At 58.9% G+C, this 222288-nt stretch carries 224 protein-coding genes and 1 tRNA gene; 80 read left to right on the top strand and 145 right to left on the bottom strand.

Annotation, left to right across the window (positions count from 1 at the left end; all coding sequences use genetic code 11):
- Positions 1-181 precede the first annotated feature (181 nt).
- The 3 genes from HY696_13145 (at position 182) to HY696_13135 (ending at position 3090) form a co-directional block, all read left to right on the top strand.
- Complete coding sequence (locus tag HY696_13145; GenBank protein MBI4239347.1) at positions 182-706, top strand: sigma-70 family RNA polymerase sigma factor; 525 nt, start codon at positions 182-184, stop codon at positions 704-706.
- A 491-nt stretch (positions 707-1197) separates the two neighbouring features.
- On the top strand, positions 1198-2802 hold the full coding sequence (locus HY696_13140) for a VWA domain-containing protein (protein ID MBI4239346.1): 1605 nt from the start codon (positions 1198-1200) through the stop codon (positions 2800-2802).
- Positions 2803-2856: 54 nt separating this feature from the next.
- Positions 2857-3090 carry a hypothetical protein gene (locus tag HY696_13135; protein MBI4239345.1) on the top strand — a complete coding sequence of 78 codons (234 nt, stop codon included), beginning with the start codon at positions 2857-2859 and terminating at the stop codon, positions 3088-3090.
- A 222-nt stretch (positions 3091-3312) separates the two neighbouring features.
- Here the strand turns inward: HY696_13135 and HY696_13130 are convergent, their stop codons facing one another.
- The 7 genes from HY696_13130 to HY696_13100 form a co-directional block, all read right to left on the bottom strand.
- Positions 3313-3705: a VOC family protein gene (locus HY696_13130; GenBank protein MBI4239344.1), complete on the bottom strand. Its 393-nt coding sequence runs from the start codon at positions 3703-3705 to the stop codon at positions 3313-3315.
- Positions 3706-3731: 26 nt separating this feature from the next.
- Complete coding sequence (locus HY696_13125; GenBank protein ID MBI4239343.1) at positions 3732-4085, bottom strand: four helix bundle protein; 354 nt, start codon at positions 4083-4085, stop codon at positions 3732-3734.
- A gap of 143 nt (positions 4086-4228) precedes the next feature.
- Positions 4229-4302 (bottom strand) — tRNA-Arg (locus tag HY696_13120).
- A 55-nt stretch (positions 4303-4357) separates the two neighbouring features.
- Entirely contained in the window at positions 4358-4654 is a 297-nt protein-coding gene (gene atpE / locus HY696_13115; GenBank protein ID MBI4239342.1) for an ATP synthase F0 subunit C, read from the bottom strand.
- A gap of 59 nt (positions 4655-4713) precedes the next feature.
- A complete protein-coding gene (gene atpB / locus HY696_13110; protein MBI4239341.1) occupies positions 4714-5451 on the bottom strand; it encodes a F0F1 ATP synthase subunit A in 738 nt (245 codons plus the stop codon).
- A gap of 10 nt (positions 5452-5461) precedes the next feature.
- Complete coding sequence (locus tag HY696_13105; protein MBI4239340.1) at positions 5462-5785, bottom strand: ATP synthase subunit I; 324 nt, start codon at positions 5783-5785, stop codon at positions 5462-5464.
- Between the two features lie 9 nt (positions 5786-5794).
- Entirely contained in the window at positions 5795-6034 is a 240-nt protein-coding gene (locus HY696_13100; protein ID MBI4239339.1) for an AtpZ/AtpI family protein, read from the bottom strand.
- A gap of 123 nt (positions 6035-6157) precedes the next feature.
- Here HY696_13100 and HY696_13095 point away from each other — a divergent pair, with 123 nt between their 5' ends.
- Entirely contained in the window at positions 6158-7312 is a 1155-nt protein-coding gene (locus HY696_13095) for a DUF898 domain-containing protein (protein ID MBI4239338.1), read from the top strand.
- Between the two features lie 12 nt (positions 7313-7324).
- The gene (locus HY696_13090; GenBank protein ID MBI4239337.1) at positions 7325-8425 is read left to right on the top strand and encodes a M48 family metallopeptidase; all 1101 of its coding nucleotides are present in this window, start codon (positions 7325-7327) and stop codon (positions 8423-8425) included.
- Here HY696_13090 and HY696_13085 read toward each other — a convergent pair whose 3' ends face one another.
- Positions 8426-9361, bottom strand: coding sequence for a cobalamin-binding protein (locus tag HY696_13085; protein ID MBI4239336.1), 936 nt, complete (start codon positions 9359-9361; stop codon positions 8426-8428).
- 121 nt (positions 9362-9482) lie between these two features.
- Here HY696_13085 and HY696_13080 point away from each other — a divergent pair, with 121 nt between their 5' ends.
- The 4 genes from HY696_13080 to HY696_13065 all read left to right on the top strand — a co-directional run bounded on the left by HY696_13080 (position 9483) and on the right by HY696_13065 (position 12715).
- Positions 9483-10490, top strand: coding sequence for a helix-turn-helix transcriptional regulator (locus tag HY696_13080; GenBank protein MBI4239335.1), 1008 nt, complete (start codon positions 9483-9485; stop codon positions 10488-10490).
- Between the two features lie 365 nt (positions 10491-10855).
- Complete coding sequence (locus HY696_13075) at positions 10856-11152, top strand: hypothetical protein (protein ID MBI4239334.1); 297 nt, start codon at positions 10856-10858, stop codon at positions 11150-11152.
- 41 nt (positions 11153-11193) lie between these two features.
- Positions 11194-11421, top strand: a complete 228-nt coding sequence (locus tag HY696_13070; GenBank protein ID MBI4239333.1) for a hypothetical protein — start codon at positions 11194-11196, stop codon at positions 11419-11421.
- 61 nt (positions 11422-11482) lie between these two features.
- Positions 11483-12715, top strand: a complete 1233-nt coding sequence (locus tag HY696_13065) for an adenosine deaminase family protein (protein ID MBI4239332.1) — start codon at positions 11483-11485, stop codon at positions 12713-12715.
- Positions 12716-12785: 70 nt separating this feature from the next.
- On the opposite strand, the gene glpK is transcribed toward HY696_13065, so the two are convergent.
- Positions 12786-14264, bottom strand: a complete 1479-nt coding sequence (gene glpK / locus HY696_13060; protein MBI4239331.1) for a glycerol kinase GlpK — start codon at positions 14262-14264, stop codon at positions 12786-12788.
- A 145-nt stretch (positions 14265-14409) separates the two neighbouring features.
- Between glpK and HY696_13055 the strand changes: the two genes are divergently transcribed.
- On the top strand, positions 14410-15555 hold the full coding sequence (locus HY696_13055; GenBank protein ID MBI4239330.1) for a hypothetical protein: 1146 nt from the start codon (positions 14410-14412) through the stop codon (positions 15553-15555).
- Here the strand turns inward: HY696_13055 and HY696_13050 are convergent, their stop codons facing one another.
- Positions 15556-16281, bottom strand: a complete 726-nt coding sequence (locus HY696_13050; protein ID MBI4239329.1) for an alpha/beta fold hydrolase — start codon at positions 16279-16281, stop codon at positions 15556-15558.
- A 66-nt stretch (positions 16282-16347) separates the two neighbouring features.
- On the opposite strand from HY696_13050, the gene HY696_13045 reads away from it, so the two are divergent.
- From HY696_13045 to HY696_13035, 3 genes are all read left to right on the top strand, one after another.
- Complete coding sequence (locus HY696_13045; protein ID MBI4239328.1) at positions 16348-17322, top strand: polyprenyl synthetase family protein; 975 nt, start codon at positions 16348-16350, stop codon at positions 17320-17322.
- Positions 17323-17542: 220 nt separating this feature from the next.
- On the top strand, positions 17543-17761 hold the full coding sequence (locus HY696_13040) for a hypothetical protein (protein ID MBI4239327.1): 219 nt from the start codon (positions 17543-17545) through the stop codon (positions 17759-17761).
- Between the two features lie 34 nt (positions 17762-17795).
- Positions 17796-18125: a helix-hairpin-helix domain-containing protein gene (locus HY696_13035; protein MBI4239326.1), complete on the top strand. Its 330-nt coding sequence runs from the start codon at positions 17796-17798 to the stop codon at positions 18123-18125.
- A gap of 278 nt (positions 18126-18403) precedes the next feature.
- On the opposite strand, the gene HY696_13030 is transcribed toward HY696_13035, so the two are convergent.
- Positions 18404-18775, bottom strand: coding sequence for a flagellar protein FlaG (locus tag HY696_13030; protein MBI4239325.1), 372 nt, complete (start codon positions 18773-18775; stop codon positions 18404-18406).
- A gap of 77 nt (positions 18776-18852) precedes the next feature.
- Positions 18853-20328 (bottom strand): hypothetical protein, encoded by a 1476-nt coding sequence (locus HY696_13025; protein MBI4239324.1) that lies wholly within the window; start codon positions 20326-20328, stop codon positions 18853-18855.
- A 250-nt stretch (positions 20329-20578) separates the two neighbouring features.
- Here HY696_13025 and fliD point away from each other — a divergent pair, with 250 nt between their 5' ends.
- The 4 genes from fliD to HY696_13005 are packed head-to-tail and all read left to right on the top strand — an operon-like array spanning position 20579 to position 23358.
- Positions 20579-21970 carry a flagellar filament capping protein FliD gene (gene fliD, locus HY696_13020; protein ID MBI4239323.1) on the top strand — a complete coding sequence of 464 codons (1392 nt, stop codon included), beginning with the start codon at positions 20579-20581 and terminating at the stop codon, positions 21968-21970.
- Between the two features lie 25 nt (positions 21971-21995).
- Positions 21996-22394 (top strand): flagellar export chaperone FliS, encoded by a 399-nt coding sequence (gene fliS / locus HY696_13015; GenBank protein ID MBI4239322.1) that lies wholly within the window; start codon positions 21996-21998, stop codon positions 22392-22394.
- Positions 22394-22780 (top strand): hypothetical protein, encoded by a 387-nt coding sequence (locus HY696_13010; GenBank protein ID MBI4239321.1) that lies wholly within the window; start codon positions 22394-22396, stop codon positions 22778-22780. Before fliS ends, HY696_13010 begins: the two co-directional genes overlap by 1 nt.
- Positions 22777-23358 carry a PilZ domain-containing protein gene (locus HY696_13005; protein MBI4239320.1) on the top strand — a complete coding sequence of 194 codons (582 nt, stop codon included), beginning with the start codon at positions 22777-22779 and terminating at the stop codon, positions 23356-23358. Before HY696_13010 ends, HY696_13005 begins: the two co-directional genes overlap by 4 nt.
- Here the strand turns inward: HY696_13005 and HY696_13000 are convergent.
- Entirely contained in the window at positions 23338-24648 is a 1311-nt protein-coding gene (locus tag HY696_13000) for a glycosyltransferase family 4 protein (GenBank protein MBI4239319.1), read from the bottom strand. The genes HY696_13005 and HY696_13000 overlap by 21 nt on opposite strands.
- A 45-nt stretch (positions 24649-24693) precedes the next feature.
- Between HY696_13000 and HY696_12995 the strand changes: the two genes are divergently transcribed.
- Positions 24694-26610 carry a DUF115 domain-containing protein gene (locus tag HY696_12995; GenBank protein MBI4239318.1) on the top strand — a complete coding sequence of 639 codons (1917 nt, stop codon included), beginning with the start codon at positions 24694-24696 and terminating at the stop codon, positions 26608-26610.
- A 44-nt stretch (positions 26611-26654) separates the two neighbouring features.
- On the opposite strand, the gene HY696_12990 is transcribed toward HY696_12995, so the two are convergent.
- The 33 genes from HY696_12990 to HY696_12830 all read right to left on the bottom strand — a co-directional run bounded on the left by HY696_12990 (position 26655) and on the right by HY696_12830 (position 62667).
- Entirely contained in the window at positions 26655-29894 is a 3240-nt protein-coding gene (locus HY696_12990) for a DEAD/DEAH box helicase family protein (GenBank protein MBI4239317.1), read from the bottom strand.
- A 341-nt stretch (positions 29895-30235) separates the two neighbouring features.
- Positions 30236-31546, bottom strand: a complete 1311-nt coding sequence (locus tag HY696_12985) for a glycosyltransferase family 4 protein (protein MBI4239316.1) — start codon at positions 31544-31546, stop codon at positions 30236-30238.
- Positions 31543-33396 carry a DUF115 domain-containing protein gene (locus HY696_12980; GenBank protein MBI4239315.1) on the bottom strand — a complete coding sequence of 618 codons (1854 nt, stop codon included), beginning with the start codon at positions 33394-33396 and terminating at the stop codon, positions 31543-31545. The genes HY696_12985 and HY696_12980 overlap by 4 nt, the downstream gene beginning before the upstream one ends.
- A complete protein-coding gene (locus HY696_12975) occupies positions 33393-33776 on the bottom strand; it encodes a hypothetical protein (GenBank protein MBI4239314.1) in 384 nt (127 codons plus the stop codon). The genes HY696_12980 and HY696_12975 overlap by 4 nt, the downstream gene beginning before the upstream one ends.
- The gene (locus HY696_12970; protein MBI4239313.1) at positions 33763-35670 is read right to left on the bottom strand and encodes a DUF115 domain-containing protein; all 1908 of its coding nucleotides are present in this window, start codon (positions 35668-35670) and stop codon (positions 33763-33765) included. Before HY696_12970 ends, HY696_12975 begins: the two co-directional genes overlap by 14 nt.
- Positions 35667-36587, bottom strand: a complete 921-nt coding sequence (locus tag HY696_12965) for a tetratricopeptide repeat protein (GenBank protein ID MBI4239312.1) — start codon at positions 36585-36587, stop codon at positions 35667-35669. The genes HY696_12970 and HY696_12965 overlap by 4 nt, the downstream gene beginning before the upstream one ends.
- 69 nt (positions 36588-36656) lie before the next feature.
- A complete protein-coding gene (locus HY696_12960; protein ID MBI4239311.1) occupies positions 36657-39098 on the bottom strand; it encodes a glycosyltransferase in 2442 nt (813 codons plus the stop codon).
- Complete coding sequence (locus HY696_12955) at positions 39095-39895, bottom strand: FliA/WhiG family RNA polymerase sigma factor (GenBank protein MBI4239310.1); 801 nt, start codon at positions 39893-39895, stop codon at positions 39095-39097. The genes HY696_12960 and HY696_12955 overlap by 4 nt, the downstream gene beginning before the upstream one ends.
- Before the next feature lie 15 nt (positions 39896-39910).
- Positions 39911-40813: a MinD/ParA family protein gene (locus tag HY696_12950; GenBank protein MBI4239309.1), complete on the bottom strand. Its 903-nt coding sequence runs from the start codon at positions 40811-40813 to the stop codon at positions 39911-39913.
- 23 nt (positions 40814-40836) lie between these two features.
- The gene (gene flhF, locus HY696_12945) at positions 40837-42165 is read right to left on the bottom strand and encodes a flagellar biosynthesis protein FlhF (protein ID MBI4239308.1); all 1329 of its coding nucleotides are present in this window, start codon (positions 42163-42165) and stop codon (positions 40837-40839) included.
- A gap of 18 nt (positions 42166-42183) precedes the next feature.
- Positions 42184-44256, bottom strand: a complete 2073-nt coding sequence (gene flhA / locus HY696_12940) for a flagellar biosynthesis protein FlhA (protein ID MBI4239307.1) — start codon at positions 44254-44256, stop codon at positions 42184-42186.
- Positions 44257-45339, bottom strand: coding sequence for an EscU/YscU/HrcU family type III secretion system export apparatus switch protein (locus HY696_12935; GenBank protein MBI4239306.1), 1083 nt, complete (start codon positions 45337-45339; stop codon positions 44257-44259). It lies immediately after the preceding gene.
- A gap of 3 nt (positions 45340-45342) precedes the next feature.
- A complete protein-coding gene (locus tag HY696_12930) occupies positions 45343-46104 on the bottom strand; it encodes a flagellar biosynthetic protein FliR (protein ID MBI4239305.1) in 762 nt (253 codons plus the stop codon).
- 33 nt (positions 46105-46137) lie between these two features.
- The gene (locus HY696_12925; GenBank protein ID MBI4239304.1) at positions 46138-46404 is read right to left on the bottom strand and encodes a flagellar biosynthetic protein FliQ; all 267 of its coding nucleotides are present in this window, start codon (positions 46402-46404) and stop codon (positions 46138-46140) included.
- A complete protein-coding gene (gene fliP, locus HY696_12920; GenBank protein ID MBI4239303.1) occupies positions 46401-47087 on the bottom strand; it encodes a flagellar type III secretion system pore protein FliP in 687 nt (228 codons plus the stop codon). Before fliP ends, HY696_12925 begins: the two co-directional genes overlap by 4 nt.
- A gap of 181 nt (positions 47088-47268) precedes the next feature.
- On the bottom strand, positions 47269-48150 hold the full coding sequence (locus HY696_12915) for a flagellar biosynthetic protein FliO (protein MBI4239302.1): 882 nt from the start codon (positions 48148-48150) through the stop codon (positions 47269-47271).
- Positions 48151-48154: 4 nt separating this feature from the next.
- Positions 48155-48466 (bottom strand): FliM/FliN family flagellar motor switch protein, encoded by a 312-nt coding sequence (locus HY696_12910; GenBank protein MBI4239301.1) that lies wholly within the window; start codon positions 48464-48466, stop codon positions 48155-48157.
- A 12-nt stretch (positions 48467-48478) separates the two neighbouring features.
- Positions 48479-49435: a FliM/FliN family flagellar motor switch protein gene (locus HY696_12905; protein ID MBI4239300.1), complete on the bottom strand. Its 957-nt coding sequence runs from the start codon at positions 49433-49435 to the stop codon at positions 48479-48481.
- Between the two features lie 7 nt (positions 49436-49442).
- Positions 49443-50144 (bottom strand): flagellar basal body-associated FliL family protein, encoded by a 702-nt coding sequence (locus HY696_12900; GenBank protein ID MBI4239299.1) that lies wholly within the window; start codon positions 50142-50144, stop codon positions 49443-49445.
- A gap of 31 nt (positions 50145-50175) precedes the next feature.
- Positions 50176-51438, bottom strand: coding sequence for a flagellar hook protein FlgE (locus HY696_12895; protein MBI4239298.1), 1263 nt, complete (start codon positions 51436-51438; stop codon positions 50176-50178).
- Positions 51439-51495: 57 nt separating this feature from the next.
- Complete coding sequence (locus HY696_12890; protein ID MBI4239297.1) at positions 51496-52182, bottom strand: hypothetical protein; 687 nt, start codon at positions 52180-52182, stop codon at positions 51496-51498.
- Between the two features lie 21 nt (positions 52183-52203).
- Positions 52204-53679: a flagellar hook-length control protein FliK gene (locus tag HY696_12885; protein ID MBI4239296.1), complete on the bottom strand. Its 1476-nt coding sequence runs from the start codon at positions 53677-53679 to the stop codon at positions 52204-52206.
- Positions 53676-54398, bottom strand: a complete 723-nt coding sequence (locus HY696_12880) for a hypothetical protein (GenBank protein ID MBI4239295.1) — start codon at positions 54396-54398, stop codon at positions 53676-53678. Before HY696_12880 ends, HY696_12885 begins: the two co-directional genes overlap by 4 nt.
- Positions 54386-54850 carry a flagellar export protein FliJ gene (gene fliJ / locus HY696_12875; protein ID MBI4239294.1) on the bottom strand — a complete coding sequence of 155 codons (465 nt, stop codon included), beginning with the start codon at positions 54848-54850 and terminating at the stop codon, positions 54386-54388. The genes HY696_12880 and fliJ overlap by 13 nt, the downstream gene beginning before the upstream one ends.
- Complete coding sequence (locus HY696_12870) at positions 54847-56184, bottom strand: FliI/YscN family ATPase (protein MBI4239293.1); 1338 nt, start codon at positions 56182-56184, stop codon at positions 54847-54849. Before HY696_12870 ends, fliJ begins: the two co-directional genes overlap by 4 nt.
- A 21-nt stretch (positions 56185-56205) precedes the next feature.
- Positions 56206-56877 carry a hypothetical protein gene (locus tag HY696_12865; protein MBI4239292.1) on the bottom strand — a complete coding sequence of 224 codons (672 nt, stop codon included), beginning with the start codon at positions 56875-56877 and terminating at the stop codon, positions 56206-56208.
- Between the two features lie 15 nt (positions 56878-56892).
- Complete coding sequence (locus HY696_12860) at positions 56893-58014, bottom strand: hypothetical protein (GenBank protein ID MBI4239291.1); 1122 nt, start codon at positions 58012-58014, stop codon at positions 56893-56895.
- Between the two features lie 26 nt (positions 58015-58040).
- Positions 58041-59561, bottom strand: a complete 1521-nt coding sequence (gene fliF, locus HY696_12855) for a flagellar M-ring protein FliF (GenBank protein MBI4239290.1) — start codon at positions 59559-59561, stop codon at positions 58041-58043.
- Positions 59562-59667: 106 nt separating this feature from the next.
- The gene (fliE, locus tag HY696_12850; GenBank protein MBI4239289.1) at positions 59668-59970 is read right to left on the bottom strand and encodes a flagellar hook-basal body complex protein FliE; all 303 of its coding nucleotides are present in this window, start codon (positions 59968-59970) and stop codon (positions 59668-59670) included.
- Entirely contained in the window at positions 59970-60407 is a 438-nt protein-coding gene (gene flgC / locus HY696_12845) for a flagellar basal body rod protein FlgC (GenBank protein ID MBI4239288.1), read from the bottom strand. The genes fliE and flgC overlap by 1 nt, the downstream gene beginning before the upstream one ends.
- A 105-nt stretch (positions 60408-60512) precedes the next feature.
- A complete protein-coding gene (flgB, locus tag HY696_12840; GenBank protein ID MBI4239287.1) occupies positions 60513-60878 on the bottom strand; it encodes a flagellar basal body rod protein FlgB in 366 nt (121 codons plus the stop codon).
- A gap of 142 nt (positions 60879-61020) precedes the next feature.
- Positions 61021-61278: a hypothetical protein gene (locus HY696_12835; protein MBI4239286.1), complete on the bottom strand. Its 258-nt coding sequence runs from the start codon at positions 61276-61278 to the stop codon at positions 61021-61023.
- A 369-nt stretch (positions 61279-61647) separates the two neighbouring features.
- Positions 61648-62667 carry a class I SAM-dependent methyltransferase gene (locus tag HY696_12830; protein MBI4239285.1) on the bottom strand — a complete coding sequence of 340 codons (1020 nt, stop codon included), beginning with the start codon at positions 62665-62667 and terminating at the stop codon, positions 61648-61650.
- A 155-nt stretch (positions 62668-62822) separates the two neighbouring features.
- Here HY696_12830 and pseB point away from each other — a divergent pair, with 155 nt between their 5' ends.
- From pseB to HY696_12805, 5 genes are read left to right on the top strand one after another with little or no spacing between them, the layout of a single operon-like run.
- The gene (gene pseB, locus HY696_12825; GenBank protein ID MBI4239284.1) at positions 62823-63839 is read left to right on the top strand and encodes a UDP-N-acetylglucosamine 4,6-dehydratase (inverting); all 1017 of its coding nucleotides are present in this window, start codon (positions 62823-62825) and stop codon (positions 63837-63839) included.
- A 14-nt stretch (positions 63840-63853) separates the two neighbouring features.
- Entirely contained in the window at positions 63854-65014 is a 1161-nt protein-coding gene (pseC, locus tag HY696_12820; protein ID MBI4239283.1) for a UDP-4-amino-4,6-dideoxy-N-acetyl-beta-L-altrosamine transaminase, read from the top strand.
- Positions 65015-66001 carry a Gfo/Idh/MocA family oxidoreductase gene (locus HY696_12815; GenBank protein ID MBI4239282.1) on the top strand — a complete coding sequence of 329 codons (987 nt, stop codon included), beginning with the start codon at positions 65015-65017 and terminating at the stop codon, positions 65999-66001.
- Positions 66002-66013: 12 nt separating this feature from the next.
- Positions 66014-67303, top strand: coding sequence for a DegT/DnrJ/EryC1/StrS family aminotransferase (locus HY696_12810; GenBank protein MBI4239281.1), 1290 nt, complete (start codon positions 66014-66016; stop codon positions 67301-67303).
- The gene (locus HY696_12805) at positions 67300-68433 is read left to right on the top strand and encodes a hypothetical protein (protein ID MBI4239280.1); all 1134 of its coding nucleotides are present in this window, start codon (positions 67300-67302) and stop codon (positions 68431-68433) included. The genes HY696_12810 and HY696_12805 overlap by 4 nt, the downstream gene beginning before the upstream one ends.
- Here the strand turns inward: HY696_12805 and HY696_12800 are convergent.
- Positions 68340-69350: an OmpA family protein gene (locus HY696_12800; GenBank protein MBI4239279.1), complete on the bottom strand. Its 1011-nt coding sequence runs from the start codon at positions 69348-69350 to the stop codon at positions 68340-68342. The two genes, HY696_12805 and HY696_12800, sit on opposite strands and share 94 nt — an antisense overlap.
- 184 nt (positions 69351-69534) lie before the next feature.
- Positions 69535-70308, bottom strand: coding sequence for a flagellar motor protein (locus tag HY696_12795; protein ID MBI4239278.1), 774 nt, complete (start codon positions 70306-70308; stop codon positions 69535-69537).
- Positions 70309-70471: 163 nt separating this feature from the next.
- On the opposite strand from HY696_12795, the gene HY696_12790 reads away from it, so the two are divergent.
- Positions 70472-72004, top strand: a complete 1533-nt coding sequence (locus tag HY696_12790; GenBank protein ID MBI4239277.1) for a hypothetical protein — start codon at positions 70472-70474, stop codon at positions 72002-72004.
- Here the strand turns inward: HY696_12790 and HY696_12785 are convergent.
- The 16 genes from HY696_12785 to HY696_12710 all read right to left on the bottom strand — a co-directional run bounded on the left by HY696_12785 (position 71985) and on the right by HY696_12710 (position 87977).
- Complete coding sequence (locus HY696_12785; GenBank protein MBI4239276.1) at positions 71985-72527, bottom strand: GNAT family N-acetyltransferase; 543 nt, start codon at positions 72525-72527, stop codon at positions 71985-71987. The genes HY696_12790 and HY696_12785 overlap by 20 nt on opposite strands.
- A gap of 1 nt (position 72528) precedes the next feature.
- A complete protein-coding gene (gene flgL, locus HY696_12780; protein ID MBI4239275.1) occupies positions 72529-73428 on the bottom strand; it encodes a flagellar hook-associated protein FlgL in 900 nt (299 codons plus the stop codon).
- Positions 73429-73442: 14 nt separating this feature from the next.
- Complete coding sequence (flgK, locus tag HY696_12775; GenBank protein MBI4239274.1) at positions 73443-74852, bottom strand: flagellar hook-associated protein FlgK; 1410 nt, start codon at positions 74850-74852, stop codon at positions 73443-73445.
- Positions 74853-74867: 15 nt separating this feature from the next.
- Positions 74868-75380 carry a flagellar export chaperone FlgN gene (gene flgN / locus HY696_12770; protein MBI4239273.1) on the bottom strand — a complete coding sequence of 171 codons (513 nt, stop codon included), beginning with the start codon at positions 75378-75380 and terminating at the stop codon, positions 74868-74870.
- On the bottom strand, positions 75377-75685 hold the full coding sequence (gene flgM / locus HY696_12765) for a flagellar biosynthesis anti-sigma factor FlgM (protein ID MBI4239272.1): 309 nt from the start codon (positions 75683-75685) through the stop codon (positions 75377-75379). Before flgM ends, flgN begins: the two co-directional genes overlap by 4 nt.
- 57 nt (positions 75686-75742) lie before the next feature.
- The gene (locus HY696_12760) at positions 75743-76429 is read right to left on the bottom strand and encodes a peptidoglycan DD-metalloendopeptidase family protein (GenBank protein MBI4239271.1); all 687 of its coding nucleotides are present in this window, start codon (positions 76427-76429) and stop codon (positions 75743-75745) included.
- 200 nt (positions 76430-76629) lie between these two features.
- Positions 76630-77784: a flagellar basal body P-ring protein FlgI gene (locus HY696_12755; protein ID MBI4239270.1), complete on the bottom strand. Its 1155-nt coding sequence runs from the start codon at positions 77782-77784 to the stop codon at positions 76630-76632.
- A gap of 11 nt (positions 77785-77795) precedes the next feature.
- Positions 77796-78476, bottom strand: coding sequence for a flagellar basal body L-ring protein FlgH (locus tag HY696_12750; GenBank protein MBI4239269.1), 681 nt, complete (start codon positions 78474-78476; stop codon positions 77796-77798).
- 64 nt (positions 78477-78540) lie between these two features.
- Positions 78541-79533 (bottom strand): flagellar basal body P-ring formation protein FlgA, encoded by a 993-nt coding sequence (gene flgA / locus HY696_12745; protein ID MBI4239268.1) that lies wholly within the window; start codon positions 79531-79533, stop codon positions 78541-78543.
- Positions 79534-79541: 8 nt separating this feature from the next.
- Entirely contained in the window at positions 79542-80336 is a 795-nt protein-coding gene (gene flgG / locus HY696_12740) for a flagellar basal-body rod protein FlgG (protein MBI4239267.1), read from the bottom strand.
- Positions 80337-80365: 29 nt separating this feature from the next.
- The gene (gene flgF / locus HY696_12735; GenBank protein ID MBI4239266.1) at positions 80366-81100 is read right to left on the bottom strand and encodes a flagellar basal-body rod protein FlgF; all 735 of its coding nucleotides are present in this window, start codon (positions 81098-81100) and stop codon (positions 80366-80368) included.
- Positions 81101-81271: 171 nt separating this feature from the next.
- Positions 81272-82690, bottom strand: a complete 1419-nt coding sequence (locus HY696_12730; protein MBI4239265.1) for a sigma-54-dependent Fis family transcriptional regulator — start codon at positions 82688-82690, stop codon at positions 81272-81274.
- A 144-nt stretch (positions 82691-82834) separates the two neighbouring features.
- Positions 82835-83587, bottom strand: a complete 753-nt coding sequence (locus HY696_12725) for a hypothetical protein (GenBank protein MBI4239264.1) — start codon at positions 83585-83587, stop codon at positions 82835-82837.
- A 30-nt stretch (positions 83588-83617) separates the two neighbouring features.
- Positions 83618-85912 carry a hypothetical protein gene (locus tag HY696_12720; protein MBI4239263.1) on the bottom strand — a complete coding sequence of 765 codons (2295 nt, stop codon included), beginning with the start codon at positions 85910-85912 and terminating at the stop codon, positions 83618-83620.
- Positions 85913-85935: 23 nt separating this feature from the next.
- Entirely contained in the window at positions 85936-86592 is a 657-nt protein-coding gene (locus HY696_12715; GenBank protein ID MBI4239262.1) for a lytic transglycosylase domain-containing protein, read from the bottom strand.
- Between the two features lie 164 nt (positions 86593-86756).
- A complete protein-coding gene (locus tag HY696_12710) occupies positions 86757-87977 on the bottom strand; it encodes a hypothetical protein (GenBank protein ID MBI4239261.1) in 1221 nt (406 codons plus the stop codon).
- A gap of 112 nt (positions 87978-88089) precedes the next feature.
- Here HY696_12710 and HY696_12705 point away from each other — a divergent pair, with 112 nt between their 5' ends.
- Positions 88090-88515, top strand: coding sequence for a hypothetical protein (locus tag HY696_12705; protein MBI4239260.1), 426 nt, complete (start codon positions 88090-88092; stop codon positions 88513-88515).
- On the opposite strand, the gene HY696_12700 is transcribed toward HY696_12705, so the two are convergent.
- The 12 genes from HY696_12700 to HY696_12645 form a co-directional block, all read right to left on the bottom strand.
- Positions 88481-88729 (bottom strand): F0F1 ATP synthase subunit epsilon, encoded by a 249-nt coding sequence (locus tag HY696_12700; GenBank protein ID MBI4239259.1) that lies wholly within the window; start codon positions 88727-88729, stop codon positions 88481-88483. The genes HY696_12705 and HY696_12700 overlap by 35 nt on opposite strands.
- Positions 88729-90171 carry a F0F1 ATP synthase subunit beta gene (atpD, locus tag HY696_12695; protein ID MBI4239258.1) on the bottom strand — a complete coding sequence of 481 codons (1443 nt, stop codon included), beginning with the start codon at positions 90169-90171 and terminating at the stop codon, positions 88729-88731. Before atpD ends, HY696_12700 begins: the two co-directional genes overlap by 1 nt.
- A gap of 21 nt (positions 90172-90192) precedes the next feature.
- On the bottom strand, positions 90193-91059 hold the full coding sequence (gene atpG / locus HY696_12690; GenBank protein ID MBI4239257.1) for an ATP synthase F1 subunit gamma: 867 nt from the start codon (positions 91057-91059) through the stop codon (positions 90193-90195).
- Positions 91060-91062: 3 nt separating this feature from the next.
- The gene (locus tag HY696_12685) at positions 91063-92571 is read right to left on the bottom strand and encodes a F0F1 ATP synthase subunit alpha (protein ID MBI4239256.1); all 1509 of its coding nucleotides are present in this window, start codon (positions 92569-92571) and stop codon (positions 91063-91065) included.
- Positions 92572-92581: 10 nt separating this feature from the next.
- Complete coding sequence (gene atpH, locus HY696_12680; GenBank protein ID MBI4239255.1) at positions 92582-93139, bottom strand: ATP synthase F1 subunit delta; 558 nt, start codon at positions 93137-93139, stop codon at positions 92582-92584.
- Between the two features lie 15 nt (positions 93140-93154).
- Positions 93155-93637, bottom strand: coding sequence for an ATP synthase F0 subunit B (locus HY696_12675; GenBank protein ID MBI4239254.1), 483 nt, complete (start codon positions 93635-93637; stop codon positions 93155-93157).
- Positions 93638-93649: 12 nt separating this feature from the next.
- Entirely contained in the window at positions 93650-94165 is a 516-nt protein-coding gene (locus tag HY696_12670; protein MBI4239253.1) for a hypothetical protein, read from the bottom strand.
- A gap of 75 nt (positions 94166-94240) precedes the next feature.
- Entirely contained in the window at positions 94241-94678 is a 438-nt protein-coding gene (locus HY696_12665; protein ID MBI4239252.1) for a polymer-forming cytoskeletal protein, read from the bottom strand.
- Positions 94679-94735: 57 nt separating this feature from the next.
- Positions 94736-95650: a ParB/RepB/Spo0J family partition protein gene (locus tag HY696_12660; protein MBI4239251.1), complete on the bottom strand. Its 915-nt coding sequence runs from the start codon at positions 95648-95650 to the stop codon at positions 94736-94738.
- The gene (locus tag HY696_12655; protein MBI4239250.1) at positions 95553-96446 is read right to left on the bottom strand and encodes a ParA family protein; all 894 of its coding nucleotides are present in this window, start codon (positions 96444-96446) and stop codon (positions 95553-95555) included. The genes HY696_12660 and HY696_12655 overlap by 98 nt, the downstream gene beginning before the upstream one ends.
- Positions 96447-96924: 478 nt before the next feature.
- The gene (gene rsmG / locus HY696_12650; GenBank protein ID MBI4239249.1) at positions 96925-97572 is read right to left on the bottom strand and encodes a 16S rRNA (guanine(527)-N(7))-methyltransferase RsmG; all 648 of its coding nucleotides are present in this window, start codon (positions 97570-97572) and stop codon (positions 96925-96927) included.
- Complete coding sequence (locus tag HY696_12645; GenBank protein ID MBI4239248.1) at positions 97556-99040, bottom strand: redoxin domain-containing protein; 1485 nt, start codon at positions 99038-99040, stop codon at positions 97556-97558. Before HY696_12645 ends, rsmG begins: the two co-directional genes overlap by 17 nt.
- Positions 99041-99264: 224 nt before the next feature.
- On the opposite strand from HY696_12645, the gene HY696_12640 reads away from it, so the two are divergent.
- Positions 99265-99606, top strand: coding sequence for a hypothetical protein (locus HY696_12640; protein ID MBI4239247.1), 342 nt, complete (start codon positions 99265-99267; stop codon positions 99604-99606).
- An 8-nt stretch (positions 99607-99614) separates the two neighbouring features.
- The gene (locus tag HY696_12635; protein ID MBI4239246.1) at positions 99615-99989 is read left to right on the top strand and encodes a PilZ domain-containing protein; all 375 of its coding nucleotides are present in this window, start codon (positions 99615-99617) and stop codon (positions 99987-99989) included.
- A gap of 13 nt (positions 99990-100002) precedes the next feature.
- Here HY696_12635 and HY696_12630 read toward each other — a convergent pair whose 3' ends face one another.
- The 5 genes from HY696_12630 to HY696_12610 form a co-directional block, all read right to left on the bottom strand.
- Entirely contained in the window at positions 100003-100914 is a 912-nt protein-coding gene (locus tag HY696_12630; GenBank protein MBI4239245.1) for a TIGR01777 family protein, read from the bottom strand.
- Between the two features lie 4 nt (positions 100915-100918).
- A complete protein-coding gene (locus HY696_12625) occupies positions 100919-101701 on the bottom strand; it encodes an SAM-dependent chlorinase/fluorinase (protein MBI4239244.1) in 783 nt (260 codons plus the stop codon).
- A 2-nt stretch (positions 101702-101703) separates the two neighbouring features.
- Positions 101704-101952 (bottom strand): hypothetical protein, encoded by a 249-nt coding sequence (locus HY696_12620; protein ID MBI4239243.1) that lies wholly within the window; start codon positions 101950-101952, stop codon positions 101704-101706.
- Between the two features lie 67 nt (positions 101953-102019).
- A complete protein-coding gene (locus HY696_12615) occupies positions 102020-103897 on the bottom strand; it encodes a hypothetical protein (GenBank protein ID MBI4239242.1) in 1878 nt (625 codons plus the stop codon).
- 128 nt (positions 103898-104025) lie between these two features.
- Entirely contained in the window at positions 104026-105048 is a 1023-nt protein-coding gene (locus HY696_12610; GenBank protein ID MBI4239241.1) for an NAD(P)-dependent glycerol-3-phosphate dehydrogenase, read from the bottom strand.
- Positions 105049-105176: 128 nt separating this feature from the next.
- On the opposite strand from HY696_12610, the gene HY696_12605 reads away from it, so the two are divergent.
- The 9 genes from HY696_12605 to HY696_12565 all read left to right on the top strand — a co-directional run bounded on the left by HY696_12605 (position 105177) and on the right by HY696_12565 (position 113293).
- Positions 105177-105533, top strand: coding sequence for a PilZ domain-containing protein (locus HY696_12605; GenBank protein MBI4239240.1), 357 nt, complete (start codon positions 105177-105179; stop codon positions 105531-105533).
- A 56-nt stretch (positions 105534-105589) separates the two neighbouring features.
- Positions 105590-105964: an NADH-quinone oxidoreductase subunit A gene (gene ndhC / locus HY696_12600; GenBank protein ID MBI4239239.1), complete on the top strand. Its 375-nt coding sequence runs from the start codon at positions 105590-105592 to the stop codon at positions 105962-105964.
- A gap of 56 nt (positions 105965-106020) precedes the next feature.
- Positions 106021-106551 (top strand): NADH-quinone oxidoreductase subunit NuoB, encoded by a 531-nt coding sequence (gene nuoB / locus HY696_12595; protein MBI4239238.1) that lies wholly within the window; start codon positions 106021-106023, stop codon positions 106549-106551.
- Positions 106552-106562: 11 nt separating this feature from the next.
- Positions 106563-107048, top strand: a complete 486-nt coding sequence (locus tag HY696_12590; GenBank protein ID MBI4239237.1) for an NADH-quinone oxidoreductase subunit C — start codon at positions 106563-106565, stop codon at positions 107046-107048.
- 2 nt (positions 107049-107050) lie between these two features.
- Positions 107051-108238 carry an NADH-quinone oxidoreductase subunit D gene (locus tag HY696_12585; protein ID MBI4239236.1) on the top strand — a complete coding sequence of 396 codons (1188 nt, stop codon included), beginning with the start codon at positions 107051-107053 and terminating at the stop codon, positions 108236-108238.
- 110 nt (positions 108239-108348) lie between these two features.
- Complete coding sequence (nuoE, locus tag HY696_12580; GenBank protein ID MBI4239235.1) at positions 108349-108825, top strand: NADH-quinone oxidoreductase subunit NuoE; 477 nt, start codon at positions 108349-108351, stop codon at positions 108823-108825.
- A 79-nt stretch (positions 108826-108904) separates the two neighbouring features.
- Positions 108905-110185 carry an NADH-quinone oxidoreductase subunit NuoF gene (gene nuoF / locus HY696_12575; protein MBI4239234.1) on the top strand — a complete coding sequence of 427 codons (1281 nt, stop codon included), beginning with the start codon at positions 108905-108907 and terminating at the stop codon, positions 110183-110185.
- A 151-nt stretch (positions 110186-110336) separates the two neighbouring features.
- Complete coding sequence (locus HY696_12570) at positions 110337-112016, top strand: (2Fe-2S)-binding protein (GenBank protein ID MBI4239233.1); 1680 nt, start codon at positions 110337-110339, stop codon at positions 112014-112016.
- Between the two features lie 872 nt (positions 112017-112888).
- Positions 112889-113293 carry an NADH-quinone oxidoreductase subunit H gene (locus HY696_12565; GenBank protein ID MBI4239232.1) on the top strand — a complete coding sequence of 135 codons (405 nt, stop codon included), beginning with the start codon at positions 112889-112891 and terminating at the stop codon, positions 113291-113293.
- 14 nt (positions 113294-113307) lie between these two features.
- On the opposite strand, the gene mnmG is transcribed toward HY696_12565, so the two are convergent.
- Positions 113308-115176, bottom strand: a complete 1869-nt coding sequence (gene mnmG / locus HY696_12560) for a tRNA uridine-5-carboxymethylaminomethyl(34) synthesis enzyme MnmG (protein MBI4239231.1) — start codon at positions 115174-115176, stop codon at positions 113308-113310.
- Positions 115177-115211: 35 nt separating this feature from the next.
- Complete coding sequence (mnmE, locus tag HY696_12555) at positions 115212-116633, bottom strand: tRNA uridine-5-carboxymethylaminomethyl(34) synthesis GTPase MnmE (GenBank protein ID MBI4239230.1); 1422 nt, start codon at positions 116631-116633, stop codon at positions 115212-115214.
- Between the two features lie 161 nt (positions 116634-116794).
- On the opposite strand from mnmE, the gene HY696_12550 reads away from it, so the two are divergent.
- Complete coding sequence (locus HY696_12550; protein MBI4239229.1) at positions 116795-117853, top strand: hypothetical protein; 1059 nt, start codon at positions 116795-116797, stop codon at positions 117851-117853.
- Between the two features lie 203 nt (positions 117854-118056).
- Positions 118057-118509, top strand: a complete 453-nt coding sequence (locus HY696_12545) for a YARHG domain-containing protein (GenBank protein ID MBI4239228.1) — start codon at positions 118057-118059, stop codon at positions 118507-118509.
- Between the two features lie 201 nt (positions 118510-118710).
- On the opposite strand, the gene yidC is transcribed toward HY696_12545, so the two are convergent.
- Genes yidC through rpmH form a run of 4 tightly spaced genes read right to left on the bottom strand, consistent with a single transcriptional unit; the run spans position 118711 to position 121102 of the window.
- Positions 118711-120366 carry a membrane protein insertase YidC gene (yidC, locus tag HY696_12540; protein MBI4239227.1) on the bottom strand — a complete coding sequence of 552 codons (1656 nt, stop codon included), beginning with the start codon at positions 120364-120366 and terminating at the stop codon, positions 118711-118713.
- Entirely contained in the window at positions 120356-120622 is a 267-nt protein-coding gene (gene yidD / locus HY696_12535) for a membrane protein insertion efficiency factor YidD (GenBank protein MBI4239226.1), read from the bottom strand. The genes yidC and yidD overlap by 11 nt, the downstream gene beginning before the upstream one ends.
- Positions 120619-120948 carry a ribonuclease P protein component gene (gene rnpA, locus HY696_12530; protein MBI4239225.1) on the bottom strand — a complete coding sequence of 110 codons (330 nt, stop codon included), beginning with the start codon at positions 120946-120948 and terminating at the stop codon, positions 120619-120621. The genes yidD and rnpA overlap by 4 nt, the downstream gene beginning before the upstream one ends.
- Before the next feature lie 7 nt (positions 120949-120955).
- Positions 120956-121102 carry a 50S ribosomal protein L34 gene (rpmH, locus tag HY696_12525; GenBank protein MBI4239224.1) on the bottom strand — a complete coding sequence of 49 codons (147 nt, stop codon included), beginning with the start codon at positions 121100-121102 and terminating at the stop codon, positions 120956-120958.
- Positions 121103-121549: 447 nt separating this feature from the next.
- Here rpmH and dnaA point away from each other — a divergent pair, with 447 nt between their 5' ends.
- The 5 genes from dnaA (at position 121550) to HY696_12500 (ending at position 128146) form a co-directional block, all read left to right on the top strand.
- The gene (dnaA, locus tag HY696_12520; protein MBI4239223.1) at positions 121550-122926 is read left to right on the top strand and encodes a chromosomal replication initiator protein DnaA; all 1377 of its coding nucleotides are present in this window, start codon (positions 121550-121552) and stop codon (positions 122924-122926) included.
- Positions 122927-123199: 273 nt separating this feature from the next.
- Complete coding sequence (gene dnaN / locus HY696_12515; protein MBI4239222.1) at positions 123200-124324, top strand: DNA polymerase III subunit beta; 1125 nt, start codon at positions 123200-123202, stop codon at positions 124322-124324.
- Positions 124321-125391, top strand: coding sequence for a DNA replication/repair protein RecF (locus HY696_12510; GenBank protein ID MBI4239221.1), 1071 nt, complete (start codon positions 124321-124323; stop codon positions 125389-125391). The genes dnaN and HY696_12510 overlap by 4 nt, the downstream gene beginning before the upstream one ends.
- Positions 125392-125528: 137 nt before the next feature.
- Entirely contained in the window at positions 125529-128018 is a 2490-nt protein-coding gene (gene gyrB, locus HY696_12505) for a DNA topoisomerase (ATP-hydrolyzing) subunit B (GenBank protein MBI4239220.1), read from the top strand.
- A gap of 14 nt (positions 128019-128032) precedes the next feature.
- The gene (locus HY696_12500) at positions 128033-128146 is read left to right on the top strand and encodes a 30S ribosomal protein THX (protein ID MBI4239219.1); all 114 of its coding nucleotides are present in this window, start codon (positions 128033-128035) and stop codon (positions 128144-128146) included.
- On the opposite strand, the gene HY696_12495 is transcribed toward HY696_12500, so the two are convergent.
- Positions 128139-128627 carry a hypothetical protein gene (locus tag HY696_12495; protein ID MBI4239218.1) on the bottom strand — a complete coding sequence of 163 codons (489 nt, stop codon included), beginning with the start codon at positions 128625-128627 and terminating at the stop codon, positions 128139-128141. The genes HY696_12500 and HY696_12495 overlap by 8 nt on opposite strands.
- A gap of 83 nt (positions 128628-128710) precedes the next feature.
- On the opposite strand from HY696_12495, the gene HY696_12490 reads away from it, so the two are divergent.
- On the top strand, positions 128711-129637 hold the full coding sequence (locus HY696_12490) for an RluA family pseudouridine synthase (GenBank protein ID MBI4239217.1): 927 nt from the start codon (positions 128711-128713) through the stop codon (positions 129635-129637).
- Between the two features lie 6 nt (positions 129638-129643).
- Here the strand turns inward: HY696_12490 and HY696_12485 are convergent, their stop codons facing one another.
- Together HY696_12485 and HY696_12480 are read right to left on the bottom strand one after the other, a co-directional pair.
- On the bottom strand, positions 129644-130579 hold the full coding sequence (locus tag HY696_12485; protein ID MBI4239216.1) for a hypothetical protein: 936 nt from the start codon (positions 130577-130579) through the stop codon (positions 129644-129646).
- 123 nt (positions 130580-130702) lie between these two features.
- The gene (locus HY696_12480) at positions 130703-131140 is read right to left on the bottom strand and encodes a hypothetical protein (GenBank protein ID MBI4239215.1); all 438 of its coding nucleotides are present in this window, start codon (positions 131138-131140) and stop codon (positions 130703-130705) included.
- Between the two features lie 166 nt (positions 131141-131306).
- On the opposite strand from HY696_12480, the gene HY696_12475 reads away from it, so the two are divergent.
- Positions 131307-131684 carry a DUF393 domain-containing protein gene (locus HY696_12475; GenBank protein ID MBI4239214.1) on the top strand — a complete coding sequence of 126 codons (378 nt, stop codon included), beginning with the start codon at positions 131307-131309 and terminating at the stop codon, positions 131682-131684.
- 12 nt (positions 131685-131696) lie between these two features.
- Here HY696_12475 and HY696_12470 read toward each other — a convergent pair whose 3' ends face one another.
- From HY696_12470 to HY696_12460, 3 genes are all read right to left on the bottom strand, one after another.
- On the bottom strand, positions 131697-132896 hold the full coding sequence (locus tag HY696_12470; protein ID MBI4239213.1) for a hypothetical protein: 1200 nt from the start codon (positions 132894-132896) through the stop codon (positions 131697-131699).
- A gap of 81 nt (positions 132897-132977) precedes the next feature.
- Positions 132978-134525 (bottom strand): hypothetical protein, encoded by a 1548-nt coding sequence (locus HY696_12465; GenBank protein ID MBI4239212.1) that lies wholly within the window; start codon positions 134523-134525, stop codon positions 132978-132980.
- Positions 134522-135379 (bottom strand): TIGR02147 family protein, encoded by an 858-nt coding sequence (locus HY696_12460; protein ID MBI4239211.1) that lies wholly within the window; start codon positions 135377-135379, stop codon positions 134522-134524. Before HY696_12460 ends, HY696_12465 begins: the two co-directional genes overlap by 4 nt.
- Before the next feature lie 170 nt (positions 135380-135549).
- Here HY696_12460 and HY696_12455 point away from each other — a divergent pair, with 170 nt between their 5' ends.
- The 3 genes from HY696_12455 (at position 135550) to HY696_12445 (ending at position 138577) form a co-directional block, all read left to right on the top strand.
- The gene (locus tag HY696_12455; protein MBI4239210.1) at positions 135550-136446 is read left to right on the top strand and encodes a hypothetical protein; all 897 of its coding nucleotides are present in this window, start codon (positions 135550-135552) and stop codon (positions 136444-136446) included.
- A 51-nt stretch (positions 136447-136497) separates the two neighbouring features.
- A complete protein-coding gene (locus HY696_12450; protein MBI4239209.1) occupies positions 136498-137595 on the top strand; it encodes an FAD-dependent oxidoreductase in 1098 nt (365 codons plus the stop codon).
- 118 nt (positions 137596-137713) lie between these two features.
- Positions 137714-138577 (top strand): hypothetical protein, encoded by an 864-nt coding sequence (locus tag HY696_12445; GenBank protein ID MBI4239208.1) that lies wholly within the window; start codon positions 137714-137716, stop codon positions 138575-138577.
- A 157-nt stretch (positions 138578-138734) separates the two neighbouring features.
- Here the strand turns inward: HY696_12445 and HY696_12440 are convergent, their stop codons facing one another.
- From HY696_12440 to HY696_12430, 3 genes are read right to left on the bottom strand one after another with little or no spacing between them, the layout of a single operon-like run.
- Positions 138735-139499 (bottom strand): TSUP family transporter, encoded by a 765-nt coding sequence (locus tag HY696_12440; protein MBI4239207.1) that lies wholly within the window; start codon positions 139497-139499, stop codon positions 138735-138737.
- Positions 139500-139507: 8 nt separating this feature from the next.
- Positions 139508-140092 carry a pyridoxamine 5'-phosphate oxidase gene (pdxH, locus tag HY696_12435; GenBank protein MBI4239206.1) on the bottom strand — a complete coding sequence of 195 codons (585 nt, stop codon included), beginning with the start codon at positions 140090-140092 and terminating at the stop codon, positions 139508-139510.
- A 31-nt stretch (positions 140093-140123) separates the two neighbouring features.
- Entirely contained in the window at positions 140124-141338 is a 1215-nt protein-coding gene (locus HY696_12430; protein ID MBI4239205.1) for an alcohol dehydrogenase catalytic domain-containing protein, read from the bottom strand.
- A gap of 122 nt (positions 141339-141460) precedes the next feature.
- On the opposite strand from HY696_12430, the gene HY696_12425 reads away from it, so the two are divergent.
- The 3 genes from HY696_12425 (at position 141461) to HY696_12415 (ending at position 144790) form a co-directional block, all read left to right on the top strand.
- Positions 141461-142723, top strand: a complete 1263-nt coding sequence (locus tag HY696_12425; protein MBI4239204.1) for a pyridoxal phosphate-dependent aminotransferase family protein — start codon at positions 141461-141463, stop codon at positions 142721-142723.
- Between the two features lie 53 nt (positions 142724-142776).
- Entirely contained in the window at positions 142777-143883 is a 1107-nt protein-coding gene (locus tag HY696_12420; protein MBI4239203.1) for a hypothetical protein, read from the top strand.
- A gap of 106 nt (positions 143884-143989) precedes the next feature.
- Positions 143990-144790 carry a hypothetical protein gene (locus HY696_12415; protein MBI4239202.1) on the top strand — a complete coding sequence of 267 codons (801 nt, stop codon included), beginning with the start codon at positions 143990-143992 and terminating at the stop codon, positions 144788-144790.
- On the opposite strand, the gene HY696_12410 is transcribed toward HY696_12415, so the two are convergent.
- From HY696_12410 to HY696_12400, 3 genes are all read right to left on the bottom strand, one after another.
- The gene (locus HY696_12410; GenBank protein MBI4239201.1) at positions 144776-145402 is read right to left on the bottom strand and encodes a DnaJ domain-containing protein; all 627 of its coding nucleotides are present in this window, start codon (positions 145400-145402) and stop codon (positions 144776-144778) included. The genes HY696_12415 and HY696_12410 overlap by 15 nt on opposite strands.
- A gap of 118 nt (positions 145403-145520) precedes the next feature.
- Positions 145521-145994 carry a DMT family transporter gene (locus HY696_12405; GenBank protein MBI4239200.1) on the bottom strand — a complete coding sequence of 158 codons (474 nt, stop codon included), beginning with the start codon at positions 145992-145994 and terminating at the stop codon, positions 145521-145523.
- The gene (locus HY696_12400; protein MBI4239199.1) at positions 145991-146437 is read right to left on the bottom strand and encodes a DMT family transporter; all 447 of its coding nucleotides are present in this window, start codon (positions 146435-146437) and stop codon (positions 145991-145993) included. Before HY696_12400 ends, HY696_12405 begins: the two co-directional genes overlap by 4 nt.
- Before the next feature lie 173 nt (positions 146438-146610).
- On the opposite strand from HY696_12400, the gene HY696_12395 reads away from it, so the two are divergent.
- A complete protein-coding gene (locus HY696_12395) occupies positions 146611-147966 on the top strand; it encodes a hypothetical protein (GenBank protein MBI4239198.1) in 1356 nt (451 codons plus the stop codon).
- A 38-nt stretch (positions 147967-148004) separates the two neighbouring features.
- Here the strand turns inward: HY696_12395 and HY696_12390 are convergent, their stop codons facing one another.
- A complete protein-coding gene (locus HY696_12390; protein MBI4239197.1) occupies positions 148005-148676 on the bottom strand; it encodes a class I SAM-dependent methyltransferase in 672 nt (223 codons plus the stop codon).
- Positions 148673-149626, bottom strand: coding sequence for a DMT family transporter (locus HY696_12385; GenBank protein ID MBI4239196.1), 954 nt, complete (start codon positions 149624-149626; stop codon positions 148673-148675). The genes HY696_12390 and HY696_12385 overlap by 4 nt, the downstream gene beginning before the upstream one ends.
- Before the next feature lie 89 nt (positions 149627-149715).
- On the opposite strand from HY696_12385, the gene HY696_12380 reads away from it, so the two are divergent.
- Both HY696_12380 and HY696_12375 read left to right on the top strand, forming a co-directional pair.
- Positions 149716-150288 (top strand): helix-turn-helix transcriptional regulator, encoded by a 573-nt coding sequence (locus HY696_12380; GenBank protein ID MBI4239195.1) that lies wholly within the window; start codon positions 149716-149718, stop codon positions 150286-150288.
- A gap of 22 nt (positions 150289-150310) precedes the next feature.
- Positions 150311-150922, top strand: coding sequence for an NAD(P)H-dependent oxidoreductase (locus tag HY696_12375; GenBank protein ID MBI4239194.1), 612 nt, complete (start codon positions 150311-150313; stop codon positions 150920-150922).
- Positions 150923-150932: 10 nt separating this feature from the next.
- On the opposite strand, the gene HY696_12370 is transcribed toward HY696_12375, so the two are convergent.
- Positions 150933-151592, bottom strand: a complete 660-nt coding sequence (locus tag HY696_12370) for a M48 family metallopeptidase (GenBank protein ID MBI4239193.1) — start codon at positions 151590-151592, stop codon at positions 150933-150935.
- A 26-nt stretch (positions 151593-151618) separates the two neighbouring features.
- Between HY696_12370 and HY696_12365 the strand changes: the two genes are divergently transcribed.
- Positions 151619-152311, top strand: coding sequence for a hypothetical protein (locus HY696_12365; GenBank protein ID MBI4239192.1), 693 nt, complete (start codon positions 151619-151621; stop codon positions 152309-152311).
- A gap of 64 nt (positions 152312-152375) precedes the next feature.
- Complete coding sequence (locus HY696_12360) at positions 152376-152786, top strand: septal ring lytic transglycosylase RlpA family protein (protein MBI4239191.1); 411 nt, start codon at positions 152376-152378, stop codon at positions 152784-152786.
- On the opposite strand, the gene HY696_12355 is transcribed toward HY696_12360, so the two are convergent.
- From HY696_12355 to rmuC, 3 genes are all read right to left on the bottom strand, one after another.
- Positions 152787-153290, bottom strand: coding sequence for a peptidylprolyl isomerase (locus HY696_12355; GenBank protein MBI4239190.1), 504 nt, complete (start codon positions 153288-153290; stop codon positions 152787-152789).
- A gap of 136 nt (positions 153291-153426) precedes the next feature.
- Positions 153427-154671 (bottom strand): hypothetical protein, encoded by a 1245-nt coding sequence (locus HY696_12350; protein MBI4239189.1) that lies wholly within the window; start codon positions 154669-154671, stop codon positions 153427-153429.
- A 72-nt stretch (positions 154672-154743) separates the two neighbouring features.
- Positions 154744-156045 (bottom strand): DNA recombination protein RmuC, encoded by a 1302-nt coding sequence (rmuC, locus tag HY696_12345; GenBank protein MBI4239188.1) that lies wholly within the window; start codon positions 156043-156045, stop codon positions 154744-154746.
- 249 nt (positions 156046-156294) lie between these two features.
- On the opposite strand from rmuC, the gene HY696_12340 reads away from it, so the two are divergent.
- On the top strand, positions 156295-158001 hold the full coding sequence (locus tag HY696_12340; GenBank protein MBI4239187.1) for an apolipoprotein A1/A4/E family protein: 1707 nt from the start codon (positions 156295-156297) through the stop codon (positions 157999-158001).
- Positions 158002-158147: 146 nt separating this feature from the next.
- Complete coding sequence (locus tag HY696_12335) at positions 158148-158885, top strand: hypothetical protein (GenBank protein ID MBI4239186.1); 738 nt, start codon at positions 158148-158150, stop codon at positions 158883-158885.
- 119 nt (positions 158886-159004) lie between these two features.
- On the opposite strand, the gene HY696_12330 is transcribed toward HY696_12335, so the two are convergent.
- The 6 genes from HY696_12330 to HY696_12305 form a co-directional block, all read right to left on the bottom strand.
- Positions 159005-160210 carry a M48 family metallopeptidase gene (locus HY696_12330; protein ID MBI4239185.1) on the bottom strand — a complete coding sequence of 402 codons (1206 nt, stop codon included), beginning with the start codon at positions 160208-160210 and terminating at the stop codon, positions 159005-159007.
- Positions 160211-160217: 7 nt separating this feature from the next.
- Positions 160218-160778, bottom strand: a complete 561-nt coding sequence (locus HY696_12325) for a LemA family protein (GenBank protein ID MBI4239184.1) — start codon at positions 160776-160778, stop codon at positions 160218-160220.
- The gene (locus tag HY696_12320; protein MBI4239183.1) at positions 160775-161212 is read right to left on the bottom strand and encodes a zf-TFIIB domain-containing protein; all 438 of its coding nucleotides are present in this window, start codon (positions 161210-161212) and stop codon (positions 160775-160777) included. The genes HY696_12325 and HY696_12320 overlap by 4 nt, the downstream gene beginning before the upstream one ends.
- 9 nt (positions 161213-161221) lie before the next feature.
- Positions 161222-162082, bottom strand: a complete 861-nt coding sequence (locus HY696_12315) for a hypothetical protein (GenBank protein ID MBI4239182.1) — start codon at positions 162080-162082, stop codon at positions 161222-161224.
- 156 nt (positions 162083-162238) lie between these two features.
- The gene (locus tag HY696_12310) at positions 162239-164269 is read right to left on the bottom strand and encodes a hypothetical protein (GenBank protein ID MBI4239181.1); all 2031 of its coding nucleotides are present in this window, start codon (positions 164267-164269) and stop codon (positions 162239-162241) included.
- A 57-nt stretch (positions 164270-164326) separates the two neighbouring features.
- Entirely contained in the window at positions 164327-165145 is an 819-nt protein-coding gene (locus tag HY696_12305) for an alpha/beta hydrolase (GenBank protein ID MBI4239180.1), read from the bottom strand.
- Between the two features lie 84 nt (positions 165146-165229).
- Between HY696_12305 and HY696_12300 the strand changes: the two genes are divergently transcribed.
- From HY696_12300 to HY696_12285, 4 genes are all read left to right on the top strand, one after another.
- A complete protein-coding gene (locus tag HY696_12300; protein MBI4239179.1) occupies positions 165230-166186 on the top strand; it encodes a hypothetical protein in 957 nt (318 codons plus the stop codon).
- Between the two features lie 72 nt (positions 166187-166258).
- The gene (locus HY696_12295) at positions 166259-166546 is read left to right on the top strand and encodes a DUF507 family protein (protein MBI4239178.1); all 288 of its coding nucleotides are present in this window, start codon (positions 166259-166261) and stop codon (positions 166544-166546) included.
- 21 nt (positions 166547-166567) lie between these two features.
- Entirely contained in the window at positions 166568-166843 is a 276-nt protein-coding gene (locus tag HY696_12290; protein ID MBI4239177.1) for a DUF507 family protein, read from the top strand.
- 135 nt (positions 166844-166978) lie between these two features.
- Positions 166979-168517, top strand: a complete 1539-nt coding sequence (locus HY696_12285) for a hypothetical protein (protein ID MBI4239176.1) — start codon at positions 166979-166981, stop codon at positions 168515-168517.
- 8 nt (positions 168518-168525) lie between these two features.
- Here HY696_12285 and HY696_12280 read toward each other — a convergent pair whose 3' ends face one another.
- The 11 genes from HY696_12280 to arsS form a co-directional block, all read right to left on the bottom strand.
- On the bottom strand, positions 168526-170040 hold the full coding sequence (locus tag HY696_12280) for a DUF3536 domain-containing protein (protein MBI4239175.1): 1515 nt from the start codon (positions 170038-170040) through the stop codon (positions 168526-168528).
- 83 nt (positions 170041-170123) lie between these two features.
- Positions 170124-170516, bottom strand: coding sequence for a carboxymuconolactone decarboxylase family protein (locus HY696_12275; protein ID MBI4239174.1), 393 nt, complete (start codon positions 170514-170516; stop codon positions 170124-170126).
- Positions 170517-170531: 15 nt separating this feature from the next.
- Complete coding sequence (locus HY696_12270; GenBank protein ID MBI4239173.1) at positions 170532-170873, bottom strand: mercury transporter MerT; 342 nt, start codon at positions 170871-170873, stop codon at positions 170532-170534.
- On the bottom strand, positions 170870-171367 hold the full coding sequence (locus tag HY696_12265) for a heavy metal-responsive transcriptional regulator (GenBank protein ID MBI4239172.1): 498 nt from the start codon (positions 171365-171367) through the stop codon (positions 170870-170872). Before HY696_12265 ends, HY696_12270 begins: the two co-directional genes overlap by 4 nt.
- A 37-nt stretch (positions 171368-171404) precedes the next feature.
- Positions 171405-172064 (bottom strand): TVP38/TMEM64 family protein, encoded by a 660-nt coding sequence (locus HY696_12260; GenBank protein ID MBI4239171.1) that lies wholly within the window; start codon positions 172062-172064, stop codon positions 171405-171407.
- Between the two features lie 2 nt (positions 172065-172066).
- Positions 172067-173485: a mercuric reductase gene (locus HY696_12255; protein ID MBI4239170.1), complete on the bottom strand. Its 1419-nt coding sequence runs from the start codon at positions 173483-173485 to the stop codon at positions 172067-172069.
- 10 nt (positions 173486-173495) lie between these two features.
- On the bottom strand, positions 173496-174098 hold the full coding sequence (locus HY696_12250; protein MBI4239169.1) for a class I SAM-dependent methyltransferase: 603 nt from the start codon (positions 174096-174098) through the stop codon (positions 173496-173498).
- Positions 174073-174669 (bottom strand): TIGR04282 family arsenosugar biosynthesis glycosyltransferase, encoded by a 597-nt coding sequence (locus HY696_12245; protein ID MBI4239168.1) that lies wholly within the window; start codon positions 174667-174669, stop codon positions 174073-174075. The genes HY696_12250 and HY696_12245 overlap by 26 nt, the downstream gene beginning before the upstream one ends.
- Positions 174626-175279, bottom strand: coding sequence for a glycosyltransferase (locus HY696_12240; protein ID MBI4239167.1), 654 nt, complete (start codon positions 175277-175279; stop codon positions 174626-174628). The genes HY696_12245 and HY696_12240 overlap by 44 nt, the downstream gene beginning before the upstream one ends.
- A gap of 3 nt (positions 175280-175282) precedes the next feature.
- A complete protein-coding gene (locus tag HY696_12235) occupies positions 175283-176335 on the bottom strand; it encodes a methyltransferase domain-containing protein (GenBank protein ID MBI4239166.1) in 1053 nt (350 codons plus the stop codon).
- Positions 176332-177300: an arsenosugar biosynthesis radical SAM protein ArsS gene (gene arsS, locus HY696_12230; protein ID MBI4239165.1), complete on the bottom strand. Its 969-nt coding sequence runs from the start codon at positions 177298-177300 to the stop codon at positions 176332-176334. Before arsS ends, HY696_12235 begins: the two co-directional genes overlap by 4 nt.
- Here arsS and HY696_12225 point away from each other — a divergent pair.
- On the top strand, positions 177292-177453 hold the full coding sequence (locus HY696_12225; protein MBI4239164.1) for a hypothetical protein: 162 nt from the start codon (positions 177292-177294) through the stop codon (positions 177451-177453). The two genes, arsS and HY696_12225, sit on opposite strands and share 9 nt — an antisense overlap.
- Positions 177454-177518: 65 nt before the next feature.
- Here the strand turns inward: HY696_12225 and glgB are convergent, their stop codons facing one another.
- The 4 genes from glgB to glgA are packed head-to-tail and all read right to left on the bottom strand — an operon-like array spanning position 177519 to position 184456.
- Positions 177519-179471, bottom strand: coding sequence for a 1,4-alpha-glucan branching protein GlgB (glgB, locus tag HY696_12220; GenBank protein MBI4239163.1), 1953 nt, complete (start codon positions 179469-179471; stop codon positions 177519-177521).
- Positions 179468-181267, bottom strand: a complete 1800-nt coding sequence (locus HY696_12215) for a 4-alpha-glucanotransferase (protein ID MBI4239162.1) — start codon at positions 181265-181267, stop codon at positions 179468-179470. The genes glgB and HY696_12215 overlap by 4 nt, the downstream gene beginning before the upstream one ends.
- 10 nt (positions 181268-181277) lie before the next feature.
- Entirely contained in the window at positions 181278-182984 is a 1707-nt protein-coding gene (gene glgP / locus HY696_12210; protein ID MBI4239161.1) for an alpha-glucan family phosphorylase, read from the bottom strand.
- Positions 182984-184456 (bottom strand): glycogen synthase GlgA, encoded by a 1473-nt coding sequence (gene glgA / locus HY696_12205; GenBank protein ID MBI4239160.1) that lies wholly within the window; start codon positions 184454-184456, stop codon positions 182984-182986. The genes glgP and glgA overlap by 1 nt, the downstream gene beginning before the upstream one ends.
- Before the next feature lie 99 nt (positions 184457-184555).
- Here glgA and HY696_12200 point away from each other — a divergent pair, with 99 nt between their 5' ends.
- Both HY696_12200 and HY696_12195 read left to right on the top strand, forming a co-directional pair.
- Complete coding sequence (locus tag HY696_12200; protein MBI4239159.1) at positions 184556-185110, top strand: CBS domain-containing protein; 555 nt, start codon at positions 184556-184558, stop codon at positions 185108-185110.
- A gap of 16 nt (positions 185111-185126) precedes the next feature.
- The gene (locus tag HY696_12195) at positions 185127-186155 is read left to right on the top strand and encodes an NTP transferase domain-containing protein (protein ID MBI4239158.1); all 1029 of its coding nucleotides are present in this window, start codon (positions 185127-185129) and stop codon (positions 186153-186155) included.
- Between the two features lie 104 nt (positions 186156-186259).
- Here HY696_12195 and HY696_12190 read toward each other — a convergent pair whose 3' ends face one another.
- Both HY696_12190 and HY696_12185 read right to left on the bottom strand, forming a co-directional pair.
- A complete protein-coding gene (locus tag HY696_12190; GenBank protein MBI4239157.1) occupies positions 186260-187594 on the bottom strand; it encodes a VWA domain-containing protein in 1335 nt (444 codons plus the stop codon).
- A gap of 81 nt (positions 187595-187675) precedes the next feature.
- A complete protein-coding gene (locus HY696_12185) occupies positions 187676-189205 on the bottom strand; it encodes a hypothetical protein (protein MBI4239156.1) in 1530 nt (509 codons plus the stop codon).
- A gap of 372 nt (positions 189206-189577) precedes the next feature.
- On the opposite strand from HY696_12185, the gene HY696_12180 reads away from it, so the two are divergent.
- From HY696_12180 to groL, 3 genes are all read left to right on the top strand, one after another.
- Positions 189578-190846 (top strand): hypothetical protein, encoded by a 1269-nt coding sequence (locus tag HY696_12180; GenBank protein ID MBI4239155.1) that lies wholly within the window; start codon positions 189578-189580, stop codon positions 190844-190846.
- 153 nt (positions 190847-190999) lie between these two features.
- A complete protein-coding gene (gene groES / locus HY696_12175; GenBank protein MBI4239154.1) occupies positions 191000-191302 on the top strand; it encodes a co-chaperone GroES in 303 nt (100 codons plus the stop codon).
- Positions 191303-191329: 27 nt separating this feature from the next.
- A complete protein-coding gene (gene groL / locus HY696_12170) occupies positions 191330-192973 on the top strand; it encodes a chaperonin GroEL (GenBank protein ID MBI4239153.1) in 1644 nt (547 codons plus the stop codon).
- 100 nt (positions 192974-193073) lie between these two features.
- Here groL and HY696_12165 read toward each other — a convergent pair whose 3' ends face one another.
- Positions 193074-193370 (bottom strand): transposase, encoded by a 297-nt coding sequence (locus HY696_12165; GenBank protein MBI4239152.1) that lies wholly within the window; start codon positions 193368-193370, stop codon positions 193074-193076.
- A 252-nt stretch (positions 193371-193622) separates the two neighbouring features.
- Here HY696_12165 and HY696_12160 point away from each other — a divergent pair, with 252 nt between their 5' ends.
- Together HY696_12160 and HY696_12155 are read left to right on the top strand one after the other, a co-directional pair.
- A complete protein-coding gene (locus HY696_12160) occupies positions 193623-194846 on the top strand; it encodes a class I SAM-dependent methyltransferase (GenBank protein ID MBI4239151.1) in 1224 nt (407 codons plus the stop codon).
- Between the two features lie 51 nt (positions 194847-194897).
- The gene (locus tag HY696_12155; GenBank protein MBI4239150.1) at positions 194898-196547 is read left to right on the top strand and encodes a hypothetical protein; all 1650 of its coding nucleotides are present in this window, start codon (positions 194898-194900) and stop codon (positions 196545-196547) included.
- A 14-nt stretch (positions 196548-196561) separates the two neighbouring features.
- On the opposite strand, the gene HY696_12150 is transcribed toward HY696_12155, so the two are convergent.
- Positions 196562-198133: a DegQ family serine endoprotease gene (locus HY696_12150; GenBank protein ID MBI4239149.1), complete on the bottom strand. Its 1572-nt coding sequence runs from the start codon at positions 198131-198133 to the stop codon at positions 196562-196564.
- A 120-nt stretch (positions 198134-198253) separates the two neighbouring features.
- On the opposite strand from HY696_12150, the gene HY696_12145 reads away from it, so the two are divergent.
- From HY696_12145 to HY696_12135, 3 genes are all read left to right on the top strand, one after another.
- A complete protein-coding gene (locus HY696_12145) occupies positions 198254-199411 on the top strand; it encodes an MFS transporter (protein MBI4239148.1) in 1158 nt (385 codons plus the stop codon).
- 70 nt (positions 199412-199481) lie between these two features.
- Positions 199482-199967 carry a YajQ family cyclic di-GMP-binding protein gene (locus HY696_12140; protein ID MBI4239147.1) on the top strand — a complete coding sequence of 162 codons (486 nt, stop codon included), beginning with the start codon at positions 199482-199484 and terminating at the stop codon, positions 199965-199967.
- A gap of 76 nt (positions 199968-200043) precedes the next feature.
- Positions 200044-200805, top strand: a complete 762-nt coding sequence (locus HY696_12135) for a hypothetical protein (GenBank protein ID MBI4239146.1) — start codon at positions 200044-200046, stop codon at positions 200803-200805.
- A gap of 25 nt (positions 200806-200830) precedes the next feature.
- On the opposite strand, the gene HY696_12130 is transcribed toward HY696_12135, so the two are convergent.
- Positions 200831-201040, bottom strand: a complete 210-nt coding sequence (locus HY696_12130; GenBank protein MBI4239145.1) for a hypothetical protein — start codon at positions 201038-201040, stop codon at positions 200831-200833.
- On the opposite strand from HY696_12130, the gene HY696_12125 reads away from it, so the two are divergent.
- Positions 201041-201403 (top strand): Bro-N domain-containing protein, encoded by a 363-nt coding sequence (locus HY696_12125; GenBank protein MBI4239144.1) that lies wholly within the window; start codon positions 201041-201043, stop codon positions 201401-201403.
- A 45-nt stretch (positions 201404-201448) separates the two neighbouring features.
- Positions 201449-202569 (top strand): IS3 family transposase gene (locus HY696_12120; protein ID MBI4239143.1). Its coding sequence is split into 2 segments (ribosomal slippage): positions 201449-201701 and positions 201701-202569, totalling 1122 coding nucleotides; the frame shifts between segments, so codons are not numbered across the junction.
- A gap of 408 nt (positions 202570-202977) precedes the next feature.
- On the opposite strand, the gene HY696_12115 is transcribed toward HY696_12120, so the two are convergent.
- Genes HY696_12115 through HY696_12100 form a run of 4 tightly spaced genes read right to left on the bottom strand, consistent with a single transcriptional unit; the run spans position 202978 to position 206171 of the window.
- Positions 202978-204009 (bottom strand): zinc-binding dehydrogenase, encoded by a 1032-nt coding sequence (locus HY696_12115; protein ID MBI4239142.1) that lies wholly within the window; start codon positions 204007-204009, stop codon positions 202978-202980.
- Positions 204010-204018: 9 nt separating this feature from the next.
- Positions 204019-204543 (bottom strand): hypothetical protein, encoded by a 525-nt coding sequence (locus HY696_12110; GenBank protein MBI4239141.1) that lies wholly within the window; start codon positions 204541-204543, stop codon positions 204019-204021.
- Positions 204544-204545: 2 nt separating this feature from the next.
- Complete coding sequence (locus tag HY696_12105) at positions 204546-205427, bottom strand: hypothetical protein (GenBank protein ID MBI4239140.1); 882 nt, start codon at positions 205425-205427, stop codon at positions 204546-204548.
- Between the two features lie 12 nt (positions 205428-205439).
- A complete protein-coding gene (locus tag HY696_12100) occupies positions 205440-206171 on the bottom strand; it encodes a hypothetical protein (protein ID MBI4239139.1) in 732 nt (243 codons plus the stop codon).
- Between the two features lie 65 nt (positions 206172-206236).
- Between HY696_12100 and hemL the strand changes: the two genes are divergently transcribed.
- On the top strand, positions 206237-207517 hold the full coding sequence (gene hemL, locus HY696_12095) for a glutamate-1-semialdehyde 2,1-aminomutase (GenBank protein MBI4239138.1): 1281 nt from the start codon (positions 206237-206239) through the stop codon (positions 207515-207517).
- A 132-nt stretch (positions 207518-207649) separates the two neighbouring features.
- Here the strand turns inward: hemL and HY696_12090 are convergent, their stop codons facing one another.
- The gene (locus HY696_12090; protein ID MBI4239137.1) at positions 207650-208648 is read right to left on the bottom strand and encodes a transporter; all 999 of its coding nucleotides are present in this window, start codon (positions 208646-208648) and stop codon (positions 207650-207652) included.
- 218 nt (positions 208649-208866) lie between these two features.
- Here HY696_12090 and HY696_12085 point away from each other — a divergent pair, with 218 nt between their 5' ends.
- Complete coding sequence (locus tag HY696_12085) at positions 208867-210297, top strand: right-handed parallel beta-helix repeat-containing protein (GenBank protein ID MBI4239136.1); 1431 nt, start codon at positions 208867-208869, stop codon at positions 210295-210297.
- Positions 210298-210467: 170 nt separating this feature from the next.
- On the opposite strand, the gene HY696_12080 is transcribed toward HY696_12085, so the two are convergent.
- The gene (locus HY696_12080) at positions 210468-211313 is read right to left on the bottom strand and encodes a transporter (protein MBI4239135.1); all 846 of its coding nucleotides are present in this window, start codon (positions 211311-211313) and stop codon (positions 210468-210470) included.
- Entirely contained in the window at positions 211303-211992 is a 690-nt protein-coding gene (locus tag HY696_12075) for a metal-dependent transcriptional regulator (GenBank protein MBI4239134.1), read from the bottom strand. Before HY696_12075 ends, HY696_12080 begins: the two co-directional genes overlap by 11 nt.
- Positions 211993-212094: 102 nt before the next feature.
- Between HY696_12075 and HY696_12070 the strand changes: the two genes are divergently transcribed.
- Complete coding sequence (locus tag HY696_12070) at positions 212095-213450, top strand: Nramp family divalent metal transporter (protein MBI4239133.1); 1356 nt, start codon at positions 212095-212097, stop codon at positions 213448-213450.
- Positions 213451-213467: 17 nt separating this feature from the next.
- Positions 213468-213905, top strand: coding sequence for a universal stress protein (locus tag HY696_12065; GenBank protein MBI4239132.1), 438 nt, complete (start codon positions 213468-213470; stop codon positions 213903-213905).
- On the opposite strand, the gene HY696_12060 is transcribed toward HY696_12065, so the two are convergent.
- From HY696_12060 to HY696_12040, 5 genes are all read right to left on the bottom strand, one after another.
- Complete coding sequence (locus HY696_12060; protein MBI4239131.1) at positions 213902-214771, bottom strand: L,D-transpeptidase family protein; 870 nt, start codon at positions 214769-214771, stop codon at positions 213902-213904. The genes HY696_12065 and HY696_12060 overlap by 4 nt on opposite strands.
- Positions 214772-214954: 183 nt before the next feature.
- The gene (locus HY696_12055; GenBank protein MBI4239130.1) at positions 214955-216442 is read right to left on the bottom strand and encodes an ABC transporter permease subunit; all 1488 of its coding nucleotides are present in this window, start codon (positions 216440-216442) and stop codon (positions 214955-214957) included.
- Positions 216439-217188: an ATP-binding cassette domain-containing protein gene (locus HY696_12050; GenBank protein MBI4239129.1), complete on the bottom strand. Its 750-nt coding sequence runs from the start codon at positions 217186-217188 to the stop codon at positions 216439-216441. The genes HY696_12055 and HY696_12050 overlap by 4 nt, the downstream gene beginning before the upstream one ends.
- A gap of 7 nt (positions 217189-217195) precedes the next feature.
- Positions 217196-219190 carry a hypothetical protein gene (locus HY696_12045; protein ID MBI4239128.1) on the bottom strand — a complete coding sequence of 665 codons (1995 nt, stop codon included), beginning with the start codon at positions 219188-219190 and terminating at the stop codon, positions 217196-217198.
- A 408-nt stretch (positions 219191-219598) separates the two neighbouring features.
- Positions 219599-220507 carry a hypothetical protein gene (locus HY696_12040; protein MBI4239127.1) on the bottom strand — a complete coding sequence of 303 codons (909 nt, stop codon included), beginning with the start codon at positions 220505-220507 and terminating at the stop codon, positions 219599-219601.
- Positions 220508-220830: 323 nt separating this feature from the next.
- On the opposite strand from HY696_12040, the gene HY696_12035 reads away from it, so the two are divergent.
- Positions 220831-221028, top strand: coding sequence for a hypothetical protein (locus HY696_12035; protein MBI4239126.1), 198 nt, complete (start codon positions 220831-220833; stop codon positions 221026-221028).
- Positions 221029-221360: 332 nt separating this feature from the next.
- Here HY696_12035 and HY696_12030 read toward each other — a convergent pair whose 3' ends face one another.
- Together HY696_12030 and HY696_12025 are read right to left on the bottom strand one after the other, a co-directional pair.
- Positions 221361-221564, bottom strand: a complete 204-nt coding sequence (locus tag HY696_12030; GenBank protein MBI4239125.1) for a hypothetical protein — start codon at positions 221562-221564, stop codon at positions 221361-221363.
- Positions 221561-222288: hypothetical protein (locus tag HY696_12025; GenBank protein MBI4239124.1), on the bottom strand; the 728-nt coding region annotated here is incomplete at its 5' end. The genes HY696_12025 and HY696_12030, both read right to left, overlap by 4 nt.

Raw genomic sequence — 222288 nt, 5'->3', positions numbered from 1 at the left:
CTCTCACTATCTTGTAATCCTCCCCCTCACCCTAGCCCTCTCCCCAAAGGGAGAGGGGGAAAAAAAGCGCGGCAAGCCGCGAGGAATTTCACCTAGGAAGATTAAATCGCTCCGTAATAAATGCCCGACTGGGCCGTTATACCGGTAGCAGGTCGATACGGGCTGTGGCAGGGAAGGGACGATGCACGAGGCGGACGCGGAACATGGGACCTGGGTGGCAGCGGCGCTAGCGCGCTATGAGCGACGGCTCGTGGCGTATGCGCGGCGGCTGACCGGGGACCTGGAGCGGGCGCGCGAGATCGTGCAGGAAGTTTTCCTCCGCCTTTGGACGCAGCCGGAAGCGCGGGTGCGCGATCGGTTGGCCGAGTGGCTCTACACCGTCTGCCGCAACCTCGCGATCGACCTACGACGAAAGGAAGGTCGCATGGGTATCATGTCTCCCGAATCGCTCGACACCGGCCCCGCGTCCGACGCATCGCCGGCGACGGCCGTGGAACAGCGACAGGCGGTCAGTCGGCTGCTGCAATGCGTGGCGGCGCTCCCCGAACAACAACAAGAAGTGCTGCGGCTCAAATTTCAACACGACCTGAGTTACAAAGAAATCGCGCATATTACCGGGATGACCGTCTCGCATGTCGGCGTCGTGTTGCACCATGCAGTGACCGCATTACGCACCCAATGCACGGAGCCGGGAGGTGTCCAATGAAACTCGATATCCAGGATCCACGTTTGACCGCGTATGCGCTGGGCGAGCTCGACGCCACCGAACAACAGGCCGTCGAAGCGGCGTTGCGCACCGATCCCGAAGCGCAACAAGCCGTCGCAACGATTCGCGCACTGGGCAATACGCTGCGCACGGAATTTGCGGCAGAGACTTCAGCGGAACTCCAACCGGGGCAACGCGCCACGGTGGCCCAATTCCGTCCGCGCGTGCCACTCGCCTTGCGACTGCGTCGCGCGCTGAACCCCACTACCGGTCGCGTGGTGGGCGGGCTGGCGCTTGCGGCCAGCCTGTTCATCGGCGTGCTGGTGAGTCGACCTGATCTGTTGGATCGCGGATTGGTCGAACCGAAACCGCAACTTCCCAGTCCCGTGACGACGACGCCCGGCAAAGAACATGCCGTGCATGAAGAATCGCCGGCTGGCAGCGATGTGGACAACAAACGGACTGCCGCCGCTCAACCAGAGACCGAAATAATGCCAACGGAGCCGCTCGCGCCTCCGCCGATGCCCAGCGCAGTCGGTCGCCAAATGATGCTGAGTAAAGGCGCCGGCAACGCCGCGGCGGACTTGGGTCGCATGGATGGTGAAGTGGACGATATGTTGTCGCCCGTACAGAGCGCCCGACCACCGTTCAACACGGAAACGTACGACCATATCAGCGACAACCCATTCATGAGTGTCGCGAACAACCCATTGTCCACATTTTCGATCGACGTCGATACGGCCGCCTATGCGAATATGCGCCGCTGGCTGCGCGATGGGGCCTTGCCGCCCAAAGATGCCGTCCGGATTGAAGAACTGGTGAACTATTTTCCATATGCCTACGCCGGTCCAACGGACGCCGCGCCATTCGCCACGCATGTCGAAGTGGCCAGCGCCCCGTGGCAACCGTCGCATCGGCTGGTGCGCGTCGCACTGAAAGGCAAAGTCCTGCCGCGCCGCGCGCGTCCTCACAGCAACTTCGTCTTCCTGATCGACGTCTCCGGCTCGATGGAAGATTCGAATAAACTCCCGCTGCTGAAACAGTCGCTCCGGCTACTTACACAACAGTTGACGGCGGATGATCACGTCGCGATGGTCGTCTACGCCGGGGCGTCCGGGACCGTCCTCCCGTCCACGCCCGGCAATCAAAAGGGAAAGATCCTCGCCGCATTGGATCACCTCGAGGCGGGCGGTTCAACAAACGGCGGCGAAGGCATTCAGCTCGCATACCGGACTGCGCTCAACCACTTCATTCAAGATGGGAATAATCGCGTGATCCTCGCCACTGACGGCGACTTCAACGTCGGCGTCACCAACAACGGCGATTTGGTGCGACTGATTGAAGCGAAGGCGAAGAGCGGCGTGTTCTTGAGCGTGCTCGGATTCGGCGAAGGGAATCTGAACGACGCCGGGATGGAAAAACTCGCCGACAAAGGGAACGGCAATTACGCATATATCGATTCGCTGAACGAAGCGCGGAAGGTGTTAGTGAAGGAAATGCACGCGACGCTGAACACGATTGCGAAAGACGTGAAGATTCAAGTCGAGTTCAATCCGACGAAGGTCGCGGCGTATCGCTTAATCGGCTACGAAAACCGCGCGCTGCGTAACGAAGATTTCAACGACGACACCAAAGACGCCGGTGAAATCGGCGAAGGGCACACCGTGACGGCCTTCTACGATGTCGTGCCGGTCGGTGTACCGCTGGCGCTGCCCGGCGTCGATCCTCTCAAATACCAAACGCCGCCGGTCGATCCGACAGCGGCCACCACCAACAGCGGGGAACTGCTGACCGTGAAGCTCCGCTACAAAGAACCGGCCGGCAGCAGCAGTCAACTGATCGACGTGGCGGTTACCGATGGCGGACAGCTGTTCGAACAAGCCACCGAAGATTTCCGCTTCGCCGCCAGTGTCGCCGGTTTCGGGATGCTACTGCGCGAGTCGCCGCATCTCGGGACACTCACGTTCGACGCCGTCGCCCAACTCGCCGCCCGCGCCAAAGGCAACGATCCGGATGGTTATCGCCAAGAGTTTCTGCAACTGGTGACGGCAGCGAAGCGACTGACGATGAATACGGATGCCCCGAAGGGACAGTAATGCCGCCGGATGGAGCAACTTTTTCCCCCGTTCTGCCGATATATATAATGACGCATGGCACGGATCGATCCCGCAATCATCTTGGGACCACTCGCCCGACCCCAACGTGATTGGATAGCCGCTCCGTTGACCCATCCGCGCCTGGCACCACCGCTGCGAGCGCCCGCCGGCACAACGACGCTGCACCTCCATGCTCCGCTGGATTGTCGCGCATTGGAACTGAAAACCGAGCTCACGACGCCCGCCATTATGGAAGCCGCTGCCCGCCGTTATCTCTTAGGGGAGTAGGGGAGTAATGTTACTGAAGCTTCAATTTGCTCAATTTTGAAAACCTCTATTTTCCATGCTCCATTTTCTATTTTCTCGATTTTTCGCCCCCGATACAGCACAGGACTTCAGAAAATAGAAGAATGGAAAATAGAGGGCGATTTTCCTCGCGGAAAATCATTGCGCGCCCAACTGGACGTTTTTATAACTGCGTGCGCCGAGTTGGCGTGTACCTTGTCAGCGCTATAGGGCATGATGAAAAACGGCTTCAATACGATTACCTTCAGGATCAAGCAAAAATGCAGCATAGTATCCAGAATGATATTGTCGAATCCCTGGAGCACCGTCACTTGTTCCACCTGAGGACAAACCAGCGGCATGAAACATATCGACCTTCGCTTCTGAAGCAGCACGCATGCACCAGTGACGCCGTGGATCAGATCGCGCCAATGCTGATTCATATACACTTAAATAGGTATGAACGTCATCATGAGGACGGTTTCTTTCTCCAAAACCCAACGCATCCTCACGATCGTATGCTATACAAGCATCAAGGGCCGACATTACTGCCATATAGAAAGGCTTCACGACTTTTAACTGACGTACAGTAATTGAGACATGGTCAAGTAACTGCATAGATTCCCACTCTAGAAATCATGATTTCAGATCTTCAAGCTCTGAACAAGTTTTGTAAGCATTTGGCAAACAGCCTGAAGGTCATCTCGTAATTCTGTTTTCTGAATCTCAGCAATCAATCCCAATTCAAAACCAAGTTCGATTAGCGGTACACATTCGAACGCTGAGCCACGAGATATGAAATAAAAATTAGCTTTGTCTTTGGTGTGCCAACGGCCAGAACCTTCGGCAAGATTGAGAGTGATACTTGTAGCGGCTTGGTTGAGTTGATCGCACCAACTGTACTGGCCTTTGATTTCTTTGGTGATCGTAAGAACCTTTTTAGAAAAAACCAAAGCCCGCTTATAAACATCAAGATTTTCAAAGGCGAATTGACTCATAGCGACTTCTTGTCCCGAAGAACGAATTACGAAAAACGTGAACGAAATTTGGCGCATTCGAACTCACGAAGAACCACATAACTTCCGTAGTTCGTTGACGTTTTTCGTTCTTCGGGGAAAATTTGTCTGCGCCAAATTTTCTGCGCGCCCGGAGAGATTCGAACTCCCAACCCTCAGATCCGTAGTCTGATGCTCTATCCAATTGAGCTACGGGCGCGATTGGGCACGGGGTGCGTGCCCATGATGTTGCCTATTTCAAAACAGCTTCGCCTTTATACCTTCCCGAGCAGCAAGAGCGCGACGAGGAGGCTGTACAGGACCAACGATTCGATCAGCGCGAGGCCGATGATCATCGGGGTCTGGACTTTTCCGGCGGCTTCGGGATTGCGTGCAATCCCTTCCAACGCCGATGCGGCGGCCTTGCCTTGGCCGAGCGATCCGCCGAACGTGGCGAGTCCCATCCCGATCATCAGGCCCAGGATCGCAAAGCCACGCCCTTTACTGGTCGCGCCGGCCACGCCGCCGGTCTCTTCGGCCATGGCCACCACGGCCATGCACATGGTCGCCATGAAGGTTGCGAGTGCGGTCAGTTTCCGCTTCATATGATTCCCCCTTTTCTGTTGGGTAGTTAGTGGTGAGATTCTTCCGCATGCGCTTCCGCGAGCGCGATATACACCATACTCAAGAGTGTAAACACAAAGGCCTGGACCAAACAGACGAAGAGTCCCAACCCCAAAAACGCGACCGGGATGATGACTTTCGTGAGCTCAGTAAACACACCGAGTACGGCGTGGTCGACGGTCATATTGCCAAAGAGCCGGATCGAGAGCGAAAGCGGCCGCACGACGTGGCTGACCAATTCGATCACGAAAAAGAGCGGCGCGATCCAGATCAACGGCCCGGCAAAGTGTTTCAAATATGGTCCGACGCCATGCGCCCGGATGCCCATATAATGATAGTAAAAGAAGACCGAAAACCCGATGGCCAGGTTAATGTTCAAATTACTCGTGGCCGGGAGGAATCCGGGGATCAAGCCGCACAGATTGGAGATCAGGATATAGAAAAAAACCGATCCCAAAAACGGGAGATGCCGCTTGGCCTGCGCGCCCATGACTTCTTCAGCCAAGCCCGCCAACCAATCGACGCCGGCATCGAATAGCGCGGTGAGCGTGACACGCCGGTCGGGAACTAAATACGTCTCGGGATTCCGTACGCGGCGCCCAATGCGCAATGCGAGCAGGCACAACAGCAGGCCGACTACCCCAGCCATTAGGAGGGCCGCCGTCATGTCGGTGATGGGGACACCACGCACCCGCTCCGCGATCCAGGGGATCCAGCCAAAATCGTGCCCGCTACTCAAGACCATGCCGCTATCCTTAATATTGTCTGAGCCCGTGAACCAACAGCCCGATCAACGTGACCCCGAATCCGAGCGCGACGCCCCAAAGATCCAGCGGTGAACGGAAGACGAGCAGAAAAACCGCGAGGAGACCGACGACCTTCATGAAGGATTGGGTCACTACCCCCGCCATCGAAACCGTCCGCCCTTGCTGGCGGCCCACCATGCCGGCCACAATCCGCTGCCAGAGCCACAAATTCGCGAGGCCCATAACACCGCCTCCCAGCACTGACAAGGAGAATTTGGCCGAGCCGAGCCCCACACTGCCGGCCACAACGAGGCCAACTAGAATTGCTGCCATCCGCAACATTCACTTTCCTCCATCGGACCGACGAGGCCCTTGATTCGTGGCCTGCAGGATCATCCACAGTCGATAAAACGCACTGCTCGATCCGAGCAATAATCCCGACACGATTCCCCACGGCGACAGCGCAAATCGTTGATCCAGCCACCACCCGAGGACCACGCCACCGATCACCAATCCACCGAATTCAAAACCGGCGGCCATCCAGAGCAGTCCCTTGCGTTGCTCGCTCGGTAAATCGGCCATGGCTCCCCTTAGTCACGGCCACGCAACAACGCAAGAGATATAGGGAAAAAACCTGTTTGTTATCCGACTCAATACTGTTATCATAAACGCTTCCATCGCTCTTTATCTTCCGGGGGGACAGGTATGAGCACACCGACGTATTATTCCGCGGCGCAATTCTCCGCATCACCACCACCACGCACGTTCGGCCAATTCGGGCCACCCTCTGACACGGGCCGCCTGCAACCGCGCTTTCACGGCAGCGCCTGGACGCTGTTCGGGATTGAAATAGTGAATTGGCTGCTCACGATGATCACGCTCGGCATCTACAGTTGTTGGGCGAAGGTCAGAGTCCGTCACTTTATCTATAACCAGACCGAATTCGCCGGCGATCGCCTCACCTATCATGGGACCGGACGCGAACTTTTTATCGGTCTGCTCAAACTGCTGGCCTTCGGTGTGATGGCCGCCGTGGTACTGGGCGGCATCGGTTGGATCCTGCCGACGGAGATAAAGGGGCTCGTCATCGTATTCACGTATCTCACCGGACTGGGCCTGATCCCGTTCGCACTCTGGGGCGGGCGCCGTTATCAAATGAGTCGCACGTCGTGGCGCGGGATCCGCTTCTCGTTTCGCGGGTCGCTGCAAGAGTGCTATGAACTGTATCTGCTGGGCGGTCTGCTGACCGTCTTGACACTCGGCTGTTACTATCCGTGGTTCCGTGCGAATCTGCGTCACTATTGGCTCACGCATACCTATTTCGGCAATACGCCGTTCACGTACAACGGGAGTGGGAGCGAGCTGTTCACCATATATCTCCGCTACTGGCTCGGCATGTTGGCGTGCTTAGTCTTCGCGATCTTCACGATCATGAGCATCGGCGGCTTGGCGATGATGAGCGGCGGATCGATGCCGAGGGCCGGAATGGCGTTTTGGATCATTGTGGCGATGCTCGGCGTATATGTCGGCATTCCAATGATCGGTGTGCTGATGGCGGCCGCGGAGCATCGATTCCATTGGAGCCATACACAATTCACCGGCATTCGATTCGAGTCCTCCGTGAGCGGAGGCGGTCTGTTGCTGCGCAAAATCCTGCAAGGCCTTGCGCTCGCGCTTACTGCAGGGCTCGCGTTTGCGTGGGTCCAAATCGACACGCTCCGATTTTACTATGAGCGGCTCGCGTTGCTGGGCGAACCGGATTTCGCCAAGATCGATCAAGAGGCGCGCGAGACACCCACCGCCACGGCAGAGGGACTCGCAGACGCCTTCGATGTCGATGTCGGTTTCGGCGTGGCGTAATTCGGAGTCCTCATGGCCATACAAACCCAATGGACGGGTCGTTACCTCGATGGACGGAGCGCGCGGCAACATGCCACGGAGGTCACGATCACGACGGAAGGGTTGTGGGTGCAGGTCAGCACCACGGCAACCTTGTGGCCGTACGGCGAACTGCGCCAAACTCAAGGATGGTATCCGGGCGAACCGGTGCGATTGGAGCGGGGAACCGACCCAGCCGAGGCACTCATTGTGGAAAATCCGGAGTTTCTCCATGTTCTGCACGCGGCGGCGCCGGGACTCGCTGCGCATTTACATCATCCGGCATCACGCCGCCGACGACCGCTGAAGATTGCGATTGCCGCAGTCGTCAGCACACTGGCAATGCTCAGTTTTTACCGTTGGGGCATTCCGCTCGCCGCGCATTACGGCGCCGATTTCATCCCTCCAGCGTGGGAGGTCAAATTGGGGAGTCTGCTCTCGGATGCGATGTTGAAACAGGAAATGGTGTGTACCGACGCGACGCTGCAACGCGGGATCGATAAGTTGATGGACGCGATGGCGTATGGAATGGCGCCCCATGCGTATACGTTCCACGTCACAGTGATCGACAATCCGACGATGAACGCGTTTGCCGTGCCCGGCGGACAACTGGTCGTCTATACGGGATTGCTGCAACGCACCGAACGGCCCGAAGATCTGGCCGGCGTACTGGCGCACGAGGTACAACACGTGTTGCAGCGGCACGGTACCAAGGCCTTGTTGCGCGAATTCTCTTCTCAGGCCCTGTTTGCCGTTGTGTTCGGCGATGCCGGAGGGATGGCGCAAACCGTCGCCGAAGGCGTCCGCACGTTAGGGAGTTTGCAATATAGTCGGGAGGCGGAGACCGAAGCGGATCAACGCGGACTGGCATTGCTGCAGGCCGCCAAGATCAATCCGGACGGCATGGTCCGTTTCTTTACGAAGCTGGAACAGCAAGAGACCAAGCAATCCAGTATTCCGACCTATCTCTCCACGCATCCGAAAACGACCGAACGGGCGGACGTCTTACGCCGCACCATGACGAAAGGTCCATGGCGTAATGTGCAGCGGATGATGCCGGAAGCGTGGACGATGCTGCGGGCGCGGTGCAAGTGACTACGGTGCGTACCGCGCCACACTCCCTAGCGGAATTGATGGTCCGAGTGTCTCCGGATGGCAAAGGCCGGCGAGGATGGCAAGGCTTTCGACAATCCGCGGGCCGGGCCGATTCAGATACGTATTGCCGTCGATAAACCAAACTTGTTGATTACGGACCACGCGCGTCGTGGCCCAACCGGGGAGCGATTCCCAATCTGCTCGATTGGCGAGCGTCTGCGCGATCGTATAGCCGCACGGCATGATGAGTAAGAGATCGGGATCGAAGTCGACGATTTCGTTCCACGACACGACGCGCGTATGCTCTCCCACTCGCGTCAACCCGTTAATCGCACCGGCCATGTCCACAAGTTCGGGAATCCAGTTTCCCGCTGCCATCAGCGGATTGGTCCATTCGAGACAAACGACGCGCGGACGCTTTGAGAGCGCACGCGCCGTGGCTGCAATACGCGCCATAGAACGCCGCAAGTCGCCGATCAGCGCCTCGCCGCGTGGCGCCACGCCCAAACCGGTGGCAACGGTGCGGATGTCGCTGAAAATATCATCCAGTCGATCGGGATGCAGCGTCAGGATCGAGGCGTCGGTCCCTAGACATTGCCGGGTCGCACGCATCACATCCGTGCGCGTGACCGCGCAGACCTCGCACTGATCTTGGGTAATGATATGCGTCGGACGGGCTCGCACCAACGCGTCGGTGTCAATTTCGTAGACCGAAAGTCCCCGCGCCACGATTTGCTGCACGTCTTGATGGATATCCAGACTCCGCCGCGTGATGTCGACTTTGGGACGCGTCAACACCGGCCGGCCCGCCACGGCCGTTGGCGGCCAATCGCATTCGTGGGAGATTCCAACGAGACGCTCCGCCAACCCCAGCGCCGCCACCATTTCCGTCGCGGAGGCCAACAACGAGACGATGCGCAGGCCATCGGGCATCATGCGCACTCACTACTCCTCCCCCAAAAATACACCAACAAAAAATTGCTTGACAATTACGCTTCAACATGGGCGTATCACAAGTCGCGGTTGGTCGTTCTTCGAGCGAAAACATAGAGGAGTCGTGGACTCAGACACGCATCACCCGAACCCGATCCGTCAAGTTGCCACGAGGTCCGTCGAGACCTACGTTGAGTGGTCCAGTACCGAGTGTTATCCCGGCTGTCGCCCAAGCCAACTAGGTCTCAAATTGTTCGCCGACGAACGCTTTCACTACACCGGTGAAACCGCATGCCTCGGCCCGTTGCATTTTCGCCGTTTTCATTCCGAAGGATTGGCCGCCGAATACCACGCCGTCCCGAACACATATTGGCGGATGATCCTCCCACTCACCGGCCCGCAAGCGTGGGCTACCCCCTCCTCGCCACAGGCGGTCGATACCTCGCGGGAATATTTACTCGTTGCGCCCGGTGCGCACTTTTCATTCAACTGCGCTCCGGCAGCTCGCAGCACGTTATTGATCGACATCGACCCCGCGTATGTCCATGGAGTCCTCGACGACGCCATCGGACACCCGATCGACACGCTGCCGGCCCCGCATGGCGGCCCGCATTCCGCCATCCCGCTGCGCCCGATGCAGAACTTGCTGGCCCAGTGGCGCAATTCATTAAAACGTCCCGGCGAAACCGGATTCTCACAATTATTGGCGGACGCGATTTCCCGCACGCTCGTGCTCACGGCATTGCGCGATTGGTATCCGGATATTCGGCGCGCCCTCCGGGCCGCTCCGGCACCCGACCCGCACCATCCGGCGGTGCAACGCGCCATCGACTTTCTCCACGATCACTATACTGAATCGATCTCGCTCGACGGCCTGGCCAAAGCGGCGGGCATCAACAAATTCGGCCTCTGCCGGCTGTTCCGTCGCATCCTCGGCGAAACGCCGATTCGCTATCTGTACCGCATTCGTCTCCATAAGGCGTTGGAACTGCTCCGTGGCGGTCGACAGCGCGAGCGCTCCGTGACGGAAGTGGCCCTTTCGGTCGGCTTTGAAGACTTGAGCCATTTTGCGCGACTCTTCCGCGCCCAATTCGGCATTACGCCCAACGCCGTGCTGCAAGGAGCATTTTGACCCTTCCCACATCGCACGGTCAATTTTGGAACAGTGCAAATAGTCAATGTCGGACTAGCGTTTGGAGTTCCATTTTGATCTGCTCGTCTGCGAACATGGCAAAACGTTTTCTTCGTTCATTTTGTACGCAACTTTTTTCTCTTCCTGCCGAACAAGGGAATAGACACGGGACCAGCCAGCGCAGCGTTGGTGCTGGTTTGCGGTCTGGTCATGAAACCGCCGAATTGGTTTGGCGGCCGCGTGGTCGGCCCACACCCCGCTGTCAAGGAGTAAGCGCGCCGGAACGCCAGTGGAGGCGTGGCGCGCGGTAGTGAAACCCGCAATGCGACCGAGCAGGGAGCATTGTGCACCAGAAGGAGGATGTTATGAGTCTGATTAACCAAGTTGCCGCGCAATTGGCGCGCGCACAAGCCAGCCTGCCGCCAGATGGACCGGTTGCGGATCGGTTCGCCGAGAGCCAGACTCGGGCGATAATCGGGCGAGAAAAAGCGGAAAAACCCGCCACGACGGAGACGGAGTCAGGTTCGTTCATCGAATATGTAATGCAAAAGTATCGGGCTGTTCTGGATGGACTTCCCAAGACGACGAGCCGCGCCGCGTCGGCCGATGCGCCGAAGTCTGCCCCGGTATATCGCGAGTATCGGGGGTTTCAGCGGAAATAGCAGTAACAACGCTTGGGAGTGACAACCATAGGAGGTCGTACATGAGTCTCGTGAATCGGATTGCCGGATTCGTCGCGCAGATCACAGCCGCCGAACCCCCGAAGGAAGCACAAAAGGCGAAGCCAGTAACCACGGCGCCGCAAAAACCAGCCAGCCCACCGGATCAGGATCAATACGTGGACGGCGGCCGATACGGCCACCCGGTACGGAAGACCCCCGCGCAGCCGAAACATCCGGAGCCGGCAGGAGGCCCTGGGAAACGGTGGTAGCCATACGGCGTTTAGGGAAAGAACCCTTGCGTCGTGAGTGCGGCTTCGGCATATAGCCGCGATGACGAAAAAATATTGGGAGTCGGCGGATTTCATTCGAGCCATTCCGAAGTCCGATCTGCATGTCCATCTCGATGGATCGCTACGCCTCGCCACGTTGATCGAATTGGCCCGCGAACAAAAAGTGGAACTCCCATCCTGGACCGAAGCGGGACTACGCGAAACGGTCTACAAAGCACGCTACGCCAATCTCGGCGAATATCTCCACGGCTTCAAATACACCTGCGCAGTGCTCCGCAATCCCGAGTCGCTCGAACGCGTGGCCTACGAACTGGCGCTCGACAATTTCGCGGAAGGGGTCCGGTATATCGAGCCGCGCTTTGCACCACAATTGAACGCGGCGGACGACTTGACCATTGAAGCGGTGCTTGCGGCCGTCAATGCGGGGTTAGAACGGGCACAGCGGGAAATCAATCGACGCCCGGAGATCGTGGCCGGGCAGGAACCGCCGTTCGACTACGGCATTATCGGTTGCGCGATGCGAAAATTCGATGAACGCTTTTCGCCGTACTATAAAGATTTCATTTCGTGCCACCGTTACTCGCCATTTCCCTACCTCTATCCATTGGCCTCGCTCGAATTAGTGCGGGCGTTAGTCGATATCCGCGACCGCAAAGGACTCCCGATCGTCGGCTTCGATTTGGCGGGAGAGGAAAAAGGCTGGCCGGCCGATGCGCATCGGGAGGCATACGACTTCGCACATCGGCATTTTTTGAAGAAAACGGTTCATGCCGGAGAGGCCTACGGCCCGCCGTCGATCTTTCAAGCCATCACGCGCTGTCATGCCGATCGGATCGGACATGGGACCTATCTGTTCCACAGCGAACTCGTGGAGCACCTCCCGGATGACGAACGCGAGGCCTACACCGAGGCCTTGGTCCAATATATCGCGGACCGCCGGACCACGGTGGAGGTCTGCCTCACGAGCAATCAGCAGACGATTCCGGAAATGACCGATCTCGCGACCCACCCGTGCGCACGGATGCTACGCGAACAATTGTCGGTGACCCTCTGCACCGACAATCGGCTGGTCTCCGACACCACGGTCTGTGCGGAAGTGAGCAAAGCCGTGCAAGCCTTCGCCATTTCGCCGGAACATCTGAAAGATATTATCATCTACGGCTTCAAGCGCAGCTTCTCGCCGCTCCCGTATGCGCAAAAACGCGCGTATGTCCGGAAGGTGATCGACTATTACGAGGCCGTCGAAGCGCGGTTCGCTTCCAACAATCATTAGAGCGGGGACAGGTACCTTCAACTCCGCATGGAATGGGCATTTGAAGGTACCTGTCCCCATTCAGATGCAGTCACGCCTTGGCGACGGCGATGCGCCAGGTGGCGAGGCGTGTCTCGCGTTCTGTGGCGGAAAGGGTCGGGGTGAAACGGCGTTCTTCTTGCCACTGCTGGACGATGTCGTCAGTGGAGGGCCACACATGGGTTGCGAGGCCGGCGAGGCAGGCGGCACCCAACACGGTGGTTTCCAAGTGACGAGGGCGAACGATTTCCACGCCGAGCAAGTCCGCCTGCAGTTGCATCAACAAATTGTTCGCGGCAGCGCCGCCGTCGACCTTCAGGGTTTGGAGTGGGATTGCGGCGTCGTCTTGCATCGCGTGCAACAGGTCACATTGCTGGAACGCGATTCCTTCCAGCGTGGCCCGCGCCAAATGCGCGGCGTTAGTCCCGCGCGTCAGACCGGTAATGATCCCGCGTGCGTCCGCCCGCCAATGGGGCGCTCCGAGTCCGGTCAACGCCGGCACGAAAATGACGCCTCCACTATCCGGCGTGGACGCCGCTAACGGTTCAATATCCGCCGCGTTGCGAATGACGCCTAAACCATCGCGCAGCCACTGCACCGCGGCGCCGGCAATGAAACTCGAACCTTCCAGTGCATAGGTGGTCCGCCCACGCAGCCGCCAGGCCACGGTGGTCAGAAGATGGCGACTCGAATGGACGGGACGCTCGCCGGTATTCATCAGCAAGAACGAACCGGTCCCGTACGTGCATTTGGCGTCGCCCGGACGGAAACACGCCTGACCGAAGAGTGCGGCTTGTTGGTCGCCGGCGATCCCGGCGAGCGGGATCCCGTCGGGCAGGCAGTCGAGTCCTTTCGTGATGCCCACGACGGCGGAGGAATCGACGATTTGCGGGAGGAGTTGCGGCTCGATTTGCAGCAGGTCGAGGAGTTCGGCGTCCCACGCACACGTGGCGAGATTCATGCACAGCGTGCGGGAGGCATTGGAGACGTCGGTGACGTGCGACTGTCCTCCGGTAAGACGCCACGCGAGGAAGGTGTCGATGGTACCGAAGGCCAGTTCGCCAACGTGCGCACGGCGCCGCGCCCCGGGGACGTGTTCGAGCAGCCACGCCAGTTTCGTCCCGGAAAAATACGGGTCGAGGACCAGCCCGGACTTTTGCTGCACCAGCGATTCTTTCCCGGCCTGTTGCAACTGTTCACAATGGCGCGCGGTACGGCGATCCTGCCAGACGATCGCAGGATGGATCGGGGTGCCCGTTTCCCGATCCCAGACGATGGTCGTTTCGCGTTGGTTCGTGAGTCCGATCCCGGCAATTGCCTGCGGGTCAATCTGCGCATCCGCCAACGCACGAGTGACAACTTGCACCACGGAGTCCCAAATGGCCTCCGGATCGTGTTCTACCCAACCGGGCTGCGGGTAATATTGCGGAAATTCCTGCTGCGCCATGCCGACACAGCGAAAATCACGATCGATGAGAAAAGCGCGCGACGACGTCGTGCCCTGATCAATCGCTAGAATATATGATGACATGGGCTTGGGCTTAACATGGGCGATTTCAGCGGACAAGAGGCGCATGCCACACGTTCACATAATTGTCACCGAGTTGTGACTGGAGTCGCGTCGCGTGACGTGTAAAAATGCGCCCATGAAAAAATGCCGCCGATGGATCTGCTGCATGCCGTTGCTGTGGTCGATGTTCTTGCATTCGCCCAGCTGGGGCAAGGAGGCGCCGCCCCCCATCCCAACGCGTGAGGAAATTCAAACGATCGTCCGCGAAACGGTCGCTGAATCGACCGGTCCCAAAATCACCGAAGAGGGTCTGCAGCTTGTCTCTTCTCACCTCTGGAAAGTCATGCTCGCCGGCCTGTTTCAGGCCTGGTATCAGTGGTCCGACGACGCGCCCAACACGACCTATGGAATGACCAATCCGAACGCGCACCACATGTTCCGCCTCCGCCGCACCGAGTTGAAATTGACGGGGTCATTCCGCGATAAGTTGTCGTTCACGGTGATGATCGATCCCACGAAGTCGCTTTTTCAGAACCAAACGCTCACTGATTCCGCCGGCAATACGGTCGTGGCGGCCCAACCTCGGGCCGACGGGAGCATTCTTCAAGACCTCGTACTCACATTTCGCTACATCCCCTATCATGATGTCGCGATCGGGCAGATGAAGATGCCGACCAGCTTGGAAGGCTTCGGCTCCTCGGCCAAACTCGCGTTCGCTGAGCGGGCCATTGTCACACGCCAGATCGGGGAGCGGCGCGATTTAGGGCTGGTCGTGACCGGCAAACCGATTCCTCAGCTGCACTATGAACTGGGGATTTTTAACGGCGAGGGACCGAATGCGTTCGATCGCGGCGACTTTAAAGATCTGGTTGGTCGGATCACGATCCGGCCACTCAAGGCACTGCACTTTGCGGGGTGGTATCATCGGGGACGCATCGGAGACCCGGAGAGCCCCAACTACCGCTATGGGGCCGAGGCACGCGCCACGATGGGCCGTTTTGTGCTGCAGGGAGAATATTTGCGCGGATCGGGTGGTGGGTGTGGAACAGGCATGCGCTGTCACGGGGCGTACGGATTCGTCAGCGCCGATGTGATCAAGAAAGAACGGCTGGGCGTGCAGGCTCTCGGGCGTTTCGAGTTCTTCGATCCGGATCGGGGCGTGGGGAACGACATTCGTTATGCCAGCACGCTCGGCGTCAATCTTCTGCTCCCTGATCATCATGCCAAAATTCAAGTCAACTACACCGAGACGGAATTTGAAGGGCCGGGCAGAAATCACGCGGCCTTCTTGGCCGTGCAGTTCGCGTTGTAATCAGTCCCGAAAAAATTTTACGACGCGTTCGGCGACCAGCTCGCGGTCATAGTCGAGGGTGACAACATGATACGAGTGCGTCAGCCAGCAGAGGTCCACCGGTCCACCGACGGTCTGCTCGATGGCGGTGGCGCTGCGGGGTGGGGCCGTCATATCGGCGCGAGAGTGAATGACCAAAAGTGGGGTTTGGACTTGGGCGAGCCCCGCTTGTACGACCTGTTGCAGCTTCACTAATTCGGTGACGGCGGGCACGGGAAAGTGGGCATAGCCGGCGGCCCGATACACGGCCTGTCCTTCCGGATCGTGAACGGCGAGTTGGAAATTTTTCGGCCATTGCGACACGAACCAGCCAATCGGCGTGTATCGCAATCCCGCCAGCAGCACATTGGCCCATTGATATAAATAAAGCGGCGTCGCCAAACAGACCAGCCGCCGCATGTGGGTAGGGTAATCGATCGCCAGCTTTAGCCCGAGCAATGCACCGAGCGATAAGCCGACAACGTCGATCGGCTCCCCGCTCGAAGCACTCCGCGCATCCTCCACTGCGGCAAGGACATCGGCGTACCAATCTTCCCAGTGGCAACGAACTAGGTCCGCGACCGTCGTCCCGTGCCCTCGCAGTAGCGGGGCATGAACATGCCATCCGGATTCGACGAGGGATTCCTTGAGTGGGGCGAGCTGTCCCGGGGTACTGGTCAGTCCATGGATTAAGACGGCATGCGCCATATTCCGCGCTCCTGAAGTTAAAGATGTCCGTTGACAGGAGTCCCCAAACATTGGGATGGGACGGACATGCAACTGGACAGCATCCTGCTCCCCATCCGCGACGAACTCCCGCGCGTCGAAACGGAAATTCTCGCGGCCTCCGCCACGTCCGTACCGACCATCACGGAGATCGTCCACTATATTATTCGCAATGGCGGCAAACGGGTGCGGCCAGCGCTGACCATGTTGGCCGGACGGGTCTGCGGCTACACCGGGACGGCCGGGCCGCGCATCGGGGCCGCGATTGAAATGGTGCATACCGCGTCGTTACTCCACGACGATGTCGTCGACAGCGCGCCCACGCGGCGCGGCAAGACGTCCATCAATGCCCGCTGGGGCAACCAAATCAGCGTCTTGGTCGGGGATTTTTTCTGGTGCAAGGCGTGTCAAATCATCGTCGATCATGGCAACAGTCGCATCTTGCGGGTCATCACCGAGGCAATCGTCGGCACCACGGAAGGCGAAGTGATCGAATTGGTCAAGACGAACGATTTGGGCCTGACCGAGGCCGAGTATTTACGGATCATTCAACATAAAACGGCGCTGCTGATGGCGGCGGCGTGCCGCGCCGGGGCGATGTTGGGCGACGCCTCGGAAGGGATGGAAGCGGCGCTCGGCCGTTACGGGCTGGATCTCGGCGTGGCCTTCCAGTTGGCGGACGACGCGTTGGACTACGATTCCGATGAAGAGCGGCTGGGCAAGACGAAGGGGACGGACCTCCGGGAAGGTCGCTTGACACTCCCGCTGCTGTACACGTTAGGGCGCTGTAACGAGTCGGAGCGCGCCAGTATTAAAGAAGCGCTGCTGGCGCCGACACTGCACGAAGAGCAGTTCGGGGCCGTGGTGCAACTGTTGGCACAATACGATGCCATTGCCCACACCCGCAACTTGGCCCAACAATATGTCGAACGGGCCAAGGCCCATTTGACGCCATTCAAACCGAGTCTGGAGCGCGACGCATTGGAACGCCTCGCGGATTATGTCGTGCTCAGGGGTGAATAACTACGTGCGTAGGTTCGTACGTGTGTACGTGCGTATGTCTCGGACTGTTTGAACAACGTTGCTCGGATTTCGGACAGTCCCCATAGCTCGCCTCGTCATTTCCTTCACATTTCAAGTTCACGACCTGCGTCGCGCGTTGGCACGGCCATTGCTTTTCCATATCGGCAACTGCACGCGTCGAGGCTAGCCGGCGACGTGCAGAGCAGAAAGGAAAGGGATTGTGGAATCCACCACACGACAACCGAGCAAAGAGGTTTATTGCATCACGGAGCGCGACAATATGAAGCCGCTCTGGACCCGGATCGGGGTCGGCTTCGTCAATCGGGATGACTCGATCAATCTATTGCTCGATCTCCTCCCCGTCAGCGGCCGATTGCAAATTCGCAATGCGCAGCCACGAACCCATCAACCACACAAGGAGACGACCCATGATCAGTAAATACACGAGCACCACGCGCCGCTTCGCCACGGCAATGCTGTTCGCCACGGCCCTGTGTTTCGGCAGCAGCGCGGAGACGTTGGCCGCGAAGAAGCAGGCCCCGACCACGGCGATCAATCTCGGGACGGCCAGCGCACAGGAGCTGACGCAATTGCCGGGCATCGGCAAGGCCAAGGCGGAGGCAATCGTGGCGTATCGGACCAAGCAACCGTTTCAATCGCTCGACGAATTGGAACAAGTGCCCGGGATCGGCAGCAAACTGCTGGAACAACTGAAACCGCATCTTACTCTTCAAGGCGGGTCTGCTAACGCACTCCCCTCAGGCAACTCCCCCCTCAAACCACCAACGGCAGGCGGGCGCTAGGTGCGCCAACTGCACGAGGTCCGGCGTCCCCCCCTGGCGCCGGACCTCGTTCTTTTTTTGGAATGATTGGTGAACTGGTTGCAGGTGGTCCAAAAATGGTCAGATGCTAGGCGGACCGTGAACTCGCAACCGCAGCGTACTTCAGAGTACGTGAGGATTGCGAGTTTGCGGTCCAACGACGCAGATGGCCGTTTTTGGGCCACCTGCCAAGTAAAACACACCCCCGACAGTGGCATTGTCACTTTGGCCACTATCGGGAGCTTTTGATCGATCCATCGTCAGCCAACCTGATCCACTAACACGCCTTTACTATCCGCGCCGTCGGCGCCCAATTCCGGAATCCGTGCCAATCGGTTCATCGATTGCGGAGGGATCGTTGCCACGACTTTCCCCTCCGCGTCCACGACCTCGATTACGAGGTTATGGACTTCGGTCGAAGTGGGGTCCCGCACGTAAAAACGGATATCCCGATCGCCAAACTGATTGGATAACGCTTCCGCGACCTGCTGGGCACGCTTCGGGTCGACGGGATCGGCAGCGGCCTTCGGGGCCTCCGCCTTCGCGGAGCGTGCGGACGGGGTTTCCCCCTTGGCGCGGACCGGCTGGACCGCCGGCTCACCATTCGCTCCTATGTTCCCTTCGATGCGCATAACCAGCTCCTACCTTTTCCTTTCACCCTCGGTGGGGCGGGAGATTCAAACTCCCGCCCCACGGGGCATTACGTCGCTTAGGCCTGCAGCAAGGTCAGGGCGATCTGCGGGATCGCGTTGGCTCGGGACAAGACCTGCACACCGGCCTGTTGCAAGATCTGCGCGGAGGTCAAATTCGCGGTCTCTTCCGCCACGTCGGCGTCGCGGATCTTCGATTCGGAATCGCTCAAGTTCTCTTTCCGAATGTCGAGCTCACTCTGCGCGATTTCCATACGAATCGTCTTGGATCCGACCTCCGTCCGGCGACTTTGGAGCTGCCGAATGACGTTGTCGAGGATGAAGACTGACGTTGAGGCATTCGCAGCATTGGAGACATCGATGTTGCTCAGGGTCGTATTAGTCGACACCGAGACCGATCCTGTCGTATTCCCATCGATGACTGCGTTGGTCGCGCTGGTGTATGACCACGCATCGTCCGCAAAGAGACGGAAGGTGCCACGGAAGACCGAGGCCGCATTGGTGATGGATCCGATGCCGAGCCCTAAGACAGTGGCTGCGTGCGAAACCGAAGCGGTCAGGAAGAAGTCGATGTTCCGACCATCGGTGGCCGTGTACACCATATCGTTACTCGAGCTGTTGTACGTGGCAATGACACCCGTTCGGGTGGACTGCGCGTTAATGAGCGTGACAAACGCAGCGACACTGTCGTCATCGCTCGAATCGACCGTGGTGGCCGCCAGCGTAACGCCATTGATCACGAGCTGGGCCGTGGAAGAAAGATCACCCGCAGCGGCCATTGCGACCGTAATCACATTGGCCACAATCGACGCCTGAACGCCGGACGCGCCGGCCATCGCGTTGATCGCCGAGACGTACGCGATCGCGCTCTCATCGCTGTCCGCATTGGACACGCCGTCGCTAGTAAACAGGTTCCCATTAATTGTCACCCCGTTCAGCACTAAGTTTGTCGCAGCGGAAAGATCCAGCTCATTCGAACCGGTCGCAACATCAGTCTTTGTCGTCGCCGACAAGAGGGCAATTTGCCCGACGGTGTCGGAGCGCGCGTCGTCGATCGAAAACGCGATCGTATCACCACTCCGCGGTCCGACTTGGAACGTCTTGTTGGCGAACGAGCCGTCAATCAACCGCACGCCGTCAAATTCAGTCGCCGTGGCGATACGGGAATATTCGTTGAGCAAGTCGTTCATGGCCGTCGTAATGTTCGCACGATCATTGGCCGAAATCGTGTCGTCCGATCCTTGAACCGTTCGTTCCCGGAGCCGTTGCGCCAAGTCGGTGAGCTGGGCGAGCGCGCCTTCCGCAACGCCGAGGAGGTTTCGCGCGTTGGTAATATTCGCCGAGGCGGTCGTAATACCGCGGATCTGCGAACGGAGCGATTCAGACTTCAAGAGACCGACCACGTCGTCCGCGCCGCGGTTAATCCGGAGACCGGATGATAACCGTTCGAGGGCGGTATTCAACTTCGCGCTGGCGCCCACCAAGCGATGCTGTGCGACCAGCGAGGTCACGTTCGTGTTAATTCTGAGTCCCATAGTTGCCCCCTTCCGGCAAAAAAGTTGTTGGTGTCGTTCGTCGTCTCACAGCCCATTAACGGACGCCTCGGGGAAAAACTTGATGGGGCATACGGATGCTTCCTGGGGAGCACGGCATAATTAGCTAATTTTAAAGAGAGAAATAATTTGTCAATTTCTTCCTCTCCGCACCTCATCTTTTCCGCGGGATATCCGTTCAGTTTAGAGGGTGGTTGTGGGCTTGATGTCTGAAGGGTGAGAGGCAGAGATTATGGCAGGGACCATCAGTTTTGGCGGATTGGCAACGGGCCTCGACACGAAGAAGATCGTCGAGCAATTAGTCCAATTACGCGAGTCTCAGTTGATTGCGCCCGTCACGAAGCAGATCAATGCCATCAAACAACGCAACACGGCGCTCGCCCCAATCAAGAGTCTGATCGTCTCGCTGCGGGATGCCGCCAAGGCGCTCAACGATACGGCGAATGCGGCCTGGAATGTTTTGTCCGGCACATCATCCGACACCAATACGGTTTTAGTCACCGCGACGAATTCCTCCACGGCGGTCAAAGGGACATACGCCGTCAGTAATATTTCGGCATTGGCGACTCCGGATCGAGTGACCTTTACCGGCGTGTCGGATACCGATATCACCACGCATGGGACCGGAACGATCACATTGACGTATCAATCCACCACGACCGACATCACGATCGACTCCACGAATAATACGCTCGACGCAATCAAGACCGCGATCAATGATGCCCAATCGGACGTCGTGGCCTCGATCATTAATGACGGTCAGGCCAGCCCGTATCGGCTCGTACTCACGTCGGCGGAGACCGGCGCGGACACTTCGATTACGTACAGCGCCACGGGCGGGATTACATTAGCCGTGGACGGGGCCCTGCCGGTCACGCCAGCCAACGCGGCGTTTCAAGTAAACGGCGTCTCGATGACCAGCGCGTCCAACACCGTGACGGAAGCGATCCAGGGGATGACGTTCCAACTATTGACGACGGAAACGACCGACACGATCAATTTGACGGTCAAACAAAACACGTCGGGGATTATTTCGAATATCAGTTCTTTCGTGAGCGCCTATAACTCGCTGCGGAGTTCGTTGCGCACGGCGTTGTTGCCGGACGAGAACGGTCGACTCGGAGCACTAACCAAGGAACAGACCTTGACGAATGCCAACGTCAATATCTCTACGATCGTCGGCAAATTTATGTCCAGCGTCGTCGGCACCGGATATACCTACGGCACGTTGGCGCAAATCGGCATCACGATGGACGACAAAGGGATGCTGAAGGTCGACACGGCCAAATTGACCACCGCACTGGAAAGCAGCGTCACGAACATTCGCTATCTGTTTCAAGGAACCACGGGCGAAAACGGCATTGCAGAAGAGATGTACAATTATCTAGACCTGCTGACGAAGCCGAACGGGACCTTCGATATTATCGACAAGAACGGCACCAGCCAATTGCTGCGCTTGGTCAATCTCCAGGAAGACCGGGAGCGACAAGTCGAACTGTATAAGAATCGATTGCTACAAAAATTCAACAATCTGGAACGAGTCGTCCAACGGCTTAAAATGCAAGAAGGACAGGTCGGATCGCTCGCGGGCATCTATTCCAGTAGCTCAAATAAGTTATTGTAACCAATGCGCAGGAGGTGTGACGCTTATGTATCAACCGTGGCAAACCTATAAAGATACGATGGCCGAACGCATCTTGTCGGCGCGACCGGAACAACTGTTGGCGATGTTGTATGAAGGGATGATTACGAAGATCAAACAGGCCGGGGAACGCTTCCAGGCCAAACAAGATATCCCGGCGCGGGAATCATTGATCCGCGCGATGCGGATCGCCGATACGCTCATGGATCATCTTGATCTGGAGCACGGCGGCGAGGCGGCCAAGAATTTGGAACAGCTGTACGCCTTCGTGGTCTCGTCCCTCTCCAAGGCCTCATTGGAAGACGATCCGGAGCCGCATTTGAATCACGCGCTGCGAACACTCGAACCGTTGTATCGCGCATGGCAACAGTTGGCCGAACGGGCCATGTCCGAGGGGGGGCGATAATGGGCCTGTCGGGCGAACAGCTGTGGCAAGAGCGTCTCCGCATTTTGCGAGCGCTCTACGCCGTCGGGATCCATATCTTGTCCGAACGAATCCCGCCCTCCGATCCGCGGATTTCACCACAATGGGAGGAGCTGGATCAACATTGGCAAGCGTTTCTCGCACTCGACCCGTTATTGCAGGACGCGCCGCCGCCGGAGGATGTGACGCTGCGGCATGCGTTGCTCCAGCAGGCGAACCAAAATGCGGCGGTGTATAAGGCCTTGGTCGACCATGCACAGCAGTTGCAAGACGAGGTCGGCGACTTGTTACTCAAACTGCGGGGAACGTCCGACACATCGGCGGCCGGGCACACTGCGGTTCCCGCGCACATCCAGTTCGAGGCATGACCCCGTCCCGACCAGCGGGCGAAGAACGGCGCGAATTTTTTCGCAGCCAGGGAGTTGTCTATTTGATGGTCGAATCGCCGCCGCTGCCGGAGGCGACCGTGGAAGAATCGATTCCCGACTGCCCGACGATGGACGACGTGCAGGTCTTGTTGATGAATTTTCGGGATCGGCTACGGTATGAGACGCCGGAATTGGCCGCGTATTTCAGTCAGCTGGACACCGTGATCGAAGCGTTGCATCGACGGTGTACGCAGCAGGAAACGGCGCCGAAACTTTTTCAGCGACTGTTTGTCGACATCAGCGGGGCGGGCATTCAATTCCCAAGTCCGCAGGCCTATCCCGAAGAGGCCGCGCTTCGGCTCCACATCGCGTTTCCCGGCTATCCGTTTGCGACCGTGGCGTTGTTGAGCACGGTCGTGCGCTGCGAATCGGCCGTTGGGGCGGACGGATATACGGTGACGGCGGCGTTTGAAGGGATTAGTGAAGAGCAGCGCGACTTAGTGATCATGTTTGTCAATCACTTGCAACGCCGCCAGCTGCACCAACAACATCAGCAATCAGAACCCGAGCCGTCGTAGCCATTGTCGCGCGACGCCGTGCGCATCGTGACGCTGCATCGCGTGCGCATATGCGGCGTCCGCTGCGGCCTGCCAGATGGACTCGTCTTGCAGATAGGGGCGCACGGCGGCGACACATTGCTGCGTCAACGTGTCTTCGTCCGCACTCCACGGAATGACCGTGCCGGCACAAGGATGCGGGACTGTCTCGCGCAGGCAGCCGCGATCGGAGGTCACGACGGGCGTGCCGGCCGCCATCGCTTCAATGGCGGCGAGGCACGACGTCTCGAGTTCGCTGGTATTCGGATAGAGATAGACGTGGCTCTCGCGCAACAACTGCGCCAACGCCTGTTTGCCATAGGCGGCCACCGTGATCGCCGGATCGTCGAGTTGTGCGAGGAACGGGCGCAGCTCCGGGTCTTCGCGCACGGCATGCGGCGTGTACGTACAGACATGGAGCGTACAGTTCGGCATGACCGCGCGCAGCGCGGCAAAGGCGCGCAACAAGATGCCCAGTCCACGGCTCGGCCGGCTGGTGTAGACGAGTTGGCCCCGACGACGTTGGGAGAATGACAGCGGCGCAGGAAAGAATTGCGGATCGATCGCATTGGTCGTTTGCCAACATTTCGTCGGCGCAATCCCGCAGCGTTCGACGTAACAATGCTGTTGGTACGCGGAGAGCATCCAATATTCATCGACTTGAGCGTCCATCCGTTGATAGAGCGCGCGGTAATTGGGCATCACAATGTCGTGCAGCCAGAAGATCCGCCGTGCGGCGCGGAATTCGTTCAAGAACGGCTGGTAAAAGCGGGAGACGATGCAGACGGGGAGTCCGTGGGCACGTTGATACGGGAAAAAATCGAGGAGCGGGAAACAATAGACACCGGCATCGTGGCGGGCCTCCGGAAACTGACCGAACACGATCACGCGCTGTCCCAACGCGGCGAGCGTCTGCGCCATCAGCAGTAGCACGCTTTCGCTCCCTCCGGTGGGGCAATGTGCGAGTTCGCTGGGGAACGGCAAGCGGCCGCCGAACGGATGGCCGGTGTAGAACACGATATCGGCGCGTCCGGGCCAGGCCGCAGCGTCTTCCGGGCGATGGGTCCGGCCATACAGATCCCATAACGTGAGATCGCGATTATCGAAGTGGAGTGCCAGTTTTACGCGCTCGCATGCGGCCACATGATCTCCGGCCAGCGCGCATTGTTCCGCTGCAGTGCGGAGATGAGGGACGATCTCCGCATCGCGGCCGCTCTCCGCAAACTGCAACACCGCGCGCACTAACGCACTCCATGATGAATCCCACCGCATCTGTGCATTGACCTCCGTTTCGCCCCGGCATAGCATGCCGCGCAAATGACCACCACCTATGAACGCAATCTGCAGGCCTTGCGCACCCATCATCCGCCGATCGCCCAATTTCTTGAACGTCTCCCGGACGCGCCCGCGATCGGCCTGGGCAAGAATGCCGCCGGCGAGTGGGAGCTGCTGTGTCGATTTAACGAAACCACGGCTCGCCCGTATTACGGCGCGGCGTCGCCGACGGCCGAAGCACGTGCGTTGGTCGAGCAACTCGATTTTAAAAATCCACGCGTGGTGATTTTTCTCGGGCTCGGACTGGGGCACCATCTGCTGGCGTATTGCCAACGGCCGCATCCGATGAATCGGGTGATCCTCGTGCTCGAACATTTTCCGCATGTCTTCAAACGCGCGCTCGAGGTGAACGATTTTTCCACGCTGTTCGCGAATCCCACCATCCGTTGGTGCGTCACGCCGGATCTCAGCGTGGTGCGGCGTTTTCTCAGCCACGTCTTTCTGTCATGGCACGTCCTTTGTTATGCGAATGCCGTAGAATACGTCCCGTTGCCGCAGGCCGTGGCACTCTCACCGCAATATTTCGACGCGGTCCGCAAGGCCTTGCCGGACGTGATCGGGCAGCAATTTAATCGCTACTTCGGCGATCCATACGACAACTTTCTCGGCACGCAAAACACACTGCGCAATCTTCCTGCGTTAACGCAGATGCCGCTGCTCGACGGCGCGCGCGGCGCATTGCAGGGCATCCCGGGCGTCGTCATTGCGTCGGGACCGTCGTTACACGAGGCGCTACCGATGTTGCGCGCCGTCCAAGATCGGGCATTGTTCGCGGCGTGTCCTTCCGCACTGCCGCGACTGCTGCGCGACGGCGTCGCGCCGCAACTGTGGTTGAATATCGAGCGCCTCGAAAACCAAGGGGCCTTTTTCGAGACATTGCCGAACTATCCGCTGCACTTGTTTGTCGGACCGCCGTTGGTCCATCCGCGTTGTTGGTCCGGCAATCGCGGACACAATGTCTTGACGCTGGGCGCGAGCCTGCAAGCCTTGTGGCTCTCGCTGCCGGGAAAAATGTTCGAATTGGGGCATTCATCGGCCCACACCGCATTTCTATTGCTCCAATTTCTTGGCTGCAATCCGATTTATTTAGTCGGACAAGACCTCTGTTACGACGCGGGAGCCAGCCATGCCGAAGGCATTTGGGAGGCCTCACGGCAAGCGATGCTGCAATTGCAGGAAGGGAAGCAATTCTCGGTGGAAGGAAACAGCGGAGTCCATGTCAGCGCGAATGTCTTTTGGTACACGTATCTACGGACGCTCGAAGACCAGTTGATTCCGAATTATTCGGGAAAAGTCTTTAACGTGATCGCGGCCACGCACGGGGCAAAGATTACCGGCACGACGCGCCTTGATCCAGATCAACTGCCCGGCGTGCTGGGCGCATCGCACGGCGATCTAGTGGCACGGCTGACAAGCGTATTGCCGGCACCAAGCGCCGCCGACCAAGAGCAGCGGCGGAAACAATTCCTGCGGCAGTTGGCGGGGACCCGGACCATGTTGCAGCGCACGGTGCAGGAAGGTTTGGCGTTTGCGCGGCGCAGCAAGGAACTGCTGTTCCGACCGGAGTTTATTCCGATACAGTGGGCGGCTGCCGGGCCGCTGTATGAGTCGTTCTATCAAGACGCAGAACGCTATTGTTCCCGCTTTCTGAACAACGGCCAAGTCGATCCCGCGTATCGGCTCTATCTCGATTTCTTTCATCCGATCGCGCAAGGCATGCTGCTGCGTTACTTGATCGAATTTTACACCGGCGCGGATGACTTACGCGGCCAATACAACGAGATCTGCCGCAAGACCGAACTCATGTATCATCTCGCAAAAGACGAATCCCACTGGGCCGCGCAATGTCTCCCGCTGCTGGATGAAGCGGAGGCGGGGTTGCAGCGCAGGGACGTTTGAGAGTTGACGGAAACGCGGGGCGCCGGAGATCGCGATGACGTAAACTATGATCGACGGGACCGGAAGAAAGAGCGGAGGATGTTCAGCAGGCGTCGCCCCAGATTTCGGATCGAATGGCGCAGTTGGCGGAGGGAGTTTCTCCGCGGGGCCACCGCGCGCGACAGCGGCGGGGCGGTTTCGCGCGGCGGCACTGCAATCACGGCCACCGAATCGATCTGATGCGCGCCAGTGGGAGGATGGCGTTCCGCTGGCGGAGGAGAGGGAGGTGTCACTGGAAAAGATTGAGAGCCGGATGTGGGTAACGGGAGCGACGCACCGTCTCCTGCCGCCGCCGCCGGAACCACTGGCTCCGGCGGCGCTACCCCGGTGGTCGGTTCATGAGATGTGTCGGCGGGTTCGGTGGAACATGGCGTCTGGGGTGGACCATGTCGATAGACTTCCAACGCCTTGCGGACGGCTGACCAAGAGCCGAAATATTTGATGTACGTTGCCTTACCCGCCAGTGCTGGAGTGTGGTCCACTTCCGTGCCCGTCGGTACATGGCCAAGACGTTCGGCCAGCCAGGCGAGGCCGCGCAAGAGGAGGTGCTCCTCCGATTCATCCCGCAGCGCCGGGGCCCAGGGCGGATAGTCGGCATCGCGCAGCGCGGCATTCAGCAGCAGGGTGCATTGCTCTGTATAAGGAGCGATCTGCGTTGGATCCAAGAGTCGGTGGAGGCGTGCGGCCCACAGCCCGCGGTCTGAGCCTAAGAGTGATGCCCCAGAAAATACTCGCGCCAGGACCGTCGGACTGCCGTGCAGCGCGGTTCGGTTGGTACGGAAATGCAGAAAACGGAGGAACCGTGTCCACGCGCGGCGTGCGACGGTGAGATCGGCATCGATCGGCTCACGTTGCTCCCAGAGTGCGACCTGATGCCAAGCCCAGACGTCGCCGAGCAACTCGGCGTCTTCCTCAGCGGCCGTCGCGATGCGCATCGCCGTGACGAGTGTGGGTGCGGCCTCGACCTGGGCAATGGTCTGTCGACGTTCGCGCGAAAACTCGATGTCGTCTGGAGTCAGGCCAATAGCGCGCAGCGCATACGTCCAACTGCCGAAGTGTCGCGCAAACGTTTCGCCACCGGGCAGTCCCTGCGTGTCGATTGATCCACTAAACGAGGACGTGGCACTCAAGCGTTCCGCAAACCACAACAACCCCACGCGCATCAGTTCATCGATTGATGCATCGTGGAGCGTCGCCATCCACGGCGGCGCCCCTGCGGCGGCGAGCGCCCGTTGGAGTGCCCGTTCAAACCAATGGGCACGACCGGGCACGATCAGATGCGGTGCCAACCGATTCGCGTGGTGGACCCAGGTCCCCGTGTCGTTTCCCAACAGTGAAGTGCCCGCAAGGATGCGTTCGATGCCGGGCACGGAGACGTCCGACATCGCCCGTGGCTCGCCGCCATAGCGGCGCCAGCAGACCCATCGACAGTATCGGTGCCAAATCCGTCGCGCCGGACCGAGGTCAGCCGGCAATGGCGCCGCTAGATCTTGCTGCGCCACCATCTCCCAGGCCCAGGCATCCAGGAGTTGTCCGGTGGAGTCGCCCAGCGCCTCGGCGATGTGATTCATCTCGGCGAATGTGTCGGGGACTCGTGCGCCATTGAAATAGGCAAACAGCTGATCCGACAGCCAATGGCTGCGATACGCCAATTGATGAATCTGTTCGGCGGTAATCCCCAGACGATGCATCGTGTCTTCCACGCGCGACGTGCGGGGCGCTCGGCCGACTAACGAGAGCGCATCAATGCCCTGCAGCGCCGCCGTGTGTGCGGGTGCTGGACGCGACCGACCGGTGCCGGTGGTAACGGTTTCATAGCGGGCGCGGGAGGGTCGCGCGGCATACGACGCCGCCATGGTCAGATGGAGTCGATGTCGTTTGATGTTGTCCCCGCCATCGACTACCAAGACCGATTGATCCGGATGCAACGGATCGATACTCATCACGCGACCGATGTCCTGCAGCACGCGGCTGCGCGAATCGGAACGAAAGAGGAGCATCACGACTTCGACGGAGGGGATATGTAAGCCCTCCCCGACGATGGAGACATTGACGAGGATGCGGATCTTTCGCTCGCGAAACGCCGTGAGCGTGGTGCCGCGTTCCGTATCTATTGTCTGTCGACTCAGGCCGGCGGCCGCGATCCCGCGCCGGTGGAGTGCGGCCACGACGCCATCGATCTGGGCGATCCGGTTGACGAAGATAATGCTGTGCGGCACCTCGTCGGCCGTCGGCCAACGGGCCGAGAGCAATTCATCAACGATCGCTCCCAGACTCTCACCGGAGGCCTGATTGATATCGTCACTCATCTGCAGGCGGATAAACGCGGGTTTGTGAATGACCGGCTCGGTGCGGGCCCAGAGTGACGTGGCGTCCACCGGAGCCACGAGGCCCTCGGGACCGAAGACCGCGCACACCGGTTGTCCAGTCAGACGCTCCGGTGTGGCAGTCAGGCCAACGAGACACCGCGGCCAAACGCCCTGCAGTTCGCCGGTCGGCGAAAGAAACCCCAAGCGAATCAAAAAATCCGCCCAGCGATTGCCGGGGACATAGTGATGGGCCTCGTCGAGCACCACCAGTCCAAACCGCATCGGATCGATCGCCGCGAACTGATCGGGCAAGGTCTGCGCGCTCGCCACAATAATGGGTCGCCGCAAATGTTGGGCGGAGCCGCGCAAGACACCGACGGCCTCGTTGCCAAAGGTGCGCCGCAATCGCTGGCAGAGGACCTCAATCAGATAATCGCGATGCGCCACGGCCAGGATGCCGGGTGGCGGGGTGAGGTCGCGCCCGCGCGCGGCGGCGAGACGCAGGTTGCGTGGCCACCACCGCCCCAATCCGGATTGCGGTGCTGGCGCGGTGGCGAGCGTCTCCCAGGCGGAGGCCTGGTCATGCCACTGGACGGCCAGCGCCATCATCAATTCCGCAGCGGTCGGGGTTTTCCCCGCGCCCGGAGGCATGACACACAGCATTCGATCCTGGCCGAGCAGGTACCGCGCCCACGCCGCTTCGACAAACTCGGCCTGATAGTCGCGCAGCCTGGGGTGATAGCGGCGATCGCTGATCGTTAACGGTGACGGTTGATAACGTCCCAGTCGTCCCCGAGAGGGCACGAAGGCGTTGTCACTGATAAATCGATCCGTATAGGCCTCGGGATGCGCTCCCGCCACCCGCTCCCGCAGCGCATTGGCGCGAGTCATCGCTCCACGGAAGGTGACGTCGCTGGTGATCACTTTCGCCGCCATACAGCATGTATCGACACGCCCAGTAATAAGTTGCCTGAGTCGACCTGACTTCCTTATTTCCCCCTCGCCCCGACGGGGAGAGGGTCCCGCCGTAGGCGGGGGGTGAGGGCGGAGTCGAGTGGTGGCGGGGCTCCAGTCGCCAGGCGCACTATTCCGCCGGATAACGAGAAAATATCTCCCCGGTAGACGCACGGTAAGGGCCTAGAACGCGCTCAGAGGGGCGCAGCCATGGTTGGGGTCGTCCCGTCCTGCCAAAAAAACTGAATGATTTCCATGGCCGATCGGCGTGGCGTACGGCGGCCACATAAATGTTGAGCAAAATCAATGGGCAAACTGGCCCGTCAGCCCGCTCGTTCCGCGGCGCGCACGAATCCCGCCTCTTTTAAGCTCGTGGCGTAATAGTGGCGCAACATCTCCTCCGTCAGGGTCAGATGTTTCGGCGTGCCGTCCACCGTCAGGTCGCACTCTTGTCGTTGGGGGCGAAACGGGGCCGCACGCACACGCAGTACGGCGCCTTGTCGTTCCAATAATTGTTGAAACGTGGTCTCCCAATCCTCCGCCAACCGCTCGAAGCCGAATGGCGCGACTTTCGCCGGCAGCGCGGCGTGCATCCGTTCCCATTTTGCATCGTCCGTCAGCAGCTCGACGACATGGTCGATGAACAACGCGCGATAGGTCTCGCTCGTCGGGTGTCCGGGAATCAGATAGCCGTCGACGCCGTCGGTGACCCGCTCCGGCAACGCGCCGAGCTGCGTGGTAACGACCGGGAGTCCGGCGGCTTGGGCCTCGGCGACGGCGATGCAAAAGGTCTCGGCGAACGTGTTCGGATACGCGAGGACGCGCGCCTGTACGAGACGCGCGGCCAGTGCCGGCTTGGCGACCGGCCCGACGAGCTCGACACCGGGCTGTTCCGCTAACGCGTACAGCGCGGCGAATTGGGCGCGGTCTTCCTCCGCGCTGGCGCCGTAGAGTTGCATCCCGCTAAAGACGGCACAAGTCGCGTCCGGGACACGGGCGCGGATGGCGGGAAAATAACGGAGCAGATATTCTAAACCGCGGAACGGCGTGGAACAGTAGACTACTTCGCGGCGTCGCTCGGTCAACGCATGCGGTGCGAACGCGTCGAGTCGGATGCCGTTATAGGCAACAACCACTTTATCCGGAGGAAGTTTGAATCGTTCGCGCAACGTACCGGCTTGCCACAATCCGACGCAAAAAATCGCGTCGATGTGTCGCTGTACGTAGCCGAGTGAATAGAGACCAATTTCGTAGTCCTGGGCGTTGTCGTGGAAACGCAGTTGCAGAGCGGCATTGAGGAAAGGTTGATTCGCGGCATCGGGGGTCCAGAGGATATTAATGCGGCCCCAACGTCCGGCCAAGAATGGGAGCAGATAGCGGACGCCGATAAAGACGTCGGGGGTGAATTGGCCGGCCATCGATTCGAAGTCGCGCCAACTGCGGTATGTCACGCCGTGTTGCGTGCCGACGGCATCGGCCTCCGTGAACACTGTCACCTGATGGCCGCGACGGGCCAATGCCTCGGCCATCCCGATCATCGCCGACTCCGCGCCGCCCAGCGGTTTGGTGCGGAGCGTGCGGCCACTACACGGGACGCCGCGGAGCAAGAAAACGATGGTGAGCGGATGACTCATTCGATGTCCTGCGCAAACGGAGGAATGGAATGCAAGAGGTGTGCGGTGCGCAGCGACCACACGACCGCCTCCTCGAACCATGCGCGAAACAACGGCGGCAGGGCATTCCATTCCGACAATGCCGTGCCGGCACGCCCCTGTCTTTCATAGTACTGGCACATCATGTGAAGATAGCTTTGGCGCACATACGGCAAGAGAAATTGCTGACAGGCCGGAGCCAATACAATGTTGTTCAGCTGCCGCTCGATCCACGCCAAGTGCTCGCGCAGCGCCGAGAGTTCGGACCATTGCGATGGAGCACGATCCAGCGCCAACAACACGGCCACCGCTTGCGTATGCAGCGTTTGCAAGTCACGACGCACGTGAACGACACGATGCCGCAAATCAGAGGCGGCCGGAACATGAGTGCGCGCGAGGCGTTCACGAACGGCTGCGACCGCATCCACGGCGACACGACAATGTTGCCGCAGCGTGATTTCCGGTTCTCCCCGTTCAAGACCCTCGATCTGCATCCCGTAGGCCGCGGGAATCGCATTGATAATCTGCGGTCCGCCCGCATGCGACTGGAGTGTGTAGGTGGCCGCGATGTGCTGATAGGGGGCCCAGGAAAGAATCGGACGTCCGTCGTTGCCGGGCACCCAACTCCCAGCGCCGGCAGCCGCTTCCTGCCGTTTATCGATGCCCACGGCTTGTAACAATGCATGCGCGCCGACCGCATGCGAACGCCCCGATTCGCGGTCAAACGCCAAGTCTTGGCCAACGAGCAGGATCGGATCGCACCCGAGCTGCGCAAGGCCGACACAGGCCATCGTGGCCGCAGAAGGGCCATACCATTGCTTCGGCGCATCGCCCAGCAGCCATCGATATTCGCCGCCATGCGGAACGGTAAAAAGGCATGGACCCGGATACGCCGCCAGCGTGGCGGCAGCCACGACTGGGAGGGCGACCAACCATGTGTCCGGCAACGGCGGCAGTTGCGCCACTAATAACCGCGTCGCAATCACGCGCTCCAGACAGGCGATGAAATGTGGTCGGATCCCCGCTTCCAACAACACGGGGACGGCACTGTCACAGGCAAAAATGACCGCATGGTCGGCCACGGCACGCAACGCCGGCAACGACGCGTTGAGCGAGGGGCCCGTCGCCACTACGATGCCAGGATATCCGGCAAATGTGCCGGCCAGTTGATCGAACAGCGGCGTCGTCTCCAACCGCTCAAGGTTCTCCACGACATGAAACAACCCACGCAATTCATCTTCCGGATTGGCCGCAACGCCAAGCACACGCTGCTCGCGTCCTTGCTTCAGCGCACGCGCGGCGGACAAATAATAGGGCCCGTCCGTGTCAGCACGCGGTAACCAAATGACATTGTGCCACCGCACGCTCATGCAGAGGCGTTCGCCGACCGCGAAAAAATCGAAGGCCCAGCGCTGCAGCCGCTCCGGCGTCTCGCCAATCACCCAATGGAAATGCTCATCGGCCAAGAGATCGGTCCAATCGGCGCTGGCCAAGGCCAGACGAAAAACGGCGGCGGATTGTTCAATGATCACATGATGCACTGCACGTGCGCGGCTGTGGGTGCAGTAATGCCGGACATGCGTGCCGAGATCGAAACCATAAAACACGAGTAACAACGGATTGACCAGCTGGTGGCCCGCCCAAAAGCGAGCCGTGGCGGCTGCGGGATCGCCGCCATAAATGGGATGGCCATCGCCGCGCCGCAAATCGAATCCGCCTTGCGGAAGCGTCAACAACTCGACGTGCGAGTCCTGCGCGGCATCAATGCGTGCCGCCAGTGCCGGATCCCGCTGCCGGAGAACGGCAAGGTTGCGCGCCAGCCATGTCGTCACGTCCCCTCCAATTCCGCACGCCGGCAACTCGCGACGAGGAGGCAATGGCGATACCAATGGCGCCACAAAAAATGCGCCTCGACAAGGGGGGCGAGGGTCGGCGGCGCCGTATCGAGATTCGCACGGACGCCCATCCGCACTTCGTCGAGGACGGGGCGCAAGCGCGCGTGCAAAATCCCACACGCCGCTGGGTCGGACTCCATGATCCGCCCCTCCTCGACCAGTAGCGTCTCGTGGAGCGCGCGATACGTCGCCATCAATTCGGGCGTCGCATGACTGGGAAGGTGCTGCTGATAAAAACGCGAGTGGGCGAGGAATCGTTCCAACACGACGGATTGAAAATGGGTTACGGCTTGCAGTGATTCGCTATGCATGCGCATCGGACCGAGGGTAGGTCGATAAGACGGTGGTTTCCAAGTGGCGCGCCATTCTCGCCGACCACGTAAACACACTCCCGAACCAATCACGAATACAATCGACTTGCGCTTCCAAGACCGCAGCCGACGGATTCACTTCTTTCAACAACTCTTCCGCCCGTTGGGCAATCAAGAGATCCGGCCCCTGCGTCACGGCCGAAAGGACCCCCGCAAAAAAATCCTCCGGGTCTTCGGCCATGCTCCGTGCAATTTGCTCGACACGCGTGAACAGCGGCCGAAAAGTCTCCGCCCCAAAATAGTTTGGATTATGCCGCTGGCGAAATTGGCTGACGGCGTTCAACACATCCATCGATGCCTGCGCATATTGCGTCAACAAGGCGTGCATGCGTTGTAACCGCGCGAAGGCCTTCCGATGAAACGCTGCCGGCGAGTCGCCGGTGGCGGCGAGCGTCGTGCGCAAGTGCGAACGGATTGGGTGAGTCTCTCCTAATAGGCTCAACGCCTCAGTGGGTGGGCACCAATGCGCGCCCGGGATCTTGGCCCCGTAATCCTTCGGAATCACGTTGTACACGGGGGTTTTTCCAGCTTGAATAAACACCTCAAAGGCCATGCGAAAGGCGTTATACCAGCGCATGGTCAAAATCGGCTCGCCGTTGTTGCCCTCGACGAGGCATTCATCGTCGCGCCGCGCCACGGCCCGCTGCTCGCTATCCGCGCGTTGTTTCTGGCCCACCTGATATAACAGATCCGGAATGCCGGCGACGTGGGTCCGATCGGAATGGCGGTCGAATGCGAGGTCTTGGCCGACCAGCAGGATCGGATTGCAACCCATCTTCTGGAGCATCAGCAACATCTGATGAGAAACCGAATTCCCCATGTCGTAGTGTTTCCAGTCCGGGAAGCACCACTGGAGCGGGCTGGTGGAGCGCATCAAGAGGGCCTTCGGACCGGGATACCCTTGAAAGGTCTCCGGCCAGACGATCGGATTCATGAAACACCACGTCTCCGGGAGTGGCGGCAGTCCATCGAACAGGAGCTTGGTCTCCGGGACGCGTTCCAAACACGCCGTGCCGTGCGGTGTAATTTTTTGCTGTAACAGAATCCGCAAACACGAATCACTGCAGAGTGTCACGGCACGATCGCCGACTTGGCGAAGCCATTCAAAAGAATGCGCGAGCGACGGTCCGGTCGAAATCGCGATCCCGGGAACACCCGAGAAGGCGCCCTCCAAGGGATCGAACGGCGGCAACTCCGCACAGTGCGGAAGATTCGTCATCACATTGACGAATCCGCGAAAGCCATCTTCCGGCGACCCCAGGACATAAAATTCTTCGATCTCCTGCGTTTTCAATCGGACCTGTTCCGCCACGTGGACATAATACTGGGCATCAATGCGCATCACGGCTTCGTGGCACACGGGGACAATGGCCCGCACACCGACCAGCAGGTCCGGTTTCCGCAGTACGACGACGACCGCATGCGGCAAGGCATCGGAGGGGATATCGACAAACCATTCCACGCGCGGATCGGCCAAGATCGCGGACCAGTCCGCGGTTTCGAGGGCGCGGCGAAAACAGGCCAACGAGCGCTCCACCAACAGGATGCCGATCGTCTTCGGACGCGGCTGCTGGAGAAACATCCGGACGTGATGGCCCAAGCCAAGGCCGTAGAAAAAGACGAGTCGCGGATTCGGGACGTCAGTCTGCGCGACAAGCCGTTCGGCGGCGCTTCGCGGCGTGCCGCCATCGAGCAGCGTGCCCTGCCACCGGAGATCGGTCAGACCATCGTCGCAGCGCACGACTTCAACTGCGGACGGATCGCACTGTGCGACACGATCGGCCAATTGCGGATCGCGCGCCCGCAAGGCCGCGAGATTCTGTGCCAACCATTGACTCATGAGAGCGCCTGCGACGCCGCGGCCGACGGCGCCGCCTCGAATCCTTCGAGCAGCGCTTGCGCCTCGGCATCGTGGGGATCGTGCGCCAAGATCTCGCGCAGCGCGGTCAGCGCGTCGGAGGCGCGGCCGAGCTTGTGATACGCGATCGCCAGATGATGGCGGAATTCGGTTTGATCCGGCACGGACGGGATCAACTCTTCCATCACGGCCGCGATGGTCGCAAATTCTTCCATGTTATGGCCGGCATCGAAGAAGTTGAGTTGCGTCGTGGTGCGATGCGGATTTTTGAGCAAGGCCTCGGTAAACAATGCGAAGGCCTCACGACGCTTCCCGAAGTTCCACAGCAACGTGGCCAAATTGCCGTAGGGCTCCCCATATTCGGGATTGAGCTCCAACGCCTGGCGAAACGCCGCGCCGGCCTCGGTATAGCGTTGCGCATACGAGAGCATCTTGCCCCATTGATTCAACAGGAAGGGATCGCCGGCGACCTCGTTCGAGCAATCGGGCAGCGTCAGCGGCGTAGCCGTGGTCGCGTCGTTGTCCGCCGCAGACGGCACGTGTGCAGCGAAACGAGCCAGCACCTCGCGTCCCGCTGCAGGAAACGAGATCCAGGATTGGCCGACGATCAGCGCATCCAATTCTCCTTCGCAGAAATATTCCAATGCCTCCCAATATGAGGGCACGGCGTCGACGCGATATTCCGCCGCCAGCGGCGTATCGCCGGTCCAACGCGTCCGCCGGGCGCGGCTGTGCGCGGGATCGCAATGGAGCGTGAGTCCGTCGCGCCACCAGCCGACCACCTGCCCGGCGGCGGTTGCCTCGGCCAATTTCGATTCGATCGCAGTCAGCGGCTGTGGGGAAAAACCGTACGCCCGCGCCCACGCGGGATCACCGGCCGGCAGATGATAGATATTCATTTTCTCTCCTTTGGTGCGTCCTCGTTTATGGAGCACACTGCTCCCTCCTCGGTCGCAGTGTGGCCCCGGCTACCGTGCGCCAGGCCTCCGCTGCCGCTCCGGCGCGCTTACTCGTTGTGCGCCGGCCTCGTCGCCGACCGCACGATAACAGTACGTCAGACGCTCGAGTGCTTGCGCGCTGAGTCCGTCGAATGTGGTAATGGCCGCCAACGCCGCACGGGCCGCATCCATGTTGCGTTGTTGAATCAACACGACGCTGCGTTGATAATGCGTCTCCGCATCCGCCTGCCCTTCATGGACCAACGCATCGAGCAATGCGAGCGCTTGCGGGAGTTCGCGGCGCCGGAAGTGCCATTCGGCCAAATGGCGCCGCGCCGTTCGACAAGTCCGCGGCCATTGTTGGGCCTGTTCGAACGCTTGGCGCGCCGCCTCCCACTCCCCGAGATTCATCCACGCGATGCCACAATTCAAGACGGCCAGCGGTTCGTTGGGATGGAGTTGCAGCGCCTCGCGGAAGGCGCTCAAGGCGCCTCGGTAATTGCCCATCGCCATTTGCACCACGCCCCGATTAATGTGTAAGGATGGATAGTCACGAAAATATTGCAACCCGGCGGCAATGACGGCCTCCGCCGCTTGGAAGTCATGCAGGTCAAGGAACAGACCGGGGAGATAGAGATACGGCATCACGTGTTTCGGATCGAGCGTCAGGACCTGCGTGTAGTGCCGCACCGCCTCCGCCGCATTGCCCTCGGCATGCGCGATCCCGGCGAGCGCGATGTGTGGTCGGACATAAGTGGGATTGAGCGCTACGGCACGATGCAAGGCCTCGCGCGCTCGATCTGTTTGTTCGAGTAGCCAGTATTGCACGCCCAGCTCGTACCAGACATGCGCGTCGTGCGGTCGTTCCCGGCATTTGGCCAGGCCTAAGCGCAAGTAGAGTTCGCCTTTACGCGCATCACGTTCCGGACCCACGGTCTTGCCGTAATGATGAATGCGCAATGGCGTGTCGACGGCCTTCACGGACGGATCGAGATGTTCCGCATGTTCATGCACTTGGCCGCGGAAACGAATCTCCGGGCAGCGGCAGAACAGTCGGACGAGGAACGATTCGCAATAGCCGGCATAGGCAGCGGCTTCCGGGACATGGAGATGATTCGGGATCCAATCGAAGGTGGACGATTCTTCGGTGTAGCTGGTCTGGATGAAAAAATAGAGCTGCCCGCGTGGGTGCGTGATCAGGTCGCGGATCGCGGCGTGATCGGTGCGCGCGATGGTTTCATCCGCATCAAGGACTAAAATCCAGTCGCCGGTGGCGTGCTCGATCGAGACATTGCGCGCGGCGGAGAAATCGTCGCACCAGGGAAAGTCGACGACGCGCGCCCCCGCGGCCTGCGCAATAACCTTGGTGTCATCGGTCGAGCCAGTGTCGACGACGACGATTTCTTGCACCAAGCCTTCGACACTGGCCAAGCACCGCCGCAACCAGGCGGCTTCGTTGCGGACGATCATGCAGAGCGAAAGGGTCGGCGCGGTCGCCTGCGTTTTGCGCCGCAGGACTTGCGGATGTGTCGGCGCCAACTGTTCCGCTTGCGCCAAATACTGCGCGGCGCCCGCCGAATTGTGTTGCGCCACGCAGCAATCGATCATCCCCAAGACCGCCCCGAGATAGCGCGGATTGGCCGCGAGAGCCTGCGTGTAATACGTCGCCGCCGCGCTCCATGCCCCGCGTGCGCCTTCCATGGTGGCGAGGGCGCACAGGCTGGGCAAATGGTGCGGCAAAAATTCCAACGTCTTCAGGAAATGCGTGCGCGCGGTCGCGACATCGCCGGCCTCCCAACTCGCCACGGCATAATCGAAACACGTTTTCGCCGTCAGCGGACCTGCCGCGACTTTCCGTTCCGCCAATCGCCGATACAATGCGACCTTTTCGGTGTGCGGATCGCTGCGCACTTGGCCGTAATGGTGAATGCGCACCGGGAGACGCACGGCCTGCAAGTGCGGCGGCGGCACGATTTCTTCATGCACGTGACCGGTAAAGCGCACGTCCGGTGTTCGCCGCACCAAGCGGATCAGCGGCGATTCGATATAGCCGGGGAACGTGGCCGCTTCCGACATCAGCAACTGATTCGGCTGCCACATCACCAGTTGGCTCTGATGGGAATACGTAGTTTGGAGCAGCATCACCAGATCCGCCGTCGGATTGGCGAGCCATTGCGCCAAGGCTTCCACGCCGGCCGCATCGAGGCATTCATCGGCGTCGAGGATCAGGGCCCACTCGCCGTGCGCGTGGTCGAGCGAGAAATTCCGCGCGGCAGCGAAATCGTCGCACCAGGTAAACGGGAGCACGCGCGCGCCGGCCGCCTCGGCGGCGGCCACGGTGCCGTCAGACGATCCGGTGTCCACGACGACGACCTCCGACACGAGCGCCCGTGCGGACATGATCGCGCGCGCGATCCACGCCGCTTCGTTCTTTACGATCATGCAGAGACTCACGGAGGGCAATGGGCTCATAGTTCCGTCACCTCGCTCTCGGCGTCGGCGCCGAACACCGCGCGCAACCGTTTCATCAACTTCGTGATGGCTTGCGACCGCACTTGCGAAATACGCGATTCGGAGACCGACAGGACCATCCCGATTTCTTTGAGCGTCATCTCTTCGTAATAATACAAGCTGATGACTTGCCGCTCGCGTTCCGTGAGCTTGTCGATTTCTTCGGTCAAAATCCGCTTCACTTCTTCGATATGCACCAACGCCTCCGGCGTATCCGGATCGCTGATGGCCAAGATTTGCTGCAAGAATCCTTGCAACGAATCGCCGCCTTGCAGCCCATCGAATGGGATTTGCTGGCCGAGATTCGCCTCCGCGCGCCATTTTTGACAGGTTTCGATATCCACACCAAGTTGGGTGGAAACTTCCAACTCCGTTGGCTCCCGCTTCAACTCTTGGCGTAAATGTTCGACGCCACGTTTAAAAAATTTGACCTTCTCACGGGCCGATCGCGGCAACACATCCAGACGCCGCAATTCATCCATCACACGGCCGCGCACCCGGCACTCCGCGTACGCGCGGAATTCTTCCGCTTCCCGCTCGCGGCCCCATTGAAAGCGTTGTACGGCGTCGATCAGTCCAAGGATTCCGCTGTGCATTAAATCGTCCGGATCGACATGCGTCGGCAGCCGTTCGACGATCCGATGCACCGTCCATTTGACGATCTTCAGATGGCCGACGACACGGCCTTGTTCCACGGTCGTCAGTGGCGCCGGCGGCGGCACCGGCTCCTGATAGGTTGTTTGTGCGTACGGAATCATGCGTATGCCGCGCGATCACACCGTGACCGCAACGCGTCCCTCTTCTCGTTGGCGAAAGAATTGGCGCAGGAATCCCCGTACGCCGCTGCCGCCTCCGCCTTGTACGAACGGTTTATTCACGATCTTCGCTGCGATCTTGCCGATCGCCACACTCGCCGGGGTGTTCGGGAAACATTCCGTCACCGCCTTCTGACGCCGGATCGCTGCGGCTACGCGTTCGTCGTTGGGAATACCGCCCCACGATTCCAACGTGAGATTCAAATATTTTTTCGCCACGCGCGCCAGTTGCGCAAATGTGGCTTCCGCTTGCGACGGGCGATCGGCCATATTCACGATCACGGCGAACGGTTTGGCCGGATCGCGCTGCGCGACCATTTTCACCGTGGCGTAACTGTCGGTGAGCGAGGCCGGATCTGGCGTCGTGATGATCGCGATTTGGTCGCTGAAGAGCAGCGTATCGCGCACGCGTTGACCGATTCCGGCGCCGGTGTCGACGATCACGATATCGTAACGCGCAATGAAGCGTTCCAATTCGAAAAAGATCCCTTCGAGCAGCATCGTTTCCGCATTCGCGAGCGAAAATTCGCCGGAGCCGGCCGGAATCAATGTGACGCCGCTTTCTAAATGGAGCGCGATTTCCTCCAAACGGCGCCCTTCCAACACGACTTCCGCCAAGGTGTAGCGCGCCGGGATCCCGAGCAGGATGTCGGTGTTCCCCAACCCGAAATCGGCGTCGAACAGCAGTACGCGTTTCCCTAATTTGGCCAATTGGCAGGAAAGGTTGACGGCGATATTACTCTTGCCGACGCCGCCCTTGCCGCTGGCGATGGCCAAAACCGGGACTTGACGCCGCGGCGCCGTCCCCGTCGGTTCCACCCGATCGCGCAATCCGGCTGCCTGGTCTGTCGTGTCTGTCATGGCTCATTCCCTCTCTCGTGGCACTAGATCATTGTGGGTTGCATCGTCCGCTCCGCGTCACCATCCGACGTCAGCGGCACCGGGAATTGGCCGGAGAAGTTGAGCAAGCAATCGAGGATGCGCTCGCAACTCGCGACTTCGATATCTTCCGGCACGCGCTGTCCGGTGGTGAAATAGGCCAACGGGACGCGGCTCCGTACAGTCGCGTTGAACAAGGCCCCAAAACTGGCCGCTTCGTCAAGCTTCGTCATGATCAGCCGATTGTACCCAACGAGCGCGAACTGGGCCATCATGTGGCCTAAGTCCGCGCCATGCAGCGCGGCAGGCAGGCACAGCGCGCGCCACGCGGGTCCGATCGCTTCCAGGCTTTGCTGAATCCGTTTCAATCCTTCCAGATCCTGCGGCGAACGGCCCGTGGTGTCGATCAGGATCAGATCAGTGTCCTTGAAACGTTCGATCAAGCGACGCAAATGCAGCGTATCGGTCGCCAATTCGCAGGGCACCTGCAAAATATCGGCGTATTTACGCAATTGTTCTTCGGCGCCGATCCGAAAATGATCCAATGTAATGAATGCAACGGAACGCTTCCGTTCCAGCACGTGCTGACTCGCCAGCTTGACCAACGTCGTCGTCTTGCCCGATCCGGTCGGCCCGATGACCGTAATGATCCGCTCGCCGCCACCCGCCGTAATCGGCAATCGCTCCGGAATCCGTTCTTGCAACCAGACCGCCGCATGTTCTTTCAGCACGTCGATGGCTGCGGGAATATTGCGGTCGACCAATTCATCGGCCAATTGTTCAACCAATTGCGGATCGACTTGGTGCCACAGCAGCGTGCGCGAGAGTTCGACGATCGCGTGATTCGTCACCATGCGTTCATGCGAGGCGTGCCGCGTTGGCCGCGTGGCGGCGGGCGTGGAGGACGACTCGGTCTCCGAGACCTCCTCGGTCTCTTCCGCCGGCGGCGCATGCACGATCGCGGCATCTGCGGATTGGGTCACGGCCGGCTCTTGCCGATGTTCTGCATAGGACGGTTTTTGTTCCGACATCTTGACGAGGAATTCGCGAATCGTCTTCAGCTCGTCATGAACCGGTTTGATTTGATCTTCGGTCAGCCGTTGCAACAAGCGCCCCGGCTCGACGGTTCGCGTCGGCGGTGCGCCGGCTTGCAGCGCGGCGGGATTCACATCGACAGCGGCCGTGACTTCCAGCCGCGGTCGTTCCCGCAACCACCACCGGCCGGTCCCCTCCACCTTGCGCGTATTGAGGATCACGGCCTCCGGACCCAGCTCGCGCTTGATCATGTCCACCGCCTCGGACAGCGTGTCGACGGTATAGGTTTTCAGACGCATGGGGCCTCCTTTTTTCCCTTACACCGCGACCATCCCGAGTGGCCGGACTGAGACGTGGCCGGCGACTTCGCCGTGGGCGAGCACGGCAAGATTCGGGATGAATCGCTCCAACAGCCGATACAAATGCGGCCGCAACTGCTGCGACGTCAGCACCACCGGGGCTTGCGAATTCGCGACATGACGTTTCACCTCGCGCCCCACATGCTCGATCACGGTCCGCGCCATGTTCGGATCGACCGCAATCTGCGGTCCACTTTGCGTATGCGTGACCGACTTCGCCAACCGTTCTTCCAATGTCCGATCGAGTGTAATCGCGTACAACGTGTCGTCCGCGGCCTTGTGCTGCTGCGCGATCGCGCGACCAAGATTCACGCGCACATATTCGGTCAATTCCTCCGGGTCCTTGGTGTGCGCATGGTGGGCGACGATCGTCTCCAGCACCGTGATCCGGTCGCGAATGGACACGCGTTCGCGCAACAAGTTCTGGAAGACGCGCAGCACGGTCGTGACCGGAATGACCTCCGGATTCAGATCCGACACCACCTTCGGATGCGTCGCCTTCGCCTGCTCCAATAAATTCGACAGTTCTTGCCGCCCGAACAGTTCCGACAGATTCTTGCGCACAATCTCGACCAGATGCGTCGCCATCACGCTGGGCAAATCGACGACGGTATAGCCGGCGACGATGGCGCTCTCTTTCTGCGCCTCTGGAATCCAGAGGGCGTCCAGCCCAAACGCGGGATCGGTGGTCTGGATCCCCTCCAACTTCCGCGTCGTCATGCCGGGATCGAGCGCGAGCGCGTGATGCGGCATGATGTCGCCGCGCCCAACGACTGCGCCCTTCAAGAAGAAGCGATATTCGTTCGGCTTCAGACGCAAGTTGTCGCGGATGTGGACCGGCGGCAAGACCAACCCCATTTCGTTCGCGAATTGGCGCCGCACGCCGACAATGCGCGCCGGGAATTCGCCGCCGGCCCGTTGATCGACCAGCGGGATCAAGTCATAGCCAACTTCCACTTCCAATAAGTCGAGCGGCGGCACCGTGAGTTCTTGGCTCGCTGCCGCTTCCTTCGGTGTCTCGCCATCCGCCGTGGCGGCCGCCGCCGTCGCCTTCTGTTGCATCCACATCCGATAACTCTGCCACCCCATCATCGACGCCAACACGAAAAATGGAAACAACGGCAGTCCGGGGACCATCCCTAACACGCCGAGAATCGCCGCGCCCATCGCCAACGGCCGCCAATTACCGAACGCTTGCGACGTAATCTCGTCGGAGAGGCGTTGCTGCTTCGAGACCTTGGTGACAATCAATCCGGCGGCCGTGGACACAATCAGCGCGGGCAATTGCGCGACCAAGCCATCGCCGACCGTGAGCATGGTATAGATGCGCGCGGCCTCGGCGAACGAGAGGCCTTGCTGCGCGACGCCAATCACGAGTCCGCCGAAGATATTCACTAACATGATCACGATGCCCGCGATCGCGTCGCCACGCACGAACTTAGAGGCGCCGTCCATCGCACCGTAAAAATCCGCTTCTCGTTGCAACATTTCGCGGCGCGAACGCGCGTCGGCTTCGTTGATCAGGCCCGCAGCCAAATCAGCATCGACCGCCAACTGCTTGCCGGGCATCGCGTCCAACGTGAACCGCGCCGCGACTTCCGCAATGCGGCCAGCGCCCTTCGTGATCACGACGAAGTTGATCAAGATGAGGATCAAGAAGACGATCACGCCAACCACATAATTACCGCTGACGGCGAAGAACCCGAAGGCGCGGATGACATTGCCTGCCGCGGCCTCCCCTTCCGCACCGTGCAGCAAGATCAGCCGCGTGCTGGCGATGTTCAACGTGAGCCGCAACAACGTGGCGAACAACAACATGACCGGGAAGACAGAAAAGTCGAGCGGGCGATTCGCGTAGAACGCGACCAGCAGCAATAGAATTGAGAGCGCGATCGAACCGACCAGCGCGAGATCGAGCAAGAACGGCGGCAGCGGAATGACCATCAGCAGAACGACGCCGACGACGCAGCCGACCAGGATTAAGTCGCTTCCTTCCTTCAGGATGTTGCGCATCGTGCTCGGCATAGCCATTTACACCATCCACTTGGCGAAACGTCGACGATAGATCTGATAAATGTACGCGAGGACCCGCGCTACCGCTTCATAGAGGTCGCCCGGAATACTTTGGCCCACCTTCACGCGCGCGTAGAGCGTGCGCGCCAACTCCGGAAATTCATACAGCGGCACATGCGCCTCCGCCGCCACTTCGCGGATATAGGCCGCGACTAAATCTTTCCCCTTCGCCACGACGCGTGGCGCGCGGTCCGACCCGCGTTCGTATTTCACCGCCACGGCGAAATGGGTCGGATTGGTGATCACGACATCCGCCGCCGGCACCTCTTGCTTAATCATATGCTTGACCCGCTGCGAGGCGACGCTGCGAAGTTTCCCGCGGACTTGCTCCGAGACTTGTTGCTGCTTCACTTCTTCCTTCAATTCCTGACGACTCATCATCATTTGCTTGCGCATCGTCCACCATTGATAGCCGAAGTCCAAGACCGCGACGATTGCTAGAAAAATGATGATGCGAAACAGCAACCGCGCAACCAGCGCGACGCTCCAGAGCAACGCGCTGGTCATCGGAATCATCGTGATCGCGGCAATCTCTTCGGTACGCTGCGAGAGCTCGCCATAGACCAGCCACGTGATGACGCCGACTTTCAGGAGATTTTTCAGTAATTGGACCGCCGTGCGACTGGAGAACATCCGCTTGAGCCCGCTGAATGGATTCACCATCTCCCATTTGGTGCGCAGACTCTTCCACGCGAAGACGATGCCGGTTTGCATCCAGGAACCGGCCAACACGACGAGAAACACGGTCGCGCCGATCGACAGCACGGCTTTGATCATCGGGATCGCGAATTGTCGCCACCACGGTTCCGCCAACGCCAAACTCACGCCATGATCGAAAAAGAGCGCGCCACGCAACGCATCGAGACAGGTCTGCCCGATCATGCGTCCCCACATCGCGCACGCACCGAACGCGGCGAGGATGCCGAAGAACGCCGTCACCTCGACGCTGCGCGCGATCTGACCTTCGGCGCGATATTCATCGCGCCGTCGATCGGACGGCTGCTCCGTTTTCTCCTGTCCGTCCTGCGTTTCATTCGCCATACATCACCATAAACCATATCCATGCGCGAGCATGCGTTCGTTGAAACCGCGCACCATCAGCAACAGGCGTGGGAAGGTCAATGCGACGAGCAACAGGCCGGTCACGATGGTCACGATGAACGAAACGTTGAAAAAGAGATTCATTTGCGGCGCGGTGCGGGAAATAACGCCCATCAGCAAATTGATCAGCAGCATGGTGACGAGTACCGGCAATGCCACGCGCAACGCCAACCCGAAGGCGATGCTAAGAAACTGCGTGAGCTGCTCCCCCAGCTTGCCGCCGTCCCAGCTGGGGAGGGCCGGCGGCAACACTTGAAAACTCCGGACCACGGTACGAAACAAGTCATGATGCAAATTCGTCGCGAAGAAGAAGAGGACGGTGAGCACCACGGCGAGTTGGCCGAGCACCGAGACTTGGGTGTTGTTCTGCGGATCGAAAAGATTGGCCACAGCGAACCCCATTTGGAGGCCGGCGAATTCCATCGACATACTGACCACTAAAAACAGCAGCCGCGCCGAGTAGCCGACTAACAGTCCGATCCCCAGTTCGCGGGCGATCACGAGGACCATCGCGCCTTCATCGGCCCACAGCGCCTGCGGGACCGGCGGCATCAGCCCATGCAACATCGCCGCGATCGCAATCGTGAACAGGAATTTCGTCTGCGGCGGGATCGGGCCCGCACCGAAGACCGGCATCGCGATCACCAAGCCGCCGATCCGGCACGCGGCCAACGCAATTTGCAATAATGATTCAAGTCCCAGCATCGTTCTTCCGTTCACCGTTCTGGGTAGGACTGATCACAATAACCGATCAAACCCGCCTAATAACAATTGCGTGTACCGCATCAGTTGGTCCAGCATCCAGTGCGCGAAGGCGATTAGCGCGGCCCCCAGCGCGACGATCTTCGGCACAAAGCCGAGCGTCACTTCCTGCAACTGCATCACGGCTTGGACCACGCTGACGATCATCCCGACCACGAAGCCGACCGCCATCAACGGGCCCACGACCCACAGTGCCGTGAAAATGGTTTCGCGCGCCAGATCGACGACGAATTGCGTAGTCATTTAAAACTCCGCAATAACGACCCCACGACCAAATTCCAGCCATCCACCAACACAAAGAGCATGATCTTGAACGGCAGCGAGACGATGATCGGCGGCAAGACCATCATCCCCATCGTCAGCAACACCATCGCGACCACCATGTCGATCATCACGAACGGGAGATAAATGAGAAATCCGATCTCGAACGCCGTCTTGAGTTCGCTCAACACGAAGGCCGGCATCATGACGCTCATCGAGAGTTCCGACAGATCTTTTGGACGCTCGCCTTTGCTCAATTCGAGCAACAATTCGATGTCTTTCTGCCGCGTCTGCGCAAACATGAAGCGTTTGAGCGGCGTACTCGCCTTGTCAAGCGCGGCCTTGTAGTCCATCTGTCCGGCCATAAACGGACTGACCGCCTCCTCGTGGACTTGTTTCAACACCGGCGCCATCAGGAAGACCGACAGGAACAGCGCGAGTCCCACCAAGACTTGATTCGGCGGCGATTGCGCAACGCCCATCGCCTGGCGCAAGAACGACAACACCACGACGATGCGCGTGAACGACGTCATGGTGAGGAGAATGGCCGGGGCCAACGAGAGGATCGTGAGAAACAAAAAGATCTTCATCGCTGCGGCGACCTCGGTGGTTCCGGTGCCGCCGCCGATCGTCAGATTCAAACTGGAAAGGGCCAATTCGTTCATAGCGTGCCATTCAATGCACCCCGCCTCTGAGGGCGGGGCATCCACTTCCCTCTCCCTTTGGGGAGAGGGTTGGGTGAGGGGGAGGCCGCCAGTGCAATCATCCGCTTGATTCCTCCCCCTCACCCTCGCCCTCTCCCCAAAGGGAGAGGGGAAAAAGGCCCCACAATAATCCGGGGCTCATTTATATCGTCGAGCCGTTACTCGAACTGGCGGTCCGTACGCCGATCGGTCGCAACGATTGCACTACGGAGCGAATCTGCGCGCTGAGACCGGAAACGTGGATCGCCGCGTCGGCACGCTCGACTGGCGTCTCGGAGACGATGGCGTCGCCGTTGGTCGACGGCATCGGCGTGTCCGTCGACGTCGTGAGCGGACGCGAGAGCTCCATCACGGCGTTGCGCGCTTCCGGCGCGACAGCAGTGGCGCTCATCGTCCCCGTCATCGCCGCATGCGCGCGTCCATTGGTCGCGGCGGCGGTCGGCCGCGCACGCGGCGGAATGATCGTCTCTGCGATGGTCGTCGGCTTCGCATGCAACAATTGGAGCTGCGATCCGGCAGCGCCGATCAACAACTGCGTGCCTTCGAAGTCGACGACATACATCGTGCGCTTACTGCCGAGCGGGAGCGTCTGCACCACACGTACGGGCAACGCCCGCTTCCCCAGGAAGCCGGAACCGTTGTGCAATAAACGGCGCGCGATCGTGCCGACTACGACAATCAGCGACGCGACGAACAGGAACGCGACGAACGCGCGCAACCACGGCAGATCCCACGGGCCGGTCGCGGCGGCCGCCGGTACAGCGGACGTCACGCCGGCGGCCTCGCGCGCGGCCGGCGCATCCGTGCTCGGCGTCGCGACGGAAATCGTTTCCCGCACTGGCGAACGGACGGTGGGCGACGCCGTCGATACCGCCGCATCGGTCGGCAACATCGTGGTTGCTTCAGCCGCGGTGTTGGCGAACGGATCGATCAGAATATCCGCGGTCCCGGCCCACGCGCCCGCGCTGCACGACAGCAGCACGATGCCAACACTGCGCATGATCCAATGGATGGTCTTCTGCATACTTTTACTCCTTTGCAGCCGGTTGGCTGCGATGCACGTTGGTAATCTTGATCCCAAGATGTTCGCCGGCCGCCACGACTTCACCTTCGGCGATTACACGATTTTGTAACAAGACCACAAAAGGGTCGCCCACCTTTTGCTTCAGCGGGATCACCGACCCTTTGCCGCACTTCATGATATCGCCGATCGTCAACGTGGCCTCGCCGAGCATGACTTGCATCGTGACCGGCACGTCGTACAGAAAAGAGACATCGCCGGTCACTCCATCGATTCCCGCCTCAGCTGTCGCCGTTCCCGTTGCGCCTTCTTCCGCCATACATCCTCCACATCAAACAATCTTGATCGCGCGTTGTCCGTTGACAGTGCCGATCGTGGCCTGAAACACGACATGTCCGTTCACCAACACCGGATGCCCCGCTTCCGACAATTGCAACGGGAGCTCATCGCCGACGGCCAGCTTCAGCACCCGCTCCATCGACGCACGCGTGGTGCCGAGTTCCACTGCAATCGGGACCGGCGTGCCGCCGATCGCACCATGCACTGCGCCTTGCCATTGCCGATCCAGCTGCGCCTTTTCCTGCGCGGCTTCTTCCGACACCGCGCCCATGTCGCTCATCGCGGTCAATAATTCCCGCGGCAACAGCAGCGTGATCGTCCCCGCCGGCTGCGGCTCGCCGTCCACTTGCGCGGTCAGCACCGCTTTGATGCCGTCGAAATGCCAGCCGAGCGCCCCAAGTTGCGCCTGCTGTATCAAGATCTCTTGCACCGCGAAGTCGATGGTCCGCACCCGTTGCCACACTTCGGTCAACGGTCCAAAAATATGGGCGAGGAACCGATCGAGAAACGCCCGCTCCAACGCGGTGAGCGCGCCGGTGCGTTCACCGCTCCCCGCCCCGCCCAGCATCGCGGTAAAGAGGCGAAAAAAAAGCGCCCGATCCAACAGCACTGCACCGCTGAGACCTTGCGCGGTATCGCTCCACACCGCGAACAGTGTGCGGTCCAGGGAAACTTCCGCAATCACATCCGACATCGGCACAAGTTGATGGGCACTGAACGTGACCGTCAGCGGCAATCCGCTCCATTCCTTCATCCCCTTGGCCATCGCCGCCGCCGCCGGCGTCTGCACGGCGACCAGCTTCTCCAATTGTTCTTCATTCTTGGCCCCGCTCTGCAGCAGATCGTAGGAAATCGTCTCGCCGTTCCAGAGCCGGCCGATCTCGCCGACCGGCGTCGGCTCTTTCAGCAAGTCCTGGATCTCCTCCGGATTAAGGATCGGTTCCGTCATGTCGCGCCTATTGGATCGTAAATTCCGTAAAAAAGACCTTCGTGATCTTCCCCGTGGTCAACATTTTGTTAAACGTCGTGGCCATTTCTTCCTTCAGCAACATCTTGCCGCCGACCGAGACGATCTCGCGCATCGTCATATCGCTCACCATGAAGATCAATGCGTCGCGCAGCTGCGGGAGCTTGGCCTTAATTTCCTCCGGTGTCGCTGCCGCGCTGGTGTTCACTTCCACTTGGAGCTTCAAATAGTGAATCGAATTTTTCTCAAAGACGTTGATCACGAATGGGTCAAATTTATATTTCATCGCTTCGCCGGCCTCGCCGCCATGCTCCCCTTCGCCGACGGCCTCGCCAGTCTCCGGCTCCGCCACCGCCGCCTCGCTGACCTTCGGATTGTCGCCTTCCGGCTCACCATGCGCGGCCTCTGACTTGGCAACTTCCGGAACCGGGGCGGCTTCGTGGCCCTCATTCGCGGCCTCACCGTGCGCAGCCGGAGCTCCTTTGGCGGCTGCCGCTGCGGCCGGTGGCGCTGCCGGAGGCGGTTTCGATCCAAACATCATCATTCCACCCGCGCCGAGCACGCCACCCAAGACCGCCGCCACGACGACAAAAATCGGCGATGCCAATAACCGTTTCACGAACGAAGGCGCTGCTGGTGCCGCATCCTCCGCATCGGGCGCTTTTTCTTTCTCTTTTTCTTCCTCGGCCATATCCCCCCCGTTTTGCGCGCGCTCCGCCGGCTTAGCCTTGTCCCAACGTCACGAGCTGAGCCAGCAGATCGTTCACGGTCGCAATTGTTCGCGAGTTGGCCTGGAACCCACGCTGGATGATCACCATCCGGATCAATTCGTTGGCCAAGTCGACGTTGGATTGTTCCAACGTGCTCGAAACGATCGTCCCCTTCCCCGAACTCCCCGGCGCGCCGATCAGCGGCGAACCGGAATTTAGCGTTTCCTGGAAATTATTATTTCCGACGCGGCGCAACTGCTGTTGATCGGAAAATGTCGCGATCGCCACTTGTCCCAGCGTCTGCGTAGTGCCGTTCGAATAGTTGCCGGTAATCGTGCCCGAGCTCGAGACATCGATACTCAGCAGCGATCCCGAGGCATAGCCGTTTTGGGAGATATTACTGATGGCCGACGAACTCCCGAACTGGGTCACACCGTCAAGGCCGGTACCGGAAGCCGCGGTGCCGGTGCCGAAGTCGAACGTGAGCGTCTGCGACGCCGCGCCGAGGAACGTAAAGGCCGCCGAGGTGCTCCCGGACGTGAGCGCGCCACTATTATTAAAGGACAACGTCCCGCTACCGCCGACATAATTGACGCCCGACGTCGGGTTGGTAACTTCCGCGCCGTTCGCCAACGAATACCATTGCCATTCGTTCGTCGCCGTCTTGCGGAAATAAATCGTCACCAAGTGGCTATTCCCCAACGAATCGTAGACCGTGACACCGGCCGAAAAGTTCGAGGTCCCGGTCGGATTCGCGGCACTGAAGGCCGCAGGCGCCGTGGAATTGGAATTCAAGTTCGCATCGACACTGATCGTACTCGACGAACTCGGTTGCACCGGCGCTTGCGAGACGACCAGGCTATCGACGTTCGACGTGATCGCGCCGCTGGTGACTTGATAGCCCTGCAGCCGCTCATCGTTCGCATTCACGATGAAGCCGTCTTTATTGATATGGAACTGTCCGGCGCGTGAATAGAACGCCGACGAATCGGTGGCGTTTTCCACCATGAAGAATCCGTTGCCGTCGATCGCCATATCGGTCACGGAGCTGGAGGACTCGAATCCGCCTTGGCCAAACAACGGATCGACGGAAGAGATACGCGATCCCAAGCCGACGTTCGACTCGCTGCCGGCGAGGATATCTTCGAACGATGCGCGGCTGGCCTTGTAGCCGACCGTGTTCACGTTCGCGATATTGTCACCGATCACCGAGACCACGGACCCGTTGGAGTTGATCCCGTTGACCCCGGAGAACAGCGCGCTAAAGATACCCATAGTTCCTCCTTATGTATGACTTACGCACTCACGCACTGAAGCACTTACGCACTCCCTTCACATACTCACGCCGATGATCTGATCCATCGGCAGCGTCCGACCATCCACCGTTAACAAGACACCTTGGGCATCAAACGAGACGCCGGTCACTTCGCCGCGCACCAGCGGCGTCAGCGTGCGCTGCGTCTCCATCCCGCCCGGGACTTCGAAGCGGAGTCCATACGTCCCATCGGCCAGCACGTTGCCGTTGTCGTCTTTGCCGTCGAATGGAACGGAATGCGTCCCGACCGCCTGCGCATCCAGCTCGATGGTGCGCAACGCGTGCCCTTGCTGATCGACGACTTCAATCGTGACCTTCTCCGCCGGCGCCTGCAACTTGAAGCCGATGTCGGACGCCTTCCCCTCCGCGATTTGCATCGTATCGCCGCGCAAGTCGACCTTGCGGCCCATCAGGCCGATCGCTTCCGCTCGCTGCGCGGAGTTTTGCATCGTCGCCATCTGCTCCATCGAGTTATTCAGATTGAACAACTGCTCCAGCTGGCCAAATTGGATCATTTCCTGGCTGAACTTACTGGCGTCCGGCGGCTGCAACGGATCTTGATGCTTCAATTGCGCCAACAACAATTTGAGAAACTGATCCTTTTGCCCGCCGAGACTCCCCAAACTCGCGCTGCGCCCGGCACTGTTCGGGACGTCCCGACTGTCGGTGCTGCGGGTCAGCGCGGTAATGTCATTACTATTCATAGTGCCTCCATATGCTGCGGTTCAGGCAATCGCGTTGAACCCTTCGGTACGATGCAAACTGGAAACGCCCGTGGCAGCGGGATGCGCACCGCCCCAACGCGGACCGACGGCGGCGCTGGTTAATTGACGCCATTCTGCCAAATGCTGGGCCCACGACTGTTCGCCGCCGAGCCCGACATTCATTTGCCCCAACTGCAGACCTTGCTGCTCCAGCGCCGCGCGCAATTGGAGCAGACTCTGTTCCAGCGCCTCGCGCACGAACGGACGTTCGGTCAGGATCGCCACATTGACCGCTTTGTGTTGATCAACGGCGATCCGCACCGCGATCCGTCCCCATTCCGGCGGATCGAGTTGCAACTCCGTCTCTCCGCGCCGCGCGCGCACGCCTGCTAAGATTGTCTCCCGCGCTTGCGCAGCGACCGATTCCAAGTCCGCCATTCGATTCGCCGCAGTGTCGGTCGTTGCACTTTGCGCCATCGCCCGCGCGGCCTCACGCATGGCCTCGGCGGTGGCGGAACCGTCATGCGCCTGCGCCGTGATCACGTTGGCCAGATCACGCGGCGGCAACTCAAATGGCGCCAACTCTCCCTGGATCAGCCGCGTCGGATTGTGCGCTTCAATGTTCAACATTTCCGCGGCCATCGCATCCGTCGTCGCTTGCGGAACGCCATCCCGCAACGACGACAACGTTTCGGTATCGATCGCATCTTCGATGTGCCGCGCAGGAGCCGCTCGCTGTTGCAGCTCGTCTGTTTCGGCATCCGCAGTGCGCAATGCCGCAGCCGCAGCGGCTTCATTTTCCATGTCGCGCCAACGGGCATTGTTGGATCGCAGCTGCTGCGCGGCACGCTGTTGTCCTCGCTGCACCGTCTCCTGCTGCGCTTGCTGCTCCGACAACGTCTGGACAGGGGCCTGCTCCACCACCGGCAGTGCGACCATCACAGACGGCGTCTCCACAACCGGCGCGGTCTCCGACGCGGCACTGACCGTTGCTTCGATCGGCGGCTCGGCGTTCACATCAGGGAGCGGCACAACCGCTGGCACTGGCCCTGGCGCCGGCGCCAACAACGCGCTCAACATCAATTCAGTCTGAACGACCAGCGCCGCCGTCGGTGTGGTTTCACTATCGTCTCGCGCCTCCGCGTCATCCGCCGGCACCACGTCCACGGGCTCGCGCGGTGGCGCGGCCGTTTCGGCGGCCTCACGCTCCGCGTCGCGCGCCACGTCGCCCGACGTCGGTTGCGCCGCGACACTCGACACGGTTTCCGATGGTCCCTGCACTTCGGCGTCTTGTTCCCGCACTTCGGTCGCCTTCGCCGTCGGAGCGGCCGTCCCGGAACTCGCCGCCTTCACCGCGCCGTTCGCACTTTTTGCCAACTGCAACAGCGATTCAAAACCGCCGCGCGGATCTTGTCTAAAATCCGCACCCTGCCCGCCGCCGGCAGCGGCGATGCGCTGCGCTAAAGGATCGACGCGCTCGAGCCGTCCTATACTCATGGCTGGCCTCCTCCCGCCGGCGAGGCGGATGTCGCGGCCCCAGGCGCCGACGGAACCCCGGAGGGGGGAGTCCGTCCCGCCGCTGCGGCGGTGGCTGCGGCGACTTGCTCCACGCTCAACGCCGCCGTCGGATTGCGAATCAATCGGCGACTGATCTCCGCCGCCACTTTCGGATCCAGCGCCGATAAGACTTTGCTCGCCTTGCGCGGACTCATCCGCTGCATCATCGTGACGCTCACGCCGAGCGGCAGCCGCTTCAATAATTCCGCAGCCTCGTTCGGCTTGATCGATTCATACAGCGTAATCAGGAGTTTTAAATTGTCGTTACCATCGACTTGTTTCCCCAGCTGCCCACCGACGCCTTGCTGCAACGTATCCATCCGCTGGCGGAGCTGTTCGAGCTCTTGAGTGCGTTGCTGATATTCCCCCACTAGAATGCCCACGCTGAAGCGTCGTTCTTGCAGAATTCGCTCGCGCTCCAATTCGTGCTGCAGATCAACATACAACGCATTCCCTTTCGTTATGAGATCGATCCGCTGGATCTCGGCCAACACGTTATCGAAACTGGCCGGATTGCCTGGCGGCACCGGCGCCGACGGCAGCGAGGCCACGGGCGGCGCGAAAATCGCGTCTTCCGCCGATCCGACACTCGCGCCCAGCACGAGGCCCACGCAGACGCCGCACCACACAAGATGCCGCATGCTGGTTATTGTGCCCATGCGCGCCGCTCCTCGACATCCCGATATCGCAGACTGTTCATCTCGTCGGTCAACCGTAAATCCGCGCGTCGCACTTCCGACTGGTATTCCGCGGCCTGGCGTTCCCGTAAATATTCGACTTGACGCCGCGCCCGCATCGCGCCGCGCGCGAGTTCGATGACCCGATCCAACTCCTCCCGCCACCGACGCGCCAATACGGTAAAGTGCGCGACTTGTTGATCGATCGCGGAAAAATATTGTTCGATCAGCCACAACTCCCGCGTGGCGTTCTCTTTCCGCCCCGTTTCACTGTAGACGCGCATCCAGGCCCCACGCTCGTCCTGCAACGTTACAATCCGTTGTTCGGCCGCATCCATTTCGCGCCGCACGCGTTGGACTTCCAACACGGCTTCGCGCTCCTGTTCCCGCCGATACCGGAACAACCCCTCGAGACGAAAGCGGAAGCGTTTCATACACCCACCTCCTCGGCAATCTGTTGGAGTCGCGCGACCGTTTCGGACCACGCTGTCCGCTCTTCGACTCGTTGCTGCAGAAATTCTTGAATGGCGCCGATCTGCGCGATCGCCTGATCGAGCTGCGGATTTTTGCCCGCGCTGTAGACGCCCATCTTGATGAAGTCTTCCATCTCTTGATACAGCGCATACGCGCGGCGGACGTGGCGCATCGCCTGCAAATGTTCCGTCGTCGTCACGCAATCCATCACCCGCGAGAGGCTCTGCAGCACGTCGATCGGCGGATAGTGATTCATCACGGCCAGTTTGCGCGTCAACACAATATGCCCATCCACGATCGCGCGGACTGCATCGGCGATCGGGTCCATCAAATCGTCCCCTTCAGTCAGGATCGTATACAGCCCCGTGATGTGCCCCTGGCCGGCGCTCGTCCCAACTCGTTCCAGCAGCCGCGGCAATTGGCTGAATAGCGACGGCGTGTAGCCTTTCATCGTCGGCGGTTCACCCAACGCCAAGCCCACTTCGCGCGAGGCCATCGCGAACCGCGTCAGGGAATCCATCATCAGCAAGACGGTCTTCCCTTGGTCGCGAAAATATTCCGCGATGCTCGTCGTGACAAAAGCCGCGCGCATCCGCACTAACGGCGGCGCATCCGACGTCGCCACAATCACCACAGAACGCGCCAATCCAGCGGCGCCGAGACTCTCTTCGATAAATTCCCGCACCTCGCGCCCGCGCTCGCCGATCAGCCCGATCACGTTCAAATCCGCGTCTGCATTGCGCGCAATCATCCCCATCAACGTGCTCTTGCCGACGCCGGAGCCGGCCATAATAACGACGCGCTGCCCGACCGCGCACGACAGGAAGCCGTCGATCGCGCGAATCCCGAGACTGAGCGGCTGTTGAATCCGTTGTCGCATCACCGGATTTTGTGTCCCGGCGTAGAGCGGATATTCGTGTATTTGCCGCAACGCCGGTCCACCATCCATCGGCTCGCCGCAGCCATCGATCACACGTCCCAACAGATCCGCCGTCACTTTCACCGTCGCGGCATCCCGCACCGGCTCGATCGCATCGCCGACCGCAATGCCCGTCGTTTCGCCGATCGGCATCAGCACGGCCGTCTCCCCCTTGAGCCCGATCACTTCGGCTGGAATGGGCGGGACCTCGGGCGCGGCTTGGCGCCGAATTTGGCACAGCGCCCCAACCGGCACGCGCGGCAGCCGCCCTTCGACGATCAAGCCGAGCACGCGGCTCACTTCGCCGGCCATGAACAGCCGCGGCATCCGCGCCACTGCGCCGATAAACGGATCTTTGGGAACCCACCCACTCATGCCGACACTCCCCAATCTATCTTATGGCGTCTTGACGCCGGTTCCCGTCGCGGCGCCCATATCCGCCGTGGCCCGCTGCTGCGCCGTCCGCGCCGTCACTTCCTCCCACACGGCGGCCAAGCGGCGCGGGATGTTGGCCTCTAGCCGGAACCCGGCCCCCTCCAACCGACAGACGCCGCGCGGCAATTGATCATCGGCCACAAACCGCACGTTCGCCTCTTGCTCGAGCGCTTGCAGCGCATCCGGATTTTTTTCTTTCAACAACTCCACATCCGCACGGCTCAGACACAACAGGACTTCCCCTTGCGAGCGCGGCTCGTTCAATACGGCCTTCGCACACTGCACGATGATCTCCGGATTGATGCAGAGTTCGTGCTCAATGATCCGCTCCGACAGCAGCAACGCGATTTCCGTCAACTCTGCCGGCGCGTCTGTCACTAGACGGGCCTCCGCCTGCCGCAATTCCGCGACTGCGCTCTGTAAGGCGGCGATCGCGGCCTGCAGCGACTCCTCAAGGGCCGCGCAGCGTTGCTGCTCTTGCTCAATCGCGTGCCGTGCCAGCTCCAGCTCCGAGGGCGCTACAGCTTGCGGACGGGCCAGCTCTTCAACACCCAGCCCTTGATAGTCCGCTGCAGCGTCTGGCATCTGCGCCGCTTGTGTCTGCGTCATCGGGGTTTCGCGAAATGCGCTCATCGACTCTGCTCCTCGTTAGGCCGCGTCCTCATCCGGGACCGGCGTCAACTTCAACTTTTCTTCTTTGATCAACTTCTTCGCCGCATCGAGAATCCGCTCCTGCGCCGCCTCGATATCTTCCACCTTGAGCGGCGGCATCACTTCCATATCTTCCCGCATGATCAGCGCCGCGCGTTCCGACATGTTTTTGAAGAACCGCTCTTTCAGCGTCTCCGACTGATTCTTCAACGCGGCCTTCAAGTCGTCGTTGGTGACGTTACGCAACAATTCACGGACGCCGAAGTCGTCGGAACGTTCCAAGTCTTCCATCGTGAACATCAGCTTCGCGATCCGCGCCCCCAATTCCGGATTGGCCGTAGTGAGGGCTTCGACAATTTTATCCCGCTCTTCGACCGGCAGACTCTTCAACAACTTCACCGTGCTCCCCAAGCCCTCGAGCGTCAGCTCTTGTCCCGCGCCGGCCTGTGCCGCCACAGCCGGGGCGCCATCCTCTCCCGCCTGCGCGGCCGCCGCAGCCCGCTCCCGCAATCGCATCTGGAAATACCCGCCAACGTCGCGCGCCACGTGGTCCTGCACCCGCTCCAACGCCGCCATCCGCGTAATCAACTCGGTGCGCTGCTCCTCCGGACATTTCGTCAGCACCGCCTTGGCCGTCGCGCGCTTTGCACACGAGAGCACGAGCGCGATCACTTGCGGATGTTCGTTGGCCACAATTTCGAACAGGACTTCCGGCGTCTGCGCATTGACCAGTTGCCGCAAATCGACTTGCTCGCCGCCGAGCACCGGGTTTTTCAGCGTCTGCAAGATCTGCTGACTCCGCCCGCGACTCAACGTGCGACTCAAGAAGCGCTCCGTCAGCCGTTCGCCATCGACCGCGATCTGCTCCGGCACGCGCTGTCCTTCGGCACGACGCGTCACCACTTCCTTGCTGAATTCCGACACTACGGCCTGAATCTGCGCAGCCGGTATTTCTTTCAAACGCAATAATGCACTCCCCACTTTACGGATCTCGTCGTCCCGCAACGCGTTCACGATCTGTCCCGAGGTTTGCTCATCCATACTGAGCAACAAGACCGCCACCTTTTCCATCTTGGTCAAGGGGCGCGCGGGCGTAGTGGCTGTCGTTTCAGTCGCCATATTTTTTTCAGCGCCTCAGCAGCGCATCACTGCAACCATTGTCGAATCGCATTAGCGGCGGCGGTCGGATCGGCACGCACCATGGTGCCGACGTCCCCACCGACTCCGCCTTCCAGCAACAGTGGCGTTCCGCCAGGCCCCAACTGCGGGACGCGGGACGCGCGCCAACTCTGCATCAGCGGGCGCACGACGAAGAGGATCACTAACAGACCGACCACGACGACCAGCACGTTGCCGATCACCGAAATGAGGAAACCAGACGTGGTGCGTTTAGCGAACGCGGCATCGCCCGCCCTCATTTCCGACTCCGGATTTTGGAATTCGAGATTTTCGACTTTTAATTGATCGCCGCGCTCTTGATCGAAGCCGATCGCCCGCTTCACTAACTCTTCAATTTGTGTGATCGACTTCTGATCGCGCGCCTTATACGTTTTCTTGCCGTCCTTCTCGTCGTACATCCCGTCCACCAATACCGCGACCGAAAGCTTCTGCACGGCGCCAATCGGCGTCACTTTTTTCAGGATCGTCCGGCTCACGGCGTATTGGATCTGTTCCGTCGACTCATCCGAAGAGCCGCCGGACCCACTCGCACCGGCCCCACCGCCGCCCGGCACATTCGCCGCCGCGCCGGCCGCACCGCCCACGCCTCCCGCCGACTCGCTCCGTTTGGCCGAGGTCCGCGACTCGCTCAACACGGCGACTTTCTGTGGATCGACCGATTCATCCGTATTTTCCGTTTGCGTGAAGTCGATGGTCGCCGTCACCCGCGCCAAGACTTTGCTGAGCCCGACGACCGGCGTCAGCAGTTCGACAATCCGGCGTTCGTAATTGCGCTCAATCTGCAGCTTCTGATCCAGCACTTGCGACCCTGCCGCGACTGACGCATCGCCACCCGCGCTGGTCAGCAAATGTCCCGCCGTATCGACGATCGTCACTTTGCCCGGATCGAGGCCTTCGACCGCGCTCGCCACGAGATTTTGCACCGACCGTACCGTTGCTTGGCTCAACGTCCCTGCATTCCCCAATTTCAATACGACCGAGGCACTCGCCTCTTGTTGACTGTCGGCAAACAACGACTTCTCCGGCAACACTAAATGAACGCGCACGTTCTCCACTTCCCGGATGCTGCCGATCGTCCGCGTCAGTTCGCCTTCCAACGCGCGCTGATAATTGACCCGCTGTTCAAACTCCGACATGCCGAATCCGCTGCGATCGAAGAGTTCAAAGCCGACCCCGCCGAATCGCGGCAGACCTTCCTCCGCCAATTTCAGTCGCACTTTCAACACATCCGGCGCCGGGACCATCACGGTGCGCTTGTCGCGATCGAGTTCGTAATGAATGCCTTGCTTGTCGAGACGAGTGACGATCTCGCCGATATCGTCCGAATTGAGATTGGTGAAGAGCGGCTCCAGCGAGGCCTGGCGCGCCACATGGACCATGTAGCCGACAACGCCGACCGAGAGGGCCAACACGATCCCCATCGTCAACTTCCGCATCAGCGACAGTTGGCCGATCACTTGCCCGATTTTGTCGAAGAGATTGCCCATAGCTTATACCTGGATCCTCATAATATCGTTTCGCTCGCGCCGGCGAAGCCGGTCGCTCGCTAAAGTCGGGGGGCGCCCCGCTCCCCCCGACACCCCCCATCTCACGCTACACCTGGATTCTCATAATATCGTTGTACGCCTCGATCACTTTGTTCCGGACCTGCGTCAGATAGCGAAACGACAAGTCCGCTTGCTCCAACGCGATCACCACTTCATGGATGTCATGCGTCCCCTTCGTCATGTATTCTTCGGAGACCTTTTGGGCCTGCATCATCGTTTCGTTGACGTTGGTGATCCCGTCCGTGACCGCCTGCCCGAGCTCGAACCCCTTCCCTGGGGCCTGGACCGCACGATCCACTTTCGCCGCATTGAGGGCACTGCCCAACGACGTGATCGGATTCGTTGCCATTAGGCCACTCCAATCTCGAAGGTGCGCATCACCATCTGCTTCGCCAAATTAAACGCCGTCACATTGGCCTCGTAAATTTTGCTCGCGGATAAAATATCCACCATTTCCTGCATCGGGGTCACATTCGGCATCGCGACGAATCCATTCGTGTCGGCATCAGGGTGACTCGGATCGTAAATCTGTTTTCCGGGCGTCGGATCGGGCACGACATCCGTGATTTTCACTCCCTGCACCTTGTTGCCGAACATGAAGGTCTTGAGACTCGTCTCAAACTCCATCGGCATGCTCATCATCACGACATCTTTGCGCCGATACGGTCCCCCTTCGGGAGTGCGGGTCGAACTGGCATTGGCGAGATTCTGCGAAGTGATGTCCATCCGTTGCCGCTGGACTTGAATCCCCATCGCGCTGAGGCCCAATGCCGCCATCATCCCCATACTTGCTCCATCCCTGCGTGGGCCCCCCAGCCGCACAGCGGCGTTGAGGGGGAGGCTCCAGTGGCTTTGCCACTGGAGGGGGCGACGCGAGCCCCTGTAATGCCGTTATCGCGTCGTCGACATGATCGCGTATTTTGCGATCGCCAGCTCTTTCGTGATGATGCGCAATCCGGTCTGATAATCGATCCCGTTTTGCGCGATCGCCGCCATCTCTTGCTCGAGTTGCACCGTGTTCCCATCGTTCCGCCCGCCGCGTGTCTCGGGACGAATCCGCATTTCCAAGCGCCACGGCGATTGCATCGCGGCACCCGGGTGCGCCTTCGTCGCGATCGCCTGATCGAGCGTGGCCTTGAAATCAGGGGTCTTCGCTTGAAAGTGCGGCGTATCGGCATTGGCCAAGTTGGCCGAATGCACTGCGTGTCCCGCGACGCGCAGATCGAGATACTGTTTCACCAAATCAATTGTCTGCACGAGCGAACTCAGATCGTCCTCCAATCCCGCAACCGATTGGAAATTTGCAATTGATATGCCACGGAGTACCGCAGAAGAACTGCTGATAAATCAGGGGAATTATTCAACGTGCCCAACGGCGCGGACAATGGCAACAGACCAACTAGGAAAATTTTACCGAGGAGAGGATGAAATCGAGTTGGTCGAGGCCTAACACGCGATCCGCCCACGCGGTCGAATGTGAGGCCCATTCGTTATAGGTATGCAGGTCCGTAGCCGCCACCGATCCAAGATAGCCATCCGCGTCCGACGGTTCGGGCGCGCGCTCCGCCGCCTCCACGTGCCGCCGTTCCGGTCGTGGGCCCTGCCCATCGGAGCGCGGGGAATGACAATCGATCTGCTGAATGACCGGACTGCCCATATCGAGCGCCTCTTACCTACAGAAGCGGCATTTCGTAGGGAAAACTTTAGGACGTGTTTGCAACATTGGTGAAAAACGCAGGGCACACTCCAGTAGTCCTTGCTCGTTCCGAGGGCCGGGCGAAGGCGCCAGGGGGCCCCAGGGTACGCTATCGCGACGGCATCGAGCCGCCGCGCGCTCACCCTCGCCGTTTTCGTCATTAGATTACGCAAGGAGAAAACGGCTCCGAGAGCCCCTGGGGCCCCCTGGCGCCTCCGCCCGGCGAGAGCACGAGCAGTCTCTCCGTCGTTGTGGATCAATTTGGTCAACCACGCGCTATCGAACATCAAGAGGGGAAATGGACACTAAAAGCGATTACGCAAACACACTTTAGCACTTTGCCTTCCGAGCAACGCCTAGCATGTGGCCGCTGGCTAGTGCCCGCGCCACGGCGGCTTGACACTCGGTCCGCAACCGCCGCGCCGACTCCGTCTCGCTGAAGAGCAGCGACTCCACTGCGGGCGGCCATCCAGCGCGGTCTACATGCCGATAATGGGCCCGCAGGTTCTCAAGATCCATCGTCCCCGGCGTCTCCAAACGTTCGACCGTCAAATGTAGCCGTGCAAAGAGTTGCTGCAACGTGCGCGGTGAAAAAAATTGCAGAAACGGAAAACTGACATTTTCATGCGCCGCCCCGAGCAAGCGATATTCGAGTCCGTCCGCGTTGGGCGTCGTCAGCACCAGTAACCCATCATCCGCTAAGTATGGCAAGACGGCTTGTAGACTCGCCACCGGGTCGATCAAATGCGCAATCACTTCCCAGCCGCTGATCACGGAAAAGGTGCCCGATTGCCACGTGACCGGCGGCGCACCAACCGCAGTAGCCACCCGCAAACCGGCGTCACAGGCGAGTTTTGCGGCCGATTGATTTGGTTCCAACCCAGCCGCCTGCCATCCCGCCGTGACGGCGGCCGCCAAAAACGTCCCGATCGCGCAGCCGATGTCGAGGAGGCTGCGGCGTGCCGGCGTCGGCACCAATTGACCAAGCAATGCGATACGCGGCGTAAACAAGAGTGCTTGCCGCCGGGCGGCGGACTGCGACAACACCACTTGATGGAAATAGGTCGCCGATGGCGCCGTGGCAAAATACGTCGCGAGCACGGATTCCGGCGGGAGTGGATTCAGGAAGACGAGCTCGCACGCGGCACAGCGCCGATACACCAGCGGCGGGCGTTCCCAATGCAACAGGCCCTCGCCCTCAGCACAGAGCGGGCACGTCCGCAACGGCCACTGCCGCGCGTCCTGATACAATGTCGCTACATCGGCCCGTAACAGCTGTTGATATTGCTCGTGCACGGCCGCCGGTCGGATCGCGTCCGTCGCCTCCGCGCATTCCAAAGGATCAGTCACGATGGGCTCCCCATGAGGTCCAAACCTAACACAAGCCGCGCGCCGGTGAAACCGACATTCCAGTGGCTCGCGGCGTTTATCACTGGCATAGCGCTTGCTACCTTATAATAAGTTGGTATTGCGAGTCGGTCATTTTTTCCGAGGAGGGTGTCGACATGGACTTTCATAATAAGACTATCTTGATCACCGGCGGGACCGGGTCGTTCGGGCAACAATGCATCGAGATCCTACTTGAAGAATATCACCCCCGCAAAATCATCGTCTTCAGCCGCGACGAACTGAAACAATCACAGATGCAGGAGCGGTTTCGCAGTCCGAGCATGCGCTATTTTATCGGCGATGTGCGAGACAAAGAGCGGCTGCAACGCGCGATGACCGGCGTCGATCTCGTGATCCACTGCGCGGCGTTGAAACAAGTCCCGGCGCTGGAATACAACCCGTTCGAGGCGATCCGCACCAACATCATCGGCGGATACAACGTCATCTCCGCCGCGATTGATGCCGGCGTCGAAAAAGTCGTGGCGCTCTCCACCGATAAAGCCGCCAATCCGATCAATCTCTACGGCGCCACGAAACTGTGCTCCGACAAATTGTTCATCGCGTCGAACAGCCTTGTCGGCGAAGGGAAAACGCGTGCCGCCGTCGTCCGCTACGGCAACGTAGTCGGGAGTCGGGGGAGCGTAGTCCCACTCTTTTTACGCCAACGCGCGACCGGCAAGATCTCCATCACCGACGAACGGATGACGCGCTTCATCATCACCCTCGAACAAGGGGTGCGTTTCGTGTTGCGCTGCTTCGACATGATGGCGGGCGGAGAACTCTTTGTGCCGAAACTCCCGAGCGTGCGGATGACCGACGTCGCGGAGGCGTTGGCCCCAGGATGCACCCGAGAGATCGTCGGCATTCGGCCCGGCGAGAAAATGCACGAAGTGATGGTTCCGGTCGACGATGCCCGCCACACCATGGAGTTCAACGATTTCTTTGTCATCACGCCGCAATTTCATTGGTGGCGGGACCATTATCAACATGCCGTCAAAGGCAACGGGGCACGGCCCTGTCCCGACGGTTTCTGCTACGCGAGTGACACGAATGCGTGGTGGCTCTCGCCGGAAGAGATCCGTGAGCTGGTCGCGAAGACCCACATCGACCCGAGTTTGCTCGCGGTGCGATAACGGCGTGAGCACTTATGATTCCGTATAGTCATCAAACCATCGACGAAACGGACATTGCAGCCGTCAGTCACGTGCTGCGAGGCGACCTGATTACGCAAGGACCGACCATTCCCCGGTTCGAGAAATCTGTGGCGGCATATTGCGGCGCTCGCTTCGCGGTCGCGTTTGCGAACGGGACTGCAGCACTCCACGCCGCATGTCTCGCCGCCGATCTCGGACCGGGCGACGAAGGCATCGTCCCTGCGATCAGCTTCGTCGCCACGGCCAATTGCCTGGCCTATGTCGGAGCTACGCCACAGTTCGCCGATGTCTCACCAGGACTTCCGCTGCTCCATCGCGACACAGTACTCCCCGCATTGACCCCGCGCACCAAGGCCCTACTCCCGGTCCATTTCGCCGGCGCCACGGCCGATCTGCCCGCGCTCCACACTATCGCCCAGGCCCACGGCCTCACGATTATTGAAGACGCTTGCCACGCGCTGGGAGCGGAATATTGGGACGCGGCCGGGGCGCGCTGGCGTCGCGTCGGCGACTGCGCGTACAGCCGGATGACCGTGTTCAGCTTCCATCCAGTGAAGAGCATCGCGACCGGCGAAGGCGGGATGGTCACGACTAACGATCCGCAACTCTACAACCGGCTCGCGGCCTGCCGCCATCACGGGATCGTCCGTCCACCGGCCGACGCCGGACATCCTCCATGGTATTACGAAATGCAGACGCTTGGATTTAATTTCCGGCTGACCGAGCTGCAAGCCGCGCTCGGATGCACGCAAATGGCGAAACTCGATCCGTTCATTAGCGCCCGCCGAGCCCGCTTCGAACGTTACTGCGCGGCACTGACCGATATCCCCGGCATCCAACTACTGGCCCCAAACGCGGAGACCCGTTCCGCACAGCATCTCGCCGTCATTCATGTGACTCCAGCCGCGCAGCGCGACCGCCTCTTCGTGTGGCTGCGGGAACAGGGCATCGGCGTTCAACTCCACTACATCCCGATCTATCGCCATCCGTATTATCAAAGCCGGCAGCCGTGCGAGCCGCGCCACTATCCAAACGCCGAGGCATACTTCGCCTCCGCGCTCTCGATCCCGCTCTTCCCGGCGATGACCGATGCGGAACAAGATCACGTCATCGCGTCGTTGGGTGCGTGGGCGGCGCAATCGGCGAGGGCGTAAATGTCATACGCATGTGCCATCATCGGGCTGGGCCAGATCGCCAGTCGGTATCAAGAGGATCCGCGGCGTGGCAAAACGGCCACCCATGCCGCCGCAATGGCCGCACATCCGCAATGTCGACTGGTGGCCGGCTATGATCCGGATGCCGGACAGCGACGCCGCTTTGCGCGCGCTTGGCCGGGGACACGCGTCTACGACGATCTCGACGCGCTGTTGGCGACAGAGTGTCCGGCCATCATCGGCCTCGCAACACCCGTGGAAACCCATGCGGCATTACTGCGACGCTTGTTACGCTATCGGCCACGCGCGTTGTTGTGCGAAAAACCGCTGTGTCGCAACGCCCAAGAGCTCCAACAACTGCGGCGCATGTGGAGCGCCCTCGGCCGCGACCGCCCCATCGTCACGTGTAACTGCACCCGGCGCTGGGATCCGCTTCATCAGTGGACGGCGCAGCAGCTGCGCCGCGGCCGCATCGGTCGCCTGCAAACGGTCCACACCTTATATAGCGGCAATTTTCTCTCCACGAGCGCCCACTTGCTCGACGAACTGCGGATGTTACTGGGCGAAGTGGCCTGGGTCCATGCGGCCTCAACAGGGACTGCCGATGCACTCAACGGCTGGATCGGATTTCGTTCCGGAGCCACCGCCGTGTTGCAATGGATCGATGCCCGCGGCTATCTCAGTTACGAAATCGATTGTTACGGCACGACCGGACGCCTGCGACTCGGGCAAAGCGGCTTTCAATTGGAGTCATGGCGTACGACCAAGCATCCGCATTTCAGCGGATACCGCGCGCTGACGCCCTGTCGCATGCGCCATCCGACCGGCCACCCCGGCGACCTCGCGCCGGTCATCGCCGATCTCGTGCGCTGCATCCGGCAACGGAAACGACCGTTGTGTACGATGGAAGACGCGTTCCGCACCGCAACGCTGCAGTTTGCGCTCCTCCGCTCCGCCGCCCGCGGAGGCGTTCGGCTTGCGGTGTAACAAAGGAGCCCTATGACACAACTCGCCCTATTCGGTGGTCCTCCGGTCCGAACCACGCCATTGCCGCGTTGGAATACGATCGGCGCGGAGGAGCAAGTCGCGGCGCGACGCGTGCTGGAATCAGGCGTGCTCTCCGGCTACGTCGGAGCATGGTCCCCGGCATTTTACGGCGGACCGGAAGTCCAAATGTTGGAGTGCGCATGGGCCGCATATTTCGGCGTGCGTCATGCGATTGCGGTCAACTCGGCGACTTCAGGCCTCTACGCCGCGATCGGCGCGCTCGGGATCGGTCCCGGCGACGAAGTCATCGTCTCGCCATGCAGCATGAGCGCCTCCGCGACTGCCCCGCTCATTTACGGCGCCATGCCTGTTTTTGCCGACATCGATCCCGCGACGTACACGCTGCACCCCGATACAGTGGAACGCGCCATCTCGGCTCGCACGCGCGCAATCTTGGCCGTCAACCTGTTCGGCCATCCGGCAGACCTGCAGGCGCTGCGCCAACTCGCGCGACGTCACGGCATCGCGCTGATCGAAGACAGCGCCCAGGCCCCGGGCGCACGCTATCAGGACCGTTATGCGGGCACGATCGGCGAAATCGGCGTATTCAGCCTCAATTGCCACAAACACATCCAAACCGGAGAAGGCGGTATCTGCGTCACCAATGACGATCATTTGGCCGAACGTCTCCAACTGATCCGCAATCACGCCGAGGCCGTCGTCGAAGCACGCCCCGGCATTGATCTCGCCAACATGATCGGCTGGAACTATCGCATGACGGAGCTCACAGCGGCGATCGGCGGCACCCAACTCGAAAAATTGCCACAGGTTCTTGAGCACAAAATGCGTATTGCGGAAAGTTTGCGAGCCGCATTGCACGGCATCGACGGACTGACACCGCCGACGGTGCGCCCCGACTGCTCGCATGTGTATTACACGTTCCCATTGCAGATCGATGCCCAGCGACTCGGTATCTCGCGCGCCCAATTTACTGCGGCGCTCCACGCGGAAGGCATTCCTATCGTCGAACGCTACGTCAAGCCACTGTACCTCGCCCCGATGTTTCAACAACGGATGGCGTGGGGCCGCGACGGATTTCCCTTTACGGCCGATTCCGGCACCACAACGGCGCGCCGCTATCCAGTCGGACTCTGCGCAACCGCCGAACGGCTGTACGCAGAAACGCTTTGTTATCTCCCGTGGTGCGCGTACGACTTCGACACGACCGCCGCGCAACAGGTGCGTGACGCCATTTACAAGATCGTGGAGCAGCGCGACGCCTTACGCGCATATCAACCATGACACCGCGCCCCACCCTCTTTGCCGCCAACAATCCCGGCGGACTCCGCGCGCTGCTTCCGGTGATTCCTCATTTTCCGGCGCATCAACTCTGGATCCCCACCGCGTTACAGCCATTGGTCAATACCGAGGCGATTGTCGTGCGACCGATCGACCCTGAGACCTCAGCCCAGTCTGTGCTCGAACAACTACATGCCCTGCATCCGGCAACGCTCGTCACCGGAACCAGTGTCGTCACCGCCCACGGCGGCGATTATGAAAACCAGCTTCGCATTGCCGCCCGCACACTCGGCATCCCGAGCGTCGCAATCCTCGACCATTGGTGTAACTATTCGGCACGCTTCACCACGCGCGATGGCCCACTGCGGGATGCGCTGCCCGATCGCATTTGTGTAATGAACGCGCGCGCGCGCGACGAAATGATCGCGGAGGGATTCCCTGCAAACCGTCTCTGCATCACCGGCCACCCCGACTTCGACGCCCTCGTGACGCTGTCCGCCGCTGACCGCAAGATGCGCCGACTCGCAGTGCGACAGCAGTTAGGAATCCCCCCGGATACCCGCGTCATCGGGCTGCTGACAGAACCTGTGGCTGGAGATTACGAAACGATTCGCGGTTACGACGAGCTCGAAGTCGTTACTGATTGCCTCCATAGCTGCGCCATGCTCGCACCACCCACCACCATCCTGCTCAAGCCACATCCGCGTGAAGCGCACGACAAATACCACGATCGACTGCACTCGACTCCGCTGCGCATCTTCCACGCGCCAGCCACACTGTCCGGCCACGAGGTCGTGCTCGCCAGCGACCTCGTCGTCGGCATCACAACGATTCTGCTGCTGGAGGCCCTGCTGCTACACTGCCCAAGTCTCAGCTATCAACCACACATCGACGCGACCGCGCCATGGGCACGATTCATCCAGCCCGTTCCAGTCATTACGGACCGTGATGCGCTGACCGCATCGCTCCGCGAGGGTCTCAATCAGCACGGCACGGAGCAGCATCCGCTTGCGGACTTTTATTCCGAACGAAACGCCACTCAGAACGTCATTGTGGCGGTTTCCGGTGTCAGCGATAACCCTGATGGACTGGCAGGTCGTGGTGCCGGCACCGCACCTCGGACGGGTAAATGATCGAACGGATCTTTCGGCGGCTGACTCGCCGTGGCCGGCGGGAGATTGACGGGCAGTGGCGCTTCTTTTTTCGCCGCCTGCTCGGAAAGGATCACAATATCGACCCGTCGATTCCGCTGTCGCCCCGCCTCACTTTTGTTGTCCGCCACCGGCCGATACTGCCCATACCCCACCGCAACCAATCGATTGGGATTGATGTCGAACTCTTCGACCAACCACTCCACGATATGCGTGGCACGGGCCGACGAAAGTTGCCAATTCGAATGAAACGGATCGCCGGGCGACCGATCGTCGGTGTGGCCCTCAATCCGCACTTGGTTCGGCAAACGACTGATCATTTGTGCAACATTGTCCAACACCACTTTCGACTCCGGCGTCAATTCGTCCACGCCCGATTTAAACAACGCCACGTCCCGCACACTCACGACCAGCCCGCGCTCATCCCAGCCGATCCCAACCGCAGCGCCCAACTGATGCTTCTCCATAATCTTCATCAGATCCTGCTGCGCCCGCTGCATCGCCTTTTCCATGGTGGATGGCACGCCGACATTGTCCGATAATTCACCGGGTCCCATGTTATAGCGCACCGATTGTTCGTCTGACGATTCATCCATCAATTCCGGCGCCATAAAGAGCGGCGCCCCCTCGTCGCTGGTAATCACACTCTTGCGACTACTCGCTACTTTGCCATTCGTCCCCATCAGGTTCAATTCGCCGGCCTGTTCTTTAAACAGCGAGAACCGGCTGAACGCCGCTTCGATGGCCAACGACATCTTATTGGTTTTACTGCGATCGACCTGCGACGAGGAAAAGAGCACGACGAAGAACGCAAACAGCAGCGTAATGAAGTCGGCGTATGACACCAGCCAGCGCTCATGATTCGCATGTTCTTCGTGGGCATGCTTCTTTTTCGACACGCGTCCCCCTGTCGGCACTTTTCAGTGAGCCGGAAGATGATATGGAAAGCAATTCGGAGGCCAAACGAAGAGAAATAATTTCCACTGAAAATCTAGAGCGTTGAACTCTGACCACCGCACGAATCCACGATTCTTACGGGTCCTAGGCCACCCGGCACAGTACGCAACTACCCGCTACATGTCCCTATTTTTTCTCCGCTTCCACTTGTTTGGACTTCTCCACGAAGAATCCCGACAGCTTGTCGCGAATGACCATCGGGTTCACCCCTTCGATCACCATCACGATCCCTTCAATGATCATCTCTTTGATCACAATGTCTTTTTTATGCTGCAATGTCAGCTTGGTCGCAGCCGGCAAAAAGATAATATTCGAGCATCCCACACCATAGATCGTCGCCACGAACGCCACCGCAATTCCGTGACCGACTTCTTCGATATTATCTAAGTGCTGCATAACCTGGATCAACCCCATCACCGCGCCGATGATCCCGACCGTGGGCGCATACCCGCCCGCCGCTTCCCAGACCTTAGGGATCGTCATCCCATGCTCGTTCATGTAGCCCAATTGGGTCTCGAGCGTGTGCTGAATTTCTTTGGGGTCGGCGCCGTCGACTGCCATCATGATCGCCTTGCGCAGAAATTCATCTTTCAGATTCTTCGCGTCGGCTTCCAATGACACAATCCCTTCTTTCCTGGCCTTGGTCGAAAATTCCGCGAGTTGCTCAATCACGGCAAACGGGTCGGAGACCGGCGGTTTCAGAATCTTCAAAAATCCGAGCATCGCCGTCATGAAGGTATTCAGCGGAAAACTGACGAGCACGGCCCCGAACGTTCCCCCCAACACGATCATCGCCGCTGTCGGCTGCAAAATTTGAGCGAGACTTCCCCCCTCGAGGATGAGCCCCCCGACGATTCCGGCGAGTGCCAGCAGTAGACCAGCTATCGTTGCAATTTCCATCCGGGTACGCTCCAACCCTCCGTTCCACCCCGCGTGAACCGCACAAGACCGGTAGAGAGCAAAAACGGCATTTCCCACGCATTTCTGAATGGTTCAATGAATAAATAAATTCCCCTCAAGTTTTCAAAGTTCAATGCCGTTTATACTTTTGGAGGGGGAAATTATGGCGAACAGTTCAAGCATTTCTATGGGGGCCACTTCGCCGGCCCAAGCAGTCGACCAGCTACAGCAACAAGATCGGCTCCGCTCCGCCCCACTGTCCGGACGTGTCCAAGGGACCGATCAAGTTGAGACCCGCGGGGCTAAGCGCGAACGCGACGGCGATTCTGCGGAAAAAAAGGCCAGTGACCGGAGCATTGCCCGCGCCGATCGTTTTACGAATGCCAAATTGGCCCGGATGGCATTGGAAACCGCCATTAAAGCGGTGCAAGAGCGTCGCACTGAGCTGAATCAACATATTGCACAAACCAACGCTCAGACTTCAACTATCACCCAAAATCAAGAAGCGGAACTAGTCGAGCGCAGCAAGGCCAAGGCGTCCGCCATTGTGGCATCCCGCCGGCCGCATCCCGAGACACCGGAAGAAACCACGCGCAAACACATGCTCGCGGGCGGAGATCCATCGGCCCAATCCGCGCCCCAATTAGGTTCGAATGACGCCCAGCTGTTCAGTCGTTCCCAAGGCAATAGCCGATCGACGTCTACGATTGAGACGGCAGCATCCGGTCCTCCGACGTCATTGCAAAAGAGCTCTGCAGAGGAACGACCGCAACGCGATATAAACTCGGAGCATGCGGCATCGAGCCAGGAGCGCCTACAACGCAGCAGCGAGGCACGTAACGCCCAGCAGCGACGTCTTGATGCCTCGCGTGATGCGGACCAGGAACATCGACCTCCCGCTGCGGATCAGCCAGCACACACAACGCAGCGGCGACCACCCGCCGCACGAACTCCGGACACACAAACGACGCCAACTGCACAACAGCGCAGCCCGGCAGAAGCCGTCGCCGCGGCTCAAGCGCAGGAACATCGCACCGAATCACTCACCGACACCGAAGTGGAATTGGCGATGCAAGGAACAACACCCAAATTCCGCGCCGCGCCGACTGCCAGACGCGCTGTGCAGGCGCGCGAGATGCCACGCGAAGACACCGCGCCGCCGCAACCGTCCTCTCCATATACGATCCAATTCACTGCGACGCCGCAAACCATCGCACCGCGATCCCAACTGCCCAGCTCTCCGCGGGAGTTCCTATTACAATTCACGACAGCGACGGCACAGTCATCCAGTGAGGACACTGTGAGCATGGAACGTTCTCTAGAAGAACAGCTGACGATCGACGCAGGGGCCATCGATCAGCTCCAGGCCTCCGTCGTCGAATCGGTCCAAGTGACCCGCGAAGTGCTCCGTTCACACCCCTCCGAGGACGATCCGGAGCAGCTGCAAGCCCATGTCACAACGCTGGATCAACTCGATCGCGCGTTGCGTACCCAACACGAAGCGCTCACCGCCATTGAAGCCCGTTATCAAGGCGAGACCCGCAACGATGAAGTGCTCGCCGGGCGCGGACGCGTGACCATCTCCGCTCATCAGGCGGAAAGCCTCGCAAGCTCGATCGCCAAACAAGTCGACGCGCAACTCGGACAAGCCCACGCGCCGATCCAACCGATGGCGGTTATTCAGTTGTTGTCGTAATCAGAGGAGACTCACCCAGGCGTGCCACCATCACTTCTTCGGTCACGCAAAATCCGTGTTTACGCCAAAAGGCCGACGCAGCCGCATTGCCGACGGCCGTATACAACTCCACCGCGGTCAACCCTTGCGCCGCAAACCACTTACGGCCCTCCGTATAAAGATGCCCCGCAATCCCAAGGCGCCGATACTCGGTCGCCACATAGAGTCCATTCACATAACCGACTGCGGCTGGGACTTCGGCCACACAATCTTTGACCAGTCCCAAGAAATACCCGACCCGCGCCGCCGCATGACGAGCTACTAGCAAACAGGCGCGATCTTTTTGCAGCAACAACGGACTCAGCATATCCATGATCTCATCGCGCCGATTGCGATCGACCCGGCGGATGGTTTGGACCCACGAATGTGTCAACTCTTCCGCAATGGCATCGCAATACGCCTCCGCCAGCCAAGCCCGATCCTCTGCCCAGGACGGGATATCGGGCCCCACGCGTTGAATCGTAATGGTCGTTGGTGTGGTCACACTATTGGCCCAACGGCAAACCGCTGATGACACCGAGCACGCGCGACGTAGTCGAAAAGACCAATCGCAACGCCGTTTCGCGGGTCACTAATTCGCTGATCGCCTTGTCGATTTCGACATCCTGCAGCAGTGAGAGATCGCTCAAGATTTGGACCCGACTTTCGGAGAGCGCCGTTTCATTCACTTCGATCTGCTGCATCCGGATGCCGATATCGGAACGCGCGTTACGAACTTGCGTGAGTCCGGTATCGAGTCGCGTCAAATCGGTCGCGATATTAGCCGCATTCCCTGCCTGCACATCGGTCTTTAAATCGTCGAGGACATCGAAGATATCGACGCCGCCCCCACTGCCGGAAAAGATGCTGTTGCCGTCGAGATTGACTTGCACCCGCAACGTCGAAGTGGCTTGGATGTATAGCGCGTTGCTATTCCCGGCAAAGGCCGTCGGCGTTCCGGAGAACGGCTGCGTCGTGATCGCCGTTCCGGAAAAGATATATTTTCCATCCAACGTGGCGTTGGCATAGGTGAGCAATTCGGTCTTTAAGTCGTCGATCTGCTCTCCCAACTGATTCAGCATGGAACCACTCACACTCGCGTCATTGGCGCGTAGCACGATCTCGCGTACTTTCATCATCGTCGTATCGGCTTGTGAAAGTCGATTGTCGGCAAAGTTGAGGTTCAGCCGCGCTAACGTCAAATTGCTTTGGTATTGGTCGTTGGTTCGCACTTGATTGCGCAGACTCATCACCCGCGACGTGGTCGTCGGCGAATCGGACAGATAATTGATTTTCTTGCCGGTCGTCGCCGGCATCACTTTGTCGTTGTATTGCCGCTGCACCTCAAAGAGGTTTTCCTGCAATAGCAGTTGCGTCGACGTAAATGTAATGCGGTCCGATGCCATAAGCGTTTGAAACGTTATTCAAGCAGTTGTACGAGCGTTTGCAGTAGCTGATCCGCCACCCCCACCATGCGGGACGCGGCCTGAAACGCCGACTGATACTTCAGCAACAGCATCTGCTCTTCTTCTAATGACACGCCGGAGACGCGCTCCCGTTGCACTTGCGCTTGGCGAAAGACCTCGGCCGCAAATCCGGCTCGATCCTTTAGAAACGAGGTGTCGCTGCCGATCGTTGCGAGGAGACCGCTGTAGAAATTCGTGAACGTCGTCGATCCGGTGGTAAACGTAATGCTGGTCGTCTGCATCGCCGCCAATGTCAGTGAGACACTGTTGCCTGCCGGGATCTGGGCTGCGGCCCCGGCGGCCGCCAACGCGTTAGGGACGCCATCCACGGCCGCATCCAACGCAATACTGGCCGCGGCGTCCACGGTCGTGGCCAAATCGCCAAAGAACCGCCGCGCCCCGACACCATCGAGTCCAAAACCTGTGAGGTGTACGGTATTGAATTCCGTCGCCAACTCATACGCCAGTTCATCCAGTTGCGTCTGATAGCTCGGGATCGTGGTATCCCGCAGATCCAGCAAGCCCTTCAACTCTCCGCCGTTAATGCGGCTCGTGATGTCGGACCCGGTCGCTGACCCAACGGCGAAGAGCACGTCGACCAAGCCGGCATTGGTGGCATCGACTTGCGTCGAGAGCGTGCCATAGGTAGCGCCCGCCACGAGCTGGAGCCCCTGCGCGATGTACACCTGATATTCCCCATCGCTGGTTTCCAGCGCCTGCACATCGACATATTCGGCCAGATCATGCACCAGTTGGGTTCGTTGATCGCGCAATGTCAACTGTGTGCGCTCGTCGGCCGCGGCAATGCGCTGATTAATATCCGCCAACTGTTCCGCCATATTGTTGATCTGACTGACGCGGTCCCGCACGTCGCCATCCAGCAACGTCCGATTGTCTTTCAACCCCTGAGAGAGCTGATGAAAACGGTCGATTAAGATCGCCGCCTTATTTAATGTATTATTGCGTGGCGCCCGCTCGGAGGCGTCGTTGGCGATATCGCTCCAGGTATTAAAAAAATCGCCGATATACTGCGCCAAACCCGGCTGCCCCACTTCGTTAAACAACGCCTCGACTTGTCGAATGTTCCCCGAGCCAACGTCTGTTTCGCCCTTATCACTCGACGCGTTGGTGAGACGAAGCTCCGCAAATTCATCGAAGATCCGCTCGACACTCGTGAGCTCGACCCCGCGCCCTAACTCAATTCCTCCCGAGACTTGCGGCGATCGCGAGGCAAACGTCACCCGCTGTCGCGCATAGCCAGGGGTGTTGACGTTGGCGATATTGTTCGCGGTAACACTCATCCCACCCGCGTTCGCCGTCAACGCGCTGAGAGCCGATTCGAATACTGTGATTGTTGCACCCACAGCCGTCCCGCTCCTTTACACACTATGATTCATTTGCGTGCCCATCGAGGTCACTCGTTCGCGACTGTCCATTACTCCAGACGCGGTATACCGCTGTCCGCCACTGAGCATCGTCAAGAGTTCCAACGAAGCCTCTACGCCGGAGATGGAATGCGCAATATAACGCCGTTGCCCCTCGTTCAGCTCCAACACGGCCTGCGCCATGGAGCGTAAGCACGAGAGCCGATGACGAATTTGTGTCGTCAGCGCAGTCGCCGAAATGGCCTGAAGAATGCGTTCTGACGTCACGTCATTGGGAATGGCCACCAGTCGCCCCAACCGTTCAGTCATCCCACGGCGTGAGGTTTCGAGGACTTGGGTACGTAAGATTTGTTCGTGTTTTTGTTTGGTAACAACAGTGAGGCCTTCGAGATCCATACCAATGATCGCCTCGCGCTCCCGCTTATAGAGGTCGATCAATTGTGATAGAACTTCCACCTCCTCGCTCAAAATACCGTCCCACTCCTCCAATAACGCCTCTAGGCTCATGTGAGTCCCCATTTACTATATTGTAAGGCGTCGCGCACCATGGCGTCAGCGATCTGGCCGGCATCCGGATGATACCGTCCCGCTTCGACTTCGGCCTTGATTCGTTCCACCTTTTCCATCCGGACATCGGAGGCGTCCACTAAGGCCGCCCGGAGACCGGAGAGTTGCTCCCCTGCATTCGACAGCTCGACGCGATCTTCGCCACCACCAGCCGCCCGTCGCTCCGCCTTCCGCCGCCCTTCCGCTGACCCAGAGGTCTTTTGGATGCTATTAAGGTCGGATAATAATGGATTCTCAATTTTCATAGCCCCTCCTGTGTGCACGTTCCCACGAAGTGGTAAACGGCAGAAGGGACATAAAACTTAAATTTTCGCATCAATGGTTCCATAACTCTTTGGATCTATTGGAATTCCACCCTTCCGCACCTCAAAATGGAGATGGGGACCGGTTGAACGCCCCGTATTCCCTGAAAATGCGACCACTTCACCCGCTTGCACTTGCTTCCCAACCGGAACGGTCGTGCGTTGGGCATGTGCGTACCAAGTTTCGTAGCCCTGCGGGTGCTGGAGCACGACCACATTGCCATATCCTCCGCGCGGCCCGCTATATACCACCTCTCCCGCGGCCGTGGCCCGCACTGGGGTCCCGGGCGCCATCGCCAGATCAATGCCATCGTGTTGCTCTAACCGCCCGGTGATCGGATCTTTTCGAGTTCCAAACGGCGAGGTTACCTCCAATGGCGTGGCGACCGGGGGGACAAACTGCACGACACCCCGGCCGGAAGGCATAGTGGGCAGCACCCCCGGTGGGGTTTGGGGGGGGGAGAACCCACCGGGGTGCCGATCCCACTGTTTCATCAGCATTTTTGCAAGCCCCACTCCTTCGCCGCTTTTCACGCCCTGCGCAGTCACTTCTTGCATGAAGAGCGCGTGGTACATGCTGTCCGCCATGCCACCGCCCATCAATTCAGACTTCGGAATCGACTCGTACGCCCGCTCGTACACAAACCCGAGGAAAAAGGCCTCGAAGTCGCGCGCGGCTTTGACCACCTCCGGAGCAGGACCAGCTCCCTGATCAAGTGGCAAGGCGTTTGGAGTGGACGCCTCCTGTGTTGTGCGTGGCACATCGGAATGCGCCAGCGAGCTCGCGGACGACGGCACCGAAAACTCCGCGATGGCCTGGCTTAACGGCATGCGCCCCTCCAACCCATTTTGCATTTTGCTCTTTGCATTTTGCTTTTTACCTTGTCCTAAATCAGCATCAACTCCCCTTGCAGCGCCCCGGCGGCCTTGATCGCTTGCAACACGGAAATCAAATCGCGCGGCGTCACGCCAATCGCATTCAATGCGCGTACGACGTCGCCGATCGTCACCCCTTCCGGGACCAAGACTAATTTGCGATCTTTCTCTTCTGTCACCGTAAAATCGGTCTGTGGCGTCGTCACTGTCTGCCCCTGCGAAAGCGCATTCGGCTGCGAGACTTGGTAATTCTGATCGATCTGGATACTCAAATTGCCATGGGCGACTGCGACCGTCGAGACGCGCACATTCTCCCCCATCACAACGGTTCCGGTTCGCTCATTCACGACGATATGCGCCGCAACATCGGGCTGAATTTCCAATGTCTCGACTTCGGCAATCAGCGTGGAAATTTTTCCCCGATAGCGACCTGGAACACGAATCTTGACCGAGCCGGAATCGGGCGCACTGGCCACACGACTGCCCAAATGCTCGTTGATTTTTTGCGCCATCCGCACCGCGGTCGTGAAATCGGGCTGATTGAGCGCCACTTCTAATTCCGCCTTTCCCGCCAACCCAAAATCGACCTCTTTTTCCACTAACGCCCCATTGGTGAGCTTCGCGACGGTCTGATGATTTTTCTGGATCGTCGAACCGCCACTCGCCGCCTCGGCCTCAAAACCGCCGACCGACAGCGGACCCTGCGCGACGGCGTAGACCTCTTGATTCGCTCCCTTGATCGGCGTCATCAGCAAGGTCCCCCCCTTGAGACTCTTCGCATCACCGATCGACGAGACGAGCACGTCGATCGCCGAACCGACTTTGGCGAATGGCGGTAGCGTCGCCGTCACCATGATGGCCGCAACATTCTTCACCTGAAATTTTGCTGGATCGGCTCCAACGCCCATCTTGGCCAACGCCTCGCCCAATGATCGTCGCATCACATCTGAACTGGCGCTATCGCCGGTACCATCCAGCCCCACGACGAGGCCATAACCGATCAGCTGATTATTCCGGACGCCGACAAAGTTGGAAATGTCCTTGAGCCGCGTCGCCTGCGCCGCCGTCGACACCATGAGTGCTGCAATGAGCAACGCGGAGCCCCATCGCCCGCGCCACGACCACGGGCTCTCCACATTTTGCACTTTGCATTTTGCACTTTGCATTTTGCATTTCCTTAGAACGGCCACACATAATCCAACAACCGCACTAACCACCCCGGACGCTGCCGCTCGGCGACAACTCCAAAGCCACGATACGTAATGCGCGCATCCGCCACCGAAGTGGACAAGACTGTATTGTCGGGAAGGATATCATACGGGCGAATAATTCCTTCCACGAGCAACAACTGCTCTTCATTGTTCATCTTAATATGTTGCTCCCCGCGAATCGCCATATTGCCGTTCTCGAACAGATGCGTCACCGTCGCCGTCAGCCGCGCACTGAGTTCACCCTTCCGCTCCGTCGCACCATCGCCCTGAAATTTACTCTCCGTCTTCGCACCCAACAAGTTGGCCGGGCTAAAAATGCTGATCAGCTTCCCGACCTTCTCGATAATCCCGCCGAGATGATCGATCGAGGCCTTGTGTTCCGTCTTCCGATTCGTTTTTGTGGTTCCACTCCCAGCGGCCTTGGCCGATTCCGCCACGACAATCTGCACCGTATCTCCGACCTTCGTCGCCCGATACATGTTGTCATAGAGCCGCGAAGAGTAGTTTTCTTTCCACAACGAACCGTAACGAACTTCAGTGGAGGGACGCGCCTTGACGTGCTGATGTTCTTCCTCCACGAGCCCGGAATAGAGTTGCGCGGGATCGGGCTGATTTTTCGACTCGTGAAATTTGGACGAGTACTGCATCGCACACCCCGATAGCAGCGTTAGCGCCACACCGACCCCGAACCACCGTCCAATGGCTGATCCCCTAGAAAACAATTTCCACCTCACTGTTACTGATCGGACGCGCGACGATCTCTTTCTTAGAGTCCGTGTTTTCCACTAACACCGCGTTCCCATTTTCGAGCAACGCCTTGACCCGTCCTTGGGCATGGACCTGAAAATGCGTATCGCGCGCGGTAATCGTGACCAACGTTCCTTTCTGCAATGTGACGTTCGGACGCAGCACCGCCTGTGTCACGACCTCTCCCGGCGCCAACGCCCGCGCCACCTGCCACGACCCTTCCGTAATCGCCGCCAGATCGCGCACCACCAACTCCCCCGGCGCCGCAGCGACCACCCGCCGCTCGATCAAAAAGTCATCCTTCGTCACAACCACGCCGGGAACTAATGCGCGCGCCGCAATGACGACCGTTTGTTGGGCGGCCACCTTCGCCTCAAGGTCGACTTGACTCACCAATTCACCCTGCTCATTGAGAAATTTGACGCGCGCCGGGATCGTTTCCAATTCCACATGCTGAGGTTCGATTTCGACTTGTAACTTGGTAAATGACGTAGCCTGCGGCAGCGTGCTCGGCAAAGTCGGCAAGGTCACATGAAAGTCGGCCGGATCACACGACTTCAGTTCCGCCAATTTTTGCTGCACGGCCCCCGCCAACCGTGTCTGCATCTCATCCGGACGACTGCCATTGCCGATCGTGACGCCGCGCCCTTGGATAATCAGCTGCCCGGCGTCGACCCCAGCCCGCGTGAGCAGCGCCAAGACATGGACCGGATTGATCTCCGCCTGCCCCACGGCCAATCCCAACGTAATCAGCCCAAAGCGCTCCAACAGCTCCGGACTCGTTTGATACCGATCCAGAATATCGGAGAGATGCGCCGGCGGCGCATCCACATGCGGCAACAACGTCACCGTCCAAGCCTGTGTTTGCGCCACTGCCGTCGCGGACCAGGTGAGAATCAACACCATGCATTTCTGCATGATCCACCAACGTCCCCAGCTGATCCACCGTTGCTGCATCGTACACCTTACGCCACGTTATTCGAGGCGCGCATCATTTCACTCGTCGTCGACAACACGCGAGAGTTCGCTTCATAGCTCCGTTGCGCCACGATCATATTGATCAACTCTTCCGCCACATTCACATTCGAACTTTCCAAAAACCCCTGCACCAATGTCCCCGCGCCACTTTGTCCTGGAGTCGCCGTGGTCGCCGATCCGGAGGCCTGCGTTTCTTTAAAAAGATTTTGGCCGATGGCGCGCAGACCGGACGGATTCGGAAACACGGATAACTGCAGCGTGCCTAAATCCGTCGGCGTCGTTTGATCGCCGGTCACAACGGAAACCGTGCCATCTTTCCCGACCGTGATCGATGTCGCCTCTAACGGAACCGTAATGGCCGGCACAATCGCATAGCCCTTGCTTGTCACCAACGCGCCGGTCGAATTGACATGGAAACTCCCATCTCGCGTAAACGCCGGTGTTCCATCATCGAGCGTGACACCGAAAAAACCATTATTCCCTTCGACAGCCACATCCAACTCCCGCCCCGTCTGATTAAATTCTCCTTGCGTGAAATGTTTATAGACCGACACTAAGCGGGTCCCGTTCCCCACCTGAATCCCTGTCGGAGAGATCGTATTTTGTCCATTCTTCAATCCGGGAGTCTGCAGCTGGTTGTAAATCAGGTCTTCAAAATGTTCGCGCGAGGCCTTGAACCCGGTCGTGTTGACGTTGGCCAAATTGTTGGCGATATTATTAATGCGCGTCTCCTGCGCATCCATCCCGGTAGCGGCGGCATATAACGTGGCGAGTGATGACATAGTTTCTCCTTAATCTGCGCAACACTTGGCTAGGCGATACGCGCCATAGCCGAGGCCTCTCGAGACAAACGCTCCTGCTCGTTCATGACCTTCTGATACATCTGATATTGCCGCGCGATCTCGATCAGGCGCACCAGATTGAGCGTCACATTCACATTCGATCCCTCCAACCGCCCTTGCACGATGACCGGACTAGTCACGGCCGTCGGTTGCGCGCCTTCATCGGCTCGAAAACTGGCAGCGCCCATGGGACTCAACTTCTCCGGATCCGCAAACTTGACGACCTTGAATTGCCCCCGCTCTTCCTCGCCGACCCAAATCGATCCATTGCCACTCACCGTAATGGGGCTCCCAGGTCCGATCACGAGGGCACCATTGGCCCCCATCACGCGATCCCCCTTCAGCGTCACCAATTCGCCGTTACTATTCAGCGAAAATCCCCCATCCCGCGTATAGACCGTGCCTTGCTCCGTCTGGACCTCAAAAAACCCCTCCCCTTGAATCGCAACATCGAGCGGATTGTTCGTGGACAACGTCGGGCCATCCAATAAGTTGTGCTTCACCTTTCCCATCACCGCGAATGGAGTGGCATTAGGGTCCGGCAGATCCGAAGACTGTCCCTGACTCCCAAGCACCGCCTCAAAGGCCACACGATTCTCTTTGAAACCATTCGTTGCCACATTGGCCAAGTTGTGAGCCACGACTTCCAGCTCCGCTTCCTTCAACTTCATGCCCGACAATGTGGAAAACAGTCCGATCGTCATAGCGCCTCCCTAAATCCCAACAGATTGGAAATAGCAAAAGCAATGCCATACGATCCAACGGCGCTCATGGCATCAACTCACGATATTTGTTTGTTATTTTTTTCTGCCGCTACGGGACGCGACATCCGCAGCCGTACCAACTAGGAAAATTTGACCGAGCCAGCCGGTGTATTAATGGCAATCTGTGGAAGGAACGTCGCGACCAATCTTGACATTCTGTCCCGCAAAGGGATCCAGATCCGGATACAAGCGCAACTTATTCCGTAACGTCCGCACACTGATTCCCAACGCGTTCGCCGCATGCGTCCGATTCCCAGTGAACTGCTGCAAGGCACGCCGAATCATGTCCCGCTCCATATCTTCGATCGTCCCGCTCAACGCGACGGAGCCGGCGACTGGGACCTCCAATGATGGCTCTTCCAATGCGGCGGCGACTTCGGGGACTTCTTCCGATTCGGGGACAACGTACGGATTGCCATCATCGAAATGAATCTTTGTGATCTTTCGTCCCGGCGTCAGAAACGCGGTCAGAAAGAGAATGTTTTCCAATTCCCGCACGTTGCCCGGCCAATCATAACGACACAGCTGCTCAATCGCTTCCATCGTGAGGATAAAGTGTTTCTTATTTTCACGGTTAAAGCGATCTACAATGAATTGCGCCAATACGGGGATGTCTTCCCGACGCTCCCGCAACGGTGGGACATGCAACGCAATCACATTGAGTCGATAGAAGAGATCTTCACGAAAATGGCCTTGCTTGACCCATTGACGCAAATCGCGATTCGTCGTCGCCACAATCCGCACATTGAGCGGAATTTTGCGATCGCCACCGATCCGATACAGCGCCTTTTCTTGAATCACACGCAGCAATTTAGCCTGCAGCGAGACGTCCATTTCACTGACTTCATCCAGCAAAATCGTTCCGCGCTGCGCCAATTCAAACTTTCCGACGCGGGTACTCACCGAACCGGTAAAGGCGCCACGTTCACTGCCAAAAAGCTCCGATTCCAATAAGGTGGCCGGCACCGAGGCGCAATTGAGTTCAATAAACCGATGTTGCTGCCGCATCGACCGCTGATGCAGCGACTGGGCAAAGACCTCTTTCCCAACTCCCGATTCCCCACAGATCAAGACCGTGATGTCCGTTTTGGCGACACTGTTCAACAATCCTACGGCCTTTTTCATTAGTGGGTTTCGCTGCACGCTCGGGAACGCTTCCAACCGCAGATGCCGCCAATCTTGCTCCAGCAGCGGCGTTGACGCATGTTGCGGATCACCGAGGGCCTTATCCACGGCCGCTTCCAACTGCTCCACGCGGAACGGCTTCGCGAGATATTCAACCGCGCCGTGCTGCCGAGCTTCCATCGCCTCCTGCAGCGACTCCCGATACGATGTGACGATTACCGCAAGATCCGGATGTTCGGTGCGTAAACGATCCAACAATTCGGGCAGACGCGGCGCACCAAGAACTGCATCGAGAATTAACAGCGAAGGCTCTTGCGCCAACGCCATATGGAGACTGCTGAGATCGGGGACCTCGAGGACTTCGCAACGGCGCTCCTCCAGCGCAGACACGACCACTCGTCGCATCACTTCTTGACTGTCCGCCACGACAATTCGCACGTCAATCCCCCTTCATGCCGATGGAACCGACCACCTTACAACGACTAGTTCCCACTGGGCCATCTACAGCTACGACGACACGACATCTGAGCCGCTGTCACACGGCGCATTTCACCCCATGGCGATGCATGCACCTCCTTGGTTGGTTTCCGGAACGCGGGTGGGATCTTTTGCCCAAACGGCCACGCACCGTGTCGTAGATAATTCGCGCGTCCATAACACGCCACCGCGATGCAATTCGAAGATTTGATGCAATTGCATTAAGCCACTGTCCTCGAAAAAACTGGACTCGTGCCAGACCGCCGTATTCGTGGATTTTTCAGCGACGACACCTTGGAACAAAAAATCGGCGCGTACAAAACCATCCTCTTCGCACAGTGCCAGATCAAGCGTCTGTTGCTCCGCATAGGCACTCATGCCGACCAATAAGATGCGCATCAATGCACACAACAGAAGGGACTGATCTCCGCGACACTGAATGGCCGCATTTTCATGGCGCTGACAGACAACCCGCCGCTCACGCATCAGGGGTTGACAGTGCTGCAACGCCGCCTCCAACAACGCATCGCAATTGATATCGATAAAACTGGCCGCCGGAAGTTCAGCCTGCCGCACATGACGTTTCACCGTCGTGTAGATCGCCTCGATCGCCTCGACGCCCCAATTCAATCGTCGCGCGAGATGATGACCGGCGGTTACGTCACCGGCCGTCTGTCGCACTTCTGAAAAACAGAGTTCGATGGTTCCAAGATGTCCTAAGAGTTCTGTGGCTAACGAAGAAATGGCCCGCGCTGTCGTCGTCGCCCATATCTCCCGCTGTTCCTGCCGTTCGATGACGACCGCTGTACTCGGTTTTGCTCGCATGCACCGTCCCCCACGTGTACCAATCAACGGCTATTGCAATGCCAGACCAGGTGCTACCGGCAAAAGTTCCGTCTGCCCCAAGAGCTCCAACAATTTCGCATACTGATCACGAATATCGTCCGGCACAGTGGAGGCATTGCCACCATACTGCTTCCATAATGCCGCCCCTCTATCAGGATCGCCTAACTGACGATACGACTGGACGGCCGAAAAAACCGTCTCCAGCGGAGGCACCACCGGCGGAATCATTGTTTGAGTTTGTTCAAATAACCGGACAGCGTCGGTGGCGCTCCCCATGGCCGCTAACACGTTGATCTTTTCAAACAGCGCCTGTGTTTGCCACCGTTGCAACTGAGGCGACAAATTATTTCGGAGAATATTAGCATGCTCATCCGCCACCATGCCAATAAATTTTAAGGCATCGGGAAATCTTTTTGCTTTTCGAGCGCAAATCGAGGCCTGCAGCGCCACCGTGTGAATTTCATCACCGCGCACGCCACCCTTCATGAGCTGTTCCAACTCGCTGACACACGCGTCGTACTGCTGCGCGGCCACAAATTGCGTAGCGCGCAGCAGATAATACAAATGTTGACTCAGTGGATCTTGAGGGACTTGGGATACGACCGCCAGCGCTTTCCCCGCTAATGCAATCTCGCCTAATTGGCTGTACGTATGCGCAAGCTGCAACAGGGTAAAATCCCGCTGGGCCGGAGTTAACTCCAACTCCATGACGAGTCGTTGATAAAGGCGCGCCGCCGACCCAGCCATGCCGGTCTCGACGTAGGCGCGTGCCACCCAGATTAATGGGTATAATTTGTAATTGGACCGTTGAATGGCATAGCGCAGCTCATGGCAGAGCATCAGAAAGCCGGCACGATCCTCTCGCTTAAAGTATACAGCCGCCAAGTCGGAAAGCAGGAGCGAGGTAAAATCACTTGCCGCCGCCACGAGTCGCGTATCGGTCCGATGACTGACATGAAGAAAAAACCCCCGCAGCCGTTCGACCGCTGAAGCAATAGATCCTCCACGCCAATCGAGCAGTGCCCCCAGCAAATACAATTCATCCGATAATCGACGGCCGGGCTTTGATCGTTCAATGGCCTGTAACTTCAACTGCGCATCGGCAAAGTGTTCATGCAGCCCGGACCGTAGCACCATCCGAATCCAGGCCATTTCAGCAACCAGCGCCACTTCGCTTCGATCGTCCAGCGCAACAATCGACCGCAATCGTTGCAACGCAATCGTGGCCGGCACTCCACTTTCGATATCGCATTCGACCAGCCGAAACTTCAACAACTGGTTCGGCATGCGTAAGTTGGTTTGTTTTTCCAACGCCGCAAATTGGGGTTGCGCTAAGTCCCATTTTCCGAGCTGAAAGAGCGACTCGGCATAATATAGCCGTGAGACAGCCCCCGCTTCGGTGGTGGCCGCTTCCAGCAACTCTCGCACTTTTTCATACCACACGACGGCTTCTTCATAACGCGCCTGCCAAAAGAGACTGTCGCCATAACGTAGCGCGAGATGCGGGGTCAGATCTTCCCTGCGCAACGTCGCACGCGCCAACTCCCAGAGATAATCCTCGGCACGAACATAACGACCGCGGCGATAATAGGCCTCCATCAGCAAACTACGAAATGGCATCGCCCATTTCGGATCGGCCTCCCAACGGGCTTCCTGGCGCTGGGCCAATGTCACGGCACCGTGATAATCACGCAATTGCAACAATACGAGGGCCAAGTGATAACTGGCGGAAACGGCGTAGACTGAAGACGGATACGTTTCTAACGCAGCCAGATACGCGTCGCGAACAGCTGACCAACGCGTCCCGTCGCCGCTCCGCGCCAAGACATGCAAGAGATCCGCACGAAGGAATTTCTTCACCTCAAGCAGAGTCGGGTTAGGCTCCGGACGTTGGTCCCAAAGCTCCAAGAGACGTTTGAAATGTTTCTGCTCACCAAAATTAAACACCGGCTGCGTTGTCGCGAGCGGTGGCACTTCGAGCTGGTCCCACGGATAATCCGGCCAGAGCATCGGCAACGCCTCATGCACTAACGGAAAGAGGCGTTCTAAATATTTCCCACGCGTCGGAGAGATGGGTGAAATAACGACTTCATATGTCGGCAACGAAAAGGGCCCCGGAGGAGGCGTTGGCGTGATCGGTTCCGCCGGAGGTGCTGGTGACACTGCTTCCACAGGCGGCGCTGCCGACGGTGCAACACGAACTTTCCGGCGCCCCTTCGCCGCCGCCACGTCCGATAGCAGGAACACGGCCAACAATACGGAGAGCGCCGCGCTCCCAACCCCCCTCGTCATCACTCGTTTCATGCTGGGCTTCGACTATAGCATCATTAAATTGGAGCCGTGAAGTATTTCATGACTCGAGAAACGTATTCCCGTGTTTCTCGATAGGGGGGAATGCCACCATAATTTCTTACAGCACCGGGCCCGGCATTGTATGCGGCCACTGCAAGCGGCATATTCTGTCGATGCACATCGAGTAACTGCCGCAGATACTTGGCACCCCCCAAAATATTCTCTCGAATGTTAAACGAATTGCGAACGCCTAGCGCCCGGGCAGTCGGATCCATCAGCTGCATCAGTCCCTTTGCGCCAGCCCGCGAAATGGCGGATGGATTAAAAGCCGACTCCGCTTGAATGACCGCCGCGAGCAAGCGCTTCGGCACTCGGAAACGTTCGCTCGCCTCATGCAATGCCGTTTCAACTTGCGCCGCCTGCTCCGGCGCCAATGACTGAAAGCCACGCCACTTCCCCAGTATGGCTTTTGGATCGGGCGTCTGTTGCGCAACACTACGAGTCGTCGGCAGTGGATGCTTGAGATAGTCACGCAATGTCACGACAAATTTCACCGGCCGGGCAAGCACCCCAGCCAATGGAGTGGGTTGCCGCTGTAAGATCGATTCAAAACTGCGTCGCGACCTATTATCGACCACGGTGGGACTTCCACTAGCCGCTTTCTGAATGCGCTGGTCAACGTCGGTGAGCATTACCGGCATTACGGGCATACGACCTCCAAGCCGTATTTTTGCAAGTCCAATGCCACGGGAAAAAACCAATATCTTCCAACGCACTGATGCTTTGACAGCCCATTGAAACGTGAGCACGTACTTCAATTGACCGCTGCTTCTGGGAATTTTTTTCCGAGATGGACCTATACCATAATTGAAATGCGGTTCGGTGGATCGCGATAACTGGAACGGAATTGTTGACGAAGCGCACTGAGCGTCGCTGCGGAAACTGTTGGTCGCACCCCGGAACCGCTCAGCGCGCTCAGGTCGGCCCGCGCCGACTCAGATTGGAGGTTGGCACGAAAATCGGCCCGCGCTAAAGCTATCTGTGCGACTTCTAACTCGCTGCGGAAAAAATCGGCCTTCACCGGAAGATCGGCCGCCAACAAATCACGCGCTTGCATCGCGACAATGCCTTTGACCACGTCAGAATAATTAAACCGATCATTGCGCCCAACGTTTTGCAGCCGATATTCGGGATGATTATGGAGCGTCTCCCCAGGCGTCGGAACGTCTTTAATGAACTGCCCAGCCGCGACAAATTCGGCAAAGGGCACATAGTCTTCCGTGGCAAAGAACGACTGATTAAACACACCCGATTGCGTGGCGTCCGCAGCCACTTGACTGACATTATTGTCAAACAGATCTTGGTACGGATCACTATCGACGGCGTTATAAAAAGTAAGTTGACGCGAGGTCGCATAGGCGGGAACGCTCATATCGCGGACGACATCGCTGTTGCCGAGCAGATACACTGCGGCCTTTGGATGGGCCTTAAAAAACTCTGCGTCATCAAGCGTACTGCCCGACTCAAAGAGGTCGGCGGCCATCTCTCCTACGCGTTCATACATTGCCTGATCCGGTAGTGGTGCGTCATCCGCAAACAACGCGCGCACGGCATCGTCATGATTCACGAGATTCCGAATTCCAGCCGTATTCAGCACTAACATCGCGGCCAGCTGGGGCCGCTGCTCCAATTTTTTGACTGTCACGACATTAGCTGCGGTTGGCGTTAACAACGCGTGTGCAGTCTCCGCCACGACGTTAATCAGGTTCTCACGCGTCGCAATTGCAGTCTTCTCTAAACGCTCTTTAGCTTTCCCTGAGGCATCATTATCGATTACGTAGAGCAGATCTCTATTTTGACTGATGAATCGATCCGCTTCTTGGCGGCTGAGAATATTGGTCGAGTCCACAGCATGACCAGACTGGGCAAATCCGGCACTCCCTTTCTGCAACAAGGCCAACTGGGCACTGGCCTTCGTGTTGACAGTGCCTCTGCTGCCTTTGGCGTCATACCCGGCTGCGGCCTTTAAGAGAAGCTCATGGCCTGACCGCGGCGTTTCGATACGAAGCTGCGACACAATATCCCTCCAACGTATATAACGGCATCTGGCGCCAAGACTTTAGCTCGGAATAACATCTCATTTTATCGACACTTGCCAGGCATACCCTGCAGCTGCTATGAAATGCCCCATGTCGATTCACCATCTCCCCCCCTTGCTCGACACGCTCACGCTCTTAATCACACAATATCGTCTCGGCGCCTCCATGACGGATCGCCATCAAACCGTGAAGGGACTTCGCTCGCTCATCACGAAAGCTATTCAGGAAACGATTCTGCAACAATCAAGCACGTTACAAGATATGCGTTTGGCTTTGGAGCGAGGGCTTGCTGTGGTGGAACACAACTGTGCTGCGGGCACCGATCCGGGGTTAAGTGATCACATCGACCATTGCCTGCGGGAAGTGCGCTTGGCTTTTGAGTTAGCCGAACAAGTGTGGGAAGAGCACCGCAACGATGCCGTCACGGCCCAAATGTTGATTGAAGATTTACCAATCCTCAGACCATTCGAATACGGAACACCTAGCTCGCCAGCGCAGAATCCACTGCCACGGTAACGTGATCTTTCACGACTTCAATATGGCCGGCACCCACGTGCCATTGGTGGCGGCCCTTCAAATCTTCATACGCGAGCACGCCGGCCTTGAGTAAACTGATGATTTGGGTGTGCCCTGGCAAGATTTGCATCCGCCCCAACACACCAGGCACTGAAACCGACAAGGCTTCCGTGCGCACCACTTCCGCTTGCGGCGTGAGAATTTGCAAATTCATTATGCTGCCTCTTTGGCCAAACGCTCAGCCTTGACCACCGCTTCTTCAATCGCGCCGACCATATAAAACGCCTGTTCGGGTAAATGATCGTATTCGCCGCTCATGATCGCTTTAAAGCTGCGAATCGTGTCCGCCAATTTGACGTATTTTCCTTCACTGCCGGTGAACTGAGAGGCCACAAAAAATGGCTGCGACAGAAAACGTTGGATTTTGCGCGCCCGCGCGACGGTTTGCTTATCTTCTTCCGACAGCTCATCCATTCCCAGGATCGCAATGATATCCTGAAGATCTTTGTACCGCTGCAACACTAATTGTACTTGGCGTGCGGTACGATAGTGGTCTTCGCCAACCACATCCGGCGCTAAAATACGCGATGTGGAATCCAGAGGGTCCACGGCGGGATAAATTCCCAATTCCGCGATCGGGCGCGACAAGACCGTCGTGGCATCTAAGTGAGAAAATGCCGTGGCCGGTGCGGGATCCGTCAGATCGTCCGCAGGAACGTAAATGGCCTGCACGGAAGTAATCGATCCGCTCCGCGTGGTCGTGATGCGTTCTTGCAATTCGCCCATTTCCGTCGCCAAGGTCGGTTGATATCCCACTGCCGATGGAATTCGTCCGAGCAACGCCGACACTTCAGATCCCGCTTGAGTAAACCGGAAAATATTGTCGATAAAGAGCAACACGTCCTGTTGCATTTCATCGCGGAAATATTCGGCAACCGTTAGTGCCGAGAGGGCGACGCGAAGACGCGCTCCAGGCGGTTCGTTCATTTGTCCATAAATCAATGCGGCTTTGTCCAAAACGCCAGAATCTTTCATTTCATGCCAGAGATCGTTTCCTTCACGAGTTCGCTCCCCAACTCCCGCAAACACAGAATAACCACCGTGGTGCATCGCAACGTTATGAATCAATTCCATGATCACCACGGTCTTGCCGACGCCCGCACCACCGAACAAACCGATTTTTCCACCACGTGGATACGGAGCGAGCAGGTCGATCACTTTAATGCCGGTTTCAAACATCTGGACATCGGTCGCTTGCTCTTGAAAAGACGGCGGCCGCCGGTGAATCGGCAAAAATTGCTTCGCGTTGACCGGACCCAATTCATCAACCGGCTGTCCGACGACATTTAAAATCCGTCCCAACGCTTCTTTCCCCACCGGCATCTGGATCGGCGATCCGGTATTGAGGACTTCCGCGCCACGCGTCAGACCGTCCGTGGCATCCATTGCAATCGTCCGCACCGTGCTCTCACCCAAGTGCTGCGCTACTTCGATCACAAGATTCCATTGTTCATTATTAATCCGCGGATTGGTCGTTTTGAGCGCGGTGTAAATTTCCGGCAGCTCTCCGGAAGGGAAATGTACATCGACAACCGGTCCGATGACCTGCGTAATACGCCCATGCTGCGTTGTCGTGGATTCGTGCGCTGTTTTCATAACAAACATCCTCCATGCGAATTACTTCTTTAAAGCTTCCGCCCCATTGACAATATCCAAGAGCTCTCTCGTAATCGACGCTTGACGCGCTCGATTCAGTTGCATCGTCAAACCGGCAATCATTTCTTTCGCGTTTTTCGTGGCGCTATCCATAGCCGTCATCCGCGCCGCCAACTCGCCCGCAATGGATTCGAGACACGCCTGATAGACCCGAGTCGCAACCGCACGCTCCAACAACCGGCTCACCACTTCCGGCTTGGACGGCTCATAAAGATAATCAACGGCGGAAATTTGGTCCTTGGTTGTGGACACTAATGGCAACAACGGTTCGATCGTGACATCTTGGGCCAGCATGGAACGAAAGCGGTTGTAAACCAACACGACATGATCCACTTCCCCCCGCAAATACCGTTGCGCTAACGATTCTACGACGGGCAAGACTTTCGCCATCGCAATCTGCTCATAAAACCCAACCATCGCTTCGCGCACCGCATGTCCACGCGCCTTCAACGCGTCCCGCCCCTTACGACCGATCATGGTACAGTGAATCCTCACTCCGCACTCTTCAACTTGCTTCCACTCCGTGATGAGCTGGCGGACCAGATTTTCATTAAATCCGCCACAGAGACCACGATCGGAGGTCAACACCAAGAATTCCTGCACACGGACGTCTTTGCGCGTTTGCAAATAGGGATGTGCACCAGCGCCTGACTGGGCGGCAATCCGCAACGCCACTTCATAGGCATGCTTCGCATACGCACGAGCGTTCAACGCCGCATGTTGCGCGCGACGCAGCCGTGCTGCAGCGATCATTTGCATCGCGCGTGTCACTTTTTGCGTATTTTTGACGGAAGCAATGCGCTTCCGGATCGATTTCAGTGTCGCCATGGCTTAGTGTACAAATTGGTGTTTAAATTCTTTCAACACCGTCGTGATCTGCTGCTTCAACGCATCGTCTAACGCCTTCCGCTCCCGAATCGTCTGCAACAGCACCGAATGACGATTCGTGACAAATTTATTGAGCTCTTCCAAGAAACGGCGCACATGAGGGACCGGCACGTCATCGAGCACGCCGCTCGTGCCCGCGTAAATTTCCACGACCTGCATTTCGACAGACATTGGGACATACTGATTCTGCTTCAACAGTTCTACCAGCCGTGCGCCACGGTCGAGTTGTCGGCGCGTCGCGGCATCGAGATCTGAGCCGAATTGAGCAAAGGCCGCCAATTCACGATATTGCGCCAGCTCCAGCCGCATCGTTCCGGCAACTTGCTTCATGGCCTTAATTTGTGCCGCCCCGCCGACGCGCGACACCGAGAGCCCAACGTTAATGGCCGGACGCACGCCGGAATAAAAAAGATCCGCTTCGAGATAAATTTGACCGTCAGTGATGGAAATGACATTCGTCGGAATATAGGCGGTCACGTCACTCGCCTGCGTTTCAATGATCGGCAACGCCGTCAGAGATCCGCCCCCTTTTTGGTCGCTTAGCTTCGCCGCGCGTTCCAACAACCGCGAGTGGAGATAAAAAACGTCTCCAGGAAATGCCTCGCGTCCCGGCGGACGACGGAGCAATAAAGACAGTTGTCGATATGCGACCGCGTGCTTCGAAAGATCATCGTAGATAATCAATGCGTGCCGCCCGGAATCACGAAAATATTCGGCCATCGCACAACCGCTATACGGTGCCAAAAACTGCAACGGAGCCGGGTCGGAGGCACTCGCGACAATCACCGTCGTGTATTCCATCGCCCCAGCACTCTTCAGTTTATCGACTACGCGAGCGACCGTTGAGGCCTTCTGCCCTACTGCAACGTAGAAACAATACACGCCCAAACCGCGCTGATTAATAATCGTATCGATCGCAATGGCCGTTTTGCCGGTCTGACGATCGCCGATAATTAATTCGCGCTGTCCACGCCCGATCGGCGTCATCGCATCGATTGCCTTCAAGCCCGTTTGCAACGGCTCACAGACGCTGCGGCGTGCGACAATCCCCGGCGCCTTCAATTCGATTTGCCGCCGTTCCGTCGTACGCAGTTCGCCTAAGCCATCTACCGGTTCTCCGAGGGCATCGACTACACGACCCACCACCGCTTCACCGACCGGAACTTCCGCAATGCGGCCCGTCCGGCGCACGACATCGCCTTCGCGGAGTTCAACATCTTCGCCCATGATCGCAGCGCCGACGTTGTCTTCTTCGAGGTTCAACACCACACCACGGATCCCATGCGGAAAATCGAGCAGTTCTCCTGCCATCGCCTTCTCCAGGCCATGGAGTCGCGCAATACCATCTCCGACATAAATAATTTCCCCGACTTCCTCGCTCGCTACGGTCTTGCCGTAGTTCTCGATTTGACGGCGAATAATTTGACTGATTTCTTCAGCCCGAATTTCCATATCCGCTCCCTCACCCTTCTAGAGATTGTGCCAAGCGCAGCCGCATACGTCGCAACTCCGCCGCTACACTCCCATCAAAGATTTCATCGCCGACCCGAATCACCACGCCACCAATAATGGCTGGATCCGTGTCGGTCTCAACATGCACACGCTTCTTTTTCAAACGCCCGATCGCTTCTTGAATAGACGTGACAATACCAGGATCATTCATTGGAATGGCGGTCGTAACCACTGCAGTGACGACACCCGCACGTTCGGCAACCAACTGTCGGTATGCCTCGACAATCGTAAACAGGCATTCAATACGGCGTTTTTCGATTAAGAGTTTCAAATAATTGACCGTCATGGCATGACACTGTAGGCGCGACGCAACGTCCGTCAGAATCCAGAATCGCTGCGGCAGACTATAATTCGCATCCGCTAAGACAGCCAAGAGATCTGGTGCGCCTCGGCAAGTCGCAACAAAATGATCAAGATCCGCTAACCAGAGCTCAACGGAGTGTTGCGCTTCGGCGAGGGAAAAGAAAGCCGTCGCATAGCGACGACCGATGATTGCATCAAAAGACATAGACTGATCGTTTTATTAATGGAGTGAACCGAGCCGCTGGACATAATCACGCACCAAGCGGAATTGATCCTCCGTCGTCAATTGCTCCCGCAACAGCCGTTCCGCCATGAGAATGGCCATATCCACGGTTGTTCCACGCAGCGTTTCTTTATTCTTCCTGAGCTCCTGTACAATCATGCGCTCCGTATCCAGTTCCAATTTCTTCGCCATTTCATGCGCCTTCGCCACCATGGCCTGACGATCCAACTCACCATCGGCACGCATTTGCGCCTTCAATTCAGTAATCGCATGCTCGCTCTGCGCTAATTGTTTTTGAATTTCATCGAGACGTCGCTGCGCGGTCTGCTCCGCACCCCTTGCTTCCGCAAGTGCAACTTCTAAATCATGCGCACGCGCCGCAAAATGTGTCTGTAACGGACGCCGTAACAGCCAATAGAGCGCCACGACAAATAAGAAAAAATTGACGACACTAAAAACAAATCCCCAATTGATGACCATACGTCGTAGCTCCTAGTGCGATTTCCCTGATGCGGCTGGCCGTAAGGGCGTGACTTGTCCCAGCGATTCATCCGCATTTTTCTTCAACTCCCGTTCCATCAAGCGCTCTGCGATGATTTGGACAAAGGTTTGCGTATCCACTTCCAGCACTTTTCTCGCGGCCGCGAGCTGGCCGGCAAAAGTAGCTTGGGCCCGTTGAAACAGCTCCAGGGATTTCCCCCGCGCCGTGTGCATGATTTCAGCAGCCTCACTCATCCCTTGTTGCCGCAAAATTTCGCGCTCTGCAGCCGCGGCTTGACGCGCAGCGGTCATCATTTGTTTGTGCTGCGCTTCCAGCACTTCTGCTTCTGCCACGAAAGCGGCAGCCCGCTCTTGACGTGCCACTGTGGCCTGTCGACGAGCATCACGTACTCGCGCTAACGGCTTCACGAGACACTGAGCAAACACGGCGACTACTGCAAAAAAAATGAGGGCGTGGAACAATACGCCCAAAGGCTCGACATTCAGCGAAACGGCAACTTCCAACATAAACAACCCCGCTTCAACAGACATCGGGCGCCGGATACAGACGTACCGACGCCCAGGAGAACGGTTAAATTACGACTACATTACCAAAACATCTTCTTCCACATCAGAGGCTTCAGTTTCAACGAGCGTCGGACTCGCCGTGGCCGCATTGAGACGCGCTTCGGTGCCTTTTTCGACGGGTCGGTCCATCTGACACGTACCCTGGAAAATGACGCCATTTTCGATGCTCAAATTCTTCGTCTTCAAATCTGCCGTCACGACCGCCGGCACATGCATTTCAACTCGCGACTTGGCCTCGATTTTTCCTTCAATTTTTCCATACACAATGAGCGTATCGACAAATACGGTCGACTTGACACGCGCCTCGGTCCCAATCACCAATGTGCCGTCGGAATAAATTTCGCCGCGAAAATCGCCGTTGATCTGTACCGTTCCGTCGAAGGTCAATTTCCCTTCAAACGAACACCCTTTATCGAGCAATCCATTGACTTGATCGTGACGAGGTTGCGGCATCCGCGTGACCTTCTCACCATTTCCTCGCTGAAACATGAGACACCTCCGCATCCGCTGCTATTGTCCGGTCACCCTCCTATAGACTCGATCTAAATCTTGCAAGGAATAATATTCGATCATCACCATGCCAGACTGCTCCGTTCGTGGACGAATCTCCACTTTTGTCCCGGTTGCGCGCATCATCTCGTCCGTAATCGACTTAATCTGCGCCGACGGTTGAATAGTGGTGGCGCGATGCCGGGGGCGCGATTGGCGGTAGCCTCGGCGCTGCTGAACAATTCGTTCTACATCACGCACCGAAAGTTGCGCCTTCAAAATTTGCTCACGAATCGCCAACTGTTCTTGCAACTCGCCAATCGCCAAAATTGAACGGGCATGACCGGCGGACAATCTCCCTACGACCACATCGTCCTGCACAACTTTTGGCAACTGAAGCAATCGAAGGCTATTCGTAATCGTCACCCGCGACTTACCAACACGATCCGCGACTTCTTCCTGCGTGTACCCAAACTGATCCATCAGGGCCGCGTAGGCCTTTGCTTCTTCAATCGCATTGAGATCCTCACGTTGGACATTTTCAATGAGCGCCAGCTCCAACATTTCATCGGTGTCGACCTTTTGCTTTATTATTACCGGCACTTCCTCCAAACCAACAATTCGCGCGGCTCGGAGCCGACGTTCTCCCGCAATCAACTCATACCGATCCCCATCGAGTGGAGTCACAAGGAGAGGCTGCAGGATTCCGTTTCGCCGCACGGAATTTGCCAATTCATCCAACGCCGCTTCGTCGAACTCCGTCCTGGGTTGCTGCCGATTGGTGACAATTTGATGCGGTGGGATTTTTGTCACCGCCTCACCAACGCGAGCGCCAGACTCATCCCTCTCCGGTATCGTCACCGCTTGCGGTCGTGACGGAATGAGCGATGCCAATCCCTTGCCCAACGCCCTGCGTGGCGGTTGCGGCGAATCCATAGGCTTTCTCCTTTGCTGGGACTTCCAATAAGAGCGGGGTTCTTGCCATCACTTCTTGGGCAAATTCAAGATACTTAATCGCTCCTATCGATTTGATGTCATACAAAATAATCGGACGGCCATGACTCGGGGCTTCAGAAAGGCGGACATTTCTAGGGACGATACTCTGAAAGACTTGAACACCGAAATGGAAGCGGATCTCTTCGGCGACCTGCTTAGAAAGATTATTCCTCCCATCATACATCGTCAGCAACACTCCCAACACCTGCAGCCGCGGATTGAGGCTTGTTTTCACCAACTCGACGGTACTCATGAGGTCAGCAATCCCCTCAAGCGCGTAATATTCACACTGCACGGGAGTAATAACCCCATGAGACGCGTTCAACGCATTAAGGGTCAAGAGTCCCAGCGACGGGGGGCAGTCGATTATTATGTAATCATAATTCGAAAGAATCGGAGTCAAAGCAGATATTAGCCGACTTTCTCGTGAAACCGCCCCACTCAATTCCAACTCAGCTCCAACCAAATCAAGGTTAGATGGCAAGATATGCAAATGGCTCAATTCAGTGTTTTTAATTACGCTTTCAATACTCAACTCACCCAACAACACATCATACACACTCTGCGTCACCGCCCTTTTATCGACGCCAACGCCGCTTCCGGCATTCCCTTGCGGGTCCATATCCACTAGGAGAGTCTTTTTTTCTGCTGCGGAAAGCGACGCGGAGAGATTAACAGACGTCGTGGTTTTCCCCACGCCACCCTTTTGATTGCAAATTGTGATGATCACGGCCACGCACGCTGTCTACCGCATTCCAAATTGTGTCGCAAGGACAACTTATCTCCACATCGCATAAGTTCACGTGGAACCAAGCCTTAGTCGAATAATCATCCGCACACCGTGCATCGGCAGACAAAACAACATACACAGCCGCCATCGCACGCACGCCCTTTTTCACCACATCACCACCGGCAACGCTGAGAGAGCAATGACCAGACACTCGACACGTCTTCCAGACCGAATGGCCACTGACGCTTATAAAATGACCGGCACTACAAAAACAATTCGCAACGCCGATTTTAGGTCAACAGCAACGTTCTCATACACTTATCTGGATGAATATTTTTGCTATACCAAACATCCACCCCCAAAACCGCGATACATAAAGGCTGTAGAGCGATGCAAATCAACCACAAAGGAAATGGCCAAACTGCAACGCGGCAATCATTGCTGGATGAAAAAAATATGAATCATAATTTTGATATTAATCAGCTTAAAAAATAAGCAGAGCTCTTTTTGCCCGACTTTGCGGAAGTTCATCATGCTGAACTTGGACATGCGACCAGATATTGAGTGGCAACCGCGCTTTGAGGTCAACGAGTTCCGATTCCCAACCAGGCCCTTTCATCGCAATGATCCGGCCGTCGCGTTGACGATACGCCATTGCGTAACGAACATACGTCGAGAGTTGCCACGTCGCGCGCGAAACAACGATATCAGCGCGCCCAGCTTCCGCCACAACAGCCGGTTGTTCTGCGCGACCTCGCACCATGCGGAGACGAGACAAGCCGAGCCGCCGTTTCACTTCCTCGCAAAAATTGATCCGCTTTTGCTGAGGCTCGACCAATACGACTTCTAGATCATTTCGCACAATTTGGAGCGGGATCCCCGGCAGACCCGCGCCACTCCCAAGGTCAACCAAGCGACCTGTTTCCGGTATGAAGGGAAGAAGAAGGAGAGAATCAGCGATGTGGAGGTCCCAAACCGTTTCGGCTGCGGCTGAACCAACAAGCCGATAGGTCTGATTCCAGTGTTGGAGCAATTCGACATACTGCCGAAACCGATCCCAGACCGTCGTAGGGAAAGTGAAGCGCGCCCGTACGAGATCGGGCGCCGTCGTGTGGTTACTCAAACGTGACATTGAACGTCCGTACGGCGCGAGTTTGAAGGTCGACGACGCGAATCGCGTGGTTGTTGGTATCGGCGACATACAACGTGTCGCCAGCCACAGAAATACCAGCCGGTTCATCGAACGTCGCGGGATCGCCGTCATCATGTCCAGCGCTGCCGGTTCCGACAAATGACTCCAACGTGCGTGTCCGAAGATCGACCTGGCGGATTTTATTGTTGTACGTGTCGGCAATGTACAAATTGTCACGGTGCAGAGCAACGCCCAGCGGATGCTGTAAGCGGGCCGTGCCAATGGTTCCGTCGCGATCGCCAAAGGCAAAAAGCCCGGCACCAAACAGCGTCTCGACTCGGCCGGCGGGCGCTACGTCCACACGACGAATAGCACTGACTTCACTATCCGCGAAATACAGCGACTGGCCGTCCGTAGCGAGGCCGGAGGGCTGGGCAAGGGCCGCGGTGTCCCACGGGCCGTCGTGCAGGTCTTCACGCCCGGAGCCCGCATGCGCGGCCAACTGGCCGCTTGCTAAGTCGAGCCGCCACAGCTGATGCGCCCCAGCCATCGCGATATAGAGCACGCCCTGATGCACAACCAAATCCCACGGGGAGTTAAGTGCGGTGTCGAGTGCTGGTCCTGGCCGCATACGACGGCGTGCTTGCTCTCCGGTTCCGGCAATCGTCATTACGGTTTCCGCCTGCAAATCGATCCGACGAATCAGATGATTCTCCGTATCGGCAACGTAGAGTTGTTGACCGTCGAGGGCGAGGCCTTGAGGATGCAAAAATGTGGCGGTTGTGAACGCGCCGTCATCCCGTCCCCGCGCACCAGACCCGATGCGTTGCAGCACTTTACCAGACTGGAGTGATACGGCGAGGATGCGATGGTGATTCGAATCGGCGATAAAGAGTCGATCCGACGCGGCGTCGGCCAGAACCTTGCCGGGAAATGAAAGGGGGGCGTCGGCGTCCGGAAGCCGTTCCTGGCGCATCGCAAGCGGCCGGCGATCCAGCAATCCCTTGGTCGCAAAGGTGGCGATAAGCTTGGTAATGGCTTTGTGGAGCGGTTCGTAGATGCCTTCGCCCGAGGTCGCAGCGGCGATCCGTCCTTCCGGGTCGATCAAGACCAAAGTCGGCCAAGCACGGACGGCATATTGCTCCCAAATCTGCATTTGCCAATCGTTCACTACGGGATGGACGATTTCATAACGGAGCACGGCTTGACGGATGTTCTCGGTGTCGCGTTCGCCAACAAATTTCGCCGAATGCACGCCGATTACGACCAGTTCATCCGGAAACGCTTGTTCTAAACGCTTCAGCTCAGGAATGACATGCATGCAATTGATGCAGCAATAGGTCCAAAAATCGAGTAGCACGATTTTGCCACGCAATTCCTTTAACGTTAGTGGGCGCTCGGTATTCAGCCATTCGAGGCCCGGCGGAAATTCCGGGGCGTGCACGGTATTGGTGGGTGATGGCTGCATATTTTTCCCCAGGGCCTTGATGCGGTCAAAACTATGTGCCCCCAGCCACGCCACATACAACGCGAGCACAACCGCGAGGAGTCGCAAGACGGTGCGGACGGATTCGGCACGCCGAAATCGGTCGCTGGCCATAGCTCATTTATGCCGCGCTGAGAGCGGAGTCCAGTAGAAGTGCATCCAGGAATTTTGACAATCACCACCATGTGTCGTATAATTTGCGACTCATGAGTTTTAATTTCTCCATCCCACTCACCGGCATAGGGGTTAATTTTACCCGCCTCCACGCGACTGCGGACAACATTGCACGCCACAACGTTCCTAACGCAGCCAAGACGCGGGTCAATCAACAGTCATTGCCGAAAGGCGGAGTCGAAGCCACGACCGAACGGATTCCCGTGCCACCGGAACTGCAATCGGCGGATCCATATAGCTACGATTCGACGAACATCGATTATGCTGAAGAGTCGGTAAATCACATCGTGACGAAGACCGCGTTTCGTCCGAACTTTCGTGTCGCGGAAGTGATGGATGAAATGTTTTCGACGTTGATCAATATTAAGGTATAGATCGTTTCATGCCTCCTCGTGAACAGCGCGTGTGGGTGCGGGTGCCGCTGATGATGTCCGTGGAATGTCGCTTTGCGGACGGAGTCGTGATTCGGGGCGAAACGAAAGACCTTGGCTTCGGCGGGCTTTTTCTCTTTTCCCCATTACAGCGACCAGTGGGACAACTGTGTCAAGTGCGGATCACATCTCGCGCTGGAGCAGATGCGATCGAGGCAACGGCGCGGATTCACCGCTGTGATGAACTGGGAATGGCACTGCTATTTACCGCGCTGCTTCCACCACATCGAGAACGATTGCGAGATTTGCTCGTCGGCGCCGCGACCGATGCAGCGCCGATTCTCCGCGATTATCATCAATTGGCCGGCACGCGAAAATCCTCCTAATACCAGCAATGCATTATCGTATCACGCAAGCACGGAGTGCCCCTGCGAGCTCTGGCTGCGAAAATTGGAATCCCAGTGCCAGCGCGTGCGCGGCGCTGACGCGCTGGCTCGCCAACAGGAGTTGGGCGCGCTCTCCTAACAGCAGGCGAAGCAATGGGGCAGGGAGTGGACACACGGCTGGGCGATGGAGCAGCGCTGCGAGACACTGCGTGAAATCACGATTGCGCACTGGAGACGGACTGACGGCGTTCACCGGGCCATGGACACGTGCGTCGTGCAGCGCGAAACACAGCAGCGCGATGAGATCGTCTCGGTGGATCCAGCTCATCCATTGATCGCCAGGGCCCAGTCGACCGCCAAGACCCAGCCTGAATGCGGGGAGCATGCGGGCCAATGCCCCGCCATTAGGACCCAGCACAAGGCCGATCCGTAAGGAGACCACGCGCGTTCCCCATGCAGTCGCCGCACGCGCAGCCGCTTCCCATTCACGACAGACTTGCGCCAAGAAATCATCACCCGCCGCATGCGCTTCCGTCAGCCACGATTCTCCGCCATCGCCATAATAACCGATCGCGGAGGCACAGAGCAGCGTGGCAGGGGGCTGCGCCGCACGACCTATGGCTTCGACTAATAATTGCGTGCTGACAACACGACTCTGTGTAATTCGCATCCGCTGCGCCATTGACCATTGTCGCGCAGCAACTGATTCCCCAGCTAAATGAATGACGGCATCAATGCCTTCAACAGCCGCTTGCCATGGGCCTGGCTGGAAGGGGTCCCACGGGCGATGCGTGAGTTGGGAGGAAACAAGGATCGGCTCAGTCACACCGCGCGTGAGGAGTGTACAGTGATGCCCGTCCGCCACGCATTGTGCTACGAGCGCGCGCCCGACAAAGCCCGTTCCACCGGTGATCAGGATGCGCATACGATTACGCCGTGGTGCATCGGACTTGCACCGGGGTCCCACGGCGGAGTTGCAGTTGGCGGGCGGCGCTACCTTCGCGCACGGCGATTTCTAGTAAGTGATGACTGCCGATTACGGCCAGCGGGGCCAGTGGCGGACGGTCTTCGTAGGTGCGGGCCAGGCCGTCGATGACGACTTCGCCGACTTGGATGCGCAGCATATTGCCTGTTACGGAAAGGTCCGTGGTGCGGATGTTAGTCACTGCATTGCCGAAGTGATCCAGATAAATGACTTCTCCGCAGAGTTCGTCGCCGGTGCGTTGCGTGGTGGGGAGGGGCAGTTGAGTCAGCGTGGCGAGCGGAGGTCCGAATTGCTGCGGATCGACGCCGTTGGCCACGTGGGCGGCGATCGGCGCAAAGAGGTCGCGGCCGTGGAAGGTCGGACTGACAGCGTGGCGAAAATAAGCGGGATTCGTGAGCTGGTAACCGATCCAAGGGTCGTCGCCGAGACAAAGCGTAAAGAGACCATTATCGGGACCGACATACCACTGTTCCTTGCAACATACGCAGATAGGAAGGCGCGCACTGCCCACGCCGGGATCGACAACCGCGACGTGAATCGTGTTGGCAGGGAAGTAGCGTGCGGCCTCGGCTAGCACGAAGGCCGCGTGAGTGACGTCGTGGGCGGGGAGTTGGTGGGCCAAATCGTGCAAGTGTGCGTGCGGCGCGATAGAGAGCACAACGCCTTTCATCGCGCCGACATAACCGTCGCGGGTGCCAAAATCTGTGGTGAGGGTGATGATGGCCACAATTACTCGAGTAGACGATACGATTCGATGCGTTCGAATTCCAACGCGGCGAGATCTTCGCCGTCAGCGACTGTTACGTATCCTTGTCGAACGTTAATTTCCTTCAACACGCCGGAATACGCGATCCCAAACGCCACGACTTCGACATTTCGGCCTTGGATCTCCATGAGGCCGGAAATCAAGTCGTCTTCGGAGAGGCTCATTTCTAATTCATCGCGCGTGGTGCGCGTCTTCGTTTTTCCGCGAGGCATGCGCCGGTGCTTAGATGAAGCAGCTGATGCTTGTCAATCATTCGCTCGATGCCAGCGCCATAAGCGTTTAGACCGCAAACGTGTGCGGATGTGTAGCTTGTAGTTGGCGCCAAGCACGGATGGCAACGGAGTGCCGCGTGGCGTGGAAACGCAAGAGATCGAGCGGCGCAGCAGTGAACCATCCGGGTTGTTCAGTGCCGAGGATAGTGACGAGGTTAAAGATGAGGCTTGGAGCCATGTCGGCTTGTTGCAACAAGACTTCCAAGAGCGTGCTGGTCCACTCCGGGCGTTGGCGGAGGAACGTGAGCAGCGCCGCTCGTGCGATTTCTTCCGCCTCCGGATGAAGTGGAGCATGTCGGCGCACGGCTTCAAGGAGCGCGGAAAACGTGGTCGTCGCAGTGTCACGGAGATCGTTGGTTTGCAGTTGTTCCAAACGTCGGCCCTGTCGAACTGCATTGGCCTGTAACCGCTCCCGTTCGCGCTCTCGCTCGGCGCGCGAGGCAAGGGGGCCGGTCACTACGACCCACGAACGTCGGAGCCAGCCAGCCACGATTTCCAAGACTTCCGCGGCCACGGCGTCGAGCGGACCGTCGATGTGTAAGTCTTCGATTTGGGTGTGGAGACGGTCCAACATTTGTCTGAGGCGCTCTATCTCCGACTCGATAGGCTCAAAATCCGCATTCAGACGATCGAGAAGCGTCGATGCGTGAATCCACGGAACATCGACATATTCGGTCCACGGGGGAAAGAGTTGCGCTTGTTGCGCTGAGGCTTTGGCATTGGCTCGGGAATCGCGACAAGCTGTCGCCTCGGCGGCATCTTGTAGCACTCGACGGTGAAATGTGGCGATGGTCTCTGCCATTTCATATCGGAGCTGTTCGATTGTGACTTCGACTTTTGCAACGTCCGCCGGTCGTTCAAGCGCTGCGCAACATTCGTGGAGCAACTGATACGCGGCTTCCGCCGCAGACAAATGTTGCAGTACTGGCGATGACGCATGGTCAACTGTCGCACAATGGGAGGCGTTGATGTACGCAACAGCAGCGCGATGGGCGCAATACGCAGCGAACGCCGCCGCGTCGGCAGTAAATTGTTGCGTCTTCTCAGCGTGGCTCCGCACCTGCTGACCGATCGTCATCCCTAACGTGCCAGCGCACCGCCATGAAATTTCGGCGAGCGTCGTTTCGGCGTTCTGTTGTAGATGTGCCGCAAATTGCTCCGTCGCTACGAGCAACATGATCGCGTTGCCATGGAATGCTTTGATGGCGGCCTCGAATTGGTGCGTGGCGTCTTGTGCCGCGATCGTGATGGCGTTCCAGTCAGCACCGTTGGTGCGCAATGTTGCTACGCGAGCGGCAGCTTTAGTCGCGTTCCGGAGCACGCGCGCGGCGCCAAACGGTTTGGGGATGCAACGAATAAGGTCATAGGCCAAGATCGCGCCGCGCTCTAATGGCGGAAGAGCCCCCATCGCAGGATCTTCAGACTCCGGCTCCGCGAGTGTCTGTGGGCGTGCTGCTACGACTCGCGGCAGGGCCGCAGGGATTGTCACAAAGGGTCCGTAGATAAATCCGCCCCAACCACCGCTCAGCTGATGGGCGACTCGATGCATCGTATAACCCAGCCCCACGACGGCAGCCGCGCAGAGAACAATCATCGCCCCAGTGAGGAACGGCGGGGGCTCTCCGGATGACGGTCCGAAACCACCGTCCACCATCATGCCGATGGGAAGTGTGGGGATGACAGCGACGCTGAGCGCGGTGGCTGGTGGCGAGAGAGAGGGAACATATGGCTGGCGAGCCGGGTCGATGCGCGTACGATTCGCTGGATGTCTGGCACTGAACGCATTGGCTGCCGATGGCTGATGGCGCCGTGTTTCGCGGCGCAGCACCCATTGCTGTCCCGGGAGTTTGGTTTGAAACGGAGGGCGGTAGATGCGGGGGTTCATATTTCAGCGACGTATAATACGCATATTTGACGACTGTAAAGCCAAAATCGAGGGCCGGAAAGGGCCTAGAACTGCGTCAGCGAGACGGAGTGACCCCTAATAATATGGTGAAGGGAACACTCCACTTACTATTTCACGAGCCACTCGGCGAACTCATCTTTGAGGTCCATCGAGGTCAACTCGGTCAGCGCTGCGCGGGGCGGCATGCCGGCGTGGAGGATATGATAGATGGCGCTGCAGATCGGCGCACGCAATTGATGGCGCTGGATGAGGGCGTAAACGGCCTTCGAGGTGGCCACGCCTTCGGCAACCATGGTCATGGTGCGGAGGATTTTTTCGAGCGGAGTTCCTTGGCCCAGCGCAATGCCCACTTGCCGATTGCGAGAGAGTTCGCCGGTGCATGTGAGGACAAGGTCGCCCAGGCCGGCGAGGCCAGCGAAGGTTAACGGATTGGCACCGAGGACACGGCCGAGCTTGATCATTTCATACAGCCCACGCGTGATGAGGGCAGCGCGGGTGTTGTGGCCAAGGCCGAGTCCCTCGGCGATACCGGTAGCGATCGCGAGGACGTTTTTCACCGCGCCGCCGACTTCGACGCCGATGACGTCATCGTGGGTGAATGTCAGAAAATACGGAGTGCGAAAAACTTCTTGTACGCGTTGCGTAGCAACACGATCAGTCCCAGCCACTACAACGGCCGTAGGCTGTTCCGCCGCAACTTCTTTCGCGAAGCTGGGGCCGGAGAGAAAGGTATGGAGTGTGGTGGGGTGCTGAGGGAGCGCCTCGACCAAGACTTCGGACATGAGTCGGCCGGTGCCGATTTCGATTCCTTTAGTGCAGCAGGTGATGATGGCAGTCGGGGAGAGAGCCGGTGCCATTTGTGTAGCCACGCTGCGCAGTACGTGGCTTGGGGTCACCAACACGACAAGCGTGGCTTCATGGACGGCTTGCGTCAGGTCGGTAGTACAAGTCAACGAGGGGGGCAAGATTACGCCAGGGAGATAGATATCGTTGATCCGAGTGGCCTGAAGCCGCGCGGCCAAATCCGCCTCGAAGGCCCACAACGTGACCGGGCGGCCTTGGCTCGCCAAGAGCCGCGCCAATGCTGTGCCCCAACTGCCCGCTCCGATGACCGCAATGGTTGATGACATAGAGAGTATGAGTCATAAGTCAGGAAATGAGGAGTTGCAACAGCCGGTTAGCATGGTAGAAAGCACTGGGGATTTTTCACGCAACTTTTCTGGCCGAGGGCCGATATACACTGCACAAGGGGTGTGGCATGGTGGATCAACCTTCGGAACAGGAAGCGGCAGAACGGCGCCGCCATGAGCGGGTCGACATCGAGTTGCCGGTCACGATTCGCTACAAAGGGCGGCTCATTCCGGCCACCGCGCTGAATCTCAGTTGCGGCGGCATGATGCTCGACGCGGATAGCCCGGCGGTGCAGGAGGGGGGACGGGTCGAGGTCGTCGTCGATCTCTCCGCACTGGAACGCGACGTCTCATTGCGTGGCGAAATTGTGCGCCGTGAATTCTCCGGAAGTAAAACACGCATCGGGATCCGCTTCACGAATCTTTTCACGATGGGTCACGACGCCGTCGTTCGATATTTACGCCGTCATGGTCTCGGTCATTAAAACTTCGCCGTCTTCTCGTTGACATTGTCACCCTCTTCAGCGCATCATCCCGCGCGATGCTTTCTGAGTATCTTCCTATCGCCGTGCTCTTTCTTTTCGCCATTGCGTTGGGACTTGGCTTTTTGGGACTCTCAGCGCTGATCGGCAAAAAACGGCCGTCCAAGGCCAAGCTAGCACCGTATGAATGCGGCGTGGACCAGGCCTCCAATCCGCGACAGCGATTTTCGATTCATTTTTTCTTGGTGGCGATCCTCTTTCTGCTGTTCGATGTCGAAGTCACGTTTCTCTTTCCATGGGCAATCTTGGTGCGGTCATTTCGTGAGAATGGGATGGGCCCATTCATCGTCACCGAGGGATTGCTTTTTGTGGCCATCCTCGGGCTCGGGCTCGCATATGTGTGGAAGCGACGCGCGTTGGATTGGGAACAGTAACTTACGTGCGTAAGTGCGTACGTGCGTACGTGCTTACGTGCGTACGCTGGAACGATATGGGCATCCAGAACACATTGCAGGAGGGGTTCTTCACCACGCGCTTGGAACACGTGTTGGCGTGGGGGCGGAAGTATTCCTTGTGGCCGATGCCGTTTGGCACCGCGTGTTGCGCGATCGAATTCATGGGCGTGGTCTCTTCGCGCTTCGACATCTCGCGCTTCGGCGCGGAGCTGGTACGTTTCAGTCCGCGGCAAGCGGATCTCATGTTGGTCATGGGAACGATCACATATAAAATGGCACCGATTCTCAAGCGGGTCTGGGACCAAATGTGTGAACCGAAATGGTGCATCGCGATGGGTGCGTGTGCCTCGTCGGGTGGATTTTACGACAACTATTCGACGCTGCAGGGGATCGATGAAATCATTCCGGTGGATGTCTACATTCCCGGCTGTCCACCACGGCCGGAGCAAATCATCCACGCATTAGTCAAATTGCAGGAAAAAATTTGCGGGACCGGGCAATCGTTTCCCGTGGCACCGCCGCTGGTGGCCGCGTCGGGTGTGGTCAAAAAAGGGAACGCCGCTTAACTGAGAGCAACATGTCACAAGCGATCTTAGAACAACTCCGGGCCCGCTTCGGCGAAGCGATAATCGAAACCCACAACTTTCGCGGGGATGAAACGGCCATCGTGCGCCGCGAACAGATCGTGCCGCTTTGTCAGTGGTTGAAAGCAACGCCGGGCATCGAATGCAACATGCTGATCGATCTGTGTGGTGTGGATTATTCGGAACGAGCCGAGCGATTTGAAGTCGTGTACCATCTCTACTCCACTACACAGAAACATCGCGTACGGGTGAAAGTGCGGCTTGCCGGAGAAGCGCCGCAAGTCGATTCGGTGGTCGCGGTATGGCCGGCGGCGAATTGGTTTGAACGAGAAGCGTTCGATCTCTTCGGCATCACCTTTGTCGGGCATCCACATTTGAAGCGTTTACTGACGTTCGACGAATTCGAAGGACATCCGCTGCGGAAGGACTATCCGGTGAATCGGCGTCCCAAAATTCCAACGCCCGATCCGCTGATGTGAGCATGGCCATGACTGACGCCTTACATACGCATCACATGCACCTCAATATGGGTCCGTCACATCCGACGATGCACGGGACGTTGCGCGTGTTGCTCACGCTCGATGGCGAACGCATCGTCGGTGCGGAACCGGAAATCGGCTATCTGCATCGCTGCTTCGAAAAGGAATCGGAAGATCACACCTACACGCAAGTCATTCCGTACACGGATCGACTGAACTACGTCTCGCCGCTGCTGAATAACGTCGGGTACTGCATGGCGGTGGAGAAATTGCTCGGCATCACGGTACCGCCGCGCGCGCAATACATCCGAGTGATCATCAGCGAACTCTCGCGCATCATGGACCATTTGGTCTGCATCGCCACGAACGTCGTCGATTTGGGCGCGCTCACGAATTATTGGTATTTCTTCAACGTGCGCGAGTTGATGTACGTCTGGGTCGAAGCCCTGACCGGGGCGCGACTCACTAACACCTACACGCGGATCGGTGGCGTGGCGCGCGATCTGCCCGAAGGATTCGCCAAGGGCGTGCGCGGCGCGTTGTTGGAAATGCGCAAGGCGGTGAAGGATGTCATGGGGCTGTTGCGCAAAAATCGGATCTTCCTGGATCGAACGCGCGACGTTGGCGTGATCTCACGCGAAGACGCGATCGCCTACGGCTTCACCGGCCCGTGCTTGCGCGCCAGTGGCGAACCATACGATGTCCGCAAGGCCCATCCGTATTTGTGTTACGACGAACTGCAATTCGATATCCCGATCGGCGAAGTGGGCGATTCGTTCGATCGGATCATGGTGCGGATCGAAGAGATCGATCAATCGGAACGGCTCATCCATCAGGCCTTGGATAAGATTCCCGATGGGCCGATCATCAATCCGGCAGGACGTTCGGCCCTGCCACCGAAGCACGAGGTGTACAACAGCATTGAAGGGCTGATCCGCCACTTTGAATTGATCATGTTCGGCGTCAAGCCGCCGGTCGGTGAAGTGTATTCCTACACCGAGGCGGCCAATGGGGAGCTTGGCTTTTATCTCGTCAGCAATGGCACCGGAAAACCGTATCGACTCAAAGTCCGGCCTCCCTGTTTCGCGCTCTTTCAAGCCTATCCACACCTCATCAAAGGCAGCTTGATTGCCGACGCGATCGCAGTGCTCGGAAATCTCAATATTGTCGCCGGTGAATTGGATCGCTAACGGCGGGTGACTCGGGCGCCCCTCAACGACTGATCGGAATCACGATTTGGTCGTGGAAATAATGATGCGCCGACTTGATTCTTCCCGCCAACTCCCGTAAAGAGCCGCGCATGGCCTTTCAGTTTACGCCCGCCCAACGCGACCAAATCGAACAACTCTGTGCTCGTTATCCCACACGACGCGCGGCGTTGTTGCCGGTGTTATGGATCGTCCAGGCGCAAGAGGGTTGGGTCAGCGCGGAGGCCATGGAAGCCGTCGCGCAGGTGTTGGATATCACACCGGCGGCGGTGTACGAAGTCGTTACGTTCTACACGATGTACGAACGGCGGCCGTGTGCGCGGCACCATTTGCAAGTATGCCGCACGCTCAGTTGCTGGCTCCGTGGCGCAAAGCAGCTGACAAAATATCTGGAAGGAAAATTGGGGGTCCGCGTCGGCGGACAAACGCCGGACGGACGGTTTCAGTTATCGGAAGTGGAGTGCCTTGGATCGTGCGGCACCGCTCCGATGATGCAAGTGAACGGTCGCGACTATTACGAAAATCTTACGCCGGAGCAGGTCGACAAATTATTGGATGCATTGAAGTGACGATGCGGCAGATTTTCTGCCGCATCGTCATCCTGAGGCGCAACCTCCGGCGGGGAAGGATCCTCTGGTACACAATAGTATGGAACCGATCCTGACCAAAAATTGGGGCAAGCCGCATTCCCGATCAATCCAGACCTATTTGGCGCAGGGTGGCTATGCGACGCTCAAAAAAATGTTCCAGATGTCGCCGGAACAAGTGACGGAGGAAGCCAAGCGATCGGGGTTGCGAGGGCGTGGCGGCGCGGGATTCCCGGCGGGCGTGAAATGGGGATTTGTCCCGAAAAATACCGGAAAGCCGATTTATCTTTGCATCAATGCGGACGAGTCGGAGCCCGGCACTTTTAAAGACCGCGCGATCCTCGAAAACGATCCACATATGCTGATCGAAGGCGTCATCATCGCCAGCTACGCATTGGGTGTGCGGACCGCGTATCAATATATTCGTGGCGAATTCTATCGGCCATGGGAGATGGTAGAGCAAGCCATTGCCGAGGCGTATCAGCACGGGTTTTTGGGACAGAATATTTGCGGGTCAAATTTCAGCCTCGATTTTTATCAACATCGCGGAGCCGGCGCGTATATCTGCGGCGAAGAAACCGGACTGATCGAATCGCTCGAAGGCAAACGTGGCATGCCGCGCATCAAGCCTCCATTTCCGGCCGTGTCCGGGGCCTTCGGGTGCCCCACCGTGGTCAACAACGTGGAAACGATTGCCGCACTGCCATGGATCCTCGAACATGGCGGCGAGGCGTACGCCAAAATCGGCGTCGGCAAAAGTACCGGCACCAAGCTCTGGAGCGTCTCCGGACATGTCAATCGTCCCGGCGTCTATGAAGTGCCACTCGGCATTCCGTTCAAATTGTTTCTGGAAGAATATTGTGGTGGCGTATGGAAGGGTCGCAAACTGAAGGCCGTGATCGTCGGCGGATCGTCGGTTCCGGTCCTCACGGCGGACGAGGCGTTTGCCGTGACGCTCGATTATGAGTCGCTCCAAGGCGCGGGAACATTTCTCGGCTCTGGCGGAATGATCATCATCGACGATCAAACCAGCATGGTCGCAGCGTTGGAAAATCTGGCGGTGTTTTATCATCACGAATCGTGCGGCCAGTGCACACCGTGCCGCGAGGGTTCGGGATGGGTCGAAAAAATCCTGCATCGCCTCTACCACGGCGAAGGACGCCACGAAGACTTGGCGTTGCTCCAAGACCTGGCCGACAAGATGCAAGGCCGCACGATTTGCGCGTTGGCCGACGCATTGGCGATGCCGGTGCGCAGTTACGTCACGAAGTTTCGGACGGAATTTGAGGCGTTCATTCGGGAGGGACGGTCACCGTACCCAGCACCGGAGTGGCAGGGATAGTTTTTGTTCCTTGACCTCCCTCTCCCGTTGGGGAGAGGGAAGTTCGCCGCAGGCGGACGGAGTGAGGGGGAGTCGTCAGACGCATGATTCTCCCCCTCACCCCGTCCCTCTCCCCAACGGGAGAGGGAGACTATGGAAGTGAGTTAATTGCATGCCAAAAATCACGATTAACGGTCAGGGATATGACGTGCCGGCTGGCAAGACGGTCCTGCAAGTCTGTCTGGAGCAGGGAATTAAGATCCCGTATTTTTGCTATCATCACAAACTCTCGATCGCTGGAAATTGCCGCATGTGCCTGGTCGAAGTGGTCGGCCGTCCGAAATTGGAGATCTCATGCAACTGCCCGGTGCAAGAGGGCATGGAAATCAAAACGGATTCCCCAGTCGTGCTGGAAGCGCGCAAATCGGTGCTCGAATTCATTCTAATCAACCATCCACTCGATTGTCCGATCTGTGACCAAGCCGGCGAATGCAAGTTGCAAGATCAATACTTCGATCATTCCGCCGTGCCGTATCGATTCCGCGAGCAAAAAGTCCAAAAACCGAAAGCGGTGCCGTTGGGGCCGCTTGTCGTGCTCGACGACGAGCGCTGTATTTTGTGTACGCGTTGCGTCCGCTTTTGCGACGAAGTGCCGAAGGCCCATGAAATCGCGCTCTCGGAGCGCGGCGACCGTTCCACCATCGTCACGTATGGTACGGAAGGGATGAAAAACGCCTATTCGTTGAACACGGTCGACATCTGCCCGGTCGGCGCACTCACCAGTCGCGATTTTCGTTTCGGCAAGCGCGTTTGGTTCCTTTCCAAAACTCCATCGCTTTGCACCGGATGCTCCACCGGATGTAACGTTTGGCTCGATCAAGAACGGGGTGTGGCGTATCGGTATCGACCGCGCGAAAACAACGACGTCAATGAGTGCTGGATGTGTGACGAGGGCCGGCTGACGTACAAATATATTAACGCTCCCGATCGCGTAGTCACACCATTTGCACGCTCGCCGGAAAACCGACAATGGACACGCGCATCATGGGACACCGTGTTGGCACAGCTGCGCACGATATTGGCGCAGGTGTCGGTTGCGGAGCGCGCGGTCGTGCTTTCGGCGCAATGTTCGAACGAAGAGAACTTTGCATGGACCCGATTAGTGCGGGAAACCTGGGCGGGCGCGCGGCTGTTTGCCACACGGCGCGAATATCCGAATCCAAGTGAAGATCAAATTCTGCGTCACTGCGACAAAAATCCGAACGCCCGCGCGCTCTCAGAATTTGGAATCCATGAACGTTATGCCGGTGGCGCACGAGTACTGTTCGTGCTCGATGCGCTCACACCGGAGGAAATCGCAGCCGTGCAGCAGACGCGGCCGGCATGCGTCGTCTTGCTGACTACCAATTGGGGCGTGCATCCGGATGCCGTGCGATGGCGACCGCTGACAAACGTCGACGCCGTGATCGAACAGGGTGGCGCGGCGGATCGATTGGACACATTAAAGACGGATACGTTGGAGGCTCCCACACCGGACCCGTATCCGTGGGCGGATTTCGTGTTGCCGTTAGCGACGGTCGCGGAGCAGTGCGGCACGTTTGTGAATGTGAAGGGGCGGGTGCAGCGGTTCGAACGCGCGATGCCGTCACAGGCGGAAGCACGGCCCGCCTGGGCGGTGGCACAACACGTGGCCACATTGGAAGGGCGGCCATTGCCATGGGAAGACGCCGCAGCGATCTTGGCGGCCATCGGTGAGACCGTGCCGAGTTTTCAAGGCATCACGTGGGAGCAGGTGGGAGAGTTCGGCACGCTGTTGAACGGCACGGCCGTGCGTCAGTGCGTCAGTGCGTAAGTGCGGACGTCAGGAGTCTTAGTATGCTCTGGGTCGAAATTATTAAACCGATTTTCATCGTCTCCGTCGTCTTGACCTTTATTCCTCTCTTGATCTGGTTCGAGCGGAAAGGCTCCGCCTATATCCAAGATCGGCGCGGCCCGAATCGCGCGGCTATCCTCGGAATCCGTCTGGGCGGCATGCTGCACAACATCGCCGACGTCATCAAACTCCTGACCAAAGAAGACATCCTGCCTGCACGCGCGAATCGATTTTTTTTCTGCCTCGCCCCACTCATCGCAATCTTTGTGGCCAGTGTCACGATCGGCGTGGTCCCATTCGGCGAACCGTTGCAATTGGGTGACTACACGTTGCGGCTGCAGGTCGCGGACTTAAACGTCGGACTGTTGTACATCTTGGCCGTCGGTTCAATTGGCGTCTACGGCGTCATGTTGGCGGGGTGGTCTTCCTATAATAACTATTCGCTGCTCGGCGGCATGCGTTCTTCGGCGCAAATGATCAGTTACGAATTGGCGATGGGTTTGGCGCTGGTCAGTGTGCTGCTGGCCGCAGGGACGGCGCGCATTCCGGAGATCGTCGCCATGCAGGCGGGAGCATTGCATCATTGGTTCGCCGTAAACCAACCAGTGGCGTTCCTCCTCTTTCTGACCGCCCTGTTTGCGGAAACCAACCGCAATCCATTCGACTTGCCCGAAGGCGAATCGGAACTCGTCGCCGGTTTCCATACCGAATACAGTAGCATGAAATTCGCGCTCTTCTTCATGGCCGAATATGCCCATATCGCCGTCGCCTCGGCACTCCTCGCCACGCTGTTCTTCGGCGGCTGGCATCTGCCGGGACTCGATTGGCAATGGGTCCGGCTGCATCCCACATTGACGCTCCGCTGGTTATTGCTCCCCCTCGGTCTCTGCGCCGTGCTCTTCGGCACCTATCTCTGTAGTCGCTTCCGACGTGGACGCTACGGCGATTTGCGCGACTTCGAAGTCGTCGTCTTCGGCATCCCCTCGATCGGGCTGGGGGCCGTCGCACTCATTGGATTCTTTCTCTTTCCTGCAAATTGGTCTTGGAACGCGCCGTGGCCATCAGTCTTGGTCGCCGCGCTGCAAGTGGGTGTGGTGTTGGCCAAAATGACGTTCTGCTGTTGGTTCTTCATCCAGATCCGTTGGACGCTGCCGCGCTTCCGCTACGACCAACTGATGCGTCTCGGCTGGCGCGTGATGCTCCCGCTGGCGTTAGTCAATTTGACTTGCACGGCGCTGTGGGTGGGATTGCAGTAACGTCGACTGCTCGTTCAAGCGGCGCGCGCTTTTAAATAGACCAACAAGATCGACAGTGCGGCCGGCGTCATGCCGGAAATGCGCGCCGCTTGCCCCAAGGTTCGGGGCTGAATGCGCGTCAATTTTTGATGAATCTCAGTCGAGAGACCGGGAATATCGGCATAGGAAAAATCGGCGGGGATCGTCACCATTTCTACTTCTTTTAAACGACGCACGGCCGCATCCTGCAATTCCACATATCCCGCATAGCGCAGCTCTGTTTCGGCCTCAGCCAACGCGATTTCAGAAAACGCGGCCGGATCGATCGCCGTGAACGCGCGGAGAAGTTCGCACAGTCGACAATCGTCTCGGCGCAACAGATCCGCCAAACGGGTCGACTTTTTTATCGGTACACTGCCGAAATTTGCCAATTGATCGTTCACGCTCGGCTGCGGCGACAGCATGGTTTCCTGGCACACTGCCAATAGCTGTTCGATCTGTACGGCCTTCTGCCGATACCGCTGATACTCAGACTCGCCGAGTAGCCCGATGCGTCGCCCGATCTCACAGAGTCGGCGATCGGCATTCCCTTCCCGCAACAACAAGCGATGTTCGGCGCGCGACGTAAACATCCGATACGGCTCTTCGGTCCCTTTGGTCACTAAGTCATCGATCATGACCGCCAAGTAGGCTTGACTGCGATCCAACACCAACGAAGCTTCACCTCGCAGTTGCAGCACCGTGTTGATGGCGGCGATCAGCCCTTGCGCGGCCGCTTCTTCATAGCCGGAGGTTCCATTAATCTGTCCCGCGTGGAACAGCCCGTGCACGAATTTTGTTTCCAACGTCGGATGCAGTTGTTGCGGATCGATAAAATCGTATTCCACGGCGTACCCCGGGCGCATGATCTCCACGCGCTCCAGGCCAGGCACTGTGCGAAGCAGCGCCAATTGCACATCGATGGGAAGCGACGTGGAAACCCCATTTACATAAATTTCGCGTGTCTCCAGACCTTCCGGCTCGAGAAAGATTTGGTGCCGCGTCTTGTCGGCAAATCGCACCACTTTATCTTCAATCGACGGACAATAACGCGGCCCGATCCCTTGAATTTGGCCGGAATACATCGGCGAGCGATGCAGATTGGCGCGGATCACGTCGTGCGTCTGCTCGTTCGTATACGTGATATGACACGGCCGTTGCGGCAGCGGATGGTCGTCGGAAAAAAATGAGAACGCAGGCAACGGCGTATCACTGTGTTGAATTTCCAAATTCCCAAAATCGATCGTCCGCCCGTCAACGCGCGGGACCGTGCCGGTCTTCAATCGGCCTAAGCGGAAACCCGCCTGTAGTAAGGTATTAGAAATGCCACGCGCGACGGCGTCTCCGGCCCGACCTCCATCAATGGTTCGTTCGCCGTAATGCAACAATCCGTTCAGAAACGTCCCGGTCGTCAAGATCACCGCACGCGCCGCATATCGTTGTCCGAAATGCGTTTGCACACCACACACTCGGCCGGATTCAATGACCAAGTCTTCGACCGACGCCTGCTTTATGTGCAAGTTCGCGGTGTCTTCGAGCACCGATTTCATCCGAGCCTTGTAATGGAAGCGATCGCATTGCGCGCGCGTGGCCCAGACCGCAGGCCCTTTGCTGCGGTTGAGACAGCGAAACTGGATCCCGGCGTGATCGGCGTTGCGCCCCATTTCTCCGCCGAGCGCGTCGATCTCGCGCACCAAGTGTCCCTTCGCCAGCCCGCCAATCGCCGGGTTGCAGCTCATGTGTCCGATGGTGTCGAGATTCTGCGTCAACAGCAGCGTCGAACACCCCATCCGTGCGGCCGCCAATACGGCCTCACAGCCGGCATGGCCACCTCCCACGACGATGATGTCGTACTGTCCATCCATCTGACACGCATTCCTTGGTGCGAAACGCACACCCATTATTTTCCGATACAAAAACGGCTGAAAATCGCTTCCAGCAGTTCATCCTGCGAGCCACGGCCAACGATCGCGTCCATTTGCTCGGCGGCCAGCCGGAGATGTTCGGCAATCAATTCCGTGGACCGCCCGCTGACCAGCGTGGTTTTGGCTTCGTAGAGAGATGCGAGCGCTCGGTCAACCGCAATTTTATGCCGTCGCGTGGTCAGCCAGACCCCATGGGCCTCACCCGCCGTGCTGCCGCGGAGCTCCTGCGTCACGGCCGCTTGTAACGTCGCCAGCCCATCGCCCGTCAGCGCGGAGCCGTCAAGCACTCGGTGCGGAAAGAGCGCCGCTAACGCTTCTGCCGTCAGCTGCGTCGGCAAATCACTTTTATTACACCACACCAGCAAGCGCTCCGTGCCAAGCTGTGCAGCAAGCTCCCGAACATCGTCGGTCAGCGGCGCACTGCCATCTAAGACCAACAGTCGGAGTTCGGCCTGTTCCAACAACGCACGAGTTCGGAGCATGCCTAACGCCTCGATCTGTTCGTGGCCCCCTGCCGTGTCCGCTGCCGGCAACGGACGCAGGCCCGCCGTATCGGTCAAACGAATCGGAATGCCCTCCCACACCACCGGCTCTTCCAAACTGTCGCGCGTCGTGCCGGCAGTGGCGTGCACTAACGCACGTGTCTCGCCCAATAACGCGTTAAGGAGGGATGATTTTCCCGCATTCGTCGGGCCAACTAACACCACACGCGCTCCTTCGCGATACAGACGGCCCTCATGGTAAGTGGCGGCTAATTGCTCCAACTCGCCAGCGAGCGCCGTCACGCGCTCCGCGATTTGTTGCTGCCGCAACAGTTCAAGATCCTCTTCCGGAAAATCCAGACTCGCTTCTACTTGCGCGCGCAGCTCCAGTACATTTGACGCAATCTTCCCCAAGACCCGAGACAGTCGCCCACTGAGTTGCTCTTGGGCATGGCGGACACTCTCGGCACTCGAAGCGGCGATCACGTCGGCCACGGCCTCCGCCTGCGTCAAATCGATCCGTCCATTCAAGTAGGCCCGACGGGTAAATTCACCAGGCTCTGCCAACCGCGCCCCAGCGGCAACGCAACTGGCTACAATTTGTTCGAGGATCAGCGGATTGCCATGGGCGTGGATTTCGACCACATCCTCTCCGGTGTAGGAACGCGGCGACTGAAACCAGAGCGCCAGGACTTGATCCAGCAGCGACCCTGTGGAGAAATCGATCACATTTCCCATGTAAATTCGATGGGATTCAAAATTATCAACAGTTTGACCCGAATTCATCCACAGCGTGCGGAGGATCTGAAGCGCACCTTCTCCACTCAGTCGAATAATGCCGATAGCGCCAACTCCGGACGGGGTGGCAACGGCGACAATGGTGTCCTTCAGATAGGGGATCGCGGTGTGATGCATATTTAATGTTGGCGCGGCCCGAATATCGCTAATTCAACCACTCAGTAATACACAATAATAACATATTGTTACACACCACTCGCCCCACTAACGCTCCGCGTTACGCATTTGCGCTGCACTGCGTATTTTCTTTATGAAAATTACCGTTAAGGTGCGCAACCGTGAAGCGAATTCTCCATAGTTCCTTGATCGGCTGGGTAGGTATCTCGCTCGTGGCCTGTTCGCAAGGAGCGAATGCACCAACTCTGCAGCCAGTGACCGCCAGCCTCCCGCCCGCCATTGAAACAACCCCGACGTCGCCAATACCAGTCAGTGCGGGCCTTCGCAGTTACACGTATCGCGTCGGTCCGTTCAAGCTTCCCGCGCAATCCGCTCCGGAACGCCTCGCCGATCAACCAGGCAGCATTGCGTTTGCAATCGAAGAGCCGTTGTGGATGACCGCATTTGAACCGGAGCTCGAAGATCGGAACGGCAACGCGTTGCCGGCATCTCTGCTGCACCTCGCGATTGTCGCGAATCACGGCGAGTCCAATCCCCTTTGCTCCGGCGAACGCACCGGGCTCCCGATTGCGGCCACAACATCCGCACATCAGAAAATCACGTTGCCGGCGGGCTACGGCTACGCGATCGTCCCCACTGATCGCCTCGAAACCACAGTATGGTTACGGAATCCCACCGATGAAGATTATTCTGAAGTCTATTTCCGCTTCACGGTCCGCGGCGAACCGATGGACACCAAACAAGTCATGCAAGATGTACAACCACTACTGATCGAGACCGATCCATGTGGCCATCAGCCGTTGGCCGTAGAGCCGGGCGGCTACGTCACGAAGCAAACGCGCGTCGCGGTGCCGACGGCCGGCCATTTGGTGGCGGCGCAGGGGCTGTTACAAGATTTCGGCGTGGAAGTGGCGTTGACCAAAGAAAGCGAAGCAGCCCCGTTCTGGAAAGCCGCGGCCGTGATTAATGCGCAACACCAAGTGACCGAACTCCCGCAATACGCCGATCCGGCCGGCGTTCCGTTCCAATCGGGCGAAGGCCTGGTTTTAAGTGTGGCCTACCAAAACTTTTCCGAACGCTGGTTTAACAACGCCACAACCGCCGCGATGCTCTATTTCGCCCGCGGCACCGACACGACGACTTCTTCCTCAACTACCAAACCCTACCAACAAAAAATCTTCACCCCCGCCACCGCAGTGCAAACCACGTTGTTGCAGTAAATTCTGCTGGCTGAGGTTTTTTGCGGGCCATCCCTCACACCAATCAGTAGGGACTTAACTCACAAGTTGAATCTTGGAATCACCGATTGAGCTTTCTCCCGTAAAACTATACGGTTGCGCACCTCAAAATATTGTCACGCAAAGGACGTAATGAATGACCGAAGCCGAATGGAAAACGCGGAAAGAGCGCATTGATAAAAAATGTGCCCTATGCGTTGGCAGGTCGTCCATTTACCTCTCCTGAATTGACAACCCTTTTTCACGGCGATGGCGGTTGGTACAAACCGGGGTCCTCACAAGAAGTGACGATCAAGCCGGAACATGCCGAGTGTGTTACCCGTCTGCAAAAACGCGAAGACGAACTCCGCCGATCAGCCCCGATGAATACGGAGGTGGAGATGATTTTCCTGCGTGATCCAAAGATCTTCCATGCATTGCGATCAACCCCGAAGTCCGTCTATAAAGTGACCAACCCCGGAACAAGGAAGGGGCAACAATGGACCTGGAGCGCAATGGATATCGCTCCGGGGTCGTGTGGAGAAGATGGCAGTCCTTCGGAACGCGAAGATTGTGCAGGGATCACAATTTCCTGTGAATTACCCACAGCAACAGCCGATCTCCACCAATTGGAATGCGAGGTCATCCAATCCGGTTAGAACTCACGTCCATCCCGCCACATGGCAGATGCACTCCGCTCGACGGCGGCGCCGGGAATAAATCAAACGAGGACCTCCAACACGGCAAGCCCCGGCGGTTCCCCCCTTGGAAATCAATTCAGCAGACGGAGTAACAATTCCCCAGATACAGACGATAGGAAGTCACTGAATTGCCGTTGGACTCAATCGTGTCCCAAAACGTCATGCCGCCTTCGGCCGCAGATTCCCGCGGAGTAGGTCGCGGAAGCCTAGGCCGCGATTCATTAGCCATTGTTGGAGGATGCTGAAGCCGGTGTTGACGAGGATGTAGATGACTAGGCCGCTGGGGAGGAACAGCATGAAGCCGGCGAAGAGGAAGGTCATCATTTGCATCATTTTCTGCTGGGCCTTGTCGCCGCTGGGGTTTGGGGTCAATTTTTGCTGGAGATAGAATCCAACGGCGAGCAGCGCGGGGGAAATAAAATAGGGGTCCGGGGCGGAGAGGTCGCGATAAAACCAGACGAACGGCGCGCGATAGAGTTCTACGGCGTTCCAGAGCACTTTATAAAGGGCGATGTAGATCGGGATTTGGGCAAGCATGGGGAGACAGCCGGCCATCGGGTTGACCTTGTTGCTGCGGAAGAGTTGCATCATTTCCGCGTTCAAACGTTCACGGTCTCCTTTGTACTTCTCTTGAATGGCTTTCAGTTGCGGTTGCAAGAGTTGCATCCGCCGCATCGAGGCCAATGAGGCCTTAGTGATCGGATGGAGCAGCGCCTTGATGAAGAGCGTAAGGAGAATGATGGCCACGCCATAGTTATGGATGATCGAGTAGAAAAACTTCAGGAGATAGAGGATCGGGACGGCGGCAAAGCCGAACCATCCGTAGTCGATTGCGGCGTCGAGGCCATTGCCGACGACCTTCAGTGCCTTCAGGTCCTTCGGGCCGACATAAATGGTGAAATTCTGCCGCGTGCTCGTGCCGGCGGGAATCGCAAATGGGGTGGTCGCGATCGAGACGCCGAGCAGCGGGGCAGCAGCGGTGCCCTGGAAATGGGTTTGGGTCGTGGTGGCATGCGGGACAATCGCGGCGAGGAAATAGCGGCTTTCGACGCCGGCCCACCCGATGGCGCCGTCGTCGCTGACGCCGGCGGCTAAGTCTTTCGGGTCGGTGAGGCGGGTGACGGAGCCGGCCTTCCAATAAAGCGGCTGCCAATGATCGGTCGGCGGTTTGATGAACGCGAGTAATCCGCTCGGTTTTTGTTGATCAGAGTTCGCGGCCATCCAGCGGACTCCGAGTCGGCCTTGCAGCGGCGCCGTACCGTGATTGATCAGTTCCACATCCAGTCCCAATGAGTAGACACCGGGTTGGAAGTGGTACGTCTTGACGACCTCGAGCTGTTCGGAACGCCAGCGGAAGCGGACGTTCTGGGCATCGAGGCGTTCCACGGCATAGCGCGCTTGCGGCGGAAGCAGGCCGTCGAGACCGACTAATTCCACACCAAGAGGCGGCGCCGTGGGGGCGGTGACGAGGTCTACCGACGTCGCTTCATCTTGTTTCCCTTGCTGATATTGCTGCAACGCCCAACGCGAGGGGACAGCGCCATCGTTGGTGAGCGTGATTTCCGCAACGCCAGTCTGCATCGTGACCGTCTCCGCGGACAGCGTGGCCTGCGGATCGTTAATGGTCGAGACCGCTGCTGGTGTTGTCGGGACAACGGCATTGCCCGCAGCATCGACGGCTGGATTGGCGGGCGCGCTCGCGTCGGTTGCAGCGGGCGTGGCAGGAGGCGATTGCGGAGGAAAGAGCAAGAACCATCCGGAAAAGACCGCCATACTGAGGGCCGTGGCCAATAAGAGTCGCGATTCAGATTTCATTGCTCACCTCGGTAGAGACGCTTTTGCATATTCGGCGCGCGGGGACAAGATCAATGCCTCCTTCGCACCAGGGATGGCAGCGCAACAGTCGCCACCCGATGAAGCGCAGTGCCGTGGCCCACGGCAGCTGTCGGAGCGCGTCGCAGGCATACTGGCTGCAACTCGGATAAAAACGGCATTGCGCGCCGAGCAGCCGACATAGCGGACTGATGGCGAGCTGATAGCCCCGCACCACCCATAAAAAAAACTGGTTCATATGAGCCGCCTCAATTGCAGGGTCAAATCGCGGTGCAAGAGCGTCGTGGATCGTGTGGCCGCCGGAGGGAGTAGTCGAATGATCCACGCGCCATGCGGCAATCGTTCCCGCATATGACGAAACCATTCCCGCACGATTCGCTTCAGTCGATTGCGCTCCACGGCCGTCCCGACATGTCGGTTGATGATCACGCCCAGCTGCGGCGCGACATCTCCGGTCAGCCAGCGCAGCTCGAGGGCGCTCCCTCGTTGCTTCCGACCATTCTTCAGGACGCGTTGAAAGAGGTGTTGAGAATGGAGCCGCGCACGACGCGGCAAGCGGGCCATGAAGTAATCAGCGCGCCGCTGTAACGGCCAAACGCTTGCGCCCCTTGCGGCGCCGGGCTGCTAACACTCGACGACCGCCGACCGTTTTCATACGGGCGCGAAACCCGTGTGTCTTCTTGCGGCGCCGTTTACTCGGTTGATATGTCCGTTTCATCGAAATTTCCTCGCGTGATTGAGACGTTGCGTGAGGCGCGAGTTATGCGGGTTTGGCGGTGCCTGTCAAGGCGATTTTTTTTGACAAGAGACTCAAGGAGTTGCGCCGTCGGGAAAAAAAATATTGCCAAAAAATTCCGGCGAAGAGTATGTGCACAACTCTTCTTTGACAAACAGTGGCAGCACTCGAAATGCGCGGCGACCAGATCGCGTTCCTAACAGCGGCGGTGCGGCGACGATTTGCACAGGGCGAGAGGAAAGTTGCTCTTGCCATGCGCAAACTCACCGCAAGCAATGTCCGATGTAAAGTTTGTAACGCGTTCAGTCGTTTCGCTTCGGCAGCGTTTCCACTGATTGTAAAAAGAAGAACTAGGCGCTCTTTGGTAGCGATACGTTGGCTTTTGGAGTCATCCACAGCCTGTGGATAGGTATGTGGACGGGGTTGACCATGCCGGAATTGTGGGAGTCAGTACTCCACAAAATACGATCGAAAATCAGTGACTTTCACTACAACTATTGGTTTCAGGGAGTGCGGTGTGCTGCCTCGGAAGATGGCGTGCTGAAGCTCTCGGTGCCGAACGTCTTCACACGTGACTGGCTGCGGGAGTACTACGGGACCACCATTGTGGAAGAGGCCGGCCGGATCGGCGGGGCCCCGTGGCAACTGCAAATCGAAATTCGCGCGGATGGCGCAGCGGAATCGGACGACGAAGACGTTCCGGCGGAGCAACCGGTCCCGCAACTGGCGAATGACGCGGCCCGCCGCCCATTGGTCACGTCGGTCGTCGCGGCGCCGCTCGGCGATCCGCTGAATCCCAAATACGACTTTGACCGTTTCGTGATCGGCACGAATAATCAGTTTGCGACGGCCGCGTGTAAAGCGGTCGCCGATCTCCCGGGCGGTCATTACAATCCGCTATTCATTTATGGCGGCGTGGGACTCGGGAAGACGCACTTACTGAATGCGATCGGCATTCAACTGCAAGATCGGTTTCCCCACCTGCGTATTCTGTACGTCAGCTCGGAACGCTTCATGAACGAAGTGATCAACGCCATCCGGTTCGACAAAACAGCCGAGCTGCGAAAAAAATATCGGGACGGCTGCGATGTGTTGTTAATGGACGACATCCAATTCATTGCCGGCAAAGAACGAACGCAGGACGAATTTTTCCACACGTTCAACGTGCTGTATTACGCGCAGAAACAAATTGTCGTCACAAGCGATCGGTTTCCGAAAGATGTCGACGGTCTGGATGACCGACTGCGGTCCCGGTTCGAATGGGGGCTGATTGCGGATATTCAACCGCCGGATCTGGAAACTCGGATCGCAATCTTGCAAAAGAAGGCGGAGACGAGTCGGATCCGCTTAGAAAACGACGTCTTCATTTATCTCTCGCAACAATTCCGCTCCAACGTGCGGGAACTGGAGGGTTCGCTGATCCGGCTCTCCGCGTACGCCGCGCTCCACAACGTGCCGATCACGGTCGAATTCGCCAAAGAGGTGTTGAAAGACATCGTGAAGGATCACCATCAGCCATGCTCCATTGAAGCGGTGCAAAAAATGGTCGCCGATTATTACCAAATCAAACTCTCCGATATGAAATCGCCGCGCCGCATGAAACATCTCGCGGTGCCGCGGCAAATCGCGATGTATCTCTGCAAAAAACACATTCCCAAAAGTTCCTTCCCCGAGATCGGGCGGAAATTCGGCGGCAAAGATCACACGACGGTCATGCACGCTTGCCGCAAGATCGACGCCGCAATTCAAGAGAGCGGGCGGTTGCGCGATGAAGTCGAATTTCTCGAAAAAAGTCTGGTCCATTAAACGCGATGAAGTACTGCGCTGTTTTTTATCCCCAGCAAACTGTGGATCAGTCCGGGATTGTCGTGTTGACAACGCTTGGCGGGCAACGTTAGAGTCCCGCGCGATGTTCGGCTGTGGATGAGTGTCGCCGGTTGTTCCCAGTGGGTCCACATGCGATTACGTAGCGCCGTCCGGGAGTTAACAGCGTTACCCACATTTCCACAGGTGCTACTACTACTACTATTTTTATATATATAAATTCTTATTAGAAGGCTATTTCGCGGTGAGGGACTCATGGAATTCCACAGCACTAAAAGTGATCTACTCAAAAGCTTAAGCTGGACCCAAACGGTCGTGGACCGCAAGGCCACGATGCCGATTTTGGCCAATTGCTGTTTAGCGGCTGAAGGGAAATTGCTGACGCTGACGGCGACGGATCTGGAAGTCGGGGTCACGGTCGCGCAACCGGTGGAGACCAAAGTCGCGGGAAAAGTTACGGTAGGAGCCCGCGCGTTGTACGATATCGTGAAGTCGCTGCCCGATGATCGCGTGCATCTGAAAGTCGGCGAGAATCATCGCGTGGAAGTGAAGGCGGGAAAATCACAGTTTAAGATCGTCGGGCTCGCAGCCGACGAATATCCGGCGTTGCCGCAGACGCCGAGCGCGGAGAAGGTCTCCATGGCCGCGTCGGCCATGTTGGAGATGATCGAAAAAACGGTCTATGCGATGTCGACCGACGAGACCCGGTACAACTTAAATGGGCTCTTCATGGAGCAAGTGGCGGATGCCGGTGCGAAAGGGGCGGCGCGGTTGCGTGTGGCGGCCACGGATGGACATCGTTTATCGTATGCCGATCGGTTGGTGGCGGGAAAGTGGAAGTTGCCGGCCGGCGTGATCGTGCCGCGCAAAGGCATTTTGGAATGGCGGCGCTTGCTCGAAGGCGCGAGCGGAGATTTTATCTTGCGGTTGGATGAAAAATATATCGCGGTCGAGCGCGATAATGTCTCGCTGTTGATCCGCCTGATCGACGGGCAGTTTCCGCCGTATAGCCAAGTGATTCCAAAAGATCATAAATGGTTGGTCACGGTGCCGCGCGACGAATTCGGCGCGGCGTTACGGCGGGTGCAGCTAGTGACGAGCGAACGGATTCGCGGTGTGAAGTTCCGCTTTTCACCGGGCCATCTGGATATCTCGGCGCAGAATCCCGATTTAGGCGAGGCGTATGAGGAACTCCAGGTTGGGTATAAGGGGGAGACGTTCGAAGTCGGGTTCAATGCGCGCTATTTTCAAGATGTGCTGAATGTCGTGACCGACGAACAACTCGTGCTGGAGCTCAAGGGGGAGTTGGCCCCGTGTGTGATTCGGTCTGAATTCGATCGCGACTTCTTGTCGGTCATCATGCCAATGCGTCTGTCGTGATTTTCACCCGCCTCACGCTCCGTGATTTTCGCAATTATACGTGCGTCGAATTCGTGCTCAACGCCGGCGTGACGTATTTTGTCGGCGCCAACGCGCAAGGAAAGACCAATTTGCTTGAAGCGGTCTATTTGGTGGGGCGCGGGCATTCGTTTCGGACCGGCGAGCGGGCGGATTTGATCCGCCATAGCGCGGCACAAGCAAAGGTCGGGGCGGAGAGCGATCGCGACGGACTGCGGGATTGGCTGGCCGTGGAGCTGCAATTGTCGGCGCGCACCCTGTTGCGCAATGAAAAACGAGTCCGTGGGACGGACCTGGCGTGGCCGCATGTGATCCTGTTTGCGCCGGAGGAGACGTGGTTGTTCAAGGGACCGCCGGCCGCGCGGCGAGACTATTTGGACACATTGATCGAAGGGATGGATCCGGCGTTTCGCGCGTTGCGCCGGCAGTGGCAGCGAGTGTTGCTGCATCGTAATCGCGTGTTGAAGCAGGCCGTGGGAATGGCCGCCGCGTCGCTGCAGGCACAGCTGGCGCCGTGGGATGTGCAATTGGTTGAATTGGGGATCCGGGTCGTGGCGGCGAGGCGGGAATGGGTGGATCGATTGCGCGCGTGGTTGCCGTCAGTGCATCGCGCCTTTGCGCCGGCCGATGGAGAAATTGCGCTGCAGTACGAACCACAAGTGGATCAGGCGGATGATTTTTTCGATCAGTTACGACGGCGGGCGGAGGAAGAGCGGGCGCGTGGCATTACGGTGGTCGGGCCGCATCGAGACGACGTGCGCGTGTTGTTGGCCGCTCGGGATCTGCAGCATTTCGGTTCGCAGGGGCAACATCGGAGTGTGGTGTTGAGCTTGAAATTAGCCGAAGTCCACCTTTCGCGGGAATGCCGGGGGACTGCGCCGATCCTGTTGTTGGATGACGTCGGGAGTGAGTTAGATGCCGATCGATTAGCCGCGCTGTTCGCGGCGTTGCGGGAATTGGAAACGCAGATTCTGGTGACCGCCACGCATGTGGATGATCCCGCGGATGCGCGCATGATGCGTGTTTGCGGAGGCGCGGTATTCGGATGAAAACGCGGGGAATCCTTTACTCGTGGGGCGGTGCATGTTAGGCCCTCACCCTCCGCCTGGGGCGGATCCCTCTCCCCATCGGGGAGAGGGGAAGCAGATGAAGTCAGGCTGATTCAGGCCAACATTTTGAGGGGGCTATGACAGCAGACAATACAGCCGAGAAAGTTCCGGCGAGTAAAGAAAAGAAAATCCCCATACCCGAGTCCGCACCGGAGGCGCAGTCTTATAATGCCTCGGCAATCACGGTCCTGGAGGGATTGGAGGCGGTGCGGGTGCGGCCGGCGATGTATATCGGCTCTACCGGGTCGTCCGGATTGCATCATCTGGTGTTCGAAGTCAGCGACAACAGTTTCGACGAGGCGTTGGGCGGCTATTGCGACCGGATCGATGTGATCATTCACATCGATAATAGCGTTACGGTGGAAGACAACGGGCGCGGAATTCCGGTCGACCTCCACGAGACGGAGGGCGTGTCGGCGGCGGAAGTCGTAATGACGAAGCTGCATGCGGGCGGTAAATTCGAAAAGAACGCGTATAAAGTGTCTGGTGGGTTGCATGGCGTCGGCGTTTCGTGCGTCAATGCGCTGTCCGATTGGCTCAAGCTTGAAATCCGGCGCGAGAAAAAAGTCTTCTTCCAGGAATATCATCGCGGCATTCCGGTGGTGGCGTTGAAGGCGATCGGCAAGAGCGATCGGATGGGCACAAAAGTCACGTTTCATCCCGATCCGGAAATTTTTACCGAAACGACCGAATTCAGTTTCGATATCCTCTCGCAACGCTTGCGCGAATTGTCGTTTCTCAACAAAGGCGTGCTCGTCACGCTGACCGATGAACGCGCGGACAAATCGCATGAATTTAAATACGACGGCGGGATCGTCAGCTTCGTTGATTTTTTGAATCAGCGGAAGAATCCGCTGCATAAACCGATTTACTTCAGTGCGGAGCGGGAAGACGGCGTCGCCGTGGAAGTGGCGGTGCAATGGAATGAAGGCTATCAGGAAAATGTCTTCAGCTTCGCGAACAACATCAATACGCGGGAAGGTGGGACGCATCTCTCTGGGTTTCGGTCCGCCTTGACGCGCACGCTCAACTATTACGCCCAAAAGAACGAACTGCTGAAGAAGATGAAGACCTCGGTCGAGGGCGAAGACGTGCGGGAAGGCCTGACGGCCGTGATCAGCGTGCGCCTGCCGAATCCGCAGTTCGAAGGGCAGACGAAGGCGAAGCTCGGGAACTCGGAGGTCGAAGGGATCGTGAAGCAAGTGGTCAACGATAAGTTCGGCGACTTTCTCGAACACAACGGGCCGATTGCGCGCAAGATCGTGGGCAAAATGGTGGAAGCGGCGCAGGCTCGCGAGGCGGCGCGGCAAGCGCGGAATTTAGTGCGCCGCAAGTCGGCGTTGGAAAGTGGTTCGTTGCCAGGCAAATTGGCCGACTGTCAGGAGCGCGATCCGTCCAAGAGCGAATTGTTTATCGTGGAAGGGGATTCGGCCGGTGGAAGCAGCAAACAAGGGAGGGATCGGCGTTTCCAAGCGATCCTTCCGTTGAAAGGGAAGATCCTGAACGTCGAAAAAGCCCGCTACGACAAAATGCTGGGTTCCGAAGAAATTCGGACATTGATTACGGCACTTGGTGTCGGCGTGGGCGCGACCCAAGAGGAACAGAAAGATCTGACGAAGCTGCGCTATCATTCGATTATCCTGACCTGCGACGCGGACGTAGACGGCGCGCATATTCGCACGTTGCTGCTGACGTTTTTCTATCGCCAAATGCCGCAAGTGATTGAACGCGGTCATTTGTATATCGCGCAGCCGCCGCTCTATCGGGTGAAAAAGGGGAAGGTCGAAAAATATTTAAAAAACGATTCGGCGTTGGAAGATTACTTGCTCCAATTCGGGATCGACGGGGTGCGGGTGAAAACGGCGCAGCGCGAAGTTTCGGGCCAATCGCTGACGCAGCTGGTGAAGCGGATTATTCGCTACGATAAAATATTAGACATGATCCGGCGGCGTTACGATTCGCGCGTGATCGATGTCGTCGTCACGGCCAGCGACCTGACGCCGGAATTGTTGACCGATGCGAAGGCGATCGATCGGGAGTTGGATAAGATCGGGAACCATCTCGTCGAGGTATTTCCGGAGGCCAAAGATTTCGAAGTGGAAGTCGTGGCGGATGAAGAGCACGAAAGTCATAAGATTGTCTACCAAACCACGTGGCAGGGGTTCCGGCGCCGCACGGTGATCGATACCGATCTGCTCGATTCGGCGGAAGTGAAGGAGTTGCGCAAGCTCCGCGAATATTTCCTCCAGCCGGGCAAGCCGCCGTTTACCATCGAGGCGGATGACGAGACCGAGACCGCGCGATATCTGCGGCAAGTGCGGGATTTCGTGTTGCAGCGCGGGCAGGAAGGCGTGGTGATTCAACGCTACAAAGGGTTGGGCGAGATGAATCCTTCGCAATTATGGGAAACGACGCTGAATCCCGAGTTGCGCACGTTGTTGCATGTGCAGATTGAAGACGCAGTGGAGGCGGATCAGATCTTCAGCGTCCTGATGGGCGACGATGTGGAGCCACGGCGGCAATTTATTGAACAGAATGCGTTGAGTGTGCGGAACTTGGATATTTAACGGAGGAGCGGTCCATGGGTAAGGGCGATAAGCGGTCTCGGCGTGGCAAAATTTGGCGCGGCACCAGCGGTAAACGGCGGCCGAAGCCGGTCGCAAAGGGAAAAGGGAAGACGGCCGGCGCTAAGTGACTTTTAGGCTCTTCAAAAAGAGTTGGAACGGGCGGTAGTAGACTTCAAACTGCTCTGACGGAAAACTGGCCGTGAGGTTGATGGCCAGTTGATCTTTTAAGAGCGTCACTTGGATCTGCTTCACCATTTGACCCGGCTTGATATGTTCCGGGACCTTTTGTTCCGGACGTTCTTTTTGCAGCATCTGCGCCATTGCGGAGACGTCCCAGGAGCAGATCATCATCTTGCCGCGCACGCCGGAAATGACGATTTCGCGTTCGTCGCTGATCTTGAGGTCTTTGATCCCGCGATTTTGGATCGATTCCTTGATCTTCTGGAAGTACTCGGGGAGCGCGATCGGGCGAGGCAGAAATTCTTTGGTGAGGATCACGTTCGGCCGAACGTTCTTGTCTGGGGATGGCAGCGTCAGGGTTAGCATCCCCTGGCAGGTCCAATTTTCCGGCATTTCGGCCGTGACTCCAGCGATATCGATGATTGACATAGGTGCCGGTGCGTAGCAGGGGACTGGCCGGAAGGCAAGGGGATTGAAAGTTTCTGTGGGGCCGGCATCAAGGAGATCGCGGTATGAAAGAATGGATTGTGACGGCGCAGGAAACGGGGACGCGGCTGGATCGGTGGCTGACGACGAAGGCGCGGGTGAGTCGCCAGCAGGCGAAGGCGTGGCTGGATCGCGGCGCGGTGCGGGTCAATGGGCGGCGCGTAGTGATCGCGAAATGGGTGGTGGAACCCGGGGCGCGGGTGCGCGTCGAGGACGTGGCGCCCAAGGGCGCCGCGCGGGATCGGCGGGCCGGATTTGAGCGAGTCGATGTCCTCTTTGAAGATCGCGATTTGATTGCGGTGGCCAAGCCGGCGGGTCGGTTGGTGCTGGCGACTGAGGCGACGACGGAATCGACGATGGTCGATGTGGTGCGGGCGTATCTGCGACGCAAACATCCCGGATCGCGCGGGACGTATGTCCGCGCGTTGCATCGGTTGGATCGCGATACGTCGGGAATCTTGTTGTTGGCCAAATCGAAGGTCGGCGAGGAAGTCATTCAGCAATTCAAGCGGCACAGTATGCGGCGCGAATATTTGGCGATCGTCCATGGGGCTGTGGAGCGGGACGGTGGGACGATCGATCTGCCGCTGGTGAAAGGGGATTTCGGTCAGGGGCGCAAAGTGGTGCCGGCTGAGGCGACGGCGGCCGGGGCCAAGGGGGCGATTACGCACTTTACCGTGGAAGAGCGCTATCCGCAGGCCACGCTGTTGCGGGTGCGGGTCGAGACGGGGCGTACGCACCAAGTGCGGGTGCATTTAGCCGCGATCGGGCATCCGTTGTTGGGGGATCGTCGCTATGGGCCGCCGAAAGACGTCGTGCCGACGCCGCGCCAAACACTGCACGCGACGTTTCTTGGGTTTCATCATCCGGCCACCAGTCAGAAGATCGAGCTGAAGCTGCCGCCGCCCGCGGATTTTCATGCGGTCCTCGATGCGTTGCGCGATTTGGTGTGAGTCGTATTAATGGTATCCGAGTCGATCTTTGATCTGTTGCACGCGCTCGGCGAATCTTCCTTCCGCCAAACTGATGCCGTGCCGCCACGTGTATTTCAAGTAGGCGGCGATATTCGCCGTGGTGCCGGGTGCCAGCGCTTGTCCGGTCTCTTGTTGGTGCAGCGTCGCGGCCTTTTTCAGTTGCGGTGTGGCGTAGGCGAACACTTCGCGGAACGAATCGGTCGCGTCGAATTGGTACAGCGTGCCGCCGCGATAGGGCACTGCGGTGGGCTGTAACGCCTTCTCTTCAATCCATGTCGGCGCGCGCCGCGCCCCGGTGTCTGCATCATGGAAAGTCAGTCCGAGCTGGATGCGTTCGCTCTGCACCGCGCCGTGTGCATCGAGTTCCTGGACGAAAACGGTCTTCGCAATGCGGGTCGTGGCCAATGGCGGATCATCGGATTGTAGATTGATGGGGCCCAACGCACCAAGTTGATCGCCGGGCGCGGCGACTTCGATTGCAATTGTACGTTGAAAGCCGGTTGCCGTCGCGATGACGCGCGTCCGCACAAGGGCCTCGGTCCCGCGCGGCATCAAGAAGCCGAACGGGGCAAAGGGTTTTTTGCCGAACAGCGACGGTTCTCGGTAGGGCCACACATAGAAACAGTCCTTGTTCAAAACCACGCGGCGCGTGGTATCGCTGACGGCTGGTGGCGCCAACAGTTCAGTGATCATGTCATTGAAGAGCGCAGTGACGGTGGGCACCGAGACGGCGGTGTTGGTTGGCACGGCGCGGGTGGGCGTAGCATCGGCCGGTGAGGGGAGCAGGAGGAAGTGGTCTGGGAAATTTCCGAAATGGGTCAGCGGAGGCGCGGCAGGATGTTGCGTGACGGTCGACCAGCGGTCCACGTTGAGAGTCGGGGAGAAACTCAGCGGCGTGGCCGCGCGCAGTGCGACAGGCATAGGCTCCTCCTGTTGGGTGGATGGGAGGCGAGTTTATAGCACGCGGCGTGTCGCCGCCCCAAGTATAATGCGGTGCGTTGAAAAACCGCTGCGATAGATGGGGATTGCGTTCCCGGACTTCACTTACTTCTTCAATTCACATTCGACCGTATAGGTCTCTGCGGCCTGGCCGGGGGCGGCTAAAGTTGCAGCGGCCTCGAGGGCGTCGCCTTGAACGGTGCCGGTCCAGGTGAGGACTTTCTTATTGTCCCCTTTCATTTGGGCCTGAAAGCCGCAGGACCAATCCGTGCCGGTGGATTTGTAACTGGCGGACTGGAAACCGTGTTGCGCGAAGGCGGTCGTGTTCAGTTTGCCGCTCGCAAAGAAAAGGTCGATGGTTTGTGCGCGGCCGCCGTTGAGTTGGGAGAGTTCGCAGCGAAACGTGAGGCCGTCGTGTTTGCAGTGATGTTCTTTTTCCAGCGGCCGGCCCGTCTCTTTCTTTTTGGCGATGGCATTAGTGGCGGGGAGCGCGACAATGGCGCTGCACAGTGCGACGGCGAGCAAGTAATGAAAACGCGACATGAGGGCTCCTTTTAGAATCAGCGAATGCCCTTTTGCGCGGGCCGTATCGGAAAGTCAATAGCTTCACCGCTGATGTGGGATGGTGTGGCGTGGTAGTTCGCGTCCATGACATGCATTGTGCAGGCTGATGCTTGCATCGCCCGGGGCGATGAATAAGGATGGGCACATGTCGCGATCGACATTAATCTATGACGGCGCGTGCGCGTTTTGTTGCCGCGGGATGGCGTGGTTTCAGGCACGAGATTGCGCCGGACGGTTGGAATATCTGCCGCGTGACTCCGCGGTGCGCCGCGCGCGGTTTCCGCAATTGGATGCGGCGGAGTACCAAGGGAGTATGCACGTCGTGTTGCCGGATGCGACATTGCGTTCCGGTGCGGCTGCAATTGCCTACGCGCTGACGCAGCTGCCGGCACTGTGGTGGCGGTTGGGCGGGGCGGTGCTGCAATGTCCCGGCGTGCGGGGGCTCGCCGCTGTGGCGTATCGCTGGATTGCGCGCAATCGCCATCGGTGGACGTGTCGGGACGATTCCTGTCGCTTGCCGTAATCGAAACGTTGCTTACGTTTGAAACGGGATCACGCGACGAAACGGTTGGCCGCTTGCGGTGAGGCGGTCTTCGGCGCCGCAGGTGACCACGTCGCCGCGTTGGATGCGATCGAGGTCGGTGTTGCCGGGCGCACGATCTTTATCCAGACGCACGATGCGGCGCAGCCGATTGGTGTGGTGGCCGGTTGCGGGGCATAGCAGGAGCTCGATTTTTCCTTTGGAGCGCAGGGGAGAGCTGACGACGCGATATATGTTGGCGGGAATTTTCGGCGGCGTATTACTGAGGATCAGATAGCTCCATTTCAGATCTTCTTTATTGTTGCCGATCAGTCGGTCGAGGTCGGCGATGAGCTTCGGGCGACTCCAGCGCAGCGCGAAATGGCACCAGTCGCGCGCATTATGCGCCCGCATCGGGCAGATGTCTTGGTGTAGGCACGGCGCGAGGATATGAAAGGGAGAAACGTCTTCGAGTGGTTGATCTGGCTTTTCCGTAACGAACAACGCGTCGCGTAGTCCCATCAAGTCGCGCGTGGTGCGTTGTAATCCCGGTTCGATGATGATCAGCACTCCGTCGGGCGTGAGGTGATGGTGGCACAGCGCAGTGACGATCCGCTGCCGCTCTTCGATGTCGCCCAACTCGTTCAACACGTTCATCAGAAAAATGATGTCGTACCGCTCGTGGCGCAACGCGGATGCTAGATTCTTACGGGTGAGGGTTGTGGTCAGCGTTTTGTAGGTCACGATGCTGTGCGCTCGCGTCGTGCAAAGACGCCGCGCGTCGCCGAGGATTTCGGCGTTTTGATCGACGGCCAGCAGCGAGAGCGGACTCGTCGGTGCGTGCATCTTCCAATAATCGATTGCGGCCAACGAGGCCGTCCCGGGACCGCTGCCGAGATCGAGGATGCGCACTGGCGAGCGTCCGGCAAAGCGCGTCTGGGCCGCGATCTGTTGCAGGCACTGCCAGGCCTTGGGATAGTTGCTTAAGACGAAATAGAGGAGATAGCCGGAGCGGAACTCTTTCCGATTGAAGTAATTTCTCGGCAGTGACGCGCGGTCGACGGTGAAGGCTTGAGAGACCTCGGCGACGCCGCGGGCGAAGAACTGCACGTCAGACGCGGTAAATTCCGGTGTCCGCGCGTGGCGCGGAAAATATTGCGCCTTCACGTAGCGACACAGGAAGGTCTCCAAATCCGGGATCGATGATTCCGCCATTGCGGCACTATGGCCGAGTGCTGCAGGAAAGTAAACCGCCCCAGGAGATATTCACTGGGGCGGTTGCTTGGTTCCAGCGCTTTAGAAGAGGGTCTTCAGGTCCAGAATCTCCGCCTGCAGCGCGCTCAGCTCTTGATATGTGGTCCCTTTACTGAGGTCGATCTTGCCGAAGAAGTGCGTCTTTCCCGGGAAGCGCCGCGCGGCGAAATAGATGACGTCATCGATCTTGACGAAGTGGAGCAGTTGAATGTCTTCGTCGGGAAAGAAGTGCAGCGCATTGGCCGGATCGTCGACCGACATGCGGATGAAGTCATGGGCATCATCGGTCGCAGTGCCGGAAAGGTAGAGATCGTCGTCGATGGCTTTAAACGCAGTGATCCCTTGCAATGGCGATTGGATAAGAGAAGGTTCGTCTGGGAAGACCTTGGCAAGGACGCTGTATGTTGAACATGACTCATCTAATGTCCAGCACATGGCCACAACCGGCAACCCGATGATCGTGCCGTCCGTGAGGCGTTCAAAGTAACCTAATTCACTCCCATCGAGGAGGATCTCTCCCGGTGTCCCGATCCCCTTTCCCTTGCCGGCGATCATCTGCGGAGGGCCAAAACCGCTCTCCGTGTAGGGAAGTGCATACAGACCGGCCGGCCATAATGAGCTGGCAATGAGTTGCTGCGTGCTCTCATCGACAAAGAAATTGGTGCCGGCGATCTCCGCAGTCACAATCTGGCCGTTGGTGATATACCGAAAGATCTCGTAGTTAGTTGGGCGCATCGCGGAATAAAAAACGAGACCATCCGATAAGACCTGAAAGTTCAGGAGATAGCGGTCTCCATCGGCACCGCTTTGCACGTATTGCGTGAACGTCCCGTCGCTGTGTTGCCACTTAGTAATGGCCTCCGTGGTTGACGGTTGTCCGTCGATCGTCTCTTGGGTTCCTTGATAGGTTGCGATGTAGTAGAGATTCCCGGCCGCATCGAATTGGACGCGGTCACGCATCGCAGGAACGGGCTCCCATTTGTCCCCGACCCAGGTTTTCGCCACCCACAGTTGACGCGCATCTTCACCAGCAATGCCCACGCATTGCACATCGGCGGTCTCCGCGTTGGCGCCAGAGAGACGAATCATGCGGCAGGGCTGTTCGTTCACCGTTATTTCACCGCTCAACCCAAGGACAATTTCGCCATTGGGGCCGGTCGCGATGTGGGCAATCTTCGGTAAGTCCTGACCGTCTTCCGTGGCCTTGGTGTTGGCGCGAAGCGATTTCGTGGTGCTTGCTGTAGCGTTTGTCACTGAGACGACGTCGAGCAGTTCGTCACCCACGAGTTTTTTCAGATTCGTCGTAGTGGTAGTCGCCGCTTCATCCGTGATGACTAATGCCTTGGCGCCACCAATGTCGAACGTGATCGGATTGCCCGCCGAAGTGCTGCCACCAACGGCCGGCGTGGTCGTGTTCTCCTCAGTCGCAGTTTCCGTCGCCTCTCCACTTGTCCCCGTTGGCGGAGTTTCGCCGCTACTCGTTCCGTTGCTCCCTGACTCGCCCGCACTTGGGCCAGTGGAGGAGCAGGCGCTACTCATGCTGACCAGCAGCATAATCGTGAGCCATGCATAGATGCGATTGGATTTCATGACAGTCTCCTTTTTTCTAATTGCGTTAGTCCAAAGAGTTGGAAATTGAGTTGGCAGATATGATCGACCGGTTCGTCACCGCTATTGGCGATCAGGGCCTGCACGTCGCGATGCAAGGTTTGAATGCGCGCCTTGATCTCGCGAAATTGACGATCGGAGAGAGAAAGCGTCAATGCGGAGACTTCGCGCGTCGCGGCCGGCTGGGCGAGACTCCGTTTGCCATGTTCGATCATCGACTGATGAAAGCTGAGCAACGCTGCGGACGCGGCCTCGCCGTCGGTCGTGGTGGTGAGATTCTGATCGGCCTGGCGCAATCGGCCGTCGGCAGCGCGCACTAATAGGCCGAGCTGTTGTAATTTTTCCAACGCTTCACGGGCCGCGTCGACCGCGATGCTGGGCGTGAGCGTCTTCGCAATCCAGGCCGGCTCTTCGCGGAATTCGCGTAAGTTCACCATTTCGCGGATGACCGGATAGTACCACTTCGCGAAGTAGTCATATTGCTCCGCCGAGATCTGGCGCGCCTCGCGATATTCGCGGAAGGCCAGCATCTTGCGGAAGGCCTGTTCTTTTTCGGTCGGGTCGGTCGTTTGGTTGCAATGCACGAGGCCTTCGAAGAACAGGAGTTCCCGCTTGGTCAGGCCCAGTACGCGCGCTATCCGCTGGATGCTGTCGTAGCTCAAATTTCGACGACCCTTGATAACGAGGTAGATGAAGTTGGACGACGCAAAACCGGCACGGCGAGCCAAGTAGCGGTGCGAGACCACGGACTTCGCGGCCGCCTTTTGCTCCTGATAGAAATCTTCCAGGAGTTTCCGGTAGTTGTTATACGAAAAGATGTCGAGCGCGCCTTTCATCATGTTCTCCGGTGTGGCTGTTTGAGTTATCGGTGCGCTCTGCCAGAAAGTTGCGCGAAAGATAAGCCATTGCGAGGAGAAACCGTGTTCTGGAGAACACACTGGAACACACCAGCGCGGCGCGCGGCCGGGGCAACTTCCCCCTGCGCCAGCGCCGATACTGAGACTGTATGGGGGATGAACTCCGTTGTTATCCGGGGCCGGCCGTGCGGTCGAAGGGCTTCGATCCGCAGACGATTCGTGTTGCCGTGGTGGCGAATGAAGACGCCAGCCTGCCGACCGGGATGACGATCGCGGAGGGGGTGCGTCAGGCGAGTCGTCAGTTACGACAACTCACCGGCAAACAGTTCCGACTGACGGAACTCTGTTACGGGCGGTTCGGACAATATTCCACGCAACATCCCCCGGAAAAAAATCCGGACGCGCAGCAGATCATGACCACCTATTTGACGAAGACCGCCGCGGACACGCCGGATTATGTGGTGGTGCTTGTGACGGATGAGATGACCAGTTCCTTTGGCGGCTATCGACTAGGGGCCTTCGGCGCTACGCCGGCGGAGCAGGAGTTCCTGCGAACGCGCGATCCGGCATTCTGTCAACGGGTCTCCACGGACGTCTATTACGGGAATCGACCGGTCGTGTATGGCGCGGCGATCCAGGCGATCCATCCGTTTGGGGGGTGTGGTTACATCACGGGCTTTGATGGCGAGCACAGTCCGCTGCGAAAGACGTCGAGTGACGGGGCCTGTCGCGGGCAAGATGGTTTGACCTGCGTGTGGCGGAAATCGGATCAGACGTCGCATTGCCCGGGGGATGAGAAGCATCCCCAATCCACGATTGCGGGGATGATGAGGTTTTCCATTGCGCACGAACTCGGACACTATTTCGGCGACGAGGGAAATGACGACCACTTTGGTTCACCACAGTGCGTGGATCGGGTCGGCACCGAACGGTTGGCCGGGAAAATGGACGGGAACGCAGGGATGTGTGTGGATGTCTGGGATCGCTTGCGCGCCGCCGAACCGGCCTGCCTGGAGCCGGAACCCGTGCCGTCCGTTGAACCCTAGCGCGGAATTTCTTGTAGCAAGCGATCGCACGGCCTGCTAAATCACGGCTGTATGATCTTTGTCGTCGGTGGGGGCGTCGTTGGTCTGCATGTCGCGATCGCGCTGGCGGCGCGGCCGAATCATCCCGACATCATGGTGTGTGAGCAGGCTCCGTTTTTGGGAGACCACACGTCAGGGCGCAATAGCCAAGTGATCCACGCCGGGTTTGCGTATCCGATGGGGTCGTTGAAGGCGCGGTTGTGCGTAGAAGGGAATCGCCTCTCTTACGAATGGCTACGCAAGCTGGGAGTCACACACCACGCCGAGGGGAAATGGGTGGTCGCCTTTTCCCCGGAGGAATTGCCCGCACTCGAGAAGGTCCTCGAGATCGGCGCAACGTGCGGTGTTGAGGGGATGCGCGCAGCCAGCGCCGACGAAGTCGCGCAGGCCGAGCCGAGTTGCCATCGTTTCGCAGGCGCGGTCTATTCCCGCACCTCCGGGATGATGGACGCGGCGGAATATATTCGTGCGTTGGAGCGTTACTTGGCGGCGCAGGAAAATTGCTATGTGTTGTATCCGTGTGCCGTAACCGCAATCGATCCGGTGAAGCAAGTGATCACGACCTCGCGTGGCGAAATGGAATATTCGCTGCTCGTGAATGCCGCCGGACTGTGGGCAGACGATGTCTATGCGATGTGCGGCGGGACGAGAAAGTTTCGGATCAAACCGTTCAAAGGGGAATATTACATTTGGAAGACGGGCCAGATCCGCTCCGTGGTGTATCCCGTGCCGCGGCGCTACCTCGCCGGCGGTGAACGCGACAAACGGCTGGTCAGCAGCATGGGGATTCACTTGCATCGTGACACCGGCGGCCAATTATTTGTCGGCCCGACCCAAGTTGAACTCGATTGGGCGCAAAAGACGAACTACGATCTGGTGACGCCGCGCGAGGATTTCGTGCGCGAAGCGGCCCACTACGCCCCCGTCGGCAATCCCGACGATTTCGTTCCGGCCTATGCGGGGAATCGTCCCAAGGTCTACGAAGACGGCAAACCCCTCGGCGATTTTCAGATTTTTCGCGACGGCCCGCATATTCATCTGATCGGGATTGAATCGCCCGGATTGACTGCCGCGCCGGCGATTGGGCGGATGGTCGCCGAAATAGTGTGAACGCCAATCCGCCGGATTCATTGCAGCTATTCCATTGAATACGCTTTCTGTCGCGATAACGCGCAACTTCTTGCCAGCCACGGTCGATATAGTACGTAACTATAAGGAGGATACGTGTATGAACAACTTGAGCACGTGTCGTTGGATTAGTGTGCTGAGCGTTGTCCTACTCGCTGCGTGTCAAGCGGTGCAGAGCGATGAACTGAAATCCACGCAGGCCGCGGATGTGCGATTAGCCGCGTTTATCGATGAGTATCTCGATTCCGACACCGTCGGCGTGGACGCCGCGATCAAGACGCCGGAGAGCGATGTCGCGATCGAGCTCACGCAAGGCGAGTCATTGCAAGCGGCATCGGAAGGCGCGAGTGGCGTGTCGGCCAGTGTGTCGCTGTCGTACGATGCCTTTCTGGAACTCGATAAATTCTACAGTGCCAGTGTGACGAAGACGAAGGCGGAGGGGCGTTACTACCTGACGTATACTGATTCCGCGCAACAGGTCACGACCGTGAGCGTGTTGACGAGCAGTGTCGCGCCGATCACCGCGCCGTTAGCCGGAGCGGCCGTGTCCGGCAGCAGCGTGGCGATCACCTGGGACCCGGCCCAGATGCCGAACAGCGGGGCGGTCGATCTGTACGTCAAGTCTGGCACGGTCAGTGGTGGCGCAACCAACATCTATCATTTCGGAATCGGCAATAGCGGATCGTTCGATCTCGATACGACCAACTTGAGCGGGGCCGGCACGATCGAACTGCGGCACATCGAGACGTATGCGAGTCTCCCCGGCTTCAAACAGACCGACGTCAAGATGCGGAATATCGCCACCGTCGGCGTGACGTTCAGTCCGTCAGCGACCGGCAGTAAGTCGCTCGCGCCCACCGATCAAGTTGACGCGGAACTGCACGCGTGTCTCCATATCTGCGCCGCGAACGAAGCGGTTTTTGTCGAAGTGGCCGGCGAAGAGTATTCCTGCTGCATTGAGTAACAGTACGGGCTGCGGCGTCCCCTCTCCCTGTTGGGGAGAGGGCTAGGGTGAGGGGGAGGATGCAAGCGAAGCATCGCAATGCCATTCTCCCCCTCACCCAACCCTCTCCCCAAAGGGAGAGGGACGTGGAGCCCCGCCCCTTGGGGCGGGGAGCATTTCATTGCCACAGCAAATACACCACGACCAAACTGCACGAAACCGCGAGCATCGCGCGCACGAAGCCGTCGCCGCGCCGCAGCGCCAAATGGCTGCCGCAGTAGTGGCCGGCGATACTGGCTGCGGCCAACGGTAGGCCGATGCGGTACAGGACTTGATCGTTCCAGACGAACGTGACGAGCGCCCCCGCATTGGAGACTAAATTAAAGAAGCGCGCGACCGCAGCCGCTTGCAAAAACGGCAAGCGGACGATGCTGTAGAGTAACAGCACGAGGATAGTGCCGGTGCCGGGGCCGAAGAAGCCGTCGTACCATCCGAGTAGTACTGCCACAGGGATCACGGTCCACCACAGACGCGGCGTGGTCCAGGTCGCGGCCGCGTGCGTATTGAGCATGCGCGGTTTGGGGAGCAACGTCAGGATCGCGGCGATTGGTAAGGCCACGAGGATGACGCTGCGGACGATGGCTGGATCGAGATGCGTCACGGTGTGGGCGCCGTACATTGCGCCGATTAATGTCGCGGGCAGACCGATCAGCGCCGCCGGCCAGTGCATGCGTCCGCTCCACATATATTTCCCCGTCGAGATGAGTGTTCCGAGCGTGGAAACGAACTTATTGGTCCCCAGCAGCGAGACCGGCGGCAGACCGGCCAACAAATACGCCGGCACGGTGAGCAGCCCGCCCCCGCCGGCGATCGCGTCGATGAATCCCGCCACGAAGACAACGGGGCAAAGCCAGAAGAGTTGTGTCGTGAACTCGGGCGTCATGCAGTTGTTTATGGGTACAGCAATTCCTTGGTCCAGGTGTCGCCATGTCGTTGATACAAAATCCGCTCATGGAGACGGAACGGCCGCGCATGCCAAAATTCGATGCGCTCCGGTTGGAGCCGGAATCCTTGCCAATACGGTGGGCGCGGGATGGGGCGTCCGAGAAACTTCGCCGTCAGTTTGACGATCTGGGTGACTAAATCGATGCGTCGTACCAGTGAGCGCGATTGTTGCGAGGCCCACGCCCCGATCTGACTCTTGCGTGGCCGCGTTTCCCAATACGCATCCGATTCGGCCGTGGAGACCGGCGCGACGGGACCTTCCAGATGCACTTGCTGCTTGAGCGCATCCCAGTGGAAACAAATCGCTGCGTATGGATTGGCCAACAGTTGTTCGCCCTTGCGACTCTCGCTGTTGGTGAAAAAGACTAATCCGTCGGCATCGACGCCTTTGAGCAAGACCGTCCGCGCGCTGGGCCGTCCGTCCCGATCGGCCGTGGCGAGCGTCATCGCGGTCGGTTCGTGCAACCCGATTTGGCGCACTTGCGCCAACAGCGTGGTCAGTTGTTCGAGTGCTTCGGTGAACAAATCCATATCGTGTCCCTAGCAGTGCCGTGCGACAAATTCAATCCGGCGTAAAAGCGACCTTCAGACTCTGAAAACGCCTTTTATCGAGCGCCACCGTCAGCGCGTGCGCATATGCGCGGAGCGGGAATTGGTGCGTGACGAGGCCATTGCCGCGCAACGTGCCTTGCGCGAGTCCGTCGATGACGTGCTGATACGTGCGTTGGCGGAGTCCGCGCACCGTGCTATGCGCAAACATCGCGCTCCCGGTCATCCGAATTTCTTTAAACCACAGCGGCGAGGCATCGACGCGGTTCAACTGACTTGCGGTGCCGACGACGATCAAGCTTCCCCGTTTGCGGAGCACGCGGAGCGCCATGTCGATTGTCCCCGACGCGCCGACGCAATCGAAGACGCGGTCTACGCCGCCATCCAATACGGGCAGTCCGAGGGTTGGCCGATAGAGTCGCGCCCCAGTGAGGTTCGCAATTGCTGGGATGAGATCGCGCCGCAAGACATGCGTCGCGCCGAGCCGCTCCGCCCACGCGGCCTGGAAATCATGCCGCGCCACAACAAGCAGCGATCCGGTAAATCCGGCGAACCGCAGACATTGCACAACATGCAGCCCAATGATCCCGGCGCCGATTACTAAAACGGTTTCGTGTGCGGCGGGAAAATGATCCGCTACAGGTTGCAGCGCCGACGCGATTGAATCGATCAACACGGCCTGATCCAGCGGGATCGATTCTGGGACGGGAAAGAGTTGCGAGCGATGGGCAACGACCGTTTCTCCCCATCCGCCACCGAGCCCGCGCGTGAATCCGGTAATCACACCCGGCGGTAAATTTCCCTGCGTGAAATTTTCGCACACCGCATAATCGCCCGCCGCACAGGCCGGACACGGCGGCGTGATCCCGCGCGCAGCGCACGGCAACACGTTTTCGACGGCGACGCGCGTCTGCTCCGCGACGTCGCGCACGCTTGATCCACACTCGACCACGCGACCGATGATTTCGTGGCCCATTACCGCGGGAAAGCTTGCGTACGGCTCCATCGAATACGATTCCTCGCCCCGCAGCGCGTTCAAATCGCTGCCGCAAATGCCACAGCGTTCTACGCGTATCCGCACCCATTCCGGACCAGGGAGCGTCGGTTCCGCGACGTCCCGCAATCGTAGCGATGACACCAAGCGCACAAAGCGATGCGGCCAAATCCGCGCACATGCTCGGCTCATCAGATAGCGGGGAATGGAGAGGCGATATTCCAGCGCACGCATGCGGAGATTCCTAATCGCGCTGCACGTTCGTGCAAAGCGAATATTGGTGAGCGAATCATTCTCCGACCTTGCATCTCCATTTGACTGCCAGCGCCCGTCGGTATAGCGTCCGCCGCCAATCGATGCCAATTGATCTCTTCGACAAATGTCGCGAATTTTGCCTCCAGACCCAGTTTGTGAAGGGCGTGGGCGCGTATCCATTTTTCCAACCGATCGAAGAATCGGAAGGTCCGCGCGTGCAATGTGACGGCCGCACGCTCGTGATGGCGGTCTCGAATAACTACCTCGGTCTGACGCATCATCCAAAAGTCCGCGAGGCCGCGATTCAGGCCACGCGGCGTTTTGGAACCGGCTGCAGCGGCTCGCGTTTAGTAAACGGCAATCTGAAGTTGCACGAAGAATTGCAAGCGCGGCTGGCGAAATTTGTCGGCAAAGAAGAGGCCTTGGTGTTTGCGACGGGCTTCATGTCCAATTTAGGCGCCATTGGGTGTCTGTTCGACGAAGGCGACGTCATTTTCAGCGACGACGAAAACCATGCGTCGATCATCGACGGCTGTCGTCAAAGTCGGGGGCAAGTGGTGCGTTACGCCCACGCCGATGCGGCGGCGTGTCGCGCGCAAGTGGCGGCCACGACCGTGACCGGCGGCGCGGCGATCGTCACCGACGGCGTTTTTTCGATGACGGGCACGTTGGCCCCATTGCCGGAGCTGGTGCGGATCAAGCACGACACGCCGCAGTTGTGTTTGTATGTCGACGATGCGCATGGATTCGGCGTTTTCGGTGCCACCGGCCGTGGGATCGGCGAACATTTTCAGTGCATGGACGCGATCGACGTGCTGATGGGGACGTTCTCGAAGTCGCTGGCCTCGATCGGGGGCTTCGTTGCCGGCGAGGCCGCCGTGATGGAATATATCCGCCACAAGGCCCGCTCGCTTTGGTTCAGCGCTGGGCTGGCGCCGGCGAACGCTGCGGCGGCGTTGGCCGCGCTCGACGTCATCGAAAGTGAACCGGAGCACCGCACGCGATTGTGGGAGAATGTCCATTTTGTGCGGCATGGGTTCGAAGAATTGGGCGTTTACTTAATGCCGTCGGCCGCGCCGATCTTGTCGATTTGGGTCGGTCCCGAAGGTCGTGCGATGAAACTCGCGATGGCATTGCGCGAGGAAGGCGTGTTCGCCACGCCCGTGGCCTATCCGGCAGTCCCGTATGGTCACGCGCTTATCCGAACGTCATACATGGCCACACACCAGCGCGCCGACTTAACCACGATCATCGAAGCGTTCCGCAAATTGGCGCCCACGTATCGTTTGCGACGCGAAGATCTTCCCGGCGACCCCACCACGCTGCCTGCCGCGCCGTACTACAACCTCGACGATTTACTGTGATGGGGACGTATCACCACTTCTGAACCTGCTGAGAAAACTACGGTAATCTGACTATGTTGCCAATCTCTGTCGAACAAGTGCGCACGTGGTGGCAGCAACGCCGCTTCCTTGCGTTGCCGTGGCGATTGTACCGCACCGATCCGGCATGGGTTGCGCCCTTGCGGCTGGAACTTGCGCAGCGACTCAATCGTAAAAAAAATCCCTATTTTCGCAAAGGCGATGCCGCACTGTTTTTGGCGCGGCGCGGGCGCGAAGTCGTGGGGCGGATCTCGGCGCAAGTGGACGCGGTCGGTGCGCCATCGGGCGCGTTCGGTTTTTATGAAGCGATCGACGACCCGACTGTCGCGCAGGCCCTGCTAACCGCAGCGAGCGAGTGGCTGCGCGTGCGTGGCGTGCAAAAAATGGTCGGCCCATGCAATTTTCGACTCGAAGATCCGGCGCCCGGTTTTCTCACGGAAGGTTTTGAGCATCGTCCCACATTCATGATGGCCTACTCAAAACCGTATTATCCAGCACAAATGGAAGCGGCCGGACTGCAAACGGTCATGGATCTCCATGCGTATCGGGGCGATAAAGACCATCCGCTGCCATCGACCCTCATCGAGCGCGCGGCGGTTGCGGACCGCATTCCGCAATTTCAGGTGCGAGAAATCCAAATGGATCGGCTTTATGCCGAAGCCGAACTGCTCCGTGCACTGTTCAACGAGGGCCTAAAAAATAACTGGGGCTTCGTGCCATTTTCATCCGCACATGCGCGAAAAATGGCGCACGATCTGCGCCTGCTTGCCGATCCGCGCATCATCCTCATCGCCGAAGTGGCCGGGCGTCCGGTCGGGGCCGTGATCAACTTGCCGAACTTCAATGACCTGTTCGCCGATTGTAACGGACGCCTGTTCCCCAAGGGGTTCTATCGTATGTGGCGCTGCCGGAACCGCATTCAAGGGATTCGTGGGTACGCCATCGCCATTCTCCCCGAATATCAAAAACATGGTGTGGGCTGTTTGCTGCTTCGCGAGTCGTTTGCGCGCGCCGTTGTGGCCGGCTACACCTACGGCGAAATCAGCTGGATCCTCGGCTCGAATAAAGGGATGAACGACTTGGCCGTCTTTACTGGGAGCCAGCGCCAGAAGGCCTACCGCCTGTACGAGCAACGTCTGTAATTCTTCAACGCATGAGCGCCATCAGTGACGTCGAGACGAAGATCGGCTTGATCAGCGAGCCGTTCCGGAATGGAAACGGCTGTGACGAATCACGGAGGATAGACGTATGAGGACAGCGCCAAGTCAGCCACGGTTTTCCGCAGTGCGAGAACTTCCTGGATGGGCGCGCCGAAGTGCGGCGTTGCGACAGGTGGCGCGGGAGATCGTGCCGCACGTGGTCCAGCTGGAAACCGCAGTGGTTCGAGCCACGATCGCACGCCGATCGGGAGCGTGTGCCAAGGGGCACCCCGTTGCATTCCAACTCGTGCTGGATGGCGCGCGTATCGATCCGCGAGAAATGGCGACTCTTCGCCATCGAGTGGCGCACGTGGCCAGAGACGGCCGGGCCTCCGTTCCGCGGCCCGATGGCCCGGGCGCAGCGGTTGATCCCAGCGACCGTGTTGTGGCGGAGTGGGCGCCGCAGCTGACGGCGCAGTTGGAAGCGCAGTGCGAAGAACTCGAATTGCTGGGTCGATTAGTGCAGGCCGTTCCACTGGCCAGAGTACAACAGGCAGCGTCGCATCGCTTAGTGGGCGCCGTCTACACGGTTCCCCATCAAGTCGCACTTCCAGGTCGTCCACTCGACTTGGCTCTGGCGTGGGTGCCCACGTTTTTTGGACTCCACGCATCGCCGCTGTTTGACGGTGTAGGCGGCCAACTCAGTCATATTGGTGCCCGACCACTTGAGAGTCTCGGGTTCGGGGCCTTGGTGTTGTGGCGCGCGTTGGCAGAACCAGAAGTCGTGACCGCGGAGCGCGTTAACATAAACGATCTTGCGCTACTGCCGCATACACTGGAAGCGGCGGAAGATGGCGCCGTGCGGTTGCGCGGCGTGCCACGTCAGCGGACCACGCTACCGTCGGGCTGAGCGTTCCGTCGGCGATTGAGCCAATTCGTTTTGCAACCCCAGCCGTTCGCAGAATTGCTGAAACCGGAGCAAGTTGACGTCGGTGAATTCCACGCCGCCTTCGTACAGTATCGCGCCGAAGCGTTGCGGCACCGGACGGACCCAACGCACTTCGCCTTCCAACATCAGCCCGGGATCGTCGGCGAAGACGAGCCCCAACGCAGTGCCGGGGCGCAACGCCGCGACAGTTTTGAGACACAGGCCGCCAGTCGAGAGGTCACGACACTGGCCTGGTTGAACGACGCCGATCCGTCCAACGCGCACATGCACATGGCCCGCGTATCCGACCCGCGTCGCACGTCGGCGCTCCCGACCTGCCGCGCGCGCCGGTTTCGCGGTCGCGAGCGGTTCCGCGATCGTCGCGAGAAACAGGCGATCGTACGCGGCGCGCCGCTCCCGGTCCTTCAAGACCGCGTACGCTTCGTTTAACAAGACCGCGCCATCATTGGACCCCCCAAGATCGGGGTGTTTGCGCAGTTTGAGCATCCGCGCGCGATAGGCCTTCCGGATCGCCATCACTGGCGCATTCGGCGCCACGCCGAGCAAGTCATAGTAGTTGGGATAAGTAGACATGTAGTCCGTATAATGTTCCGCCCCGCCGATGCCAAGGCCAAATTCATTTGATGGGGACAGGTACCGTCGGATGCCCGTTTTTCAATGGTTTGACGGTACCTGTCCCCATCGGATGCGCTTATGGGGATGGCTGCCGCGGTGTGACGTTCCATCGCGTGCTGGGTTTCGGATGCGTCAACAATGCACCGCCGATCAGCAGTGCCATGCCGCACAGTGTGGTCCAGCGAAATGGGATGACGCGGCCACCGAGCCAGCCGTTGTGATCCATCCATGCAGTTGCGGTGAGTTGGGCCATCGTCAGGAGGATCGTGATCACGACACTCCCGACGCGGGGAATAGCGTAATTGCTGGCCGCGACCAAGATGACGCCGCAGCAGCCGCCGAGGTAATAGTAAAACGGCAGACCGCCATGCCACGTCCCGGTTCGCACTCCCACGATCAGGAGTACAGCGCCACAGAGCATTCCGCCCAGATGATTGACCAATGACCCTTCCAAATGCCCGATTCGTGTCCCGAGCGCGCTATTGAGCGATCGAGAGATGGTGATCAGCGCTCCGTTGCCGATCGTCAGGATGACATAGAGAGCGATCATAACAGTCGCAGCGCAATCAGGATCGTGCCAAGGGTCGCGCATCCGACGCCGGCGAGACGGCGTGCGGTCATCGGAAAGCGTGCGAGTCCGAACCACCCACAATGATCCGCCACCAGCGAGCAGCCGAGCGTGGCGGTAATCACAATCGCTGACGCGAGCGCCAGCCCCAGCGGCGGAATCACCCAATTGCCGCCCGCGACGATGACTAACCCGAGCGCGCCCCCGATCCACAGCCGACGCGGCGTGGCCCGCAGCCGTCGCGCAAACGTCGTCAGTGGCAAGCGCGCCAACAACACCATGGCAAAGAGCGACCCGACGACATGGACGATCACGGACGATTCTAAGACGCCGACGTGCTCTCCCAGCGTGGCATTCAATCGCATCATCAGCGCGACCAACACCCCACTCCCCAACCCAGCCCCAATGGCGATCGTGCGTTGCATTGGGACTCTCTATACTCGATTCTGTGTTGCCTGTCGCGCGTCGTTCGCTTGACTGGAGGAAGCTTGAATGGGGCCGGATTACCTGATCGCCGTCATCCACAACATGCCGCCGACCCGCTAGCTGCGGCGGATCGCCGGCGCGGGGGTCGATGCCGAAACAAGGATGAGGGTATATGGGACAGACGGGGATGCGGTTGCAACGAAGGATTTGGCCGGAGCCGCGGGCCGTGGCACGGGTGGTTTTGGGGCCCGGATCGCCGCATACGGAGACAGTCGCCCGGAAAATTCGGGCCGATCGGATCTCTCTCGATGAAGAATTATCGCGCGACACAGTGGGTCGCTTAGTGGCCCACTTTCCACTCGAGGCCGTGCCGCTGCGAAAAGAGGACACGCAGGCGCTGCAGCTGGCCGCGTTTCGGGTGCAGCAGCATGTGACGGCCGGACGCCGAGCCATCGACCAGATGATCGCGGCCTGTCGACCGATCGGGACGGTGCTTCCGCAGGCCGTGGCGCGGGCGGCGCCGTCCGTCATGGGGCGGCTCGGGGAGTTCTTTCGGGATCCAACCGCTCCGTATTGGGTGTTTGCGTCACAGGCCCTGCAGGCGATCGATACGATCGTCAACGAGTCGCAGCGTGAGGCGCTGCGCGAGCTCTGGGTCGAGACGCGACGGGAGTTGCAGCAGGGCCCCAATCCGAATCGTCCGACCCTCGACGGTCTTTGGGCTTATGGGCATCGCACCGACCTCTTAGCGGACCTTGGGACGACGGATGTCGCAGCGGACGTGCGTTACGCGGCGCGCGGCGAGATCCAGGCGGCGGCGCGGGCCCTTGCCGGATTGCAACTCTTGCTGGGCGACGCACACCCGCTCGAACGGCAACTTGCCGAGGTCACGCGGATGCTGCGAATGGCTGTCGTTGTTCGTCGACTCTTTGGGGCCGAGATTGCGCTTGAGGAGTGGATCCCAGACCCTGCTGTGCGCGTGCGGGTGGCTGGCAGCCGCCCGTCGTACTATGCCCTCGCGCATGCAAATAGAACGCTGCATCCGGTCGTCCCGCTCCTGGAGCAGGAGCCAAGTGCCCGGATCAATTGGTCCGGGTTGCTCGTCGGCGACCCCTCCCGCGCACTCGATCTGCGCGGTTGGGGGCGCAAGCGCAGATATAATCCGTTGGACGGGATTGCGCTGGCCTCCGCAGTTGTGCGCGCCGATTTTTCTGGATCGACTTTGGCCCCACGGAAGGCCAACGGGACAAGCGGTTCCACCGGGGCGCAGCCCCCCGACCTGCGGCACGCCCTACTCTTCTGGGCTCGTTTTAGAGGGGCGCGACTCGCCGCCGTTCGCCTGGAGGGGGCAGAGCTCGCCGGTTTGGATCTCTCGGCCGCTAAATTTCTATCGGGCAATGGATGCGCCGGGAACGACCCCTTGCATCTCGCCGGGGCCATCTATTCGACGACGACACTCTTTCCTCCGACGTTTGATCCCCAGCAGGCGGGGATGCGACTGCTCACGCCGTCCCCTCCTCGATGGTAAAGTTCGCGCTTGTGCGAAGCAGGATGCGTTGATGGGCGTTACAGGGCGTGCGTGCCCATCGTCACCAATGACCCCACCTCACGTTGCCACGTCTCGGTCGCTTGTTCGACCGGGTAGCGGACTTGTTGCTGGGTGACGTGCGTGAGTCCGGTGTCACGGAACATCTGGGCCCATTCGGCCATTGCATGTCGTTGCATCGGGACGCCGCATGCGGAGGGAGACGGCCACGAGGCGCTGGCGGGGTTTTCGGTGTAAAAGTCGACGATGCAAATGAACGTGCCGCCGGGGCGGAGCAGCGACGCGGCCTTGCGGATCGCGGCGGCGACGTTGGAGAAATAGTAAAACGCCTCCATCGAGAAAATTTTATCGAAGCGCGTAGGCCCTGCGTCCCAGGACATGAAGTCGGCATGTCGCCACGTCGTCGGGATGTTGAGTTGTGTCATCGCGCGCGCGTTCGCCAACATTGCGGCCGAGAGGTCCAGGCCGGTGACGGACCCGTGCGGGAGGCGCGGCGCCAAATGCCGAATCACGTAGCCGTTGCCGCAGCCGATATCGAGTAACGCATCGGTCGGTTGCCAGTCGAGTGCGTCCAATACCGGAAAGACTACGAGGGCGTGATCTTGTGCCGCCCGCTCATCCTTGCCGGTTATGGCCCAGCGGTCGAACAGCGTGCGGATCGTGTCGGAAGTATGTTTATTGGAGCAGGTCATGCCGCACCTCCAGCGCATGCGACGCGGGTGCTGCACCGTGGTGGAGTGGCGGTCATAGCAGTCTTCCACGTGGGTCGATGTCGGGCCAAGATTACGCTGCCGACGATGACGGTCGCGCCGACTAAGACAGGGAGTGGTGGCAGGCGGTGCAAGAAGAGACTGTCCAGCAATATGGAAACGACCGGCATGCAGTAGGTCACGGTGCTGGCGATGGTGCTTCCGACGCGGCGTAACAGAAAATACCAGAGCAGAAACGCGAGCGCGGTGGAACCGAGACCGAGATAGAGGAGTCCCACGGTCGCAGCGGGTCTGGCCAACACGGCAATGGTCGTTGGCCACATTTCGCCGTTCCACCAGGAGAGTCCCAGCAACAGCGGCAAGGACGCGCTGGCTTGCCAAACAAAGATGACCGAGCCGCTCCACTGTTGTGTCAGCGTGCGCGTGAGGTGCGCGGCAATTCCGTATGACGCGGCCATGCCGAGGATGGCGAGCATCCCGAAGAGTGCGCCGAGGTCGCTCCCCTGTAGTTGGGGCGAAAAGACGGTTGCCACTCCGCCGAATCCTAACAAGATGCCGAAACGTTGCATGGCGCTGAATTGGCCTTGGCGGCGCGCCAAGAACGGCGCGGTGAGCATCGTCATCAGCGGCTGTGCGGCGTTCAACACGGCAACTACCGCGGGGGCGACTTGCTGCTGTTCCCCCCAAAAAAGGAGTGCCCAGGCCAGGCCCATCGTGAAAAGGCCGGAGAGCAGCGCGGGGCCGATCAAACGCGCTCGATCCGGGAGCCCGAAGCGATGCCGCATGGCCAATGGCGTGAGGATGAGCAATGCAATGCCGATGCGGGCGGCTGCGGCCAGAAATGGGGGATAGACTTGTAAGATGTAATGAATGGCCAGATAGGAGCCACTCCATAATAGGGTCAAAGTAAGATACGCCGCGGACGTTTTCATTGACATCGACCTCCCGTGTTGGGTAGAGCTATGTATACTAAAGTAGATGAAGTCAAGTATTATAGTGAATATTTTTCTACTAAATTATCATGGAAGCCACGATCCCTCCGATTCATCAGCGCATCAAAGAGCTGCGATCCGCGCGTGGGTTTGCATTGGATGAACTAGCGACGCGGTCCGGCGTGAGTCGGGCGATGCTGTCGAAGATCGAGCGGGGGGTGGCGAGTCCGACCATTGGGTTGTTGTGTAAGATTGCGGCCGCACTCGGGGTGCCACTTACGAGGTTAGTGGCGGAGCCGGAAGGGGTGCAGCGCCGGCTGATTCGGCATGAAGAGATGGCCACGCTCGCGGACACATTAAGCGGCGTGACGCGCACCAGTCTCAGTACGGAATTGCCGGAGTGGGGGCTGGAGTTGTTGCAGTATGAGATGGTGCCTGGCGGTTCCACGGGTGAAGCGGGGAGTTGCGGCGCCGGGACGCGCGAGATTTTTTATGTGACCGGCGGGGCAGTCGAGGTCCATTGCCAAGGACGTCACGATACGGTGCGGGCCGGCGAGGCGCTCTTATTGGATAGCAGCGGCGCGGCGTGTGGGTATGTGATTCGGAATCCGGGTGCTGCGTCGGCAAAGTTTTTGTTGGTCGTCGATCGGCGGAGACAATAAATTCACAGCGGCGGAGGATGCCATGAAAATCGCGATCATCAGTGGGAGTCATCGGAAAGAGGGGCAGTCGGCCAAGGTGGCGCGGTATCTACAGCACGTCGTGACAATGCAGTGCGCATCCGACACGACGTATCTGTTCAGTCTGGCGAACAACCCGCTGCCGCTGTGGGACGAGGGCGTCTGGGCGCAGGCCGCACAGTGGAAGACGCTGTGGGGTCCGATTGCACAAGAGCTGCGCAGTGCCGATGCGGTGGTCGTGGTTTCGCCGGAGTGGAGTGGCATGGTGCCGGCCGGACTGAAAAATTTCTTTCTCTTCTGCACGCCGCAAGAATTGGGCAACAAACCGGGGCTGATCGTCACGGTCTCCGCGAGTCGCGGCGGCGCGTATCCGGTCAATGAACTCCGGACCAGCAGCTACAAAAATTGTGCATTTTGTTACATCCCCGAACATGTGATCGTGCGCCAAGTCGGGGACATGTTGAATGACCCCACGACGCCCGCTTCGCCGGACGACGAATATATCCGCGCGCGTCTCGGCTACGCGGTCCAGATGCTGCGCAGCTACGGTGAGGCGTTGCGCCACGTGCGCGAGAGTGGAATCCCCGATTACCAGACGTATCCGTACGGGATGTGAGTCTCAGAGTTCAGACCACCATCACAAACGCCATCCCGTCGGTTTGCAGCCAGCGGCGGTGGGCGGTGAAATCGGGGAAGAGCGCTGCGACGGTTTGCCAGAAGCGGGGGCCGTGGTTGGCGTGGCGCAAATGCGCGACTTCGTGCGCGACGACGTAATCGATGACCGCCGGTGGACAGAGGATCAATCGCCAGTTGTAGAAAATGCGACCGTTTGGGGAGCAGCTGCCCCAACGGCGGTGCTGGGTTCGAACCGCGATGCGGGTGGGTGTGACGCCGAGTTGCGCGGCGAAGTGGTGGGTGCGGGTGGTGAGATGGCGGAGTGCCTCGGCCCGGTACCACGTGATCAGACGCGTGGCGCGTGCTCCGGAATCGGAGTCAACGCGGTCGTTCAAGATGGCCGCGAGCGGATATTCCGTGCCGAGGTATGGGACTGTCGCATCGGCAGTGAGCGTGCGTTTCGGATAGCGGGCGTGGAGCGCGACGACGCGGGCGCGGGTGCGCTCGATCCAGTCCCGCCGCGCGGTCAGAAACTCTTCGACCTCTTGGTTACTGCAGCGGCGTGGGACATGGACGGTCACGGTGCCGCCGGCACTGACTTGCACTGCCATGGTGCGACGACGGCGTGGGCTGCGGATGATCATCTGCTTGCCGGTTGGGGGGAGGTCCATTAGGCGTTTGTAATCAAGGAGGGGTTATGAAGACAATATGGATTCGGTCTTTTATCGTGATCGTTCTAATGTTCTCGGCGCTGTCGGCGTGGGGGGAAGAGGTCGATACGGGGCGCAGCTTTCCGGCCAGCGGCGTGCATACGGTGCGGATTGCGCAGCGCGAAGGGTTGGTGCAGGTCACGGGGCTGCAACATGTCGACACGATCACGATCAATGTGGTGAATCATAAAGGCGGGGCGAAATGCCTGACCGATGTCGATGCGAATCGGAGCGGCGTCTTCGTGGTGCAGGCGCGGCATGGGCTGCTGCGTGGGTTGCAATGCGATGTCGATATTGAAGTGACGATGCCCGACACTGTGGCGCTGGATGCTGATGTCGGCGCGAGCACGATTCGATTGGCCGCGTTGCGCGGGAACGTGCGTGTGAAGGCGAGCACCGGGCGGATCGAGGGGACGTTGGCGACGTCGGATGCGGAATTACAGGTTGGGACTGGAAAAGTCGACGTGGTGTGGACCGAAGCGCCGACGCGCGGGCGGGTGGCCTTTTCGGTTGCTACGGGGCGGATGGATCTGGCGTTTCCGAAGGAGACCGTGGCCAAAATGGCCGTGCGGCACGGCGTCGGGCGTTTTGAGAATCAGTTGCGCACGGATCCTCAAGCGGCGTTTGTGATTGAAGGGAAGCTCGGGGTGGGCGCAGCGCGGCTGACGTATCGGGAATAGCGGCGCGGAGGGTGCAAGGCAAAATCAAATTGCAAAATGCACAATGGAGAAGTAGTGACGCCGAATGCGCTTCACTCATGGATTTGTGGTTGTTCTCGCTGCCTGTAGTGCATTGGTGGCTGGTTGCAGTGCGCAGCAGGCGCATCATCGGATGCAATCGCATGCTCCCGCAGCGGCCCGTTCGTATCATGCGACTGGTTCGGCGTCGTGGTATGGGCGGTATTTTCATGGACGCCGCACCGCGAGTGGCGAGCGGTTCAATCAGCGGGCGATGACTTGTGCCCATCGGCATTTGCCATTCGGCACTCAATTGCGTGTGACCAATCTCGCCAATGATCGGAGCATTGTGGTCCGCGTGAACGATCGCGGGCCGTTTGTTCGCGGTCGGATCGTCGATTTGTCGCATGAAGCTGCGCGGCAACTCCAATTTATCGGGCAGGGCCACACGAAAGTCCGGCTTGAGGCAATCGACTGATCACTGCTCCGTGATCGTAATCTTCACAATCTTGTCGCCGGGCCGGATCTGTTCGGCGATGTCCATCCCTTTGGTCGTTTGGCCGAACACGGTGTATTGGTTGTCGAGGAACGCGGTCGCGGCCAGTGTGATGTAAAATTGCGATCCGCTGGAGCGGCGTTGCGGGTTGACGTTGTCGCCGGTGCGGGCCCACGCGAGGGCGCCTTTGAGGTGTTTATGATGAATCTCCGCCGGGATCGTATAGCCGGGGCCGCCAGTGCCGTTGCCGGCGGGGTCGCCGCCTTGAATGACAAAGCCGGGTTCGACTCGATGAAACGTCAGGCCATCGTAGAATCCGCCCTTCGCGAGTTGCAGAAAATTCGTGACTGAGAGCGGCGCTTCTTTTGCGAAGAGTTCCACTTCGATATTGCCTTTCGCGGTCTGGATAGTGGCGGTATATTTTTTCTCGGCATGCACGGTGGAGGCCTTTGGTTCGCTAAACGTGGCGCGGGGCGCGGTGGTCATGGCAATGTCCTTTCCTGATGGCGTGGTCGCATGCGCCAGGCCGGAAAGGGCCAATAGACTGCACACGAGAGTCAGTGTTCGTTGCAACATGCGGCGTCGCTAGCGGAGTCGTCGGCGAATGTCAATTGGGGCATGGCTATGGCGTGGACGTGCCGTCGGCATTTTCACACGAGGTGTGTTCCAGCGAAAAGATGTCCAAATAGCGGCCGCAGGCGTCGTACGCGGCGCCGGCTTCAACCTCCAGCGTCAGTTCCGAGGTCCCGCTGCAATTCCATGTTTGGCTGCTGTCGAAGTCGATCGTGAATTGGGCTGCGGCCTCGGGCGGCGTTTGCGTGCGGACGTCGGCGAGATAGCTACTGGCGCGATCGGGGACCAGAACGCTGCTGTTCCAGGTCCATCCTTGGAGGACCTGCGATGTGGCGTCGGGGCGCCAGATGATTGCCGCGCCGTCGCCGATGGCTAAATTGTGGACATCGTACGTGGCGGGTGTGTCGGGATCATTGTGATCGAGGATGGTCAGCGCGGCAGAGGACCGGGCCGTCGTGGTTGTGCTGCCGGAGAGATTTGAACAATAGCCGTTTTCGGTGAGGTCGCTCGCAGTTTGAGTGATGCTCGATTCGCACCACATCGCCCCATTGGAATTTTGGTTGATGTCGGTCGCGATCTGTTTGCTGGTATATTGATGTTCGTCGTTGACGGTCGCGTTGACGGCGACGTCGTAATTGAAGGATCCGTCGGGATTGACAAAAACCGTGGTGCCCGTGAGGGCGGTCCCGTTGCGCTGCTGGCGGGTGTGAAAGATCTGTGTGGTGTTGCGACAGACGAACAATTCGAAATCGGTGATGACGTCGCTGTCCCGATCGAGGAGCACGCGGATCCGATCCGCTCCTTGGCCACCGCTCCAAGCCAAGCGAAAGACATGATACGCGCCGTCGTAGTAGGCGGCGGTTTGTTCCGTGCCCGCAGTCGCGAACGCATATTGCACGAGGCAGAGATAATAATCGGCCTCTGATGCGGCGGCGAGATTGAGCTGGACGTCGTTGGCAATGAGACACGCGGCTTGGCTGCTGCCGGCCGGGAAGTCGGCGTCGGTGAACTGCGCAATCGGCACGCCGGTCGGTGTCGTGCGGTCGTGTGTTTTCTGTGGCGCGGGCGAAATGGCGCTGACGCTCCCACTCACGACGGGTCCGGTGATGCGTGGGACGTCTTCGATCGTCATCGCGGCACTTGGGAGTTCAATCGGGACCGGCGTCGTGGTGCCGCCACCGGTCGGGACGCCGGCTGCGCCGCCATCGGTCGGGACCCCGGCGGCTCCGCACCCGGTCAGTGCAAGGCAGAGGAGGAGAAGAAACGGCCAGCTGGAGCGAGGCCTCATCGTCATAATGGTACCGATACCGGCGGCCGGTTGCAAACTCTGTGATGCATCCTGCGGAAATCCGCGCACTGTAGCGCTTTACGCCGTGGGGTCGCGATCGAGTGGGGCCTCGATCGGAACGGGTTGGGTCGCACCCAGCAGCAGCGCGCTGTGGGTGCCGGGGAGTTCTTGGACCGTGCGCAGCCGTTTTTCGATGGCGCGGGAACGGACGGCGACGTCGTCGATCGTACTCGTCGCTTCATGCAGCTTCTTTTGTACGCGTTCGATGACGCCGCCGAACTTGCCGAATTCGGTCTTGACGGCGCCGAGCAATTGCCACACCTCGGAACTCCGTTTTTCGATCGCGAGCGTGCGGAAACCCATTTGGAGGCTATTCAGAAAGGCCGCCAACGTCGTTGGTCCGTTGACGGTCACGCGATATTCGCGTTGCAAAAACTCGAGCAGACCCGGTCGGCGCAAGGCCTCCGCAAAGAGTCCTTCGGTGGGAAGGAACATGATGCCGAAATCGGTCGTGTACGGTGGATGCAGATACTTGTCCCGAATCTCTTTCGCTGCGGCCTTGAAGCGAATCTCCAACTGTCGACACGCTTCGTCTGCGGCCGGCAGATCTCCACGTTCCGTCGCTTCCACGAGACGGTGGTAATCTTCGGCCGGAAATTTCGAGTCGATCGGGAGCCACACGACTTCCTCACGCGTGGCGCCGTGTCCCGGCAGTTTGATGGCGAATTCCACCCGTTCGCTGCTTTGCGGATATGGCGCGACGTTGCGCGCAAATTGTTCGGGACTCAAGACTTGCTCTAACAGATTGCCGAGTTGGATTTCGCCCCAGGTCCCGCGGGTCTTGACGTTGGTGAGGACTTTTTTCAAATCGCCGACCCCGGCGGCCAGCTGTTGCATTTCTCCCAGTCCTTTATGCACCAGCTCCAGTCGTTCGCTGACGAGTTGGAAACTCTCGCCCAAGCGGCGTTCCAATGTGCCCGCCAGCTTTTCATCGACGGTCTTGCGCATTGCTTCGAGCTGAATGGCGTTGTCGGCGCGAATCGCGACGAATTGTTGCTCCACGGCGTTGCGCACGGTTTCTAACCGCTGTTCATTGGTGCGAGCCACTTCGCTGACTTGTTTCAGCAAGGAATCGGCGACGCCTTTCATCGCCGTACTGACTTCCTCTCGCAGCCCGCGTGCTTGATTTGCTGCGGCGTCGCGATGCGTCGCCAATTCATCGCGCAACGCTTGCGCGACGGCCGCTTGCCCGCTCCGCAATGACTCGAATTGCGGTTGGAGTGGATTGACATCCAGTACGGGTCGGCGACGCAGGAGCACGACGAGCAGGACGACGCTGACACCGCTGAACATGACCGTCAAGATGAAGGGCCAGAGCATACGCGCGTTGTGTAGCATCGGATCGCGCTATTGGCGATCAGAAATCCGTTCATTGCGACGAGATGACCGGTGGGAGCGGCGCCGTGGAGCTGATCGCTGTCAGGTGCAATTGTACGAAAAAATTCTCATTATGAACGGCCGGCGGTGCCGGATTTGAATCCGGCATGTTCCATATGCAGAAAATATCGTCGTTTTTTTTTGGAATGCCGATTGCATTCTCACGGTGAGCTGTCACCCAAAGGAGGGGATATGGAGCGCAAAATTCGCTCGTGGATCTATCTGCTGACCGCGTGTTGTTGGATGTTGGGAGTGGGTTGTTCCGGTGTCTTGAAGGAGGCGGCGAAAGATGCGGCCAGTGATATTAAAGATGACTTAAAAGCGGAAATGGAAACCCAGATGGATCAAGCGGCGACCGATATTAAATCGGGCATTGATGAATCGATGGGGGAATTAGGGGGAAAAGTAGATGAGCTGAAGGATCAACTGTCCACGGACTTGGAAAACGCGCTCCAAGGCGAAGCCGCAAAACAGGGGAGTTTGATTGCCGATGTGCAGGGCGAGATCAAGAAACTCCAGGATTCATTGGCCGGATTGACCGATCAGGATCTTTCAGCGGCCCTTTCCATCGATCTCGACCAAAAACTTAAGGCCCTTGAAGAGGCGTTGAACCAGATGTTGCAGAATGGCGTCGTCGATTCGTTGCAAGGGAAGATTGATGAGCTAAAGAGTCTCCTCAACGGATTCGACGGCGGGGAGGTCAAAGACTTTATCGAGCAGAAACTTGGTTCGATCCAGGCGCTGTACGACGAATTTCAAGTCTCGAAGCTCGTGACCAAGGCGGTCGGTTCTCTCGATAAGGTCAGTGACCACGTCAAGGATCAGCTCAAGGCGCTGGGGACTCCGGCGGCGGAGGCCCTCTTAGAGAAGCTGAATTATTTTTCTCCGTTGTTGAAAGACCTCAAAGACAAAGATGTCGCGGCCTTGCTCGACGATGGCTTAAGTCAACTCTCCGCCAAGGTGAAGCAGACGCTCGACACGGCGACACCGGCAGAGATTGAAAAGTTTTTGAAGGAGCAAGTGGGTGGTGAACTTGACTCGTTGAAGGGCGCGGTGGCCAAGCTCAAGGGGACTAAATTCGAGCAGAAGGCTCATGACCTGGTCCAACAGGCGAAGGGAATTGTCCAGCAGGTGCAGGAGGAGGGAGTCGTGGCCTCGCTGCAAGAGGGCTTAGACAAGGTCAATGGGCTCTTGAGCGGAATGACCGATGCGCAGTTGGTGGAACAGGTCAATGGCGCCATCGACTCATTGCTCCAGCAGGCGAGCGCGGTGGCGAATACGGAGACCGGGGGCCAATTAAAGGAGAAACTCGCCGCGCTGAAACAGACCGTAACGGAGTGGTGGCAAAACACCGGAACGACGGCGGCCACGCCCGGTGCACCGCCACCACCGGATTCTACAGCGACGACAGCGGCGCCGGTTCCCACGCCTGTTCCTGAGACGCCGGCCAAACCGGCGGAATACACCGGACCACTCTGTCACTCGGCATATGATGCGAGTATCGATAGCGACACACAACCGCTCGAAGAGGCGGAACGCTGTATTGAGTATCGATGCAGCTATATGCGTTGGTTTCCTGAAGAGATGCCGGGAGCTTGTCTGCCGGGGTTTAAGTATTCGTCGCTGTGGTACGGAGTGTACAAGTGTAACGAGAATGGTTCTTCAATCACATACAAGGAGTTTTCGTCGGCCGTGGAAAATGGTGCCCTGTGCCTTCCAGGACTTACGCCGAACACTATCATTTACAAGAAACCGAACCGACGCTACGATTGTGGAACGAAAGATTCGTTCACGAACATATTTGATAAAATTTGTCTCAAGCCTGGCTATCGTGCAAAACCGAGTCAGGCGAAGACGTCGTTGGGGGCGATGACGTGGTGCTGTTCCCCAACAGAATAAGCCCCGGGGTGGCCTTCGACTCGCTGGGGTTGGACGTTATCATGGTTGCGTAGCCACGCGTCGAATCATGCCGGATAGATGTCGAGGTTCCGATGAGAACGATACGTTCGCGATGGTGGCTTTGTTGTGTCGGCGCTCTCTTGTTGATGGGAGCCGTTCGGGTCGCGCGTTCCCAGCAGGGACCTCCCCAGACGCCTCGCGAAGATTACCGGACGACCAAACCATTCGCGTCGCCGTCGGGCGAAGATCTCCAGAAGGTCAAATCATCCGTGCCTTCGCCGGGATTTGCGGCCAAAGAACAAAAGGTGTCGTCATCGGCGCCGCCGACATCCCTGCACGACGCGGCGAAGCAGTTTTTCGGTCGATTTAGGGAAAAGCGGGATGACCAGATGATCCGCGGCCTGCCGGCGCCGCCCGCGACCGTGCTGCCACAAGAAATGACGGCCGGGAAGACATTGTATGTGAAGATCAAGGAACAGTCGGCGATCACGACTCCCTGCCACATTTCAACGATCGCTAATATTCCAGTCATCGATCCCGCGGGTTATAAAACTTATCACATTACCGGTTGTCCGATCGATTATGCCGTTGTCGATGAAGTCGGCGAGGAAGATACTTGTTATGCGCGCTTGTGCGCGGATGGGTCCTGCAATTGGTTGCTCGCCTCCTCCGGATCGGAACTTTGCGGCGTGCTGTCGGCGTCTTATCGAGAAAATGTCCCGCTCACCGCGAAACTGGCGGTTGCCGATCCGATTTATTACGTAGTGGGACCGGAGGATGAGCGGTGGACAATTTGCTACGCCACGAACTTGGCGATAGGGAAATCCGGATTCAATATGATCGATTTTTTTGTCGGGTTCTCGACCTACGTGTTAAATCATTAAAATAGGTCGCCGAAGGGAATTATTCGAGGATCGAGGATCAATGGTCGGTGTGATGAGTGTCACGCCATCGATTATCTGGGTTTTCTCCAATGTACGCCTATTCTGATGAACGGGACTATTTATGAAATGGTTCTTGGTCTCCGGCCCACCGAATGCGCCGTGCCGCACCGCATACAACGAATCGTCGGCTTGGGATAGGTCGGGGGGATTTTCATCGCGATGCCGCAGCCACACGTGATCGCGCGATAACCCGCCGTTGCATAGGTCCCGAGGGCCGCGTCGTGGGCGGTCATCACCGGGCCTTCCGCGGCTGCCGAGCGGATTTCCGGTTGCGTCTGCTCCGCGCCGAGCGTGTGTGCGCCGATTGCGCTGCGTCCCCGCAGTTGGCGCATCGCGGTGTCGTAGGCGTGGAACGAGGCGTTGCCCATCGCGCGGAGGATCCCGATGCGTTCGTCGATCGGCGGATGGGTGGCGAAGATGCTGTGGCCGCCGCGTAGCGGGCGCAACGGATGGACGATGAACATCGGGAGCGCGGTCTTGTTGACGCGCGCCATCGGCTGATTCGTCGTCGCGATTGTTTCCAATGCCCCGGCCAGGCCTTCCGGATAGCGCGTAAATTGGGCGGACGCGGCGTCGGCGAGGTATTCGCGTTTGCGGGAACACGCGAAGTAGAGCAGCCGTGCGCCTATGGGGCCGAAGATCGCGAGCAGGATCGCAATCGCCAAAATGATGAGCATGGCTTGACCGCCGCCGCGAGCGCTGCTGCGGCGCCCGGCGCGACCACCGGAACGGAGCATCCGCCAGAAGATTTCGCTCAGCAGCGCGACTGAAGCGAGCAATACGGCCGCTAACATGAGAAAGCGCGTGTCGCGATTCTTTATATGACCCAATTCGTGCGCGATCACGCCTTGGAGTTGGTCGCGATTCAAGCGCGATAACAGGCCGGAGGTGACGGCGACGCCGCTTTGTTCCGGTTTGCGGCCGAACGCGAACGCATTCGGCGCGGGGTCGTCGATTAAATAGACTTTCGGAGCTACGGGCAAGCCGGACGCGAGCTGCATCTCTTCCACGATGTTGAAGAGCCGCGGACATTCTTCACGCGGCAATTCTCGGGCGCCGAGTCCTTGGAGCAATACCGATTGCCCCGCTGCGGCGTAAATGAGGAGTTGGATCGCCAAAAGACCGGCGGCGATCAGCAGGCCGATCGGGCCGGCTCCGGGCGCGAAGACTTCCGCAAACGTGAAGCCGCAGCCGACGAGCAGGATGGACATGCCTGCGATGAGGAAAAATGAGCGACGCTGATTCGCGCGGATCTGCTCCCACATACGGGACTCACCCGAACTTGACCTTCGGGGCCTCGCGTTCCGCTTCGGTGGTGACCGCAAAGGACTGTCGTCGCGTAAAGTGGAACATCCCGGCGATGATCGAGGTGGGGAAGACCTCGATCGCGGTGTTGTAGCCGAGGATCTGGTCGTTGTAGAACTGCCGTGCGTACGCGACTTTGTTTTCAGTCGATGTCAGCTCTTCTTGCAGCTGCATGAAGTTCTGATTGGCCTTCAAGTCGGGATAGGCCTCGGCCACGGCGAATAGCGATTTCAATGCGCCCGTCAGCGCGTTTTCGGCGGCGACGCGCTGCTCGACGGAGCCCGCGTTCATCGTGGCGTTGCGGGCTTGAATGACGCGGTCGAGCGTCTCGCGTTCATGGGTCGCGTAGCCCTTCACCGTTTCCACGAGATTCGGCACCAAGTCGGTGCGGCGTTTCAATTGCACGTCGATTTGGGCCCACGCGTTGTCGACCTCGTTGCGTTTGCGGACTAAGCCGTTGTACGCGCCGATGGCCCAGAGAATGAAGATGCCGACGACGATCAGTAGTCCGAGAAACAATACGCTCATAATGTCCTCCCCAATTCTGCTGTGACCGATTTGCCCAGGAGATCTTGCAAATACGCGATGGTCTTTCCCGCACCGGACGTTTCCGGAAACAGCGCCAGCAGTTGGGTAAGTTCGCCGGCGTCGAACCACAGTCCGTGTCCGTGCGGACAGCGGTCCAATGTGACGTGGCGACCATCGGCGGCGGTTGGTTGAATCGGCAACAGGCGTTGGTCGCAACGCGGACAGAGGCGTTTGCGACCGCGCGGCTTGGTGGCGGGCAGTTCGTGCGCGTGGAGCAGCGGATCGTCTATGCCGGCGCCGGTGGCGGTGAGCAGCGATTCCAATTCGCCCGCGTCGAGCCACAGCCCTTGGCATTCGTAGCAGTAATCGCTCGCGACGCCGTGGAGCTCGAGGATGCAAAGGGCGTGGTCGCAACTGGGACAGACCGGCAGCATGGGGGGCGATTAGCAGGATGGGAGGGGATTTGTCACGGAATTCTTGGCTGGCTCCTGGACCAATGCCGTGTCCGGCAGTGCCGGCGGTTCGACATGGAGCATTTGCAGCAGCGCGGCGCAATTACGGATCAGGGTGCTGCCACGTTCTGAAAGTCGAGGCCGGCGGGTCGGCAGGGATCGATCGAGTGCGGCGAGCCGGTCGTGGGCCTGTTGGTAGAGTTGCGGGGTCGATGGGTACGTGCGGGCGTGGATCGGTTCGCCGAGCCATTCGGCGCGGCAGAGCAGCAGTTCGGTCGTGGTGATGGCCGCTTGGAGTGGAGAGCGGTGCGGGGACGGTTCGCGGCGGATCGTCAGGTGGTGCGGGGTGCAGAGCGTGTCGATGGAAACCAATTGCTGCGTGAGGGCGTGGATCAGTTGCTCCGCCAAATCGTGCACGTCGGTGATAGTGGCGGGGAGCAGCAGTGCTCCGAGCGCGTGCCCATGCGACGCATGGATCGGGAGCGCTCCTTGCCGGACGACGATGCTATGAATGGTCAGGTCGAACAACGTGAGCAGGTCGTCGCAGCGGCGTGCCATGAAGACCAACGCCTGTTGGAGCCGCTCGATCGTCGCGTGGCGCAACGTGCGGGAGACGGGCAGGCCGCGTTGGCGTTCCGGCCACACGCTCAGGAGCTGTATTTCACGTTCGGCATCGTCCACGAAGATCGAAGCGCAGATCGGCGGATGCACGACTGCCGGCTGGCAGGTCTGGAGAAATGCCCGATAGGCACTCTTGAGTTGATCCATGCCGAGCGGCGTGCAGACGCCGGCCCGTGCCGCCAAGATATGCAGGTTGGCCAAATTCGCCTGGAGCCCTATTAAATGATACATCGCCGTGTCCTCCCCATCATCATGAAGAGAGCAACCGGTGTGCCAATCGGGGGCTGAAAAAAAGGCGAACTGTTTTAGTGGGATGCTCGGGCCGGGCCGGGCCGGGTGTCGCAGCCGTTCCATTTGCCGGATGCGTTGTCCCGGAATTGGGACGTTTTAGCTCGGCTCGAACTCTTCGAGCGGCGAGGCTTCGGCGCTCACGGCGCCTGCAGTTGGCGTGCTGAGGTCGATTTGTGGCACTGGTGTTGCCGGGGTGCCCTCGCGCCCGACGCCGGACTCTTCCACGAAATGGCGGAGGACCGTTGTCGGGATGGAGCCTTCGTGCGTGAACACGATTTCTTGTATGGCTGCTTGAAGCGTTGCGTCGGCGATCGCCTCGGCATGTTCGTTGGCCAGCAGCAGCAGTTCCAGCCCGATCTGCGGCCGGGCATATTCGAAGTGGTGCGTGGCTTGCTGCAGCAGCTCCGTGGCGACGGCGTGGCGTGCGTGGTGGATTTGACCCGAGAGGTCAACGTCCGTCGCGGGCTCCAGTCGGTCCGGCTCAATAGGAACCAGATCGAAGAGGTCGGCCTCGCCCAGCGCTGCTTTCCAGCGCCGTTTCGCCTCGATCGCTTCGCCGGTCCAATCGCCATTCGCACGATCCCGGGCCTCTAACCTCAAGGTTTCCGCCCGCAATGCCTCGATGCGCTCGACGATGCCCGCTTCGGCCAGTGCCGCGAGTTGCCACTGCGTGGCCTTGGTTTGCAAGAAATCGTGTGCGTTGGATCGTGCCGTGTCTTGGGACTCGGCGAGCAGGCGCCGCACTTGCGCGAAGTGCATTGCGGCAATCAGTGGTCGCCATTGGCTCTGTAGCAGTTGCCCCAGTTGGAAGTGGAGCTGCGCGATCTCGATTCGGGCGACTCGTTGTTGCGCCTCCCAGCGGTCACTGCGAGCGGCGAAGTCGTCGGACATCCCGTGGATCTGGCCTTCGACTATCCCGAACAGCCGCGCGGTGTGTTGTCCGGTCTCGCATCGTGCCTGAAACTCTGCCGCCCACGCGAGCGCCGTCTCCAAAACATACTGCGCTTGGCCAAATTGTCCGGCTTGGAACAGCGCCGTGGCATAGTCGCGACTTGCCGGCAACGCCTCCAGGATGTTGTTGTCCGTTTTCAGACGATGGACGTGTTGGCCCATCGCCTTCAGCAATTTCGGTAATGTGCCCGACGTGCGGATGCGGGCGAAGTCGGTGATCGCGAATTCGAGTGGGAGGGCATCGGCAGTCGGTGGTTGCGGATCTGCGGGATCCTCGGCGAACCGCGTGGCACGGGCGTTGGCGCGTGACGCCAGCGCGCGGTATTCGCCCACGCGCCACGCGGCAATTCTCTGCCAGTCCCGAGTCGCTTCAGTTTCCTCAAACGAGGTGTCGTCGGGTTGCATGAGGCCGCGGGTCCCGATGGTATTAAAGATCCACGACATCAACATCGCGAGCGATTTGTCGCTGAGTTGGCTTGCCGCTCGCTCGTAACGGACCGCTGCTTCGTGATAATCGAATGGTTCGCGGACGGTCCGGGTTGCCGCGGCTGTTAGGGCTTCGTGCGTGGCAATATAGCCGCGCATCGCGGGTTCGCCTTTGCCGACGAACGAATACTTGTGATCGGCATTGTGCCGTCCCGCATTAATGGCCGATTCCGCCAGCGCAGTATGACTGATATCGAGTGCCAGCGCGGCCTCCTGCGCGAGTCCGAGGCAACAATCCCACTGTCGTCCGGCGTCCTTCACCGCAGCGGCTTGCGCGCGTAGCAACCGCAGCGCGCCGAAGAAACCGGCGTCGCCTCGACCGAGAATCGCTCCGCTGAACACACGCGTGGCGATCTTCCCGGCGCGTGCCGCGTGCCGCCGTTCGGTGCGTGATGGCGTCTCTCTCTCGGTGGCGGATTTTTTCGGTGTCGCATCCGGAGCGAACGCCAGCCACAACGGAATGCCGGCTGCCGCAAACGACGAGTCCGGCGCTAATGCCGCGGCTGCGACCGTGGCTCCCATCCAGAGCCAGAGCCGTGGTGAGGCGAATCCCGTGGCTGCAAACTTGGCGGGGAGCGCATGTGCAGGGCCGGTGTGCGCCGCGGTTCCGGTGCGGTCCGCGGGCGTGTGCCGTGCAGCCAGGCGTTGTTTCCCAATGGGTCGCGGGCCATGCCCCCGGATTGTGCGCATACGTGCTCCCGCCTTGTTATCGGATGGTGCGCCAAGAAGTTGCGTCCGTAGTGTGAATTATTGAGTGGTCACGAATTCGTGGAGAATCCGACAAATTTCCGGCCCTTGTTCGATGAATGGGAAATGGCCGGCGTCCGGGAGGGTGACGAGTTGCGCTTGGGGGAGGAAGGTTTGCCACTTGCGGGTCTCCACGATGGGGACGCGGTAATCTTGATCGCCGTGGAGCAGCAGCGCCGGGCCACGATAGGCGGTGACGCGTGGGCCGACGTCGTAGCCGCTGTAGCGGGTGGTGGCCTCGAGGAACGGGTGGACGCGGTAAATGATGCGTTCGAATGGGGCCACGTCGGCACGATGTGGGTCGGCGAAGAAGAGCGGCGCGATGCGCAGACACGCTTCACGATATTCGACATCGGTGGTGACGCCGTCGGTGAACATTTTGAAGCCGTTCAGGATGCGGCGATCTTTGAGATGTTGCGCCATGCCGATCCAGCGCGGGGCGACAAACGGAAACTGAGGGAATCCGCCAACGACGATGAAATGGCTGGTGCGTTCGGGATGCGCAGCGACGTAGCTGCCGGCGACCAAGCCGCCGCCCGAATGGCCGAGCAGCGCCCAACGATCGATTCCCAACTGTTGGCGGATGGCCTCGAGGTCTGCGACGACCGCGTCGATCCGGAACGATTCGCGGGGGAGCGGGTCGCCACGACCGTGTCCGCGGACGTCCAGCAATATCAGTTGCAAATCGCGGCTGAGCGGGTCTAACCACGGCCGGAAGTAGCTGTGGTCGAGGCCAAATCCGCCGTGGATGCATACCAGCGGGTGCCCGGTTCCGAGCACTTCGGCAAAACAGCGAAAACCGTCTAAGGAAAAAAGCATGGCCAGCACTGTAGCGGAATCGCGGACAATTCCGCAACTTTTCTCGCGAATGGCCGATACCTATATCAGAGGGGAAGCCGCATCATGGGACGTTCAGTGACCGCAGCCGCCAATGTCAGGCCCCGTCCGACGCAACGGCTGGATCGTGCGCGCAAGGGGGATCTGTCGCAGGCCGCGCTCCACCGCGATGTGCGACTTATGGACGCCCATCGGCGCAAGTTGGTGCGGGACCGGGAACGTCTCCAAACCGCCGTGAATCAGTATTGGCGGGGCGAGTCGGGTTGGGGCGCGACGAAATGGCAATTGCTGGAGGCGCGGGCCCCGACGTTGACGAAGCAGGTGCATGCCGCAAAACGAAAAGTGGACGATCGCGACGCAGTGCGGGCGGCGTTGAATCAGCAATATGGCGATGCGCTGAATCAGTTGAATGACACCGTCGCGTGGGCGGAGCGGCTCGCGATTGCCGCTTACGCGGAAGGCGGTGAGGGAACGACCAAGGACCCGTCTGCCAGCTATCTGGCACGGCTGGAACACGGTCGCGGTCTCCGCTTGGTACGCTGGCAGGAGCGGGCTATGCTGGATCATCCCTGGCCGGTCTATGTCACGGAGGCCATGGCAACGTATCCGTTGTTAGATGCGTTGCTGACGGAGCAATTGGGGCACGGTCTCGACGGTTGGGGGCGGCCGGCCGCGCTGACGGCCTTTGTGGGATTGCATGCCACGATCTTTCCGAAGGTGCTGGCATGGTTGGATGGCATCGCGGATTTGGAGGCGCGCTTTTGGAAACGTGTCCTCGTGGTGGCCCCAATCTGGGCCGCGATCTATGTCCTCTTCTATCAGGCCGGAACGCATGGCCTCGACGGAATTTCCTGGCAGGAAGCCGCGAAACAGGTCGGTCTTGCGCTCGGCGGCACGGCAGTGCTCTCACCGCTCGAATGGTACATTACCAACCAAGCCCGTTACGAAGAACGGTACTTCCTGACCATCCTTCGCAGCGTCATCTGGTCCGCGGGATTCTCCGTCGGCGCCGCGCTGTTGTAAATCCGTTGATCGGATGACATCGAAGATACAATTCAGTACCCCTCGCCGGCAAAGTCGTGTACAGCACGGTTCATGGGACTGCGGCGACAGCATATTCACGGCGTGGCGCGGGCGATTGCGAAGGCGTTGCAAGCGGAGGCGGGGCTGCGGTGCACTGGCGGGCTGGGAGAGATTGAAACGTGCATTGCGGCGACCATTCATGCGGATTTGGCGGCGGAGCGGACGTTGAACGACGAAGCAGACAAACTGTTGGACAAGCAGTTGCGATTGTTGGGGGCGGCGGGGCGGGATCTCGATTTAGAAAAAGCGCGCCAGCTCATCAAAAAGGAACTTGCCAAACAGCGCGGCTTCGTATTGTAGTAGTACACGAAAACACCCACTATGCTCATATCGGATGATCGCATCAGTGCCCTGGCCAAAAAAATTTCCACTGCTTTACTTCACGAACGCCTGATTGAAACCGGCACGTCGCAACAATTGGCGGGTGTCGTGCAGAAGGCGATGATCCGTTATGTCGTGGCCGACGTCGCCGTCGACGAAAAAGTGCGTGCCAAGATTGCGAGCCTGAAACGACAAGTTCCGGAAGGCTCGCGGGAGTGGGACGTGTTGTATCAACAATATTATGAACAGGAGTTGGAACGCCTCGGGGGAGGGTAGCAGGCTGTCCAAAAAGGCCCACCTGCGTCGTTGGCCCGCCAACCCGCGATCCTCACGTACTACCAAGTACGCTCCGGTCGCGGGTTGACGGTCCGCCTAGCATCTGGACCTTTTTGAACAGCCTGGACAATTTACATGCCACCAACTGGTGTCTTCAGCGATGGGTTTGCCGCAGTGAGCGTCTCGTGGGGAGGCGGAGCGGCGGAGCCCGCGTGGTTCGATGAAGATCCGAATGCCGCTTGTCCGCTTCCGCCAGTCGCTCCACTGGCTCCGTTTGCCGCCGTTGTTCAGCCCGTCAGCGATTTGTTCGATCAATTACTTACGATTGCCGATCGATGGAAAAAGAACTTCCGTTATTGGCAACAGTTGGAAGCCATTGACTACTGGGGCGCGCAATTGCGGGCACCGGCGTCGCGCGGAAAATTGGCGCATTTCGAAGCGGCTCGCCGCGCACTCACGACACAATTTACCGCTCCCGAACGCGCCGCGATCTGGGCCGCTGTGAGTCAGCATTATTACGTGTTGGGCGAGGTCGCGGTGCAACCGGTCGCGTATCGTCGCCCACGCGATGCGGTCGGACGTTGTGTGCAAGACGCGCGACTCCGTGCGGAATGCATTCCTCCGGGGGATACGCGTCGCGAAGATCCCATGTGGTTGACGGCCCTGTTGAGTCTCGATCCGCGGCCCGTCTCCACGTCGTTCAACGAACGCGTGTTGGCGGCGACCTTCAGCGGCGCACAGTTGACGTTCGCACGACCCACGACGGACGACGTGCTCATCTACGCAGGCGAGTTGCCGCGCGCGGACGGTTCGCGCTACGGCTTCTCACTCGAATTCAACGACGGCTTCGATGTCGGCGCCGCAGATCTCGAAGCCATCATCGGTATGGTGCACCAATACAACGGCTGTCTTCCTGGGATGGAAGTGGAGCGCATTGTGTTCGAGCAAGCGCCGTTGGTCGCGCCCGATTGGATCTCTTCGTATTACAGTTCGGCATCTCACGAAATTCACGTAATGGCGCGTCCGCAAACGGCGTTGGATGAACTGACGCATGAATTTGGGCACGCGATCGACAGACGGCGGGAGTCCGAGTGGCGCACGCGTGCGGCGTCGGCGCCGTGTCCGCCGATTTTCGGGGAGATCGAGTTGGCATCGCTCGATCCGGTCACTGCAAGCGTGGTCGGCGCGGAGTGGTTGTCCAATCCCGAACGGCCGACCGATCCCCATGTGATGGCCTGTAGCGGTCGCCACGTGTACGATCAGTTAGGTGCTTTGTTCACGACGTCCGTCGATCGGCTCGATGTGTTGGCCGTGATCAAGGATTCTTACTATACGGATCACGGTGTGAATAACGTCTATCACGGCTTGTTAAATCGCGGTCATCCGGAAGATGGACTCGACGAAACGCTGGCGAGTCTCTTCAACGTCATGGTCCGTTATCCGGAGTCGATCCTCGACAATATCAGTCATCCCGACACACCGCCGCAGCAGCGTGTGGCGTTGTGGGAATTGTGGCAACGGGGCCAACAATGGCTGGGACTGGCGTGTCCGCATTTTCCCACGCGCGAAATCATGTTGGACGACGCGCCCGGGATTGTCCGTTTGCATGTGCCTGATCCGCCGGCATTGCGTGTGGAAATGGGTTCCGATCCGATGCCGGTTTTCCTGTTTTGATGCGGTTGTCATGCGTGTCGGCGGCGCGGGTGCGCGCGCGCCGCGAGCAGCGTCGTCAGGATTTTTTTTCCGTCGCCGGCCTCGGGGATGTTGCTCTTTACCGCGATCAAGCGATCCATAAACGCGGAGCGTCGATCGAGGTCGCACGTCTCCGCAGCCAGTTCCAGCGCCCGTGCGGCGTGTAGCAGCAAGATACCGGTTTCGATGCCGGAGGGATCATCGAAGAACCAACCGCAACTGGTGTACATGCAGAGACGATGAAATTGGAGCGACAGCAGCGCGCGAACGGTATGGCGATCGGTGCTGGTGAGGGGGTGGCGCGCGTGGGTGTGGCAAAATGTCGTGAATCCATTGTTGGTGCCATCGAGCAGCACATTGATGTAGTCGTCGCGCGCGGCCCACGGATCTTTTAACAGTCGCGCGGCGGTGCGTTCGAACGCAGGATCGAGTTCGTCGCGCAGCCAGTCGAGCGTGGCGCGCAGCGGGGCGCGCCATTGTTGCGTCCATCCGGGCTGATGACTGATGCAACACCCGCAGTCGCTGCGCCAGCGTTCCATGCCGTGTGCGCAGCTCCACGCGGTGTGTTCCAGAATTTCCGCTTGATGTGTCGGCCCGTGTTTTGTGAGGAACTCGCCATACGTGGTCAAGCGGGCGTCGCCGCGCGTTTCGAGCGCGTCGAGGACGTAGGCCAACGCCATTTCGCCGAACTTGTGATGGTGGCCGTAGCTTTCGCCGTCGGTCGCGAGGTGGACTAATTGCGGCCAAGCGCGGCGTTCGGAAAACGCGCCGAGCAGGCGCCGGATCATGGCCTCGCCATCGTTCAACATGCCGTCGAATGCCACACCGCGGGCCAGACCGCCGTGATAGAAAAATACATGAAAGCGGCGGCCGGACGGGAGTTGCAATGCGTATGGTGTGGTCGGGTCGGCCTCGTGATGCGCTGGTGCGTGCCAATGACCGCTGCTCAATGCGCGGACGCGATGCACTTGATGCGGCGCGAGGATGGTAAAGCGGATGCCGAGATCGGCGGCGATCTCCAAACTTTCCAGATCGACGACCGTTTCCGGAAGCCACACGCCTTCCGGAGCGCGTTGAAAGCGGTGTTGAAAGTCGCGCACGCCCCATAGCAACTGCGTGCGTTTGTCGCGGGAAGACGCGAGCGGCAAAATCAGATGATGATACGGATGCGCAATCGCGGTGCCGTGACCGCTGAAGCGGGCTTGCGCCTCCCGGTCGCCTTGTAAGATGCCTTGATAGACTGCAGGAGCGTGTTGTTCCAGCCACGCCAACAAAGTCGGCCCGAAGTCGAAGCTCATGTATCCGTAGTTGTTGAGCCGCCGCCGCACCTGACCGGCCGGGCCTAAGATGCGCGCCGCATGATTCGGCTCGTAACACTCTTTCGTGATGCGTTGATTCCAATCGTGCGCCGGTGCCGCCGACGGCTCGCGCGGCACCGTCCACCGCCACGGATCTTCCCGCGGCGGCTGATAGAAATGTCCATGAATGACGATATGGCGGGGCATGCACACTGCTATGTCATAATTTGCAAACCTGGGGAAGGCGTGTTGTGAGAGTGTCTCTGAACGGAATCCTCCGGCACAGACCTTTAAGAGGAATGATTTTCAACCTGACAGCAGGATTCGTCCTGGTCTTTCTCCGCAGTCGTATCCTTATAAGCCTTGTAGGCTTTGAGTGCCCACATCTCACCGACGCAACCGCCCATCGTGGCGCCCACGGCCAGGAATTCTCCCAACTCTACTTCGGACGCACCGGATTTGGCGGCCTGCTGGATATAAAAACGGATGCACGGTTCACATTTGGCATTGATGGCCCACAGGACTGCGGCCAGAGTCTTGTATTTGCTCGGCACGGCTCCCTCTTTGAAAATAGTCTCCTGCCGCATCTTTTGAATATGCGCAGGGACTCCTTGGGTCACCTTGGCAAACTCCTTCATCAATCCCAATGCGGGATCGACACCTGTCAGATCATGATTCGGCATAAAGAGTCCTTGTGGTTATGAGAGAATGCATTGGGCAATAATGCTGGGGCCAACCAGAAAAAACAGGGCGAGTCCCGTAGCCACCCACAGTATTATTTTGGTCCCGCGAATTTTTTTTACGTCGCAGGTTCCTTCGCCCTCGCAGGTTTGTTTGCATCCGTACACCGTATAAAAAGCGATTCCCAAGAGCACGAGCGTAATGCCGATCATGTAGGGTCGAAACGGAGTCAACGCAGTGGCGAGCCCGGCACTCCCCGCTCCCAGTCCCAGGAGAAGCAGGGGAAGCGCGCAACAGGAGCCCAAGAAGGCCGTGCCCGTGGCGAAGACCGCTGTAATTTTTGAAAGAGATTGTTTCATGATTTTCTCCTTGGTGCGCAACGCTCACGCGTTGCGGGTAGCGCTCCCGCAGGCAATGGCTGCGCTGTCGCTACGCCGCCCTTGCTCTCTTTCGATTTCAAGTTTTCCAGAATCGGACATTCGCTGATCGGCCCTTTCCCTCGGCATTGAGCCGTCAACCGGCTCAGCGCCCGCTTGATCCGTTTGAGATCGGTGATCTTGGCATCCACTTCGTTGATTTTCTCGTCGGCCTTGCGTTTCACAGCGGCGCATGTCGCCTTCGGACCAACGCTCAAGTCCAGCAACTCCTTGATTTCGGCGAGCGTGAATCCGAGATCCTTGGCCCTTTTGATAAAACGGACGCGCTCAATCGTTGCGGAAGGATACTGCCGATAGCCCGAATCCCGGCGCGGCGGTGCGGGGATTAAGCCTTGCCGTTCGTAGAAACGGATGGTCTCAATGCCGGCCGCCGTGAGGCGAGCCACTTTTCCGATGGTGAGGTCGTTTTCCTTCATAGCAAGATCAGTCTGAACCCTGTAGTATACTACAGGGTCAAGCTCTTTTCTTCAAAAACTTTGGGATGAATGACAAGAGCATTACCAAGACAAATGGTCCCCACACTTGGATTTGCAGCCAAGTCGAGGGATCCGCAAAACTCAAATGCCGTCCGGCGGAACCCAACGAGGTGTACACAAATGTTCCGGGAAGCATCCCCAGAAGGGTTGCGAGCGTGTAATCGCGCAGAGAAACATTCGTCAGCCCTAAGCCGAAATTCAGGCCGTTGAACGGGAATAAGGGAACCAACCGGAACAGGAGCACGGAGTAAAATCCGCTGCAGCCGATTTTCTCATTCAGTCCATGGAGAGTTCCTTTGCTCTTGAGAAGCTTTGTTACAGTCTCCCGTCCCAGATAACGCGCGAGGAGAAAACTGATCATGGCACCCAGGCTGGCAGAGAGCCAGTTGATCAGCGTTCCCCACCAGGCCCCGAATAAAAGACCGCCACCAATTGTTAAGACCGATCCCGGAAGCGCAAAAACCGTGGCCGCGATGTAGATGAGTCCGAAGACGAGAGGGGCCAAAACACCTTGGGACCGAATCCATGCTTCCAAGGTGACGAAACCCTCTTTGGACAAATAATCCCGAACCGGTGTGAAAAAATAGAGCCCAAGCACGCCGGAAATAAAAAAGATCAGGAGGAAGTTTTTTTTCATGCTTAGCCAAACCTCCATCGGAAATAACGTTTCAGCCACTTTTTTGTGCCGTCGGTCAGTCGAGTACGCTGATACATATCGGCAATGCGCTTACTGACTTCCGCCAGTGTCGGGTAGACATGAATCATTGACGCCACTTGCTTCAAGCCGATTTTCTGATGCATGGCTAAGGTCAACTCATGCAATAAATCACCGGCATGAGAACCGACCAACGTAACACCTAACAGCTGATCCGTTCCTTTGTGGGTCAGCACCTTGATAAATCCCTCTGGTTCACGGTCACAAACGGCGCGGTCGAGATCGCTCAATGAGTATTGATACACATCGTGCGCCACCATGTTTTGTTTGGCCTCGGATTCATTGAGGCCGACGCGGGCGACTTCGGGTTCAGTAAACGTGCACCACGGCACCACGCGGTAATCGATTTTGGATTTGCCGGGAAACAAGGCGTTGCGAAGGATAAGTCGAGCCTGAAAATCGGCGGTGTGGGTGAATTGATAAGGACCAACAATATCGCCACAGGCATAAATATGCTTGGCGGTCGTTCGGAGTGTCGCGTCAACTTTGATTCCCTTTTTGTCATAGACGATTCCCGCATTTTCCAAGCCGAGACCGCTCACATTGGGAGCCCGCCCCACGGCCACGAGAATCTGGTCGAATGCGATTTTTCTTTTCTGTCCGTCAGGATCGGAAACGATCAAGCCATCATCGATTTGTTCGGCCTTCGTTTTGAGTAATACCGTCAGGCCTTCCGTCTCAAATCTCTTTTTGACTAACTCGGACACTTCGGGGTCTTCACGAATCAAAAGCCTATCGGCCATTTCGACAATGGTTACAGTGGAACCCAGTCTCGCAAAGGTTTGCGCCAGTTCCGCTCCGATAGGGCCGCCGCCCAAGACGATGAGACTTTGAGGCAGCTCTTTTAACTGCCAGACATTATCGCTCGTCAGATAGGAAATTTTGTCTAAACCGGGAATGGGAGGGACAAAGGGGGCAGCGCCCGTAGCGATACAAAAGCGTTTTGCCTCCAAGGTTTCCTGCCCGTTGGATATCTGATACGGAGAAATAAATCGGTACTCACCCAGATGGACGTCGACTCCGAGCGACACGAATCTTTCGACCGAATCGTGATGGGCGATTTTTCCTTGAACCTCGCGGACGGAGACCAGGACCGAATCGAGTTTGATGTCAAACCGGTGCGGTTTCAATCCGAACCGCTCGGCGGTTTGCGCATCATGAATAATTTTTGCCGAGCGGATGATGGCCTTCGACGGCACACAGCCGGTATTCAGACAATCGCCGCCCATCTTGTGCCTTTCGATCAGCGCGACTTTGGCCCCAAGACCGGCGGCTCCGGCGGCGCAGACAAGCCCGCCGGAGCCGCCACCGATCACGATCAAATGGTACTTCTTGGTTGGCATCAACGCCTCTTTAAGTTTGTGTCACGATCAATTTCAAAACATCGCCGGTAATATTATCTTCATGGAGAATTTTGAAACCCGCCTCTTTCAGCGTGGCGAGTGTATCTTGGGTAAAATCGACACCGAACATGAAACGGGTGTAAGGGGTAACCATTTTTTGAATAAATCGCCGAACCGTTTTTTTGGATAACACGTATTCAAGAAAAAAAACTCTTCCGCCCCGCTTGCAAACGCGCTTCAATTCATGGGCGGCAACGGCAGGTTGATCCACCACACAGCAGAGAAAGGTTCCGACGATGAAATCAAAGGATTCATCAGGAAAGGGGAGTTGATAGACGTTCCCTTTCTTCAGCTCCACAGCTTTTCCCAGAACGCTTGCCTTCTTTTTTGCCTTGGTGAGCATCCCCTGACTCAAATCGATGCCAACGACATGAGCATTTGCTGGATAGAAAGGGATATTGCATCCGGTCCCGACTCCTGCATCGAGTATCCTTCCCGACAACCCTTCCCAAATCTGCCTGCGGATTGTTCGATATCGAAACCGCTCGAAAGGCCAATCGATCCAGTCATAAAGACGGGAGGTCCGATTAAATTTTTTCTCTAAATCTTCCATATTGTTCCGCCGTGTCGATGTCTTCCAGTTCCGGTAGACATGAGACGCGGAGTTTCAGTGTTTCCGCCGCTCGAAGGGTCTGCGAAAAAACACGCGCGGTACTCCAATCGATTCCGGTAAAAATTTTCGGATACACTCGCTTGCACCCGATCAGATAATAACCGCCGTCTGTTGCCGGTCCGAGTACAAGATCGGATTTCTCCAAATCCTGAAAAGCTTTCAAAATGAGGGGACGATCCACATCAATGCAATCGGTTCCGATCAAGACGACATGTTCGGTTTCTACCAAGGTGTGAGTGAACGCCTGCTGCATCCTCTCGCCGAGATCGCCACCGGATTGAGGCTGTTGGCGACCTATTGGAAGCCATGACCGAAATTGCGCTCTCAACTCCGGAGGATCGTAGTACAAGACTTGGACGTACTCCCTACTGCAAGGCTTCGTATTCTTCACCACGATCTCCACCATCGTCTTGTAGGACAAAACGGCAGTGGCCGCGCCGATTGTTCGGGCCAAACGGCTCTTGACCTTACCGGCCTCGGGGTACTTGGCGAATATCAGAAGTTTTTTCATAAGGTTTTTTCCATTCCGGCCAGGCCTGGCGAGTCCACTGACGCGCATACGCCCACGTGAGCTTCGCCCAACCTGTTTTGGCATAGCGGCGGGCGCTCGTGTAGAGCGCGGCACCTGTGGATCGAAGCCGGACTTTCTTTTGCCTGGCCCGCCATACAAACAGATGATCTTCGCCATAAGGGGCCTCTTCAGGAAACCCCCCCACGCGTTTGAAATTCATTGTTGAAAGACAAAAGCCCTGATCGCCGAAAGGCAGACCCATGAGTCGCGAGCGAACCCAACACCCGATTTCGTTGATGCGCATCAGTGGCGGACCATCATTGAGAAAGCGTAAGTCAAAGTAGTAAAAAACATCCGGGTCGCTATTCAGGGCTCGAATCAACGCGGTGAGTGTCGATTTTGCGAATCGTGAATCGGCATGCAGAAACCACAGGAAATCGCGTGTCGCGTTGCGCACACCTTCGTTGAGTTGATGAGGTCGCGATGCACCACGAATGACGATCAATTCCGCTTCTTTTTTTATCGGTCGAAGATCATCCCAAAGTGCTTCCAGTTCATTTTCTTCTGGACCGACGGGAATGATGATCGAGATGTCTTTGAAGGTAATCATGGTCTAACAGCACCCTTGGTTTGATGGTGGTTCCGGACCGGTTGACCCTTGCGATCCGCAATCGAATAAACCGTAGTGAGTCGACAAATCCCCTTCGACACGGAAGTGCGGCGCGTATCGGGTCTGTGTCAGCATCGCCGCCGTGTTACTGCACACCAGCACGGGTCTTCCTTTTTCAAAAAGATGACGATCATCCAACGGGAAGGCGTGCGGGCATTGGGGGATGGTTCCCAAGTAATAGCCCACTTGGCCATAGTCCTCACAGCGATCCTCCAAGTTCAGCTTGAAGGCCCGAACGGTCACCGAATAAAATGAAATGGCTCCCAGTTGACGCTCAAGCTCGGGATTCTCAACGGTAAGCCTTCTTTGTGTTACCACACGATGGTCAAGGCACCCCACCGCCGTCATGAGTCTTCGGAAATCTTCAGTATACAACGCGCCGCCAAGGCACTCGCCGACCAATGTCGGGTCGTTTGCCAGCTGTTTTGGTATTCGCCGGTCGGAAAAGATATCCGCGAAATAGAGTTCGCCGCCCGGTTTCAGCACACGGAAGATTTCGGAAAAGACCCGCCGCTTTTCCGGTGAGAGATTGATGACACAATTGGAGACGACGACATCGATGGATCCAGTCTTGATACCCAATCCCTCAAGGTCTTCGATATATCCATTGAAGAATTCCACATTACTCTTTTCGTACCCGAAGCCTTTAGCGTGATAGTCGACATGTCTCTTGGCGACCGCCAACTGTTCCGCCGTCATATCGACACCGATCACCTTGCCGTTCGGTCCCACGAGTTTGGAAAGGAGGAAGGTATCCCGCCCCGTTCCGCAACCGAGATCCAATACCGTTTTCCCCTCCAACACCGCCGGGATGGGCGAGCCGCAGCCGTAAAATTTCCCCAACACCTCCGGATGAATCTGGCTGAGGATCGGTTTCAGATGTGCGGGCATGGCATCCAGCGTACAACAGGCGTTGGTCTTCAAGTCCGCATTGGTCTTAAGCGTCTTCCCGTAATATTGTTTTACCGTTTCCAGGGTATGATGATTGTCTGTCATATCAGTTTTCCTCCACAAGAACTGCCGGCCCCTGCCGTGCAGCCATAGCAGTGGTTGGCAAAGGCGATGGGACTTTCGTTAATCTGATTGAAGGTTTCAATATCCCAAATGCTTGTTTCTGTCTTGCCTATAGGGATGTCTAACATCTGGTTGAAATCGCAATCGTAGATTCTCCCATTCCACCCAATGGAAATCAGATTGCGGCACATGACGCTCGAAGCCGCCGTGGCATTGAAACTGTTCACGAGCAATGTCATGTATGCTTCATATTTATTTTCTCTGACCAATTGATCCAAAAATCGCTTGATCGGCATGTTGGTAATCGTAAAGAGATGGTTAAATTCGATGCCGAAGAGTTCGTGCAGTTCTTTTTTGTAATCGAATTCAAGTTTATCTTGCGATGGAGGTAAAAATGCCCCCAGCGGATTATAAACCAGATCGAGTTCGAGTCTCGAACCGTTCTTTCCATAACCGAGATCATTCAACAATTTCAAAGCGCGGATACTTTTATCGAAGACGCCACTGCCGCGCTGAGCATCCACATTCTGCTGGGAGTAACACGGAAGCGAGGCTACGACCTTCACTTGATGTGTTTTTAGAAAATACGGCGTTTCCTCCTGACCCTTCTCAAAGAAGACCGTCAGGTTGCATCGGTCGATCACTTCTTTGTTCCGTTGCCTGGCTGCTGCAACCAGTGTGCGGAAATGAGGATTGAGTTCCGGTGCGCCGCCGGTGATATCGACGGTGTGAACGGTGGGCGATCGATCCAAGAGTTCGATCAGGCGATCCACCGTTCTCTTTTCCATGATCTCGGTCCGTTTGGGTCCGGCCTCCACATGACAATGGTGGCAGGCCTGGTTGCAGCGCTTGCCGACATTGATTTGCAAGATCTCCAGCGGTTTGCGTGCGATCGAGAGGCGATGTTCAGACAGCGTATTCTCAAATGATGGGATTGGATGGCTCATACGGTCACCTCCCTCAACATTGGCAAGCAGTCCTTCGGCATGATGCATTTCCGTAATGTCATGGGGCATCGTTTCAGCCACCTTTTTGGCATGAAGAATTCCCCCGACCCCGATAACCCGACGCGTTTTGTGCAACGCGTCTACTATGTCTGAATTTGCAGACCTGACGAAGATAGCGCAACCCAGAACCCGCACTCCAAACGGTTTTGCGGACACCCTTAGTCCCGCTCCAGAAAAAGAATCGCCAGAGGCGGGAGGGTCAAGGTGAGGGATGTGGGGTGGGCGTGGGTGGGGAGGTCGGTGGTCCAGGTGCCGCCGGCGTTGCCGCTGCCGCTGCCGCCGTAGCAGGCGGCGTCGCTGTTGAGGCGTTCGTGCCAGTAGCCGGGCAGGGGGACGCCGACGCGATAACCGAAACGCGGGACGGGGGTGAAGTTCGCGACGACGACGAGCTGGTTGTCGGGCGCGAGGCCGCGGCGGATGAAGCTGACGATGCCCGCGTCGGCGTCGTGGCAGTCGATCCATTCGAAGCCGCCGCCGATTGCGTCGCGTTCAAAGAGCGCGGCGCTGCGGGTGTACAAATGATTTAAGTCGCGAACCCACGCATGTATGCCTTGGTGCGGCGCGTATGCGAGCAGGTGCCAATCGAGGCTGCGTTCGTGGAACCATTCACTCCATTGGCCGAATTCGCTCCCCATGAAGAGGAGTTTCTTGCCGGTCTGGGCATATTGGTAACCGAACAACAGACGCAGGTTGGCGAACTTTTGCCAGTCGTCGCCCGGCATTTTGGCGAGCAGCGCGCCTTTGCCGTGGACGACTTCGTCGTGCGAGAGCGCCAACACGAAGTGTTCGCTCTCGGCGTAGAGTTGGCGGAAGGTCAGGTCGTGGTGATGAAATTTTCGATGGACCGGCTCTTTGCTGAAGTAGCGGAGCGTGTCGTTCATCCAGCCCATATCCCATTTGAATCCGAAGCCCAAGCCGCCGACATACGTGGGGCGTGAGACCATCGGCCACGCGGTCGATTCTTCGGCGATCAAGTGGATGCCGGGATGCGCGGCGTAGAGTTGTTCGCTGAGTTGGCGGATGAAGTCGATGGCCGCGAGGTTTTCGTTGCCGCCGTGCGCGTTCGGGATCCATTCGCCGGCGCGGCGCGAATAGTCGAGGTAGAGCATGGAGGCGACGGCGTCCACTCGCAGCCCGTCGATGTGATAGCGCTCCAACCAAAAGTCCGCGTTGCTGAGCAGGAAGCTGCGGACTTCGTTGCGGCCGAAGTTGAAGATGCAGCTCCGCCAATCGGGGTGGAAGCCTTGGCGCGGGTCGGCGTGTTCGTAGAGGTGCGTGCCGTCGAATCCCGCGAGGCCGTGACCGTCGGCGGGAAAATGGGACGGGACCCAATCAAGAATGACGCCGATCTCGTGTTGATGCAGATAATCGATCAGATACATGAAATCTTGCGGCGTGCCGTAGCGGCTGGTGGGGGCGAAGTAGCCGGTCACTTGATAACCCCACGAGCCGTAGAACGGGTGTTCCATGATCGGGAGGAACTCCACGTGGGTAAAGCCCATCTCGCGAACGTAGTTGGCGAGCGGCGCGGCGAGTTCGCGATACGTCAGCCAGCGGTGTTGTTGCTCCGGGACGCGTTGCCATGAACCGAGATGGACTTCGTAGATCGTCATCGGCCGATCGTGTTGTTGGCGTGCGGTGCGGGTCGACAGCCACGCCGCGTCGTTCCAGGTGTAGTCGAGCGACCAAACACGCGAGGCGGTGCGGGGCGGGCATTCGTGCGTAAAGCCGAAGGGATCGGCCTTTTCCAGTTGGCGTCCGCCGCAGCGGGAGGCGATATGATATTTGTACAGCGTGCCGGGACCGACTTCGGGGATGACGTCGGCCCAAATCCCCGACGAGCCGCATACGCGCAATGGGTGGCGGGCCGGATCCCACTCGTTGAAGTCGCCGACGACGGAGACGCGCGTGGCGTCGGGTGCCCAAACGGCGAAATGGGTGCCGGATCCCGTTGACGATGCGACGGGGTGTGCGCCCAACACATCGTAGAGACGGCGATGCCGGCCTTCATTAAAGAGATGCAGATCCAATTCGCCCACACGCGATGTCGGTGCAGCGGGCGGAGTTCCCGCCGCGCGGGGTTTGCGTACTAACCGGACGGGTTTGCTCATCGCGTCCCCTGGCGGGCGGCATCGATGCGCGCCAACGAAGTATTCAACGCGGCGTCGTGCTGATAGGCTTCTATTGTATATCGCATCGGGCGTCGCCAATTCGGATATTCATCGACCGTGCCGGGCCGATTCACTGGCGCGGTTTCCATCCATAGATCTTCGAGATTCACTTGCACGTAGGGCGCGTCGCTCGTCAAGAGGTGTTCGAGACCGTGCCACAACGCGGCGTCCGGATCCGGCGCATCGTGCCACCACGCGGCGAACGGCGGCAAGTCATGGGTATTGAGACTGGCGAGTGCCGCACTGGGCACCGCGGGCCAGTCGATGGTGCCGGGCGCGCATTCACACTGCAAGATCGCGCAGCGCAATACGCCGTGTCGAGCCATCGTCGGCCGCACTGCATCCGTGACGAGGCCTAAATCCTCGCCGACGACGATGGTGCTGGCGCGGCGCGATTCGAGACACAAGACCGCGTAGAGTTCCTCGGTGGGATAGCGGACATAGACGCCGTCGTCGGCAGTGGCGCCGTCGGGGATCCAGAGGAGTCGGTGCAGACCCATTACGTGGTCGATGCGCAGCAAGCCGGCGCATTGCATGTGATGTCGAAGGCAGGCGCGCCAATAGCGGTAGTGGTCGCGGCGCAGCGCGTGGGGCAGCAGCGGCGGAAAGCCCCAATTTTGGCCGCCGGGAAAGAACGCGTCGGGCGGCGCGCCGACGCTCATCGCGGACGCGAACAGGTGGCGGTAACGGCAGACGTCGTAGCCGTCCGGATGGATGCCGAGCGGGAAGTCGAGGTAGAGCGCCACGTCGCACGCTTGCGCGGCGCGGTGGACCTCCGCCAATTGTTCGTGCGCGATCCACTGCACGTATTGATGATACGCCCACATATCCGGTGCTTCGCCCGCGCGGAAGTCGGCGTAGCTGCGCAGTTCCGGATGGGCCCCGGCGAAGCGGACGAACATGTCGTGGCGCGTGGAGGGCGCGGAAAAAAATTGCGTGGCGAGTCGTTCCAAAACTTCTTGCTTCAGCGCCATGATGCGATGGTACTCAATCAGCGGCGCGCGGCGGAATTGCGCGAGTGTTTCGAGCACGGCCGGCGTGCGGAGTAGCTCGCGTGCCGGTCCACATTCTTCCAGTTCCGGGATGCGCGTGACATCGATGTAGAATTCGTTCCAGAAGAGGCGACTGTGCGGGGCGTAGGGACTCGGCGTAGTTGGTGGCGCAAATGGAATGGGCAACAGCGGCAGCGTGCCGACGAAGCGGGCGCCGTGCGTGGCCGCCCATTCGATATGGGTTTGCCAATCGGTGTAATCGCCGGCGCCCCAACTGCGTGTGGAGCGAAGTGCGAACAGCGGCGCAAAGAGTCCCCACGCCTTCGTATTTGGCGCGGGACGATGCGCGGTTGGCGGCGCGCAGAGCAGCAGCGTTTCATGCGGACCGTCGGCGTGCGACGTAATCAAGCGATGATAGCCATGCGGCAGCGGGCCGGCTTGCCAACGCTCGCCGGATTCCAACCACAGCTCCGTCGATTCCGCGTCCGGCAGCGTGAAGGTCACCGGTGCTTCGCCCCAGACGATGCGCACACATTCCGGTTCCGTCAGCGCGCCGTTCATCATGGCTGCGCAGGCCGCAGGCACATCGGTCATGGTGGCGAGCGGTGCGCCGAGCGCGCGCAATGCGGTCAGCAGAGCATCCGCCGTGGCCTGCTGCAGTTTTCCTTCAATGGTGTAATACGATGTCTCGACGCCGAAGTATGCGGCGAGTTGGGCCAACTGACTATCGAGGTCAGTTGTCATAGGTGTGCGCTCACAAGTCGAGATACGCGTTCATTAGATATTGATAGAGCATCCGCTGGGTGTTGAAAAACGAGCCGCCCAGCGCAATGGTCGAGCGGCGCACTTGGTCGAATTCGGTCGGTCGTTGATAGTACTGCGGCAGAATGACCGTTTCGAGTTTGCTGTACAGCGAATCGACTTCTTGCTGCAACGTGCTCTCTTGGGGCCACGGATTGCCGATCGCCCAGCCGGTGACGCCTTCGATGTGCCCTTCGACCCACCAGCCGTCGAGGATGCTTAAGCTCGGCACGCCGTTCATCGCGGCCTTCATGCCGCTGGTGCCGGAGGCCTCGTGCGGGCGTTGCGGTGTGTTGAGCCAGACATCCACACCGGCACACAATTGCTTGGCCAGCGCGACGTCGTAGTCTTCCAAATAGACGATCGGAATCGTGCCTTGTAATTCTTTCGCCGCAGCGAAGACGCGACGGATCAGTTCTTTGCCCGGCTCATCTTTGGGGTGCGCTTTGCCTGAGTAAATCACTTGAATGGCGCCGCCTTGCGCTACAATGCCGCGGAGTCGTGCTAAATCGGTGAAGAGAAAGTCGGCACGTTTATAGGCGGCGGCGCGACGGGCGAAGCCGATCGTAAAGGCGCGCGGATCGAGGTGCATGCCGGTGCGACGTTGGACTTCGACCAGGAGTTCCCGTTTTGCGGCCTCGTGCGCGTCGGCAATTTCCGGAAGCGGGATGCAAATGGCATGGCGCAAATAGAGGTTGTCGCGACGCCAATTCGGGATGTAGCGATCGAGCAACGCGCTGAACGGTTTCGCGATCCAAGTGGCGGCGTGCACGCCATTCGTGATGGAGGAGATCGGATAGTTGGGGAACATCGTGCGCGAGACTTCACCGTGGCGCATCGCGACGCCGTTGACGTAGCGGGAAAAACCTAACGCCAGCGAAGTCATATTGAGCGTGCCGTTCAAGCAGCCGCCGCCCATTTCCAACGCGTGCGCGCGTTCTTCGCCCAAGATCCGCACCACGACATCGCGCGGGAATTGGTCGTGTCCGGCCGGGACCGGCGTATGCGTGGTGAAGACGCATTGTTGCCGGACGCGTTCCCGATCGGAATCGGTCGCGGCGGCCACGCCACGACTGCCCATTTGTTCTGCCAATAACGCCAACGTGAGCAGCGCCGAATGCCCTTCGTTCATATGATAGAGGCGGATGTAGTCGTACCCCAATGCGCGGAGCATCGCGATGCCGCCGACCCCGAGTACGGTTTCTTGGGCCAGGCGGAACGCGAGGTCGCCTTTATAGAGTGAACCGCTGTAGCGGCGATCTTCCGGATCGTTTTGCGGCAGGTCGGTGTCAAGCAGATAGACCGGGACCGTGTAGCCGCTCGGACCGCGGGTGAGATAGCGCCACACGCCGATCGCGACGGAGTGACCTTCGATTTGAATCGTGACTTCCGGTTCCAAACGCACCAAGTGGGCCTCCGGTGTCCATTGAACGGGGCTGGGCGTTTGGTGGCCTTGGGCATCGAGTTGTTGGCGGAAATATCCCTTACGATAGAGCAGCGTGATCGCCACCATCGGGACTTCCAAATCCGCAGCGGCGCGGAGCGTGTCGCCGGCCAACAATCCGAGTCCGCCGCTGTAAGTCGGGATATCCGGGTCGACGCCGATCTCCATCGAGAAGTAGGCGACGGTCGGGATGTTTGGAAAGAGTGCGTGATCCATTATATTCTCCCTGAAAATCGGTGTGGCGGCGCGGCCAGCACCCGCGCATACCAACGTCGATACGATAACACCGCTTCGCTCCACGAAAAGTCTTGCGCCATCGCGGCGCGCTGCAATGCCGCCCAGGCGGCGGGGCGGCGATAAATTTCGAGGGCGCGGTGTAACGCGCCTCGCAAATCCGCCACCGTCGGTCCTCCGTAGAGGACGCCGGTCGCTTGTGCGGTCTCGAGGTCGCGGACGGTGTCGCGTAATCCCCCGACGGCCCGCGCGACTGGGATGGTCCCATAGCGCTGACCGTACAGTTGTTGCAAGCCACATGGTTCAAATCGTGACGGCATGCAAGTGAAGTCGCTCCCCGCGGTGATTTGGTGTGCGAGGCGGATTTGGAAATCGAGTTGGACGTGCACGCGCTCCGGCCGCGCGAGCGCTAACGCCTGGGCGCGGGCCTCGAAGGCCCGGTCGCCGCGCCCCAGCAGGATCCATTGTTGCGGCGTGCCGTTACTGCCGGCGATCGCTTCAAGCAGGAGATCGGTCCCCTTTTGGTGCGCCATCCGACCCACGACACAAAACAACGGGACTTCCGGAGACGGCGGGAGTCCGAATTCTTTTTGGAGCGCTGCCTTGCACGCGGCCTTGCCTTGCAAGTCGGTGCCGCTGAAATGGGCCGGCAGGTGCGCGCTGGACGTGGGGTCCCACGCTGCGGTGTCGATCCCGTTGGTAATGCCGACTAAATCGGCGGCGCGAGTGCGCAACACGCCGTCGAGGCCGCACCCAAATTCCGGCGTGAGGATCTCGCGGGCGTAATTCGGAGAAACCGTGGAAAGGGCGTCGGCGCAGAGAATCCCCGCCTTTAACAGATTGAGTTGGCCGTAAAATTCAAAACATCGCGGGGTAAAGTAGGCGGGTGGCAATTCCAACAAGCCGAAATCGCGTGCCGGGCACAGGCCTTGATACCCCAAATTGTGAATCGTCAGGAGCGTGCGAGCGCTTTGGAGCGGGGCATAGGCCTGCGGGGTGGTCCGGAGCCAGGCCGCGATCGGGGCCGCGTGCCAATCGTGCAAATGGATGGCGTCGATCGGTGCGCCGCGCGCCATGAGCGCCGCGAGCGCGGCCCGGCCGAATGCCAAGAAACGCGGGCCGTTGTCGCGATATTCCCCTTGGACATCGCCATAGAGACCGGGTCGGTCGAAGAGCGTGGGGATGTCGATCAGTAACAGCGGGCCGCCATGCGGGCCCACGCCCTCCTCGGCGTAAAAGTCGAGGATTTGACTCCCCAGTCGCACGCGGCCGTGGTGGGACCAGCTGGGAGCCGAGAATCGGGGGACGCAGGCATAACGAGGGAAAACCACGCGCGTCGATACTCCACTCTGGTGGAGTGTCGTAGCGAGACCGCTGACCATGTCGCCCAATCCGCCGGTCGACGCGAGCGGCGCGAATTCAGCGGTTATCAGGGCGATATGATGACACACCATATTTCACCATGGGGGAGGTCATGGCCTCTTTCGGCACTTACGCGTACCTAGTGCCAAAAAGCATTGCGTCCGTCGAGGAGGAAGTGTACGAACTTTTTCATGACAACCACATCATCTTCATCATCTAGCACGACCGGCCGTCGGCTGTCGCGACCCCTCTTCAGTCGCGCCAAGCCGAAAACCGGTCTGACCGTGCGCGACGCGATGCGCACCGAACTCCAAACCGCTGCGCCCGACACCGATCTGGCGACCATCGCCCGCTTCATGTGGGAACGCGATTGCGGCATCATCCCGATCGTCACGGCCGAACGGCGTCTGGTCGGCGTGATCACCGATCGGGACATCTGCATTGCTGCGGCCACGAAAGGGCGCGCTCCGGCGTATATCCGCGCGCAGGAATTACTCAGCGCGCCGGTCGTGACGTGCAGCCCCGACGACGACTGTCACGCCGCGCTCACGCTGCTCTGCGAGCGGCAACTGCGGCGCCTGCCGGTCGTCGACGCCGACGGTCAGTTGGTTGGCATCGTCTCCCTCATCGACTTCATCCGCATCGCGCAAGGGTTGCGCGGCGCGAAGGGATTGTATCCCTCGTACGAAGAGATCGTCTCGACGCTCAAATCGATCGGCGAGACGCGCGTATTCGCTGCGGCCTGAAGTAGATCGGGGCGTCATGCTGGGCACTGGGCAGTCGTGGGTCATCGTCTTGGCGGGTGGTGAAGGACGGCGTTTGCAGTCGCTCACGCGAGACGAACACGGTGTGGCCGTTCCGAAACAGTACTGTGCGTTGCACGGTCAGCCTTCATTCTTCCAGACCGCATTGGCTCGCGCGCGGCAGCTTGTTCCGCCGGAACGGATCGTCATCGTTGTGGCCGAGTCGCATTGGCCGTGGTGGATGGACGAAGCCGAAGCGCTTACGTTTGAACATCTGCTGGTGCAGCCGCTGAATCGTGGAACGGCCGTCGGCATTTTTCTCCCGTTGCTGCATATCCTGCAACACGATCCCGAGGCGCATATTGTCGTGTTGCCGTCCGATCACTTCATCGAAGATGAATCGGTGGTGCGGTTGGCGTTGGAAGAAGCGTTACTGACCACGCGGCAAGGGCGTCATTTGGTCTTGTTGGGGGTGACGCCGGAATATCCCGACACCGAATACGGTTGGATCGTCCCCGGATCCACTCGAGAAGGTAACGGCTGCGGCGTCGAAGGTTTTCGCGAAAAGCCGACGCTCGAAGTGGCCACCGCGCTGATGGCCCGTGGCGCGGTGTGGAACAGTTTTATGTTCGCCGCGCGTGGGGAACAATTGCTTCGTTTCTATCTGACCTGTCTTCCGCAAGTGGCCCGCATGTTTCTGCGGCGATTCAGCGCCGGTCTCCATTCCGCCGCGTTGGAACCGCTGCGCGTGCTGTATGAAGGTCTGCCGACCGTGGATTTTTCCGCCGACCTCTTAGAACGCATGGCACAGCAACTCTGGATGCTGCCGGTGCCGGCGTGTGGATGGAGCGATCTCGGGACGCCGGAACGGATTGCGGAGGTGTGTGCCCGCTATTTTCAAATACCGTGCGAACCGACGTGTTTGTTGCTTCGGACGCCGCCGCCACGCCGTCAGCCGGCCGTGGCCGCCACGCTGTTCCCATATCCGACGTCCGCCGTGACGCGCTATCTGGCCACTCGCTCCCGCGTTGCTATGGCAGCGCGATGACGTTGCTTTGTATCGAACCTTCGACGCTCAGGGGCTCACGTCGCCCCCTCCACCGGCAAAGCCGTTGGAGCCTCCCCCTCAGCGCGCCTGTGGCGCTTGTTCTGCTATGGCAGCGCGATGACGTTGCTTTGTATCGAACCTTCCACTTGCACGGAAATGCGCAGTGACGCCGTCAAGGGTGGGAGATTCTCGAACGACGCGAGATACGAATAATTGAAGAGATTTGCGAAAAGCTGATACGCCGTCTGGTAGATCTGCTCCCGGCCTAACTGCTGATACACGTCGTACGGAAAGTACAAATATACGCCGCCGGTTTCCGTGGCGAGACGTTGCAGCACCGACTTATCCGCATAGCCGAATCCGACGACGAAGAGCGGGATGCGGTTGGCTTGCGCGAAGCGGATGGTGTCCTCGAGCGATACGGCGGACGCGTTGTCTTGGCCGTCGGTCAACACTAATAACGCCTTGAAGCCGCTCCCTTGGCAGGTGTCGGTGATGGCCGTGGTGATCGCGTCGTACAGCGCCGTGGCGCCGAGTGTGGGGCGCGCGGTCAACGCGTGCGTGAAAGCTTCGCCGGACGCGACGCCGAGCGGATAATAGATCGTCGTGTCGCCGGTGAACTTGATCACTTCCGTCCGCAGCCCGTCGGGATAGACGTCGTAGAACCCTTGCAACGCCGCTTCGACCGCGTCGAGGTCGTCCCGCATGCTGCCACTGTAGTCATTCACGGTGGAGACGGTGAACGCGCCGTCGACTTGGGCGGCGAGTTCGGTGAGCACGTTGCTAAACGTGAATGCAGTCACGTCGCCGAGCTTGGTGCCGTCCGCATCCAGCGCTTCGATCAAGACCTGTTCCGGCGTGACCGTATCGCGCGCGACACCGGCGGCGTCGGTGCTGAAGAATTGGACAGTGACGCGTCCGGCACTGGTCCGTTCGCGAACGGCCACGCCGAGGCGGTCGAAAAAGTTTTCATTCGGCAGGTCCGCGTCCGCAGCCAGTACCTCTCCCACGAAGCTTCCAGCGGGATATGGCGTGCGGGCGGTGGTCGTGCGCAATTGCGTCAACGTCTGTCGCGCGTCGTCGAGCCATTGCCGGCTCTGCGCAATGGCTTGGCGTAGCAGATCGCTCAAGTTCAGGTCCTGCGTCTTATCTTTAATCGTGCGTTCCAGCGAATCGAGCGTGGACTCGACGTCGTCTTGGAAGTCGGTCAAATCGTCCGCCGAGATGTCCGGGGCGTCGAATGAAAATCCCTTGCTTGCGGAGGTGGTCGGCTGCGTACATTGCGATGCATTGCGGTATGCCAACACATCGCCGATTGTCACGCTGGCACTCCCTTCAATCTGCGTCGTGACCTGCGCCTGGACCGACACCGTGCCGCTGCCGCACGCTGTCGTTGCTAGCAGCGCCAGACACCCCACGATTCGCCAAATAATGTGCATATGTGCACTCCTCTGAATTGTTGGCTGCCGCATTCCCCGCATTGCAGTATCGGTCCGCCGCGCGTCGCGAGTTGCTCCCGATTATGTCTCCACATTTTCCAAGCGGAAGTCGAGCATGGCTCGGGCGACGGCACGCAATGCCTGTTGCTGGCGGCGCGTGCTAGTGTCTTCTCGGGCCGCCACGCAGGCCGCGAGCCACGTGGGTTGGAGGCGCCGAAAGCCGATGACGGCGCGACTGGTGCCGTGCGGGCGGCTGCGGGGGAGACGCGCCGGTGCTTGGGGGCCGGCGATCAGATGGTCCATGAGTTGCGCGTGTTCTTCAGCCGTGATGCCCGCTTGCCACGTGTCACGGTGCAGCGGCGGCGCGGTCAGATAATGCAATATCGCCAACGTGATGAGCGCATCGACGACGCCATGTTGGGTCGGCGCGGAGAGAATATGGCGTAGCGGTTCCGGCGCCGTCGCGGCGATCGTCTCGTAGAGCGCCGATTGGAGCGCCGGCTGTTTGATCATGGTGTTGAGGTGAGCCCGCTGCGACGTGTCGAGCAGCCAGTAGCAGAAATCCTGTTCCCAAGTCCACTGGTCCGGCGCGATGCGTTCCGTCAGGCGGGCAGCGGGAACACCGCCTTCAGCCGTTCGGTCGGCGATCCAGGCGTCGAGCAGATGTGACCACGTTGGGGCGTTGTTTCGCATCCGGGCTGCGGCCGTTTGCAGTGCGTGCAGTGCCGATGCATTGGCCGCAGGGTTACGCAGTGGCGCTGCATGGGCCTTCCCCGGCAGTGCGACGCCGTACAGGGCGGCCAGCGGGCTGAGTCGCCGACGGAGGATCCACCAGCGCCGCGTCGTTTCGCTGGCGTCGCACGCCGGCTGGGGATCGCTGCGGCGTTCCAGCGAGAGCGGGATCGTGCCGAGCGCGCGTGGCGAAATATCGCTCCCTTGTTGTATGAGCCCCCACAGGTAAAGGAGCGGCAGCGGGATTTGGCGGGTTCCGACGAGGAGGTGTGGAACGGAAAACGGCCGTCGCAGTTGTTGGGCCAATGGTTCGAGTCGATCATCGTGCGAGGGATTGATGAACCACCGTTGTCGAACTCCATCGCGGTTGTCCGGTTCCACGTAACAAGCGACGCGAGCCACCGGATGTCGGATGAGTGTTGCTGCTCCGATCGTGAGGCACAACATCGGTGGCCAGTTCGCCGTGATCGGTTGGGACCGCGAATCATACACGGGCTCGTAGAGCAAGAGATCAAATCGGCGGATCCAACTCCCGAGGGCTATTGCTGAGAGCGGGGTCGACTGCGCGTCGCTGGGAAAAACGTGCGCGTGTACGAGCGGAAAGTCGGGCCCGTCGTAGCGCGCGAAATAATACTGCAGCGCGGCGCCGACGCGAGCCGCCACCGTGCCGGGCTCTTCAGTCGCGCTGCCCCAGATGTGAAGCTGGGCGAGCGGGTCGTCGGCCGTCGGCGGCAGTAACACGGCCCCCGCGTTGGCCCGGACGGTGGTTTGGCCGAGTGTGAAGAGCGGACGATCCGAAGGGAGCTGTAGTCTTGCCGGGATGTTAGCGCGGTCGACCAACATGGGCGCCGGTGGAAGTTGGAGTCGTTGTATGCGCATGGGGGAACGCCGACATTTTCTGCGGATCTTCTGATCGCCGGCAAAGTTATGATTCTTCTGTGTTCCCTGTCAAGCCACGGCGGTGCAGTTTTTTTAGCAACTTTTCGCTCGGACCGGCAAAGCCGGATCCTCGCTAAAGTCGGGGGAGAGCCCCGCTCCCCCCGACACCCCCCATCTGTGAAAAAATATTTAGCAACTTTTTGGTGCGTGTGCCGAAGATAGCACACGGAGGTATCGAAAATGGGTATGCATTGGCGGATTACAGGTGCTGGGCCGGAGAGAACCGCGCGTGTGTTGTGGGAGCGACGTGCTGTGGGGCGCGAGGGGGGTGCGAAGGCAGGGATTGGAGGCACGCGCCCAACGCGAGGCGCCATGCACCGTGCCACGGACGCAAGCGGCGCCCCGCGGATGCGGGTGCCGGTTGCCGGCAGTGCCACGCTCATCACCAGCCTCTTTGCGGGATGCGCGGCGCAGTCCGGCGAGCTTCGCTGTTCGGTCGACAACTCGGAATATGAAGCGGTGCTGAGTCCCGGGGTAGCGATTATCGGCGGGGTGGCACTGTTGGCGGCCCTCACGGTGGGCGGCTATCTGCTGCACCGACGCGGCTTCCAACAGGGAGCTGCCGTAGGAGAGCGGCGTGGCAGGCCTCGTGGCTTCAGCGACGGCTTTGCCAAAGGGCAGACGGCGGGGCGTGCAGCAGGGCGGTTGGAACCGCGCACCGTGATCGAGCGGGCGTATGCCGACGCGGAACGGTTTGTCGGCACCGGAGAATTCGCCGTGGCGCGGATTGTTGTGGATGGTGCTATTGCGGCAGCGCAACGCACGGTCGATTTGGCGGCGCAGGTGCACGGGCTGTGTTGGCGCGCGCGGATTGAGACGTATCTGGGCGAGTACCACAGTGCGGAGGAGACGTATCGGCGGGCCATTGAGGTCTTGTCGCAGCGTCATGACATCCTCGCGGAAGCTGGCGAGGCGGAGCAGGCGCACGGTTGTCGCCGGAATATCGCACGGCTCCTGTTGGCGATTGCGTATGTCAAAATGTATCGAGGGAAGCCCACTCAACAAGCGGTCGACAAAGAATTCCCAGCAACCATCGAGCAGGCGCGCGCCATGTTTATCGAGCATGACGATGTCGAAGGCTGGGCCGCGACGTACGTGGCCGAGGCATTGATGAAGATCCTGTGGCACGGCGGTATTGGGGCCGATGGGGCGTTGTTTGCCGCGCGGCGTCGCCTCGAGACCTATCCGGCCGGCGAAGTGGATCTCGATCCGAATGACGCCTTCGAGCGTTTGCAAGCGGAGGTTGGCGAAGTGGTTGCGCGGACTGCATCGGCCGAGGTGAAGCCAGACTTAGGCCCGCAATTGCTTGCGGCATTGGAGGGGCAGTTGATGCGCGGGGCCTTGAACAACGCGGTGTGGGTCGCCAGGCGATTGGCAGATCACTATGATTGCCTGGGAGTCACACATCTGACCCGCGCGGCCGATGCTTGGGCCGCGGCGTTCGAGCGTATTGCTCCTCAATTGGAGCGGATGCGCCAGAAGGCGCGGGCAGAAGCCAGCGCTGACGCTGATGCGCCGCTGCAGTGGCGTCGCACGTCCGCGAGCGCTCCCGACCTGCCTCCAGCTGCCGATCCGACGTAGTCGAGTGGCCAGAACAAAACCCCAGTAATTTTTTTCTTGCGCACTCTTGACTTCCCCACGCCGCATCCATATATAGCGCCCACATCAAAGTTAGCACTCAGGTGGTCTGAGTGCTAAATTCTGATAATAGCTAAACATTTAAGGAGGTTGGCTATGGCCAGCAAACAGAAGTTCCGCCCACTCCACGACCGCATCTTGGTCCGTCGGTGCACGGAAGAGGAAAAGACCAAGGGTGGGATCATCATCCCGGATACCGCGAAGGAAAAGCCGCAGGAGGCCGAAGTGGTCGCGATCGGCAACGGCAAGTTGCTCGACAACGGCCAAGTGAAGCCGCTCGAAGTGAAGGCCGGCGACCGGGTCCTGTTCAGCAAGTACAGTGGCAGCGAAGTGAAGATCGAAGGCGAAGACTTCCTGATCATCCGGGAAGACGACGTCCTCGGGATCGTCCAGTCATAACGAACTAACATTCAATAGGAGGCAGTCATGGCAGCAAAAGAGATTATTTATACCCAAGATGCCCGGGAGAAGATGTTGATCGGCGTCAACAAGTTGGCGAATGCGGTCAAGGTCACGTTAGGCCCCAAGGGTCGTAACGTCATCATCGACAAATCGTTCGGTTCGCCGACCGTCACCAAAGACGGCGTGACGGTGGCCAAGGAAATCGAACTCTCCGACAAGTTCGAAAACATGGGCGCCCAGATGGTTCGCGAAGTCGCGTCCAAGACCTCGGACGTCGCCGGCGACGGCACCACCACCGCCACGGTGTTGGCCCAAGCAATTTATCGCGAAGGCGCACGGTTGGTCGCAGCGGGGCATAACCCGATGGGACTGAAGCGCGGGATCGACAAAGCGGTGGCTAAGGTGGTTGAAGAGTTGAAGAAGCTCTCCAAGCCGACCAAGGATCAGAAGGAAATTTCACAAGTCGGCACCATTTCCGCCAACGGCGACGAAGAGATCGGCAAGATCATTGCCGCAGCAATGGAAAAGGTCGGCAAGGAAGGCGTGATCACGGTCGAAGAAGCCAAGAGCATGGATACGTCGCTCGAGGTCGTGGAAGGGATGCAATTCGATCGCGGCTATCTCTCGCCGTATTTCGTGACCGATGCCGAACGGATGGTCACGGAGTTGAAGGATCCGTATATCTTGATCAACGAGAAGAAGATCTCGGTAATGAAAGACCTCCTCCCGTTGCTCGAGCAAGTCGCGCGCGCGGGTCGGCCGCTCGTGATCATCGCGGAAGAAGTGGACGGCGAAGCGCTGGCCACCTTGGTGGTCAATAAGCTGCGTGGCACCCTCCAGGTCTGCGCGGTCAAGGCCCCAGGATTTGGGGATCGCCGCAAGGCCATGTTGGAAGACATCGCCATCCTCACCGGCGGGTCGTTGGTCGCCGAAGAACTGGGCCGGAAGCTGGAAGACATCAAGCTGACCGACCTCGGTCAGGCGAAGCGCGTCACGGTCGACAAGGAAAACACGACGATCGTCGATGGCTCGGGCAAGAAGGCCGATATCCAAGGCCGCGTGTCGCAAATCCGGAAGCAGATCGAAGACACGACCTCCGACTATGACCGCGAGAAGCTGCAAGAGCGGTTGGCGAAGTTGGTCGGCGGCGTGGCGGTGATCAACGTCGGTGCCGCGACCGAGAGCGAACTGAAAGAGAAGAAGGCCCGTGTGGAAGACGCGCTGCATGCGACCCGCGCGGCCGTTGAAGAAGGAATTGTCCCGGGTGGTGGCGTGGCCTATCTCCGCGCACTGACGGCACTCGAAACCTTCAAGGCGTCGAACGAAGAAGAGCAATGGGGCGTCAACATTGTGAAGCGGTCGCTGGAAGAACCGCTGCGCCAGATTGCCAATAACGCCGGCTTGGAAGGGGCGATCGTCCTCAACCGCGTCCGCGAAGGCAAAGGCTCGTTCGGCTACAACGCCGCGAGCGACGATTACACCGACCTGCTGCAAGCGGGCGTGATCGATCCGACCAAGGTGACCCGCATCGCGTTGCAGAATGCGGCGTCGGTGGCGAGCTTGCTCATCACCACGGAAGCCATGATTGCCGAGAAGCCGAAAGACGAGAAGGCTGCGGCGGCTCCGGCACCGGGCGGTGGCATGGGCGGTATGGGCGACATGTACTAAGATCGCTCGAAATACTGAATGAAACACGGGGCGATGGTCTTGCGACCATCGCCCCGTGTGTTTTTAACGAAGTGCCTGCAACAAATATTGGAGACGACGACTACGCCGCGAGCCGTTGCAGTGCCACGCGGTAGCCGCCTTTGCCCTTCCGGAGGCATTTCACGACGCGGGCGATTGTTGTGGAGCTGATGCTCGTGGAGTTGGTGATATCGGAGTACGAGGCGCCGTTATGCTTCATCCATGCGATTCGCCACCGATCCTGGATGGATTCCCATTCCATGGGGCTGAGCAAGTCGCCGAGGAATTGCCGCATCTCTTTTTCGTTCCGCAGACTGCAGAGCGCAGCGACGATATCCGGAGCGGGCTTGGTGGACTTGGAGAGTCTATTATTTTTCATGGAAGTTTAGCTAGCTACAGCAGGAGCGATTGTCAACCATGGAGTCATGGGCAGCGGGGAATGGCCTTGCGGGAGTGCGCGCGGTCGGTTTAGGGAGTAAGCGCGCCGAAACGTCAGTGGAGGCGGGGCGCGCGGTAGTAGAGGACCGCAATGCGCACGAGCAGAGAGCATTGCGCGCCAAAGGAAATCGCGATGCGTGTTACCGCCGCGTCATTTGGAAAATCGGAGTCGCCCAGTTTTCGCAGCGCGTCTGTGCCACATACGCGCGTGCCGCAACCGCGACTGCATCGGAAGCTTGTTGCGGCCGGCGCGCGTTTTTCCGCTCCGTATGCGCAGTTCGTAGTGGCGACCCGCGCGGCGATTCGGATGGGGCGCGGCTGTGGAACGCTGTGGAGCGGCGTGCCGACGGTCGCCGATCGACAGCGCAACCGAGCACTTGGATTGTTCTCTTCATTGGAAGAGGTCCCGCCTCCGCTGTTCCCGTTTTTTTACCTCGCCGAACACCTGACCGCAGCGGCGCAACTGCTCCCCTTTGTCAGCCTTGCTCTGTTCGCGCTGAATCCGAAACGCGCGACGCCGAGTGTAGCGGAGTGGCGGCATTTAGCCGGTTTGTACGTTGATCTGCTCCAGCGGGATCTTTGGCATGTGGGACACTATTACGGCCCGGAATTACTGCGGCCTGGATATGACGGCCTCGATCACGGTGTCCATGCACCATCCGTCGCGACGGCGATGGCGGGCATCGTCCAACGCGCGCTGGACAACGAACGTCTCGATCCGGTGGCATTGGCGGATCCGGCGTTACGTCGCACGCTGGGCCTGAGTTTCCACTGGATGCCGTTCACCGACGGCACTACGGCCAGTGCCTGGCCCTACTTAAAGGAGTTGCTGTTTCTCGGGACCGACGCCGCGATGCAGCGCCAAGCGATTCCGCCGATCGTCAACGCCATCCGCGATATCGAGCGACCGCAGATTCTCGAATTGGCCGCCGGCACCGGTTGTTTCGCTCGTATGTTGAGCGACGCGTTGCGCTGGGGCCGCAAACCGGCGCGCATGACGATCACCGATTTGAGTCCCGCAATGCTGGCGATGGCAGCGCGCCGCGTGGCGGATCGAGCGGAAGTGACGGTGCAGTCGGCGGACGCGACGGCCACCGGATTGTCTGACGCATCCGCGAATGTGGTGGTGTGTCAGAATTTGTTGCATGAATTGTCACTGCCTCAGCGCTGCGCGGTCTTTGCCGAGACATGGCGGATGTTGCGACCGGGCGGGCAGTTCGTGGTGACCGATGCCTCGCAAGACACGGCGCGTTTGGGCGCGCTGCTCGGCGCATTTCCCGACGACTTGAACGAGCGCCATTTCCACAACTATGCGCAGCATCCGCTCCAAGCGTTAGGTCGTGCTGCGGGTTTTCGCTCGGTCCAAGGTCCAGTGCCGCTGTTTGTCGCGGAACTCCACGTCTTTGAAAAGCCGTAGACAATAACCTATCCCTTGCCGCGCGAAAAATGCCTGGTATAGAGTGGCGCCATGGGGACGCGGTGGGGGCGGATCGCATTCGTCGTAGGATGTCTGTCGGGGCTTGGCCAAGCGGCACAGGCCGTCGATTTCAGCGCGCATGGTTATTTTCGCACCCGCGCCAATGCGTTTTTCGAACTCGATACGCAACGTCCGAACAATTTAGGCAACGATCGCTTCGGGCTGGTCTCCTTCAATCAAATGCGCTTGCGCGTCGAGCCGGTCTTGAAGTTGAACGACCATCTTTCGTTGCACAGCCAGTTCGACATCCTCGACAACATCGTGTTCGGCTCCAACAACACCGATGAACTGGTCTTGAACGACCCGATCATCGGCACGGTCGCGTTGCCGGCGGGCGCGGGGAGTTTGAGTTTGGTCGGCGGCCAGGCGGGCGTGAACGGGAGCGTGAATGTGCGGCGCGCGTGGATGGACATCCAGACCGCGATCGGGAAATTGCGGATCGGGCGTCAGCCCTCGCATTGGGGCCTCGGCATTTTCCAAAACGACGGCAACTTGGCCGACGGCGACTTCGGCGACACCGCGGATCGCGTGCTGTTCATCACGCAGAAAGGGTTTCCAGACGGCGGCGCGGTGTCGTTCGGTGCGTTGTGGGATATTGCCTACGAAGCGCAGCGCGATCCGCGGATCGGCGGGCTCGGCGCGGCCATTCGCGATAACGGGCAAGACACGAATCAATGGGCCGGCATCGTTTTCTACGAGCGGCCGGAATTCGATGCCGGACTCTTCGGCGGATTCCGGCGCCGCAATGGGAGTAACGGGACCACGACCACCGCTGTGGACGTGACCGGCACCACGCGCGCGGCGGGGATCGACGGCAACACGCGACTCTATTTCATCGACGCCTACGCTAAAGGACGGATCGGGAATCAGCACACCATCGCGGCGGAGTACACGCGCGTCGGCGGTTCCATTTCCACCGGTGTCGCGCTCGACGCGATCCGTTTCCAAGGACTGGCGGCGCCCGGCATCATTCAACTCCCTGCGGACCAAACCGTGGCCGTGAATTTGGCCGCGATCGAGGCGGAAGGCCATTACGATTGGGGCGGCGAGTGGAAGTTGCAGGCCGGGTTCGCGGAAGGCGACGCGTCGCCGCTCTCGCAGCGCGTCACGCAATACGGGTTCCGGCCCGATTATCAACTCGGACTCCTGATGTTTCATCATCCGGTCGGGACGTCGCCGGCGATCCGCGACGGCACCAGCGGCACGCAGCTGGCCGGCGGCGTACCGATCACCGGGAATTTCATCAACAACGCGATGTATGGCGCGCTTACGTACCTGCACCGCTTCGATATCCGGCGCGTCGTCCGCGCCGCGAATGAATTCAAAGTCGGCGCGCGGATCATTTCCGCGTATGCCCACAAAGATCCGGTCAATCTCGATTTCGCCGCATTGCTCAGCAACGCCAACATGCCGTCGGTCCAAAGTCGCGGCCGTTGGTACGGGATCGAGGGCGATGTGTTGGTGCAAGCGACGTTCTTCGATCACTTGAAGACGAACTTCGAATTCGGCGTGCTGTTGCCGGGCAGCGCGTACGACATCAATGTGAACCTGATCGATCCAGGCGGCATCGTCGCCACCATCCCCCCCGACAAAGCAGACATTGCGCTCGGTGGGCGCTTGACTGTTTCAATGGAATTTTAGCGGCAACTAGTTCGCTAGAAATTCAGCGCTAAATAGATGCGGCGGCCTTGGCGATCCACGAGCAGCAGCAAACCTTCGCGTTCGTTGAATTGTTGGATCGCTGCTTTGAACGCCGCGACGTCTTTCACCGGCTTGCGGTTGAATTCCAACAACACGTCGCCTTCCCGCAATCCCATTTGGGCCCCGATCCCTTGCGGATCGATTTCGGTGATCACGACGCCCTCATTGGCCTCGGTGCGATATTTGCCGCGCAGTTGATCGCTCAATCCTTCTACCGCAATCCCCAATTTTTCCGTGACGCCGGAGGATTCCTTCGCGACCTTTTCATCCGGTCGCGCCGCGAGCGTGACGCTGATTTCTTGACGCGCGCCATCGCGCAGCACCGTGAGTTTGACGATCTTCCCGACCGGCGAGAACGCCACGTGGTTGCGCAATTCGTGCGAGTCTTTCACTTTCTTGCCGTCGATCTCGACCACGATATCACCGGTCTTTAGCCCCGCCTGTTCGGCCGGTCCGTTCGGCATCACTTCGGAAATCAGCGCGCCTTCCGCGCCTTCGAGTTTGAATTGTTTCGCGATCTCTTCCGTGATGTCTTGGAGATAGAGACCTAAGAAGCCGCGTTCGATTTTTTTGCCCGTGATCAGGCTTTCCATCACGCTGCGCGCAATGTTGGACGGAATCGAAAATCCGATCCCTTGATACCCGCCGCTGCGGGAGAAGATCGCCGTGTTGACGCCGATGACTTCGCCTTCGATGTTCAGCAACGGCCCGCCGCTATTGCCCGGATTGATCGCCGCGTCGGTCTGGATGAAGTCTTCATAGTCGGTGATATTGACGTTCGAGCGACCCTTCGCGCTGATGATCCCGACCGTGACGGTCTGCGACAGTCCGAACGGATTCCCCACGGCAATCGCCCAATCGCCCACTTGGACCTCGTCCGAGTTGCCGAGCCGCACGAAGGGGAGATCTTTCGCCGGATTTTGAATTTGTAACACGCCGACGTCGGTCTGCGGATCGGTGCCGACGACTTTGGCGTCGAAGCTGCGGCCGTCGCTGAGCGTAATCTTGATTTCATCCGCTTCCGCGACCACATGGTTGTTCGTCAGCACGTAACCCTTTTCGGAATCGACGATCATCCCGGAACCGAGTCCTTGGCGACGTTGATCGCGCTGGCCGTCGCTGCCGCCGAACGGATCGAAGAAGAAACGACGGAGCATATCGTCGCCGCCGCCTTCTCCCCCTCCGCCGCCGAACAGATCTTCGAACGGATTCATCATCGGACCGCGTCCGCGCCGCCCCGTCCGCTGCTTCACGACTTGCACCGTATTAATGTTCACGACTGCTGGCTGCACTGCCTTTGCAATCGCCACGAATGCGCTCGACGTCTTGCGCAACTCTTGGATCGATTCCTTCGAAGGCGGCGCGGGTGGCGGTGGTGGGGTTGTTGCCGGTGCCGCCGCTGTGGTGGCCGGCGGCGCCGGCGTTGGTCCGGTCGGTGTGGAGTTGTCGTTCAGCGCGTTGTATCCGCCCAGCGCCACGGCCCCGCCGAGTGCAGCGGCCACGAGATAGCGAACGGTCGTCGACATAAATGATCCCTCCGTTGTGATTACAGCGAGCGCAATATGAGGCGTTCCCCAGCCGTGGTCAAGTCTTTGTCCGCAGCGGAAATCGGTTGCATGAAACGATAGAGTGGATATGAGCATCCCATGCTCTGGACCTTATTCAGCGTGATTCTCCTCGATCTGATCGGTTTCGGTATCCTGATGCCGATCTTGCCGTTGCTGACCAAGGCTTACGGCGCGTCCGGGACGACGCTCGGATTATTGATCGCCGTCTACGCCGCGATGCAGTTCCTGTGCGCCCCGCTGTGGGGAAAACTCTCCGACCGGATTGGGCGCAAACCGGTTATGCTGCTCACGATCGTCGGCGGCGGTATTTCATTCGTCATCCTTGGCATGGCCGACTCGATCCTTGGCCTCTTCATCGGTCGCACGTTGGCCGGGATTTGCGCGGCGAACATCGGCCTCGCGACGGCCTACATTGCCGACGTGACCGAAGAAAAAAATCGCGCTGCAGGAATGGGACTGATCGGCATGGCCTTCGGCGTCGGCTTCATCATCGGTCCCGCGTTGGGCGGCGTGTTGTCGCCGTTCGGATTTCGCGTCCCGATCTTGGTCGCGGCCGGCTTGAATGGACTCAACGCCGTGCTGGCATGGTGGATCTTGCGCGAGCCCGCGCGCCACGTCAGCCGCGCCGATGAGTTGCCGCACGCGGCACTGCTGGCGCGGCCGCAATTGCGCCGCTTCGGATGGTGGAATTTTCTCCTGACGATGGGAATCACGCAGTTGGAAACGGTCTTGGTGTTGTGGCTGGCCGATCGCTATTTCTACGACGGCCGCCACATCGGTTATATCCTCGCGTACACCGCCGTGATCATGGCGCTGGTGCAAGGCGGCCTGATTCGACGACTGCGTCACACCGCCGAATTGCCGATCATCATGCTCGGTGCCGCGATCTTGGGCGTCAGTCTGCTGGGACTTCCGCTCGTGCACGGCCTTGCGTTGTTGCTGCTGTTGTTGGGCATCGGCTCCATCGGACGTGGACTCTGCCAACCGATGTTACTCAGCCTTGTCTCGAAGCTCGCGACACCGGCGGAACGCGGCGCGGTGATGGGCACGTTCCAAGCCGCCGCGAGCCTATCGCGTGTCTTTGCGCCCGCCATCGCCGGCTGGTTGTACGACCGCTACCCGCTCGCCCCGTTCCTGTTCGGCGGCGCGGTCATCGTCTGGGTCGGCGTGCAAGCACGGCTGGTGGAAGGACACGGCAAAATGCAAAATGAAAATTGCAAAATGCAAAGTGGGTAAATGTCCGAATCCGCCATTTTGCAGTTTGCACTTTGCATTTTGACTTTTGCATTTCCTAAGGAGAACTCCCATGCCCTCATTCGACGTCGTCTCGGAACTCAATTGGCAAGAAGTCGACAACGCGGTGAACCAAACCATGCGTGAGATCGGCCAACGCTACGATTTCCGCAGCAGTCAGAGCGCCCTCACGATCGAAAAGAAGGAATTGAAACTCGTGGCCGACGACGACTTCAAGGCCAACGCGCTGCTCGACATCTTCCGACAGAAATGCGCCAAACGCGGCATCGACTTGAAAGCGCTCGACGTCGGCGCCTTCGAACCGAGCGCCGGCAGCAGTTTGAAGTGCACCATCAAAGTAAAGGAAGGCGTCCCCACCGACGAGGCCAAGCAGATCGTGAAGGCCATCAAAGAAGCGAATCTGAAAGTGCAGGCCCAAATCCAAGACCAACAAGTCCGCGTCACCGGCAAAAAGAAAGACGACCTCCAAGCCGTGATGCAACTCCTCCGCACCGGCGATTTCGCCGTTCCGCTACAATTCACCAACTTTCGGGATTGAGCGAATGCGCTACTCGTTTTTGGTTGTGTGGGTGTTTACCTTCTGGAGTGTCAACACTGCAGCATTCGCCAGCACTGTGCAGACGGTACCGGTGCAGCGGATTGGTGCCCTCGGGCCCTACACGTCCGTGCTCGATACGTTGCTCATCGGCTTCGACGCCAAGACCCTGACCGCGCGTGGTTTTCATCGCCCACCGCATGAAATCAACGGCGTCAAACCATGGACACAGGACATGCAGGCCGATCAATCCGTATCACTGTCCGATGGTCTACTCGTTGCTCCGCTGCCCAACGATCGCAACCAAGTCTTGTTGCTGCTATCGCTGGAAGCGGAAACGGGACAAGAGTATGGCATCCTGGCGCTCGTAAACATTGTGCCGCAGCCGCACACCACCGCCACCCTCGGCGTGCAAAAAGACCGTCGTTTGGATTTTTTTACCGAGGATCGTGTCCATTTCTATTCCATTGCCGATGGGACCTCAGCGGTCTTCGTTGACAACCACCATTCGAACACGGGCGAAACGTTTCAGAATCTCACGCTGATTGGCGTCACCGCCACCGGCTTGCATTCGATCTACGACGGTCCCGACTTGTATCACTATTCCTCTGCGGCGGACGGATGCGCCCACGTCATGAAACCACAGTTTCAGCCGCTGGCCGCCCGTCACGGGGGTTATCACGACATCCAAATGACCGTGGTCCAATCCACCACATGTAGCCACCGCCCCCCATCGCTCAAGACCTACCCCGCCACCCTCCAATGGAATCCCTCCCGCCAAAAATACATGGGCGGCTCCAAGGCGCTGAGCAAAGCGGTTGGCGCGATAGCTGGGGAATAATTTCCCGCGCCCTTTAACGAGAATCTTATTTGGGATTGTGTTCGTGGAGTTGTTTCGGCTTGTGGTGTGGGAGTGGGGATGAGGCGGCGATGTGTCGAAAGGTGAAGTAGATGAAGCTGGCGAAGGCGGTGGCGGTGAGCCACCACCAATGGGGTGGCGGTTGATGTGTGGCAGCGGCGTAATCGAGGTATTGGAGGCCGGCGGCCGCAGCGGCGAATTTGCCGATGGAGAACATATGAAAAAAGAGAAATCAATCGCTGACGTCAATCACTTGGTGGTGTTTAAGAAAAAATCGATTCGAAGGACTTTGCACAATAATGAGTGGTGCTTTTCGATTACCGACGTTGTGGAGGCCTTGACTGACAGCTCGAATCCTCGGCGTTACTGGTCAGATTTGAAGTCTCAATTGCACGATAAAGAAGGATTTTCTGAGTTGTACGGAAAAATCGTACAACTGAAATTGGCGTCCTCAGACGGCAAGAGATACGAAACCGACTGCGCCAATACGGAAACGCTCTTTCGAGTCATCCAGTCCATCCCCTCCCCGAAGGCAGAGCCTTTTAAGCGACCTTCCCCCCAAAAACTGAGCCAGTTGTAACTGGAAAGAGTCCCTACTAAAGCCCGCAGGGGCAAGGAGGGACGCATGAAACGGAAGCGCTTCACCGAGGAGCAGATCATCGGGATGCTCCAGCGGTGGGAGGCCGGGCAGACGGTCGCGGATCTGAGTCGAGAGGGAGGGGGCAGTAGCGCAACACTGTATGAGTGGCGCAAGCAGTATCAGGGCATGTCGGTGTCGGATGCGAAGCGGTTGAAGGCGTTGGAGGATGAGAATCGCCGGTTGAAGCACATTGTGGCCGACCTCACGCTGGACACCATGGCGCTCAAGGATGTGCTCTCAAAAAACTGGTAAGGCCCGCTGCACGCCGTGCAGCGGTGCGTTACGTGCCACAGACGTATCGCACGAGTGAGCGACGGGCCTGCACCACACGGGGAGCCGCCCGAGCCAGTCACCGGTATAGGCAGAAAGCGTGTGGCGATGCCGCCTTGTGTGGGCGGATCCGCGCGCTGGCGGCACAGCCTGTGCGCTGGGGCGCGCCCATTCTTCATGCGGTCTGCAAACGGGAGGGGCTGGTCGTGAACCACCAACGCACGGAACGACTCTCTTACCGCACGCTGGGGTTGAGTCTGCGCAAACAACGGAAGAAGAAACGGCCGAGCCATGGGCGCATCATGATGCCGCCCCCCGCGCACCCGAACGACCGCTGGTCGATGGATTTTGTCCATGACCAGTGTCGCGATGGACGGCGCATCAAGTGTCTGACACTTGGCGACGACTGTACGCGAGAGGCATTGGCCATCGATGTCGCGCGCTCACTGCGCGGAGTCCATGTCGTTGCCGCACTCGATCGCATTGCGGCACCGCGCGGGTATCCCACACGCCTGGTCATGGATCATGGCACCGCGTTGACATGTTTGGCGATGGAAGACTGGGCCACGACGCACGGGGTGAAACTGGATTTTATTGATCCGGGCAAACCGGTGCAGAACGCCTATCGCGAGTCGTTCAATGGCCGCTTCCGGGATGCGTGCTTGAATCAGGAGATGTTCCGAGACCTCGCCGACGCGCAGCGGAAGATCGCAGACTGGCGCTCCTTGTACAATAACGTGCGCCCGCATAGCGCACTGGACTCTCAGACACCGGCGGACTATGCGGCACAATGGAAGCTCAACAACAGGGACTCTCTGGTTGAAACTGGTACATAAAAAGGGGGAAGGTCAGGAAAGCGCGGGATGTCAAAGAAGATCCGGAATACGCCATCTTGACGGCGGAGATTTCCAAAGCGGCCTTCGACATGACACCAAGCGAGTACAAGAAGTTCAAAAGACTGGACCGACAGAACCTCCGAAAAAAATGAACGGAGAAACAACATGACAGAAACCCATTTGGTGGTTTTCAAGGGCAAGCAGATCAGAAAAATCATTCACAGTAATGAATGATTTTTTTCTGTTATCGATGTGATTGCCGTCTTGACCGACAGCTCAAACCCCAGAGATTACTGGTATAGGATGAAAGTCAGGGTGGCGGCGGAAGACGGAGCCGAGTTGTCGATATTTTGTCGACAACTGAAATTATAAACTCTCTCTATCTCAGATCCTGCGCACCACACGCCGCTACACCCCCGCCAACACCAGCTTTCCGAAGAAGTCGCGGGAGTGCATTTTTTGGTGGGCGGCTTTGGCGTCGGGGAGGGGGAAGATGGTGTCGACGACGGGTTTGAGTTGGCGTTCTTCGACGAGGCGGAGGACGCGCAGCAGTTCGTGTTTGGCGCCCATGTAGGAACCGAGGATCGAGTATTGGCGCACGAAGATGAAGCGTAAATCGAGCGTGACGGTGGGGCCAGTGGTGGCGCCGCAGAAGACGACGCGGCCGCCGGGCGTCAGCGAGGCCAAACTTTCGGTCCAAGTGGTGGGGCCGATGTGTTCGAAGACGACGTCGACGCCGCGGCCGTGGGTCAGGGTTTTGACGTCGCGATGGAACGTTGGGTTGGTCTGATAGTTGACGCCGGCGTCGGCGCCGAGTTCCAGCGCGCGCGCAATTTTTGTTTCGCTGCCCGCAGTCACGATGACTTCGCTACCCATCAACTTCGCGATTTGAATCGCGGCGCTGCCGATTCCGCTGCCGGCACCATGTACTAACACGGTTTCGCCGGGTTTCAGTGCTGCGCGCGTGATCAACATGTGCCACGCGGTGAGAAAGACGAGCGGGATCGCGGCCCAATCGGTCGCGCTCAATTCGCGGCCGACGATAATGACATCCTTTGCGGGATGGACGCAATATTCGGCGTAACCGCCTTGGCGTTGAAAGCCGGTGACTTGGTAATCGTTGCAGAGACTGTCGTTGCCGCTCAAGCACGCGGCGCAATTGCCGCAGCTGACGCCGGGCGAACAGACGACGAAATCGCCGACTTGCGGCTGCTCCACGCCCGGCCCGAGCGCGGCGATCGTGCCGACCGGTTCGCAGCCCAAGATGTGCGGCATCGGGAGCGGGATGCCGAGTCCTTGACGGGTCCAGAGATCGAGGTGGTTCAATCCGCAGGCCTCGACTTTGACGAGCACTTCGCCGGGACCGGGTTCCGGTGTCGGGAGTTCACGATACTGGAGGACATTGGGACCGCCATGCTCATCGAACGCTATCGCTTTCATAGTCGACTCCTACGGCAGTCGTTTCAGCGTTTCTGCCAGTTGTTCGTCGTTATGCAAGGCCGGGCAATCCACGAGCTGGAGTCGTCGGACGGGTGTGCCCTCGGGGACTTCGGTCGGCAGGCGTTCGCCGTATGCCACGGTGAGCGGCTGTTTCGGTGCGAATGTTTTCTGTTGTTCAAACCGTTCCACGATTTGGACTTCGCCGGTGGAGCGTTCTCCGTATTGTCGTCGGTAGTCGGCCACGATGAAACATGCGGTTCCGCTCGGTTCCACGATCGTCGATTTTCCTTCGGCCACGGTCACTTTCATCGCTGGCTGCCCGGTGATGGCCAATTCCTGTTCGCCCGGTTTGACATGTTGGCTCGACCACGATCGTTTCGGTTCGCAATGAAACGCCTCTTTGCCGATGCGCCCCGCCATCGGTTGGTCGAGTTGATTGATGATCGTGACGTTGCCCGTCAGCTGGGCGCATGCGCTGCACCACGCGGTCAGACTCAACAAGAACAGCGCGGATGGTAATCGAGCTGGGCGCATAATCACTCTGTTACAGTAAAGTATTGAATCGCCTGTCGCCACTCGCCGGGGGTGGCGGCCAACTCCACAGTGACCAGTTCTTCAATGCGCTGCAACTTAGTAGAGCGGAGGATGGGCGTCAACCAGGGGCTGACGTCCGTTGCGCGCAAGCCCGCCGTGAGGATCGACTCCAATTTGTTGTGCAGCGCAGTGGCTTGTTCCGGTCTTGGGGCGATGAGCTGCCAGCGCAGCCGCAGTTGCGTGTCGATCACGGCCTGGCTGGTGACGGAGGCGATCAGCGGTTGGAACGCCGGTGCGAGGGCGTGGAGCAGGCCGCGGTCCGTGATCGCGCTCCAGCCGAGCAGCGTCGTGTCGGCTGATAGATTGTACTTTGGTATCGTGTATTGCGGCGGTGCGGTGCGTGCTCGGCCGGCGATGCGTTGTTGACAGACCGCCGGACCGACGCTGAACACGGATGGCGCTACGGGAACGCACGGCATGCCGAGAGTGGCCAGCAGCGGACAGGGCGATAGCGTGGGCGCGGCGGTCTCCAGCAAGAAACAGGGCGTCAGCGTGCCTTGCGGGGTGCGGAGTTGAAGAATTAACAGCAGGCGAATCGCGGCGCCGTTGTCGACCAACGGTTGGCGGAGCATCGTGACGGCGGCGGCGTGCAGCAGCGGTGCGAGGGCGTCGAGAATTTCCGGATTGGCAGCGACGGGTGGGACGTCGATGAAAAAATAGGCCCCGACGCCATGGGGCGCGAGGCGGGCCAAATACGCGGCGTGGTCCGCGAGCGGCGCTGCGGTGTCGGGCGGCGTGAGTTGGATCAACGCATGATCATGCAGCGCGAGCAGACCGGCTCCGAGGAGTATGCACACAAACCAACGCCAGCATCGAGCACGCATGAGCAGGCCACCTCAGGTGGTTGCCAACCATGACTTGGCGAACGTGGTCAGTGTGTCGCGCGCGCGATTCGCGGCCATATGGAGCGATGAGAGCGCGCCGATCAGACTCGGCTGCCGTGCGATGGCGCGCAGCAATGCGCCGATCGCAATACAACCACTTTCATCCAGCGGAGCGAATCCCTCCGGCAGCGGGACTTCGACCGGATCCACGATGGCGCGCGCCACCAGCCACGGGACATGCGCGTATTCGGCCGCTTCGATAAACCCGCGTCCTTCCGTCGAGGCCGCAGCCGCGCCGTATTGGGTCCCCGCAAATGCCTTTTCATGCGGCGACGACACGGGTTGCTCGTGGATTGCAACGATCCCTTCGCGCAGCGGGAGCTCGGCCGCTGTGGCCGCTGCGTTGCCGTGACGAAGTGCCGCTTCGGATGTTGTCCAACGGTGCTGTCCGTCCGCCGTGATCAATTCCTTGCCGAGAATTAGATCGCCGACGTGGATGTTCGGCAGTGTCCCGCCGCCGAAGCCGAGCAACAATGCCGCAGTGGGACGAAAGACGCGAAAACAGTACGTGGCAATGGCCGCGAGCGCGGGTTCACCCAATCCGGCGCGGATGAGACACAACTCGTGGCTGCCGATCTTCCCGTGCCAGAGTCGACTCGCGCCTAAATAGACGGTGGTGTCGATCTCCAGTAATGGATGGAGATGTTTGATTTCTTCGTGGAGCGGTGCAAAGATGGCCTGCATGGAACGCGCGTATAACAAGCGCGTGCGCGACGCGCAATGAACAATCCCATTCAGGAGTCGAACTTATGAAGACTAATTCCGCAGACTGTTTTGCCGCCGCACAACGCGTTTTGGTCGGCGGCGTGAATTCCCCAGTGCGTGCTTACAAGGCCGTGGGCGGGACGCCACCGTTCATCCAGCGCGGCGCGGGCGCGTATTTGTGGGACGTCGAGGGGAAACGGTACACCGATTACGTCTGCAGTTGGGGCGCGATGATCTTGGGCCACGCGGCGCCGAGTATCGTCACGGCAGTCCAACAGGCGGCAACGGAGGGTCTCAGTTTTGGCGCGCCGACGGAGCGCGAGACGATGCTCGCGCAACTCATTCAACATGCGATGCCGACGTTGGAGCGAATCCGTTTCGTCTGTTCCGGGACCGAAGCGACGATGAGCGCGATTCGATTGGCGCGTGCCGCAACCGGGCGCGACACGATTCTAAAGTTCGCCGGCTGCTATCACGGACACGCCGATTACTTGCTCGTCAAAGCAGGGTCCGGCGCCCTGACCGGTGGCGAACCCGATTCGGCCGGAGTCCCCGCCGATTTCGCGCGGCATACCCTGGTGGCGGAATACAACGACGCGGCCGGGGTGCGTGCGCTGTTTCAACAACACCCACGCGAGATTGCGGCCGTCATCGTGGAGCCGGTCGTCGGCAATATGGGCTGCGTGCCGCCGACCGCTGAGTTCCTGCCGGCGCTGCGGGCACTCTGCGATACATACGGCGCGTTGCTGATTTGCGATGAAGTCATGACCGGATTCCGTGTGGCGCTCGGCGGGGCGCAACAACACTACGGCGTGCGGCCGGACTTGACGTGCTTAGGCAAAGTGATCGGCGGCGGACTGCCGGTCGGTGCTTACGGCGGCCGCGTCGATTTAATGGAACGCGTCGCCCCGTTGGGACCGGTCTATCAAGCGGGGACGTTGGCCGGGAATCCGTTGGCGATGGCCGCGGGGATCGCCGCGTTGCAAGGACTCCAAGTGCCGGGGGCGTTCGAAATCTTACAGCAACGGGCGCAACAACTGGCCGAAGGATTGGCGGACGTGTGTCGCAGTGTGAATGTTCCTTGTCAAACGGTGCAAGTCGGGGGGATGTGGGGATTCTTCTTCACCGATCAGCCGGTCCGCTCACTCGCCGACACCGCGCGCTGCGATGCCGCGCGCTTTCGCCGTTTCTTTCACGCGATGTTGCAAGCTGGCGTTAATTTGGCGCCGTCGCCGTTCGAAGCGAGTTTTGTTTCGCTGGCACATTCGACAGAGGATATCGACCAAACGCTCACTGCCGCGCGCGAGGCGCTTGCAGGCTGTTGAAAAAGGTCCATCTGCGTTGTTGGCCCGCCCGTCCGCGATCCTCACGTACAACCGAGTACGCTCCGGTCGCGGACGGGCGGGCCGCCTAGCATCTGGGCCTTTTTGAACAACCTGCTTTGGCAACTTGGCGCACTACAGCTTCCAACTGAAGCCAACACCAGTTTGCAGATTCGCGGCGGTCTTGTTCAGTCCGACGCGCAAGAAGGTGTCGAGCTGCATCGCCTCGGTGATCCGCACGCCGGCGCCGGTACCGAAGATATGCGGGCCTGCTTTGCGATCATGCAGCGGCTCTGCGCCCGCCAACTCGACGAACGTGTTGATGCGGTGCTCCCAAAACGGCAGCGCGCGCCGCACCGCTGCGCCGTACAGAAAGCGGGCGAAGCGATCACCGGCTGCGTCGCGTCGCGGGTAATCGAATCCGGCGTTGGTATCGAGTCGAAATTCTGCCGGGAGTTCCCACGCCGCGATGGCGCGTCCTTGTGGGACCAACGTATTATTCGAAACGTTGTCCGAGCCGGTCGGCACGGCGAGATCGGCCACCAGCCCGACGGCGGGGAGGAATCCGCCCCCTTGCACGATTGCCCACTTGGTGCCGAACGCCAAGTCGCCGAAGCCACGCGTCGTGCCGCCGCCACTCACGCTTTGAAACGTGAACAAATTGCCGCGCACGCGCAGTTCCAATGGATCGATCACGCCGAAGCGGACTTGAGTCGGGAACGCAATCGTGGACACCGAGCCGGGCGTGTCGCTTTCCACTTGGTAATCGAAACTGGTCTCGACTTGGAAACGTCGTTTGCCGACGGTGTCCAGATCGAGCGTCGCACGCGGCCGTTCCGCCGTGATGACCGTATCGTCTCCGTACCATCGCGGCGTTGGTGCTGCGGTCGGTGGATTCGGTTGCGTCGTCTGGAATTTCGGAGTCGCTATGGCTTTCGGTGCTTTGGTCGACGCTGCTGCGCGCGTGGCCGTGGTCTTCGTGGAAACAGACTGGGGCGATGTCGCAGTATCGTCGATGTTCCGCTCTTCGAACTGTGAACCGGCGGTGACCCCCTTCGCGTGCACGACATGAGTCGCAGCCAACGTCCCGGTCAGGACGGCCACGGCGATGATCTTCGTATAATGTTTCGGCATACGCGTTTCCCCCTATATATAATGATACATTGTACGCCTCATAACATGATTCCCAGGGTCGTGCCTACGGAAACTTGAACGCCCGAGCCGTGAGGTGGCGTGTCCCCACTCGGTACGGCTTTGTGTGGAGGTCGACCGAGTAACCAGCTGGAATGAAACCCCTATCTCGTCCGACGGAGTAAAATTCCGTGGCATAGTGATTGCTTTTTATCCGGCGTATGCGCCTTGCCGTTCATCCGTGGTCGTGGTTCGTGCGTCGGCTCCTCAGGTACGCGCTGCTCTGCTGGCTGATGCCGGCCACGACGCTGGCGGGCGGGTCAACGTCCCAGCCACCTGCCTCGCTCTGTCCCGTGCCGGCGCCGGGCGAATGCGTCTATCGGTACGAATATCAGGCCGGGACGACTGGGGTGGCCACGCTCGACAGTAAGTATCTGCTGCCGATGGTGGCGATTCTCCAATCGATGTCGCCGACCATGGTTACCAAGCAAGTCCCTGTGTTAATGACCGATCCGAACAACGCGGCTGCGAAAGGTGTGGCCGACGTGATCGGCAAGAGTTGCACGCTGAAGGCGATCTGCTTTTCGATGAACTATCAGGGACTGAATGGGATCACGTGGCAAGTGGATGATCCGGTGACGATCACGGTGCATGCGGAAACTGCGCAGGCCGGGATTCCGATCGTGCTCGATTTTCGCGGGCCCAAGGGCGAGCAGACGACGCTGAGCGCGAAGGGTGGGACGTTCAAGACGGACTTTGCTGCCAGCAAGCCGCCGTGTGGTCTGACGTTCGCCGGGAGTCACATCACGGCCGCGGGATTTAAGGTCGCACAAATGCCGGGCGATGGGATTTGTGACGTGGCCGGGGTTGTAGATTTGAATTTTTCCGACATGACGGCCACACAGAATGGCGGCGACGGGATGGTCGTGAATAGCGATGGCGCCACGGTGGCCGAATCCACGTTCACCGGCAATGCCGGGGATGGATTGGTCGTGAACGGCGATGCCGTTCAAGTCGAAGCAGTCGCGGCCAACGGGAACGGCGGCAACGGGATCACGGTGCGGGGCGATAACACCCAACTCATCGACGTGGAGGCCAGTTACAATCATCAGACCGGGATCGATTTGCTTGGTTCCAACACGACCATTGCCGGCGCGACGGTCCTGAACAACGAGCAGTTCGGGATTCATAATCACGATGGCACGACCGGCAACACAATCGACGATGCCGTGGTGGCGGGCAATTTGGCGGGGAATATTCAAGACGATGCCGGCTCGTTGGTCGTGGGTCCGAATGTGACCGAAAACTGTCCGGCGGGATTTGTGGAAATGAACCGTGCCTGTAAACGCGAGTGCCCGAACGGGCAGTTCGATTTCCTGGGCGACTGCGTGGCCGCGTGTCCAGCCGGTTACGCAGCCGATACAATTGGAATTTGTCGCTACACCAATAACGCCGCGCTCTTTGCGATCGTGCCGTCGTGGCAACTCGTGCCCGCGAATGGCGGGTGTAGTTTGACGGCCGCGGCCGCGTTTGAATCGGCACCGCTTTCGCCGCGTCCTGCTCGGACGTTGGCGAATCTACTGGCGATCACAGGGCTCGTCTTACTTGCGACCGCTCTGAATCGCGCCAAATTTCTTCGCGATCTCCGCTAATGTACGTGCCTGCAATGCATTTGCTTTGCGTTCCCTCTCCCTGTTGGGGAGATGGCTAGGGTGAGGGGGAGGATGCACGTGGCTGATTGCACTGGTGGTCTCTTCCTCACCCAACCCTCTCCCCAATGGGAGAGGGAAGTGGATGCCCCGCCCTTTTGGGCGGGGCGCATTCATCGCCGCCAACTGATTCCTAAGCCGGTTTGAATGCCTTCGGCGGCGGCGGTCAGGCCGACGGCGGCGAAGGCGTCGAGTTGCAGGTTGGGAGTGATGAGGAGCGCGGTGCCGGTATTGAATATGTGGGTGTCTGGTTTATCGGCATGCGCGGGGACCGTTCCGGCGGCCTCGACAAACACCCGCCAGCGGTCGCGCAGGCCGGGGATGGGGTGGCTGAACGCGGCGGAGTAGAGGAAGCGGGCGAATTTATCGCCTGCGGCGTCGCGGACTGGGATGTCGGCCCCGACATTCATCCCGAGCGCCAGATCGCCGACCACGTCCCAATCCGCTAATATTTTTAACTCCGGCTCGACGCCGTTGGCCGAAAATTCGTCGTTGCCGGTCGGAACGCCGAGATGCGCCAACACGCCGAGCGACGGAATACCACCGCTTCCGTCGGTTAAGTGCGCTTTCATTCCGAACGCCAAGTCGGTGAGACCGTGCGTGGTGCCCATGCCGGATTCGCGTTGCACGGCGAACATATCGCTCTCCAATCGCACTTCGAGCGGCTCGCTGATCCCGAACCGCAGCAGCGTCGGTGCACTGTAGAAGTGGGTGGTGGTGCCGCTGTCGTGGTCGCGACTATACGCCACGCTGGTTTCCAGTTGAAAGCGGTGCCGTCCCACAGTGGAGCTGGCTTCGCTGATATCGGGCCGATCGGTCTCTAGCGCGGCCGCGAAGTCGTCGCGCGGTGGATGGTTGTCGAATGTTTCGCTGTACGCCGGCGGCGCCGCGCCGAGCGTCGCCGTGATCGCGAGCACTGTAGCAAGAAAAAGTCCTGGCCCGGTGTTACTATTTTCCATATGCGGCTCCGGTGATGCAGGCCGCCACTTCGCGACTCACGACGCGTGTGTCGCCGCGCAGATCGAGGACGAGCGGGCCGTTGAAGGGTTCCAACCGTTGCACGCGAATCCGCGTGCCCGGAATCAGGCCTTGTTCTTGGAGATAGTGCAATAACTGTGGATCGTGCGCGGTGACTTGGCGAATCGTTACCGTGCTGCCGGGTTCGAATTCCAACAGCGAGCGGCCGCGCTGTAGCGGAATGGTCCCGTCTTTGCGCGGGATCGGCTCGCCGTGCGGGTCCGTGGTGGGGCGTGCCAATCGTTGATCAAGCAGTGATTCGAGTCGCTCCGAAATGTAATGTTCGAGGACTTCGGCTTCTTCGTGGGCCTCGGCCCAATCCATCCCGAGTTCGTTGATCAGAAACGTTTCCAACAGGCGATGATGACGCACCACTTCCAACGCGACGCTCATCCCTTGCGGAGTCAGCCCAATGCGGCCCTCGTTGTCCCGCCGCACCAGGCGCAGACTGGTCAGGCGTTCGACCATGTTGGTGACCGACGGTGGCGCGACATTCAGCGCTTGGGCCAATTTGCCGATCGGGACTGGGGCATTGGTGTCGCGTTCCAAGCGGTAACAGGCCTTGATGTAGTCTTGAATCGCGGGACTGATTTCGGCCGACGGCAGCGGATGCGTGCTCATATATAATTTTCTCCTTGCAAGTATTAGGCTAGGCTAATATGGTTTATTAGTCAAATTGAATATCATGTAATAGGTGGGAATATCATGATGAAGGAGTCCCCAATGCCACCGACGCCCGCGACCGAAATTGCCGACCCGTCCTGGCGCCTGCCGCGGGCGAGCCCCTCGTTGCCGGAAGTACATCGCTCCGTTGGGGTTCCTTCAGCCGCCTCCTTTTGGCGCAAGATGTTGGCCTTTGCGGGCCCCGGCTATTTGGTCGCTGTGGGCTATATGGATCCCGGCAATTGGGCGACCGATCTGGCGGGGGGGGCGCAATTCAATTTTGCGCTACTGTCGGTGATCCTCCTCTCCAACATCATGGCCATGGTGTTGCAGGCGCTGTCTGCGAAGTTAGGCATCGTGACCGGGCGAGACCTCGCGCAGGCCTGTCGCGACCACTACACCAAACCGGTCGGCATTGCGTTATGGATCTTGTGTGAAATTGCTATCGCCGCATGTGACTTGGCCGAAGTCATCGGGTCCGCCATTGCGCTGAACTTGCTGTTTCAACTGCCACTCCTGTGGGGCGTCTGCCTCACGGCCGGCGATGTCCTGTTGATCTTGTATCTGCAGAATAAAGGATTTCGGTATGTCGAGTGTCTGGTGATCGGTCTTATTGCGATCATCGGTGGCGCGTTTTTGACGGAGATTATTTTGTCGCGTCCCGATTTGGGCGGCATTGCGCGTGGTTTTATCCCCAGCGTGGAAATATTGCGCAATCGCGAAATGCTCTATATCGCGATCGGCATTCTCGGGGCGACGGTGATGCCGCACAATCTCTACTTACACTCCTCGATCGTCCAGACCCGCAACTATCCCGACACGGTGGCCGGGAAGCGGATGGCGATTCGCTATGCCACGCTCGATTCGACGATCGCGCTGTTCATTGCGCTCTTTATCAATGCGGCCATCCTTATCGTTGCCGCAGGGGTCTTTTACCGCCACGGTTATCATGACGTCGCGGGGATTGAACAAGCGTATGAACTCTTGAGTCCGCTCTTGGGCGTCTCCTTCGCGAGTTTTCTGTTTGCGTTGGCGCTGCTGGCCTCCGGTCAGAACTCGACGTTAACGGGAACGCTCGCGGGACAAATCGTGATGGAAGGGTTTCTCCGTCTCCGTATCTCTCCCGTGTTGCGCCGGTTGATTACGCGTCTGGTTGCAATCGTGCCCGCGGTGATCGTCACCGCGTTGTACGGCGCGAAGGGAACGGGCCAACTCCTGATCTTAAGTCAGGTGATCTTGAGTTTGCAGCTCTCGTTCGCCGTGTTTCCGCTGGTGCAGTTTACGAGTAGCCGCGCCAAAATGGGGACGTTTGCCAACGGATGGTGTTTGAAATGCATTAGCTATACGATGGCGTGTTTTATCGCTGCGCTGAATGCCTGGTTATTGTATCAAACGTTCCGTGCCTGGTCCGCGTAACGTTTTAGGGAGATCCCATGTATCGTCGCATTCTTGTCACGCTGGATCATAGCGCCGTCGATGAAACGATTCTTCGGCACATCGAACAGCTGTCCGTGCATATTCAGAGCGAAATTATCTTGCTGCATGTCGCGGATGGATGGGCAGCGCGTTATCAAGACGATTTAGCGCTCAAGGATTCCGAAGAGATCCGCGAGGATCGTGCCTATCTGGTCCAGATGGCCGCGCGGCTACAAGCGCGCGGAATGCATGTGCAGCATTTTTTGGCGAAGGGGAACCCGTCCGATGAAATCATTAAGTTCGCCAAAGAGCAGCAATGCGATCTGATTGCGATGTCGACCCATGGGCATCGCTTCTTGGCCGATTTGCTTTATGGCACGACAGCGACCAAAGTCAGACACGCGGTAGAAATCCCCGTATTGCTGATTAAGGCCTCGGCAGAAGCCGTCGCTTAGCGGGATGGAATGGCGGCAGTCTCCGCGACAGGTGCATAGGCAGCCATCGGGGCCTCGAGCAGCTCGTGGATCGGGATATGGAGATCACCTTTCCGGAGCTGCTGACGCAATTCATTGAGGCGCTCGGGCGGGAGTTGGTCGGTGCGGATGCCCGACTGTTCCAACGCGGTCGTGACTGGCGTAAACCAATCGCGGACTTTTCGATAGACGTCGCGGTAGAGATGCAGCACGCCGTCTTGGACGACGGCCGTGGCGTAAATCACATTCACCGGGACGGATTGGTCGAGGTTCACAATAAACGTGCTGCCGCGGTTGCGGCGATATTTTTCCAGCAATGCCGGGTCGCTTTGCATCGTCAGTCGCGTTTGCAGATACCACGCCAGCGCCGTGGCGTCGCGATTGCGCATCCGGAAGCAGCCATGCGAGGCCGCGGTGCCGACGGAGCTTTCTTTGTTGGTGCCGTGAATGCGAATGCCTTGTCCCAGCGGCAACTTGACCGGACCGAGCGGATTCCCCGGGCCCGGTGGGGTGACGGATGCGCCGGCGGCCCACGGGCTGGGCGGCGGATACCACCACGGATTCCATTCGATGCGCGTAATCTGATCGTCCATCACGATACTTTTATAGGCTGGAGCGCCGATCGCGACGGGATATTGCGCCACTACACGGTCATTTTCGAACAGCGTCAATTCGCGTGCCGGAATATTAATCGAAATCCGCAACGGACTCACCATCACGGCCGTCGGTGCTGGGACGTCATCGGCGGGATTGATCGCCTCCTCGGCGCCGCAGGCAGGGCGCGCGAAGCCGATGTGTAGGGTGCCGAGGAACAGGATCGCGGCGAATCCGGAGCGGAGTGTGCGCATAGGTGTCCTATGCAGCAGCAGTAAGTATGCCAGGAGAGTGAGCGAGACGTCGACGGGCCTAACTGTTTGAAATGCCTACGCGGCGATGCGGATGCGGAGCCAGCGTCAGAAACGACAATAGCACTCCGCTGGGTACTCGAGTACTCCGGCGGTCGCTTTATACCCCGCCGCGCGATACCCGGATCAGTGGCGGAGGCCGCGTGGGATGCAGCAGCGCTCTATCAGGATAAAGCCATATTCAGTGGCGATCGCGAGCAACGCGGACGGGATGGCGCCGCGCAGGATCATGCCGGTGTGATTCAATGCGAGGCCGGTCACGATCGGTTCGCCGAGGCCTCCGGCGCCGATGAACGCGGCGAGCGTGGCGGTGCCGATCGCGATCACGGCAGCGGTCTTGATGCCGGCAAGGAGCATCGGCGTGGCGAGCGGGAGTTCGACCACGCGTAATCGTTGCCACGCCGTGAGTCCGATCGCGTCCGCGACTTCACGCAACATCGGTGAGACGCTCTGCAGCCCCGTGTAGGTATTGCGCACGATCGGGAGCAGTCCGTAGAGCAACAGAGCGGTGATCGCCGGCAGCGCGCCGATGCCTAGCAGCGGGATCATGAATGCCAACAGCGCGATGCTGGGAATGGTTTGCAAGAGTCCGAGGAGAGCGAGCGCGGGACGTGCGGCGCGCGGGCACCGTGTGAGCAGGATGCCAAGCGGGATCCCCAGCAGCAGCGAGGCCGCAACGGCGATCGACGTGATCAGCAGATGTTCTGCGAATAAGCGATAGAGCGGCCGTGCCGACGAGGATGGAGCGGCTGCGGCGCCCACGAGATGTTGCGCGATTAAAAACTCCCGCACGATGGCGGGGATCGGGCGTTGATCGATTTCGGCGGCAGCATTCAGTGCGCGCATCGCCGGCGCGTCGATTCGGTCGCGCAGTTGCGCGAACAGCGGAGTGAGTTCCGGATAGCGTGACACCGTTGCGGTGCGCCACAACGGGACGGCCAGATATTCCGGGAAAAAGTGGTGATCGTCGTCCAGTATGGCCAGTTGATACCGGGCAATCTTGGCATCGGTCGAATAGGCGTCGATCACGTCGACGTCGCCGTTGCGCAGCGCCTCGTAGGCCAGGCCGTGGTCCAAGCCGCGCACGGCTGGTGGATGCAGTCCGTACGCGGCGGCCACGGCCTGCCATCCATCACGCCGTTCCAAGAATTCATGCGACAGACCGTAGCGCAGCTCCGGTCGGGCGCCGAGCGCGCTGATCGTCGTGACGCCGGCCGCCGCCGTGTCCGCGCGGACGGCCAACGTGTACGTGTTGTTGAACCCGAGCGAGGGTCCGATCGTCAGTTGCAACGCGGCTACGAGTTGGGCGTTGATGGCGGCTGGGGCCAACGGCGTGGGACTGTGCAGGATCTCTTCCTGAATCGTTCCTGTATATTCGGGATAGAGATCGATCGCGCCGTTCGTGATCGCCTCGACGCAAATTTTCGTTCCACCGAGATTGAAACGGCGTTCGACTCGATAGGCCGTGTTTGTTTCGATGAGCTGCGCGAAGAGTTCGCCGAGGATGTAGCCTTCCGTGAAGCGTTTCGCGCCGACGCGAATCGTGCCGTTGGCCGACGCGAGTGCGGGGAGTAAGCAGAAGAGACAGCATGCCAAGAGGCTGCGGCGGATCATAACGCCTTCTCATTCACAAATTCTGTGACCAACGGAGTGGCCGGAGCCGTGCGGAGCTCGTGGGGCGTTCCGATTTGCACGATGCGTCCGGCGTCGAGCAGCGCGATTCGGTCAGCGAGCAGTGTGGCTTCGCGCACGTCATGCGTTACAAAGACGATCGTTTGCTGCAATCGTTCCTTCCAGCGCGCAAATTCGTGCTGCATCGTGCGCCGTGTGATCGGGTCGAGGGCGCCGAACGGTTCGTCCATCAGTAAGAGCGGCGGATCCAGAAACAGCGCGCGGGCGATGCCGACGCGCTGTTGTTCGCCGCCGGAGAGGGCTGCGGGAAAGCGCGGGCCATAGTGGTCGGGGGCGAGGCCGACGAGTTCCAACAGGGTGGCGCATCGCGCCGCGTCGTGCGCGCGATTCCGTGGACGCATGAATCGACCCGGGAGTGTGACGTTGTCGGCAATGGTGAGGTGTGGGAAGAGTCCGACGTGTTGAATCACATAACCGATGCGGTGTCGGAGTGCCGACAAGTCTCGATAGTCGATCGGGGTGCCGTCGATGCGGACGTGCCCGTGTTGCGGAGCGAGCAGTCCATTGATCATTCGGAGCAGTGTCGATTTGCCGCTCCCGCTGCGTCCCAACAACGCCAGTGTGGCGCCGCGCTGCACCGTGAGCGAGATATCGTGCAGTCCCGATGCGCTGTTCGGATAGCAATACGAAAGATTCGTACACGTAATGGCGGGCGGGACGGTTTCCATGCGCCGCTCAGTCGTGCATATTGCCGCTGAGGACCATCGAGAGCATCTCGCCCAGATCGGGACGCTCTTTCCCGTTGAGCAACAACTTTCCGCCTTGATACGCCACCGCGCAGCGCAGCGTGTCGTGTGCTTCGTCGAGTACGACCCAGGCGCCCAATTGTTGCATTGCGAGATCGAAGCTGTTTGGACTGATCGCGTCGACGACTTTTTTGAGTCCGGCGAGTTTGTCGACACCGAACGACAGTTCTGCGGTCCCTTGTTGCTGCGCGCGTGTGCCGATCCGGTGACCGATTTGCGTCAATGCTTCGGCTTGTGCCTTGAGGTCGGCGCCATCCAACAACGCGCGTTCTTCTGTCGTGAGCGTGAAGTCTGAAAGATCCAACGCGCCGTGCAACTGCACAGTGCTGTCGAAGCCGAGGCTGCCGCCTTGCAACGTGAGCGCCAGTTGGGAGCGATACGGTTGGAAGAAGGCCATCACGGCCTCGCTGCCGAGTGCGGCTGCGCCTTTCTGCAGCACGGCAATGCCTTGCGCCTGGAGCTGTTCCCACGGCACCGCCGTGTTCCCTTGCAGCGTGAATTGCGCATTGGAGATTTTTTCAATCGGCGACGGCGGATTCAGTGTCTGCTCCACGATGGTGCCGCTGAAGGAGCCGTCGCCCCCCTGAGCGCCTAACTGTGCTTGCAGTTTGAGATCGCGATATTCGCCATGCGTTCCTTCCCCTTCCATCGTGATCCGTGCAATCGAAAATTGCTGCGCCGCCGTGTGTGGATATTGCGCAATCACCATCAACAGCGTGCGCGGGACGTTCATCGCCTCGGGTGCTTGTTGCATCGCGGCCAAGACTTGTTGCTGGTCTTTCAACAGTTCGAGATACGTGGCGTGTCGATCCGTGCCCTTGCCGGACCATTGCAGGTCGGTCAGTTCGATCCGGCCCACGGTCGGCGCCCCGATCTGCATCGTGTCGAGTTTGAGCTGTGTCGTGAACTGCACGCCCGCGGGATCGTCGTGCAGCGACCCGGTCCCTTGGCTGGTCCCGACGACCAGTCGTTCGCGGCCGTTGGCATCGGTCCAGGTCATCCCTTGCCAGTCATATTGCAGATCCCGCGGGGCCAAGCCGCTCTCCAGCCACGCGGTCATTAATGTTTTGACGAGCCGATTATTCGTTTCGAGGTCGGGCAATCCGGCCTTCGCATCGGTGAATGCCTCGCCCAACGGCGCTACGAGTTTCTGAAAATCTTCACGGGAACGCTCCGTCATGTTGAGCTGGGTCGTGAAGCGGAGCGGTTGAATCTTAAGCCGCCCCTCGGCGAATTCCCCGGTGCCCATGCCCCAATTGGCGCTGATGGTGATCGCCCGCTGCGCACCGACGGCCTTCGATTCGAGGACGAATTGCGGCGCTTCCCAACTGAACGTTTCGGATTTTCCCGACTCCTTCAGCGGCGGTTGCACGGTGATTCGCTTGGCCTGCAACGTTACGTGGTCGGGAACAAATGACGCGCCCATCGCGGCGCGGAGCACGATACCGCTCACCTCGAACTGTCCCGGTTTGCGGGGCTCCTCAGCCGCAATGGCTTGGGAGAGTGAACCGATTTCCAGCGAGCTCAATTCATCGTGATGTTTGAACGTGAGCGCGACATCGTGCAACGTCAGTGGGGTCGTGCTGTTCGGAGGCATCAACGTTGCGGTCTGGCCGAGCAACATGACACCGGCCCGCCACGGGACGACGTGGATCGTGGCATCAGTGAGTGTCAGTTCCGCCGCTTTCCCAAACGCGCCGACCGCGATTTTCAAATCGCCCAATTTCGCGACCGGCCACACGGCGCCGCTGATAGTGGGAGCGAACGGCGGGAGCACAAATTCGAGTCCGCCGAAGTGAACCGTTTGGCCGCCGGCATACTGCTGCACTCGTTTCTGCAATTCCATCCGAGTAAAGAGGACGGCCACAATCGCGAGAACCCCCAGCCCGCCGATGACGAACCAAACGCGTTTCGATGTTTTCATGCGCGCGTGCTTAATCCAGCGAGGGGAAAAGGGAAAGGGATTTTCCTAGGGTACGCGGATTGAAATGTGAAGCCCGTATCCCGGGCGAGGAGCGAGGGGGGCTTGTGGGCCGTTCGCCTCGCGTTACGGCGCTCGGCTTACTCAGCAAGCTCGGAGTGCAGATTTCATCCGTGCATCGTGTTTGCCGCCGTCCACCGGACGCCGTTTGCCACTCCGCACCCTCGCTCGGTCGGGCTTCAACCCCATAGATCTCCCTCGCTCAGACTCGCCCGCAAGCCCCCCTCGCTCCTCGCCCGGGCTCACATATTGTACGCCGCAGTTGTCTTCGTTGGGCTGATGACCGTGTACTTGACGCGAACTCGCGACGCAGTTTTCACTTCACACTGCCGACCACTCAATACGTAAAACCTACATGCCATGGCTCGTCCAAAACGCATCAATAGAAGTGTCGTCAGACCACTGTTGTTGGAAAGAGGGATTCAGGAGGAATCGCTGGTAAAGCCGTCTGGCTACATTCTCGCAGGTATGAATCATCTGCCATTCCGATTCAGTAGGCATTGCCATGTCAGAGAGATGGTCATAGTCACATCTCAGTTTATAGATATCTGTGCACTCCGATTCCGACACATTACGGAACTCGTTGTCATCACGGGTAAGAAAAGCGGTTCGCCGGGCGAATATCTTTCCAATATCGTGCTTACCGGGCTTCACAAATGCCTCAATGGCTCTTACAAGTGCTGGCAACCGCCAGTTAATCATCTCCAATTCCATTGCATGGACGAAATTACGTAAACCAAAAATGATTCTCTGATAATGGCGCATTCTGAAATCAACGCGGACTTGCTCATTGGCGTTGCGGAGTGCTCGCCAACTCGCGAGATGGTCGGTCGTCAATGCGATAAAGCGATTATCTCCCTGGTGGTACCAACGGCAGTAACCACTCTTACTTTCAATTCTGATACCATCGGCAGCGCGTGTTCCCGTGAGGATCACGGGCTTGTCACACTTGAAAGACCCGGCAACTTTCAGAGCATGCCACCAATAGACCGCTTGGTCTTGAATGCTTTGGTTCTTATGGTTCTGCACCGAAGGCGTCGCTGTGGGGTCTTTCACGATGAGATAGAAACCAGCTTCCACTATTTCTTCCCACAGGATTGTCCCAAGCCATAGCTTCCAATGGAGATCGGGCAAGTTCAATTGTGTCGTAAGAATGGTATTGGGCGCGAGGGGCAACCAATGACCACTTGGCAGCTCATGAAAGAGCCCCGGCATGATGAGCAACGCAAATTTATCTTTGGAAGCGAGAAATGTTTTCATACACTAACCGTAACCGTGTTTATAACAATAGTGCAGGGGTCTATGATTGTTGGCGCTCCGCCTTCGATGCCCATTTCGTGCATGACTTGCCGAGCGACGCGTGACGTTGATGTCGGTGACCAATTCTTTGTGCTCAATGAGTAGCCATTCAGCCCGACTCGCTGTTTATTTGTGGCGAAGACACCACAGTGAATAGGGAAAACAAATACCCCGGTGAGGACAAAAGTACAATACACGGAATACTGCGTCTGTCGTGCAGCCGGCGGTGGGCTATGCACGCGGCTTGTCTTCGCCGGATGGATCCACTACGTTGCCATCCACCTATGGAGGCTTGCTCAGCTGAAGATCGCGACTGGTTGCGGCGTGGTGTGGATATTTGGATGATTCGTGCGAATCTGCAGCTCTCCTATGAAGCGCGGATTGCGCAGCATCAGGACACGCTTGACACGATCATGGCGTTACAACAAATGAGGTCGCAGCAGGAATCGGTGCATCATGCAGAATCTCCAAGCGCTCATTGAGTTCCTCGTTAAGAGTCCGCTGGATTTTGTGTTGATCGGCGGCTTCGCCGCGGTGCTGCATGGATGCAATCAGACCACATACCAGTCTACCTGGTCGGGTTGGCGTTTCTCGTGTTGCTCCTGAGGCGATCTTGAACAGGCTCTTAAAGGAGACGAAGCTCCGTCACCGTTAGGTGCAGTATCCTGTCCGTTCGAGCTTCATTTCTAACGTCGGTCACGAATTGCCTTAACCCAGCCTTCCAGCGCCTCGATGTCGGCCTTGAGTTCCGCTGGCTCGGGCACCGGCGCACGCGCCGCCGGTGCCTGGTCGTGGAGCCATTTCGAGCATTTCGTCATCGCCGCATGGAGACGGGCGCAGCTGCCGCAACCCTCTCCGGCACGTGCTCCTTCTTGAGCGGAACGATGTCCTGTGGTTCGGCGAGCGTCCTGATGTCGTCATCGGAAAGGTCGCCGTTCAGAACGAGGCGGCGCAGGGCGTCGCGCTGCCAGGCCGGGCGGTCCTGGGACCACTCAACGAGTTCTTCGAGAACGGTCATGGTCGCGTCACCGAGTCGAGAGCGATCGCAGGTGCCTCGCTGCGCTCATCGTCCATTCCATACCTGGTCACCAGCGCGTCGTGCAGTTCGCGCGCCTGGTCGGCGGGTACCGCGTCGCCGAGGCTCGTCAGGCCGAAGCCGAGGCAGATCTCGATATCTTTCTGCGAGAGGTAGTTCTCATGGATCAGGACCTCGCGGATCTGATCCGCGGGATCGGGATACGCGCGTTCATCGGGATCGTGGCTCTCGATCAGGAACTCGCGGTAGCAGTGCTCGATGACCGGCTTGGAGTGCGTCTGGATCTCGTCCACGACGCGCAGGATCTCAGTGATCTTGGTGTCCAGCGCCACCTGGGTGCTGAAGAAGATGTTGCCGTTCGGGTGCGCGGTGTCGTTGCGGTCGTCCACCAGCTTGGCGTAGGTGCCGATCTTGCCGTTGTCGCAGGCGATGAGCTTGAGGAAGCGCAGGATGCTGCGCTCGTTCACGGCGCTGAACACGAAGGGCGAAGTGGCTTCGAGCAGGCTCTTCTCGATGTCCTTGCCGAAACCGATCAGGCCCATCGCGAAATCCTTTGGCGTCGTCTGCTTGATCTGCCAGATATTGAAATAGACGAAGCTCATCGTGAGCATGTGGTAGCCGAGGAAGGCGAACTTATAAATGCCTAGCGAGTAGTTCGTCTCGAAGGCGTCCCACAGGAACTCGATGTACTCCTGCTCCTTCGGGG

Source organism: Deltaproteobacteria bacterium, assembly GCA_016210045.1.
Lineage (GTDB): Bacteria > UBA10199 > UBA10199.
The sequence above is the reverse complement of the archived record's forward strand: the minus strand, read 5'-3'. Positions and strand labels throughout refer to the sequence as shown.

Coding starts and splice junctions, on each gene's coding strand:
- HY696_13145 (MBI4239347.1), top strand. CDS start 182: ATGCACGAGGCGGACGCGGAACATGGGACCTGGGTGGCAGCGGCGCTA.
- HY696_13140 (MBI4239346.1), top strand. CDS start 1,198: ATGCCAACGGAGCCGCTCGCGCCTCCGCCGATGCCCAGCGCAGTCGGT.
- HY696_13135 (MBI4239345.1), top strand. CDS start 2,857: ATGGCACGGATCGATCCCGCAATCATCTTGGGACCACTCGCCCGACCC.
- HY696_13130 (MBI4239344.1), bottom strand. CDS start 3,705: ATGCAGTTACTTGACCATGTCTCAATTACTGTACGTCAGTTAAAAGTC.
- HY696_13125 (MBI4239343.1), bottom strand. CDS start 4,085: ATGAGTCAATTCGCCTTTGAAAATCTTGATGTTTATAAGCGGGCTTTG.
- atpE (MBI4239342.1), bottom strand. CDS start 4,654: ATGGCGACCATGTGCATGGCCGTGGTGGCCATGGCCGAAGAGACCGGC.
- atpB (MBI4239341.1), bottom strand. CDS start 5,451: ATGGTCTTGAGTAGCGGGCACGATTTTGGCTGGATCCCCTGGATCGCG.
- HY696_13105 (MBI4239340.1), bottom strand. CDS start 5,785: ATGGCAGCAATTCTAGTTGGCCTCGTTGTGGCCGGCAGTGTGGGGCTC.
- HY696_13100 (MBI4239339.1), bottom strand. CDS start 6,034: ATGGCCGATTTACCGAGCGAGCAACGCAAGGGACTGCTCTGGATGGCC.
- HY696_13095 (MBI4239338.1), top strand. CDS start 6,158: ATGAGCACACCGACGTATTATTCCGCGGCGCAATTCTCCGCATCACCA.
- HY696_13090 (MBI4239337.1), top strand. CDS start 7,325: ATGGCCATACAAACCCAATGGACGGGTCGTTACCTCGATGGACGGAGC.
- HY696_13085 (MBI4239336.1), bottom strand. CDS start 9,361: ATGATGCCCGATGGCCTGCGCATCGTCTCGTTGTTGGCCTCCGCGACG.
- HY696_13075 (MBI4239334.1), top strand. CDS start 10,856: ATGAGTCTGATTAACCAAGTTGCCGCGCAATTGGCGCGCGCACAAGCC.
- HY696_13070 (MBI4239333.1), top strand. CDS start 11,194: ATGAGTCTCGTGAATCGGATTGCCGGATTCGTCGCGCAGATCACAGCC.
- HY696_13065 (MBI4239332.1), top strand. CDS start 11,483: ATGACGAAAAAATATTGGGAGTCGGCGGATTTCATTCGAGCCATTCCG.
- glpK (MBI4239331.1), bottom strand. CDS start 14,264: ATGTCATCATATATTCTAGCGATTGATCAGGGCACGACGTCGTCGCGC.
- HY696_13055 (MBI4239330.1), top strand. CDS start 14,410: ATGCCGTTGCTGTGGTCGATGTTCTTGCATTCGCCCAGCTGGGGCAAG.
- HY696_13050 (MBI4239329.1), bottom strand. CDS start 16,281: ATGGCGCATGCCGTCTTAATCCATGGACTGACCAGTACCCCGGGACAG.
- HY696_13045 (MBI4239328.1), top strand. CDS start 16,348: ATGCAACTGGACAGCATCCTGCTCCCCATCCGCGACGAACTCCCGCGC.
- HY696_13035 (MBI4239326.1), top strand. CDS start 17,796: ATGCTGTTCGCCACGGCCCTGTGTTTCGGCAGCAGCGCGGAGACGTTG.
- HY696_13030 (MBI4239325.1), bottom strand. CDS start 18,775: ATGCGCATCGAAGGGAACATAGGAGCGAATGGTGAGCCGGCGGTCCAG.
- HY696_13025 (MBI4239324.1), bottom strand. CDS start 20,328: ATGGGACTCAGAATTAACACGAACGTGACCTCGCTGGTCGCACAGCAT.
- fliD (MBI4239323.1), top strand. CDS start 20,579: ATGGCAGGGACCATCAGTTTTGGCGGATTGGCAACGGGCCTCGACACG.
- fliS (MBI4239322.1), top strand. CDS start 21,996: ATGTATCAACCGTGGCAAACCTATAAAGATACGATGGCCGAACGCATC.
- HY696_13010 (MBI4239321.1), top strand. CDS start 22,394: ATGGGCCTGTCGGGCGAACAGCTGTGGCAAGAGCGTCTCCGCATTTTG.
- HY696_13005 (MBI4239320.1), top strand. CDS start 22,777: ATGACCCCGTCCCGACCAGCGGGCGAAGAACGGCGCGAATTTTTTCGC.
- HY696_13000 (MBI4239319.1), bottom strand. CDS start 24,648: ATGCGGTGGGATTCATCATGGAGTGCGTTAGTGCGCGCGGTGTTGCAG.
- HY696_12995 (MBI4239318.1), top strand. CDS start 24,694: ATGACCACCACCTATGAACGCAATCTGCAGGCCTTGCGCACCCATCAT.
- HY696_12990 (MBI4239317.1), bottom strand. CDS start 29,894: ATGGCGGCGAAAGTGATCACCAGCGACGTCACCTTCCGTGGAGCGATG.
- HY696_12985 (MBI4239316.1), bottom strand. CDS start 31,546: ATGAGTCATCCGCTCACCATCGTTTTCTTGCTCCGCGGCGTCCCGTGT.
- HY696_12975 (MBI4239314.1), bottom strand. CDS start 33,776: ATGCGCATGCATAGCGAATCACTGCAAGCCGTAACCCATTTTCAATCC.
- HY696_12970 (MBI4239313.1), bottom strand. CDS start 35,670: ATGAGTCAATGGTTGGCACAGAATCTCGCGGCCTTGCGGGCGCGCGAT.
- HY696_12965 (MBI4239312.1), bottom strand. CDS start 36,587: ATGAATATCTATCATCTGCCGGCCGGTGATCCCGCGTGGGCGCGGGCG.
- HY696_12960 (MBI4239311.1), bottom strand. CDS start 39,098: ATGAGCCCATTGCCCTCCGTGAGTCTCTGCATGATCGTAAAGAACGAA.
- HY696_12955 (MBI4239310.1), bottom strand. CDS start 39,895: ATGATTCCGTACGCACAAACAACCTATCAGGAGCCGGTGCCGCCGCCG.
- HY696_12950 (MBI4239309.1), bottom strand. CDS start 40,813: ATGACAGACACGACAGACCAGGCAGCCGGATTGCGCGATCGGGTGGAA.
- flhF (MBI4239308.1), bottom strand. CDS start 42,165: ATGCGTCTGAAAACCTATACCGTCGACACGCTGTCCGAGGCGGTGGAC.
- flhA (MBI4239307.1), bottom strand. CDS start 44,256: ATGGCTATGCCGAGCACGATGCGCAACATCCTGAAGGAAGGAAGCGAC.
- HY696_12935 (MBI4239306.1), bottom strand. CDS start 45,339: ATGGCGAATGAAACGCAGGACGGACAGGAGAAAACGGAGCAGCCGTCC.
- HY696_12930 (MBI4239305.1), bottom strand. CDS start 46,104: ATGCTGGGACTTGAATCATTATTGCAAATTGCGTTGGCCGCGTGCCGG.
- HY696_12925 (MBI4239304.1), bottom strand. CDS start 46,404: ATGACTACGCAATTCGTCGTCGATCTGGCGCGCGAAACCATTTTCACG.
- fliP (MBI4239303.1), bottom strand. CDS start 47,087: ATGAACGAATTGGCCCTTTCCAGTTTGAATCTGACGATCGGCGGCGGC.
- HY696_12915 (MBI4239302.1), bottom strand. CDS start 48,150: ATGCAGAAGACCATCCATTGGATCATGCGCAGTGTTGGCATCGTGCTG.
- HY696_12910 (MBI4239301.1), bottom strand. CDS start 48,466: ATGGCGGAAGAAGGCGCAACGGGAACGGCGACAGCTGAGGCGGGAATC.
- HY696_12905 (MBI4239300.1), bottom strand. CDS start 49,435: ATGACGGAACCGATCCTTAATCCGGAGGAGATCCAGGACTTGCTGAAA.
- HY696_12900 (MBI4239299.1), bottom strand. CDS start 50,144: ATGGCCGAGGAAGAAAAAGAGAAAGAAAAAGCGCCCGATGCGGAGGAT.
- HY696_12895 (MBI4239298.1), bottom strand. CDS start 51,438: ATGGGTATCTTTAGCGCGCTGTTCTCCGGGGTCAACGGGATCAACTCC.
- HY696_12890 (MBI4239297.1), bottom strand. CDS start 52,182: ATGAATAGTAATGACATTACCGCGCTGACCCGCAGCACCGACAGTCGG.
- HY696_12885 (MBI4239296.1), bottom strand. CDS start 53,679: ATGAGTATAGGACGGCTCGAGCGCGTCGATCCTTTAGCGCAGCGCATC.
- HY696_12880 (MBI4239295.1), bottom strand. CDS start 54,398: ATGGGCACAATAACCAGCATGCGGCATCTTGTGTGGTGCGGCGTCTGC.
- fliJ (MBI4239294.1), bottom strand. CDS start 54,850: ATGAAACGCTTCCGCTTTCGTCTCGAGGGGTTGTTCCGGTATCGGCGG.
- HY696_12870 (MBI4239293.1), bottom strand. CDS start 56,184: ATGAGTGGGTGGGTTCCCAAAGATCCGTTTATCGGCGCAGTGGCGCGG.
- HY696_12865 (MBI4239292.1), bottom strand. CDS start 56,877: ATGAGCGCATTTCGCGAAACCCCGATGACGCAGACACAAGCGGCGCAG.
- HY696_12860 (MBI4239291.1), bottom strand. CDS start 58,014: ATGGCGACTGAAACGACAGCCACTACGCCCGCGCGCCCCTTGACCAAG.
- fliF (MBI4239290.1), bottom strand. CDS start 59,561: ATGGGCAATCTCTTCGACAAAATCGGGCAAGTGATCGGCCAACTGTCG.
- fliE (MBI4239289.1), bottom strand. CDS start 59,970: ATGGCAACGAATCCGATCACGTCGTTGGGCAGTGCCCTCAATGCGGCG.
- flgC (MBI4239288.1), bottom strand. CDS start 60,407: ATGGGGATGATGGCGGCATTGGGCCTCAGCGCGATGGGGATTCAAGTC.
- HY696_12835 (MBI4239286.1), bottom strand. CDS start 61,278: ATGGGCAGTCCGGTCATTCAGCAGATCGATTGTCATTCCCCGCGCTCC.
- pseB (MBI4239284.1), top strand. CDS start 62,823: ATGGACTTTCATAATAAGACTATCTTGATCACCGGCGGGACCGGGTCG.
- pseC (MBI4239283.1), top strand. CDS start 63,854: ATGATTCCGTATAGTCATCAAACCATCGACGAAACGGACATTGCAGCC.
- HY696_12815 (MBI4239282.1), top strand. CDS start 65,015: ATGTCATACGCATGTGCCATCATCGGGCTGGGCCAGATCGCCAGTCGG.
- HY696_12810 (MBI4239281.1), top strand. CDS start 66,014: ATGACACAACTCGCCCTATTCGGTGGTCCTCCGGTCCGAACCACGCCA.
- HY696_12805 (MBI4239280.1), top strand. CDS start 67,300: ATGACACCGCGCCCCACCCTCTTTGCCGCCAACAATCCCGGCGGACTC.
- HY696_12795 (MBI4239278.1), bottom strand. CDS start 70,308: ATGGAAATTGCAACGATAGCTGGTCTACTGCTGGCACTCGCCGGAATC.
- HY696_12790 (MBI4239277.1), top strand. CDS start 70,472: ATGGCGAACAGTTCAAGCATTTCTATGGGGGCCACTTCGCCGGCCCAA.
- flgL (MBI4239275.1), bottom strand. CDS start 73,428: ATGGCATCGGACCGCATTACATTTACGTCGACGCAACTGCTATTGCAG.
- flgN (MBI4239273.1), bottom strand. CDS start 75,380: ATGAGCCTAGAGGCGTTATTGGAGGAGTGGGACGGTATTTTGAGCGAG.
- flgM (MBI4239272.1), bottom strand. CDS start 75,685: ATGAAAATTGAGAATCCATTATTATCCGACCTTAATAGCATCCAAAAG.
- HY696_12755 (MBI4239270.1), bottom strand. CDS start 77,784: ATGCAAAGTGCAAAATGCAAAGTGCAAAATGTGGAGAGCCCGTGGTCG.
- HY696_12750 (MBI4239269.1), bottom strand. CDS start 78,476: ATGCAGTACTCGTCCAAATTTCACGAGTCGAAAAATCAGCCCGATCCC.
- flgA (MBI4239268.1), bottom strand. CDS start 79,533: ATGCAGCAACGGTGGATCAGCTGGGGACGTTGGTGGATCATGCAGAAA.
- flgG (MBI4239267.1), bottom strand. CDS start 80,336: ATGTCATCACTCGCCACGTTATATGCCGCCGCTACCGGGATGGATGCG.
- flgF (MBI4239266.1), bottom strand. CDS start 81,100: ATGACGATCGGACTGTTTTCCACATTGTCGGGCATGAAGTTGAAGGAA.
- HY696_12730 (MBI4239265.1), bottom strand. CDS start 82,690: ATGCGACGAGTGGTCGTGTCTGCGCTGGAGGAGCGCCGTTGCGAAGTC.
- HY696_12725 (MBI4239264.1), bottom strand. CDS start 83,587: ATGCGAGCAAAACCGAGTACAGCGGTCGTCATCGAACGGCAGGAACAG.
- HY696_12720 (MBI4239263.1), bottom strand. CDS start 85,912: ATGAAACGAGTGATGACGAGGGGGGTTGGGAGCGCGGCGCTCTCCGTA.
- HY696_12715 (MBI4239262.1), bottom strand. CDS start 86,592: ATGCTCACCGACGTTGACCAGCGCATTCAGAAAGCGGCTAGTGGAAGT.
- HY696_12705 (MBI4239260.1), top strand. CDS start 88,090: ATGTCGATTCACCATCTCCCCCCCTTGCTCGACACGCTCACGCTCTTA.
- HY696_12700 (MBI4239259.1), bottom strand. CDS start 88,729: ATGAATTTGCAAATTCTCACGCCGCAAGCGGAAGTGGTGCGCACGGAA.
- atpD (MBI4239258.1), bottom strand. CDS start 90,171: ATGAAAACAGCGCACGAATCCACGACAACGCAGCATGGGCGTATTACG.
- atpG (MBI4239257.1), bottom strand. CDS start 91,059: ATGGCGACACTGAAATCGATCCGGAAGCGCATTGCTTCCGTCAAAAAT.
- HY696_12685 (MBI4239256.1), bottom strand. CDS start 92,571: ATGGAAATTCGGGCTGAAGAAATCAGTCAAATTATTCGCCGTCAAATC.
- atpH (MBI4239255.1), bottom strand. CDS start 93,139: ATGTCTTTTGATGCAATCATCGGTCGTCGCTATGCGACGGCTTTCTTT.
- HY696_12675 (MBI4239254.1), bottom strand. CDS start 93,637: ATGGTCATCAATTGGGGATTTGTTTTTAGTGTCGTCAATTTTTTCTTA.
- HY696_12670 (MBI4239253.1), bottom strand. CDS start 94,165: ATGTTGGAAGTTGCCGTTTCGCTGAATGTCGAGCCTTTGGGCGTATTG.
- HY696_12665 (MBI4239252.1), bottom strand. CDS start 94,678: ATGCCGCAACCTCGTCACGATCAAGTCAATGGATTGCTCGATAAAGGG.
- HY696_12660 (MBI4239251.1), bottom strand. CDS start 95,650: ATGGATTCGCCGCAACCGCCACGCAGGGCGTTGGGCAAGGGATTGGCA.
- rsmG (MBI4239249.1), bottom strand. CDS start 97,572: ATGTCACGTTTGAGTAACCACACGACGGCGCCCGATCTCGTACGGGCG.
- HY696_12645 (MBI4239248.1), bottom strand. CDS start 99,040: ATGCAGCCATCACCCACCAATACCGTGCACGCCCCGGAATTTCCGCCG.
- HY696_12640 (MBI4239247.1), top strand. CDS start 99,265: ATGAGTTTTAATTTCTCCATCCCACTCACCGGCATAGGGGTTAATTTT.
- HY696_12635 (MBI4239246.1), top strand. CDS start 99,615: ATGCCTCCTCGTGAACAGCGCGTGTGGGTGCGGGTGCCGCTGATGATG.
- HY696_12630 (MBI4239245.1), bottom strand. CDS start 100,914: ATGCGCATCCTGATCACCGGTGGAACGGGCTTTGTCGGGCGCGCGCTC.
- HY696_12620 (MBI4239243.1), bottom strand. CDS start 101,952: ATGCCTCGCGGAAAAACGAAGACGCGCACCACGCGCGATGAATTAGAA.
- HY696_12615 (MBI4239242.1), bottom strand. CDS start 103,897: ATGAACCCCCGCATCTACCGCCCTCCGTTTCAAACCAAACTCCCGGGA.
- HY696_12610 (MBI4239241.1), bottom strand. CDS start 105,048: ATGTCATCAACCATTGCGGTCATCGGAGCGGGCAGTTGGGGCACAGCA.
- HY696_12605 (MBI4239240.1), top strand. CDS start 105,177: ATGGTGGATCAACCTTCGGAACAGGAAGCGGCAGAACGGCGCCGCCAT.
- ndhC (MBI4239239.1), top strand. CDS start 105,590: ATGCTTTCTGAGTATCTTCCTATCGCCGTGCTCTTTCTTTTCGCCATT.
- nuoB (MBI4239238.1), top strand. CDS start 106,021: ATGGGCATCCAGAACACATTGCAGGAGGGGTTCTTCACCACGCGCTTG.
- HY696_12590 (MBI4239237.1), top strand. CDS start 106,563: ATGTCACAAGCGATCTTAGAACAACTCCGGGCCCGCTTCGGCGAAGCG.
- HY696_12585 (MBI4239236.1), top strand. CDS start 107,051: ATGGCCATGACTGACGCCTTACATACGCATCACATGCACCTCAATATG.
- nuoE (MBI4239235.1), top strand. CDS start 108,349: ATGGCCTTTCAGTTTACGCCCGCCCAACGCGACCAAATCGAACAACTC.
- nuoF (MBI4239234.1), top strand. CDS start 108,905: ATGGAACCGATCCTGACCAAAAATTGGGGCAAGCCGCATTCCCGATCA.
- HY696_12570 (MBI4239233.1), top strand. CDS start 110,337: ATGCCAAAAATCACGATTAACGGTCAGGGATATGACGTGCCGGCTGGC.
- mnmG (MBI4239231.1), bottom strand. CDS start 115,176: ATGGATGGACAGTACGACATCATCGTCGTGGGAGGTGGCCATGCCGGC.
- mnmE (MBI4239230.1), bottom strand. CDS start 116,633: ATGCATCACACCGCGATCCCCTATCTGAAGGACACCATTGTCGCCGTT.
- yidC (MBI4239227.1), bottom strand. CDS start 120,366: ATGAAATCTGAATCGCGACTCTTATTGGCCACGGCCCTCAGTATGGCG.
- yidD (MBI4239226.1), bottom strand. CDS start 120,622: ATGAACCAGTTTTTTTTATGGGTGGTGCGGGGCTATCAGCTCGCCATC.
- rnpA (MBI4239225.1), bottom strand. CDS start 120,948: ATGGCCCGCTTGCCGCGTCGTGCGCGGCTCCATTCTCAACACCTCTTT.
- rpmH (MBI4239224.1), bottom strand. CDS start 121,102: ATGAAACGGACATATCAACCGAGTAAACGGCGCCGCAAGAAGACACAC.
- dnaA (MBI4239223.1), top strand. CDS start 121,550: ATGCCGGAATTGTGGGAGTCAGTACTCCACAAAATACGATCGAAAATC.
- dnaN (MBI4239222.1), top strand. CDS start 123,200: ATGGAATTCCACAGCACTAAAAGTGATCTACTCAAAAGCTTAAGCTGG.
- gyrB (MBI4239220.1), top strand. CDS start 125,529: ATGACAGCAGACAATACAGCCGAGAAAGTTCCGGCGAGTAAAGAAAAG.
- HY696_12500 (MBI4239219.1), top strand. CDS start 128,033: ATGGGTAAGGGCGATAAGCGGTCTCGGCGTGGCAAAATTTGGCGCGGC.
- HY696_12495 (MBI4239218.1), bottom strand. CDS start 128,627: ATGTCAATCATCGATATCGCTGGAGTCACGGCCGAAATGCCGGAAAAT.
- HY696_12490 (MBI4239217.1), top strand. CDS start 128,711: ATGAAAGAATGGATTGTGACGGCGCAGGAAACGGGGACGCGGCTGGAT.
- HY696_12485 (MBI4239216.1), bottom strand. CDS start 130,579: ATGCCTGTCGCACTGCGCGCGGCCACGCCGCTGAGTTTCTCCCCGACT.
- HY696_12480 (MBI4239215.1), bottom strand. CDS start 131,140: ATGTCGCGTTTTCATTACTTGCTCGCCGTCGCACTGTGCAGCGCCATT.
- HY696_12475 (MBI4239214.1), top strand. CDS start 131,307: ATGTCGCGATCGACATTAATCTATGACGGCGCGTGCGCGTTTTGTTGC.
- HY696_12470 (MBI4239213.1), bottom strand. CDS start 132,896: ATGGCGGAATCATCGATCCCGGATTTGGAGACCTTCCTGTGTCGCTAC.
- HY696_12465 (MBI4239212.1), bottom strand. CDS start 134,525: ATGAAATCCAATCGCATCTATGCATGGCTCACGATTATGCTGCTGGTC.
- HY696_12460 (MBI4239211.1), bottom strand. CDS start 135,379: ATGAAAGGCGCGCTCGACATCTTTTCGTATAACAACTACCGGAAACTC.
- HY696_12455 (MBI4239210.1), top strand. CDS start 135,550: ATGGGGGATGAACTCCGTTGTTATCCGGGGCCGGCCGTGCGGTCGAAG.
- HY696_12450 (MBI4239209.1), top strand. CDS start 136,498: ATGATCTTTGTCGTCGGTGGGGGCGTCGTTGGTCTGCATGTCGCGATC.
- HY696_12445 (MBI4239208.1), top strand. CDS start 137,714: ATGAACAACTTGAGCACGTGTCGTTGGATTAGTGTGCTGAGCGTTGTC.
- HY696_12440 (MBI4239207.1), bottom strand. CDS start 139,499: ATGACGCCCGAGTTCACGACACAACTCTTCTGGCTTTGCCCCGTTGTC.
- pdxH (MBI4239206.1), bottom strand. CDS start 140,092: ATGGATTTGTTCACCGAAGCACTCGAACAACTGACCACGCTGTTGGCG.
- HY696_12430 (MBI4239205.1), bottom strand. CDS start 141,338: ATGCGTGCGCTGGAATATCGCCTCTCCATTCCCCGCTATCTGATGAGC.
- HY696_12425 (MBI4239204.1), top strand. CDS start 141,461: ATGCCAATTGATCTCTTCGACAAATGTCGCGAATTTTGCCTCCAGACC.
- HY696_12420 (MBI4239203.1), top strand. CDS start 142,777: ATGTTGCCAATCTCTGTCGAACAAGTGCGCACGTGGTGGCAGCAACGC.
- HY696_12415 (MBI4239202.1), top strand. CDS start 143,990: ATGAGGACAGCGCCAAGTCAGCCACGGTTTTCCGCAGTGCGAGAACTT.
- HY696_12410 (MBI4239201.1), bottom strand. CDS start 145,402: ATGTCTACTTATCCCAACTACTATGACTTGCTCGGCGTGGCGCCGAAT.
- HY696_12405 (MBI4239200.1), bottom strand. CDS start 145,994: ATGATCGCTCTCTATGTCATCCTGACGATCGGCAACGGAGCGCTGATC.
- HY696_12400 (MBI4239199.1), bottom strand. CDS start 146,437: ATGCAACGCACGATCGCCATTGGGGCTGGGTTGGGGAGTGGGGTGTTG.
- HY696_12395 (MBI4239198.1), top strand. CDS start 146,611: ATGGGACAGACGGGGATGCGGTTGCAACGAAGGATTTGGCCGGAGCCG.
- HY696_12390 (MBI4239197.1), bottom strand. CDS start 148,676: ATGACCTGCTCCAATAAACATACTTCCGACACGATCCGCACGCTGTTC.
- HY696_12385 (MBI4239196.1), bottom strand. CDS start 149,626: ATGAAAACGTCCGCGGCGTATCTTACTTTGACCCTATTATGGAGTGGC.
- HY696_12380 (MBI4239195.1), top strand. CDS start 149,716: ATGGAAGCCACGATCCCTCCGATTCATCAGCGCATCAAAGAGCTGCGA.
- HY696_12375 (MBI4239194.1), top strand. CDS start 150,311: ATGAAAATCGCGATCATCAGTGGGAGTCATCGGAAAGAGGGGCAGTCG.
- HY696_12370 (MBI4239193.1), bottom strand. CDS start 151,592: ATGGACCTCCCCCCAACCGGCAAGCAGATGATCATCCGCAGCCCACGC.
- HY696_12365 (MBI4239192.1), top strand. CDS start 151,619: ATGAAGACAATATGGATTCGGTCTTTTATCGTGATCGTTCTAATGTTC.
- HY696_12360 (MBI4239191.1), top strand. CDS start 152,376: ATGCGCTTCACTCATGGATTTGTGGTTGTTCTCGCTGCCTGTAGTGCA.
- HY696_12355 (MBI4239190.1), bottom strand. CDS start 153,290: ATGACCACCGCGCCCCGCGCCACGTTTAGCGAACCAAAGGCCTCCACC.
- HY696_12350 (MBI4239189.1), bottom strand. CDS start 154,671: ATGACGATGAGGCCTCGCTCCAGCTGGCCGTTTCTTCTCCTCCTCTGC.
- rmuC (MBI4239188.1), bottom strand. CDS start 156,045: ATGCTCTGGCCCTTCATCTTGACGGTCATGTTCAGCGGTGTCAGCGTC.
- HY696_12340 (MBI4239187.1), top strand. CDS start 156,295: ATGGAGCGCAAAATTCGCTCGTGGATCTATCTGCTGACCGCGTGTTGT.
- HY696_12335 (MBI4239186.1), top strand. CDS start 158,148: ATGGGAGCCGTTCGGGTCGCGCGTTCCCAGCAGGGACCTCCCCAGACG.
- HY696_12330 (MBI4239185.1), bottom strand. CDS start 160,210: ATGTGGGAGCAGATCCGCGCGAATCAGCGTCGCTCATTTTTCCTCATC.
- HY696_12325 (MBI4239184.1), bottom strand. CDS start 160,778: ATGAGCGTATTGTTTCTCGGACTACTGATCGTCGTCGGCATCTTCATT.
- HY696_12320 (MBI4239183.1), bottom strand. CDS start 161,212: ATGCTGCCGGTCTGTCCCAGTTGCGACCACGCCCTTTGCATCCTCGAG.
- HY696_12315 (MBI4239182.1), bottom strand. CDS start 162,082: ATGTATCATTTAATAGGGCTCCAGGCGAATTTGGCCAACCTGCATATC.
- HY696_12310 (MBI4239181.1), bottom strand. CDS start 164,269: ATGCGCACAATCCGGGGGCATGGCCCGCGACCCATTGGGAAACAACGC.
- HY696_12305 (MBI4239180.1), bottom strand. CDS start 165,145: ATGCTTTTTTCCTTAGACGGTTTTCGCTGTTTTGCCGAAGTGCTCGGA.
- HY696_12300 (MBI4239179.1), top strand. CDS start 165,230: ATGGGACGTTCAGTGACCGCAGCCGCCAATGTCAGGCCCCGTCCGACG.
- HY696_12295 (MBI4239178.1), top strand. CDS start 166,259: ATGGGACTGCGGCGACAGCATATTCACGGCGTGGCGCGGGCGATTGCG.
- HY696_12290 (MBI4239177.1), top strand. CDS start 166,568: ATGCTCATATCGGATGATCGCATCAGTGCCCTGGCCAAAAAAATTTCC.
- HY696_12285 (MBI4239176.1), top strand. CDS start 166,979: ATGCCACCAACTGGTGTCTTCAGCGATGGGTTTGCCGCAGTGAGCGTC.
- HY696_12280 (MBI4239175.1), bottom strand. CDS start 170,040: ATGCCCCGCCATATCGTCATTCATGGACATTTCTATCAGCCGCCGCGG.
- HY696_12275 (MBI4239174.1), bottom strand. CDS start 170,516: ATGCCGAATCATGATCTGACAGGTGTCGATCCCGCATTGGGATTGATG.
- HY696_12270 (MBI4239173.1), bottom strand. CDS start 170,873: ATGAAACAATCTCTTTCAAAAATTACAGCGGTCTTCGCCACGGGCACG.
- HY696_12265 (MBI4239172.1), bottom strand. CDS start 171,367: ATGAAGGAAAACGACCTCACCATCGGAAAAGTGGCTCGCCTCACGGCG.
- HY696_12260 (MBI4239171.1), bottom strand. CDS start 172,064: ATGAAAAAAAACTTCCTCCTGATCTTTTTTATTTCCGGCGTGCTTGGG.
- HY696_12255 (MBI4239170.1), bottom strand. CDS start 173,485: ATGCCAACCAAGAAGTACCATTTGATCGTGATCGGTGGCGGCTCCGGC.
- HY696_12250 (MBI4239169.1), bottom strand. CDS start 174,098: ATGGAAGATTTAGAGAAAAAATTTAATCGGACCTCCCGTCTTTATGAC.
- HY696_12245 (MBI4239168.1), bottom strand. CDS start 174,669: ATGAAAAAACTTCTGATATTCGCCAAGTACCCCGAGGCCGGTAAGGTC.
- HY696_12240 (MBI4239167.1), bottom strand. CDS start 175,279: ATGATTACCTTCAAAGACATCTCGATCATCATTCCCGTCGGTCCAGAA.
- HY696_12235 (MBI4239166.1), bottom strand. CDS start 176,335: ATGACAGACAATCATCATACCCTGGAAACGGTAAAACAATATTACGGG.
- HY696_12225 (MBI4239164.1), top strand. CDS start 177,292: ATGGCTCATACGGTCACCTCCCTCAACATTGGCAAGCAGTCCTTCGGC.
- arsS (MBI4239165.1), bottom strand. CDS start 177,300: ATGAGCCATCCAATCCCATCATTTGAGAATACGCTGTCTGAACATCGC.
- glgB (MBI4239163.1), bottom strand. CDS start 179,471: ATGAGCAAACCCGTCCGGTTAGTACGCAAACCCCGCGCGGCGGGAACT.
- HY696_12215 (MBI4239162.1), bottom strand. CDS start 181,267: ATGACAACTGACCTCGATAGTCAGTTGGCCCAACTCGCCGCATACTTC.
- glgP (MBI4239161.1), bottom strand. CDS start 182,984: ATGGATCACGCACTCTTTCCAAACATCCCGACCGTCGCCTACTTCTCG.
- glgA (MBI4239160.1), bottom strand. CDS start 184,456: ATGGTGTGTCATCATATCGCCCTGATAACCGCTGAATTCGCGCCGCTC.
- HY696_12200 (MBI4239159.1), top strand. CDS start 184,556: ATGACAACCACATCATCTTCATCATCTAGCACGACCGGCCGTCGGCTG.
- HY696_12195 (MBI4239158.1), top strand. CDS start 185,127: ATGCTGGGCACTGGGCAGTCGTGGGTCATCGTCTTGGCGGGTGGTGAA.
- HY696_12190 (MBI4239157.1), bottom strand. CDS start 187,594: ATGCACATTATTTGGCGAATCGTGGGGTGTCTGGCGCTGCTAGCAACG.
- HY696_12185 (MBI4239156.1), bottom strand. CDS start 189,205: ATGCGCATACAACGACTCCAACTTCCACCGGCGCCCATGTTGGTCGAC.
- HY696_12180 (MBI4239155.1), top strand. CDS start 189,578: ATGCACCGTGCCACGGACGCAAGCGGCGCCCCGCGGATGCGGGTGCCG.
- groES (MBI4239154.1), top strand. CDS start 191,000: ATGGCCAGCAAACAGAAGTTCCGCCCACTCCACGACCGCATCTTGGTC.
- groL (MBI4239153.1), top strand. CDS start 191,330: ATGGCAGCAAAAGAGATTATTTATACCCAAGATGCCCGGGAGAAGATG.
- HY696_12165 (MBI4239152.1), bottom strand. CDS start 193,370: ATGAAAAATAATAGACTCTCCAAGTCCACCAAGCCCGCTCCGGATATC.
- HY696_12155 (MBI4239150.1), top strand. CDS start 194,898: ATGGGGACGCGGTGGGGGCGGATCGCATTCGTCGTAGGATGTCTGTCG.
- HY696_12150 (MBI4239149.1), bottom strand. CDS start 198,133: ATGTCGACGACCGTTCGCTATCTCGTGGCCGCTGCACTCGGCGGGGCC.
- HY696_12145 (MBI4239148.1), top strand. CDS start 198,254: ATGCTCTGGACCTTATTCAGCGTGATTCTCCTCGATCTGATCGGTTTC.
- HY696_12140 (MBI4239147.1), top strand. CDS start 199,482: ATGCCCTCATTCGACGTCGTCTCGGAACTCAATTGGCAAGAAGTCGAC.
- HY696_12130 (MBI4239145.1), bottom strand. CDS start 201,040: ATGTTCTCCATCGGCAAATTCGCCGCTGCGGCCGCCGGCCTCCAATAC.
- HY696_12125 (MBI4239144.1), top strand. CDS start 201,041: ATGAAAAAAGAGAAATCAATCGCTGACGTCAATCACTTGGTGGTGTTT.
- HY696_12115 (MBI4239142.1), bottom strand. CDS start 204,009: ATGAAAGCGATAGCGTTCGATGAGCATGGCGGTCCCAATGTCCTCCAG.
- HY696_12110 (MBI4239141.1), bottom strand. CDS start 204,543: ATGCGCCCAGCTCGATTACCATCCGCGCTGTTCTTGTTGAGTCTGACC.
- HY696_12105 (MBI4239140.1), bottom strand. CDS start 205,427: ATGCGTGCTCGATGCTGGCGTTGGTTTGTGTGCATACTCCTCGGAGCC.
- HY696_12100 (MBI4239139.1), bottom strand. CDS start 206,171: ATGCAGGCCATCTTTGCACCGCTCCACGAAGAAATCAAACATCTCCAT.
- hemL (MBI4239138.1), top strand. CDS start 206,237: ATGAAGACTAATTCCGCAGACTGTTTTGCCGCCGCACAACGCGTTTTG.
- HY696_12090 (MBI4239137.1), bottom strand. CDS start 208,648: ATGCCGAAACATTATACGAAGATCATCGCCGTGGCCGTCCTGACCGGG.
- HY696_12085 (MBI4239136.1), top strand. CDS start 208,867: ATGCGCCTTGCCGTTCATCCGTGGTCGTGGTTCGTGCGTCGGCTCCTC.
- HY696_12080 (MBI4239135.1), bottom strand. CDS start 211,313: ATGGAAAATAGTAACACCGGGCCAGGACTTTTTCTTGCTACAGTGCTC.
- HY696_12075 (MBI4239134.1), bottom strand. CDS start 211,992: ATGAGCACGCATCCGCTGCCGTCGGCCGAAATCAGTCCCGCGATTCAA.
- HY696_12070 (MBI4239133.1), top strand. CDS start 212,095: ATGCCACCGACGCCCGCGACCGAAATTGCCGACCCGTCCTGGCGCCTG.
- HY696_12065 (MBI4239132.1), top strand. CDS start 213,468: ATGTATCGTCGCATTCTTGTCACGCTGGATCATAGCGCCGTCGATGAA.
- HY696_12060 (MBI4239131.1), bottom strand. CDS start 214,771: ATGCGCACACTCCGCTCCGGATTCGCCGCGATCCTGTTCCTCGGCACC.
- HY696_12055 (MBI4239130.1), bottom strand. CDS start 216,442: ATGATCCGCCGCAGCCTCTTGGCATGCTGTCTCTTCTGCTTACTCCCC.
- HY696_12050 (MBI4239129.1), bottom strand. CDS start 217,188: ATGGAAACCGTCCCGCCCGCCATTACGTGTACGAATCTTTCGTATTGC.
- HY696_12045 (MBI4239128.1), bottom strand. CDS start 219,190: ATGAAAACATCGAAACGCGTTTGGTTCGTCATCGGCGGGCTGGGGGTT.
- HY696_12040 (MBI4239127.1), bottom strand. CDS start 220,507: ATGAAAACATTTCTCGCTTCCAAAGATAAATTTGCGTTGCTCATCATG.
- HY696_12035 (MBI4239126.1), top strand. CDS start 220,831: ATGGAGGCTTGCTCAGCTGAAGATCGCGACTGGTTGCGGCGTGGTGTG.
- HY696_12030 (MBI4239125.1), bottom strand. CDS start 221,564: ATGACCGTTCTCGAAGAACTCGTTGAGTGGTCCCAGGACCGCCCGGCC.